This window comes from Streptomyces sp. AgN23, from assembly GCF_001598115.1.
GTDB lineage: Bacteria > Actinomycetota > Actinomycetes > Streptomycetales > Streptomycetaceae > Streptomyces > Streptomyces antimycoticus.
Map to the genome: position 1 here is coordinate 6,187,317 of NZ_CP007153.1, position 227,045 is coordinate 6,414,361.

At 71.4% G+C, this 227,045-nt stretch carries 198 protein-coding genes, 2 tRNA genes and 8 pseudogenes (1 of these 208 only partly in view); 104 read left to right on the forward strand and 104 right to left on the reverse strand.

What is annotated here, in order from left to right:
• Positions 1–194, forward strand: the 3' end of a protein-coding gene (locus AS97_RS26925; RefSeq protein WP_059148929.1) for a hypothetical protein. It extends 517 nt beyond the left edge of the window; the window shows 194 of its 711 coding nt (coding positions 518–711); its start codon lies off the left edge, out of view; its stop codon occupies positions 192–194.
• On the opposite strand, the gene AS97_RS26930 is transcribed toward AS97_RS26925, so the two are convergent.
• From AS97_RS26930 to AS97_RS26945, 4 genes are all read right to left on the reverse strand, one after another.
• On the reverse strand, positions 152–484 hold the full coding sequence (locus tag AS97_RS26930; protein WP_059148928.1) for a hypothetical protein: 333 nt from the start codon (positions 482–484) through the stop codon (positions 152–154). The two genes, AS97_RS26925 and AS97_RS26930, sit on opposite strands and share 43 nt — an antisense overlap.
• Before the next feature lie 100 nt (positions 485–584).
• Positions 585–1,421: an arylamine N-acetyltransferase gene (locus AS97_RS26935; protein ID WP_210565797.1), complete on the reverse strand. Its 837-nt coding sequence runs from the start codon at positions 1,419–1,421 to the stop codon at positions 585–587.
• A gap of 82 nt (positions 1,422–1,503) precedes the next feature.
• On the reverse strand, positions 1,504–1,716 hold the full coding sequence (locus AS97_RS26940; protein WP_125761931.1) for a DUF397 domain-containing protein: 213 nt from the start codon (positions 1,714–1,716) through the stop codon (positions 1,504–1,506).
• A gap of 10 nt (positions 1,717–1,726) precedes the next feature.
• On the reverse strand, positions 1,727–2,578 hold the full coding sequence (locus AS97_RS26945; protein WP_059148925.1) for a helix-turn-helix transcriptional regulator: 852 nt from the start codon (positions 2,576–2,578) through the stop codon (positions 1,727–1,729).
• 158 nt (positions 2,579–2,736) lie between these two features.
• Between AS97_RS26945 and AS97_RS26950 the strand changes: the two genes are divergently transcribed.
• A complete protein-coding gene (locus tag AS97_RS26950) occupies positions 2,737–3,228 on the forward strand; it encodes an ATP-binding protein (protein ID WP_086710253.1) in 492 nt (163 codons plus the stop codon).
• Positions 3,229–3,237: 9 nt separating this feature from the next.
• Here AS97_RS26950 and AS97_RS26955 read toward each other — a convergent pair whose 3' ends face one another.
• A complete protein-coding gene (locus AS97_RS26955) occupies positions 3,238–4,647 on the reverse strand; it encodes an acyltransferase (RefSeq protein ID WP_059148923.1) in 1,410 nt (469 codons plus the stop codon).
• A gap of 156 nt (positions 4,648–4,803) precedes the next feature.
• Positions 4,804–5,985 carry a class I SAM-dependent methyltransferase gene (locus tag AS97_RS26960; RefSeq protein ID WP_086710254.1) on the reverse strand — a complete coding sequence of 394 codons (1,182 nt, stop codon included), beginning with the start codon at positions 5,983–5,985 and terminating at the stop codon, positions 4,804–4,806.
• On the opposite strand from AS97_RS26960, the gene AS97_RS26965 reads away from it, so the two are divergent.
• From AS97_RS26965 to groL, 3 genes are all read left to right on the forward strand, one after another.
• Positions 5,977–6,984, forward strand: coding sequence for a polysaccharide deacetylase family protein (locus AS97_RS26965; protein ID WP_247204497.1), 1,008 nt, complete (start codon positions 5,977–5,979; stop codon positions 6,982–6,984). The genes AS97_RS26960 and AS97_RS26965 overlap by 9 nt on opposite strands.
• A gap of 321 nt (positions 6,985–7,305) precedes the next feature.
• On the forward strand, positions 7,306–7,614 hold the full coding sequence (groES, locus tag AS97_RS26970) for a co-chaperone GroES (RefSeq protein WP_014054228.1): 309 nt from the start codon (positions 7,306–7,308) through the stop codon (positions 7,612–7,614).
• A gap of 91 nt (positions 7,615–7,705) precedes the next feature.
• A complete protein-coding gene (gene groL, locus AS97_RS26975; protein ID WP_059148920.1) occupies positions 7,706–9,331 on the forward strand; it encodes a chaperonin GroEL in 1,626 nt (541 codons plus the stop codon).
• A 258-nt stretch (positions 9,332–9,589) separates the two neighbouring features.
• Here the strand turns inward: groL and AS97_RS26980 are convergent, their stop codons facing one another.
• Both AS97_RS26980 and AS97_RS26985 read right to left on the reverse strand, forming a co-directional pair.
• Entirely contained in the window at positions 9,590–10,363 is a 774-nt protein-coding gene (locus AS97_RS26980) for an SDR family oxidoreductase (protein ID WP_059148919.1), read from the reverse strand.
• An 83-nt stretch (positions 10,364–10,446) separates the two neighbouring features.
• Positions 10,447–11,124 (reverse strand): MOSC domain-containing protein, encoded by a 678-nt coding sequence (locus AS97_RS26985; protein WP_210565798.1) that lies wholly within the window; start codon positions 11,122–11,124, stop codon positions 10,447–10,449.
• Between the two features lie 80 nt (positions 11,125–11,204).
• Here AS97_RS26985 and AS97_RS26990 point away from each other — a divergent pair, with 80 nt between their 5' ends.
• On the forward strand, positions 11,205–12,107 hold the full coding sequence (locus AS97_RS26990) for a LysR family transcriptional regulator (protein ID WP_086706651.1): 903 nt from the start codon (positions 11,205–11,207) through the stop codon (positions 12,105–12,107).
• Between the two features lie 70 nt (positions 12,108–12,177).
• On the opposite strand, the gene AS97_RS26995 is transcribed toward AS97_RS26990, so the two are convergent.
• On the reverse strand, positions 12,178–12,492 hold the full coding sequence (locus AS97_RS26995; RefSeq protein ID WP_210565799.1) for a WhiB family transcriptional regulator: 315 nt from the start codon (positions 12,490–12,492) through the stop codon (positions 12,178–12,180).
• Between the two features lie 408 nt (positions 12,493–12,900).
• On the opposite strand from AS97_RS26995, the gene AS97_RS27000 reads away from it, so the two are divergent.
• The 4 genes from AS97_RS27000 (at position 12,901) to AS97_RS27015 (ending at position 17,279) form a co-directional block, all read left to right on the forward strand.
• Positions 12,901–13,512 (forward strand): response regulator transcription factor, encoded by a 612-nt coding sequence (locus tag AS97_RS27000; RefSeq protein WP_003948568.1) that lies wholly within the window; start codon positions 12,901–12,903, stop codon positions 13,510–13,512.
• 290 nt (positions 13,513–13,802) lie between these two features.
• Positions 13,803–14,414 carry a sigma-70 family RNA polymerase sigma factor gene (locus tag AS97_RS27005; protein ID WP_059148917.1) on the forward strand — a complete coding sequence of 204 codons (612 nt, stop codon included), beginning with the start codon at positions 13,803–13,805 and terminating at the stop codon, positions 14,412–14,414.
• Between the two features lie 150 nt (positions 14,415–14,564).
• Positions 14,565–16,067, forward strand: coding sequence for an IMP dehydrogenase (gene guaB, locus AS97_RS27010; protein ID WP_014054235.1), 1,503 nt, complete (start codon positions 14,565–14,567; stop codon positions 16,065–16,067).
• Between the two features lie 84 nt (positions 16,068–16,151).
• Positions 16,152–17,279 (forward strand): GuaB3 family IMP dehydrogenase-related protein, encoded by a 1,128-nt coding sequence (locus AS97_RS27015; RefSeq protein ID WP_059148916.1) that lies wholly within the window; start codon positions 16,152–16,154, stop codon positions 17,277–17,279.
• A 100-nt stretch (positions 17,280–17,379) separates the two neighbouring features.
• Here AS97_RS27015 and AS97_RS27020 read toward each other — a convergent pair whose 3' ends face one another.
• Both AS97_RS27020 and AS97_RS27025 read right to left on the reverse strand, forming a co-directional pair.
• Positions 17,380–18,054 carry a hypothetical protein gene (locus tag AS97_RS27020; protein WP_059148915.1) on the reverse strand — a complete coding sequence of 225 codons (675 nt, stop codon included), beginning with the start codon at positions 18,052–18,054 and terminating at the stop codon, positions 17,380–17,382.
• A gap of 210 nt (positions 18,055–18,264) precedes the next feature.
• Complete coding sequence (locus AS97_RS27025; RefSeq protein WP_059148914.1) at positions 18,265–18,708, reverse strand: hypothetical protein; 444 nt, start codon at positions 18,706–18,708, stop codon at positions 18,265–18,267.
• An 89-nt stretch (positions 18,709–18,797) separates the two neighbouring features.
• On the opposite strand from AS97_RS27025, the gene AS97_RS27030 reads away from it, so the two are divergent.
• Positions 18,798–19,955 carry a rod shape-determining protein gene (locus AS97_RS27030; protein ID WP_059148913.1) on the forward strand — a complete coding sequence of 386 codons (1,158 nt, stop codon included), beginning with the start codon at positions 18,798–18,800 and terminating at the stop codon, positions 19,953–19,955.
• Between the two features lie 228 nt (positions 19,956–20,183).
• Positions 20,184–22,526, forward strand: a complete 2,343-nt coding sequence (locus AS97_RS27035; RefSeq protein ID WP_210565800.1) for a DUF6049 family protein — start codon at positions 20,184–20,186, stop codon at positions 22,524–22,526.
• 21 nt (positions 22,527–22,547) lie between these two features.
• Here AS97_RS27035 and AS97_RS27040 read toward each other — a convergent pair whose 3' ends face one another.
• Entirely contained in the window at positions 22,548–23,822 is a 1,275-nt protein-coding gene (locus AS97_RS27040; RefSeq protein ID WP_059148911.1) for a nucleotide sugar dehydrogenase, read from the reverse strand.
• 206 nt (positions 23,823–24,028) lie between these two features.
• Between AS97_RS27040 and AS97_RS27045 the strand changes: the two genes are divergently transcribed.
• On the forward strand, positions 24,029–25,735 hold the full coding sequence (locus AS97_RS27045) for a glycerol-3-phosphate dehydrogenase/oxidase (protein ID WP_059148910.1): 1,707 nt from the start codon (positions 24,029–24,031) through the stop codon (positions 25,733–25,735).
• Between the two features lie 142 nt (positions 25,736–25,877).
• Here AS97_RS27045 and AS97_RS27050 read toward each other — a convergent pair whose 3' ends face one another.
• Entirely contained in the window at positions 25,878–27,044 is a 1,167-nt protein-coding gene (locus AS97_RS27050) for a serine hydrolase domain-containing protein (protein ID WP_247204498.1), read from the reverse strand.
• A 200-nt stretch (positions 27,045–27,244) separates the two neighbouring features.
• Between AS97_RS27050 and AS97_RS27055 the strand changes: the two genes are divergently transcribed.
• Positions 27,245–29,248: a serine/threonine-protein kinase gene (locus tag AS97_RS27055; RefSeq protein WP_210565802.1), complete on the forward strand. Its 2,004-nt coding sequence runs from the start codon at positions 27,245–27,247 to the stop codon at positions 29,246–29,248.
• A 157-nt stretch (positions 29,249–29,405) separates the two neighbouring features.
• Positions 29,406–32,348, forward strand: a complete 2,943-nt coding sequence (locus AS97_RS27060) for a protein kinase (protein ID WP_210565803.1) — start codon at positions 29,406–29,408, stop codon at positions 32,346–32,348.
• A 66-nt stretch (positions 32,349–32,414) separates the two neighbouring features.
• Here AS97_RS27060 and AS97_RS27065 read toward each other — a convergent pair whose 3' ends face one another.
• Complete coding sequence (locus tag AS97_RS27065; RefSeq protein ID WP_059148906.1) at positions 32,415–34,010, reverse strand: AMP-binding protein; 1,596 nt, start codon at positions 34,008–34,010, stop codon at positions 32,415–32,417.
• A gap of 260 nt (positions 34,011–34,270) precedes the next feature.
• Between AS97_RS27065 and AS97_RS27070 the strand changes: the two genes are divergently transcribed.
• From AS97_RS27070 to AS97_RS27080, 3 genes are all read left to right on the forward strand, one after another.
• Positions 34,271–35,434: an acyl-CoA dehydrogenase family protein gene (locus AS97_RS27070; RefSeq protein ID WP_059148905.1), complete on the forward strand. Its 1,164-nt coding sequence runs from the start codon at positions 34,271–34,273 to the stop codon at positions 35,432–35,434.
• A gap of 8 nt (positions 35,435–35,442) precedes the next feature.
• Positions 35,443–36,498 carry an acyl-CoA dehydrogenase family protein gene (locus AS97_RS27075; RefSeq protein ID WP_125760862.1) on the forward strand — a complete coding sequence of 352 codons (1,056 nt, stop codon included), beginning with the start codon at positions 35,443–35,445 and terminating at the stop codon, positions 36,496–36,498.
• Positions 36,499–36,963: 465 nt separating this feature from the next.
• A complete protein-coding gene (locus AS97_RS27080; protein ID WP_059148903.1) occupies positions 36,964–37,539 on the forward strand; it encodes an ATP-binding protein in 576 nt (191 codons plus the stop codon).
• Positions 37,540–37,862: 323 nt separating this feature from the next.
• On the opposite strand, the gene AS97_RS27085 is transcribed toward AS97_RS27080, so the two are convergent.
• A complete protein-coding gene (locus AS97_RS27085; RefSeq protein ID WP_210565804.1) occupies positions 37,863–38,789 on the reverse strand; it encodes a cyclase family protein in 927 nt (308 codons plus the stop codon).
• Between the two features lie 110 nt (positions 38,790–38,899).
• On the opposite strand from AS97_RS27085, the gene AS97_RS27090 reads away from it, so the two are divergent.
• The 4 genes from AS97_RS27090 to AS97_RS27105 are packed head-to-tail and all read left to right on the forward strand — an operon-like array spanning position 38,900 to position 43,765.
• Complete coding sequence (locus AS97_RS27090) at positions 38,900–39,811, forward strand: SDR family oxidoreductase (protein ID WP_210565805.1); 912 nt, start codon at positions 38,900–38,902, stop codon at positions 39,809–39,811.
• Between the two features lie 55 nt (positions 39,812–39,866).
• The gene (locus AS97_RS27095) at positions 39,867–41,231 is read left to right on the forward strand and encodes an acyl-CoA dehydrogenase family protein (protein ID WP_210565806.1); all 1,365 of its coding nucleotides are present in this window, start codon (positions 39,867–39,869) and stop codon (positions 41,229–41,231) included.
• Positions 41,228–42,694, forward strand: a complete 1,467-nt coding sequence (locus AS97_RS27100) for an aldehyde dehydrogenase family protein (RefSeq protein ID WP_210565807.1) — start codon at positions 41,228–41,230, stop codon at positions 42,692–42,694. The genes AS97_RS27095 and AS97_RS27100 overlap by 4 nt, the downstream gene beginning before the upstream one ends.
• A 21-nt stretch (positions 42,695–42,715) precedes the next feature.
• Positions 42,716–43,765, forward strand: coding sequence for a Zn-dependent alcohol dehydrogenase (locus AS97_RS27105; RefSeq protein WP_059148898.1), 1,050 nt, complete (start codon positions 42,716–42,718; stop codon positions 43,763–43,765).
• 78 nt (positions 43,766–43,843) lie between these two features.
• On the opposite strand, the gene AS97_RS27110 is transcribed toward AS97_RS27105, so the two are convergent.
• Entirely contained in the window at positions 43,844–44,866 is a 1,023-nt protein-coding gene (locus AS97_RS27110) for a helix-turn-helix domain-containing protein (RefSeq protein WP_125760123.1), read from the reverse strand.
• Between the two features lie 111 nt (positions 44,867–44,977).
• Here AS97_RS27110 and AS97_RS27115 point away from each other — a divergent pair, with 111 nt between their 5' ends.
• Positions 44,978–46,312 carry an MFS transporter gene (locus AS97_RS27115; protein ID WP_059148896.1) on the forward strand — a complete coding sequence of 445 codons (1,335 nt, stop codon included), beginning with the start codon at positions 44,978–44,980 and terminating at the stop codon, positions 46,310–46,312.
• Between the two features lie 93 nt (positions 46,313–46,405).
• Here the strand turns inward: AS97_RS27115 and AS97_RS27120 are convergent, their stop codons facing one another.
• The 4 genes from AS97_RS27120 to AS97_RS27135 form a co-directional block, all read right to left on the reverse strand.
• Complete coding sequence (locus AS97_RS27120) at positions 46,406–47,041, reverse strand: flavin reductase family protein (RefSeq protein ID WP_247204500.1); 636 nt, start codon at positions 47,039–47,041, stop codon at positions 46,406–46,408.
• A 93-nt stretch (positions 47,042–47,134) separates the two neighbouring features.
• Positions 47,135–47,950 carry an enoyl-CoA hydratase-related protein gene (locus AS97_RS27125; protein WP_059148895.1) on the reverse strand — a complete coding sequence of 272 codons (816 nt, stop codon included), beginning with the start codon at positions 47,948–47,950 and terminating at the stop codon, positions 47,135–47,137.
• A 16-nt stretch (positions 47,951–47,966) separates the two neighbouring features.
• Positions 47,967–50,216, reverse strand: coding sequence for an acetate--CoA ligase family protein (locus AS97_RS27130; protein WP_210565808.1), 2,250 nt, complete (start codon positions 50,214–50,216; stop codon positions 47,967–47,969).
• 257 nt (positions 50,217–50,473) lie between these two features.
• A complete protein-coding gene (locus AS97_RS27135) occupies positions 50,474–51,628 on the reverse strand; it encodes an NAD(P)/FAD-dependent oxidoreductase (protein WP_086709125.1) in 1,155 nt (384 codons plus the stop codon).
• Positions 51,629–51,863: 235 nt separating this feature from the next.
• Between AS97_RS27135 and AS97_RS27140 the strand changes: the two genes are divergently transcribed.
• Together AS97_RS27140 and AS97_RS27145 are read left to right on the forward strand one after the other, a co-directional pair.
• The gene (locus AS97_RS27140) at positions 51,864–52,316 is read left to right on the forward strand and encodes a DoxX family protein (protein ID WP_210565809.1); all 453 of its coding nucleotides are present in this window, start codon (positions 51,864–51,866) and stop codon (positions 52,314–52,316) included.
• Entirely contained in the window at positions 52,298–52,756 is a 459-nt protein-coding gene (locus tag AS97_RS27145; RefSeq protein WP_086709123.1) for a Zn-ribbon domain-containing OB-fold protein, read from the forward strand. The genes AS97_RS27140 and AS97_RS27145 overlap by 19 nt, the downstream gene beginning before the upstream one ends.
• Before the next feature lie 163 nt (positions 52,757–52,919).
• On the opposite strand, the gene AS97_RS27150 is transcribed toward AS97_RS27145, so the two are convergent.
• The 3 genes from AS97_RS27150 to AS97_RS48660 form a co-directional block, all read right to left on the reverse strand.
• Complete coding sequence (locus AS97_RS27150) at positions 52,920–53,624, reverse strand: pyridoxal 5'-phosphate synthase (protein WP_059148890.1); 705 nt, start codon at positions 53,622–53,624, stop codon at positions 52,920–52,922.
• Between the two features lie 128 nt (positions 53,625–53,752).
• The gene (locus AS97_RS27155) at positions 53,753–54,931 is read right to left on the reverse strand and encodes an acetyl-CoA acetyltransferase (protein ID WP_059148889.1); all 1,179 of its coding nucleotides are present in this window, start codon (positions 54,929–54,931) and stop codon (positions 53,753–53,755) included.
• A gap of 172 nt (positions 54,932–55,103) precedes the next feature.
• The gene (locus AS97_RS48660) at positions 55,104–55,232 is read right to left on the reverse strand and encodes a hypothetical protein (RefSeq protein WP_014054266.1); all 129 of its coding nucleotides are present in this window, start codon (positions 55,230–55,232) and stop codon (positions 55,104–55,106) included.
• Positions 55,233–55,419: 187 nt separating this feature from the next.
• On the opposite strand from AS97_RS48660, the gene AS97_RS27160 reads away from it, so the two are divergent.
• A complete protein-coding gene (locus AS97_RS27160) occupies positions 55,420–56,784 on the forward strand; it encodes an acyl-CoA dehydrogenase family protein (RefSeq protein ID WP_210565810.1) in 1,365 nt (454 codons plus the stop codon).
• Positions 56,784–57,266 (forward strand): nitroreductase family deazaflavin-dependent oxidoreductase, encoded by a 483-nt coding sequence (locus tag AS97_RS27165; RefSeq protein WP_059148887.1) that lies wholly within the window; start codon positions 56,784–56,786, stop codon positions 57,264–57,266. The genes AS97_RS27160 and AS97_RS27165 overlap by 1 nt, the downstream gene beginning before the upstream one ends.
• Positions 57,267–57,532: 266 nt before the next feature.
• On the opposite strand, the gene AS97_RS27170 is transcribed toward AS97_RS27165, so the two are convergent.
• Entirely contained in the window at positions 57,533–58,180 is a 648-nt protein-coding gene (locus AS97_RS27170; protein ID WP_086707304.1) for a TetR family transcriptional regulator, read from the reverse strand.
• A gap of 530 nt (positions 58,181–58,710) precedes the next feature.
• Here AS97_RS27170 and AS97_RS27175 point away from each other — a divergent pair.
• The 4 genes from AS97_RS27175 (at position 58,711) to AS97_RS27190 (ending at position 63,739) form a co-directional block, all read left to right on the forward strand.
• Positions 58,711–59,541, forward strand: a complete 831-nt coding sequence (locus AS97_RS27175; protein ID WP_185930235.1) for a VOC family protein — start codon at positions 58,711–58,713, stop codon at positions 59,539–59,541.
• Positions 59,542–59,727: 186 nt separating this feature from the next.
• Positions 59,728–62,367, forward strand: coding sequence for a PQQ-binding-like beta-propeller repeat protein (locus AS97_RS27180; protein ID WP_125761043.1), 2,640 nt, complete (start codon positions 59,728–59,730; stop codon positions 62,365–62,367).
• Positions 62,368–62,524: 157 nt separating this feature from the next.
• Complete coding sequence (locus AS97_RS27185) at positions 62,525–63,067, forward strand: hypothetical protein (protein ID WP_059148885.1); 543 nt, start codon at positions 62,525–62,527, stop codon at positions 63,065–63,067.
• A gap of 120 nt (positions 63,068–63,187) precedes the next feature.
• The gene (locus tag AS97_RS27190; protein WP_059148884.1) at positions 63,188–63,739 is read left to right on the forward strand and encodes a hypothetical protein; all 552 of its coding nucleotides are present in this window, start codon (positions 63,188–63,190) and stop codon (positions 63,737–63,739) included.
• A 29-nt stretch (positions 63,740–63,768) separates the two neighbouring features.
• On the opposite strand, the gene AS97_RS27195 is transcribed toward AS97_RS27190, so the two are convergent.
• Genes AS97_RS27195 through AS97_RS27205 form a run of 3 tightly spaced genes read right to left on the reverse strand, consistent with a single transcriptional unit; the run spans position 63,769 to position 66,289 of the window.
• Positions 63,769–64,536: an enoyl-CoA hydratase/isomerase family protein gene (locus AS97_RS27195; RefSeq protein ID WP_125761041.1), complete on the reverse strand. Its 768-nt coding sequence runs from the start codon at positions 64,534–64,536 to the stop codon at positions 63,769–63,771.
• A complete protein-coding gene (locus AS97_RS27200) occupies positions 64,533–65,090 on the reverse strand; it encodes an OB-fold domain-containing protein (RefSeq protein ID WP_247204501.1) in 558 nt (185 codons plus the stop codon). The genes AS97_RS27195 and AS97_RS27200 overlap by 4 nt, the downstream gene beginning before the upstream one ends.
• 8 nt (positions 65,091–65,098) lie before the next feature.
• Positions 65,099–66,289, reverse strand: a complete 1,191-nt coding sequence (locus AS97_RS27205) for a lipid-transfer protein (RefSeq protein ID WP_210567288.1) — start codon at positions 66,287–66,289, stop codon at positions 65,099–65,101.
• Positions 66,290–66,405: 116 nt separating this feature from the next.
• On the opposite strand from AS97_RS27205, the gene AS97_RS27210 reads away from it, so the two are divergent.
• Positions 66,406–68,016 (forward strand): FadD3 family acyl-CoA ligase, encoded by a 1,611-nt coding sequence (locus tag AS97_RS27210; RefSeq protein ID WP_210565811.1) that lies wholly within the window; start codon positions 66,406–66,408, stop codon positions 68,014–68,016.
• Between the two features lie 546 nt (positions 68,017–68,562).
• Here the strand turns inward: AS97_RS27210 and AS97_RS27215 are convergent.
• From AS97_RS27215 to AS97_RS27225, 3 genes are all read right to left on the reverse strand, one after another.
• Positions 68,563–68,883 (reverse strand): hypothetical protein, encoded by a 321-nt coding sequence (locus tag AS97_RS27215; protein WP_210565812.1) that lies wholly within the window; start codon positions 68,881–68,883, stop codon positions 68,563–68,565.
• Positions 68,884–69,097: 214 nt separating this feature from the next.
• Entirely contained in the window at positions 69,098–72,022 is a 2,925-nt protein-coding gene (locus AS97_RS27220) for a BTAD domain-containing putative transcriptional regulator (RefSeq protein ID WP_086706258.1), read from the reverse strand.
• Between the two features lie 128 nt (positions 72,023–72,150).
• On the reverse strand, positions 72,151–74,613 hold the full coding sequence (locus tag AS97_RS27225) for a tetratricopeptide repeat protein (RefSeq protein ID WP_210565813.1): 2,463 nt from the start codon (positions 74,611–74,613) through the stop codon (positions 72,151–72,153).
• A 157-nt stretch (positions 74,614–74,770) separates the two neighbouring features.
• Here AS97_RS27225 and AS97_RS27230 point away from each other — a divergent pair, with 157 nt between their 5' ends.
• Positions 74,771–76,000 (forward strand): amidohydrolase family protein, encoded by a 1,230-nt coding sequence (locus tag AS97_RS27230; RefSeq protein WP_059148877.1) that lies wholly within the window; start codon positions 74,771–74,773, stop codon positions 75,998–76,000.
• A gap of 140 nt (positions 76,001–76,140) precedes the next feature.
• Here the strand turns inward: AS97_RS27230 and AS97_RS27235 are convergent, their stop codons facing one another.
• Entirely contained in the window at positions 76,141–77,187 is a 1,047-nt protein-coding gene (locus AS97_RS27235) for a helix-turn-helix domain-containing protein (protein WP_125760670.1), read from the reverse strand.
• Between the two features lie 210 nt (positions 77,188–77,397).
• Between AS97_RS27235 and AS97_RS27240 the strand changes: the two genes are divergently transcribed.
• The 5 genes from AS97_RS27240 to AS97_RS27260 all read left to right on the forward strand — a co-directional run bounded on the left by AS97_RS27240 (position 77,398) and on the right by AS97_RS27260 (position 83,013).
• Positions 77,398–78,345 (forward strand): LLM class F420-dependent oxidoreductase, encoded by a 948-nt coding sequence (locus AS97_RS27240; protein ID WP_125760672.1) that lies wholly within the window; start codon positions 77,398–77,400, stop codon positions 78,343–78,345.
• A 10-nt stretch (positions 78,346–78,355) separates the two neighbouring features.
• On the forward strand, positions 78,356–79,138 hold the full coding sequence (locus AS97_RS27245) for an SDR family NAD(P)-dependent oxidoreductase (protein ID WP_210565814.1): 783 nt from the start codon (positions 78,356–78,358) through the stop codon (positions 79,136–79,138).
• A 113-nt stretch (positions 79,139–79,251) separates the two neighbouring features.
• Positions 79,252–80,379 (forward strand): LLM class flavin-dependent oxidoreductase, encoded by a 1,128-nt coding sequence (locus tag AS97_RS27250; RefSeq protein WP_086709808.1) that lies wholly within the window; start codon positions 79,252–79,254, stop codon positions 80,377–80,379.
• 98 nt (positions 80,380–80,477) lie between these two features.
• Entirely contained in the window at positions 80,478–82,265 is a 1,788-nt protein-coding gene (locus AS97_RS27255; RefSeq protein WP_210565815.1) for a D-aminoacylase, read from the forward strand.
• A gap of 4 nt (positions 82,266–82,269) precedes the next feature.
• The gene (locus tag AS97_RS27260) at positions 82,270–83,013 is read left to right on the forward strand and encodes an SDR family oxidoreductase (protein WP_086709806.1); all 744 of its coding nucleotides are present in this window, start codon (positions 82,270–82,272) and stop codon (positions 83,011–83,013) included.
• 63 nt (positions 83,014–83,076) lie between these two features.
• Here the strand turns inward: AS97_RS27260 and AS97_RS47660 are convergent.
• From AS97_RS47660 to AS97_RS27280, 4 genes and pseudogenes are all read right to left on the reverse strand, one after another.
• A pseudogene (locus AS97_RS47660) lies at positions 83,077–83,292 on the reverse strand (helix-turn-helix domain-containing protein); the annotation flags it as partial.
• Between the two features lie 180 nt (positions 83,293–83,472).
• Positions 83,473–84,288 carry a phosphatase PAP2 family protein gene (locus AS97_RS27270; protein WP_247204504.1) on the reverse strand — a complete coding sequence of 272 codons (816 nt, stop codon included), beginning with the start codon at positions 84,286–84,288 and terminating at the stop codon, positions 83,473–83,475.
• Positions 84,289–84,491: 203 nt separating this feature from the next.
• Positions 84,492–85,448: a hypothetical protein gene (locus tag AS97_RS27275; protein ID WP_059148869.1), complete on the reverse strand. Its 957-nt coding sequence runs from the start codon at positions 85,446–85,448 to the stop codon at positions 84,492–84,494.
• Positions 85,445–85,786 carry a helix-turn-helix transcriptional regulator gene (locus AS97_RS27280; protein WP_059148868.1) on the reverse strand — a complete coding sequence of 114 codons (342 nt, stop codon included), beginning with the start codon at positions 85,784–85,786 and terminating at the stop codon, positions 85,445–85,447. The genes AS97_RS27275 and AS97_RS27280 overlap by 4 nt, the downstream gene beginning before the upstream one ends.
• Positions 85,787–86,063: 277 nt before the next feature.
• On the opposite strand from AS97_RS27280, the gene AS97_RS27285 reads away from it, so the two are divergent.
• A complete protein-coding gene (locus tag AS97_RS27285; RefSeq protein WP_236670047.1) occupies positions 86,064–86,864 on the forward strand; it encodes an APH(3'') family aminoglycoside O-phosphotransferase in 801 nt (266 codons plus the stop codon).
• Between the two features lie 16 nt (positions 86,865–86,880).
• Here AS97_RS27285 and AS97_RS47665 read toward each other — a convergent pair whose 3' ends face one another.
• Both AS97_RS47665 and AS97_RS47670 read right to left on the reverse strand, forming a co-directional pair.
• Positions 86,881–87,081, reverse strand: a complete 201-nt coding sequence (locus tag AS97_RS47665) for a DUF397 domain-containing protein (protein WP_201724646.1) — start codon at positions 87,079–87,081, stop codon at positions 86,881–86,883.
• Positions 87,082–87,126: 45 nt separating this feature from the next.
• Positions 87,127–87,222, reverse strand: a pseudogene (locus AS97_RS47670) (transcriptional regulator); the annotation flags it as partial.
• A 247-nt stretch (positions 87,223–87,469) separates the two neighbouring features.
• Between AS97_RS47670 and AS97_RS27295 the strand changes: the two are divergent.
• Positions 87,470–88,369, forward strand: coding sequence for an endonuclease/exonuclease/phosphatase family protein (locus AS97_RS27295; RefSeq protein ID WP_210567289.1), 900 nt, complete (start codon positions 87,470–87,472; stop codon positions 88,367–88,369).
• A gap of 12 nt (positions 88,370–88,381) precedes the next feature.
• On the opposite strand, the gene AS97_RS27300 is transcribed toward AS97_RS27295, so the two are convergent.
• Positions 88,382–89,908, reverse strand: a complete 1,527-nt coding sequence (locus AS97_RS27300) for a CehA/McbA family metallohydrolase (RefSeq protein ID WP_107119384.1) — start codon at positions 89,906–89,908, stop codon at positions 88,382–88,384.
• Positions 89,909–90,230: 322 nt separating this feature from the next.
• Here AS97_RS27300 and AS97_RS27305 point away from each other — a divergent pair, with 322 nt between their 5' ends.
• The 3 genes from AS97_RS27305 (at position 90,231) to AS97_RS27315 (ending at position 97,255) form a co-directional block, all read left to right on the forward strand.
• Entirely contained in the window at positions 90,231–92,843 is a 2,613-nt protein-coding gene (locus AS97_RS27305; protein ID WP_086710646.1) for a bifunctional FO biosynthesis protein CofGH, read from the forward strand.
• 90 nt (positions 92,844–92,933) lie between these two features.
• Positions 92,934–95,948, forward strand: a complete 3,015-nt coding sequence (locus AS97_RS27310) for a tetratricopeptide repeat protein (protein ID WP_125757046.1) — start codon at positions 92,934–92,936, stop codon at positions 95,946–95,948.
• Positions 95,949–96,130: 182 nt separating this feature from the next.
• Entirely contained in the window at positions 96,131–97,255 is a 1,125-nt protein-coding gene (locus tag AS97_RS27315) for an ADP-ribosylglycohydrolase family protein (protein WP_059148862.1), read from the forward strand.
• On the opposite strand, the gene AS97_RS27320 is transcribed toward AS97_RS27315, so the two are convergent.
• Positions 97,240–98,664 carry a glycosyltransferase 87 family protein gene (locus AS97_RS27320; protein WP_210565817.1) on the reverse strand — a complete coding sequence of 475 codons (1,425 nt, stop codon included), beginning with the start codon at positions 98,662–98,664 and terminating at the stop codon, positions 97,240–97,242. The two genes, AS97_RS27315 and AS97_RS27320, sit on opposite strands and share 16 nt — an antisense overlap.
• A 294-nt stretch (positions 98,665–98,958) precedes the next feature.
• Between AS97_RS27320 and AS97_RS27325 the strand changes: the two genes are divergently transcribed.
• Positions 98,959–99,576 (forward strand): GNAT family N-acetyltransferase, encoded by a 618-nt coding sequence (locus AS97_RS27325; RefSeq protein ID WP_107119383.1) that lies wholly within the window; start codon positions 98,959–98,961, stop codon positions 99,574–99,576.
• A 36-nt stretch (positions 99,577–99,612) separates the two neighbouring features.
• Here the strand turns inward: AS97_RS27325 and AS97_RS27330 are convergent, their stop codons facing one another.
• Both AS97_RS27330 and AS97_RS27335 read right to left on the reverse strand, forming a co-directional pair.
• Positions 99,613–101,184 (reverse strand): sodium:solute symporter family protein, encoded by a 1,572-nt coding sequence (locus tag AS97_RS27330; protein ID WP_059148860.1) that lies wholly within the window; start codon positions 101,182–101,184, stop codon positions 99,613–99,615.
• Between the two features lie 312 nt (positions 101,185–101,496).
• Positions 101,497–102,279, reverse strand: a complete 783-nt coding sequence (locus AS97_RS27335) for an SDR family oxidoreductase (RefSeq protein WP_086710962.1) — start codon at positions 102,277–102,279, stop codon at positions 101,497–101,499.
• Positions 102,280–102,464: 185 nt separating this feature from the next.
• Between AS97_RS27335 and AS97_RS27340 the strand changes: the two genes are divergently transcribed.
• From AS97_RS27340 to AS97_RS27350, 3 genes are all read left to right on the forward strand, one after another.
• A complete protein-coding gene (locus AS97_RS27340; protein WP_059148858.1) occupies positions 102,465–103,292 on the forward strand; it encodes a hypothetical protein in 828 nt (275 codons plus the stop codon).
• A 196-nt stretch (positions 103,293–103,488) separates the two neighbouring features.
• Complete coding sequence (locus tag AS97_RS27345) at positions 103,489–104,403, forward strand: phytanoyl-CoA dioxygenase family protein (protein ID WP_210565548.1); 915 nt, start codon at positions 103,489–103,491, stop codon at positions 104,401–104,403.
• Positions 104,404–104,556: 153 nt separating this feature from the next.
• The gene (locus AS97_RS27350; protein WP_210567262.1) at positions 104,557–105,786 is read left to right on the forward strand and encodes an IS701 family transposase; all 1,230 of its coding nucleotides are present in this window, start codon (positions 104,557–104,559) and stop codon (positions 105,784–105,786) included.
• Positions 105,787–105,913: 127 nt separating this feature from the next.
• Here AS97_RS27350 and AS97_RS27355 read toward each other — a convergent pair whose 3' ends face one another.
• From AS97_RS27355 to AS97_RS27365, 3 genes are all read right to left on the reverse strand, one after another.
• Complete coding sequence (locus AS97_RS27355) at positions 105,914–106,123, reverse strand: DUF397 domain-containing protein (RefSeq protein ID WP_059148857.1); 210 nt, start codon at positions 106,121–106,123, stop codon at positions 105,914–105,916.
• A gap of 193 nt (positions 106,124–106,316) precedes the next feature.
• Positions 106,317–107,210 carry a helix-turn-helix transcriptional regulator gene (locus AS97_RS27360; RefSeq protein ID WP_014054303.1) on the reverse strand — a complete coding sequence of 298 codons (894 nt, stop codon included), beginning with the start codon at positions 107,208–107,210 and terminating at the stop codon, positions 106,317–106,319.
• 380 nt (positions 107,211–107,590) lie between these two features.
• On the reverse strand, positions 107,591–108,340 hold the full coding sequence (locus AS97_RS27365; protein ID WP_059148856.1) for a GPP34 family phosphoprotein: 750 nt from the start codon (positions 108,338–108,340) through the stop codon (positions 107,591–107,593).
• Between the two features lie 660 nt (positions 108,341–109,000).
• Here AS97_RS27365 and AS97_RS27370 point away from each other — a divergent pair.
• Together AS97_RS27370 and AS97_RS27375 are read left to right on the forward strand one after the other, a co-directional pair.
• Complete coding sequence (locus AS97_RS27370; RefSeq protein ID WP_349017602.1) at positions 109,001–111,151, forward strand: D-alanyl-D-alanine carboxypeptidase; 2,151 nt, start codon at positions 109,001–109,003, stop codon at positions 111,149–111,151.
• Positions 111,152–111,353: 202 nt separating this feature from the next.
• On the forward strand, positions 111,354–113,252 hold the full coding sequence (locus AS97_RS27375) for an MFS transporter (protein WP_059148854.1): 1,899 nt from the start codon (positions 111,354–111,356) through the stop codon (positions 113,250–113,252).
• A 6-nt stretch (positions 113,253–113,258) separates the two neighbouring features.
• On the opposite strand, the gene AS97_RS27380 is transcribed toward AS97_RS27375, so the two are convergent.
• From AS97_RS27380 to AS97_RS27390, 3 genes are read right to left on the reverse strand one after another with little or no spacing between them, the layout of a single operon-like run.
• On the reverse strand, positions 113,259–114,545 hold the full coding sequence (locus AS97_RS27380) for an ABC transporter substrate-binding protein (protein WP_210565819.1): 1,287 nt from the start codon (positions 114,543–114,545) through the stop codon (positions 113,259–113,261).
• Positions 114,542–115,474, reverse strand: coding sequence for a hypothetical protein (locus AS97_RS27385; protein WP_059148852.1), 933 nt, complete (start codon positions 115,472–115,474; stop codon positions 114,542–114,544). The genes AS97_RS27380 and AS97_RS27385 overlap by 4 nt, the downstream gene beginning before the upstream one ends.
• Complete coding sequence (locus AS97_RS27390) at positions 115,471–116,973, reverse strand: VWA domain-containing protein (RefSeq protein WP_210565820.1); 1,503 nt, start codon at positions 116,971–116,973, stop codon at positions 115,471–115,473. Before AS97_RS27390 ends, AS97_RS27385 begins: the two co-directional genes overlap by 4 nt.
• 155 nt (positions 116,974–117,128) lie before the next feature.
• Between AS97_RS27390 and AS97_RS27395 the strand changes: the two genes are divergently transcribed.
• Positions 117,129–118,337 carry an RNA-guided endonuclease TnpB family protein gene (locus AS97_RS27395; protein WP_210565821.1) on the forward strand — a complete coding sequence of 403 codons (1,209 nt, stop codon included), beginning with the start codon at positions 117,129–117,131 and terminating at the stop codon, positions 118,335–118,337.
• 29 nt (positions 118,338–118,366) lie between these two features.
• Here the strand turns inward: AS97_RS27395 and AS97_RS27400 are convergent, their stop codons facing one another.
• The gene (locus tag AS97_RS27400) at positions 118,367–120,895 is read right to left on the reverse strand and encodes a serine/threonine-protein kinase (protein WP_247204505.1); all 2,529 of its coding nucleotides are present in this window, start codon (positions 120,893–120,895) and stop codon (positions 118,367–118,369) included.
• The gene (locus AS97_RS27405; RefSeq protein WP_247204506.1) at positions 120,892–122,607 is read right to left on the reverse strand and encodes a serine protease; all 1,716 of its coding nucleotides are present in this window, start codon (positions 122,605–122,607) and stop codon (positions 120,892–120,894) included. Before AS97_RS27405 ends, AS97_RS27400 begins: the two co-directional genes overlap by 4 nt.
• A gap of 450 nt (positions 122,608–123,057) precedes the next feature.
• Between AS97_RS27405 and AS97_RS49050 the strand changes: the two genes are divergently transcribed.
• The gene (locus AS97_RS49050; protein ID WP_349017603.1) at positions 123,058–123,270 is read left to right on the forward strand and encodes an IPT/TIG domain-containing protein; all 213 of its coding nucleotides are present in this window, start codon (positions 123,058–123,060) and stop codon (positions 123,268–123,270) included.
• A 35-nt stretch (positions 123,271–123,305) separates the two neighbouring features.
• Entirely contained in the window at positions 123,306–123,677 is a 372-nt protein-coding gene (locus AS97_RS49055; protein WP_330790761.1) for an IPT/TIG domain-containing protein, read from the forward strand.
• 79 nt (positions 123,678–123,756) lie between these two features.
• On the opposite strand, the gene AS97_RS27415 is transcribed toward AS97_RS49055, so the two are convergent.
• On the reverse strand, positions 123,757–125,775 hold the full coding sequence (locus AS97_RS27415) for a GTP-binding protein (protein WP_210565822.1): 2,019 nt from the start codon (positions 125,773–125,775) through the stop codon (positions 123,757–123,759).
• Between the two features lie 226 nt (positions 125,776–126,001).
• On the opposite strand from AS97_RS27415, the pseudogene AS97_RS27420 reads away from it, so the two are divergent.
• A pseudogene (locus AS97_RS27420) lies at positions 126,002–126,412 on the forward strand (beta-1,6-galactanase); the annotation flags it as partial.
• A gap of 8 nt (positions 126,413–126,420) precedes the next feature.
• Here AS97_RS27420 and AS97_RS27425 read toward each other — a convergent pair.
• Complete coding sequence (locus AS97_RS27425; RefSeq protein ID WP_063805028.1) at positions 126,421–127,032, reverse strand: TetR family transcriptional regulator; 612 nt, start codon at positions 127,030–127,032, stop codon at positions 126,421–126,423.
• A gap of 135 nt (positions 127,033–127,167) precedes the next feature.
• Between AS97_RS27425 and AS97_RS27430 the strand changes: the two genes are divergently transcribed.
• A complete protein-coding gene (locus AS97_RS27430; RefSeq protein ID WP_210565824.1) occupies positions 127,168–127,995 on the forward strand; it encodes an NAD(P)H-binding protein in 828 nt (275 codons plus the stop codon).
• 369 nt (positions 127,996–128,364) lie between these two features.
• Positions 128,365–129,408 (forward strand): Ku protein, encoded by a 1,044-nt coding sequence (locus AS97_RS27435; RefSeq protein ID WP_210565825.1) that lies wholly within the window; start codon positions 128,365–128,367, stop codon positions 129,406–129,408.
• A 73-nt stretch (positions 129,409–129,481) separates the two neighbouring features.
• On the opposite strand, the pseudogene AS97_RS47675 reads toward AS97_RS27435, so the two are convergent.
• Positions 129,482–129,704 (reverse strand): annotated as a pseudogene (locus AS97_RS47675) (DUF302 domain-containing protein); the annotation flags it as partial.
• Between the two features lie 174 nt (positions 129,705–129,878).
• On the opposite strand from AS97_RS47675, the gene AS97_RS27445 reads away from it, so the two are divergent.
• From AS97_RS27445 to AS97_RS27455, 3 genes are all read left to right on the forward strand, one after another.
• Positions 129,879–131,261 (forward strand): MBL fold metallo-hydrolase, encoded by a 1,383-nt coding sequence (locus tag AS97_RS27445; RefSeq protein WP_210567292.1) that lies wholly within the window; start codon positions 129,879–129,881, stop codon positions 131,259–131,261.
• A gap of 171 nt (positions 131,262–131,432) precedes the next feature.
• Complete coding sequence (locus AS97_RS27450; RefSeq protein WP_210565826.1) at positions 131,433–131,795, forward strand: rhodanese-like domain-containing protein; 363 nt, start codon at positions 131,433–131,435, stop codon at positions 131,793–131,795.
• Complete coding sequence (locus AS97_RS27455; RefSeq protein WP_210565827.1) at positions 131,792–132,541, forward strand: sulfite exporter TauE/SafE family protein; 750 nt, start codon at positions 131,792–131,794, stop codon at positions 132,539–132,541. Before AS97_RS27450 ends, AS97_RS27455 begins: the two co-directional genes overlap by 4 nt.
• Positions 132,542–132,578: 37 nt before the next feature.
• Here AS97_RS27455 and AS97_RS27460 read toward each other — a convergent pair whose 3' ends face one another.
• Entirely contained in the window at positions 132,579–132,860 is a 282-nt protein-coding gene (locus AS97_RS27460; RefSeq protein WP_059148844.1) for a metal-sensitive transcriptional regulator, read from the reverse strand.
• A 79-nt stretch (positions 132,861–132,939) separates the two neighbouring features.
• Between AS97_RS27460 and AS97_RS27465 the strand changes: the two genes are divergently transcribed.
• The 3 genes from AS97_RS27465 (at position 132,940) to AS97_RS27475 (ending at position 135,664) form a co-directional block, all read left to right on the forward strand.
• Positions 132,940–133,506, forward strand: a complete 567-nt coding sequence (locus AS97_RS27465; protein ID WP_059148843.1) for a rhodanese-like domain-containing protein — start codon at positions 132,940–132,942, stop codon at positions 133,504–133,506.
• 245 nt (positions 133,507–133,751) lie between these two features.
• Complete coding sequence (gene ligD, locus AS97_RS27470) at positions 133,752–134,708, forward strand: non-homologous end-joining DNA ligase (protein ID WP_210565828.1); 957 nt, start codon at positions 133,752–133,754, stop codon at positions 134,706–134,708.
• On the forward strand, positions 134,705–135,664 hold the full coding sequence (locus AS97_RS27475; protein WP_210565829.1) for an ATP-dependent DNA ligase: 960 nt from the start codon (positions 134,705–134,707) through the stop codon (positions 135,662–135,664). The genes ligD and AS97_RS27475 overlap by 4 nt, the downstream gene beginning before the upstream one ends.
• Positions 135,665–135,858: 194 nt before the next feature.
• Here the strand turns inward: AS97_RS27475 and AS97_RS27480 are convergent, their stop codons facing one another.
• A complete protein-coding gene (locus AS97_RS27480) occupies positions 135,859–136,848 on the reverse strand; it encodes a pyridoxal-phosphate dependent enzyme (RefSeq protein ID WP_063805027.1) in 990 nt (329 codons plus the stop codon).
• A 132-nt stretch (positions 136,849–136,980) separates the two neighbouring features.
• Between AS97_RS27480 and AS97_RS27485 the strand changes: the two are divergent.
• A pseudogene (locus AS97_RS27485) lies at positions 136,981–137,148 on the forward strand (XRE family transcriptional regulator); the annotation flags it as partial.
• Between the two features lie 235 nt (positions 137,149–137,383).
• On the opposite strand, the gene AS97_RS27490 reads toward AS97_RS27485, so the two are convergent.
• The 6 genes from AS97_RS27490 to AS97_RS27515 all read right to left on the reverse strand — a co-directional run bounded on the left by AS97_RS27490 (position 137,384) and on the right by AS97_RS27515 (position 142,922).
• On the reverse strand, positions 137,384–138,394 hold the full coding sequence (locus tag AS97_RS27490) for an NADP-dependent oxidoreductase (RefSeq protein ID WP_086709355.1): 1,011 nt from the start codon (positions 138,392–138,394) through the stop codon (positions 137,384–137,386).
• 38 nt (positions 138,395–138,432) lie between these two features.
• Complete coding sequence (locus AS97_RS27495) at positions 138,433–139,356, reverse strand: class I SAM-dependent methyltransferase (RefSeq protein WP_210565830.1); 924 nt, start codon at positions 139,354–139,356, stop codon at positions 138,433–138,435.
• Positions 139,357–139,506: 150 nt separating this feature from the next.
• Positions 139,507–139,980 (reverse strand): thioesterase family protein, encoded by a 474-nt coding sequence (locus AS97_RS27500; RefSeq protein ID WP_059148838.1) that lies wholly within the window; start codon positions 139,978–139,980, stop codon positions 139,507–139,509.
• On the reverse strand, positions 139,977–140,990 hold the full coding sequence (locus AS97_RS27505) for a 3-hydroxyacyl-CoA dehydrogenase NAD-binding domain-containing protein (RefSeq protein ID WP_210565831.1): 1,014 nt from the start codon (positions 140,988–140,990) through the stop codon (positions 139,977–139,979). Before AS97_RS27505 ends, AS97_RS27500 begins: the two co-directional genes overlap by 4 nt.
• 55 nt (positions 140,991–141,045) lie before the next feature.
• Positions 141,046–141,939, reverse strand: a complete 894-nt coding sequence (locus AS97_RS27510) for a 3-keto-5-aminohexanoate cleavage protein (RefSeq protein WP_210565832.1) — start codon at positions 141,937–141,939, stop codon at positions 141,046–141,048.
• Between the two features lie 65 nt (positions 141,940–142,004).
• On the reverse strand, positions 142,005–142,922 hold the full coding sequence (locus AS97_RS27515) for a TetR/AcrR family transcriptional regulator (protein WP_125760605.1): 918 nt from the start codon (positions 142,920–142,922) through the stop codon (positions 142,005–142,007).
• A 188-nt stretch (positions 142,923–143,110) separates the two neighbouring features.
• On the opposite strand from AS97_RS27515, the gene AS97_RS27520 reads away from it, so the two are divergent.
• Together AS97_RS27520 and AS97_RS27525 are read left to right on the forward strand one after the other, a co-directional pair.
• On the forward strand, positions 143,111–144,760 hold the full coding sequence (locus AS97_RS27520) for a serine/threonine-protein kinase (RefSeq protein ID WP_210565833.1): 1,650 nt from the start codon (positions 143,111–143,113) through the stop codon (positions 144,758–144,760).
• A gap of 142 nt (positions 144,761–144,902) precedes the next feature.
• Positions 144,903–146,177 carry a hypothetical protein gene (locus tag AS97_RS27525; RefSeq protein ID WP_247204507.1) on the forward strand — a complete coding sequence of 425 codons (1,275 nt, stop codon included), beginning with the start codon at positions 144,903–144,905 and terminating at the stop codon, positions 146,175–146,177.
• 476 nt (positions 146,178–146,653) lie between these two features.
• On the opposite strand, the gene AS97_RS27530 is transcribed toward AS97_RS27525, so the two are convergent.
• A complete protein-coding gene (locus AS97_RS27530; protein ID WP_125761168.1) occupies positions 146,654–147,637 on the reverse strand; it encodes an alpha/beta hydrolase in 984 nt (327 codons plus the stop codon).
• Positions 147,638–147,847: 210 nt separating this feature from the next.
• On the opposite strand from AS97_RS27530, the gene AS97_RS27535 reads away from it, so the two are divergent.
• A complete protein-coding gene (locus tag AS97_RS27535; RefSeq protein WP_059148832.1) occupies positions 147,848–148,144 on the forward strand; it encodes a GYD domain-containing protein in 297 nt (98 codons plus the stop codon).
• A 315-nt stretch (positions 148,145–148,459) separates the two neighbouring features.
• On the opposite strand, the gene AS97_RS27540 is transcribed toward AS97_RS27535, so the two are convergent.
• Positions 148,460–149,923, reverse strand: a complete 1,464-nt coding sequence (locus AS97_RS27540; protein ID WP_086707220.1) for an FG-GAP and VCBS repeat-containing protein — start codon at positions 149,921–149,923, stop codon at positions 148,460–148,462.
• 321 nt (positions 149,924–150,244) lie between these two features.
• Positions 150,245–150,721 (reverse strand): hypothetical protein, encoded by a 477-nt coding sequence (locus AS97_RS27545; RefSeq protein WP_086707211.1) that lies wholly within the window; start codon positions 150,719–150,721, stop codon positions 150,245–150,247.
• Between the two features lie 65 nt (positions 150,722–150,786).
• Here AS97_RS27545 and AS97_RS27550 point away from each other — a divergent pair, with 65 nt between their 5' ends.
• Positions 150,787–151,758, forward strand: coding sequence for a YafY family protein (locus AS97_RS27550; protein WP_059148829.1), 972 nt, complete (start codon positions 150,787–150,789; stop codon positions 151,756–151,758).
• Positions 151,759–151,909: 151 nt separating this feature from the next.
• Here AS97_RS27550 and AS97_RS27555 read toward each other — a convergent pair whose 3' ends face one another.
• Positions 151,910–152,503: a TetR/AcrR family transcriptional regulator gene (locus tag AS97_RS27555; RefSeq protein ID WP_059148828.1), complete on the reverse strand. Its 594-nt coding sequence runs from the start codon at positions 152,501–152,503 to the stop codon at positions 151,910–151,912.
• A 292-nt stretch (positions 152,504–152,795) separates the two neighbouring features.
• On the opposite strand from AS97_RS27555, the gene AS97_RS27560 reads away from it, so the two are divergent.
• Together AS97_RS27560 and AS97_RS27565 are read left to right on the forward strand one after the other, a co-directional pair.
• A complete protein-coding gene (locus AS97_RS27560) occupies positions 152,796–153,755 on the forward strand; it encodes an alpha/beta fold hydrolase (RefSeq protein WP_247204508.1) in 960 nt (319 codons plus the stop codon).
• Between the two features lie 112 nt (positions 153,756–153,867).
• Positions 153,868–154,812 carry an NAD(P)-dependent oxidoreductase gene (locus tag AS97_RS27565; protein WP_059148826.1) on the forward strand — a complete coding sequence of 315 codons (945 nt, stop codon included), beginning with the start codon at positions 153,868–153,870 and terminating at the stop codon, positions 154,810–154,812.
• Between the two features lie 267 nt (positions 154,813–155,079).
• Here the strand turns inward: AS97_RS27565 and AS97_RS27570 are convergent, their stop codons facing one another.
• The 7 genes from AS97_RS27570 to AS97_RS27600 all read right to left on the reverse strand — a co-directional run bounded on the left by AS97_RS27570 (position 155,080) and on the right by AS97_RS27600 (position 161,260).
• Complete coding sequence (locus tag AS97_RS27570; RefSeq protein WP_059148825.1) at positions 155,080–155,301, reverse strand: hypothetical protein; 222 nt, start codon at positions 155,299–155,301, stop codon at positions 155,080–155,082.
• 686 nt (positions 155,302–155,987) lie between these two features.
• Positions 155,988–157,031 (reverse strand): acyl-CoA desaturase, encoded by a 1,044-nt coding sequence (locus tag AS97_RS27575; RefSeq protein ID WP_059148824.1) that lies wholly within the window; start codon positions 157,029–157,031, stop codon positions 155,988–155,990.
• A gap of 885 nt (positions 157,032–157,916) precedes the next feature.
• Positions 157,917–158,273 (reverse strand): STAS domain-containing protein, encoded by a 357-nt coding sequence (locus AS97_RS27580; RefSeq protein ID WP_059148823.1) that lies wholly within the window; start codon positions 158,271–158,273, stop codon positions 157,917–157,919.
• A gap of 36 nt (positions 158,274–158,309) precedes the next feature.
• A complete protein-coding gene (locus AS97_RS27585; RefSeq protein ID WP_185929999.1) occupies positions 158,310–158,618 on the reverse strand; it encodes a hypothetical protein in 309 nt (102 codons plus the stop codon).
• A 10-nt stretch (positions 158,619–158,628) separates the two neighbouring features.
• Positions 158,629–159,333, reverse strand: a complete 705-nt coding sequence (locus tag AS97_RS27590; protein WP_210565834.1) for a DUF5994 family protein — start codon at positions 159,331–159,333, stop codon at positions 158,629–158,631.
• Between the two features lie 80 nt (positions 159,334–159,413).
• A complete protein-coding gene (locus AS97_RS27595) occupies positions 159,414–160,607 on the reverse strand; it encodes a GAF domain-containing SpoIIE family protein phosphatase (RefSeq protein ID WP_125759595.1) in 1,194 nt (397 codons plus the stop codon).
• A gap of 143 nt (positions 160,608–160,750) precedes the next feature.
• Complete coding sequence (locus AS97_RS27600) at positions 160,751–161,260, reverse strand: DUF5994 family protein (RefSeq protein WP_210565835.1); 510 nt, start codon at positions 161,258–161,260, stop codon at positions 160,751–160,753.
• A gap of 417 nt (positions 161,261–161,677) precedes the next feature.
• Here AS97_RS27600 and AS97_RS47680 point away from each other — a divergent pair.
• The 6 genes and pseudogenes from AS97_RS47680 to AS97_RS47700 all read left to right on the forward strand — a co-directional run.
• Positions 161,678–162,406 (forward strand): annotated as a pseudogene (locus tag AS97_RS47680) (GAF domain-containing protein); the annotation flags it as partial.
• Between the two features lie 158 nt (positions 162,407–162,564).
• Positions 162,565–162,636: pseudogene (locus AS97_RS47685) on the forward strand (hypothetical protein); the annotation flags it as partial.
• A gap of 165 nt (positions 162,637–162,801) precedes the next feature.
• Positions 162,802–162,945 carry a hypothetical protein gene (locus AS97_RS47690; RefSeq protein ID WP_247204509.1) on the forward strand — a complete coding sequence of 48 codons (144 nt, stop codon included), beginning with the start codon at positions 162,802–162,804 and terminating at the stop codon, positions 162,943–162,945.
• Positions 162,945–163,121, forward strand: coding sequence for a hypothetical protein (locus AS97_RS47695; RefSeq protein ID WP_247204510.1), 177 nt, complete (start codon positions 162,945–162,947; stop codon positions 163,119–163,121). The genes AS97_RS47690 and AS97_RS47695 overlap by 1 nt, the downstream gene beginning before the upstream one ends.
• 254 nt (positions 163,122–163,375) lie before the next feature.
• Positions 163,376–164,248, forward strand: a complete 873-nt coding sequence (locus tag AS97_RS27610; RefSeq protein WP_210565836.1) for a slipin family protein — start codon at positions 163,376–163,378, stop codon at positions 164,246–164,248.
• Between the two features lie 346 nt (positions 164,249–164,594).
• A pseudogene (locus tag AS97_RS47700) lies at positions 164,595–164,828 on the forward strand (transcriptional regulator); the annotation flags it as partial.
• Positions 164,829–164,887: 59 nt separating this feature from the next.
• Here AS97_RS47700 and AS97_RS27615 read toward each other — a convergent pair.
• The 11 genes from AS97_RS27615 to AS97_RS27665 all read right to left on the reverse strand — a co-directional run bounded on the left by AS97_RS27615 (position 164,888) and on the right by AS97_RS27665 (position 175,612).
• A complete protein-coding gene (locus AS97_RS27615; protein WP_210565837.1) occupies positions 164,888–165,229 on the reverse strand; it encodes a hypothetical protein in 342 nt (113 codons plus the stop codon).
• Between the two features lie 112 nt (positions 165,230–165,341).
• Positions 165,342–165,414, reverse strand: a tRNA-Arg gene (locus AS97_RS27620).
• Between the two features lie 190 nt (positions 165,415–165,604).
• Complete coding sequence (locus tag AS97_RS27625) at positions 165,605–167,395, reverse strand: IucA/IucC family siderophore biosynthesis protein (RefSeq protein WP_210565838.1); 1,791 nt, start codon at positions 167,393–167,395, stop codon at positions 165,605–165,607.
• Positions 167,392–168,009 carry a GNAT family N-acetyltransferase gene (locus tag AS97_RS27630; RefSeq protein WP_059148815.1) on the reverse strand — a complete coding sequence of 206 codons (618 nt, stop codon included), beginning with the start codon at positions 168,007–168,009 and terminating at the stop codon, positions 167,392–167,394. The genes AS97_RS27625 and AS97_RS27630 overlap by 4 nt, the downstream gene beginning before the upstream one ends.
• A complete protein-coding gene (locus AS97_RS27635) occupies positions 168,006–169,313 on the reverse strand; it encodes a lysine N(6)-hydroxylase/L-ornithine N(5)-oxygenase family protein (protein WP_210565839.1) in 1,308 nt (435 codons plus the stop codon). Before AS97_RS27635 ends, AS97_RS27630 begins: the two co-directional genes overlap by 4 nt.
• A 26-nt stretch (positions 169,314–169,339) precedes the next feature.
• Positions 169,340–170,926, reverse strand: a complete 1,587-nt coding sequence (locus tag AS97_RS27640; protein WP_282615691.1) for an aspartate aminotransferase family protein — start codon at positions 170,924–170,926, stop codon at positions 169,340–169,342.
• A gap of 324 nt (positions 170,927–171,250) precedes the next feature.
• Entirely contained in the window at positions 171,251–172,141 is an 891-nt protein-coding gene (locus tag AS97_RS27645; protein WP_059148813.1) for a siderophore-interacting protein, read from the reverse strand.
• A 62-nt stretch (positions 172,142–172,203) separates the two neighbouring features.
• Entirely contained in the window at positions 172,204–173,226 is a 1,023-nt protein-coding gene (locus AS97_RS27650) for an ABC transporter substrate-binding protein (protein WP_059148812.1), read from the reverse strand.
• Positions 173,227–173,379: 153 nt separating this feature from the next.
• Positions 173,380–174,351, reverse strand: coding sequence for a PDR/VanB family oxidoreductase (locus tag AS97_RS27655; RefSeq protein WP_059148811.1), 972 nt, complete (start codon positions 174,349–174,351; stop codon positions 173,380–173,382).
• Positions 174,348–174,545 (reverse strand): hypothetical protein, encoded by a 198-nt coding sequence (locus AS97_RS27660; RefSeq protein WP_059148810.1) that lies wholly within the window; start codon positions 174,543–174,545, stop codon positions 174,348–174,350. Before AS97_RS27660 ends, AS97_RS27655 begins: the two co-directional genes overlap by 4 nt.
• Entirely contained in the window at positions 174,542–175,612 is a 1,071-nt protein-coding gene (locus AS97_RS27665; protein ID WP_125761315.1) for an aromatic ring-hydroxylating dioxygenase subunit alpha, read from the reverse strand. The genes AS97_RS27660 and AS97_RS27665 overlap by 4 nt, the downstream gene beginning before the upstream one ends.
• A gap of 169 nt (positions 175,613–175,781) precedes the next feature.
• Between AS97_RS27665 and AS97_RS27670 the strand changes: the two genes are divergently transcribed.
• Positions 175,782–176,060 carry a hypothetical protein gene (locus tag AS97_RS27670; RefSeq protein WP_349017604.1) on the forward strand — a complete coding sequence of 93 codons (279 nt, stop codon included), beginning with the start codon at positions 175,782–175,784 and terminating at the stop codon, positions 176,058–176,060.
• Positions 176,061–176,160: 100 nt separating this feature from the next.
• On the opposite strand, the gene AS97_RS27675 is transcribed toward AS97_RS27670, so the two are convergent.
• Together AS97_RS27675 and AS97_RS27680 are read right to left on the reverse strand one after the other, a co-directional pair.
• Positions 176,161–176,439 carry a DUF4190 domain-containing protein gene (locus AS97_RS27675; RefSeq protein WP_059148808.1) on the reverse strand — a complete coding sequence of 93 codons (279 nt, stop codon included), beginning with the start codon at positions 176,437–176,439 and terminating at the stop codon, positions 176,161–176,163.
• A 5-nt stretch (positions 176,440–176,444) separates the two neighbouring features.
• A complete protein-coding gene (locus tag AS97_RS27680) occupies positions 176,445–176,600 on the reverse strand; it encodes a hypothetical protein (RefSeq protein WP_086709795.1) in 156 nt (51 codons plus the stop codon).
• 150 nt (positions 176,601–176,750) lie between these two features.
• Here AS97_RS27680 and AS97_RS27685 point away from each other — a divergent pair, with 150 nt between their 5' ends.
• Positions 176,751–177,380 carry a TetR family transcriptional regulator gene (locus AS97_RS27685; RefSeq protein WP_059148807.1) on the forward strand — a complete coding sequence of 210 codons (630 nt, stop codon included), beginning with the start codon at positions 176,751–176,753 and terminating at the stop codon, positions 177,378–177,380.
• On the opposite strand, the gene AS97_RS27690 is transcribed toward AS97_RS27685, so the two are convergent.
• The gene (locus tag AS97_RS27690) at positions 177,346–178,677 is read right to left on the reverse strand and encodes a M6 family metalloprotease domain-containing protein (RefSeq protein WP_210565840.1); all 1,332 of its coding nucleotides are present in this window, start codon (positions 178,675–178,677) and stop codon (positions 177,346–177,348) included. The genes AS97_RS27685 and AS97_RS27690 overlap by 35 nt on opposite strands.
• A gap of 289 nt (positions 178,678–178,966) precedes the next feature.
• Here AS97_RS27690 and AS97_RS27695 point away from each other — a divergent pair, with 289 nt between their 5' ends.
• Both AS97_RS27695 and AS97_RS27700 read left to right on the forward strand, forming a co-directional pair.
• Positions 178,967–179,617 carry a TetR/AcrR family transcriptional regulator gene (locus AS97_RS27695; RefSeq protein ID WP_059148805.1) on the forward strand — a complete coding sequence of 217 codons (651 nt, stop codon included), beginning with the start codon at positions 178,967–178,969 and terminating at the stop codon, positions 179,615–179,617.
• Positions 179,618–179,792: 175 nt separating this feature from the next.
• A complete protein-coding gene (locus tag AS97_RS27700) occupies positions 179,793–181,301 on the forward strand; it encodes an MFS transporter (RefSeq protein WP_059148804.1) in 1,509 nt (502 codons plus the stop codon).
• A gap of 168 nt (positions 181,302–181,469) precedes the next feature.
• Here AS97_RS27700 and AS97_RS27705 read toward each other — a convergent pair whose 3' ends face one another.
• Positions 181,470–181,970 carry a MarR family transcriptional regulator gene (locus tag AS97_RS27705; protein WP_059149013.1) on the reverse strand — a complete coding sequence of 167 codons (501 nt, stop codon included), beginning with the start codon at positions 181,968–181,970 and terminating at the stop codon, positions 181,470–181,472.
• A gap of 120 nt (positions 181,971–182,090) precedes the next feature.
• Here AS97_RS27705 and AS97_RS27710 point away from each other — a divergent pair, with 120 nt between their 5' ends.
• Positions 182,091–182,873: a class III extradiol ring-cleavage dioxygenase gene (locus AS97_RS27710; protein ID WP_210565841.1), complete on the forward strand. Its 783-nt coding sequence runs from the start codon at positions 182,091–182,093 to the stop codon at positions 182,871–182,873.
• Between the two features lie 72 nt (positions 182,874–182,945).
• Here the strand turns inward: AS97_RS27710 and AS97_RS27715 are convergent, their stop codons facing one another.
• Both AS97_RS27715 and AS97_RS27720 read right to left on the reverse strand, forming a co-directional pair.
• Positions 182,946–184,052, reverse strand: a complete 1,107-nt coding sequence (locus AS97_RS27715; RefSeq protein ID WP_210565842.1) for a questin oxidase family protein — start codon at positions 184,050–184,052, stop codon at positions 182,946–182,948.
• Between the two features lie 153 nt (positions 184,053–184,205).
• Positions 184,206–184,622, reverse strand: coding sequence for a hypothetical protein (locus AS97_RS27720; RefSeq protein ID WP_059148801.1), 417 nt, complete (start codon positions 184,620–184,622; stop codon positions 184,206–184,208).
• A gap of 373 nt (positions 184,623–184,995) precedes the next feature.
• Here AS97_RS27720 and AS97_RS27725 point away from each other — a divergent pair, with 373 nt between their 5' ends.
• Positions 184,996–186,000, forward strand: a complete 1,005-nt coding sequence (locus AS97_RS27725; protein WP_059148800.1) for a sigma-70 family RNA polymerase sigma factor — start codon at positions 184,996–184,998, stop codon at positions 185,998–186,000.
• A 154-nt stretch (positions 186,001–186,154) separates the two neighbouring features.
• Here AS97_RS27725 and AS97_RS27730 read toward each other — a convergent pair whose 3' ends face one another.
• Positions 186,155–186,892 (reverse strand): 3-oxoacyl-ACP reductase family protein, encoded by a 738-nt coding sequence (locus AS97_RS27730; protein ID WP_210565843.1) that lies wholly within the window; start codon positions 186,890–186,892, stop codon positions 186,155–186,157.
• 383 nt (positions 186,893–187,275) lie between these two features.
• Between AS97_RS27730 and AS97_RS27735 the strand changes: the two genes are divergently transcribed.
• The 3 genes from AS97_RS27735 to AS97_RS27745 all read left to right on the forward strand — a co-directional run bounded on the left by AS97_RS27735 (position 187,276) and on the right by AS97_RS27745 (position 191,184).
• Positions 187,276–188,037 (forward strand): DeoR/GlpR family DNA-binding transcription regulator, encoded by a 762-nt coding sequence (locus tag AS97_RS27735; RefSeq protein WP_059148798.1) that lies wholly within the window; start codon positions 187,276–187,278, stop codon positions 188,035–188,037.
• The gene (gene pfkB / locus AS97_RS27740; protein ID WP_210565844.1) at positions 188,034–188,978 is read left to right on the forward strand and encodes a 1-phosphofructokinase; all 945 of its coding nucleotides are present in this window, start codon (positions 188,034–188,036) and stop codon (positions 188,976–188,978) included. Before AS97_RS27735 ends, pfkB begins: the two co-directional genes overlap by 4 nt.
• Positions 188,979–189,063: 85 nt before the next feature.
• Entirely contained in the window at positions 189,064–191,184 is a 2,121-nt protein-coding gene (locus AS97_RS27745) for a fructose-specific PTS transporter subunit EIIC (RefSeq protein WP_210565845.1), read from the forward strand.
• A gap of 7 nt (positions 191,185–191,191) precedes the next feature.
• On the opposite strand, the gene AS97_RS27750 is transcribed toward AS97_RS27745, so the two are convergent.
• Positions 191,192–192,190, reverse strand: a complete 999-nt coding sequence (locus AS97_RS27750; RefSeq protein WP_210565846.1) for an FAD-dependent oxidoreductase — start codon at positions 192,188–192,190, stop codon at positions 191,192–191,194.
• Between the two features lie 90 nt (positions 192,191–192,280).
• A complete protein-coding gene (locus AS97_RS27755) occupies positions 192,281–193,423 on the reverse strand; it encodes a P1 family peptidase (protein WP_210565847.1) in 1,143 nt (380 codons plus the stop codon).
• Between the two features lie 202 nt (positions 193,424–193,625).
• Between AS97_RS27755 and AS97_RS27760 the strand changes: the two genes are divergently transcribed.
• Complete coding sequence (locus AS97_RS27760) at positions 193,626–194,168, forward strand: AMP-binding protein (RefSeq protein ID WP_228053239.1); 543 nt, start codon at positions 193,626–193,628, stop codon at positions 194,166–194,168.
• A gap of 3 nt (positions 194,169–194,171) precedes the next feature.
• Positions 194,172–194,360, forward strand: coding sequence for a hypothetical protein (locus tag AS97_RS27765; RefSeq protein ID WP_014054365.1), 189 nt, complete (start codon positions 194,172–194,174; stop codon positions 194,358–194,360).
• A 7-nt stretch (positions 194,361–194,367) separates the two neighbouring features.
• Here the strand turns inward: AS97_RS27765 and mscL are convergent, their stop codons facing one another.
• The 5 genes from mscL to AS97_RS27790 all read right to left on the reverse strand — a co-directional run bounded on the left by mscL (position 194,368) and on the right by AS97_RS27790 (position 198,864).
• A complete protein-coding gene (gene mscL / locus AS97_RS27770; RefSeq protein WP_059148793.1) occupies positions 194,368–194,835 on the reverse strand; it encodes a large conductance mechanosensitive channel protein MscL in 468 nt (155 codons plus the stop codon).
• 132 nt (positions 194,836–194,967) lie between these two features.
• On the reverse strand, positions 194,968–195,381 hold the full coding sequence (locus AS97_RS49060; protein ID WP_349017605.1) for a hypothetical protein: 414 nt from the start codon (positions 195,379–195,381) through the stop codon (positions 194,968–194,970).
• Between the two features lie 483 nt (positions 195,382–195,864).
• On the reverse strand, positions 195,865–196,710 hold the full coding sequence (locus AS97_RS27780; protein WP_125760469.1) for an S-methyl-5'-thioadenosine phosphorylase: 846 nt from the start codon (positions 196,708–196,710) through the stop codon (positions 195,865–195,867).
• A 97-nt stretch (positions 196,711–196,807) separates the two neighbouring features.
• Positions 196,808–197,182 carry an FmdB family zinc ribbon protein gene (locus AS97_RS27785; RefSeq protein WP_079059888.1) on the reverse strand — a complete coding sequence of 125 codons (375 nt, stop codon included), beginning with the start codon at positions 197,180–197,182 and terminating at the stop codon, positions 196,808–196,810.
• Positions 197,183–197,358: 176 nt separating this feature from the next.
• Positions 197,359–198,864, reverse strand: a complete 1,506-nt coding sequence (locus AS97_RS27790; RefSeq protein ID WP_059148789.1) for a potassium/proton antiporter — start codon at positions 198,862–198,864, stop codon at positions 197,359–197,361.
• 234 nt (positions 198,865–199,098) lie between these two features.
• Here AS97_RS27790 and AS97_RS27795 point away from each other — a divergent pair, with 234 nt between their 5' ends.
• Positions 199,099–201,861, forward strand: coding sequence for a penicillin acylase family protein (locus AS97_RS27795; protein ID WP_059148788.1), 2,763 nt, complete (start codon positions 199,099–199,101; stop codon positions 201,859–201,861).
• A 125-nt stretch (positions 201,862–201,986) separates the two neighbouring features.
• On the opposite strand, the gene AS97_RS27800 is transcribed toward AS97_RS27795, so the two are convergent.
• Positions 201,987–202,586 carry a 5-formyltetrahydrofolate cyclo-ligase gene (locus tag AS97_RS27800; protein ID WP_282615728.1) on the reverse strand — a complete coding sequence of 200 codons (600 nt, stop codon included), beginning with the start codon at positions 202,584–202,586 and terminating at the stop codon, positions 201,987–201,989.
• Positions 202,587–202,671: 85 nt separating this feature from the next.
• Between AS97_RS27800 and galU the strand changes: the two genes are divergently transcribed.
• The 7 genes from galU (at position 202,672) to AS97_RS27835 (ending at position 208,096) form a co-directional block, all read left to right on the forward strand.
• On the forward strand, positions 202,672–203,574 hold the full coding sequence (galU, locus tag AS97_RS27805) for a UTP--glucose-1-phosphate uridylyltransferase GalU (RefSeq protein WP_059148787.1): 903 nt from the start codon (positions 202,672–202,674) through the stop codon (positions 203,572–203,574).
• A 4-nt stretch (positions 203,575–203,578) separates the two neighbouring features.
• The gene (gene glp, locus AS97_RS27810; RefSeq protein WP_210565849.1) at positions 203,579–204,898 is read left to right on the forward strand and encodes a gephyrin-like molybdotransferase Glp; all 1,320 of its coding nucleotides are present in this window, start codon (positions 203,579–203,581) and stop codon (positions 204,896–204,898) included.
• Positions 204,899–204,963: 65 nt separating this feature from the next.
• Positions 204,964–205,446 (forward strand): cyclic pyranopterin monophosphate synthase MoaC, encoded by a 483-nt coding sequence (moaC, locus tag AS97_RS27815; protein WP_059148785.1) that lies wholly within the window; start codon positions 204,964–204,966, stop codon positions 205,444–205,446.
• The gene (locus tag AS97_RS27820; protein WP_086710794.1) at positions 205,443–205,985 is read left to right on the forward strand and encodes a MogA/MoaB family molybdenum cofactor biosynthesis protein; all 543 of its coding nucleotides are present in this window, start codon (positions 205,443–205,445) and stop codon (positions 205,983–205,985) included. The genes moaC and AS97_RS27820 overlap by 4 nt, the downstream gene beginning before the upstream one ends.
• Complete coding sequence (locus AS97_RS27825) at positions 205,982–206,605, forward strand: GNAT family protein (RefSeq protein WP_059148783.1); 624 nt, start codon at positions 205,982–205,984, stop codon at positions 206,603–206,605. The genes AS97_RS27820 and AS97_RS27825 overlap by 4 nt, the downstream gene beginning before the upstream one ends.
• A gap of 142 nt (positions 206,606–206,747) precedes the next feature.
• Positions 206,748–207,947, forward strand: a complete 1,200-nt coding sequence (glpR, locus tag AS97_RS27830; protein WP_247204513.1) for a gephyrin-like molybdotransferase receptor GlpR — start codon at positions 206,748–206,750, stop codon at positions 207,945–207,947.
• A gap of 75 nt (positions 207,948–208,022) precedes the next feature.
• Positions 208,023–208,096: transfer RNA gene (locus tag AS97_RS27835), tRNA-Ala, on the forward strand.
• Between the two features lie 279 nt (positions 208,097–208,375).
• On the opposite strand, the gene AS97_RS27840 is transcribed toward AS97_RS27835, so the two are convergent.
• Positions 208,376–208,876 carry a DNA starvation/stationary phase protection protein gene (locus AS97_RS27840; RefSeq protein ID WP_059148782.1) on the reverse strand — a complete coding sequence of 167 codons (501 nt, stop codon included), beginning with the start codon at positions 208,874–208,876 and terminating at the stop codon, positions 208,376–208,378.
• Between the two features lie 323 nt (positions 208,877–209,199).
• Here AS97_RS27840 and AS97_RS27845 point away from each other — a divergent pair, with 323 nt between their 5' ends.
• Positions 209,200–210,366 carry a hypothetical protein gene (locus AS97_RS27845; protein ID WP_086710556.1) on the forward strand — a complete coding sequence of 389 codons (1,167 nt, stop codon included), beginning with the start codon at positions 209,200–209,202 and terminating at the stop codon, positions 210,364–210,366.
• A 61-nt stretch (positions 210,367–210,427) separates the two neighbouring features.
• Here AS97_RS27845 and AS97_RS27850 read toward each other — a convergent pair whose 3' ends face one another.
• A complete protein-coding gene (locus AS97_RS27850) occupies positions 210,428–210,970 on the reverse strand; it encodes a GNAT family N-acetyltransferase (RefSeq protein ID WP_059144766.1) in 543 nt (180 codons plus the stop codon).
• 63 nt (positions 210,971–211,033) lie between these two features.
• Between AS97_RS27850 and AS97_RS27855 the strand changes: the two genes are divergently transcribed.
• Entirely contained in the window at positions 211,034–211,837 is an 804-nt protein-coding gene (locus AS97_RS27855; RefSeq protein ID WP_059144778.1) for an exodeoxyribonuclease III, read from the forward strand.
• Positions 211,838–211,883: 46 nt separating this feature from the next.
• Here the strand turns inward: AS97_RS27855 and AS97_RS27860 are convergent, their stop codons facing one another.
• Positions 211,884–212,585 carry a MerR family transcriptional regulator gene (locus AS97_RS27860; protein WP_236670285.1) on the reverse strand — a complete coding sequence of 234 codons (702 nt, stop codon included), beginning with the start codon at positions 212,583–212,585 and terminating at the stop codon, positions 211,884–211,886.
• 188 nt (positions 212,586–212,773) lie between these two features.
• Between AS97_RS27860 and AS97_RS27865 the strand changes: the two genes are divergently transcribed.
• The 4 genes from AS97_RS27865 to AS97_RS27880 all read left to right on the forward strand — a co-directional run bounded on the left by AS97_RS27865 (position 212,774) and on the right by AS97_RS27880 (position 216,592).
• Positions 212,774–214,303, forward strand: coding sequence for an NAD(P)/FAD-dependent oxidoreductase (locus AS97_RS27865; RefSeq protein ID WP_059144764.1), 1,530 nt, complete (start codon positions 212,774–212,776; stop codon positions 214,301–214,303).
• Positions 214,300–215,250: an alpha/beta fold hydrolase gene (locus AS97_RS27870; RefSeq protein ID WP_059144763.1), complete on the forward strand. Its 951-nt coding sequence runs from the start codon at positions 214,300–214,302 to the stop codon at positions 215,248–215,250. The genes AS97_RS27865 and AS97_RS27870 overlap by 4 nt, the downstream gene beginning before the upstream one ends.
• Positions 215,247–216,155: an SDR family oxidoreductase gene (locus AS97_RS27875; protein WP_086710997.1), complete on the forward strand. Its 909-nt coding sequence runs from the start codon at positions 215,247–215,249 to the stop codon at positions 216,153–216,155. The genes AS97_RS27870 and AS97_RS27875 overlap by 4 nt, the downstream gene beginning before the upstream one ends.
• Before the next feature lie 119 nt (positions 216,156–216,274).
• Positions 216,275–216,592: a hypothetical protein gene (locus AS97_RS27880; protein ID WP_059144761.1), complete on the forward strand. Its 318-nt coding sequence runs from the start codon at positions 216,275–216,277 to the stop codon at positions 216,590–216,592.
• Positions 216,593–216,731: 139 nt separating this feature from the next.
• On the opposite strand, the gene AS97_RS27885 is transcribed toward AS97_RS27880, so the two are convergent.
• Positions 216,732–220,097 (reverse strand): S41 family peptidase, encoded by a 3,366-nt coding sequence (locus AS97_RS27885; protein WP_210565851.1) that lies wholly within the window; start codon positions 220,095–220,097, stop codon positions 216,732–216,734.
• A 131-nt stretch (positions 220,098–220,228) separates the two neighbouring features.
• On the opposite strand from AS97_RS27885, the gene AS97_RS27890 reads away from it, so the two are divergent.
• From AS97_RS27890 to AS97_RS27910, 5 genes are all read left to right on the forward strand, one after another.
• On the forward strand, positions 220,229–220,846 hold the full coding sequence (locus AS97_RS27890) for a TetR/AcrR family transcriptional regulator (protein WP_236670283.1): 618 nt from the start codon (positions 220,229–220,231) through the stop codon (positions 220,844–220,846).
• Positions 220,847–220,982: 136 nt separating this feature from the next.
• On the forward strand, positions 220,983–223,226 hold the full coding sequence (locus tag AS97_RS27895) for an MMPL family transporter (RefSeq protein WP_210565852.1): 2,244 nt from the start codon (positions 220,983–220,985) through the stop codon (positions 223,224–223,226).
• Positions 223,227–223,420: 194 nt separating this feature from the next.
• Positions 223,421–224,593 (forward strand): energy-coupling factor ABC transporter permease, encoded by a 1,173-nt coding sequence (locus tag AS97_RS27900; protein ID WP_210565853.1) that lies wholly within the window; start codon positions 223,421–223,423, stop codon positions 224,591–224,593.
• Positions 224,594–224,595: 2 nt separating this feature from the next.
• Positions 224,596–225,360 carry a cobalt ECF transporter T component CbiQ gene (cbiQ, locus tag AS97_RS27905; protein WP_059144757.1) on the forward strand — a complete coding sequence of 255 codons (765 nt, stop codon included), beginning with the start codon at positions 224,596–224,598 and terminating at the stop codon, positions 225,358–225,360.
• Entirely contained in the window at positions 225,357–226,148 is a 792-nt protein-coding gene (locus tag AS97_RS27910) for an ABC transporter ATP-binding protein (protein WP_210565854.1), read from the forward strand. The genes cbiQ and AS97_RS27910 overlap by 4 nt, the downstream gene beginning before the upstream one ends.
• A gap of 112 nt (positions 226,149–226,260) precedes the next feature.
• Here AS97_RS27910 and AS97_RS27915 read toward each other — a convergent pair whose 3' ends face one another.
• Genes AS97_RS27915 through AS97_RS27925 form a run of 3 tightly spaced genes read right to left on the reverse strand, consistent with a single transcriptional unit; the run spans position 226,261 to position 226,975 of the window.
• Positions 226,261–226,437, reverse strand: a complete 177-nt coding sequence (locus tag AS97_RS27915; RefSeq protein WP_210565855.1) for a hypothetical protein — start codon at positions 226,435–226,437, stop codon at positions 226,261–226,263.
• A 29-nt stretch (positions 226,438–226,466) separates the two neighbouring features.
• A complete protein-coding gene (locus AS97_RS27920) occupies positions 226,467–226,784 on the reverse strand; it encodes a hypothetical protein (RefSeq protein WP_210567468.1) in 318 nt (105 codons plus the stop codon).
• Complete coding sequence (locus AS97_RS27925; protein WP_210565856.1) at positions 226,781–226,975, reverse strand: hypothetical protein; 195 nt, start codon at positions 226,973–226,975, stop codon at positions 226,781–226,783. Before AS97_RS27925 ends, AS97_RS27920 begins: the two co-directional genes overlap by 4 nt.
• Between the last annotated feature and the right edge of the window lie 70 nt (positions 226,976–227,045).

Below are 227,045 nucleotides of genomic sequence, written 5' to 3' on the forward strand. Positions count from 1 at the left end.
GCATCGTCTTCGCGGTCGCCGGGGCGCTCGGCATGGCCAAGGCGATCGACTACTACCGCCTGGTCAGCCGCGAACTCCGCCCCGACACCGGCGTTCCGGATGGCTTTGGCCGGGATGCCTGCGCTCCGGACGCGCCCGGTCCCGGCTCCCCCTACGACGACGGCTTCTGTGACGAGGGCTTCTGCAGTGACTGAAAGCGGTGCCGCAGCTCCTCGTACCGCTCGTTCGGGCTCTCCCCGCGCTGCTTGGCCGCCTCCTCGATGCGGGTCAGCAGCTGCCTGATCCGCACGGCGTCCATATAGGCGTCGCGCTCCAGCTTCTTGTACGCGGCGGCGGCGGGCCCCTTGTGGTCGTCCGGGTCGACCGACTGCTTCAGGTGGCCGAGACGCTCGATCTGTTCCTCAAGGTAACTGAGCATTCCCTCAAGGTCTTTGATGAGATCCGACAGATCCTGGTCCGATACGGACAGTTTGTCATTACTCATGTTCCACCGTCTCTGCCATCCTCCCATCGGCCCAGTCGCGGGATGATCGTGCCATGACCGGGGCCGGAGTGGAGAGTCACCCGGAGTTTCTTACCGGAGGTCAGTCCGGCAGGACCGTGTCCGGGGGCAATTCGATGCAAAAGTCGGTGGCGAGAACGGCCAGCACCTCCTCGTTGTCGGCGAGTTGGCGCTCCTTACGGGTGCCGTCGGAGCCGGTCTCGACGAGGGTCCGCCCGGACAGGGAGAGATGGCGGGCCAGGGTGGCGCGCTGGACGTAGAGGCTGTGCTGGAAGGGCGAGCGCGGGCTGGTGGCGACGTACCAGTTGATCACCACGTAGTCGGACGGATGGCAGGGCTCCCGGGTGAAGGCGTACTGGTCCTGCCAGGAGCCGTCGAGGAACGCCTGGAACACCCACAGGTCCTCCAGCCCGCCGGGGTGCGGCTCGCGGATGTAGCGATGGCGCCGGGTGCCGTCGTCGAACTCGGTGCCGGCCACGAGCGGCACGGCCTCCAGGAGGCTGCCGATGCTGCCGAAGCCCACATCGGCCACGTAACGCCGCTCCTCGCCCGGAATCTCGACCAGCAGCAGCATGTGGGTGCGCGGACGCACCGCCCCGGGGGCCGCGCCGACCCGGACGCGGCCGGAGAGGCCGGTGACGCCGAAGCCGAGGGCGGTGAGGGCGGCGGTCAGCAGCGTGTTGTGCTCGTAGCAGTAACCGCCGCGCCGACTGCGGACCAGCTTGGCCTCGAGGTCGGGGAGGGCGAGGGAGGGGGCCGAGCCGAGGAGGGGTTCGAGGTTCTCGAACGGGATGGACATCAGGTGCGCCTGGTGCACCGCCCGCAGCGTCTCCACGGTGGGCGCGGGGCGCCGGTCGCCCGTCCAGTCGATACGGGCCAGATAGGCGTCAAGATCGAGGTTGGTGCGGGCCGGTTCCATGCTGCCGACCGTAGCGCCGCAGCCCCGGCACCGGCCTCCGCTCATGGTGGGGGCCGCATCTGGTCCCCTGGACGTAGGTCCTTTACGCCTCCGGCGCCGCCGCGAGGTGATCGAGTTCGCCCGCCTTGATGGACCGGAGCAGGGCTCCCAGCTTCACGGGGGTCGTGGCGAGGACGGTGCGGGGGTCGTCGCTCTCGCGGAGGGCGACGGTGGTGCCTATGAGGGCGAGTTCTATGCAGGAGTTTCCGTCCCCCGCGCTGGAATAGGAGGATTTCTGCCAGTTGACCTCGGTCATCTCCACGCCTTCATGTCTGTTGAGCGATGTCACGAATGAAATCACGTGACTCCTCCACGGAGAGGGCCGCCTCGGTGGTGCGGTCCAGGACTCCACGATGGTTGACGAGCTGGGACTGCGCGTCCAGGAAGACCGGGCCGTGGGCGGCGTCGAGTTGCGCGGTGTCCAGCTGGGGCACCGCCCCCAGGGCGTAGGTGACCGAGAGCCCGGGCACATGGAACCCTCCGGCCTCGAAGGTCAGCACGCGCACGGTGACGTTCTTCCGCTCGGAGGACTCCAGCAGGCTGTCCAGTTGCGCGCGCAGGACGAGGTCCGTTCCGAACCGCATGCGCAGCGCCGCCTCGTGGATGATGAAGGTGCACGACGGCGGGTCGTCCCGGTCCAGGATGTCGCGGCGCTTCATGCGGTGGGAGAGCCTGCGCCTCAGGTCCGTGGCGGACCACTGCGGGACGGTGGAGCCGAGCACCGCCCGCGCGTACTCCTCCGTCTGCAACAGGCCGGGCATATGCATGATTTCGAGCACGCGCAGGCTCGTGGCGTAGTACTCCAACTCGGCCAGATCGAGCCCGCCGGTGGCGATATGGCCCCGGTACTCCTCCCACCAGCCGCCCTTGCGCTCCCGGGTCATGGCGACGAGCGCCTCGACGTACGCGCTGTCCGGGCAGGCGTAGATGGCGGCGAGGGCCCGGACCCGCTCCTCGCTCACGCCGAAGCGCGCGAGCTCCAGGTTGGTGATGTGGGTGCGATTGATGCCCAGTCGGTCGGCGGCCTCCTGAATGCTGAGACCCGCGCCTTCGCGCATCCTCCTGAGTTCTGTACCGAGCCGGACTTGGCGCGCGGTCGGGACGCTTCTGGGTGGCATGGTCCTCCATAACCCTCAAGGAGTAATTGTCGGGGAAATTCAACGGGGCCGTAGCAGTTGTTTGCGCCGCTGCCCTACCGTAGGTGGCGTTGCCGCTACTGCGCGTTGATCGCCGTAACGGTACGCGCGCTGTCGGCCCCCTCACAGGGAGTTGCCCCATGGATTCCGATCACGAGTCCGACGACCGTCCCCCACGCCGCCCGCCCGTTCCCTCCAGGGACCCGTACGTCTACACCCTTCAGAGCAGCCGCCACGCGACGTCCCCCAAGGTCTGCCGGGATTTCGTGGCCTGCGTCCTGCACTCCGTGGGGCAGGAGGAACTGGTCGACACGGCGTCGCTGTGCACCTCGGAGCTGGCCACCAACGCGTTTCTGCACGCCGAGGGCGACCCCCTGATGCTGCGCGTGGTGATCGAGCCGCCCCGCTTCCGCGTCCTGGTCTACGACGCCTCCGCCGAACTCCCCACCGCCGCACGGCTCCCCGAGGGCGATCGTCTCCGCGGCCGCGGCCTCGGACTGGTGGCCGCCCTGGCCGACGCGTGGGGGACGGCGGAGGGGGACGCGGTCGGCACGTATGCGAAGGGGGTCTGGTTCGAGCTCGCGGGCAAGGAGGAGAAGGCCGAGGATCAGCCTCGGCCTTTCACGGGGTGACGGCTTGCCTCACCGCTTCGCCTTGGCGTCCATGAAAGTCAGCGGAAATGTCTCGCCGGACTCCGCGTAACGGTGGAACCGGCTCGCCCAGGATGGCTCCTGAAGGGCCCGGGCCTGGGCGCGTGGCAGGGCCATGTGCACATCGCGGGCGCCGTTCTGATCGGCCGGGGTCGGCGCTATGTGCACGGTCCAGGGAATGGGGATCGACGTGAAGTCGTACCAGAACGGGGTGCCCTGCCCGAAGTCGATGCGGTAGAAGGGGAGCTTCGACCAGTTGTTGATCGCGATGGTGCTGTCGAACGCGTCCAGACCCATGGTGTTCATGACGCGCTTGAAGCGTCCCGCATCGCGTTCGGCACAGAGAAACGCCGTTTCCTCGCGGATTCGCTCCTCCGTGTTCTCGGCATGGCCCGCGCGGACCGCCGCGGCGACCTCGCCGAGAGGGCGGGCGCGCAGTTCGGCCGCGGGCATTCCGGGCCGGGTGTTGGTGACGGCGTTGCCCCAGTAGTCATCCGGTATGGCGTCGCCGGCGAAGGAACGGAAGTCGGCGATGAGGCCGAGCCTTTCCTCGCTCGCGTCGGGCCGGTCACGCAATTCGCCGAGCACTTTCCACAGATGGGCGGTCAGCGCGTCATTGGTCGACACCCACCGCTCCGTGCCCGCGAGATCGGCCATCGCGGTGTCCTTCATGGTGGCGAGTTCGGCGGCCGTGAAACGGGTGGTCACCGTCGTCACATTGCCGAGGCTGCCCATCAGGGCGCGGCCGATGAAGGCGGACTTCTGGCCCCGCCCGATGATCGTGAGATGGGCACCGCCCATACGGGTGTCACCCGTGGCCGAGGCGCCGAGCGCGTCGATGACGCCGCGGTCGTGGCTGAGCTTGGGGTATCCGAGGCCCCGGTGCTCGCGCACCCAGCTCTCCAGGAAGCTCATATAGCTGGACCCGTCGGCCACGGCGTGATTCATCGTGAGGCCCAGGATGGAGCCCCCGCCCTTCATATGGGTGAGCTTCACCGTGAAAAGCGGCGTATCGCGGTCAACCACCCAGAAGGGCATGGCGTGGCTGAGATGGCGCTCCAGTCCCTTTTTCGCCGTATGGCGAGGCCCGTAGTCCGGCATGGGCTCGGATGCGTGTGCCTCGACGAAGCGCACACCGCCATCGTCGCAGAGCACACTGAGGCCGCCGTCGGGATCCCTCTTCATGCGGCCGGAAAGGATCGGGAAGGTGCGCAATGTCCGGCCGAGGGAGGCGCGGAGCGCCTCGCCATCGAGCGTCTCCCGGTAGAAAAAGGCACGCGGGGTATAGACCGGGCCGATGAGCATGTCGTAGACGCTGAGCCGTATGCGGTCACCGCTCGCCTCCCCGGCACGCACGGTGAACGTTCGCTTGGCGCCGCTCTCGGTGGCGGATGCCGTCATACTCACACGCTCTTTCGTCGGGACCGAACACGCTGTCGCGTCGACGCGTTGACCCTAACTCCCCGGTCCCGAACGGCCTCATGAAGTGGAACCGGGTTTAGGGAAATTCCGCACCTTCCGTTCGGCCTCGATCTATCTCGGCGGGCCGTGGCCGTGTTAGGCCGGGTGCCCCAGAAGCATCGTGGGGGAGCCCTTCGAGCGCGTCAGCACGATGGTGCAGGCGTTCCGGCCCTCGAGCCGGAGCTTCTTGCGGAGCTGCTCCGGCTCGACCGCCGAACCGCGCTTCTTGATGGTCGCGATGCCGACCTCCCGCTCCCGCAGCAGCGCCTTGAGCCGCTTCAGGTTGAACGGCAGCACATCCGTGATCTCGTACGCGGTGGCGAACGGCGTCGGGCGCAGCTCGTCCGTCGTGATGTAGGCGATCGTCGGGTCGATCAGCCTGCCGCCGACGCGGGCCGCGACATCGGCGACGAGATGGGCGCGGATGACGGCCCCGTCCGGCTCGTAGAGCCAGCGGCCGACCGGGCCGGGCTCGGGGGCGGGGAGGTGCGGGGTGCCGACGAGGGAGTGGGCGCTCGGCAGAAGGGTGGCGCGGCGCAGCCCGGGGCGGGCGGTGCCGAACCACAGGACGGCCTCCTTCACCTGGCCGTGGTCCGAGATCCACTCGGCCTCCGCGTCCTCGGGGACCGCCTCGTGCGGCACGCCGGGGGCGATCTTGAGGGCGGCGCGCGGGGTGGTGCGGGCGGCCTCGATGGCCCAGGAGAGGGGCGGGGAGTACGCCTCGGGGTCGAAGACGCGGCCCCGGCCGCCGCGCCGGGCCGGGTCGACGAAGACCGCGTCGAAGGACCGGGTGTCGATGTCGGTGACATCGGCGCAGCGGATCTCGATGAGCTCGGCCAGGCCGAGCGCCTGGGCGTTGGCGCGGGCGACGGCGCAGGTCAGCGGGTCGCGATCGACGGCGAGGACGGAGATCCCGGTGCGGGCGAGCGCGATCGCGTCGCCGCCGATGCCGCAGCACAGATCGGCCGTGCGGCGGACGCCGAACTCCGCGAGGCGGGCGGCGCGGTACGCGGCGACGGAGGTGCGGGTGGACTGCTCCACGCCGTTCGGCGTGAAGTACATGCGGTGCGCGTCCTCGGAGCCGAATTTGGCCACCGCGCGCTGCCGCAGCGTGGCCTGGGTCAGGGCCGCCGAGACCAGCGCCGGGGGATGGTCCCGGCGCAGCCGCGTCGCGGTGGCGAGCTCCTTCGCCGGGTCGTAGTCGCGGAGTCCGGAGAGCAGCGCCTGCCCCTCGTCGCCGAGCAGTGAGTCGAAGGCGTCAACGTCCACATGGCCCATTCTCCCCGCTCCCAGGGGGGCATTCGCACCCCGCTCGGCGCGCGGGTCCGCGCCGCGGAGCTGAAGATCACTTCTGTGATGATGATCAAAGCTGGTCTTTCGAGGTTTCTGGTCCTCACCGCGGCGGTCGCGCTCACCGGCTGTGGGGCGCTCGGTTCGCCGAGGCCGCACAGCGGGGCGGGGAAGGCGGCCGATCCGCCGTCGTCGGCCTCCGCCGCCCCGCACGCCCCGTCCGGGACATCCGGCGCGCCGACGTCCGGGAGCGGGCACGAGGACGGCTCGCCGCCCTCGGCCCCGGCGGCGTTCCCCGGTGCGTACCGCCGCTGGGGGCTCGACCGGCCGCTGGCCCCGCCGCCGCGCCCGCCCGCCGTCAAGCCGCCGCCCGCGGCGATCTGGCCGCCGACACCCGGGCTGCCGACGGTCATCCGCCGGGTGGCCACCACCGATCGGGTGGTTTTCCTCACGCTCGACGACGGGATCGAGAAGGACCCGGCCTTCGTCGACCAGGCGCGGGACCTCGGCCTGCCGTTCACGCAGTTCCTGGAGGACGAGGTGATCGGCGACCACTACGACTACTTCGGCCGACTGCGTGAACTCGGCAACCGGATCGGCAACCACACCCTCACCCACCCCAAGCTCGCGGGCCAGGACTATGACACCCAGCTCCACGAGATCTGCGGCCAGCAGGACGTCCTCCACCGCAGCCTCGGCCTCGAACCCCGCCTCTTCCGCCCGCCCTACGGGGAGTACGACAGGACCACGCTGCGGGCGGCGGCGGAGTGCGGACTGCGGAAGGTGGTGCTGTGGCGCGCCGAGATGGAGCCCGATGGGCTGGCGTACCGCTCGGGCGACGGGCTCCGGCCCGGGGACATCATCCTCGCCCACTTCCGCGGCCCGGACCTGTCGAAGGGCGCGACGATGACCGACATGATCACTTCTCTGCTGCGGGAGATCCAGGCGCAGGGGTTCACGGTGGCCCGGTTGGAGGACTACATCTGACGGCGCCGCGCTCCGGTCCCGGAGGCGTCGGGGACCCGGCCGGGCCGGGAGGCGCCGCGGGCCGGAGCGCGACGTTCTCGTGGCGGACACAGGGCCGGGAGGGGGCGCCGACGAGGTGCCGCACAGCGGTCCGCCACCACGTCGCTTGGCACTCTAGTTGACTGAGTGCTAACCGCGTCATAATGTCGAGGCTGGCACTCGGGACCGATGAGTGCCAAGGGATACAGCGACGGGCAGGTCCGGCACCCGCGACGACGGATCCACCTGGTCGCCACCTCAGACAGTTGACCCCGTGAGATCTCCGAAGGGGGAGGTCGGATCGTGACGACCACCAGCTCCAAGGTTGCCATCAAGCCGCTCGAGGACCGCATTGTGGTCCAGCCGCTCGACGCCGAGCAGACCACGGCCTCAGGCCTGGTCATTCCGGACACCGCCAAGGAAAAGCCCCAGGAGGGCGTCGTCCTGGCCGTGGGCCCGGGCCGCTTCGAGGACGGCAAGCGCCTTCCGCTCGACGTCTCCGTCGGTGACGTCGTGCTCTACAGCAAGTACGGCGGTACCGAGGTGAAGTACAGCGGCGAGGAGTACCTCGTCCTCTCGGCTCGCGACGTCCTCGCGATCGTCGAGAAGTAATCACCGAAGTTTTGCCTATGAGCCGTGCCCCGGTGCCCGCGTCTGAAACCGGGGTCGGGGCGCGGTTCGTTTGAGAGGACATACGCAACTCATGGCGAAGATCCTGAAGTTCGACGAGGACGCCCGTCGCGCCCTCGAACGCGGCGTCAACAAGCTTGCGGACACCGTCAAGGTGACGATCGGCCCCCGTGGTCGCAACGTCGTCATCGACAAGAAGTTCGGTGCTCCGACCATCACCAACGACGGTGTCACGATCGCCCGCGAGGTCGAAATCGAGGACCCGTACGAGAACCTGGGCGCCCAGCTCGTCAAGGAGGTGGCGACCAAGACCAACGACATCGCGGGTGACGGCACCACCACCGCGACCGTGCTGGCCCAGGCCCTGGTCCGCGAGGGCCTGAAGAACGTGGCCGCGGGCGCCTCCCCGGCCGCCCTCAAGAAGGGCATCGACGCGGCGGTCAAGGCCGTCTCGGACGACCTGCTGGCCACCGCCCGCCCGATCGACGAGAAGTCCGACATCGCCGCCGTGGCCGCGCTGTCCGCGCAGGACAAGCAGGTCGGCGAGCTGATCGCCGAGGCGATGGACAAGGTCGGCAAGGACGGTGTCATCACCGTCGAGGAGTCCAACACCTTCGGTCTGGAGCTCGACTTCACCGAGGGCATGGCCTTCGACAAGGGCTACCTCTCGCCGTACATGGTCACCGACCAGGAGCGGATGGAGGCCGTCCTCGAGGACCCGTACATCCTGATCCACCAGGGCAAGATCGCCTCGATCCAGGACCTGCTGCCGCTCCTGGAGAAGATCATCCAGGCCAACGCCAGCAAGCCGCTGCTGATCATCGCCGAGGACGTGGAGGGCGAGGCCCTCTCGACCCTCGTCGTCAACAAGATCCGCGGCACCTTCAACGCCGTCGCGGTGAAGGCCCCGGGCTTCGGTGACCGCCGTAAGGCCATGCTCGGCGACATCGCCACCCTTACGGGCGGCACCGTCATCGCCGAAGAGGTCGGCCTCAAGCTGGACCAGGTCGGTCTGGACGTGCTGGGCACCGCCCGCCGCGTGACCGTCACCAAGGACGACACCACGATCGTCGACGGTGGCGGCAAGAGCGACGAGGTCACCGGCCGCGTCAACCAGATCAAGGCCGAGATCGAGGCCACGGACTCCGACTGGGACCGCGAGAAGCTGCAGGAGCGGCTCGCGAAGCTGGCCGGCGGCGTGTGCGTGATCCGCGTGGGCGCGGCCACCGAGGTCGAGCTCAAGGAGAAGAAGCACCGTCTGGAGGACGCCATCTCCGCGACCCGCGCCGCGGTCGAGGAGGGCATCGTCTCCGGTGGTGGCTCCGCGCTGGTCCACGCCGCGAAGGTGCTGGAGAACAGCCTGGGCCTGGAGGGCGACGAGGCCACCGGTGTCGCGGTGGTCCGCCGTGCCGCGGTCGAGCCGCTGCGCTGGATCGCCGAGAACGCCGGTCTCGAGGGCTACGTCATCACCTCGAAGGTCGCCGAGCTCGAGAAGGGCCACGGCTACAACGCGGCCACCGAGGAGTACGGCGACCTGGTGAAGGCCGGCGTCATCGACCCGGTCAAGGTCACCCGCTCCGCGCTGGAGAACGCGGCGTCGATCGCCTCGCTGCTGCTCACCACCGAGACGCTGGTGGTCGAGAAGCCGGCCGAGGAAGAGGCTGAGGCCGGGGGCCACGGCCACGGTCACGCGCACTGACGCCCCGGCGTTTTGCACGCAGCTGCTTGCTGTGCGAAGGCGCGGCCGCCCTGGGGGCGGCCGCGCCTTCGTTGTGCGAATTCAGCCCCTCCGGCGTTTGAGGAGCGGGGTCCGGGGCGGACCCCCGGCGGGGGCGAGGGGGCGGAGCCTCCCCACGCGGCGGAGCCGCATATTGATGCTGCGGGAAGGGGCGGGGTGGGGGCTGTCCGCCGGAGGCGCCCACGGCCCGCACTCGGTATTGGCCCCCGGGGGCCCGGGCTACGCCTTCGCCGGCGGGCGCCCGACCTTGGAGGAGAGGGTGGAGAGGGCCGAGCGTGGGGCCAGCTTGGCCAGGCTTGACATCGCCTTGTAGCGCGGGTCCGGGATGGACAGGGACTTGCCCCGGGCGAAATCCTTCAGGGCCGCCGTGACCAGCCGGTCCGCGTCCAGCCACATCCAGCTCGGGACGCTGTCCTGCTTGATTCCCGCTCGCGCGTGGAACTCCGTACGGACGAACCCCGGGCACAGCGCCATCAGCCGTACGCCCGCGCCCGCCAGGTCCTTGGCCGCGCCCTGGGTGAACTGCACGACCCACGCCTTGCTCGCCCCGTACGTTCCGCGCGGGAAGAAGGCCGCGACCGACGCCACGTTGATCACCCCGCCGCGGCCGCGGCCGCGCATGGTTTCGGCGCCCGCGCTGGTCAGCCGTAGCACCGCCTCGCAGTGCAGCTTCAGCATCCGCAGCTCATCGGTGATCGGCACCTCCAGATAGCGGTCGCGGTTGCCGAAACCGGCGTTGTTGACGAGCAGATCGACCGGGTGGGTGCGGTCCCTGAGCCGCGTTTCGACCGCGGCGATTCCGTCATCCTCGGACAGGTCCGCCACCAGCACGTCGGCCTCCACGCCGTGCCGGTCGTGCAGATCCGCCGCCTGCTCCCGCAGCCGCTTCTCGTCGCGTGCGACGAGCACCAGATTGTGCCCGTCGGCGGCGAGCCGGCCCGCGAAGGCGGCCCCGATGCCCGCGGTGGTTCCGGTAATCAATGCAGTCGTCATACGCGCACGTTATCGGCCACGGCAGGCCCCGGTGGACCGCCGAGCGGGACCGCGAGCGATCTGGGTCGGAATGAGCACTTCCGTCAGCTGGACCGGTACTTGAGGGCGGCCTCCCGCGCCTCCGGATGCAGTGCGTCGCCCGCCGCCAGCACCCTCGGCAGCAGTTCCCGCTCCGTGGTCTCGGCGCGGAAGAGGAAGGCGACCGTCACCTCGTGGTCGGGCCGGTGCACGATCTCGACGGGGTCGCCCGAGCGGATCTCGCCGGGTTCGAGCACCCGCAGATACGCCCCCGGGACGGCGGCCTGGGTGAACCGCTTGACCCATCCCCGCTCGCCCAGCCACCCCGCGAACGTGCGGCACGGGATGCGCGGCGAGGTCACCTCCAGCAGCAGCTCGTTCCCCACCCGCCAGCGCTCGCCGATGAGGGCGCCGCTGACGTCGATGCCGCTGGTGGTGAGGTTCTCGCCGAAGACGCCGTTGGCCAGCTCGCGGCCCAGCTCCTGTTCCCAGACGTCGAGGTCCTCCCGGGCGTAGGCGTAGACGGCCTGGTCGTCGCCGCCGTGGTGGCGGGTGTCGCAGACCGTGTCACCGGACAGACCGCTGGTGCCCTGGCCCTTCGGCCCCGGGGCCGAGACCCGCACCGGGCGCTCGACGGGACGCTTGTCGATACCGGTGCCGCCGGGACAGTCGGTGTAGTCGGCAGGCGTCGCGCGGCCCAGGTTCACGGTGAGTATCGCGGGGGGACGTGGCGTATGCAGCATGACCGCACCGTAAGGCAGTGCGGTCAAAGCGTCGACGTAGTATCCCGGCCCATCCCCAAGGGTCGCTTATGCTCGGAGGCATGATCGAGGCTCGCCATCTCAGGGTGCTGCGCGCGGTGGCCGCCACCGGCTCCTTCTCCGCCGCCGCCCGTGAGCTGGGCTGCACCCAGCCCGCCGTCAGCCAGCAGATGAAGGCCCTGGAGGGCGCCGCGGGCACCCCGTTGCTGATCCGCAGCGGGCGGGAGATGCGGCTGACCGAGGCGGGCCGGGCGCTGGTGCGGCATGCCACCGGGATCCTGGCCGGGCTGACCGCCGCCGAGGAGGAGGTCGCGGCGATCGCCGGGCTGCGGGCGGGCCGGGTGCGGCTGGTGTCCTTCCCCAGCGGCAGTTCGACCCTGGTGCCCATGGCGCTCGCCGAGCTGCGTGCGGCGCATCCGGGGACGCGGGTCTCGCTCGTGGAGGCCGAGCCGCCGGGCTCGGTGGAGATGCTGCGTTCGGGCGACTGCGAGATCGCGCTGGCCTTCCGCTATCCGCAGATGAGCGAGGAGGCTTCAGGCGAGTGGGACGACCTGGTCCTGCGGCCGCTGCTGAACGACCGGCTGGTGGGCGTGGTGCCGGAGGGGCACAAGCTCGCGGGCGCCGGGGCGGTGGGGATCGCCGAGCTGGCCGGGGAGCCGTGGATCGCGGGCTGCCCGCGCTGCCGGGGGCATCTGGTGGAGGTGTGCGAGTCCGAGGGGTTCACGCCGCGGATCGACTTCGCCACGGACGACTATCCGACGGTCATCGGCCTGGTCGGGGCCGGGCTGGGGGTCGCGGTCCTGCCCGAGCTGGCGCTGGAGTCCGTACGGACCAAGGGCGCCACGACGCTGGACGTGGAACCGGCGGTGCGCCGGGAAGTGGTGGCGCTGACGCTGCCCGATCTCGCCCGCGTCCCGGCGGTGGCGGCGACGCTGGACCGGCTGGAGCAGGCGGCCCGCAGGTGAGTGTTGCGCCCCATCGCAGATGGTGGGGATAGAAGGAACGTTTCTTCGATTGGCTGCGACCGGGCTCCGATCAGGATTGGGGGGCCCCGGTGCCGGCGACCGCGCGGTGGCGTGCCCGCCCCATGAGCTCCTCGCGCTCGTCCTCGGTCAGCCCGCCCCACACGCCGTAAGGCTCGCGTACGGCGAGGGCGTGCGCGGCGCACTGTGCTCGTACCGGGCAGCGCATGCACACCTCTTTCGCCGACATTTCGCGTGCGCTGCGGGCAGCGCCGCGCTCCCCCTCCGGGTGGAAGAAGAGCGAGCTGTCGACCCCGCGACACGCGGCCAGGAGCTGCCAGTCCCACAGGTCGGCATTCGGGCCGGGAAGACGGGAGAAATCTGCCATTGCCTTATCTCCTCGATGCGATCGGCTGCGGACGCTGCGTCCTGGGTCGTACACCTACGGTGTAAGTAGATGTAAATATGACTCATTGCGAATCTAGCCACATAGACCGGCAAATTGGAAGCAAGGTCGCCAAATGCCACCGAAGGGACTGCCTCGGGGGCTGCCCTATGGGGGAGACGCGAAGGGCGCGACCTGTGCGACGAAGCTGCTCCGTGTCCAAGCCCTCACGTAGAGTGTCGAAGGTGGCCGCCGAACCCCGTAACTCTTTCGGGTGACCGTCGTTGAGAGTGCGGAGGCGGTTGATGGGTAAAGCTCTCGGACAGGTATCCGGGGCTGTCAATCGCTCAGGTGACGATATGTACCAGCCTGGAGGCTCAAGGTGACGCGCATCAGCTGCGGAGGACGGCCATGACATCCGTCCTCGTCTGCGACGACTCCCCGCTTGCCCGAGAGGCGCTGCGCCGTGCGGTGGCGACCGTGCCCGGCGTCGAGCGTGTGACGACGGCGGCCAACGGCGAGGAAGTCCTCCGCCGCTGGGGCGCCGACCGCTCGGATCTGATTCTGATGGACGTACGGATGCCCGGTCTCGGCGGTGTCGAGACCGTGCGGCGGCTGCTCTCCGCCGACCCGGGCGCCCGGATCATCATGCTCACGGTCGCCGAGGACCTCGACGGCGTCGCGCTGGCCGTGGCCGCCGGCGCCCGTGGCTATCTGCACAAGGACGCCTCGCGCGCCGAGCTGCGCGCCACCGTGACACAGGCGCTCGCCGACCCCACCTGGCGGCTGGCCCCGCGTCGGCTGCGCTCGGCCGAGATGGGCGCCGCGCCCACCCTCACCGCGCGCGAGATCCAGGTGCTCGAGGGCATGAGCCACGGCCGCTCCAATGCGGAGATCGGCCGTGAGCTGTTCCTGTCCGAGGACACGGTCAAGACGCACGCACGCCGGCTGTTCAAGAAGCTCGGCGCGTCCGACCGGGCCCATGCGGTGGCCCTAGGGTTCCGCTGGGGTCTGGTCCGCTGACTCGGCCACGACCGTTCTGACGTGCTGCGCAGCGGGGGCGCTACGGTCCCCGCCCGCCGGGTGGCGGGCGGGGCGAGAGCGTGCGCGGCGGGCCCTGTCGCGGTGGCCTGTGTCAGTTCCCCGCGCTATGCCGCATCCTTGAAGGTGTGGAGTTCCTCGGGGACGAGTCGGTCGGGCGTGAGGGGAGAGCGCAGGACGTGACGACAGCCGGCGCACCTGCTCATAACGCTTCAGCGCACAACTACGGACGCGGTGCCACGGAGCCACCGGGCCCGAGGCACCATGGATGGATGCCGCGCGACGACGAGAACCCAGGAGCCGCCAAGGGCGCTCCCGGGGGCACGGGGCCGATCGGCTCCCTCGTCGGGCGCGCCGCCGAAGGGGACGAGCAGGCCACGCATGACCTGCTGGCCCTGGTCCACCCGCTGGCCCTGCGGTACTGCCGCACGAGGCTGTCCCGACTTCCGGGTGATGCCCGCCACTTCGTGGACGACCTGGCGCAGGAGGTGTGTCTCGCGGTGCTGTGCGCGCTGCCGCGCTACCGCGACACCGGAAAGCCCTTCGAGGCGTTCGTCGTGGCCATCGCCTCCCACAAGGTCGCCGATCTGCAGCGGGCTGCCATGCGCCACCCGGGCTCCACGGCCTTCCCCTCGGACGAGATGCCGGAGCAGCCGGACGATTCGCTGGGGCCCGAGGAGCGGGCGCTGCTCAGCAGCGACGCGGAATGGGCCAAGAAGCTCCTGGCCAACCTTCCGGAGAACCAGCGCGAGCTGGTCCTGCTGAGGGTCGCGGTCGGGCTGACGGCGGAGGAGACCGGGCAGATGCTCGGCATGTCCCCCGGAGCGGTGCGGGTCGCCCAGCACCGGGCCCTGAGCAGACTGCGGGCGCTCGCCGAGCAGTGAGCCGAGGGCCTGCCGGTCCCGCTCGTTACCTCGTTGTGCCTTCCGTATTCAGCAGCTCACTGAGAAGTTATCCACAGGGCGGAATGAGGCACTCGGGGAGCCCGTTAGCATGGGAGTCCGCGCTGGGGCAAGACCATTTGGAAGGGTGTCATGACTGACAACGTCGACGGAGTGCCTGAGAAGTTCGCCATGCTCGGGCTGACGTACGACGACGTGCTGCTGCTGCCGGGCGCCTCCGAGGTGCTGCCGAACGCGGTCGACACCTCGTCCAGGGTCTCTCGGAATGTCCGGGTGAATGTGCCCCTGCTGTCCGCCGCCATGGACAAGGTCACCGAGTCCCGGATGGCCATCGCCATGGCCCGGCAGGGCGGGGTGGGCGTGCTCCACCGCAATCTGTCCATCGAGGACCAGGCCAACCAGGTCGACCTCGTCAAGCGCTCAGAGTCCGGCATGGTCACCGACCCGATCACGGTCCGGCCGGACGCCACGCTGCACGAGGCGGACGCGCTGTGCGCGAAGTTCCGCATCAGCGGTGTGCCGGTCACGGACGCGGTGGGCAAGCTGCTCGGCATCGTCACCAACCGTGACATGGCCTTCGAGGTCGACCGGGGCCGCCAGGTCCGCGAGGTCATGACCCCGATGCCGCTGGTCACCGGCAAGGTGGGGATCTCCGGCGAGGACGCGATGCAGCTGCTGCGCCGCCACAAGATCGAGAAGCTGCCGCTGGTCGATGACGCGGGTGTGCTCAAGGGCCTGATCACGGTCAAGGACTTCGTGAAGGCCGAGAAGTATCCCCACGCGGCGAAGGACGCGGGCGGCCGGCTGGTCGTGGGTGCCGCCGTCGGCGTCGGCGACGAGGCGTACGAGCGGGCGCAGGCGCTGGTCGAGGCCGGCGCCGACTTCCTGGTCGTGGATAGCGCGCACGGCCACAGCCGGGGCATCCTCGACATGATCGCCAAGGTCAAGTCCAATATCTCGGTCGATGTGGTGGGCGGCAATGTCGCCACCCGGGACGGCGCCCAGGCGCTGATCGATGCGGGGGTGGACGGGGTGAAGGTCGGCGTCGGCCCGGGCTCCATCTGCACCACGCGCGTGGTCGCGGGCATCGGTGTGCCGCAGGTGACGGCGATCTACGAGGCGGCGCGGGCCTGCCACGCGGCCGGGGTGCCGCTGATCGGCGACGGCGGTCTGCAGTACTCGGGCGATATCGCCAAGGCAATCGCCGCCGGTGCGGACACGGTGATGCTGGGCAGCCTGCTGGCCGGCTGCGAGGAGTCGCCGGGCGAGATGGTCTTCATCAGCGGCAAGCAGTTCAAGTCCTACCGGGGCATGGGTTCGCTGGGCGCGATGCAGACGCGCGGCCAGGCCCGCTCGTTCTCCAAGGACCGCTACTTCCAGGACAATGTGCTCTCCGAGGACAAGCTGGTCCCCGAGGGCATCGAGGGCCAGGTGCCCTACCGTGGTCCGCTGGCCTCGGTCGCGCACCAGCTGGTGGGCGGTCTGCGGGCGTCGATGGGCTATGTCGGCTCGGCCAATGTGGCGGAGCTGAAGGAGAAGGGCCGCTTCGTGCGGATCACCTCGGCGGGTCTCAAGGAGAGCCACCCGCACGACATCCAGATGACCACCGAGGCGCCGAACTACTCCGGCCGTTGACCCGCGCCGTTCACCCGGGCGGCCCTGCGCAGGTCCGGGCAGGGATACTGGGACGGCTGTTCGTGAACAGGGAAAGGCACCCACGTGACTGAGATCGAGATCGGGCGCGGCAAGCGCGGCCGCAGGGCGTACGCGTTCGACGACATCGCCGTAGTGCCGAGTCGTCGCACCCGGGACCCCAAGGAGGTCTCGATCGCCTGGCAGATCGATGCCTACCGCTTCGAGCTGCCGTTCCTGGCCGCGCCGATGGACTCGGTGGTCTCGCCCCGCACCGCGATCCGCATCGGTGAGCTCGGCGGCCTCGGGGTGCTGAACCTGGAAGGGCTCTGGACCCGTTACGAGGACCCGGAGCCGCTGCTGGCGGAGATCGCCGAGCTGGACGAGGGCACCGCGACCACCCGGATGCAGGAGATCTACGCCGAGCCGATCAAGGAGGAGCTGATCGGCCAGCGCCTGAAGGAGGTGCGGGACGCGGGCGTGGTCACCGCCGCCGCCCTGTCCCCGCAGCGCACGGCGCAGTTCTCCAAGGCCGTGGTGGACGCGGGCGTCGACATCTTCGTGATCCGTGGGACCACGGTCTCCGCCGAGCATGTCTCCGGCGCCGCCGAGCCGCTCAACCTCAAGCAGTTCATCTATGAGCTGGACGTCCCGGTGATCGTGGGCGGCTGCGCCACCTACACGGCCGCGCTGCATCTGATGCGCACCGGCGCCGCCGGTGTGCTGGTGGGCTTCGGCGGCGGTGCCGCGCACACCACCCGCAATGTGCTGGGCATCCAGGTGCCGATGGCGACGGCGGTCGCCGATGTCGCCGCCGCCCGCCGGGACTACATGGACGAGTCCGGTGGCCGCTATGTGCATGTGATCGCCGATGGCGGCGTCGGCTGGAGCGGGGACCTGCCCAAGGCTGTCGCCTGCGGCGCGGACGCGGTGATGATGGGCTCCCCGCTGGCGCGGGCCACGGACGCACCGGGCCGCGGCCACCACTGGGGCATGGAGGCCGTGCACGACGAGGTGCCGCGCGGCAAGCGGATGAACCTGGGCACGGTGGGCTCCACCGAGGAGATCCTCCTCGGCCCCTCCTCCATCCCCGACGGCTCGATGAACTTCTTCGGTGCGCTGCGCCGGGCCATGGCCACGACCGGCTACTCGGAGCTCAAGGAGTTCCAGCGGGTCGAGGTCACGGTCGCCCCGTCGGCCCGCGACAAGAGCTGAGTCTGCTGCTGAGCGTTCCGCGAGCGAAGGCCCCGACCGCAGCGCGGTCGGGGCCTTCCCTCGTCTTGCCTGTGTCGCTGTGTGCGCGTCGCGCGTGGGGTCAGCGGTTGCTGATCCGGTACGCGGTGCTGACCGCGGCGACCGGCGCGAGCGCCATGAAGATGTAGGTCAGCGCGTCCGAGTCTTCCTTCCACGACTTCCACAGGTCGCTGAAGTGGTCGAAGAAGATCTCGTTCGAGGAGAGCACCTGGCTGCTGGCGCCGCCACCGATCTTGTCGGCGTAGTTGCTCATCACATCGTGCAGGATCATCGCGTAGCCGTAGAGCTCACCGAGGAACACCGCGGCCAGGGCCAGCACCGCGCCGACCACCCACAACCCCGTGTTGCGGCCGCCCAGCTTGGCGACCGCCAGACCGATGAGCGCACCGACGACCACACCGGCGTAGGCGAACTGGGTGACCTCCGGCGGGGTCTTGTCCGTGTCCGCCATCGCGCTCAGCAGGAACGCGTAGAGGAACGCGCCGACGAGAGTGGCCACGATGGCGGCACCCACCGCCAGCATCGGGTTGCCCGGGCGGCCGACCGGCGGCGCGGGCGGCGGGAAACCGCCGCCGTACTGCGGCTGGGGCTGCTGGGGCGCCTGCGGGTAGCCGTAGCCCGGCTGCGGGGTGCCGTAGCCACCGGCCTGCTGGGGCGGGGCGGGCTGCTGCGGGTAACCGCCGGGCTGCTGTGGGTAGCCACCCGGCTGCTGTGGCTGCTGCCAGTTCTCGCTCATGGAATTCCCCCGGGGATGAAGGTGTTGAGACCGCGTTCCGTGGACAGCTGAGTTGATGAGCGGCTGTGGGCCGGGAACGCGGATGGAAACTATCGAGCCATAAAAGTAACAGGCAGGCATGACAATCAGACAAGTTGTGTCTGGTGTCCGTGACATGGCTGGGACCGGACGGAGACACACTGGCCCGGCATATGCGGATTTCGTCGGCCGCTACTCGGTGATCCGCTTCGCGACGAGGTAACTCTCGGCGCCGGCCACGGCGTAGAAGGTGATGTCGTTGCGTCCCAGGATGTCATCGCGCCAGTGGTCCATGACCAGGCCGAAGTGCCCGATCAGGGCGTCCGCGGTGGGCCAGGAGCTCTCGTCCCCCATCAGCACCGCGACGCCGAGCAGTTGCGCCAGCGAGACGCCGACCACCGCGAGCGGTATGCCGATGAGCGCCAGCAGCGGTGCGCGGCCGCCCAGCTTGCCCAGCGCGGCGCCGGTCAACAGCCCGATGCCCAGCGCCCAGTAGCCGACCTCCTGGCCGCGGTGGCCGATTTTCCCCTGGATGAAGCCGAAGACCAGCGCCCCGAGCAGCGCCGCCGCGATGCCCGCCGCGAGGCCACGGGCCGGCCGTGGGGCCTGAGCCGCGGAGGGTCCGGACGCGATCATGACCGCAAGGTAGCAGTGGCATGGCCGTACGGTGGTGCGAATGACATCAGTGCCGGGACAGAATCCGGCATAAGCAATAATGTCAACTTATGGCGCAGAACAAGTCGTTCAATGGGCGTGACATGGGTATCGACCTCGGCACCGCCAACACACTGGTGTACGTACGGGGCAGGGGCATCGTGCTCAATGAGCCGTCGGTTGTGGCAGTGAACACAGCCGACGGCAGTGTGCTGTCGGTGGGTTCGGCGGCCAAGGAGACCATGGGGCGGACGCCGACGAACATCGTCGCCGTGCGACCGCTGCGCGATGGCGTGATCGCCGATTTCGAGATCGCCGAGCGCATGCTGCGGTACTTCATCAAGAAGGTGATGGGCAGCCGCCGGCTCGCCCGTCCCCGTGTCGTCGTCTGCGTGCCCTCCGGGATCACGGGTGTTGAGCGCCGCGCGGTGATGGAGGCCGCCACCCGGGCCGGGGCGCGTCAGGTGCATCTGGTCGAGGAGCCCATCGCGGCGGCGATCGGGGCGGGGCTGCCGGTGAGCGAGCCGACCGGCTGCATGGTCGTCGACATCGGCGGCGGTACGACGGAGGTCGCCGTGGTCTCGCTGGGCGGCATCGTCACCGCGCGGTCGGTGCGTACCGCGGGCGACTCCATGGACGTGGCGATCACCTCCTATGTGAAGAAGCAGTACGCGCTGGCGATCGGTGAGCGGACCGCCGAGGAGATCAAGGTCTCCATCGGGTCCGCCTCGCCCGCCGGGTCGCTGTCCGTGCCCCGGGTGTCGGAGGCCGTCCGGCGGCCCGAGCGGAATGTCGAGGTCTTCATCCCGGGCCAGAGCGAGGACCCCGAGGACACCCAGGCGCTGCTGCCGCCGGACCGCTGCACCATCCGCGGCCGCGACCAGGCGACCGGGCTGCCCAAGGTGCTCGAACTGACCGCGGACGAGGTGCGGCACGCCCTCTCCGAGCCGGTGGACAGCATCGTCGCGGCGGTGCGCTCCACGCTCGACGAGACCCCGCCCGAGCTGGCGGGCGACATCATGGACCGCGGCATCGTGCTGACCGGCGGCGGTGCCCTGCTGCGCGGTCTGGACGTACGGCTGGGGCGCGAGCTGAACATCCCGGTGCTGGTGGCCGACGACCCGCTGGACTGTGTCGCCATCGGCACGGGCCGCTGTGTGGAGGACTTCGCCTCACTGCGCACCGCGATGGACGCACGCCCTCGCCGGCCGGACACGGTGCGGGTGTGACGCTTCGGGGCCGCGGCGTGTGGGGGTGATGCCTCCGGGCCACCGCGTACCGATGTGACGCCTCGGGGCGGACCCCGCAGGGGTCCTCAGAGCTGAGGTCTCCCATGGACCCTCCCCGGGCGGGGGTCTTGCGGGTGCGGCATCGTCCCCGGCGTGGTGGGCTGGTGACACCGCGTCGGTCCCGTGCGGCGCGGGCGGACGGCAGACGCGGGCGTCGAGGTGGTGGTCGTGGGGAGCGGCAGGACGTACGGGTGGGCGGTCGTCGCGACCGTCACCACGATCCTGGCCGCGATCACTTCCGTACCGGCGACGCCCACCGGGCCCGCCGAGGCCGTGGGCCCGGCGCCCGGCCGCGGGACGTACGGCGCCAGCGCGGCTCAGGGCTCGTCGCGGGCGTACGGCGTCACCGCGGCTCAGGGCTCGTCGCGGGCGTACGGCGTCACCGCGGCTCAGGGCTCGTCGCGGACGCACGGCGCCAGCACAGCTCAGAGCCCGTCGCGGGCGTACGGCGCCAGCACGCCACACAGTCCGTCGCGTTCGTACCCCGTGTCCGTCGAACTGGCCTCCCTGACCCCCGCGGTGATCCGCCAGGGCGGTGAGCTGAGGATCAGCGGGCGGGTCACCAATACCTCCGGGCGGCGTCTCGGTCCCGCGCATATCGGGGTGCGGATCGGTGCGGCCGGCGCGATCGACACCCGCGGCGGGCTCTCCACCGTGGCCCGCCGCACGCCCCTGACCCGGGCCGACGGCCCCGAGGTGGCCGGCCGCGCGGCCCGCCTCGCCGCGCTGCCGACCGGCGCCGAGCGCGGCTTCCGGCTGACTGTGCCCGTCCCCGATCTGGAGCTGGACGACGCCGGGGCGTACGCGCTCACCGTGAACGTCGTCCGCGAGGGCGGCGCCGGTGCCGGGACCGTGCTCGGGCTGACCCGCACCCATCTGTCCGCGTACCCCGACGCCACGCGGCTGGAGCCGCTGCGCACCACCGTGCTGTGGCCGGTCCTGGACGCCCCGCGCATGGAGGCGCTGACCCTGCGCACCCAGGACAGCGTGCTGCCGGTCTTCCGCGACGACGAGCTGACCGCCGCCTTCGGGCCGGGCGGCCGGTTGCGGCGGCTGGTCGAGATGGGCAAGGGGAAGCCGGTCACCTGGGTCCTCGATCCGGATCTGATCGTCCAGGCGCGGGCCATGGCCGCCGGCTACCGGGTGGCCCGTACGCCCGGCGACAGCGATCCGCAGGAGGCCACCGAGGGGGAGGGCGGCGAGACGGCGGCGGACTGGCTGGCCGCGCTCCGTGCGGCGGTCCGGGGCCGGGAGGTGATCGCGCTGCCGTTCGCGGACCCGGATCTGGCCTCGCTCGCCCGCGGCGGCGGCGCCCCGCTCACCGGGCTGCTGCGCGGGGCCTCCCGCACCGGCCGGAGCGTGGTGGACCGGGCGCTGGGCGTCCACGCGCGCACCGGGGTGGGCTGGCCCGCGGGCGGTGAGCTGGACGACGGGATCGCCCGGTACGCCAAGGAGCTCGGCCTGGACACGGTGCTCGCCTCCGGCGCCGGGGTGGCCTCCGAGGGCGAGCTGGTCTCCGAAGGGGCCACCGACGACGGCGCCGTCTCGCTCGAGGGCGGGACGACCGCGCTGCGCTACGACGCGGCGATCGCCGCCCAGCTCTTCGCGAGCCACCCGGCCGCGGGTGCCGCCGGTGAGCCCGCCCGGCTGCTGCTGCGGCAGCGGCTGCTGGCCGAGACGCTGACGGCCGCACGGGAGCTGCCGTACGCCCGGCGCGAGCTGGTGATGGTGCCCCCGCGCCGGATGTCGCTCGCGGTCGCCCGGGTGCTGCTCACGGTGGTGGCCGAGGGCCGGAAGGCGGGGTGGCTGGAGCCGGCCGGGTTCGCGGCCGCGCTGCGCAAGCCCACGGCGGGGCGGCTGCGGGGCTTCGACGGCTATCCGCTGGCCCGGCACGCCTCCGAGCTGCCGCCCGCCCGGCTCGCGGCGGTGGTCCGGGACCGGCGGCGGATGCGCGCCCTGGCCAAGGTCCTGTCGGACGCGCGGGCCACCGCCGCGTCCGTCCGGGCCGCGCTGGCCCGCTCCGTCGCGACCGCCTGGCGCGCCGACCAGTCGGGCGCCGCCTCGTACCAGCAAGGGGTGTCCCGCTATCTGACCGCCTCGATCGCGTCGGTGCGGCTGGTGCCGAAGTCCATGGTGGTGGTGGCGGGGGGCTCGGCGACCATTCCGGTCACCGTCGACAACGGGCTGCAGCAGGACCTCACCGGGGTGGAGCTGCGGGTTCTCTCCAGCCGCCCCGAGCGGCTGAACGCCCGGGACCGCGCGATGCCGGTCCGGGCGTCACGGGCGGTGAGCCGGACGGTACGGATCCGGGTGAAGGCGTACGCGAACGGCCCGGTGCGGCTGACCGCCCAGCTCTACACCACCGCCGACGGACTGCCCTGGGGTGCCCCGATGACGTTCACGGCGGATGTGCGGTCGGCGCCGTCGGGCGCGGTGATCTTCGTGCTGGGCGGCACGGCGCTGATCGTGCTGGCGGCCGCGTTCCGGCCGCGGCGTGCGCGGCGGCGTTGACGAAGCGAGGGTCGGGGCTGGTCAGAGCCGGTGCGCCGTCCCCGCAGGACCCGCGCCCCGGGTGTCCAGCAGCAGCTGGGCCTTCACCGCGAGTCCCTGCAGGTCGTAGGTGCGGTGGGGCTGCAGCAGGACGGTCAGGTCGGCGTCGGCCGCCGCCTCGTACACCGAGTCGGCGCGCTCCACCTGGCGCCCCAGCACCCGCCACCGCGCCACGTACGGGTCGTGGTAGCTGAGCCGCGCGCCCAGCTCGATCAGCCGGGAGGCGATCTCCCGGGCGGGCGAGCCCTCCGCGTCGGCTACGTCGGCCTTGTAGCCGACGCCCAGCAGCAGGACGTGCGCGCCGCGCGCCGACTTCCCGTACTCGTTGAGCAGGGCCGTGCAGCGGCGGGTGACATAGCCCGGCATCCGCCCGTTGACCTGCTGCGCCAGCTCCACCATGCGCAGCGGGAGGCCGAGGCCGCGCTGCTGGTCGGCCATATGGCCGTGGTCGACCGGCACGCCATGGCCGCCGACGCCGGGGCCCGGGCGGAAGGACTGGAAGCCGAACGGCTTGGTCTCGGCGCAGCGGACCACGTCCCATACATCGACGCCGAGGTCATGGCAGTACACCGCCATCTCGTTGACCAGGGCGATGTTGACGTGCCGGTAATTGGTCTCCAGGACCTTGACGGTCTCGGCCTCGCGGGTGCCGCGGGCCCGGACGACCTTCTCGGTGAAGCGGCCGTAGAAGGCGGCTGCCGCCTCGGTGCAGGCGGGGGTGAGGCCGCCGATGACCTTGGGGGTGTTGGCGGGGCCGTGGGCGCGGTTGCCCGGGTCGTGGCGGCAGGGGGAGTAGGCGAGGTGGAAATCGCGCCCGGCCCGCAGCCCGGATCCCTCCTCGAGAAGCGGACGGAGGAATTCCTCGGTGGTGCCGGGGTACACGGTCGATTCCAACAGAACGGTGGTGTGCGGACGCAGCCGTGCCGCGAGCGTACGGGCCGCCTCGCCGACCGCCGACAGATCCAGTCTGCGGTCGTCCCCGAGCGGGGTCGGGGCGCAGATCACGGCGGTGCGGACGCGGCCGAGCTCGGCGGGGTCGGCGGTGATCCGGAAGCCCTGGGAGGCCATCCGGCGCAGCTCGGCGGCGGACAGCCGGCCCTCGCCGCCCGAGCCGGAGGGCAGCCGTCCGGACCGGAGGTCGGCGGCGGCGCGCGGATCGGGGTCGTAGCCGACGGTACGGACGCCGGCGGCGGTGGCGGCCTGGGCGAGAGGAATACCGAGATGACCGAGTCCGATGACGGCGAGATCTGCGGGCATGACGTCGTGTCGTCCTTCCCGGGACGATGTCGGATGGCGCAAACCCCCCACAGGCAGACTAAGCGGAAATATGACTCGTATTCAGTATTGATGGGAGGTGTTGGCGCGGTGTCGTGGCGGTGGGCGCGGCAGCGGCATGGCACGGAGGAGCGAAAGCCAGGAAAATCGGCAGGGCGGCGTGACGTCGATCGCAACGGGAGGCAGCGGTGAAGACACCGGCACTGGGACCGGCCGAGCGCGGCGAGGCGCTGGCCCGGATGGCGGACCGTGAGCTCGATGTGCTGGTCGTGGGCGGCGGAGTGGTCGGCGCGGGCACCGCGCTGGACGCCGCCACGCGCGGCCTGGAGACCGCTCTGGTCGAGTCACGGGACTGGGCCTGCGGGACCTCCAGCCGGTCCAGCAAGCTGGTCCACGGCGGACTGCGCTATCTGGAGATGCTCGACTTCGCACTGGTGCGCGAGGCGCTGAAGGAGCGCGGACTACTGCTGGAGCGGATCGCACCGCACCTGGTCAAACCGGTGCCGTTCCTGTATCCGCTGCAGCACCGGGCCTGGGAGCGGCTCTACGCGGGATCGGGTGTCGCGCTCTACGACGCCATGTCGATCTCCTCCGGGCACGGCCGCGGACTGCCCGCCCACCGCCATCTGTCCCGTCGGCGGGCGCTGCAGGTCGCCCCCTGCCTCAAGAAGGACGCGCTGGTCGGGGCGCTGCAGTACTACGACGCCCAGATGGACGACGCGCGCTATGTGGCCACGCTCGTGCGCACGGCGGCGAAATACGGCGCGCAGGTGGCCAACCGCGCGCGGGTGGTCGGCTTCCTGCGGGAGGGCGAGCGCGTGGTCGGCGCCCGGGTGCACGATCTGGAGCAGGGCGGTGAGTTCGAGGTCCGCGCCCGGCAGGTGGTCAACGCCACCGGGGTGTGGACGGATGAGACGCAGGCGCTGATCGGGGAGCGCGGGCAGTTCCATGTCCGGGCCTCCAAGGGCATCCACCTGGTCGTTCCCAAGGACCGCATCCACTCCACGACCGGGTTGATCCTGCGCACCGAGAAGAGCGTGCTGTTCGTGATCCCCTGGGGCAGGCACTGGATCGTCGGCACCACGGACACCGACTGGGACCTGGACAAGGCCCATCCGGCCGCCTCCAGCGCCGATATCGACTATCTGCTGGAGCATGTCAACGAGGTCCTCGCGGTGCCGCTGACCCGCGACGACGTGGAGGGCGTCTACGCCGGGCTGCGCCCGCTGCTGGCCGGGGAGTCGGACGCCACCAGCAAGCTCTCGCGCGAGCACACGGTGGCCCATCCGGTGCCGGGCCTGGTGGTGGTGGCGGGCGGCAAATACACCACGTACCGGGTGATGGCCAAGGACGCCGTGGACGAGGCGGTGCACGGCCTCGACCGCCGGGTCGGACCCTGTGTCACCGAGGAGATCCCGCTGGTCGGCGCCGTCGGCTACAAGGCGCTGTGGAACGCCCGGGAGCGGATCGGCCGGCAGGCCGGGCTGCATGCGGCGCGGATCGAGCATCTGCTCAACCGCTACGGCTCGGCGACGCAGGAGGTGCTGGACCTGATCGCGGCCGACCCGTCGCTGGGGAAGCCGCTCGCCGGGGCCGAGGACTATCTGCGCGCCGAGATCGTCTACGGCGTCTCGCACGAGGGGGCCCGCCATCTGGACGACGTCCTCACCCGCCGCACCCGCATCTCGATCGAGACCTTCGACCGCGGTACGCGCTGCGCCCGCGAGGCGGCCGAGCTGATGGCGCCCGTGCTGGGCTGGGGCCAGGACCAGACCGACCGGGAGGTCGAGCACTACGAGAAGCGGGTGGAGGCCGAGCGCGAGTCCCAGCGTCAGCCGGACGATCTGACGGCGGACGCGGCGAGGCTGGGCGCGCCGGACATCATCCCGCTGTAGGAGGTGCGTGATCCCGCCGTGGGAGATCGGCGTCTTACCGGCGATGGGTGGCTTACCGGCGATGGGTGGCATACCGGGGATCGGCGTCTTACCGGGGATCGGTGGCTTACCGGGGATCGGTGGCTTACCGGGGATCGGTGGCTTACCGGGGAGGGCAGAACTCGGCCTCGAGCAGAGACGTTTCGGCGGCCAGCCCGGACGCGGCCGTGCTGTTGAGCCGGTAGGCGAGGGTGTGGCGGCCGTCGGGAGTGGCCACGGCCAGTGCGTAGGAGCCGTTGATCTCGCCGTTGTGGCCCCACAGCGTCACCCCGCACGACAGCCGCACCGGGAAAAGACCCATGCCGTACTGGCCGTCGGAGGCGGAGGTGTTCCGCATCTGCCGCAGCTCGGCCCGGGGCACGACCGTGCCGCGCAGCAGTCCGGAGAGGAGATGGCTCAGATCGTCGAGCGTGGAGACCAGCTCGCCCGCGGCCCCCGCGTAGGAGGGGTTGAGGTCGGTGACATCACGTCGGGCGCCGTCGCCCCGGGCCCCGCTGTCCCGGGTCCCGCTCTCGCGCGTGTACGCGCGGCCGTGCGGGGCCGGGAGGGTGGTGCGGGTGCCGGGGAAGGAGGTGCCGTGCAGGCGCAGGGGGCCGAGCACCTCGCGCCGGGCCTGGTCCGCGTAGGAGCGGCCGGTGATCTGCTGTACGACCATGCCCAGCAGGACGTAGTTGGTGTTGGAATAGCGCCATTTCGTGCCGGGCGCGAAGTACGGGCGGTGGGTGAGGGCGGTCCGCACCAGGGACGTGGGGGTGCGGGTGCCGTCGGCCGCGGCGGAGAGCTGACGCGCCAATGCCGGGTCCTCGGTGTAGTCGAACAGCCCGCTGGTGTGGTTCAGAAGCTGACGCATCGTGATGTTCCGGCCGTCGTTGCCGTGGCCGCGCACCAGTCCCGGAAGGTGCTCCTCCAGCGTGTCGTCCAGGCCGAGCCGCCCCTGCGCGGCCAGCCGCAGGGTCACCGCCGCGATGACGGTCTTGGTGAGGCTGCCCGCTCGGAAGTGGTCACTCCGGTGGATCCGGCGCCCGGTGCGGACGTCCGCGACCCCCGACGCGACGAACCGTGTGCCCCCGCCCGCCCGGCGGATGAGCACCGCCGCCCCCGGCGCGTCGCCCTGCGCCGCCAGCCGGCGTACGGCGCCGCGCACGGCGCCGCCCTGACCACCGCCCCCACTCGCCCGCGAGTCCGCGTCCCGGCCCGCTTGAGTGGCCGCCGTTCCGCAGCCGGACAGGGCGAGTCCGAGGGCGGCCGTGAGTGCCACGGCGGTCGGCATACGGCTCCGCCTGTGCCATCGTATGGCGGAGATGGGCATGACACGGACCTCCGTTTCCTGCGTACCTCCAGATGGTCGCAGGTACCGCGGCGGCCGCCACGCCGCGCCCCGGACCCCCGGCGGTTCCGGGTCCGCGGATGAGAGACAATGGACGCTCTCCCAGGGTGGGTTCAGGGTGGGTAGATTCGCAGAGGGGTCGCATGTCGGAGGCTGAGAAGACGCAGGGTTCGACTGGGCGCCTCCTCGCCGGGCGGTACCGGCTCGGGGAGATCCTCGGTCAGGGCGGCATGGGCACGGTCTGGCGTGCGAGTGACCAGACCCTCGGCCGTACGGTCGCGGTCAAGGAGCTGCGCTTCCCGTCCAGCGTGGAGGAGGACGAGAAGAGACGGCTCATCACCCGCACGCTGCGCGAGGCGAAGGCTATCGCCCGGATCCGCAGCAACGGTGCCGTCACCGTCTATGACGTGGTCGACGAGGACGACCGCCCGTGGATCGTCATGGAGCTCATCGAGGGGCGTTCGCTCGCCGATGTCGTCCGCGACGACGGCCCGCTGACCCCGCGGCGCGCCGCCGAGGTCGGGCTCGCCGTCCTCGATGTGCTGCGCGCCGCCCACCAGGCGGGCATCCTGCACCGCGATGTGAAGCCCTCCAACGTGCTGATCTCCGACGACGGCCGGGTCGTTCTCACCGACTTCGGCATCGCCCAGGTCGAGGGCGACCCGTCGGTGACCTCGACCGGCATGCTCGTCGGCGCGCCCTCCTACATCTCCCCGGAGCGGGCCCGCGGCCAGAAGCCGGGCCCGCCGGCCGACCTGTGGTCGCTGGGCGGGCTGCTGTACGCGGCGGTGGAGGGTGTGCCGCCGTACGACAAGAGCACGGCCATAGCGACATTGACCGCCGTGATGACCGAGCCGGTGGAGCCGCCGAAGAACGCGGGCCCGCTGGAGGAGGTCATCTACGGTCTGCTCACCAAGGACCCGGCCCAGCGGCTCGACGACGCCGGGGCGCGGGCGCTGCTGGAACACGCGGTGAGCGCCCCCGAGGAGACCAAGGTCCCCGCCGACGCGACCCGCACGATGAGCCTGCCGCCCGCCCCGACGGAGCACGAGGCCGCCGCCGAGGCCAAGGAGTCGGCCGTCTCGGAGCGCAGGCGCGGTGCGCTGAAGTCCGTGCGCAACGCGGCGGCCGCGGCGGCCACGAAGAAGGCGGACAGCGGGAGCGCGGCGAAGCCGGCGGAGAAGTCCGGCGCTTCCGGGGCCGCGAAGGCCGGAGCGGCGAAGTCCGGCGCGGCGAAGTCCGGCGCGGCGGCGAAGGCCGAGTCGGCCGCCGCGACCCCCGAGGGCGTGCCCGCCCCGCGGCCCGCCGCACCGCCGCGCGCCTCGATCACCGATGTGGTCCCCAGGCGCACGCTGATCATCATCGCGGTGGTCGTGGTGCTCGCCATCGTGGGCACCGTGCTCGCCGTGGTCCTGAGCGACGGCGGGGACGGTGGCGACAAGGCCAAGGGCGCCTCGGGCGGTGACAAGTCCACCTCTGCGGGGGCCTCGGGCGGCGCCAAGGACGGCCAGGGCGCCGACAAGGCCGGCCAGTCGGAGGGCGAGTCGCCGAAGGCGGGGGACTCCGGCGGAAAGTCGGGGTCGCGGCCCGGCACGGACGCCTCCGAGGGCTCGGACGACAACTCGGGCAAGGGCGGCGGCGGAAGCGGCGACGACAGCGGTAAGGGCAAGGGCAGCGGCGGTAAGGGCGGTCTGCCCGACGGCTACCAGACCGTGAAGTCCTCCGACTTCCCGTTCAGCATGGCCATGCCGGAGGGCTGGTCGGTCCACTCCGGGAGCTATGCCGGAAGCCGTAAGTACTACGGCGGGTCGCGCATTCCGCGTATTCAGATCGACTTCACCGACGCGCCGAGGTCGGACGCGGAGGCGGACTGGCGCAAGGGCGAGGACAACGCCCGGCGCACCATGGCCGGCTACAAGGGCCTCGGCATCAAGTCGATCGACTGGCGCGGCTATCCGACCGTCGCGGACTGGCAGTTCGAGCGCGATCAGGACGGCAAGCGGGTCCGGGTGCTCAACCGCGGCTTCAAGGCGGACGGCAGCCATGGCTTCGCCATACTGATCACCTGCGAGGCGAGCAAGTGGAACGACAAGGAGTGCGCCACCCTCCGGCAGACCGCCTTCGACACCTTCAAGATTACGGACTGAACACTCCTGTCGGCGAAGCGTCGTTCGGGCACGTATCGTGAGAGGCCCTAGACTGTGCGCAGCCGCTGGAACCCGCCAAAAACGACCACATTTGACGGTTTCACGCTGCGCTGATCGCTGATGAGGGCGGCGTTGATCGCGCGCTTGGGGAGGCGTCGTGGAGGAGTACGCGGGCCGGGTGCTGGCCGACCGCTATCGCCTGCCCCTTCCACCCGCCGATGAGTACGAACTCATCGAGACCCGCGCCTTCGACACCTACAGCGGCCAGGAAGTCCATCTGCGGCAGATACCGCTGCCGGAGGTCGTCGACGCCGAAGTCGTCGACGAGGACGCGCGGTGGGGCGGCGGCGGGCCCTCGGGGCGGACCGGCACGTTCGCCGGTGCCGGGCGTACGGCCCGGGGCGGCGGTGATCCGGCCGTCCGGCGCGCCATCGCGGCGGCGACGTCCGCCGCGCAGATCCCCGACCATCCTCGACTCGGCCAGGTCTTCCATGTCTTCGCGGAGGCCGGAAGCCTGTGGATCGTCAGCGAACTGGTCTCCGGCCGTCCGCTGGCCGCGCTGCTGGCGGAGGGCACGCTGTCCCCGCACCGCGCCGCCGAGGTCGCCAACGACATCCTTACGGCGCTGGGCGCCCTGCACGCCCATGGCTGGGTCCACCGCAACATCACCGCCCGAACGGTGCTGTTGTGCGACGACGGCCGCGCGATGCTCATGGGGCTGGCGGCGGGCGCGGCGGAAGAGGCGCTGTGCGGCTACGACCCCGTTCCGGCGCCCGCGTCCTCGCCGTCGACCGAGGCCCCCGCCGCCGAGGAGCCGCGGCCGGATGAGGCCCCGGCCGCCGTGCCGCAGGGCCCGGCGAGCTCCGGCGATCAGCCGGACCGTCCCCAGGGCCAGGGCGGGCGAGGAGACGAAGGGCGCGCCGCCATCCCCGGGGCCCGTACGGGAGAGGACGGCGCGGCGCGGCCGCAGGGCGGCCCGCGCTACCGCGACCAGGGTGCCGCCGGGGGTTTCCTGCCCCCGGGCGGCCCTTACGGTGGCCATGAACCGGCGGGGACGGGTTCCCGGGCCGACGCCGAGGGCCGGGAGCACGGCGGCCATGGCACGGAGACCGGCCTGCCCGAGCCACGGACGCCTTACGGCGGCCACGGGGCGGAGACCGGCCTGCCCGAGCCACGGACGCCTTACGGCGACCACGGCACGGAGACGGGCCTGCCCGAGCCGCGGACGCCTTACGGCGACCACGGGGCGGCGGAGCCGAGTTCGAGGCCCGGCCCCAGCGGTCCGGTGTACCGGGATCAGGTGACGTTCGGTCCGGGAACCGGCGGCCCCATGGCTCCCTACCGGGACCAAGGGGCCGCCGGCGGGCTGCCCGGACCGCGCCGGGCGGGGCAGCCGGGAAGCAGGGAGGGCGAACCGGGCGGCGCCGGTGCCGACGCGCCGAGCGCGGCCGCCCGGGCCGCGCGGGCCAGCGCCATCGCCGCCTACGCGGCGGGCGCGCGAGCCGCCGCGCGGGCCAACGTCGAGGCGGCCACCCGCTCCCCGCACACCCCCGAGCCCGCCTCCGCGGCCGCGCCCGAGCCGGAGCCGGAGCCCGGCGGCGCCCGATGGCCCGGCCAGCCGGACCGTGAGGAGAGCGCCCAGCCGGCCGCCTCCGAAGGCGGCGGTTCCTGGGACACCGGCGGAGCCGCCGTCGGCGGCCCCGCCACCGCGCTCGCCGCCGAACGGGCCCGCCAGGCCCGCATCGTCGTGGTCGGCGCCGTCACCGAGCGGTGGGCACCCGAGCAGGCCGGACCCGTCCATGAGAACTGGCGGCTGGCACCCCCGGTCGGCCCCGCCGCCGATCTGTGGGCGCTCGGCGTGCTGCTGTTCCGCGCGGTGCAGGGCCATGCCCCGTACCCGGAGGAGAGCGCCGCCGAGCTGGTGCAGATGGTCTGCGGCGAGGCGCCCGCGTACGCGGAGGAATGCGGTCCGCTGCGCCCCGTCGTCGAGTCGCTGATGCGCCAGGATCCCACCGAGCGTCCGGAGTTCGAGGAGCTGCGCGGCTGGCTGCGGTCGCTGATCCGGTCGGCGCCCGAGCCGGACGTCGGCAGCAGCACGGTCACGGTGCCGTCGCTCGGCGCGGGCGGGGTGTCCGATCCCCGGCGGCTGCCGATAGTCCGCCGGCGGGGCTGGCTGGTGCGCAGGGGCCGGGGCCGCCGCCCGGCCGCTGCGGCCGACGCGGCGGCCGGGCACGCCCGGCATCGGCGCGACAAGCGGGAGAAGAGGGAGGCCCGGGAGGCCCGGGCGTCCCGGGAGACTCGGGCACCCCGGGAGACCCGGGCGCCCCGGCCGCCCCGACCTCCCCGGGAGAACACGGAGACCCGGGAGACCCGGCAGGCCCCGGCGCCCGCCCAGCGCAAGCCGCGCAGGCTGGGACGGATGCTGTTGCTGCTGATCTTCCTGGCGCTGGCGGCGGCGGTGCTCTACGCGATGATGTTCATGCCGCGCGCCAAGGACGACGACGGCCAGCGGCGTACGGGTTCGTCCGGTACGCCGAGCGCGGCGCCGCACGACCCCGCGGACGGGGACGGCGACGGGGGCGAGGCCGGAAAGCCGGCCGACCCCGGCGACCAGGAGCCGCAGTCCACCGACCCGGCCGGACTGGCCAAGGGCTTCGCGGTGCGCAAGGACCCCAAGGGTTTCAAGGTCGCCGTCCACGAGGACTGGACCCGCCGGGGCGAGAACGGCCGGGGCCAGATCCGCTACATCGGCGGCGACTTCGAGCTGGTGGTCGTGGCCGGACGGGACAAGATGTCCGAGTTCGGCGGCGACCCGATGGCGTACCAGCAGGACCGCGAGGCCGAACTGGCCGCCTTCCGCGGCTCCTCCTGGGCCTCGTCCTCGGGGCTGCGGCGGATTGACGTCGGCCGGACGGCGATGGCGGAGGGCTCGTTCAGCTGGCGCGACAGCAGCGGGCGGAACGTGTACGCGCGCAACCTCGCGATGCTGATCGACGGCCGTTACCACGTGGTCCTGGTCATCGGCCCGTCCGACGAGCGCAGCGCGGTCAACCGCTACTTCGAGCAGGCGACGGCCACGTACAGCACGACCAACGGCTAGGGCGGCGCGGCCAGCGGCTGGGGCGGCGCGGCCAGCGGCTGGGGCGGCGCGGCCAGCGGCCAGGGCTCAGGCGCCGTCCCGGTCCTGGGCTTCTTCGCGTGCCGCCTGGGCGCCGTGCTCCGCGAACCGCTCCCGCAGCCGGTACTTGAGCACCTTACGGAGCGTCTCATTGCGCGGCAGGGCGTCCACCACTTCGAGCCGCTCCGGCAGCTTGTGCACCGACAGCCCCGCCGCGCGCAGATAGGACACCGCCCGGCCGAGCGTCAGCGCCTCCGCCCCCGCCGGCTGCTCCACCACCGCGCAGACCAGCTCGCCCCGGGCCGGGTCGGGCAGGCCGATCACCGCCACATCACCCACGTCCGGGTGCTGGTACAGCAACTGCTCGATCTCCTTGGCCGAGATGTTCTCGCCCTTGCGGATGATGATGTCCTTGGCGCGGCCGGTCAGCACCAGGTGGCCGCTGTCGGTGAGGTGGCCGAGGTCGCCGGTAAGGAAGAAGCCGTCCGCGTCGAACGCCTTACGGGTCTCGGCGTCGTCCAGATATCCGGCGCAGACCGCCTCGCCGCGCAGCCCCACCTGGCCGTCCACCACCCGGATCTCCATCTCCCGGGGCGGCCGGCCCTCGGTGGTGGCGAGGTTCTCGTCCGTATCGTCCGGCGCCCCCATGGTGATCATGGGGACTTCGGTCATTCCGTAGCCGTGGGTGAGCGTGCAGCCCAGCTCCCGTACGACCTCGTAGTAGAGCTCGGGCGGTTTGGGCGCGCCGCCGCCCGCGAGGAGCCGCAGGGTGGGGATGAGCTTGCGCGAGGGGTCCTTGCGCTGTTCGGCCAGGAACATCGAGTAGAAGGCGGTGCTGCCGCCCGCGACCGTCACCCCGTGCCGCCGGTAGGCGGGCAGCGACTCCGGCAGGGAGAAGTGCTCCAGCAGCACGGCCGGGAAGCCGTACAGCAGCAGCATCACGGTGTAGTCCGGCCCGGCGACATGGGCGTACGGGAAGGCCATGGACCCCACGTCGTCCGGGCCGAGGCGCAGCGCGTGGGCGAGGCAGGCACCTGCGGCGATGAGGCTGCGGTCGGTGTGCAGTACGCCCTTGGGGTCGGAGGTGGTGCCCGAGGTCCAGTAGATCCAGCGGACGGCCCGCCCGTCGGTGGGCGGCGGCGGCAGCCGCAGGGCCTGGGGGTCGGCCACCGGCAGGGTGTCGTACGCCTCGAAGACCAGCGGTGGTTCGGGCAGTTCGGCGGCCAGGCGCCGGGCCATCGCGGTGTGGTCGAAGCCGCGCCAGCGGCCGGGCACGGCGAAGAACCGCGCCCCGGACTCGCGGAGCGCGAACCGCACCTCGCGGTCGCGGTAGTAGGGGATCAGCGGGGTCTGCACGGCGCCGAGGCGGGCGAGCGCCATGGTCAGCACGACCGTCTCGATCCGGGTGGGCAGCTGCCAGGCGACCCGGCTGCCGGGGCGTATCCCCATCCGGTACAGCCCGGCGGCGGTCCGCTCGGCGCGGGTGCGCAGGGCGCCGAAGGTCAGCCGCCGGTCATGGCGGGCGGCGGCGCCGGCCTGCAGCAGGGCGGGGGCGTCGGGGGTGAGCACGGCGCGCCGTTCGAGCAGTTCCCACAGCGTCGCCGAGCTGCCGAGCTCATGCGCGTCGTGCGCGACGTCGGTCATCCCGGCCTCCCGTGGAACTCTTCCGGAACCGTTCGAGGCGATCGCGTGATCGTGGCCCGGGAGCCCGGGAGCCCGGGAGCCCGGGAGCCCGGGAGCCCGGGAGCTGAACCGCGCGCCGACCCGGCTCGGACCACAACTGACGACCCATCAGATAGTAGTGGAAGCGTAAGGGCGCGCGCCTTGTCGGTCCAGGGGGTGCGGACTAGCCTGCGGATGCCCGCCTTGTCTGACGGCCCATCAGAAAGGGAGGTCGGCTGCCGATGGATCTCGCCTTCACGGACGATGAGGAGGACTTCCGGCACCGGCTGCGCGCCTGGCTCGCCGACGCCCTGCCCACGCTGCCGGACCGCCCGCATCCGGCCGACTGGCCCGGTCGCCGCGCCTATGACTGCGGCTGGCAGCGCATGCTCCACGACGCGGGCTATGCCGGGCTGCACTGGCCCAAGGACGCGGGTGGCCAGGGCGCGACGCCCACCCAGCATCTGATCTTCCTGGAGGAGACCGAGCGGGCCGGCGCGCCCTATGTGGGCGCGGGCTTCGTCGGACTGCTGCACGCGGGCCCCACCATCGCCGCCGAGGGCACCCCCGAGCAGCGGGCCCGCTGGTTGCCGCCGATCCTGCGCGGGGACGAGGTCTGGTGCCAGGGGTTCTCCGAACCGGACGCCGGCTCCGACCTGGCGTCGCTGCGCACCCGGGCGGTACGGGACGGCGATACGTATGTCGTCAGCGGAAGCAAGATCTGGACCTCGCACGCCGAGATCGCCGACTGGTGCGAACTATTGGTGCGCACCGCGCCGGTAAACGCCGACACGCCCAAGCACCGGGGCATCACCTGGCTCGCGATGCCGATGGACGCGCCCGGGGTGACGGTGCGGCCGCTGCGGACCCTCGCCGGTACGGCGGAGTTCGCCGAGGTGTTCCTGGACGAGGTGCGGGTGCCGGTCACCCATCGGGTCGGGGAGGAGAACGACGGCTGGCGGGTGACCATGGTGACCCTCTCCTTCGAGCGCGGTACGGCCTTCGTGGGCGAAGTGGTCGCCTGCAGGCGGGTGCTGGAGGCGCTGGCCCGCACGGCGAAGGCCAACGGGCGCTGGGACGACGCGGTGCTGCGGCGCCGGTTGGGGCGGCTCGCCGCGGAGTGCGCGGCGCTGTGGCGGCTCACCCAGTGGAATGTGAGCGAGGCGCAGCGCACCGGCGGGGTGCCGGGCGTCGGCGGCTCGGTCTTCAAACTGCGCTTCTCGCAGGTGCGGCAGGAGCTGTACGAGGCGGCCGCCGAGGTGCTGGGGCCGGACGCGCTGGACGCCGGTCAGGAGTGGGTCGCGGACCGGCTCTCGTCGCTCTCGTACACGATCGCGGCGGGGACCTCGCAGATTCAGCGGAACATCGTGGCCGAGCGGATCCTCGGCCTGCCGAAGGGACGGTGAGCGGGGCCGTGGACTTCCAGCTCACGGACGACCAGCGGGCGCTGCGGGCGGGGATGCGCGAGCTGCTGGAGCGGCGCTTTCCGCGGACCCGGCTGCGGGCGGTGGTGGACGGGGACGCGGAGCGGGGTGCGGAGTTGGACCGGGCGCTGTGGCGGGAGCTGGGCGCGGCGGGTCTCTTCGCGCTGCGGGTACCGGAGTCGGCCGGCGGGGTGGGGCTGGGGCTGCCGGAGGCGGTGCTGGCCTTCGAGGAGGCGGGCCGGGCACTGCTGCCGGGGCCGCTGGTCGCGACGGAACTGGCGGCCGGGCTCTCGGGGCTTTGGGCGGCGGGGGGTGCGGTGCCGGGGTCGTTGGAGGCGAGGCTTTCGGGGTTGGCGGCGGGGGCTGTTCAGGGTGAGACGGTGGTGACGGCGCTGGACGAGGAGGGGTCGCGTACGCCGGTGGAGCATCTGGCCTCCGCCGACGCGGTACTGGCGCTGGGGCCGTCGGTGGTCGAGCTGATCTTGGCGGCGGAGGTGGCGCGTGCGGCGGAGCCGATACGGTCCGTTGACCCGGCCACCCCGCTGCACCGGACGGAGCCGAACCGAACCCGGCAGGATCAGGCGGGGCCGGGCCGTTCGGGGATCGCCGCCCGACTGCGCCGCGAGGCGGCGCTGCTGACCGCGGCACAACAGCTCGGCAGTGCCTCCCGAACGGTCGAGCTCGCGGTGGACCACGCCAAGCGGCGCACCCAGTTCGGCCGGCCGATCGGCGCCTTCCAGGCCGTCCAGCATCTGTGCGCCCAGATGCTGGTACGCGCGGAATCATCCAGAAGTGTGGTGTATGCGGCGGCGGTCACAGAAGACCCGGGTGACATCGCGGCCGCCAAGCTCCTCGCCGATGAGGCCGCTGTCCACAATGCCCGCGATTGTCTGCAAGTCCATGGTGGGATGGGCTTCACCTGGGAGGCGGATGTCCATCTGCATCTCAAGCGGGCCTGGGTGCGGGCAGGTCAGTGGCAGTGCGCGGCGGCGGCGGAGGAGGAACTTGCCGCCGGGCTCGTGTCGACCGTTGAAAGATGTTTGTAGCCGGGCTCGATGGATACGCCTGAATTGTTGGGATGTCGCATTCTCTGGGGAGATCCCCAGAGCGTCTGAGGTGACCGAGCGTTGATACCAGGTTGTTTCCTAGGCGTGACTCGTCACAGGGGGGAGTCGGGCCCGGGCTCGGGTACTCTCCGTGGGGTGCGAGCGCTTATGGGGTGCAAGAAGCCCGGCGTTGCCCATGGGGCGATTCCGGGCACGCCGACGCGCCCCGCTCGCACGGGGTACGCGACGCCCGAGCTTCGGTGTTCGAGTCCTCAGGACGTGTGTCGCACAGTATGCCCCACGCATACTCCTTGGCGCTGGAATATGACCGAAGCGCTTGTTGGGGTGACTGTACGTCAACCATGCTGTCGCGCAAGTCTCCCAGCGGTAGCTGGGGGAGTGTCACGGTCCGTGACCTCTTGGAGGTACAAGGCGATGTGTGTGCCGGTTCGGATGGTGTGAGCAGTGCAGGTGCTTCAGGCGCAGATGGAGGTCCGCCCCGATCCGGCGGAGGTGAGCCGTGCCCGTAGGTGGGCCCGTTCGCGGCTCGTCGGATCAGGGATCGGAGCCGACGAGCCGCTCGCTGAGACGTTGATTCTGCTCATTTCCGAACTTGTCACCAACGCCGTGGTACACACCGGCTGTCCGGCCGTGCTGCGGATGCTCTTCCCCGCCCAGTCGATGGGCGGCGGGGGCGGCGCGAACGGGAACGGTGGCGGTGTCGGCGGGGGCGGGGCCCCAGGGCCGTTCGTGAGCCGGGGTCCGGGTCTGGGAACGGTCCGGGTCGAGGTCGCCGACGTCAGTGACCGCGCGCCGCGCCAGCGCTGCGCCGATGAGGGGGACACTCATGGGCGCGGTCTGGAGCTGGTCGACGGTCTCGCCGACCGGTGGGGCTGGCAGCCGGAGGGCTCCGGCAAGCGGATCTGGTGTGAAATCGACCGCGCGAAGGGCGAGGAGCCGCTTTCCAAGAGGCGGGCGGCCTCTCATGCGCCGTCACACATGGGACGAACCAGGCAAAGTCCAGACCAGGTGTTGACGTGACGTGTTCGGTTGATCACGCTAGGGTCAGCGATTCGTCGCGAGGGGACGCCGAGGGCTGTGGTGTCTCTGTGAGCCCTGTGTTCACGGTGACGTTCCTTGGCGAGTGCGGGTCGCGCCCCCGCTGCTGAACCAGGGCTCAGCGTCGGGAGTCGGGTGGCGGTGCGCGGTGCCGTGCTCGGGGCGCGCATGAGCGCACCGCCGCCCGAGAAGATCGACCCGCCCTCCCCTTCTGGGCCCGACGCGCGCCGCCCGGTGCGCACGTTGGGGACGCCGAGGCGGCGGCGGGGCCGGGCGCCAGGGGATGGGTGTCAGGGGGATGGGCGTCAGAGGATCGCGATGGGGGCGACGGGCGCGCCCGTGCCGCCGACGAACGGCTCGGGCGGGGCCGACAGCAGAAAGACGTAGCGCCCCTCCTCGGCGCAGGCGTCGGAGAGTTCCTCCAGATTCCAGTTCTGGCCCTGGAGCATGCCCATCTCGACCAGATCGAGGGCGTGGACCGGCATCCAGAGGTCCTCGATCTCCGGTGGGAAGACCTCGAAGGTCAAGGTGTCGTTGGCGACCGCCGCCACATCGCGGGCGTGGAACCACTCCGGGGTGCGCAGGGAGAGGCCCGGTGAGGGGTAGGCGTATGCCTCCTTCTCGCCCGCCAGGTACCGCTGGATCTGCCCGGTGCGGACGAGGACGACATCGCCGGGGCGCACGGTCGTCCCGGCCAGTTCCTCGGCGGCGTCGAGGTCTTCGGGGGTGACCGTATGTCCCTCGGGCAGCCGCTCGGCGCCCCGGGCGCGCGCCACATCGAGGAGCACCCCGCGCGAGACGAGGGGTCCCACCTTCTCGATACCGCTGAAGGCGGCGCGGTCATGGGTGGTGATGGAGTCGGCGGGGCGGCCGTTGTAGATCCTGCCGGAGTGCGAGACATGGGTGAGCCCGTCCCAGTGGGTACCGGCCTGGAGCCCCATCGTCACGGCGTCGTCGCTGGTCGCCACGGTGCCGGGGTCGAACATCTCGAAGTTGACGGCGATCATCGTATGCAGCGGGTTGATCCGCCCGGGGATCATTCCGGTCTGGATGCCGTCCTGTCGTAGCGGCACCGCGAGGGGAATGCGACGACCGGTCCGTATCGTCGCGGCGGCCTCCCGGACCACGGCATCGGTGATCAGGTTGAGCGTGCCGATCTCGTCCGCCGTCCCCCAGCGGCCCCAATTGTTGACGCGCTTGGCGATCTCGTGGAACTCGGCTGGCAGCGGCATGGCATCTCCTTCGTCGTTCCCGGTCGACGTTTGTGCGCGAGGGCTTGTACTCGGGCCGCGTCTGCTCAAAAATCTAACGGACCGTCAGAAACTCCGGGAGGGGATGCGACGTGGGCAACTTCTTGGACGGCAAGGTGGTCGCCGTCACCGGGGCCGGACGCGGTATCGGACGAGCGGCGGCCATCGCCTGCGCGGCCGAAGGCGCACAGGTGGTCGTCAACGACTACGGGGTCTCGATCGAGGGCGGCGAACCGAGCAGCGAGATCGCCGAGGCCGTGGTCAAGGAGATCGTGGCGTCGGGCGGTGAGGCGGTCGCGGTCGCCGACGACGTCTCGACCATGGCCGGTGGCCAGCGGATCGTGGACACCGCGCTCGACCAGTACGGACGGCTGGACGGGGTCGTCTGCGTCGCCGGGATCCTGCGCGAGCGGATGCTCTTCAACATGTCCGAGGAGGAGTGGGACCCGGTGGTCGCCACCCATCTCAAGGGCACCTTCACGGTCTTCCGGGCGGCGTCGGCGGTGATGCGCCGCCAGCGCTCCGGCACCCTGATCGGCTTCACCAGCGGCAACCACCAGGGCAGCGTCGCCCAGGCCAACTACGCCTCCGCCAAGGGCGGGATCATCTCCCTGGTGCGCAGCGCCGCGCTGGGGCTGCACAAGTACGGCGTCACGGCGAACTGCGTCGCACCGGTCGCCCGCACCCGGATGTCCGCCAACGTGCCGATGGAGCTCAAGGAGATCGGCGAGCCGGAGGACGTGGCGGCCCTGGTCGTCTATCTGCTGAGCGAACGCGCCCGCGCGGAGCGGATCACCGGCCAGGTCTATACGATCGCGGGCCCCAAGATCGCGGTTTGGGCCCAGCCCCGTGAGCTGCGTGCCGGATACACCGAGGGCGCCTGGACCCCGGAGAAGATCGCCGACTTCCTCCCGGGCACGGTCGGCACCGATCCCATGCCGATGCTGGCTCAGCTGGAGGCCATGGCCAAGGCGGCTGCCACCGACCAACGCCCCAACGCCTGACCGCGACAACGGCAGGGGTGCCGGGAACACCGCAGCGCCGACGAGGGGAGAGGCTGTGGACTTCGCTTTCGGACCGGAGGACGAGCGGTTCCGCACCGAAGCGCGCGACTGGCTCGCCGAGCACTTCGCCGGACCGTTCGCCGCCCTCAAGCAGGAGCCGGGCGGCCACCCCGGCGAGGCGCGCGGCGATATGACCGCCCGCCGCGCCTGGGAGCGCGAGCTCGGCACGGGCGGCTGGATCGGCCTGGGCTGGGACCGTACGGACGGGGCGTACGGCAACCGCGCGGCGACGCTGACCCAACAGGTCGTCTGGGCCGAGGAGTACGCCCGCGCCGGGGCTCCCGGCCGACTGGGCCATATCGGCGAGAACCTCCTCGCGCCCACCCTGCTCGTCCACGGCGACTCCGCACAGCGCGCCCGCTTTCTGCCGCCCATCGCCCGTGGCGAGGAGCTGTGGTGCCAGGGCTACAGCGAACCCGACGCGGGCTCGGACCTCGCCGGGCTGCGGACCCGCGCCGTCCGCGACCCGGGAGAGGGCACCTATCGCATCACCGGGCAGAAGATCTGGACCTCCCTCGCCCATGAAGCCGACTGGTGCTTTGTGCTGGCGCGCGCCGAGGAAGGCTCACAGCGCCATCATGGACTCTCCTTTCTGCTGGTGCCGATGGACCAGCCGGGACGGATCGAGGTGCGGCCGATCCGGCAGCTGACCGGGACCGCGGAGTTCAACGAGGTGTTCTTCGACGGGGCCGTGGCCCGCGCCGAACACCTCGTCGGCGGCGCGGGCCACGGCTGGCGCGTGGCCATGAGCCTGCTCGCGGTGGAGCGCGGGGTCTCCACCCTGGTCCAGCAGATCGGCTTCGCCCAGGAGCTGAGCCGGGTGGTGCGGCTGGCGCTGGAGACCGGCGCCGCAGAGGAGCCCGTCCTGCGTGACCGGCTCATACGGCAGTGGGCCGAGCTCAAGGCCATGCGCTGGAACGCCCTGCGCACCCTGGGCGCCGCACAGAACCCCACCGCGAACCCCGCCCGGGACTCAGCCGTCCGGGACCCCGCCCCGAACGACGCACGGGACCCCGCCCCGCGGAAGGGCGCCGCCCATGACCTCCCCCCGGGGAGTGCGGACCGCCAGGCCCCCGGCCCAGGCGATCCCGGCCCGCAGGACCCCGGCGCGCCCAGCGTCGCCAAGCTGCTGTGGGGCGGCTGGCATCAGCGGCTCGGCGAGCTGGCCGTGCAGGTGAGAGGCGCCGCGGCCGCACTCGGCCCGGCACGCTGGACCGCCGGCCGGCCGTACGAACTCGACGCCTTCCAGCGTCTCTTCCTCTTCTCCCGCGCCGACACCATCTACGGCGGCTCGGACGAGATCCAGCGCACCATCATCGCCGAGCGCGTACTTCACCTCCCCAAGGAATCACGCCGATGACGAAGACCTATGCGCACTGGATCGCCGGCTCGTGGCGGGATCCCGGGAACGGGCACTACCCCGTCATCAACCCCGCCACCGAGGAGACCGTCGGCCATGCCCCCGAGGCCGACCCGGCCGATGTGGACGCCGCCGTCCGGGCCGCCCGCGGCGCGTACGACGACTGGTCGCGCACCGCCCCCCGGGAGCGCGCCGCCGTACTCGACAGGGTCGCCGATCTGCTCGCCGAGCACACCCCGGACCTGGTGCCCCTCGTCCAGGCGGAGACCGGGGCGACGCTGCGCGTCACCTCCTCCCTCCAGGTGCCCCCGGCGATCGACCGCTTCCGCCGCTATGCGCGCGGCGCCCTCGAACCGGACACCGTGCCGCTCGCCCCGCTGCCCATGGCCGCCACCCCGCTGGCGCCCGGCGGGCTGATCGGAGCGGCAGCGGTCCGCCGTCCTCTCGGTGTCGTCGCCTGCATCACCTCCTACAACTTTCCTCTCACGAATCTCGCGGGCAAGGTCGCCCCGGCCCTGGCCATGGGCAATACGGTCGTGGCCAAACCCGCACCGCAGGACCCGCTGTGCTGTCTGGAACTCGGCCCCCTGCTCAAGGAGGCCGGGCTCCCGGACGGTGCCTTCAATGTCGTCACCGGCTCGCGCGCGGCCGCCGGCGAGGCGCTGGTCGCGCACCCCGGTGTCGACATGGTCAGCTTCACCGGATCCACCGCCGTGGGTAAGAAGATCGCCGAATCCGCGGGGAGGTCGATGAAGCGCACCCTGATGGAACTGGGGGGCAAGGGCGCGGCCATCGTCCTGGGGGACGCCGACGAGCGAGCGATCGCGTCGGCGGTCGGGGCGGTCGGTTCGACCTTCTCCTTTCACAGCGGACAGATCTGCACGGCGCCGACCCGTGTGCTCGTCCATCGATCGCTGTACGAGAAGGTCATCGCCGCACTCACACACTACGCAGAGTCACTGAAGATCGGGGACCCTGTGGATAACTCCACGATCGTCGGTCCGTTGATCTCCGCCGCGCAGCGTGATCGCGTCGAGGCGTATCTCTCCGGAGCCCGCGCGCAGGGCGCCCGGATCGTCGTGGGCGGCGAGCGCCCCGCCCACAAGCCCGGCTTCTACGTCGCCCCCACCCTCATCGCCGACGCCGACCCCGCGATGACCGTCGCGCGGGAGGAGCTGTTCGGACCGGTCGTCGTAGCCCTGCCCTTCGACGACGAGGACGAGGCGGTGCGGATCGCCGACGCCACCCCCTACGGCCTCTACGACTATGTCTTCAGCGCCGACGCGGGCCGCGCCTGGACCCTCGCGGCCCGTCTGCGCAGCGGAAACGTCGGCATCAACACCGCCCAGCGCCATCCCGAGACGCCGTTCGGCGGGTTCAAGGAAAGTGGAGTCGGCCGCGACGGCGGCTCGTTCGGCCTGCACGCGTACAGCGAACTCCAGTCGCTGGTCTGGGTCTCCTGAGGCACCGGAAGGGTGATGAGGATGAGAGGCGTCATCTTCGACGGCACGGCGCCGCGCGTGGTCGAGGACCTGGAGGTGCGCGACCCCGGCCCCGGCGAGGTGCTGGTGCGCATCGCCGCCGCGGGGCTCTGCCACAGCGATCTGTCGGTCATCGACGGCACCATCCCCTTCCCCCTCCCCGTCGTCCTCGGCCACGAGGGCGCGGGCGTGGTCGAGGAGATCGGGCCGGGCGTCACCCATGTCGCTCCCGGCGATCATGTGGCGCTGTCCACCCTCGCCAACTGCGGGACCTGCGCCGACTGTGCCCGGGGCCGCCCCACCATGTGCCGCGCGGCGATCGGCCGGCCGACCCGGCCCTTCCGCCGCGGCGACGAGCGGCTGTACAACTTCGCCTCGAACTCCGCCTTCGCCGAGCGCGCCCTCGTCACCGCCGTCCAGGTGGTGCGGATCCCCGAGGAGATCCCGCTCGTCTCCGCCGCCCTCATCGGCTGTGCCGTCCTGACCGGCGTCGGCGCCGTGCTCAATCGCGCCAAGGTGGACCGCGGTGAGTCGGTCGTCGTCATCGGCAGCGGCGGCATCGGGCTCAATGTGCTGCAAGGGGCCCGGATCGCCGGGGCGTTCCCCATCGTCGCCGTCGACTCCAACCCCGCCAAGGAGCCGCTGGCCCGGCGCTTCGGCGCGACCCACTTCGTGCGCGCCGCCGACGCCGTACGGGAGATCCTGCCGACCGGCGCGGACCACGCCTTCGAATGCGTCGGCTCGACCGGGCTCATCCGTCAGGCCGTCGATCTGCTCGACCGGCACGGCCAGGCGGTGCTGCTCGGCGTGCCGCCCGCCGACGCCGAGGCGGCCTTCCGCGTCTCCTCCATGTATCTGGACAAGTCCATCCTGGGCTGCCGCTACGGCTCCTCACGGCCGCAAGCCGATATCGCCCTGTACGCCGGTCTCTACCGGCAGGGGTTGCTGCTGCTGGACGAACTGGTCAGCAGGACCTACCCGTTGGAGGACTTCGCCAAGGCCGCCGACGACGCCCACCACGGCCGGGTGGCGCGCGCCGTGCTCACCTTCTGACAGGCTCCGACCTGCCTACGGTCTGCCTTACGGTCCGCATCCGGCCCGGGTCCGGCCCGCCTCCAGTACCCCTGACCGTCACCGCACGGCTTCGCGGTCGTCGGCCTCGGCGCCCGCGCGGAAGGTGCGGCGGTAGGCGGTCGGGCTGACGCCCACGGCCGCCTGGAAGTGCTGGCGCAGGGACGCGGGGGAGCCGAAACCCGCCTCGCGCGCCACCTGGTCCACCGACAGGCCGGTGTCCTCCAGGAGACGACGGGACCGCTCCACCCGCTGCCGGGTCAGCCACTGGCCCGGGCTGACGCCGACCTCCTCGCGGAAGCGGCGGGTGAACGTCCGCACGCTCATCGACTCCTGGGCGGCCAGCTCCCTCAGCGAGATGGGCCGGTCCAGCCGGCCGAGCGCCCAGGCGCGCGCCGTCGTCGTGGTGGCCTGCTGGGGCTCGGGCAGCGGGCGCGGGATGTACTGGGCCTGGCCGCCGTCGCGATGGGGCGGCACCAGGCTGTGCCGGGCGACGTCGTTGGCGACGGCCGAGCCGTGGTCGCGCCGCACCAGATGCAGACACAGGTCGATCCCCGAGGCGACACCGGCCGAGGTGAGCACATCGCCGTCGTCCACGAACAGCACATTCGGATCGACTTTGATCGTCGGGAAGAGCCGCTGGAATTGGCCGACGCTGGCCCAATGGGTGGTGGCCGGTCGGCCGTCGAGAAGACCGGCGGCGGCGAGTACGAACGAACCGGTGCAGATGGACACCCAGCGTGCGTCCGGCCGGGCATGGGCGAGCGCGGAGGCGAGCGGCTCGGTCATCCGGCCCTCCTCGCGGACCGGGCCGAGTGCGTACGAGGCGGGCACCAGGATGGTGTCGGCCTCGGCGAGGGCCTCCGGGCCGAGTTCCACGGCGATCGGGAAGTCGGCGTCCGTGGGCACCAGGCCGGGCTCGACGGTGCAGGTGACCACCTCGTACAGCCGCCGGCCGTCGGCGGAGCGGGCCTTGCCGAAGATCCGGTACGGAATGCCCAGCTCGAAGGGGATCACACCGGGGAGAGCGAGGACGACGACGCGATGGCGCCCGTTGGCGTTACCGGGTGGGGATTGGGGCACTTCCAGCCTCCCGTCGCTCGGACATGGCCCCACAGGGGCGTGGCCCGATCCTAGCGAAGGCTGTCCCATGGGCCACTCGTCCTTGAGGAACCGCTGCTCAATGCTGGTCCGGTGACGCAGACAACCGAACTTTCCGGAACTCCCGAACAGGACAAGCAGCCCGACCGGCCTCCGCGACGGGCCCTCCCGCGCCTTCCGCACCGCGCCTGGTCGGTCGCCGCCATCGCCTTCGTGACGATCATCGGCGCCGCCGGATTCGCCTCCCTGCCCGGTCTGCTCATCGATCCGCTCCACGACGAGTTCGGCTGGTCGCGCGGCACGATCGGGTTCGCGGTCTCCGTCAACCTCGCCCTCTACGGGCTCACCGCCCCCTTCGCCGCCGCTCTGATGGATCGCTTCGGCATCCGTAAGGTCATCGCGGCCGCGCTCGCCGTCATCGCGACCGGTGGCGGCCTTACGGTCTTCATGACCGAGCCCTGGCAGCTCATTCTCTGCTGGGGCGTGCTGGTCGGCCTCGGCAGCGGCTCCATGGCGCTGGCCTTCGCCGCGACCGTGACCAACCGGTGGTTCGTCGCCCAGCGCGGTCTGGTCACCGGCATCCTCACGGCGGGCGGGGCCTCCGGACAGCTGATCTTTCTGCCGCTGCTCTCCTGGATCGTCGAACGGCACGACTGGCGGCCCGCCGCGATGACGGTCGCGCTCGCCGCGCTGGCGATCGTCCCCCTCGTCTGGCTGCTGCTGCGCGACTACCCCTCGGATGTGGGCCTCGCCCCGTACGGCGCCGACGGGCCGCCCACCCCGCGGCCCGCAGCCCGGCGCGGCGCCGCCCGGCGGGCCGTCAAGGCCCTCACCTCGGCCTCGCGTACCGGCACCTTCTGGCTGCTCGCGGGCACCTTCGCGATCTGCGGCGCCTCGACGAACGGCCTCGTCAAGACCCACTTCGTGCCCGCCGCGCACGACCACGGCATGCCGGTGACGGCTGCCGCGAGCCTGCTCGCCGTCATCGGCGTCTTCGACATCATCGGGACGGTGGCCTCCGGCTGGTTCACCGACCGCTTCGACGCGCGACGGCTGCTGGCCATGTACTACGCGCTGCGGGGGCTCTCCCTGATGTTCCTGCCGATCTTGCTGGACGACGCGGTGCATCCGCCGATGATCTTCTTCATCGTCTTCTACGGTCTCGACTGGGTCGCCACCGTGCCGCCGACAATGGCGCTGTGCCGGGAGCAGTACGGGGAGGACAGCGCGATCGTCTTCGGCTGGGTGCTCGCCTCCCACCAGGTGGGAGCCGGGGTCGTCGCTTTCGTGGGCGGTATGGCGCGGGACGCCTTCGGCTCGTACAACCTGGTCTGGTACGGCGCGGGGGCGCTGTGCGCGATCGCCGCGCTGATGTCCCTGGTGATCCAGCGCGGCCCGAATGCGCAGGCCGCGGCGGCGGCGGTCTAGGGCCGCGCGGTCTTACGGGAGGACGCGCGGCTTTACGGGGGGCCGTGCGGTCTTACGGGAGGCCGCACGGCGCTTACGGAAGGCCGCTCGGGCTCACGGAAGCGCCGTGAACTCCCCGAAGGAGCCGCGGTGGAAGAGCAGCGGCCCCGATCGCGCCGCGGACTCGTCCGTTCCCAGGGCCCGGACGCGGCCCACCACGACCAGATGGTCGCCGCCCGTGTGCACGGCGTGGACCGCGCAGTCGATCCACGCCGGGACGTCCGCGAGACGCGGTGAGCCGGTGACGGGGGACGGTTCGTAGCGGACACCCGCGAATTTATCGGGGCGCCGGGAGCCGCTGACCGCGAAGGCGCGGCACAGCTCGCCCTGGTGGGCGCCCAGGACATTGACGCAGAAGACGCCCGCGCGGGCGATGCGCGGCCAGGTCGTGGAGGTGCGGGCGACCATGAAGGCGACCAGCGGCGGGTCCAGGGACAGCGAGGCGAAGGACTGACAGGCGAAGCCGGTCGGGCCGGTCCTGTCGACGGTGGCGATCACGGTGACCCCGCTCGCGAAATGGCCCAGTACGCTGCGGAATTGGGCGGGGTCGACCGGGGGCCGCTCATCGTCGCGCACACAGCGCAGCTCCGGCGGGGGCAGCGGTTCGACCGGTCGTACGGCGGCGGTCGGCGAGCCGACGGCCCGGAGGTAGCGGACGGCGGTGGCGGCCATACCGGCGTGTCCCATCATGGCCCGTCCCTCTTTCTTGGCTTGCCCGATGACTTTCCTGACTTTCCTGGCTTTTATCCGGTTTGTCTTGGCTTGTGTGACGGCGTGGGTCTCTCAGCGGCCTCGGTACACGGGGGGCCGGCGCTCGATGAACGCGCTCAGGCCCTCCTGAGCGTCGGCCGTGGTCATGTTGGTCTCCTGCGCCGCCGCCTCGGCGGCGAACGCGGCCGGGCGCCCCGTCTCCAGGGAGGCGTTCACCAGCGCCTTGGTGAGAGCGAGGGCGCGGGTCGGGCCGGCCGCGAGGCGCTCGGCCCAGGCGCGTGCGGTCTTGGCCAGGTCGTCGTCCGGGACGACCCGGTTGACCAGGCCCAGCCGCTCGGCCTCGGCGGCGGGCAGCGCGTCGCCGAAGAACATCAGCTCCTTCGCGCGCTGCGGGCCGGTCAGCCGGGGCAGGAGGTACGCACCGCCCCCGTCGGGGACCAGACCGCGGCGGATGAACACCTCGATGAAGACGGCCGATTCGGCGGCCAGCACCAGATCGCAGGCGAGGGCGAGATGGGCGCCGAGCCCGGCCGCGGTGCCGTTGACGGCGGCGATCACCGGCTTCTCGCAGTCGAGGACGGCGGCGATGAGCCGTTGCGCTCCGCCGCGGATCAGCCGGGCGACATCGCCCGCGACACGTTCCGCCGCGGCCGGTGTGCCGCGCAGATCCGCCCCCGCGCAGAAGCCCTTGCCGGTAGCGGTCAGCACGACGGCCCGCACTGCCGGGTCGGCGGAGGCGTGGTCCAGCAGCGAAATCAGGTGTTCTCGCTGGTCGGGGGTGATGGCGTTCATCGCGGCGGGGCGGTTGAGCGTGATCCACGAAACGCCGTTGTCAGTGGTGTGCCGTAGAACGGAGTCAAGCGCTTCTTCGGGGGAGGGAGAGGTCATGGGAACGCTCCATCGGTCAGCGGCAGATCGCCAGCGCGTCCAGTGCCACGGCGCCTTGGCCGCGTTCCAGCACCATCAGCGGATTGACGTCGAGTTCGGCGAGGTGGTCCCCGAGTTCCAGGGCCATGCGCTGGACCCGCAGCACGACCTCCACGAGCGCGTCCACATCGGCCGGGGGAGCGCCGCGCACACCGTCGAGGAGGGCGCGACCGCGCAGTTCGGCGAGCATCGCGCTCGCCTGGTCCTCGCCGAACGGGGGGACGCGCACGGCGGCGTCACGGAACACCTCGACGAGCACGCCCCCGATACCCACAGTCACCGTCGGGCCGAAGAGGGAGTCGTGGCTCATGCCGACGACCATCTCCACCCCGCGCTGGACCATCTGGCAGACCAGCACCCCGTCCAGCTCGACGCCTTCGCAGCGGGCGATGTCGGTGAGCTCCCGATAGGTGTCGCGGACCTGGCTGGCCGAGGTCAGCCCCAGCCGGACCAGTCCCAGCTCGGTCTTGTGGGCGAGCTGCGGCGCGGATGCCTTCATGACGACGGGGTAGCCGACGAGCCCGGCGGCGCGGACGGCCGCGGCGGCGCTGGTCACCAGCTGCTCGCGCGGCACCCGGATGCCGTACGCCCGCAGCAGCTGTTTCGCCGCGTGCTCGCTCAGGCGGCCTCCTGGGCGCAGCAGATCGCGCACCTTGCGCAGAGATGGGGACGGGGTGCGCGGGGCGTCGTCGAAGGGGGAGCGGTAGGAAGCGGTGAAGCGGTGGTGCCCCAGATAGGCGCGCACGGCGGTGATGCAGTTGGCGAACGTACGGAAGGTGGCCACGCGCGAGGAGCCCAGCAGGGTGGTGCGGTAGGCGTCCTCGGTGCCGACCGGCGAGCCCCACACCACGCACACCAGCTTGTCCGTCTGCTCCGCCGCCTCCACCAGATCCTGCGCCAGCTTGTCGCTCATGGGCGGAAAGGGGCCGGTGATCGGGCAGATCAGCACGCCCACGGCGGGATCGGCCAGGATCGCGTCGATGATCTTGCGGCCGCGCCAGTCGCCGACCGGGTGGCCGCCGTTGTCGACCGGGTTGGCGACGCTGAGATCGCCGGGTATCCACTGGTGGAGCTCGGTCTGCTTCTCGGTGGAGAGGGTGGGCAGGGTGAGGCCCGCCGCGGTGGCGAGGTCGGAGAAGTGGGCCCCGGTGCCCCCGGAGATCGAATACACCACGACGCCCTCGGCGAGCGGCGGGCGGGCGCGGGCGAGCAGCGCCGCCGTGTCCTGCAGCTCGTCCAGGCCGTCCACGCGGATCACGCCGAACTGCCGCATGGCCGCGTCCACCACCGCGTCCGAGCCGGTCAGCTTGCCGGTGTGGGAGGCGGCCGTGCAGGCGCCGGTCTCGGTGCGGCCGACCTTCACGGCGACGACGGGCACCTTGGCGCGGGCGGCCCGGTCGGCGGCGAGGAGGAAGCTGCGGCCGTCCTTCAGCCCCTCCGCGTACAGGGCGATGGCGCCGACCTCGGGCCGGGTGGCGAAGTAGGAGATGAAGTCGGCGGTCTCCAGATCGGCCTCATTGCCGGTCGGGGCCCAGTGGCTGAGCCGGATGCCGAGTTCCTGGAGGGTGAAGACCGGGCGGCCCTGGTGGCCTGACTGGGTGATGAGGGCGATGGCGGGCCCGTCGAGGTCGTCGCGGAACTTCTCGAAGGCGTTGAGATTGGTGTTGGGGCCGAGCAGCCGCAGCCCGGCGCCGCGGGCCGCGGCGGCCAGCCGGACCTGCGCGGCGGCGCCCTCGGGGCCGGTCTCGGCGAAGCCGGAGGCGAAGGCGACGGCGAACTTCACCTTGCTCCCGTCGAGTTGCTCGATGACGGGGAGCGGGTCACGGACGAGGAGGACGGCGAGATCGACGGATTCGGGCAGCGCGGCCACGGACGGTACGCACGGAATGCCGAAGACGGCGGGACGGGAGGGATGCACGGGGTGCAGCCGGGCGCCGACACGTTCGGCCCAGGCCAGGAGCTGGCGGGTGATACCGGTGTTGGGGCGGCCGTCCGCGTCGGAGGCGCCGATGAGGGCCACTGACTCGGGATGGAAGAAGCGGTCCAGATCGGGGACGGCGGAGTGCAGCGGGCGCCCGCTGACGTCTACGTCCCCCGCGCCTTCGGCGGTGCCGTCCGCCGTCTCCCTGCTGGAGACGTGCACGGCGGGGCCGGGGGCCCGCCCGCAGGCGACGGCGCGGGCATGACGGGAGTTGGTGGTCAGGGTGCCGTAGGTCGATCCAAGCATCGGTATCCGCCACTCCTGCTCGTTGGCCAATAACCGGGCAGGTGACCGGGTGGTTCGGCGGCAAAACTGACGCCAAGTCACATTACCCAGTAGTCAGGTTACTGAACTGACGGCCTGTCAGGAATGCTCGGGGCGCGGGGAACACGCAGGGTGACGGGCGGGGCGGCGGAAATCCCTGCTGGCCGCGCACCCCCGGTGCGGTGCATGGTGCCGCGTTCGTGCCGCTGTCTGCGTTGGTGGTCTCGCCCGCTCCGCGGTCATGCCGTCGTGCGGGCCACCGTCTTGGCGATCTTCCGGGCGTCGATGGCCAGCTCGCGCAGCATCCCGCTGATCGGGTTCGTATAGCCCGTGAAGTGCAGTCCCGGGGCGGACTTCAGGGTCCGCCGACCGTGGGGGAGGGGGCGGCCACGGTCGTCGAGCACGCCCAGATGGCCGACCAGTTCCTCGAGGCCGCGCCGGTAGCCGGTCGCGGCGATCACCACCTCGGGGCTGATCCGCGAGCCGTCGGCGAGGACCACCTTGTCCAGGTCGAAGGAGTCGACCGCCGAGACCACCTCCACCCGCCCCGCCCGTACCGCGTCGACCAGCCCCACGTCCTGGACCGGGATCGCACCCTCGCGTACGCGGGTGTAGAGCCCGGTGTCGGGCCAGGGCAGACCGTGCTCGGTCAGGTCCGGCATGCTCAGCCGGCACATCGCCCGCGCCGCCCGGTCCACCGCGCGCCGTGGCAGCCTGCGCACCAGGATGCCGGTCGCCTGTGCGGGCCAGCCGGCCGTCGAGCGGCGCAGGATGTGCGGCACGGTGCGGACCGCCAGCCGCACCCGGGCCGCGCCGCCCTCGATCAGGTCGACCGCGATCTCCGCGCCCGTGTTGCCGACGCCGACCACGAGCACGTCGCGGCCCTCGAAGGGGCGGGCGTTGCGGTAGTGGGCGGCGTGCAGCAGCTCACCGGTGTAGGCGGCGCGGCCCGGCCAGTCCGGCACCCGCGGGGTGTGGTTGAAGCCCGTCGCGACGACGGCCACGGGCGAGGACAGCGCACGGCCGCCCGTGGCGCGGAGCACCCACTCCGTGTTGTCGGGCGACCGGTCGATGCGGGAGACCTCGACCCCCGTGACGATCTCCAGCCGGTGGTGCTCGGTGTAGCGCTCCAGATAGCGCACCACGTCGTCGCGCCCGACCCAGCGCCCGTAGGACCGGGGGATCGGCAGGCCGGGGAGCGCGGACAGCCGGCGCGTGGTGTGCAGATGCAGCCGGTCGTAGTGGTTGCGCCAGGACGCGGCGACCGCCTCGGACTTCTCCAGGACGACGGCGCGGATCCCACGGTGGCTGAGCGCGGCAGCGGCGGCGAGTCCGCCCGGTCCACCGCCGATCACATAAACGGGTGAGGACTTCTCGGGGGAGCTGTCAGCCATGCGGGTGAGCGTAGCCGGGTATTTGACGGGTTTCGGTCAAAGCGATCCGGTCAAAGTGATTCCGAATGGGTTGCGGACAGGTCACGGCCGGTATCTGTCGGTCTGCCGTTCCGCCGATCGCCGCTTCGGCGTCCCGCCGGCTTCCGCTCCGCTGGTGCGACCCCTTGCGCGTGCCGCACCCGACCGTGAAACTGACGTACCGTCAGATTTGCTGGAGTGGGAGAGGTGGGGGACGATGCGGACGATCGGGCTCAGCGGGGCCGAATGGCTCGCCGTACTGCGCATCGGACTCGGCCTGTGGTGGCTCGAGAGCTGGCGGCACAAGAACAAGAAGGACTGGTTCGAGCGCGGCACCGGTATCGGCTGGGCGGTGGGCGTGGCCGACAAGCACCGCTGGGCGTTCGTCCGCAGCGGCTTCGGCGCGGTGGTCACACCCCGTCCCAAGGTCATGGCGTACGTGGTCGTCTACGCCGAACTCGCCCTCGGCCTCGGTCTGACGCTCGGTTTTCTGACCCCCATCGCCCTGGTCGGCTCGATCGTGCTCAATCTGCTCTATTTCCTGCTCATGATCCACGACTGGGCGGAGCAGGGGCAGAACTCGATGATGGTGCTGATCTCCATGGTCGGGCTCTTCGGCATGAGCTGGCAGACCTGGTCGCTCGACGAGTCATGGGGACTGTTCCTGTGAGCCCGGCGCCGCCCGCGGACGCCCCGCGCTTCGACCTGCCCGAGATCGACGCCTTCACGCGCCCTTACTGGGACGCCGCGGCCGAGGGCCGGTTGCTGATCCGGCGGTGCGCCGACTGCGGCCGGGCCCATCACTACCCGCGCGAATTCTGCCCGTACTGCTGGAGCGAGGACGTCAGCTGGGAGGAGGCGAGCGGCGCCGCGACGCTCTACACCTGGTCCGTGGTGCACCGCAATGACCTGCCGCCATTCGGCGCCCGCGTTCCGTACACCGCCGCCGTCGTCGACCTCGACGAGGGGCCGCGGATGATGACCGAGCTGATCGAGGCCCCGGAGAGCGGCCCGCGCGTCGGGATGCGGCTCCGGGTGGCGTTCCGGGCGGCCGACGCCGTCGAGGGGGCCGCCCCGGCCGTTCCGGTCTTTCGGCCGCTGCTCGCCTAGCCCGCCGCTGCGCGCATGGCGTTACGGCGTCGGCGCCTTACGGTCGCATTGTTCAGCGGTGCACGCCTTACGGTCGCGTTCGCCTTCTCGTCGGACCCTTACGGTCTCCGCCATACGGCCGCACCGCTCCTACGGCCGCACCGCTCCTACGGCCGCATCGCTCCTACGGCCACAGCAGCTCTCGCCGCCAGCCGCCGCGCTCGTCGGGGTCGCGGCGGTAGCGGAGCCTTACGTGCCGCCGACGCGCCTCCTCCTGGTAGAACTCGACCTCGTCCGCCTCCAGGACGTACAGGGTCCAGGTGGGGGCGGTCGCGTCCGGTTCGCGTTCGGCCCGCTCGTATGCCGCCTCGAAGGCCCCTAGCAGCTCCTCGTACGAGCCGAGCACCTCGCTCTGCCGGCCGCTCCCGGCCAGTGCCGCCGCGAGCGCCGCGGGGGACCGGCCGCGCAGATCGGCCGCGCTCTCCTCCGGCCCGGCCTCGCCGACCCGCCCGCTGACGCGCACCTGACGGCCCGCGCGCATCCAGTGGAACGCGAGCGAGGCGTACGGGTTCTGGGCCAGCTCCCGGCCCTTACGGCTGGTGCGATGGGTGCCGAAGTGCCAGCCGTGCTCATCGGCATCGTGCAGGATCACGGTGCGCTGGGACGGGCGGCGGTCGGCGTCCGCGGTGGCCAAGGTCATGGTGTGCGGGCCGGGTTCCCCCGCCTCGGCGGCCTCCCGCAGCCACCGCCGGAAAAGCGGAAGCGGCGTGTCCGGGGCCGTGTCCGGGTCGAAGACCGGCAGATCGCCCGCATGGGGTACGGGCAGGCCGCGCAGCACTGCGCGGAATGCCGCGGCCTCGTTCTGGTCGTCACCCTGGTCATCGCTCATCGGCTCCCCATCCGATCACCCGCGACCGGCCGGGGCAAGCGGGGGCGTACGTACGGCCGGGGCGGGCCGAACCGGGACCGGCGCGAGCCCGTCCGTCGGGCGGGTCCCGCGCTCCCGCGTGGGCCCGGTCAGCCGCGGCCCAGGACGACCGTGCCCGCTGAGCAGAACCAGCCCCCCGTCCCCGACGCCACGGCCAGCTCCGGCAGCCGTCCGCCCGCCTTGTGGACCTGTCGCTCCCCGGCCTCGCCGCGCAGCTGCCGTACCGCCTCGACCAGCAGGAACAGCCCGCGCATCCCCGGGTGGCAGGCGGAGAGGCCGCCGCCGTCGGTGTTCGTCGGCAGCTCGCCGTCCCGCGTCAGCCGCCCCTTCGCCGCGAACGCCCCGCCCTCGCCCTTGGCGCAGAAACCCAGGTCCTCGAGGGTCACCAGGGTCATATAGGTGAAGGCGTCATAGAGCTCGGCCACATCGATATCCGACGGCCGGACGCCCGCCCGGGCGAAGGCCGCCCGCCCCGAGGCGGCGGCCGGGGAGACCGTGAAGTCCTCCCATTCGGACATGGTGGTGTGCGAGACGGCCGTGCCCGAACCCAGCACCCACACCGGCGGTTTCGCGGTGTCCGGTACGTACTCCTCGGCCGCGAGCAGCACCGCGCAGCCGCCGTCCGAGCGGATGCAGCAGTGCAGTTTGGTGAAGGGGTCGGCGATCATCGGGCCGCTCAAGACGTCATCGACCGTGATGGGTTCGCGAAACATCGCGTCCGGATTGTGCCCGGCATTGATACGCGCCTGAACGGCGATGTCCGCCAGCTGCTCAAGGGTGGTGCCGTACTCATGCATATGGCGGCGCGCGGCCATCGCGTACTTGGCGACCAACGTGTGCCCGTACGGAACCTCGAACTGCAGTGGTCCGCGCGCCCCGAAAGAGAGGTTCGCGGTGCGGCGGCCCGCGCGGATGTCGGCGCGGGCGGTGGAGCCGTAGACGAGCAGGACGGCGCGGGCGTGCCCGGCGGCGATCGCGTCCGCCGCGTGCGCCGCCATGACCTCCCAGGTGGAGCCGCCGACGGCCGTCGAGTCGGTCCAGGTCGGCCGCAGCCCCAGATACTCGGCCACCTCGACCGGCGCGAGGGTGCCGAGCCCCGCCGAGGCGAAGCCGTCGACGACCGACCGGTCCAGACCGGAGTCGGCGAGGGCCCGGCGGGCGGCCTGGGCGTGGAGGGCGTAGGGGGTGGCCGTATCGACGCGGCCGCAGTCGGAGAGGGAGACGCCGACGACGGCGACCTTACGGGCGCGCTGCGCTGCGGGCGACATAAATCTGACGGTACATCAGATTTCTGGGGACGGAAGAGAGTGTGGAAGGAGATGGATGGGGGCGCTGCGCGCGAGTATGTCCGGGGGAAGGGGGTGGTCCGGACGCTCTCCCGTTTGGCCGTGCTCGCGCCTCGAACACAAGCCCCGTCCGGACCACGCGTGAGGCGCCCGGCTACTGCAGGAACTGCCCCACACAAGCGGCGATCGCCACCAGAAGGCTCAGCACTCCAATGATGACCTGCCACTTGTCAGGGCCGGTCCATCGGTCGTCGCTCGTCTCCTGCGTGCTCCGATCGTCCATCACCCCTCCTCGCTCCTCCGATAGGCCCCGGAGGACAGGGCCACCGCCGGTCTGCGCTCCGGCGGAGCCAGTGGGGAGGAACGTGGTGAGGTGTCGGCAGTTTAGCCGTGGAGCGCCGCGGAGGGGTGGGAAAGTTCTGAGTCCGTCCCTAGTATGACGGCCCGTCAGAAAGCGGAGGTGCTCGCCGATGGACGCCGCGTTCACCGAGGAACAGGATGAGATCCGCCGTACGCTGCGCACACTCCTGCGGGAGCGGTGCGGGCCGGACGAGGTCAAGGCGGCGGTCCAGACCGCGCCCGGCTGGGACGAGGCCCTGTGGCGGCAGCTCGCCCGGACGCTCGGACTGCCGGGCCTGGCCCTTCCGTCGGCCTACGGGGGCGTCGGCTGCGAAGTCACCGAGCTGGCGCTGGCCTGTGAGGAGACGGGGCGCGTGCTGCTGCCCTCGCCGCTCCTGGCCACCGCCGTGTTCGCCGCGCCCCTGGTCGCCGCGGTGGGAACGGAGGCGCAGCGCGCCGAGCTGCTGCCGCGTATCGCGGAGGGCGCCCTTACGGCGGCGCTCGCGGTGCCGGGAAGCGCGCTGCCGGAAGCGCTCGGGCTCGTAGGAGCGCGGGACGGCGCGTGGGCTGGTGGGGGGCGCGCGGGGGGTGTCCAGGCGCGCCCGGACAGCGGCGGCGGTGCGCGGTGGCGGCTGTACGGGCAGGTGGAGCAGGTGCTGGGCGGGCACAGTGCCGAACTGCTGCTCGTCGCCGCCCGCGCCGGGGGCTATACGCGCGGGCGGACACTGCTGTTCCTCGTTCCGACGGGGGCGGACGGGCTGGTCCGCACCCGGCTCACCGCACTCGACGCGACGCGCCCGCAGACCCGCATCGAGCTGCGGAACGTACCCGCCGAACTGCTGGGGGCGGATGACGGCGGGAGCGGGAGCGGGGACGGGGTGGCGGAGGCGCTGGCGGCGGTGGGTACGGCGGCCGCGGCCGTGCTCGCGGCCGAGGCCGTGGGGGCGGCGGACGCGGCCCTCGCGCGGACGGTCGATTATGTACGGGCGCGTGAGCAGTTCGGCCGCCCGATCGGCTCGTTCCAGGCGGTCAAGCACCGGCTGGCGGATGTGTACGTCGCGGTCCAGGCGGCCCGTTCGGCGGCCTACTACGCGGCTTGGGCCGCGTCCCAGGGCGGCGCGGAAGGCATGGACGCGGCCCCGGGCGGTGCGCAAGGCACGGACGCCGCGGTGGCGGGCGGGCTCGCGCTCGCGCAGGCGCTGGAGGCACAGCGCATGGCCGCGGCCGAGGCGGTGCAGCTACATGGTGGCATCGGCTTCACCTGGGAGCATGAGGCGCATCTCTACTTCAAGCGGGCCGCCTCTGACGAGCTGCTCTTCGGCCCCGTCCACCGGCTGCGGGCCCGGGCCGCGGAACGGGAGGGACTCTTCGGCGCGACCGACCGCCCTCCTTACGGCGACCATCGCGGGCGCCGGGGGAACGATGGGCCTGACAAGCGCGCTAGGCCCGACGGGCGTGACGGGCGTGACGGGCCGCGGAAGGCGGTGACGGTCTGATGGCCGGTTACGGCGTGAAACTGGTCCGAAAGGTGTCCTCGACCCGCGCCTTCGCCAAGGTCGCGCCCCATGTCATCCCCGCCTTCGACCGCACCGTCCACCGGCTGACCCGCGGCAGGGTGCTGCCGAGCGCGCGGATGCTGCCCGGCGTGATCCTTACCGCGCGTGGCGCGAGGTCGGGGCTTCCCCGCCGTACGCCGCTGGCCTGTATGCCGGAGGACGGCGGCACCTGGCTCCTGATCGGCAGCAACTTCGGCCGCCCGGGCCACCCGGCCTGGACCGGGAACCTCCTGAAGCACCCGGAAGCGGAGATCAACTGGCGGGGCCGGGACATCGCCGTCCGGGCCCGGCTGCTGGAGGGCGCCGAGCGCGAGGCGGCCTGGGCGGCGGCCCTCGCCTTCTGGCCGCCCTACGCGAGCTATCAGTCGCGGGTGGAACGCGAGATCCGCCTCTTCCGCCTCCACCGCGCCGAGGAGCGCTGAGCGGTCTGCGGGCCCTGTGGGGAGCGCTGAGCCGGTCCGCGGGGCCCGGGCGGGAGCGCTGAGCCGGTCCGTCGACCGTCAGCCGGGCCCCGGCCTCCATGGCCCTCCCACGGCCGCTAGCGCCCGGTGGGCGCAAAAAGGCCGCGGCGGATCACTCGGGAGTGATCCGCCGCGGCGTGACAGGACGTGCGGGCTCGGTCGGGCGACCGGCATCGAGAGGCCGGCAAGGAGGCCGAGGAAAGGGGCGGGAGAAGGGTGCGGATTCGTTACTTCGGCGGTTTGCGCCCGGTGATGCCGAGGTGGACGAGCCAGGTCAGGCTCGGCCTGAGGTCGGCCTGCTTGACGCCCCAGCTCTGGAAGCCCTTCTGGTGCGCCGCGACCGCGGCCAGCATCGCGACCAGCGAGCCCGCGATGGCCCCGGGGTTGAGGTCCTCGTCGATCCGGCCCTTGGCCTGCTGCTCCTTGACGGCGTCCGTAAGGGAGTTGGTGACGGAATTGAGGATCTTCATGCGGATCTTGTAGAACCGCTTGTCGCCCTCGGCGGCGCCCAGGTCGACCACCCTCAGGATGGCGTCGTGTTTGCGCCAGAAGGAGAGGAACCCCTCGACCAGGTCCTCCGACGCCGCCGCGCCGGACTTGCCCGCCCATGAGCGGTCGGCGACCAGATCGGTCAGGTTCGCACCCTCCTTCGCCATCTCCTCGGCGAGCTCGAGGACGGCGCCCTCCACATCTGGGAAGTACTGGTAGAACGTCGCAGGCGAGGTCCCTGCCTTACGTGCGACATCGATGACCTTGACGTCTCGATACGGGGATGTGCTGAGCATCTCGCCGAGGCAGTCGAGCAGCTTCTGCCGCGTCGCCTGCCCGCGACGACCGGCCACCCGCCCGTCGACTGTGCGTACTTGTCCTGTCATGCCGTCAGCTTACCGAGGGGTGATCGGAGCGCGATTCGGCTGCGTGCAAATGGGGTTAGGGCGAGATGAGATGGTTTGCGAGCCTCGCTGGGCAGGCTGGAATGGCTGATTCCGACCCCTGCACGCCGTCGTCAAGCCCTCAACCACCGCTCACCCACACGTGTGAATTGTGTTATCAACAGGCTGTGGATAACAACGGTGGATGACGCGGTCGGATCCGTCTTGGTGCGAAAAGGATTGGCCAAATATTTCGAGTTCCGGGGCGAGCAGACCGGGCGATCCCCCGTTAGCGTGGCAAGTGAGGTAAACGAGCCAAGCGGCTCCAAACCCGCACCAAGCATCTCCAAACGGGCTGTGAGCAAGCTCCGAGGGCCGAGTCCCAAGGTCGAGTCCCAGGGCCGAGTCCCAGGGCCGAGTCCCAGGACCAAGCCCCCAGGGCCGAGTCCCAGGGCCAAGCTCCGAGACCGGCTCCGATGACCGACTCCGAGGACCGAGGACCGAGGACCGAGGGACGCGAGAGGATCCGGGCGATGGCGGCATTCGCGGAAGGCGTGCCCTGCTGGGCGGATGTGCTGCTGTCCGACCTCGCGGCGGGCCGGCGCTTCTACGGTGAGCTGTTCGGCTGGGCCTTTGAGGAGATCGCCACGGACTACGGCTCGTACACCCGTGCCCTCCTCGGCGGTAAGGAGGTCGCGGGGCTGGTCCCCAAGCCGGACGGCCGGATGCCCACCGTCTGGAACATCTACTTCGCCGCCCGGGACGCCGCCGCGACCGCCGCCCGGATTCGCGAGGCCGGTGGCCGGGTGATCACCCCGCCGGTGTGGATCGACCGGTTCTGCGTCATGGCGACGGCCGCCGACCCGGGTGGCGCCGTCTTCGGGATCTGGCAGGCGGGCAGCCACACCGGCTTCGGGCGGCGCGGCGGGCCCGGTTCGTACGGCTGGACCGAGGTCCACACCCGTCAGCCGCGCGCCGTGGACGCCTTCTACCGGGCGGTCTTCGGATACGGGATGGAGCCCTCCGCCGAGGGCGCGTCGGCCGACCTGGTCCTGTGGACGCCGCGCGGGGAGCCCACGGACCCCCGTCACGCGATCGGCGGACGCGTCGTGATCGGCGAGGAGTACCCAGCCGTTCTGCCCGCCCACTTCCTGACGTACTTTGTGGTGGCGGATTGCGATCGGACGCTGCGCACGGCCCACAGGCTGGGCGGGCGGGTTCGCAAGACCGCCGAAGATACGCCGTACGGGCGTTTCGCGGTTCTTGCGGACAATCAGGGCGCGGCATTCGCCGTCATCGAACACCTCGACGGCAGGCTGAACCCCGGCCGGAGAACTGGGCGATACAGGCCCGAGGGCACTTAGATGATCCTCGGTCGAACCGGACGGTCCCCGGCTCCGTATCGCCCGATGACACGACGATTCGCCCCCGGGTTCGCAACCGCCGCCTTCGCCAGAGAGAATGCAGGATGCGTGCCGCCGGTTGGTTTGTCGGTGAGACGCTGCACGGGGCTGTACTTTTTCAAGCCCCCACGGGGAGGTGGCAGGCAAGTGGTGGAGCAGCTGACGCAGCACGATCCGAGGCGGATCGGCCCTTTCGAGGTGCTCGGCCGTCTCGGCGCGGGCGGCATGGGGCTGGTCTATCTGGCCCGCTCGGCATCGGGCCGACGGGTCGCGATCAAGACGGTCCGTACCGAGCTCGCTGAGGACCAGCTGTTCCGTGTCCGGTTCACCCGTGAGGTGGAGGCGGCCCGTGCGGTCAGCGGCTTCTATACGGCCGCCGTCGTGGACGCCGATCCGCGCGCCGCGGTGCCATGGCTGGCCACGGCCTATGTGCCGGCGCCTTCCCTCGAGGAAATCGTCAACGAGTGCGGACCGATGCCGGCCCAGGCGGTGCGGTGGCTGGCGGCCGGGGTGGCCGAGGCGCTGCAGTCCATCCATGGCGCGGGCCTGGTCCACCGGGATCTGAAGCCGTCCAATGTGCTGGTCGTCGAGGATGGCCCGCGGGTGATCGACTTCGGTATCGCCTCCGGTGTTTCGAACACCCGGCTGACGATGACCAACGTCGCGGTCGGCACCCCCGCCTATATGTCGCCCGAGCAGGCGCGCGACTCACGCAGTGTGACGGGCGCGAGCGACATCTTCTCGCTCGGCTCGACCCTGACCTTCGCGGCCACCGGGCATGCGCCCTTCCACGGCGCCAACCCGGTGGAGACCGTGTTCATGCTGCTGCGCGAGGGCCCCGACCTGACCGGGCTGCCCGACGAGCTGCGGCCGCTCATCGAGTCGTGCATGCAGATGGAGCCCGAGCGGCGGCCGTCCCCGGCCGATCTGCAGTCCCAGCTGGCCCCGCATCTGTTCGCGTCCAACGCCGACGACAGCGGTACGGCGTCGGCCTGGCTGCCGCCCGGCGCCGTCGCGCTCATCGAGCGCAAGCGCAGCGGCCGCAACCAGGTGCGCGGCTCCACCCGGCCCGCGTCCGGAGGCGGCCGTCCCGGAGGCGCCGGGCACGCCGCGAACGACGGCAGCCGGCCGTCCGCGCCGCTTCCGCCGGAGCGTCCGCCCACGCCGCCGCCCTCGTACGCCCCCGCCGCGGGAGGCCCCGCGGACGGCCATGGCGGCCGGCACGGAGCGGCCGCGGGCGGGCCCGCCGGTGCGGGCGGCTGGGAGCCCGTGGGCGTGGGCGATCCGCGCGGGGGCCTGCGCGCGCCGGAGGCCGCGAGCCCGCCGAGCGCGCTGGGCTCCATCGGGCCCGGGCGGCACGCCGCCCCGTCCGCCGCCGCCGCGCCCGCTCCGGCGCCCGCCGGGGCCGACGGATCGGTGCGGCTGCCCGGTTCGCAGGTGCCGATCGGCCCGGGGCTCCGGGCCGACCAGGCGCGGGATCCGCAGCCGCAGCACGGCACCGGGCCCGCGACCGGCTGGGTGCGCCCGCCGGCCGGGGTGACCACCGGAGGGCTGAACGGAGGCGACGGCACGGCCGCCGTCCCGCCGCCGACCCACTCCCCTTCGGCCGAGCCGCCCGAGCCGCATGCCGGAGGAGCCGGGCACGGCCGCTGGCGCCCGTGGCGGTTCCGGATGTCCAACGACGTCTGGGGCACCCCGGCGGTGGCCGACGATCTGCTGTATGTGACCTCGTTCGAGGTGCACGCGCTGGATGTGGCCACCGGCCGGCGCCAGTTCAAGACCCGCGACGTGGCGTGGGCCATGGCCGTGGAGAACGGCCGGATCCACGCCTCCGACGGCCCCACGCTGTACGCGCTGGACGCGGAGGACGGCGCCGAGCGCTGGCGGCTGTCGACCGACGGCTGGGTCTACTCCCTCAAGGTCGACCGCGGCACGGTCGTCACCGGGACGCGCGGCGGTGGCGTCCAGGCGTGGGAGGCGGCCAACGGCGAGCTGCTGTGGGAGATGCAGGGCCTCCAGACCGACTTCGAGACGCCCGAGTCCGGCCCGGCCGTCCACGACGGCACGGTGTATGTGTGGGCGGACGCGCGGCTGCGCGCACTGGAGGCGCGCACCGGCGCGGAGCGCTGGTCGTATCCGGTGGGCGACGCGGCGTCCTGCGGCGGTGTGCCGCTGCGTCTGCTGGCGGCCCCCGACGGGGTGGTCTACGTCTCGGCGGGGACGCGGGTGCTCGCGCTCGACGCCGCCCGCGGGGATGTGCGGTGGCGTTTCGAGGCGCCCGCCGTCTTCCTGTGCGCCCCCGCGTACGCGCCGGGGCCCGCGGTGACCGGCGGCGGCATCTACATCGCCGACTATCTGGGCACGGTGTACGCGCTGGACGCGGCGAACGGCCGCGACCGCTGGCGTATCGCCACCGAGGCCCGGCAGTCGATCGAGCCGGTGCTGGTGGCCGACGGCTCGGTCCATCTGGGCAGCGGCAGCGCGCTCTACACGCTCGACGCGGTCACCGGCACGCCCAAGTGGCGGTTCGCGGCGGGCGGCGAGGTCATCGGCTCGCCGGTGGTCGCCGACGGCCGGGTCCACTTCGGCTCGGCCGACCACTGCCTCTACACGGTGGACGCGGCGGGCGGACAGCTGCGCTGGAAGCTGGCGACCGGCGGCGAGATCACCGGGTCCCCGGTGGCCGCCGGGGGCGTGGTGTACGCCTGCAGCAAGGACCGCTGCGTCTACGCGCTGGACGCGGTCAAGGGCACGGGCCAGTCCCGGCCGTCGGGCGGCCGGGCCTGACCGACCCCCAGCGCAGGCGCGGTGACGTGCCGGGGCGGCTGGTCGCGGGCTGTGTCCCTGACAATTCCTGCTACGGTTGCGGGCGTTCATCGACCTCCTGGGAGCCGGGAGGTCGATGGGTAACTCTCTGCGCGGTCTTCGGGGGACGGGGTCTGTGATGCGGCGTGGTCTACGGCTGGCGGCCGTGCTCACCGTGGTGCTGGTGGCGCTGACCGGGTTCAAGGGGCGTGGCCATGGCCACGGGGGTGGCGGAGGCGGCTGTTCCAGCTCCTCCTCGCACCACTCGGGGTCGGGCTCGGGTTCCAGTTCCGGCTCCGGTGGTTACTCGGACTCCGACGACGAGAGCTCCACCACCGGTGCGGGCTCCGGCGGTTCCCGCTACCGCGACTACGACGACGACGGCGACAGCGCGTCCAGCGGCACAACGTCGCCCAACGCGCCCCAGGCGACCGTCGTCAGCTGCGCGGGCAAGGACAAGAGCGGCCATTCCGCGGCGACCGTGAAGGTGCGCAACCGCTCAGGTGCGGCCGACACCTACCTCGTCGACATGAGCTTCCAGGACCGGGACGGCTCGACCCTGACCACCGGGCGCGCCGATGTGCGGGTCCCCGCGGGGAAGTCGAGGACCGTACGGGTGCCGCTCGATGATCCCTCGGTATCGGGAACCGTCGTGCGGTGCGAGGTCGTCTCCGTCCTCTGAGAGCCGGGCCAGACGCACTCGTAGGTGACTTTGGGGTAGCAAATCCCGTTGCTAGGGTGGCGCGCACCTGTCAACCAGTCCTGGCTGGCTTGAATGTGTCTTTTCAACGGGGGTAATGCCATGCAACGCCGCTCCATGCGGATATTCGCCGTCACCCTGGTCGGGCTCATCGCGCTGACCGGGTGCGGAAAGAAGGGCCGAAGCCACGACAGCGGCCTCGGCGGGTTCGTCTCGGGCGGGAGCGGCGGCGACAACCCGGCGTCCGGTCCCACCGGTCTGCCCACGGATCTGCCCAGCGGAGTCCCCTCCGACCTCGACGTGCCGTCGTACGGGGCCCCCTCGCCCTCCTACACCTACTCCGCGCCGCCCACCTACAACTCGGACGGCACGAACGACATCACCGCCACCGGCTGCGACTACGACGAGTCGACCCACTCGTTCCAGTACACCCTCAACCTCAGGAACCCCGAGACGCAGTCCATGCACTACTCGATCACCATCGAGTGGGAGAACCAGAGCGGCGGCAGCCTGCTGGGCTCCGACTACAAGTCCGTCACCGTGGCGTCCGGCAGCAGCCAGACCCTCAGCGCCACCTCCTACCGCTACCTCACCGAGCAGACCTCCTTCACCTGCAAGGTCACCTCGGCGCTCAAGTACCCGAGCTCCACCTGAGGCCCCGAGCCGACCCGTGGCCGGTGGGCTCACCGCGTACGGAAGCCGGTCGTACGGGCCGCGAAGAGCGCGGCCTGGCGCCCCGGCGGCTGATTGCCCAGCGCGATCAACTGCGGGGCCTGTGCGAGCGCCTGGGCCAGCGCCGCCTCCTTCGCCGCCCATAGCGCCCTTACGGTCCCCTGCACCGCCTCCGTCGGGTACGACGCGATGACCGACGCGGCGCGCATGGCCGCCGTAAGGGCCTCACCGGCCGGGACCACCTCGCTGACCAGGCCCGTCTCATACGCCCGTCGGGCCGAGAGCCGCTCTGCGGTCCCCATCAGCGCCATCCGCGCGACCTCGCCCATCGGCATCCGCTGTGCCATATAGACGGCCTCGTAGGCGCTGACCATCCCATAGCTGGTGTGCGGATCGAAGAAGGCCGCCGTCTCGTCGGCGACGATGAACTCGGCCTCGCCCAGCAGATAGAACGCCCCGCCGCACGCCATCCCGGCCACCGCCGCGATCACCGGCTTCCACAGGTCATTCGCCTTGGGCCCGACGGTGCGCAGCGGATCGTCCATCGCGTAGGGCGACGGCGGCTGCGCGACCTCCACCGAGCGGTCGATGCCGGTGCTGAAGGCCCGGCCGCCCGCGCCGGTGAGGACGACGGCCCGGACCGCGTCATCGTGCCGGAAACGCCGCCATATGGCCGTCAGTTCGCCGACCGTCTCCAGGTCGATGGCGTTGTGCCGCTCGGGCCGGTCGAGGGTGACGACCGCGACCCCGCTCTCCGCCACCCGGGTGCGGACCGTCATGGCCGCTCCAGCAGCCAGCGCACCACCGTGAGCCCGCCGTCCGTGGCGTGGAAGGCGGCCTTCACGGGCGCGCCGATACGGATCCGCTCCGGCGGGACCGAGTTCAGCGCGGCGTCCGCGGTGGCGACCAGATTGCCCACCAGCCGGATGCGCGGGGCGTCCGCGAGCTCCACGAGGACGACGTTGTACGGCGCCTGCTCCGCGTAGGCGGGCAACAGCGGGGGATGGGGCAGCACGTACGACCAGATCCGGCCACGGCCGCTCATCTTTTTCCACAGGCAGTCGAAGGACTGGCAGTGGGGGCAGCAGGGCCGCGGAGGGAAGCGCGGTTCGCCGCAGTCGGCGCAGCACTGGACGCGCAGTTCGCCGCGCGCCGCGTAGGCGAAAAAGGGTGCCCCGTCCTCGTCGGGTACGGGCGCCAGCAGCCCGTCGGACGCCTCGCCTCCGCCGCTCGCGGCCGTCGTCGGGTCAGCCGTCGGGTCAGCCGTCGTGCCCGTTGTCGTGTCGGTCGTCGCTTGCGTTGTCGCGTCAGCCGTCGTGTCCATCTGCGTCATGGCGTCGGTCAACTCCTCAGCAGCAGGGCGGATGTGGGAACCCCTTCACCCGCCGTGACCAGGCAGGTCGTGGCGCCGGGGACCTGGGCGGTGCCGGTGCCGCGCAGCTGTCTGACCCCCTCGGTGATGAGGTTGAAGCCATGGACGTACGCCTCGCTGAGGCCGCCCCCACCGGTGTTGAGCGGCAGCCGTCCGCCGATCTCCAGCGCGCCCCCCTCGGTGAAGGCGGCGCCCTCGCCGCGGGCGCAGAAGCCGTAGCCCTCCAGGGAGAGCGGGATCAGCGGGGTGAACGCGTCGTAGATCTGCGCGACATCCACATCCTGCGGCCCGAAGTCGGCGGTTTTCCACAGCCGGCGGGCGGCGGTCCAGGAGGGGCCGGTGAGCGGGTCGTCGTTCCAGTAGTTGACCATCCCGTGGTGCTGGGCGGGCAGCCCCTGGGCGGAGGAGTGGACGTACACCGGCCGTTGCCGGCAGTCGCGCGCCCGCTCGGCCGACACCACCACACAGGCCAGCGCGCCATCGGTCTCCAGGCAGTTGTCGAAGAGGCAGAGGGGCTCGCTGATCCAGCGCGCGGTCATATACATCTCGCGGGTCAGCGGGCGGTCGTACATGATCGCGGCGGGGTTCTGATTGGCCCGGTTGCGGCAGGCCAGCGCCACATTGAAGAAGTGATCGCGGGTCGCGCCGTAGTCATGCATATAGCGCCGGGCCAGCAGCCCGATCTCATCGGCCGGGCGCAGCAGTCCGTACGGCCGGGTCCACTGGGCCGGGGTGGGCAGCTGCGCCCGGGTGTTGGTCCAGGGGCGCGGCCCGCTGCCGCGTTTGCGCGACCGCCAGGCCACCCCGACACTCGCCTGTCCGGTGGCGACCGCGGCGGCCAGATGCGCGACGGTCGCACAGGAACCGCCGCCCCCGTAGCCGACCTTGCTGAAGAAGGTCACCTCCCCGGCGCCGATGGCCTTGGCGACCTCGACCTCGTCGGTCTCCTCCATGGTGTACGAGGCGAAGGCGTCCACCTCGGACGGGGCGATACCGGCGTCGTCGAGCGCGGCCAGGATCGCCCGGCAGGCCAGGGTCTTCTCGGATTCGGGGAGGCGTTTGGCGAAGGCGGTCTGCCCGATGCCCGCTATCGCCGTCGCGTCCTTCAAGGCCGCCCCCGCCCCCGCTATCGCCCCCGCCGTCGTCCCCGTCGCCCCCATGGCCGCCTCCGTGGTCGCGTTCACCGGTGCTGACAGCGGGGAAGGCTACCGCTAATCTGACGGGTAGTCAGCTAGTGGGGTCGTCCGTCCCGGGTTCCGGGGAGGGGAGCGGTCCGATGCAACGGATGGCACAGGGGAACACCGTCCCGGCACTGATCCGGGCGGCGGTCGAGCGGTACGGCCCGGCCGAGGCCGTGGTCGAGGGCCGCGCCCGGATCTCGTACACCGAGCTCGGCGCCCGGATCGAACGGGCCGCGGCCGCGTGCGTCGCCTCGGGCCTCGAACCGGGCGACCGCGCCGCGATCTGGGCGCCCAACACCACCGACTGGATCGTGGCGGCGCTCGGCGCGGTCACCGCGGGCGGCGTGCTGGTCCCGGTCAACACCCGCTTCAAGGGCGCCGAGGCGGCGTATGTGCTGCGCCGCACCCGGGCCTCGCACCTGTTCATCACCGGCACCTTCCTGGGCACCTCGTATGTGGCGTCGCTGCGCCGGGCGGCGGGGGAGGGGGCGGGCCACGGCCCCCTGCCGCGCCTGCCCTACCTGCGGGAGGTGGTCGTCCTCGCCGACAACGGCCCGGAGGACTTCCGCACCTGGAAGGAGTTCCTGGCGCTGGGCGACGCCGTATCGCCGGCGGAGGTCCGGTCCCGGGCGGAGGCGGTGCGTCCCACGGACCCCTCCGACATCACCTTCACCTCCGGCACCACCGGCCGGCCCAAGGGCGTGGTGACCACGCACTTTCAGACCGTGCGCGTCTTCGACACCTGGAGCGAGATCACGGGGCTGGCGGCGGACGATCGCTATCTGATCGTGAACCCGTTCTTCCACACCTTCGGCTACAAGGCGGGCATCATCGCCTGTCTGAGCCGCGGCGCCACGATGGTGCCGCAGCCGGTCTTCAGTGTGGAGACCGCCCTGGCCAACATCGCCGCCGAGCGCATCACCGTCCTCCCCGGCCCGCCCACCCTCCACCAGTCGCTCCTCGACCACCCGTCCCGCGCCGGCCATGACCTGTCCACGCTGCGCCTGGTCGTCACCGGCGCCGCCGTGGTCCCGCTGGAGCTGGTGGAACGGCTGCGCTCGGAGCTCGGGGTCGCCACCGTCCTGACGGCGTACGGCCTGACGGAGGCGTCGGGCACCGTCACGATGTGCCGCCGTGGCGATCCGCCCGAGGTCATCGCGGGTACGGCGGGCCGCGCGATTCCGGACACCGAGGTCAAGATCGCCCATCCCACCGGGCGCGAACTCCCGCCGGGGCGGCCGGGCGAGGTCTGGGTCCGCGGCTACCACATCACCCCCGGCTACTTCGAGGATCCGATCGCCACGTCCCGCACCATCACCCCCGACGGCTGGCTGCGGACCGGCGATGTCGGGGTGCTGGACGAGCAGGGCAATCTGCGCATCACCGACCGCATCAAGGACATGTTCATCGTCGGCGGCTTCAACGCCTATCCCGCCGAGATCGAGCAACTCATCGCCCGCCACCCCGATGTGGCCGACGTCGCCGTCGTCGGCATCCCGGACCCGCGCCTGGGCGAGGTGGCCAAGGCGTACGCGGTCCGCCGCCCGGACTCGACGCTGACGGCGGACGATCTGATCGCCTGGTCGCGCCGGGAGATGGCCAACTACAAGGTGCCGCGGCAGGTGGTGTTCCTGGCCGAGCTGCCGCGCAACGCCAGCGGCAAGGTCCTCAAGGCCGAGCTGCGGGCGGGCCGGTCAGTCTCGTAAGACCCCGGTCGCCGTCCAAGGCGTGCGCGGGCGGGGCATCACCAAGGGGCCGGGCATGTTCGCCCGGCCCCTTCGGCCTGCGTAAGTCGTCTCGCCGCGCCTACTGCGGGCTGGTGGGAGCATGGCCCTCGCCCTGCGGGGCCGGGGCGGCGGCAGTGGCGTATTCGCTACTGTCCACGCCGACGATGGGGGTGTGACTATCGCTTGCAGCTGCGAATGCGGCTGTCTGGCTTGTGGCTCCGACCGCGGCACCTATAGCGATAATCAAGGTCGCAATGCCCTTTGTGGCACGAGTCATTCCGGTTCCTCCGATACGGGGGGTGATTATCTATTTTGTACTGCAAATTAACAAAGAGGGGTACGCGTGTTCGGCCATCTGGCCGGAACTGGTCGAAGCTTGGCGGAAAGGGGGCCCGCCCGGTGGTGCGCGGAGCCGATCGTCCGGAGGCGCCCGCACAGAGGGGCCGACGCCGATGACGTCCCCTCCGCGTCATCGACATCGGCCCCGCGGTTACCTGGTGGATACGAGCGACCTTCCGTGGTGGCCTACTGGGGTGCCGAGGGAGTGTGGCCCTCGCCCTCGGCGCTCAGCTGCGGCGGCGCCGGGGTGTGACCCTCGTCCATGGTGCTGAGCTGCGGAGGCGCGGGCGTGTGGCCCTCCCCCTGCGTGCTCAGCTGCGGCGGCGCGGGCGTGTGGCCCTCTCCCCGCGTGCTCAGCTGCGGCGGGGCGGGCGTGTGGCCTTCGCCCTGGGTGACCGCCTGCGGCGGCGCCGACGTGTGGCCCTCGTCCTGAGGAGTGAGGGTCGCCGGGTCGGCCTCCAGTGGCCGGTAGGTGTCGGACTGGGGCTTCTTGTCCGTGCTTGTCACGATCAACTCCATCGGATGCTCTGGTCGGTAGAGGCCCGTTGACACCCGCCCGGCGACTCCCCCGTGGGTCGCCGGACAGGTGTCTCAAAAGGGCCGCCCACCTTACGGTGTGACCTCGCAACCGACCCGTCTGCCCCCCGCGGGGACGGGTCGACCGGTACTAAGACTCCCGGACGGCGATAAACGATTGATGAACGGTCGGCGGGACGCGCGGTTATGCCGCGGTCGCGGGGGCCAGAAGCCCCCGGACGTCCTCTGCCTCCGGTGCTCCCAGCCGCTCGTGAATCGACAGCGCCTCACGCCAGCAGGCATCCGCGCGCTCGTTCTGGCCGAGTTCCAGCAGCGCCTTGCCGAGCAGCGTCAGCACGATGGCCCGGCGCCACTCGCCCCCGATGCCCCGCAGGGCGAGGGCCTGTTCGGCGTGGGTGGCGGCCTCCGCCGGGCGCCCGATGGACAGATGCGCCTCGGCCATCCGCTGGTGGGTCATGCCCTCCCAGAGCGGCTGGCGGTGCTCACGGAAGAGGCCGAGGGCCTCGGTGAGCTGCTCCAGCGCGTGGGTCAGGCTTCCGGACCCGGTCAGGGCGATACCCAGCGCGTACTTGCCGTTGGCCAGGCGCAGGGTGCGCCCCAGGCTTCCGTAGATCCGCACGCCCTGCCGGGCCAGGTCCACGGCGCTGTCGATCCGGCCCATCTCCACATACGCGCGGGACAGGTTGCACAGCGCGCTGGCCTCGCCGGGCTGGTCGTCCACGGCCCGGTAGGCGTCGATGGCACGGAGGAAGTGCCGCTCCGCGTCGTCCCAGCGGGTGCGGCTGAGGTGCGCGATGATGCCGCGCTCGGTGAGGGCGCGCCCCATGGTCACGTGGTCCTCGACCGTGGAGCCCAGGGCCAGGGCGCGCTCCGCCTCCGCGTCGGCCTCCTCCAGCCGGCCGGTGAGGTTGTGCACCTTGGCCAGGCAGGTGCGGGCCCGGCCCTCGGCCCGGGTGTCGCCGACCGTGTGTGCCGTCTCGCTGACGACGCGGGCGACGGCCTCGTAGCGCGGGGCGTTGGCACCGGATTCGGCCAGGTCCATGGCGGCGAGCAGCAGATCCGCCGCCCGGCCCAGGGTGGTGCCCGAGGCGGCCTGCTGGGCGCAGGCCAGCAGGCAGTCCGCCTCGGTGAACAGCCAGTCCAAGGCGGCGTCCTGATGCGGGAAGACCAGGCCGGGGTGGTCGGCGGGGGCCAGGTGGTCGCCCAGCCGGTCGCCCGGCCGCTCCATGGCGTACACCCGCGCCGCCGTGGCGAGGTAGAAGCTCAGCAGCCGGGAGAGCGCCGCCTCGCGTTCCGTGGCCGACTGGTGCCGCTCCGCGCGGTCACGCGCGTAGAGCCGTACGAGGTCGTGGAAGCGGTAGCGGCCGGGCGCCGCGGACTCCAGCAGGGAGGCGTCGACCAGGGACTCCAGGAGCTCCTCGGCGTCGAAGGTGTCCAGCTGCAGGACGACGGCCGCCGCGGCGAGCGAGATGTCGGGGCCGTCCGCGAGCCCCAGCAACCGGAACGCCCGGGCCTGCGGCGGCTCCAGCTGGCCGTAGCCCAGCTCGAAAGTGGCCCGTACGGCCAGGTCGCCGGCCCGCAGCTCGTCCAGCCGCCGGCGCTGGTTGGCGAGCTTGCGCGCCAGCGTGGAGACGGTCCAGGTGCGGCGCGAGGCCAGCCGGGAGGCGGCGATCCGGATGGCCAGCGGCAGGAAGCCGCAGGCCGCCACCACGTCCATGGCCGCGTCGCGCTCGGAGCTGACCCGCTCCGCGCCCACGATGCGGGTGAAGAGGACCAGCGCCTCCTCGGGGCTCATCACATCCAGGTCGACCAGGTGGGCGCCCTCCAGGTCGACCATCCGGGTCCGGCTGGTGATCAGCGCGGCGCAGCCCGGCGTACCGGGCAGCAGCGGCCTGACCTGTGCGGCGTCGCGTGCGTTGTCGAGCAGCGTGAGCACCCGGCGGCCGTCCAGCCTCGAGCGGTAGAGCGCGGCCCGCTCGTGGACGCCCTCGGGGATCGCGCTGTCCGGGGTGCCGAGGGCGCGCAGGAAGGCGCCCAGGATCGCGTTGGGCTCCGCGGGCACCGGGCCGGCGCCCTGGAGGTCGACGTAGAGCTGGCCGTCGGGGAAGTGGGCGCGGGCCGCGTGGGCGACGTGCACGGCGAGCGTCGTCTTGCCGACTCCACCGATTCCGGCCACGGCTGACACGGCCATGACACGCCCCTCGGCGGTGGCGAGCTCATCGCTCAGCTCCTCGACGAAGGCGACCCGGCCGGTGAAGTCCGCGACCGTCGCGGGCAGCTGGGCCGGCCTCACGAAGCTGGGCCCGGCGTGCGTGCGGTCGTCCACCGGGCTCGCCAGCTCGGCATCCGCCTGCAGAATGCGCTGATGCAGCTCGGACAGCTCCGGGCAGGGGTCCACGCCGAGGTCCTCGGCGAGCAGCCGCCGGGTGTCGTTGTACACCGCCAGGGCCTCGGCCTGCCGGCCGCTGCGGTAGAGCGCCAGCATCAGCAGCTCGCGCAGCCGCTCCCGGAGCGGATGGGCGGCGGTCAGCGCGGTGAGCTCGGAGACCACCTCGGTGTGGTGACCCAGCTCCAGGTCGAGATCGAGTCTGGTCTCGGTGAGCACGAGCTGCCATTCCGACAGCCGGGCGCGCTGCGTCGTGGCGTAGGGCCCCGACAGCCCGGCCAGGGCCTCACCGTTCCAGAGGTCCAGCGCCCGGCCGATGAGCTCATGGGCGCGCAGCCGGTCGCCCGAGTGCCGGGCCTTCTCCGCCTCCGTCGCCAGGCTCTCGGCCACATCGATGTCCAGGGCCCCGAGGCCCACTTGGAGCGCATAGCCGCCCGATTCGCTGACCAGGATGTCCGAATGCGGGGCGAACACCTTGCGCAGCCGGGAGGCGTAGGTGCGCAGCGCCGCGATGGCGGCGTCCGGCGGATCGTCGCCCCACAGGGCGTCGACGAGTTCGGGGGCGGTGGCGGTGCGCCCGCCGCGCAGCAACAGAGCGGCGAGCAGGGCTCTTTGCTGCGGTGATCCGGTGCTCAGCTGTTCCTCGCCCCGAAAGGCCCGTACCGGTCCGAGCACGGTGAAGCGCAAGGACTGCTCCTGCGCCCGCTCCTTCTCGCCGGCCATGGTCTCCCCCTGCCTCCGCTCCCAGTTGCACGGGCCAGTTTGCCTTGCCAATACCCCTTACGTCAGTAGGGGCCGGACCTCTCCACAAGGCCCGCCCGACTTCGAGACCTCCGTTTGCCGACGGATCGTCAGTTCCAGGGCCCGTTTTCGGACACCGGGGGGCCGACTCCGAAGGCGCCCCGATGGCCGGGATTCGGGTCTGCGGCCGCCGGGAGGTCCGGTGCCGAGGTCGCCAGCAGTTGGCGCACCTCCTCGGGCTCGGGCGAGCCCAGCCGTTCGCGAAGGGTCTGTGCCTGGCTCCAGTACTCCTGGGCCCGGCTTCGCTGTCCGGCCGCCATCAGGGCCTTCGACAGAACGGTGAGAAAGGAGAAACGTCGCCACTCGCCGCCGAGTCCGCCCAGGGCGAGGGACTGTTCGGCGTGCGTCACCGCCTTGGTGGGGCGATGTGCTGCCAGATGCATTTCGGCCAGCCGGAAATGTGCCATGCCCTCCCACAGCGGCTGACGGGCTTCGCGGAACAGGTCGAGCGCCTCGGTGAGGTGAACGGCCGCCTCTTCCAGTCGGTGGGCACGCGTCAGCGCGATGCCGAGGGTGTACATCCCGTTGGCGAGCCGTAAGGGGGCGCCGAGCCTGCGGTAGATGGCGAGCCCCTGCTCGGCCAGTTCCACCCCGCTCCGGGTGCGGCCCCGGCTCACATGGAGCCGGGAGAGGTTGGCCAGGGCGCTCGCCTCACCGGCCTCGTTGGCATCGGCGCGGAACGCCTCGAGGGCCTGTCCGAGGAACCGCTCCGCGTCGTCGTACCGCCCCAGGCCGTTGGTGACGATGCCGAGCTGATTGGAGGCGCGGCTGGCGATCACCGGATCCTCGCCGTCCAGCTCCAGGGCGAGGCGAAGCTCGCGCTCGGCCTGGGCGTACCGGCCCGTGAAGCTGTACAGATGCCCCAGCGCCGAGCGGGCGCGGGCCTCGGTACGGGAGTCCGCGGCCGCGTGGGCCGCGTCGCCGGCCGCCCGCGCCACCGTTTCGTACTGCCGCGGCCGGGCCCCGGACTCGGCGAGGTCCAGCGCGCCCAGCAGCAGATCCCCGGCGCGGCGGCGAGTGGTCTCCCCGGTGCACCTGGGCACGCACTCGAGCAGGCAGTCGCCCTCCGCGAAGAGCCAGTCCAGGGCGGCCTTCGAGGTCTCGAAGCGCAGTCCGGGATGGCCGGTGGGCTCCAGGTGCTCGACCATGCGATCACCAGGCCGCTCCATGGCGTACACCCGCGCCGCCGTGGCGAGGTAGAAGTCCAGCAGCCGCGACAGCGCCTCCTCGCGCTCCGCCGCCGCCTGCGACTCCCGCTCGGCGCAGGACCGCGCGTAGAGCCGTACGAGGTCGTGGAAGCGGTAGCGCCCCGGTACGGCGGACTCCAGCAGCGAGATGTCCACGAGGGAGGTGAGGAGCCGGGCGGTCTCCTCGACGTCGAGGCCGAGCACCGCGCCGGCGGCCGGCAGGGAGATGTCCGGGCCGCCGACGAGGCCGAGCAGCCGGAAGGCGCGGGCCTGGGCCGGGTCGAGCTGTCCGTAGCCGAGCCCGAAGGTCGCCTTGACCGCCAGATCCCCGGCCCGCAGCTCGTCCAGCCGCCGGCGCTCGTCGGCGAGTTTGCGGGCGAGAACGGAGACGGTCCAGGTGCGGCGGGAGGCGAGCCGGCAGGCCGCGATGCGGATGGCGAGCGGGAGGTAGGAGCAGGACGCCACCACCTCCATGACCGCCGCGCGCTCGACCATCGCCCGCTCCTCGCCCACGATCAGCGCGAAGAGGGCGAACGCCTCGGTCGGGCTCATCGCGTCCAGGTCGACCAGGTGGGCGCGGTCCAGGCCGGCCATATGGGCGCGGCTGGTGATCAGCGCCACGCACTCCGGTGCGCCGTCGCCCGGGAGCAGCGGCCGGATCTGGGCGGCGTCGCGGGCGTTGTCCAGCAGGACGAGGACCCGGCGGCCTTCGAGAGTGGCGCGGTAGAGCGCGGCACGCTCCTCGGTGCCGTCCGGGATGGCGGCGTCGGGGGTGCCGAGCGAGCGCAGGAAGGCGCCGAGCACGGTTTCGGGGTCGGCGGGGGAGGAGCCCGCACCGCCGAGGTCGATGTAGAGCTGGCCGTCGGGGAAGTGGTGGCGGGCGGTGTGGGCGAGATGGACGGCCAGGGCGGTCTTGCCGATGCCTCCGATACCGGCGATGGCGATGGCGGCCGGCCGGTCGGAGGGGGGCGCCAGCCGGTCGTTCAGCTCCCGTACGAGGTCCTCGCGGCCGGTGAAGTCGGACACCGCGGCCGGCAGTTGCGCGGGGCGGACGGTGGTGGTGTCGGCGGCCAGGGGGCGTTCCGGGCGGCCCACGGCGGTGGGCCGGGAGAACGCGGCGGCGGGCTGTGGGGCGGCGTGCGGACGGAGCCCGGGGACGACATCGGCGCGGTAGCCGCTCTCCCACTCCAGCTCGATCCGCGTCCGGTCGAGGGCGGGGTCGGGGTCCTCGCCGAGGGCGAGGTTCGCCTCGTCACCGCGGCACGACCCGTCCGGTACGGATCCGGTGGAACCTGTCCGCCGCCCCAGGCGCTCGTCGCCGACCATGGTGCCCCCCGCACACGCTTCCTCGCTGTATGGCCAGTCTGCCGTGCCCGTGGGTCGTACGTCAGTAAAGAGTGCGACGTGTCCGTGGCATCGCCCGAACCTCGTGGGAGGCGTCCAGTGAGCTGACGATCCGTCAGATCGGCGCTACCGTGCAGTCATGGAGAGCTTCCCGAAGATAATCTCGGTGGACGACCACACGGTTGAGCCCCCTCACGTCTGGCGGGACCGCCTCCCGTCGAAGTACCGCGACACCGGGCCGCGCATCGTCCGGGCGCCGCTGAAGGAGATGACCTTCATCGGCGGCCGGTTCGCCCCGAAGATGGGCGCGCCCGGGGACGACGGGCCGCTCGCGGACTGGTGGGTGTACGAGGAGCTGCACCGGCCGCTGACCCGGCTGGACACCGCCGTCGGATACGACCGGGACGAGGTCAGGCTCGAGGCCATCACCTATGAGCAGATGCGGCCCGGCTCCTTCTCGGTGCCGGACCGGCTGGCGGACATGGACGTCAACCACGTCCAGTCGGCGCTCTGCTTCCCGACCTTCCCCCGCTTCTGCGGGCAGACCTTCACCGAGGCCGCCGACCGCGAGCTGGGGCTGCTCGGGGTCCGGGCGTACAACGACTGGATGGTGGAGGAGTGGTGCGGCCCCGAGGCCCGGGGCCGGCTGATCCCGCTGATCATCGTCCCGCTGTGGGACGCCGAGCTGGCCGCCGCCGAGGTGCGGCGGAACGCGGCGCGCGGGGTGCGGGCCGTCTGCTTCTCGGAGATCCCGCCGAACCTCGGGCTGCCGTCGATCCACACCGACGACTGGGACCCCTTCCTCGCCGCATGCGACGAGACCGGCACGGTCATCGCGATGCACATCGGCTCCTCCTCGCGGATGCCCTCGACCTCCGCGGACGCGCCCCCCGCGGTCGGCTCCACCATCACCTTCGCCAACTGCTGCTTCTCGATGGTCGACTGGCTGATGAGCGGCAAGTTCGAGCGCTTCCCGAACCTCAAGGTGATGTACGCGGAGGGCCAGATCGGCTGGATCCCCTACATCCTCGAACGCGCCGACGTGGTCTGGGAGGAGAACCGGGGCTGGGGCGGAGTGGCCGACAAGGTGCTGCGCCCGCCGTCCGAGCTGTTCGCGGAGCATGTGTACGGATGCTTCTTCGACGACGCCTTCGGGCTGCGCAACCTCGACGCGATCGGGGTCGGCAACGTCCTGTACGAGACGGACTATCCGCACTCCGACTCCACCTGGCCCACGTCGCGCGAGGTCGGCGAGGCGCAGATGGGGCATCTGGCGCCGGACGTCGTGGAGCGGATCGTGCGCGGCAACGCGATCGAGCTGCTGGGGCTCACGGCGGACGGGCTCTGGGAGGGCGCGCCGGGGGTGTAGCCCCGGGCCGCCAGGCTTCCGTGGCGCCTTGGTCACGGAGGAGCAAGAAAGCGGTCACTGCCGGTCAATGACATCCTCCGGGCGCTCCGGCAGGCTGTGGCCCACACCGGCCCTCCCCCTCCCAGCGCCGTCACCCACCCCTACGAAGTGGCAGGGGCCGTGAGTGGTGCGGAGGGCCGGGAGTCCGTGCGCACCGGGCGCCGCGGGGTTGCGCCCGGCGCGCTGGACGCCAGTGCCAGGCGGCGGTAGTCGCTGGGCGGCATGCCGTACGCGGCGCGGAAGGCGCGGCTGAAGACGGCGGGGTGGGCGAAGCCCCAGCGGGCGGCGAGTTCGTGGAGGGGGACGGTGTGCAGGCCCGGGTCGGTGAGGTCGCGCCGGACGCGGTCCAGCCGCTGCTGCCGGATCCATGCGGAGACCGTGGTGTCGCGGGCGCGGAAGAGGCGGTGCAGATAGCCGACGGAAATGTGGTGCGCGGCGGCGATGGTGGCCGGTGACAGCCGCGGGTCGGACAGGTTCCGCTGGATGAAGCTCTGCACCCGTAAGGCCAGGGTGTGCCGGTGGGTCTCGGGCGGCAGGGTGTCGTCGGCCTCGACGGCCTGGGCGAGCAGCGCCGCCGCCAGGTCGATCAGTACGGTCCCCAGCCGCGGCCCGTCGGAGGGACCGTAGGAGCCGCGGTCCGCGGCCAGCCGGGCGAGGAACCCGGTCAGCAGGGCGCCGACGCCGTCGCGCGCCGGGATGGGCCGGGCGAGCAGCCGGTCGATCCGGTCGTGCGGGACCGGGATCAGGGCCTTGGGGATCTCCAGACCCACGCCTCCGGGAGGGCCGCCGAAGGCCAGGCAGTCGAAGGGGCGCGAGGTGTCGACGACATAGAGCCCCTGCGCGCTGTGCGCGGCCTCCTGGCGGGACTGGGAGACCTGGAGGTTTCCCTCCAGGATGAACGAGAAGTGGTACAGCTCGGGGTCGGACTGCCGGATGAGCTTGGGGGTACGCCGGAAGTTCATCTCACGGAATGTGGTGGGCCATACGGAGGCGGCGCCGAAGTCGAGGATGCGCACCTCTCCCCAGAAGTCACGGGTGTGGTCGCTGCTCATCTCCATCGGCGCCATGAGTTGTGCCATCTGCTCACGCCAGAAGTCGAACCGCTCCGCTCTGGGCAGATCTTCGCAGCGGAAGACCGTCTCGATCATCACGTGCCCCTCTGTGTGCCCCTTGCTGTGCCCCCGTGGTGGCCCCTGAGCGGGGCGGCGGGCGATGGGCCCGAGGTCGAACGTCCGTACGCTAGCAGGGCCTCGCAATGCGGGACGAGACCGCCATACCCCTTGTCTGATGGACCGTCAGATATCACTATGGCCGACGTCCGATACGACGATGGCGGTCCACCGACGAGGAGGCCCGGCATGCGCGTCCTGCCCCGGGGCCGGTTGAGCTACGGCATGCAGCTGCCCGTCCAGTCGCAGTCCACCCTTTACGCCGAGCCGTGGGAGGCGGCGGCCGGCCCGGCCGAGCTGCTCGCGGTCGCTCGCGCCGCCGACCGGCTCGGCTTCGCCTACCTCGCGGTCTGCGACCATGTCGCGATCCCGCGGCGGCTGGCCGCCGCGATGGGCACCGTCTGGTACGACCCGGTGGCCACCCTCGGCTGGCTCGCCGCGGCCACCGAGCGGGTGCGGCTGCTCAGCCATGTGGCGGTCGCCGCGCTGCGGCATCCGCTGCTGACCGCCAAGCAGTACGCGACGCTCGACCAGCTCTCCGGCGGCCGGCTGATCCTCGGGGTCGGGGCCGGGCATGTGCGGGAGGAGTTCGACGCGCTCGGGGTGGACTTCGCCCGGCGCGGGGCGCTGCTGGACGAGACGGTCGACGCGCTGAAGGCGGCGCTGGGGCCGGAGGAGTTCCCCGACTTCCGCGGGGAGCGGTTCGCCTTCAGCGGTCTGGGGCAGGCCCCGCGCCCCCTCCAGACGCCACGGCCCCCGCTGTGGATCGGCGGCTCCTCGCCCGCGGCGGTGCGCCGCGCGGCGCACCGGGGCGACGGCTGGCTGCCCCAGGGCGATCCACGGGACCGGCTGCCCGGCCAGATCGCCCGGCTGCGCGCGCTGCGGGACGAGGCGGGGATCGACGAGCCCGCCGAGATCGGCGCGATCACCGAGCCGCTCTACGTGGGCGAGCCCGGCTGGGGCGTGGGGCGCCGGACCCTGGCCGGCGCGCCGGAGCGGCTGGCCGAGAGCCTGCGCGCCTACGCCGCGATGGGGGTGGACCAGATCCAGGTGCGGTTCCGCTGCCGGGACCACACCGAACTGACCGACCAGATGGCGGCCTTCGCTGCCGATGTCGCTCCGCACCTCGATGACTAGGGAGAACGGAATGGGCAAGCTGGACGGGCGGGTCGTCGTCATCACCGGGGCGGCGCGCGGACAAGGTGAGCACGAGGCGCGGCTGTTCGTGGCGGAGGGTGCGCGGGTGGTCCTCTGTGACGTGCTGGACGAGCCGGGCGAGGCGCTGGCCAAGGAGCTGGGCGAGAGCGCCCGCTTCGTCCATCTGGACGTGGGCCGGGAGGACGACTGGAACGCCGCCGCCGAAGCCGCCAAGGACGCCTTCGGCGCGGTGGACGGCCTGGTCAACAACGCCGGGATCCTCCGCTTCAACGAGCTGGTCAGCACCCCGCTCACCGAGTACCTGGAGGTGGTCCAGGTCAATCAGGTCGGGGCGTTCCTGGGGATGCGGACCCTCGCGCCGGAGCTGGCGGCGGCGGGCGGCGGGACGATCGTGAACACCGCCTCGTACGTCGCCCTGTCCGGTATGGCCTTCCTCACCTCGTACGCCGCGACGAAGGCGGCGGTGGTGGGGATGACCCGGGTGGCCGCGATGGAGCTCGCGGCCAAGGGCATCCGGGTCAACGCGATCTGTCCGGGCGCGATCGACACCCCCATGACCAACCCGGCCCGGCTCGACCCGGCCGCCGACGCCGCGGAGGCATCCGCGGCGGTCGACGAGCTGTACCGCAAGCTGGTGCCGCTGGGCCGGATCGGCCGCCCGGAGGAGGTGGCGCGGCTCGCGCTCTTCCTGTCGTCCGAGGACTCGTCGTATGTGACGGGCCAGCCGTTCGTCGTCGACGGCGGCTGGCTGAGCGGCGTCTCGGTCTTCTAGGACCCCTCCGGGTCCGGCGCGGCTTCGGCCCTTGACGGTCCCTGTCCGCGGTGCCAGAGTCAATCAAAATCTGACGATGCGTCAGATCGAGTCGTCTGAGGCGGTGAACCTCCATGGAATTCGGACTCTTTGTGCAGGGATACGTCCCCGAAAGCCGACGCCGAACCGACCCCGAGGCCGAGCACCACGCGCTCGTCGAGGAGACCGAGTACGTCATCCAGGCCGACCGGTCCGGCTTCAAGTACGCATGGGCCTCCGAGCACCACTTCCTGGAGGAGTACTCCCACCTCTCCGCGAACGACGTCTACCTCGGCTATCTCGCCCACGCCACCGAGCGCATCCACCTGGGGTCCGGCATCTTCAACCCGCTGCCGCAGGTCAACCACCCGGTCAAGGTGGCCGAGAAGGTCGCGATGCTCGACCACCTCTCCGGCGGCCGGTTCGAGTTCGGCTCGGGCCGGGGCGCGGGCAGCCACGAGATCCTCGGCTTCCTCCCGGGGATCACCGACATGAACGCCACCAAGGAGATCTGGGAAGAGACGATCGCCGAGTTCCCCAAGATGTGGCTGCAGGACGAGTACCAGGGCTTCGCGGGCAAGCACTGGTCGCTGCCGCCGCGCAAGGTGCTGCCCAAGCCGTACGGGGGCTCCCACCCGGCGATGTGGTACGCGGCCGGATCGCCGCCGTCGTACGCGATGGCCGGCAAGAAGGGCCTCGGCGTGCTCGGCTTCTCCATCCAGAAGGTATCCGACATGGAGTGGGTCCTCGACTCCTACAAGAACGCGATCAAGGAGGCCGACCCGGTCGGCGGCTTCGTCAACGACAACGTGATGGTCACCTCCACCGCGATCTGCGCGGAGACCCATGCCAAGGCCGTGGAGATCGCGGTGGGCGGCGGGCTCAACTATCTGCAGTCGCTGCTCTTCCGCTACCACGACACCTTCCCCCGCCCCGACGGCATCCCGGAGTGGCCCGAGCTGCTGCCGGAGTACACCGAGGAGATCATCGAACTCCTCATCGCCGAGGAGCTGATGATCTGCGGCGACCCGGACGAGGTCTTCCGCCAGTGCAAGCGGTGGGAGCAGGCCGGGGCCGACCAGCTGTCGTTCGGGCTGCCGATCGGGATCGGCTACGAGGACACGATGAACACGGTCAAGCTCATCGGCGAGCACGTCATCCCGAAGATCGACACCGATCCGGTGCACCGCACGACCCGCTTCCGCCATGCCGAGACCCGGTAGCCGCGGACGCGCGAGCCGAGGCCGCGTGGCCGCGGACGCGAGAGCGGAGCCCCCGGGAGCCGCGGACGCGAGAGCGGAGCCCCAGCAGCCGCGGTCGCGTGAGCCGAGACCCAGCAGCCGCAGACGCGAGAAGGGATCCACCCGTGCTCGACCACCTGATCAAGGGCGCCACCGTGGCGGACGGCACCGGCGCGCCCTCCTACGTCGCCGACGTCGGCATCCGGGACGGCCGGATCGTGGCCATCGGCGAGCCCGGTACCGTCACCGAACCGGCGCGGTCCGCCGAGGACGCCACCGGGCTCGTCCTCGCGCCCGGGTTCGTCGACCCGCACACCCATTACGACGCCCAGCTGTTCTGGGATCCGTACGCCACCCCCTCCATGAACCACGGAGTGACCACGGTCGCGGGCGGCAACTGCGGTTTCACCCTCGCCCCGCTCAACCCCGACCGGCCCGGCGACGCCGACTACACCCGGCGGATGATGAGCCGGGTCGAGGGCATGTCGCTGGTGGCGCTGGAGCAGGGCGCGCCCTGGAACTGGTACGGCTTCGGCGAGTACCTGGACGCGCTGGAGGGCCGGATCGCCGTCAACGCGGGCTTCATGGTGGGGCACTGCGCGCTGCGCCGCCATGTGATGGGCGAGGACGCGATCGGCGGACAGCCCACGCCCGCGCAGCTGGAGGAGATGCTGCGGCTCTTCCACGAGGCGATGGACGCGGGGGCGTGGGGGCTGTCCACCACCCAGTCCTCGACCCACTCGGACGGGGACGGACAGCCGGTCGCCTCCCGTCACGCCGAACCCGAGGAGCTCCTGGCGCTCTCCCGGGCCGTCGGCGAACACGAGGGCACGCAGATCGAGGCGATCGTGGCGGGCTGTCTCGACCAGTTCGCCGACGAGGAGATCGATCTGCTCGTGGAGATGAGCGCGGCCGCCGGCCGCCCGCTCAACTGGAACGTGCTGACCATCGACGCGGCCGTCCCCGAGCGGGTGCCGCGCCAGCTCCAGGCCGGCGAACGGGCCCGTAAGGCGGGCGGCAGGATCGTCGCGCTCACCATGCCGATCCTCACCCCCATGAACATGTCGCTCGGCACCTTCTGCGCGCTGAACCTCATCCCGGGCTGGGGCGACATCCTGGGGCTGCCGATCCCGGAGCGGATCGCGAAGCTCCGCGACCCGGACGTCCGGGCGCAGATGCTGCGTCGCGCGAGCAGCCCCGAGGCCGGGGTCTTCCGCCGGCTCACCCACTTCGGTCGGTACGTCATCGGCGACACCTACAGCGCGGCCAACGCCGGGCTGACCGGCCGCGTCGTCCGCGACATCGCCGCCGAGCGCGGCCAGGAGGACTTCGCCGCACTGGTGGAGATCTGCGCCGCCGACCAGATGCGCACGGTGCTGTGGCCCATGCCGACCGACAACGACCCGGCGAGCTGGGAGCTGCGCCGGCGGACCTGGGAGCACGAGGACGTCATGCTGGGCGGCTCGGACGCGGGGGCCCATCTGGACCGGATGTGCGGCGCCCCGTACACCACCCGGTTCATCGGGGACTGTCTGCGCGGCCGGAAGCTGGTCGGCCTGGAGCGGGCGGTGCGGATGCTGACGGACGATCCGGCGCGGCTGCTCGGGCTGCGCGAACGCGGCCGGATCGCCGAGGGCTACCACGCCGACCTGGTCCTCTTCGACCCCGAGCGGATCGACGCGGGCCAGGCCCGGCTGGTGCACGACCTGCCGGGCGACAGCCCCCGGCTGGACTCGCGGGCGATGGGGATCGTGAGCGTCCGGGTCGGCGGGGTCGAGACCATCCGGGACGACGAGATCACCGGCGCGGTGCCGGGAAGGGTGCTGCGGTCGGGCCGGGACACGGAGACGGTGAGCACGAGGGGCTGAGCCGGTGGCACGCGCGGCCCTGATCACGGGCGCCTCACGCGGTATCGGCCTGGCGGTGGCGAAGGCGCTGATGGCGGACGGTGCGGCGGTGTGCCTCACGGCGCGGGACCCTGAGGAACTGGCCGAGGCCGTACGCCACCTCGGCCCGCGCGCCGTCGCCTGCTCCGGGGACGTGGCGGACCCGGCGCACCCGGAGGCGGCGGTGGCCCGCACCCTCGAGGAGTTCGGCCGCCTCGACATCCTGGTCAACAACGCCGCCACCAACGCCCCGCTCGGCCCGCTGATGACGGTGGACCCGCTCGCCTGGCGCAGGGCCTTCACGGTCAATGTGGAGGCCCCGCTGCGGCTGACCCAGGCGGCCTGGCGGGCCTGGATGGGCGACCACGGCGGCGCGGTCGTCAACATCTGCACCGAGGGCACCCACGGCGTCGGCCCGGGTGTCGGCGCCTACGGCACCGCCAAGACCGCCCTCCTCCGCCTCACCCGCCAGCTCGCCGCCGAACTGGCGCCGTCGGTCCGCGTCAACGCCGTCTCCCCGGGCCTGGTCCGCACCGAGATGGCTCGCTTCGTCTGGGACCGCGACGAACCCGCCATCGCCGCCACCCTCCCCCTGGCCCGCATCGGCGAACCGGAGGACGTGGCGAGCGCCGTCCGCTGGCTGGTCTCCGACGAGGCGTCCTGGATCACCGGCACCGACCTGGTGGTTGACGGCGGCCGCCGCGTCCGCGCGGCCTACCGTCCCGCGTAACCGAACGGGCCGCTACCGATGTGTCACCTCAAGCGAAATTCGAGTGACAGAGCATCAATAGGAGCCGTCCGCGTTGAAGTTGTGGAGCACGTCGCGGATCCGGTCGTCGCTGGTGAACGTCACCTCGGCGATCTTCGCAACCAGCATGCCCTGCGCGGATAACAGCACCATCTGAGCCCGCCGCCAGGTCACCACCGAACCAGTGCCGCTACGGATGATCCGCAGCAGGCGCCTGCCCTCGTCGTCATCAATGTCCCGGACCCGCACGCGTTCAGCCACGTGATCATCGTGGTCGGTTGCCGCGCCGGGTGGCACCGGCTTGTTGACCGGACTACGGGAGGACATGCCGGGCGGGAGGGCGTCCCCGCTCGGGCGTCGACGGCTTCCACGACTGGACGGTGGCGTCGGACCGCCGCTTTGCCCGGATGCGCCGGTTCCCGCCCGGAGCCTGCCGGGTGGTCAGCCCAGTGCGGGGCGTGTGCGGCGTGCGGTGAGTGCGGGCCGCCCGACCGCGGCGTACCAGACCAGGGCCGCACATATGAAGCCCGTCGCCCCGGAGACCAGTGACCTTGTGAGGGTGTCGTTCCGTGCGCCGGAAACGAGGGCGATGGCCAGTGCCAGCGTCAGGGTGATGACGGGCAGCGCACGGGGGCTCCGCGTGGCGCCTGGCACGGCGGCCGACGGCAGCAGCCAGGTTGCGAGGCCGTAACAGGCACAGGCCAACAGTGTGGCTCCCAGCACTTCGCTGGGCCGGTGGCCGCCGTTGGTCGCGCTGTAGGCGGCGATGCAGGCGAGCCACAGCACACCGGCCGTGGCGACGTAGGGGCGGATGCGGGGGGAAACCACGAGGACGGCGGCGAGGGTCAGCGCGGCGGGGATGGCCGAGTGCCCGCTGGGGAAACCCTGATCAAGGAGATTCTCGGGCGCGCCCACCAGATCGGGGCGGGGCAGGATGGTCGATTTGAGCACATCGTTGCCTCCGGCCGTGAGAATGACGACCCCGAGTGCCGCGCCCCCCTGCCACCAGCACCGCCGCACCAGGGTGAGGACCACGATGACGGCCAGGCCCACCATCAGGGTGGGCTTGGCGCTCAGTTCCAGCGGCGGCAGGGGCGTCGAGCCGTATTCCGCTCCTGACAGGGGGTAGATCCATGCCGCTTCGCCGCCCTGTTCACCGAGATAAAACCAGGGGTTCTCAGCTCGTTGCCCCCACGGGGTGCAGATGGCGAGCAGGTAGACCGTCAGGAACCCCAGGGTGTACAGCAGAGCCGGCATCCACGGCCGTGTCGTACGCGACGGGCTGGGGTCGTCGGGGGCCTCGGGGGCCTGCCTTGAGGCCCCCGGACCGTGCGCGGGCAGGGATGGTGAATCGTGCTGTGTCATCGCTCTGTTTCTTCCGTTGGGGGGGAGTTCGGTCACGCACGTCTTGCGGTACGACGTGGGCCGCCGGGCTCGGTCGGCCCACCGGGGGTCCGCTCCTATTGGGCGAGTGCCTGCCCCTGCCGGCGCTGGGCGGTGATCGCCAGGACCGGGAGGGGGGCGATCAGGAGGACGAGGACGACCAGGTCCGGCAGGGACTGCATGAACCCCTGCGGCTGGATCACGATCGCCTGCGTGCGGATAAACGCGACCGCCGCGACGGGGATCAGCCACCGGTAATCCCCGGTGGAGGCCGTCGCCGCCCACGCGGCGATCAGCGCGGCGACTTCGAGGGCGAACAGGCCGCGTTGGAAGGTTGGACTGACGGAGATGATGTGCAGGCCCCCGGCCACGTACATGGCGAGCACGACGGGCACCAGCCAGCGGTACGAGCGGCGCCGCAGACGGCTGGGACGGCAGGCCGTCAGCACGGCGCACGCGGCGCACAGTGTCCCCGACAGGACCAGGTCATGGACGGTTATCGGGGTGCCAAGACCGTAGTAGCCCAGGCCCGCCTTGCCCTCGTCGCCGAAGAGGGTGCGGCCGTGGGACGTGGCGCCGGCCCAGATCATGGCTGCCGCGGCCGGCAGCGCGATCCACGGTCTGCCACGCAGCAGAGCGATCAGGCAGACCAGCGGGAGCAGCCCGTAGGGCAGCAGCCGTATCCGCGTGGGACCTTCGGCCCACGGGTACCAGCCGGAGAAGTGGAAGGCCATGGCGTGCTGTCCGGGGTCGATGCGCAGTGCCCAGTGCCACACATCCTGCAAGTACGGAACCAGCGCCAGCGCGGCGAGGGCCAGGGCGGCCAAGTGGATGCCGTCCAGCCACCACGGCCGAGCGGTGTCGTGGGCGGTGGCACGGGCGCGGGCCTGCACCCCGGCGCGCACCAAGGCGGCGACTTCCCGCGGCGGGGGCCAGGAGCGGCCGGGGTACGCCTCGGCGAGGCAGGTCAGCAACTCCTCTCCATGCCGGGAACGGTAGGGCTCGGGATAGGCCGCAAGCAGCAGACGGTTCATGCCGGGGCCGCTCCGGCATTCCGCGAGCGGCCGATGACGACGGCCGCCGCCTGCTGCATCCGCAATGCCTCCCGGCTGAGCATCGCGGTGCCGTCCTCGGTGAGCTTGTAGTAGCGCCGCGCCCGCCCGTCCACGATCTCCTCATGGTCGGCGGCCACCAGTCCGGCCCGCTCCATCCGGTCCAGCGCGCCGTAGAGGGTGCCGACAGCGATCCGGAGCCGCCCGTCGGTGGCCTGCTCGGCCGCCTTGATGATGCCGTAACCGTGCAACGGCCCGTCCATGAGCGCGGCAAGGATGAAGTACTGCGGTTCCGTCAAGGACGGGTTCTGTCTTGTCACGCGTCGACTATATATCGAGCCACGAAATATATCTGTCAACTCTGGACGATCACCGGCGGCGGCTCAACCTCCAGCCCCACCCCCGGCCGGCAATGGACTGAACGCGGCGGCAGCGATAAGGACCCCGCCCGGGAACCGAGGCCCCGCGGGCGACCTGCACCCGCCCGCACGGGGTCCGGCATCCGCACGCCGCCGACGAACGCCTCACCTGCCGGTCGCGGCCCGCGTCACCTTGGGCGTGGCGCCCTCGTAGCCTGGGGTTGTGATCGATTCGAGCGTGCTGCGAACGCTGCTGCCCCTGGGCCGTGACGGCGACGGATGGGAGCCTGTCACCGCGGGGGAGTCCGGGGCCGCCGTCTTCCGTTCCGATGACGGTTCCCGGTACGCGAAGTGCGTGCCCGCGCGGCAGGTGGCCTCGCTGGAGGCGGAGCGGGACCGGGTCGCGTGGCTTCACGCGCAGGGTGCGCCGGGCGCCCAAGTCCTCGACTGGCGCATCACCGATGCCGGCGCCTGCCTGGTGACCAGCACCGTGGAAGGCGTCCCCGCGGACCGGGTCCCGGCCGCCACGCTCCACGCGGCATGGGAGACGATCGCCGACGCCGTGCGGCGACTGCACGACCTGCCGCTCCAGTCGTGCCCCTTCAGCCGCGACCTCCGTCAGACGTTCGCCACCGCACGCGAGGTCGTGGCGCGGGGCGCGGTCAACCCGGAGTTCCTGCCCGTCGAGCAGCAGGACACCCCGCCCGAGGAACTGCTCGCGCGTCTTGCCCCGCAGGTCGAGGGCCGTCTCGCCCAGGAAGCCGCCCAGGCGGTCGTCTGCCACGGGGATTTGTGCCTGCCCAATATCGTCCTCGACCCGACGACTTGGACGGTGGCGGGCTTCATCGACCTCGGCCGCCTCGGCCGCGCCGACCCCTACGCCGACCTCGCCCTCCTGCTCGCCACCGCCCGGGAGACATGGGCCGACGACCGGCAGGCCGACGACGCGGAGGAGATGTTCGCCCGGCGCTATGGCACCGCCCTCGACCGTGACCGGGAGCGGTTCTACCTCCACCTCGACCCGCTCACCTGGGGATAGCGGCAGGGGCGCCGTCCTAGGCGTCGAACGTGCCGTGCTTGATGCCCAGGAGGAATCCCTGCCACCCCGCGCCGGCGAAGTGCAGGGGCGGTCGGCTGAGGTCCTTGCTGTCCCGTACGGCCCGGCCCCCGTCGGCCGTGAGCGCGATCTCTACGCAGTCGCCCTCTTGGAGGGAGTATGGCGACTTTTGGTAAGGGCCTATGACCTCAGAGGTCACCTTGTTCTTCCTCGCTGCTTCGCAGGACGCGCCGGATGAGGCGTGCGCCTGTGGCTGGTCGAACTTGGCGGCTTGCCGGTGCCTCCTGAGTGCCGCTCCGAGCCGCCTGCTGCGCACGGTCGGCCGTCCCCCTGCGGGCATTGGCTCCCCCTCCTTGGCTACTCAGCGTGATGTGTGGACCACTACCGGGGATGCGGAAAGTGCGTATGGGCGCGGTTCGCTGCCGTGGAAGAGCCGAAGGTGGACGGGGGCTGCCGGAAACCGATTCGCTCGGGTGATCGTCTCCGAGGGCGGGGCCCGAACGGATGGGAAGCGGTGGACGGTGAAGGCAGAGGTGTTGCGGCGCTGGGGGTCGGGCGAGGGGCGGTCGGCCTGGACGCGGGGGCGGGTGCTCGCCGGGGTGGCGGTGCTGACGGCCGTGCTGCTGGCGTTCCACCGGGCGGTGCCCAACTCCGTGGGGCGGCTGGGCAGTCTGCTGGAGGCGTTCCTGCCGTGGCTCGGGCTGGTGGCCGTCGTGCTGCTGGGCCTGGCGCTGCTGCGGCGTTCGGCTACCGCGCTGGTGGCGCTGCTGCTGCCGGTGGCGGCGTGGACGTACCTCTTCGGCGGGCTGCTCCTACCCGGGGAGACGGAGAGCGACCTGCTCGTGGCGCAGCACAACGTCAGCGACGAGAACACCGACCCGGCGGGCGCCGCCCGCGTCTTGGCCGACGCCGGGCCGGATCTCATCGCGCTGGAGGAACTGGTGCCCACGGCGCTGCCGGTCTACGAGAAGACCCTGGCCCCGGAGTACCCGTACCACGCGGTCCGGGGCACCGTAGGACTCTGGTCGAAGCATCCGCTCAGCGGTGTCCGGCTGGTGGACATCAAGCCCCCGGGGATCACGGACGACTGGAGGCGCGGGCTGCGGGCCGTGGCGCGTACGCCGCGCGGTGAGGTCGCCGCGTATGTCGTGCACCTGCCCTCGGTACGTGTCGGGGCGAGCGGTCTCGCATCGTCGTGGCGCGACGAGAGCGCCGGTCGGCTGGGCGAGGCCATCGCCGCCGAGCAGCGGAAGCGGGTCATCCTGATGGGCGACCTCAACGGCACGGTCGAGGACCGTGGGCTGGCCCCGCTGACCTCCCGGATGAACGTGGCCGAGCGGGGCTTCGCCTTCAGCTTCCCGGCCGGTTTCCCGGTGGCCCGGATCGACCAGGTCATGGCCCGCTCGGCCACCGTCGCCCACATCCGCACCCTGCCCGCCACCGGCAGCGACCATCTTCCGGTCGCCGCCCGGATCACCTTGGGCTGACGGCTGCCGTCGTCAGTGGCCGCGCCGGCCCAGCCAGATCGGGTTGGTCAGGGCGACCATCGGGCCCGGTATGCCCGACGCGCCGCCGTCCGCCCCCGGACGGCGGATCTCGGCGCGGACGTAGGCCGCGTAGGAGGGCGTGGTCCTCCACTCCACCGTGCCGGAGCCGGAGTCGGGCAGCGTGGTGGTGTACAGCGGGCCCTGGTCGGTGATGAAGCGGACCTGGGGACTTGCGCCCGCGCCCGTGACCTTCAGGCGGACCGTCACCTTCGCGTCGGCGGCGACCGCCAGCCTGTCGGCGATGCCGGCGTGGTGGCCGCGGCCGTCCACCGCCTCGAAGGTGAGGTCGACCTCGGAGGACTCGGCGATCCAGCAGCGGCCGGAGCGGATGCCGTCCTGGAGGGCGGTGCGCGACAGATCGTCGGCGAGGACGACCGTCTGGGGGAGGCCGACGGGCGCGGGCTCGCGGTGGGAGTCGCTGTGGCCGACGGCGGGGAGCCAGCGGCCGTCCCCGCGGGCGGCGGCGACCAGGGTGTTGTCCCATTCCAGGACCGTCGCCTCGTCGTCCGGGCCGAAGTCCGCGTTCCACACCTCGACCGCGTCGGCCTCGTTGAAGCCGAACTTCCAGTTGCAGCCGACGCAGGTGCCGTGCGGGTGGGCCGGGATCACCAGGCCGCCGGCCTGGCGGATCTTGCGGGCGAACTGGCCGAAGCGGTTGTCCCGGGCGCGGTAGCGCCAGTCGATGAAGGTGCCCGGGGCGATGCCGAGGGCGACCACATGGCCGTTCCGGGTGGTGATCTCCTCGCCCGTGATGATCAGAAGGTCGTCGCCCCACAGGCCCTCGAACGCGCCGTGGGAGGAGGTGGTGTTGTGCTCGGTGGTGGTGATGAAGTCGAGCCCGGCGGCGCGGGCGGCGGCGACCAGCTCGGCCGGGGTGCGCTTGCCGTCGGAGTGCACGGTGTGCAGATGCGAGTCGCCCCGGTACCAGGCGCGGCCCCGGCCCTTCGCCCGCTGCGGCGGATAAACCGGCGTGCGGGGGGTGCCGGGCGCGCCGTACCGCAGCGTGACGGTGACCGTGTAGTCCAGGCCCTGGGGGGCGACCGTGTACGGCCCCAGCACGACATGCCAGGTGCCCGCCTTCACCGGCCCCGCCAGATAGCCGGGCGTCGCCTGCTCGGCGCTGATGGCGAACTCCGTACGGGCCCCGCCGGACCAGCCGCGGAAGCCGCGCCCGCCCAGCTCCGTGCCGCGCTCGTCGAAGATGCCGATGTCGCAGGCGTTCCCCTGCGTGCCGGCCGGGACGGTCGGCTTGTCGTAGGTGTACGACACGGCGATCTCGCGCACCCCGCGCGGCACCTCGACGGGCACATAGACGAAGTCCGGCGCGCCGGTGGGCAGATGGCCGCTGAGGGTCTTCGTCCGCTCATGGTCGTCGGCCGGGCCCGCCGCGTCGGCCTGGGTGAAGGTCATGGGATCGAGTGTCAGCACACCCGCCGCGCCCGCAAGCGCGGAGAGCCTGAGTACATCGCGTCGCTGCATAAGAGACCCCCAGAGTCGAGAGTGCCGTCCGACACCCGCGTGACACCGTTGTACGCGGGGGTGACACGCGCGGAAAGCCCTGTGGATAACTCCGTGGCGACGAGGGAACGTACGTCCCTCGCGCCCATCCCGTCCCTCGCGCCCCACGGCCCCGCCGCGCCAAGTCCCGTCCGGGCAGCGGACGTCGGCACCCGCCGCGTGTAGCCCGCACGTTTTACGGTGTCCTATTCCCGCCCACGGCCCGCGGCAGCCGTGATCAGACCCACAAAACCGCAGGCCCGGCCCGTCTGGCGGTGTCACACACCGCTCGTATGCTCGGAGGATGACCACGAGCGTGCAGGGAAACGAACCGGCTGCCCCGACTGGCTCCGCCGCCCCCACAGCCAACGCGATGCGCCGTGCGCTCAAGCGCGCCCGCGACGGCGTGGCGCTGGACACCGCCGAGGCGGCGGTGCTGCTCCAGGCGCGCGGCGACGACCTGAAGGATCTGATGGCCTCCGCCGCCAAGGTCCGCGACGCGGGCCTGGAGGCGGCCGGCCGCCCCGGGGTCATCACCTACTCGCGCAGCGTGTTCATCCCGCTCACCCGGCTGTGCCGGGACAAGTGTCACTACTGCACCTTCGCGACCGTGCCCGGCAAGCTGCGCCGCGCGGGCCACGGGATGTTCATGTCGCCCGACGAGGTGCTCGCCATCGCCCGCCGGGGCGCCGAAATGGGCTGCAAGGAAGCGCTGATCACCCTCGGCGACCGCCCCGAGGACCGCTGGCCCGAGGCGCGTGCATGGCTCGAGGCCGAGGGGTACGACGACACCATCGCGTACGTACGCGCCATGGCGATCCGCATCCTGGAGGAGACCGGCCTCCTGCCCCACCTCAACCCCGGCGCGATGACCTGGACCGACTTCCAGCGGCTCAAGCCGGTCGCCCCCTCCATGGGCATGATGCTGGAGACCACTGCCGAGCGGCTGTGGAGCGAGCCCGGCGGCCCCCACTACGGCTCGCCCGACAAGGAACCGGCGGTGCGGCTGCGCGTTCTGGAGGACGCCGGGCGCAGCTCCGTCCCGTTCACCAGCGGACTGCTGATCGGGATCGGCGAGACACCGGAGGAGCGGGCGGAGTCGCTGTTCGCGCTGCGCCGCGTCTCCCGCTCGTACCACGGCATCCAGGAAGTCATCATCCAGAACTTCCGTGCCAAACCGGACACCGCGATGCGGGGGATGCCGGACGCGGAGCTGGACGACCTGGTGGCGACCGTCGCCGTCGCGCGACACATCCTGGGCCCGTCCGCCTGCATCCAGGCCCCGCCCAACCTGGTCGACGCGGAGTACGAGCAGCTCATCGGCGCCGGTATCGACGACTGGGGTGGCGTCTCCCCGCTCACCCCGGACCACGTCAACCCCGAGCGCCCCTGGCCCCAGGTGGACGAGCTGACCGAGCGCTCCGCCGCCGCCGGCTTCAGCCTGCGCGAACGGCTCGCGGTCTACCCCGAGTACATCCAGCGCGGCGAGCCCTGGCTGGACCCCCGGCTGCTGCCGCACGTGACCGCCCTCGCCGACCCCGCGACCGGCCTGGCCCGCGAGGACGCGACCCCCACCGGACTGCCCTGGCAGGAGCCGGACGAGGCGTTCAGCGCCTCCGGCCGCACCGATCTGCACCACACCATCGACACCGAGGGCCGCACCGGTGACCGCCGTAAGGACTTCGACGAGGTCTATGGCGACTGGGAGGCGCTGCGCGAGGCCGCGGCCCCCGGGATGGTCCCCTCCCGCATCGACGGCGACCTCAAGGCCGCGCTCGCCCAGGCCGCCGACGATCCGACCAAGCTGACCGACCCCGAGGCGCTGGCCCTCTTCCACGCCGACGGCCCGGCGCTGGACGCGCTGTGCCGCATCGCCGACGATCTGCGCCGGGCGGCGGTCGGTGACGACGTCACCTACATCGTCACCCGGAACATCAACTTCACCAATGTCTGCTACACCGGCTGCCGCTTCTGTGCCTTCGCCCAGCGCCGTACGGACGCCGACGCCTACACCCTCTCCCTGGACCAGGTCGCCGACCGCGCCCAGCAGGCGTGGGACGTGGGCGCGGTGGAGGTCTGCATGCAGGGCGGCATCCACCCCGATCTGCCCGGCACCGCGTACTTCGACATCGCCCGCGCCGTCAAGGAGCGCGTGCCCGGGATGCATGTCCACGCCTTCTCCCCGATGGAGGTCGTCAACGGGGCGACCCGCACCGGGATGTCCATCCGCGAATGGCTGACGGCGGCGCGCGAGGCGGGCCTGGACACCATCCCCGGCACGGCGGCCGAGATCCTGGACGACGAGGTGCGCTGGGTCCTCACCAAGGGCAAGCTGCCGACGGCCACCTGGGTCGAGGTCGTCAAGACGGCGCATGAGCTGGGTGTCCGGTCCTCGTCCACGATGATGTACGGCCATGTGGACCAGCCCCGGCACTGGCTGGCCCATCTGCGGCTGCTCGCCGAGATCCAGCAGGAGACGGGCGGCTTCACCGAATTCGTCACCCTCCCCTTCATCCACACCAACGCCCCCGTCTACCTCGCCGGTATCGCCCGCCCCGGCCCCACCAGCCGCGACAACCGCGCCGTCACGGCCATGGCGCGGATCCTGCTCCACCCCCATATCCCCAACATCCAGACGAGCTGGGTGAAGCTGGGCGCGGAGGGCGCCGCCGAGATGCTCCGCTCCGGCGCCAACGACCTGGGCGGCACCCTTATGGAGGAGACCATCTCCCGTATGGCGGGCTCCTCCTACGGCTCCTACCGCTCCGTCCAGGACCTGGTGGCCATCGCCGAGCTGACCGGACGCCCCGCCCGGCCCCGCACCACCACCTACGGTCCCGTCCCCGAGGAGCGCCAGGCCGCGGCCCTCGCCTCGGACGGCCATCTGCCGGAGCTGCTCCCGGTGCTGGGGGACTGAGCCCGGCTCACGGCCGGACTGAGCCAGGCTCAGGGTTCGCGGGCGCGCCGCGCGGATACGCTGCCATGGGAAGCGGGGGAAGGGGCACCCATGGCAGAGCGGCGTCCGACGATTCGGGAGCTGATCCGGCAGCGGCGCCGCTTCGTGGGGCGGCGGCAGGAGCTGGCCGCGTTCCGGGAGAACTTCGCGGTGCCGCCCGAGGACGCCGCCCACCACTTCCTGTTCCATGTGCGCGGCGACGCCGGGGTGGGCAAGACGACGCTGCTGCGGCAGCTGGAGAACACCGCGCGGGAACACCGGGCGCTCACCGCCTCCGTGGACGAGTCGGTGAACAGCGTCCCCGAGGTGATGGCGGCCATCAGCGCCCAGTTCGCCCACCAGGGCCACCCGCTGAAGTCCTTCGACAAGCTGCTGGCGACCTACCGGCAGCGGCGCCACGAGGCCGATTCGGCGGCGCAGCAGCCCGCGCCGCAGCCTTCGGAGGAGGCGGCGGGCGAGCCCCGGCCGTCGGCGTCCAGCGCGTTCGTCGCCCGGGCGGGGCTGATCGGGCTCGGCATGGTGCCGGGCGTCGGGGCGTTGGCCGGGGCGGCGGAACCGGACCGGGTCGCCCAGGCCGCCGACCGCGCGCGGGCCAAGCTCAGCGCCCGCCTCCGCAGCCATGACGACGTGGATCTGGTGATGTCGCCGCTGGACGCCCTCACCCCCGCGTTCCTGAAGGACGTGGGCGAGGTGGCCGCGTCGGTGCCCTGGATGGCGTGGTTCTTCGACACCTATGAGCGCACCGGTCCGCTGCTCGACCTGTGGCTGCGCGATGTGATGTTCGAGGGCCGCTACGGCTCGCTCCCGGCCAACGCGGTGGTGACGCTGGCCGGACAGGGCACGCTCGCCCCGCGCTGCTGGGCCGACTACGCCGACCTCGTCGCCGACCTCCCCCTCGTCCCCTTCACCGAGACGGAGGCCCGGCAGCTCCTGACCGCCAAGGGCGTGGTCGACGAGCAGGTGGTCGAGGTCGTCCTGAGGCTCACCGGAGGGCTGCCCGTGCTGGTGTCCATGCTGGCCGAGGCCCGGCCCACCACCCCCGAGGCCGTGGGCGATCCCTCCGGCACCGCCGTCGAGCGCTTCCTGAAGTGGGTGAGCGACGAGACCCACCGCTCGGCCGCCCTGGCCGCGGCCCTGCCCCGGAGCCTGGACGAGGACGTCTTCGCGGCAGCGGTGGAGGACGAGGCGGCCGACCTCTACGGCTGGCTGCGCTCGCTCCCGTTCGTGGCCGACGGCTCCGGCCGCTGCGGCTACCACCAGGTCGTCCGTACGGCCATGTTGCGGCTCCAGCGCAACCAGTCCCCGCAGGCGTGGCGCGCCCGTCACCTCCGGCTGGCCGAGGCGTTCGCGCGCTGGCAGCGGCAGATCGAGGAGACGCTGGAGGGCGACGAGAAGTGGGAGCACGAGCGATGGCTGGACTATCGGCTCGAGGAGGCTTACCACCGGCTGTGCGCGACTCCGGAGGAAGCCCTGCGCGAGGAGCTGCGCGCGTATGTGTGCGCGTATATCGACTACACGTCGCCGTCGTGGGACCACCGCTGGAGACAGATGCTCGTGGAGGCGGGCCGGGATTCCGGCAGCGGGTCGGTGGCGGCCTGGGGTGACCGGCTCCTCGCGGAGTCCACCAGGAGCGACCTGGCCGGCAATGTGACGCGGCTGCTGGATGAGGTCGGGTCGGACGAGCGGGCCGTGTCCATGGCGCTCGGGCTCCGCGGCATGGTCCGCGCGGACATGAACGAGCTGGAAGGGGCTCTGGCGGACGCGGAGCGAGCGCTGGAGCTGGACGCCGACTGCGTGCGTGCTCTTGCCGCCCGGGGGAGTGTGTACCTCGACAGGGACCTTTACGAGCAGGCGCTGGAGAGCTTCGACCGCGCCGTGACACTGGATCCCGACTTTCCCTGGCCGCTCGCCCGGCGCGGCGAGACGTATCGCCTTCTCAGACGGTACGAGGAAAGCCTGGCGGACCTCGATCGCTCCTTCGACCTGCACGAGAGCGCATGGACCGTGGGGACCCGCGCTCAGGTCCACCACGCCATGGAGGACTACGAGAAAGCGCTGGCGGATTTCGGGCGGGCGGTGGAGATCACTCCCGAATGGTCCTGGATCTACGCGGAGCGGGCCAGGACCTACCGCTTTCTGGGGCGGCACGAGGAGGCGCTCGCGGACTGTGACCGGGCCCTCGAACTCGGTGCCGACTATGCCGTGTTCGGGCGCGTCCACGCCCTTCGCAATCTGGACCGTTATGAGGAGGCGATCGAGGCGGCCGACTGGTGCCTGGCGTCCCACCCCGAGGACCAGGCCGTGCTCGCCGAGCGTGGCGAGGCATACCGGATGATGGACCGCTTCCAGGAGGCGCTGGCGGACTTCGGCCGGGCCATCGAGATCGAGCCGTCGTATGTGTTCGCGCTGGTCTGCCGAGGGCAGACGCATGAGCACATCGGTCTGCTCGGCGAAGCCCTGGCGGATTTCGACGCCGCCGCCTCCGCCTCTCCCGACAACGCGTGGGCACTGGCGAACCGGGGTGCCCTGCGGCTGCGCCTGGGCGACGGCGAGGCCGCCCTCGCCGATCTGGACCGCGCGCTCGGGCTCCGCCCCGACAGCCTGCTCGCGCTGGAGTGCAGGGCGAGGTGCCACCGCCAGGCGGGCCGGTACGCCGAGGCCGCCACGGACATCGAACGGGCGACGGCGCTGGACGGCCAGGACCTCGACATCGCCTTCGAACACGCGATGCTGGTGAGCCGCACGGCCGGTCTCCTCGAGGCGCGCGGGTTGTGGACCGCCTTCGAAGCGCTCCTGGAGGAGCACGACAGCCAATGGGACGCACAGGCCCGGGCCGCCGCCCCGATCGTCAGCAGGGCCGCCCTCGGGGACGGGGCCGGGGCGGCGCGTCTCGTGGCGGAGCTGCCCGCCACCCGGCCGTACTGGCAGATCGTCGACATCGCCATCCGCTCCCTGGACGAGCTCGCCCGGATACCCGGGGCGGATGCCGCCCTGCTCGCCACCCTCCGCGCCCCGCTCGCCGAGCTTCGCGCGGCCTTGGAGCCCGGCCCGGCGGCACTCGGATAAGGGCCCGGAACGCATACGACATTCGGTGAGGGAATTCGCATTTTCGGAATGCGTCCATCCGTTGTCTTCTCGGTGATGACGCCTTCACAATCCTCGGCGGCCAAGAGGCGATCATTCGGTGTCCATTACAGTTCAAAGACAGTTGAGGGCCATTCACGCAGCGAAGAAAAGAGGCATAGGTCGTGACCGCAACCGCCAGCGCAGCGACCGGCGTATGGGGCCGCGCCGAACAGCAGGACTTCCGCAGCCGGGTGCGCGGCTGTCTGCTCGGCGGGGCCATCGGGGACGCGCTGGGGGCGGCCGTCGAGTTCGCCTCGCTGGACGAGATCAGGGCGGCGCACGGAGCCGAGGGCGTGACGGACTTCCTGCCCGCCTATGGCGGTCGCGGACGGGTCACCGACGACACCCAGATGACCCTGTTCACGGTGGACGGGCTGATACGGGCGCAGGTGCGCCGCGACACGGGCGCCTGGCATCCGCCCACCGACATCCACTCCGCACACCGCCGCTGGTACTCCACCCAGCGCGACTGGGGCCCCGATGAGCGCCGTAAGGACGCCGGCTGGCTGGCCCGCGAGGAGTGGCTCTACGCCCAGCGCTCCCCGGGCCGGGCCTGTATCACCGCGCTCGCCGACGAGACCATGGGCACCCTGGAGGCGCCCAAGAACCCCGACTCCAAGGGATGCGGCGCCGTGATGCGCTCCGCCCCCTTCGGACTGTTGGTGGGCTGGGAGCCGCAGCTGGTCTTCCAGTTGGCCATCGAGTGCGCGGCCCAGACCCACGGCCACCCCACCGGCTATCTCGCGGCCGGTGCCTTCGCCCTCATCGTGCATGGCCTCGCGCGCGGCGAGGCGCTGGACGGAGCCGTCCAGCGCGCCCTCGCCCATCTGGCCACCCGCCCCGGCCACGAGGAGACCACCGACGCGCTGCGGTACGCGCTCGGCGCCGTACGGCAGGGCCTGCCGACCCCCGAGCGCGTCGCGTCCCTGGGCCAGGGCTGGACCGGTGAGGAGGCCCTGGCGATGGGCCTGTACTGCGCGCTGGTCGCCGAGGACGTCCGCCATGGGCTGCTGCTCGCGGTCAACCACGGCGGGGGCAGCGACTCCACGGCGGCCATTTGCGGCAATCTGCTGGGCGCGCTGCACGGCGAGACGGCGCTGCCGCCCGCCTGGCTGGCGGAGGTCGAGGGGCGTGGCACGATCCTGGAGCTGGCCGACGACTTCGCCATGGAGATGACCCAGGGTCCCGCGCTCCACGGCCCGGGCAGCTCCTCCCCGGCCTGGCTCACCCGCTACCCGCGCGCGTAGACCCGCTCCGGCCGCCGCCGCGCCGCATCGGGACCGGTGGCGGCCAACTGACGCCCTACGGTCCCGCTCCCCTCCCATGGACGCCTTACGGCGGGCAGGGTCAGATACGCGGCCACCCCCAGGAAGGCGATGCCGATCAGCGGATAGACGGCGGTGAGGAGCATCTGGGCGGGGTTCTGGTGGAGTTCCACCCGGGTCGGCCTGCTGTGGGGCGCGTACCAGACCATGAAGGAGCAGAACAGCAGCCCGGTCATCACCGTCCAGGCCGTCCAGCCCGCCGTGCGCCGCCGCACCGCCTCCACCGCGAGCAGCAGGACCATCGGGACGGCCCACACCCAGTGGTGCGACCAGGAGACCGGGCTGACCATGAGGGCGGTCACCGCACAGGTCAGGGCGGCCCAGGCGCGGGCGTTCGGCAGCCGGCCGTCGTCGGTGAGCTGGGCCGCGACCGCTGTGGCCAGGCCCGCACAGCCCACCAGCGCGGCCGCCATGAGCCACCACATGCCGGGGTCGGGGGTGTGCAGGATACGGGCGAGCGCGCCCTTGAGGTTCTGGTTGCCCGCGCCCTCCACATCGCCGGGGCGGTCGGTCGCGAAGAGGACCTCGGTCCAGAAGCGCCGGGAGTCATGCGGCAGCGCCAGGGCCGAGAACGCGACCGTAAGGGCGAAGGCGGCGGTCGCGACGCCCGCGCGCCGCAGATGGTCATTCCAGAAGCGCCGCCGTGGCAGTCGGCTGCCGGGCTCGCCTCGCCCCCGGGCCGCCCCGGCCGCCCACAGCCGACGGAGGCCGAGGAACAGCCCGGCGAGCCCCAGGAAGACCACGAAGAGCCCCGGGGTCAGCTTGATCCCGGTGGCGATGCCCGTCCCGACCCCGGCCCAGCGGTGGCCCGCCCGGCGGGTCAGATCCCCCAGCACCAACGCCGTGACCAGCAGATTGATCTGCCCGTAGCGCAGGGTCGTCCAGACCGGCTCACACCACACCGCGACAGCGGCCAGGGCCAGGGCGGCGGCCGGTCGCGGCACCCGGGCGGGCAGATCGATCAGCCGCAGCGACAGATGGGCCACGGCGACCATCAGGCCGAGGTTGACGGCCGTCCCGAAGGTCCGCAGGAGGCCCGTGCCCATCATGGTCAGCGGGGTGAAGACCAGCGCCGCGAACGGCGGATAGGTATTGGGGAGATTGTGCTGAGTCGCCCGCATGCCATACAGATCCTGCGCATTGCGTACGGTCCATCCCTCGGCGCGATAGACCAGCAGATCGACCATCGACACCTGGGCGGCCCGCTGCGCGATCCAGAACCCGGTGAAGGAGAGCAGGCAGAAGACCGCCGCGCACAGCACCGGCCGGCGCAGTACGAAGGCGCGGGCCCGGTGGATCCGGGAGTCGGTGATCGTCTGTGTGGCGGTCACGGGGGCTCCAGAGGTCCCTGGGACCGCGACTCGGCCGGGGCGGGCCGACGAGTCGGGTCCGGGGTGGTGCGGTCGGGGGCGGTCGGCTCGGACGGCCGCCCATCGTACGTTCCGGATGTGGACGGCAGGTGGAGGAGAGATTGCCTGGACAGCGTGGATCTCCCGATCGTCGCCCCTGCATCACGTTCCGCTTCCGCCTCGCCGCCGGGGACGGGCCGACCGTAAGGCGGCCGTCCCCCGGGGCCGTCGGCCGTAAGGCGGCCGCCCCGGGACCGACCGCCGTAAGGTGGGCCGGTGCCTGCCACGACCGCCGTCATACGTGATGCGACCCACACCGACCTGGGCGCCATCGCCGCCATCTTCAGCCATTACGTCACCGAGACCGTCGTCACCTTCGAGGAGGTCCCGCCCACCGTCGACGACTGGGCGCGGCGGCTGGCGGACCTGACGGAACGGGGGCTGCCGTTCCTGGTTGCCGAGGTCGCCGAGGTCGCCGAGATCCCCGGTGACACCGACCGTACGGTCCCCGGTGACACCCGCCGTACGGTCGCCGGATACGCCTACGCCGGGCCCTGGCGCCCCAAGCCCGCGTACCGCCACACCGCCGAGGACGCCATCTACCTCGCCCCCGGCCGGACCGGCGCGGGGCTCGGTGCCGCGCTGCTCGGCGCCCTGCTCACCCGCTGCGCCGAGGCGGGCGTACGGCAGGTCGTCGCGGTCATCGCCGACTCCGGCAGCGACGCCTCGGCCGCCCTCCACCGGCGCTTCGGCTTCACCCCGGCGGGCACGCTGGCCGGTGTCGGCCGTAAGCACGGACGCTGGATCGACACCCACCTCATGCAGTGCGATCTGACGACCGGCACGGACCCGCAGACGGAACCGGGCCGCCGGTCACCCCACGTTGGGAGGTGACCGGCGGCCCGGATCGTGGCCGCCGCGCGGAGGGCGTCAGTCCGTGGCGCCCGCGACCGACTTCTGGCCGGCCGTGCCCTGCTCGGGCTCCGACAGTGCGGCACCCGCTGAACCCGGCCCGTCGTCATCCGAGTTGAGCGAGGCGAGGATGGCATCGCGCTCCGGAGTGTCCTCCGGCTTGATGTAGCCGACGACGATGAAGAGCACGAGCGAGACCGCGAGCGGGACGGAGATCTGGTACTCCAGGTTCACGCCTCCGTCGATCGCGTCGTTGATCGGGTAGTTGACCAGGTAGAAGGCGACCAGCCCGAGCGCCCAGCTGACCAGCGCCGCCGTCGGCCCCGACTTGCGGAAGGCGCGCAGCATGCCCAGCATCAGCGGAATCGCGATCGGCCCCATCAACCCGGCGACCCACTTGATCACCACAGTGATGATGTCGCCGAAGAAGTCCGAGTTGACCTGGGTGGCGATGGCCATGGACAGGGCGAGGAAGAGCAGCGTGGTGTACCGGGCGGCGAGCAGCCCGGTGCGGGAGGACCATTCCCGGACGGACGTGAAGATCGCGGGCATGATGTCCCGCGTCACCACCGCCGCGATCGCGTTGGCGTCCGAGGAGCACATCGCCATGGTGTGCGAGAAGAAGCCGACGATCACCAGCCCCAGCAGACCGTGCGGCAGCAGATGCTCGGCCATCTGCGCGTAGGAGTCGGCGGGCTTGTCCGTCTTGATGATCAGCGGCGCGACCCACATGGGGAAGAACAGGACCAGCGGCCACACGAACCACAGAACGGCAGACAGGCGGGCCGAACGCTTGGCGGAGTGGGCGCTGTCGGTCGCCATGTAGCGCTGCGCCTGGTTCCACATACCGCCGTTGTACTCGAAGGTCTTGATGAAGAGGTAGGCCAGCAGGAAGATCAAGGTGTACGGGCCGACGGTCGGCTCGTGGTGGCTGTCGGGGAGGTCGTCCCAGACGGTCCAGAAGGTGGAGAAGCCGTCCAGCTCATTGAGCACCGCGATCAGCATCGCGATGCCCGCGATGAACTGGATGATGAACTGGCCGAGTTCGGTGAGCGCGTCGGCCCACAGTCCGCCCACCGTGCAGTAGATGGCGGTCACCACGCCCGTGATCAGGATGCCCTGGTTGAGCGAGACGCCGGTGAAGATGGACAACAGGGTGGCGATGGCCGCCCACTTGGCACCCACGTCGACGATCTTCAACAGCACCCCGGACCAGGCCAGCGCCTGCTGGGTGGGGAGGTTGTAGCGGTTCTTCAGGTATTCGAGCGGTGAGGCCACCTTCAGCTTGCTGCGCACCCGGTTGAGGCGCGGCGCGAAGAGGTTGGCGCCGATCGCGATGCCGATGGCGATCGGGAAGGACCAGGTGACATAGGAAGTGATGCCGTATTGGTAGGCGATGGCCGCGTATCCCGTGAACATCACCGCGCTGTAGCCGGACATGTGGTGCGAGATGCCGGACAGCCACCAGGGCATCTTGCCGCCGGCCGTGAAGAAGTCGCTGACGTTGTCCACACGCTTGTGCGACCAGAGACCGATGCCGACCATGACACCGAAGTAGCCGATCAGTACAACCCAGTCGAGACTGTTCATGTCCCCTCCAGGGGTCCGCCATATGAACGGGAGCGCACTTCGCCGCGACTTCGTCATGGGCGGTTCCCCCGAGCGGGAGCGGGGTACTTCCGGGATTGAACCGCTCGTTCGGGTGACCGGTCAAGGGTCCTAAGAGTCACGAGTGTGAACACAGATCAGAAAGAAGAACCAATTTACTCTTTCTTGACCTGACGGGGCGTTGTCGTTCGCATGCTCGTGAACCCACGATGAGCGGGCACTTCGTCAGACGCACGCCCACCGATCGATGGGTCGTACGGGAGCGGGATCCCGAAAGGCCGGACAGGAGTCGCGCTAACGCATCAGCTCACCGGCGTTCACCAGCAGCGACTGTCCGGTGATCGCCCGGGCCCGGTCGGAGGCCAGGAACGCCGCGGCCTCCGCCACATCCCCGTCCGTCGCCAGTTCGGGCAGGGCCATCGCGTCCGTGAGCCGGGCCAGCACCTCGGCCTCGCTCACTCCTTCGGTCTGTGCCGTGAAGGCCACGTACGCGCGCACCGGCGGCCCCCACATCCAGCCGGGCTGCACGGTGTTGACCCGTATCCGGTGCGGACCCAGCTCGCGCGCGAGCGCGTACATGGCGGAGGTCAGCGCGCCCTTGGAGGCGGCGTACGCGGTCTGGCGCACCTTGGTGGGGGCGGCGGAGGACGACTGGGTGCCGATCAGTACGACCGAGCCGCCGTTCCGTTTGAGCGCGGGCAGGCAGGCGCGGGTCATCCGCAGCGTCCCGAAGAGATTGATGTCCACCACCCGGGCCCAGGACGTGAAGTCGGCGTCCTCCAGCCCGCCGAAGTGGCTGTCCAGCGCGGCCACATGGACGACGGCGTCGATCCGGCCGAAGCGGTCCAGGGCGAGCGCGGCGAGGGCCTCGCACTGCTCCTCGTCCGCGATATCGGTCGGTCGCCAGGCGGTGCGCTCACCGCCCGGATCGACCTCCTCCGCCACCTTCGGCAGCCGCTCCTCGGTCCGCGCCCCCATCACCACCCGCGCCCCGTCCCGGACGCACGCGGCCACCACCCGGGCCCCCAGCCCGGGTCCGACCCCGGAGACGACGACGGTCTTGCCCTGCAGCGGCATGGCGGCACCTCCCGTGTCTGGCGTCGCGTCAGGTTAGGGGTGCGGCCCTCAGATGGCCAGAGTGCGGCAGCGGTCCGGTTCCGGCGGAAGGCCACTCCCGGCCGTGCGGCCGCCGTCCGATTCCGCGCACTTGATACCGGCAGCCCCCTCCCCAACTGACGTCGCGTCAGCTAAACCTGGGGGGCATGACAAGCGACGCGTACGCGGAACTGGCCTCCGTCGGCCCGTACGGAGTGCGCCCGGGGCATGCCCTGATCACGATGGTCGAGCCGCATCCGGGCCATGAGTACGCCTACAACCGCTGGTACGAGGACGACCACTTCATCGCGGGCGCGATGGCCATGCCGTGGATCTACGCGGGCCGCCGCTGGGTCGCCACCCGTGAACTGCAACTGCTGCGCTATCCGGAGAAGTCGGCGATCGCCCAGCCGGTGACCGCCGGCTGCTACCTCTCGGTCTACTGGCTCACCGAGGGGCGCTACGCGGACCATATGAGGTGGACGGTCGGGATCAACAAGCGGCTGCTCCGGGACGGGCGGGTCTACCAGGACCGTACGCATGTCTTCACGGCCTTCCAGGACCACGAGGCCACCGTCTACCGGGACGGAGCCGCCGGTCCGCGCGACCACCACGCGCTGGACCACCCCTATGCCGGGCTGGCGCTGGAGGTGATCGAGACCGAGGGCCCGGAGCAGCGGGAGGAACTGCTCGCGTGGCTCCGATCCAGACATCTGCCGCGCCGGCTCGCGGGCTCGCCCGCCGCGATGGTCACGGTCTTCCGGCCGACCCCGCTGCCCTCGGACCGGATGGCGTATGTGAAGCAGGTCGAAGGGGTCGACACCCGGCTGACCCTGCTCTGGTTCCTGCAGTCCGATCCGCGGGAATGCTGGGAGCGCTGTTTCACCGGTCTCGACGGCGAGGTGGCCGATGCCGGTCTCGGCCGGGTGGAATTCATGGCGCCGTTCATTCCGACGATTCCCGGTACAGACCAATACGTGGCAGAACTCCGCTGAAGCGGCGACACCGGAATGCGCCGGAAACGCCTAGTACTCCAGCTGTAGATGGTGATCTTGCTGCCTGTTGGCCCGTCGGACTTGCTGCCACGGTGGCGCCAGCTCGGGGCCGAGCTGGCCAACTGCTCGCCCCACAGTCGTACTTCGTGCCGGAAAACCGGTTGCTTGCGGCGCTCACCGTGATCACCCTGGCCCGATGGACCTCAAAGAAGCGGCACATGCATGGCGTGAAGACGGCTTCGTCATCCTCCCCGGTTTCATCTCACCCGATGAGCTGAAGCCCGCAACGGGCGAACTGGATCTACTCTTCCCGTCCGCCGAGGGGTTCCACGACGCAACCGACCCGCGACGCGAGCGCTTCATCGGCGACCAGTTCGCCGGAATCGACTACTTCCCGTTCACCAGCACGGAGATCAGCCTGTTGGCTGTGAACCACCGGATTCTGGCGCTGGCCAAGACGCTGCTGGAAGACGACGATGTCCAGATCTCCGGCGCGGAGGCCTGGGCGAAGTACGCCGGTGCCAGCGACTACGAGCAGGACCTGCACCGCGACCACCCGGGCCATACCCTTCTGGTGCCCAGCACCGCCCCCGGCTTCCGCCAGCTGGAGATGTTCGTGTACTTGGCGGACGTGCCGGAGGAGTTCGGCCCGGCTCACCTTGTCTCGCGAAGGCACACGGCCGACCTCCCCGCCGTACCCGATCGGTATCTGCGGCCCGGCCACGAAAGCAAGAACCGCTTCCACGACGTCAGCGGCAGCCCGCACCTGTACGGAGCAGAGGTGTCCGCAGCCGGTCCCGCCGGGACAGTCGTCGCCTTCGAGATCGGCACCGTCCACCGCGGAACGGCCATGACCGCGCCGCACGGTGCCCGGTTCACCATGCACTTGAACTTCCGTCCCTCCCAAGTCCAGTGGGGTCAGCGCCGGGGCTGGGCCTACTCCGCTGTCCAGGAGGACTGGGTCAAGTTCGTCGAGCGGGCCACCCCCCGCCAACTCCAGGCATTCGGGTTCCCACCGCCTGGACATCCGTACTGGTCCCCGGAGACATTGTCCGGGGTGGCGCTGCGGTATCCGGGGCTCGACCTCACGCCTTGGCGCCAGCCTGGCTGACGCACTGTCGCATCGCGTGGGCTTGACGATGGGGGCAGTGCGGACACGATTGCGGACACCGCTGATCATCGGTGTGTGAAGACTGAAGATCATGCGGTGGCCGTAGGTCACAGCCTAGACCCCACCCGTTGGCAGCAGTCCTTCGAGGTCTTGATGGGTCGGATCGCAGGCCAATTCGCGCGGGTAGAACCACGACGTCGGGTACGTCGGTTGGTGCTCGGACTTCTGTCGGACTTGCCGCGCAAGAACTGCTGGACGATCGCCGAGTGGGCCGGGGAGTCCACTCCGGACGCCATGCAGCACCTGCTCAGCCGGGCCAAGTGGGATGCCGACGCCGTCCGCGACGACCTTCGGGGCTACGTGGTGGAGCACCTGCACGACGAGCGGGCGGTGCTGGTCGTCGATGAGACCGGCGATGTGAAGAAGGGCTCCGGCACGGTGGGCGTTCAGCGCCAATACACCGGTACCGCGGGCAGAATCGAGAATGCCCAGGTCGCCGTCTACCTGGTCTACGCGGGACGGCGTGGGCACGCCGCGGTGGACCGGGAACTGTACGTTCCGCGTTCCTGGACTGCCGACCCTGACCGCTGCCGCGCCGCCGGACTCGATAAGGAGGCCGCCTTCGCAACCAAGCCGGAGTTGGCCGCACGCATGGTCGCCCGGTTCCTGGATGCTGGCCATCGAGCCGCCTGGGTGGTCGGCGACGAGGTCTACGGCGGTAACCCGAAACTGCGGACCATGCTGGAGCAACGCGGCACCGGCTACGTCCTCACCGTGGCCTGCTCGCACGAAGTCACCACCGGCGCCGGGAGGTTTCGCTCGGATGCCCTGGCCAGGAAGGTACCCGAGCGGGCCTGGCAGAAGTTGTCGGCAGGGACCGGGGCCAAGGGCCACCGTTTCTACGACTGGGCCGTTATCGACCTCGTCGACCCCGGCAGCCGTCAGTTGTTGATCCGCCGCAATCGCGGCACGGGCGAACTCGCCTACTACCGCTGTTACTCGCCCACCCCGGTGCCGCTGACCGAACTGGTGCGGGTCGCTGGATCAAGGTGGCGAGTGGAGGAGTTCTTTCAGGCCGGAAAGGGTCTGGCTGCCCTGGATGAGCACCAGGTACGCCGCTACGTGTCCTGGTCGCGCTGGGTCACCCTGGCCATGCTTGCGCATGCTTTCCTAGCCGTCGTCCGCGCCGACGAGCACTCCTACCATCCCGCACCGGACGGCCTCATACGGCTGACCTGCAACGAGATCCAACGCTTGTTCATCACCCTCGTGATCCGCACCGTCCACGACACCGCCCATTTGCTCGCCTGGTCCGACTGGCGACGCCGCCACCAGGCCCGATCTCAGGCCAGCCACTACCGGCGGCAAGCCGTTCAAGCGTGAAGATCACCATCTACAGCTGGAGTACTAGAGCCCTCTCGGCAGGGACGGCGACCGGTCGAGAGGGCTCGGGTGCAGGCTTGCGGCCCTGCGCCGCCGACCGTGCTACCACGGCCGGGTGTCAGGTAAATCAGCCGAGGTCGAAGGCGCCACGGCTGACGTCGGACACAAAGGCCGACCACGATGCGGGGGCGAAGCTGAGCGTCGGTCCCTGGGGATCCTTGGAATCGCGCACGGCGATCTCGCTGGTGACCGGGGAGGAGATTTCCACGCAAGCGCCGTTTCCGGCCGAGTACGAGGATTTCACCCACATGCTCGTCTTTCCCTGCTGAATGGACACGATTGCTCCGATGCTTTTTGTCGATGAGACCCACCCCCGTTTGGAGGCGTCACCGACGTTACTCGGCAACATCGTCTGGAAAGCGGGCCATTCACTCGACCGGATGGCATATTCCCGTGGCCCCTTCCGCAGCACGGTGCGGAGGTGTATCTTCCGCCCCTCATCTCTCGCACCGGAGCGTTCCGGTCCCCCGTCAGTCCGCCGGGGCGGCCTCGCCCTCCTCCTGGTGCCGGCGGGCGTGTTCCTGGGCCATCTCGGTGATGAACTGGCGGCTCTGATCCGCGTTCAGCGCCTGGGCCCGCAGGTGCTCGTACATCATGCTGTAGCTCTGCACATCGCTGAGCTTCTCCAGATACAGGTCGCTGGTCACGCCCTCGAGATAGACGACGCTGGTGTCCGACTCGTCAGAGAACTCCAGGATGGTGAACTGCCCGCTCATCCCCGGATGCGACCCCATGTCGAACGGAAGCGCCTGGACCGTCACATGGGGCTCGTGGCTCATCCGGACCAGATAGTCGAGCTGATCGCTCATGATCTTCGAGTTGCCGACCACCCGGCGCATCGCCGCCTCGTCCACGACCGCCCAAAGTCGCAGCGGGGCCAGCGGATCGGTGATCCGCTCCTGGCGCCTGAGCCGGACCTGGACCCGCTGGGCGATCTGGTCCTGCGGGGCCTCCGGGAGGGCGCCGCTGATCACCGCCTCCGCGTAGTCCGGTGTCTGCAAGAGGCCGGGGAGCACCTGGGGTTCATAGACCCGCAGGGACGCCGCGTCTGTCTCGAAACCGATGTAGACGCTGTACGGCACATCGCCGAAGGCGTTCCACCAGCCCTGCTGGCGCGACTCCTTCGCCATTTGCATCAGGGAATCGACCAGCGCCTTGTCCTCCACCTTGTAGGTGCGGCACAGGTCGCGCACATCGCGCTGGCTGATGCTGCGGCGCCCGTTCTCCAGTCGGCTGATCTTCGACTGGGAGACCATCAGCTCCTCTGCCACCTCCTCCGCCGTCATGCCCTTCTCCTGGCGGAGTCTGCGCAGCTCCTGGCCCAACCGGCGTCGCCGGACAGTGGGGCCGACGTTCGATGTCACAGGACGTGCACCTCCGGCTTCGTGCTGCTGATTTCTGCTGTTCAGCAGCCTGCCACTACCGGACGGGGGCGCGCTGGGAAATGGCCGCACAAAGGCGGCCGCACCACGGTGGACGAACGCGCGCGCGGGGCGGTGGGACGGCCGGTCGTCCAAAACGGCCGTCCCACCACCCCGCGCGCTTCAGCGGCTCCCGAACCGGATCAGTGGGGACTGCGGTGCGGTCGGTGGAGCGTGAGTGGTGCTCGGTGCCGCCCGGAGCCGGACAGTGGCGCTCCGCCCCGGACGGTGCCGGGAACGGTCTCCGCCGCCCCGCTGACGGGCTGCTGGTGCGTTCGACGGGCTGGTTGTACGTGGTGGTGCGGTAGGGCCCCGAAGGGGCCTCAGCGCGCTCCGACGCGGGCCATGCTCCCGCGGCGGGACGGCTGGGCCGGAACGCCGGCCGCGGGCTCCGCCGCGGCGCCTGTTCCCGCCTGCCGGCCCGGGGCCGGTGCGCGCCGTGGCTGCGCGGCGACACCGTTCTGCACGTCCATCACGGCGTGCGCCACGAGACCGCCCATCGGGTCGTGCCGGATCAGATCCCGGAGCCTGGAGCGCGAGGAGCGCCCCTCGTTCCCGGGATACAGATGCTTGCCGAGCCCGACCGCGTGGGCCAGGGCGGCGAGCGCGGCGGTCCGCGGGTCCGGCGGTACGCCGGTGCGGATCGCGCTGTCCAGCCGGGTCCTGATCTCCCGGCTGATCGCCGTGTCCGTCGCCTGGTAGCGCGTCGTCGGCAGTACGCCACACATCTGGCCCGCCACGGCATGCACCATGCCGCAACGCTCCAGGTGCGTGAGGTACGTCTGGCGCAGCCCCAGCCGGGGCCCGCCGATCCAGTGGACCGCGCGCACCGGGCTGCCGCGTCGGCGCAGCAACTCCAATGCGGAGTCCAGAGTCGGATCTCCGGTCGGCCGTGGCAGCACCACGGCGATACGATCCCCGTCAGGGGCTATCCGTCCGGCCAGGGCCAGCTCCACTAGCTGTGCCCCGGCAAGACCCAGGTCGAGCGACTGCGGCTGCGCCGTGGTACCCGTGGTCGGGTCCAAAGCGAGCAGCAGAAGCTCCTCCGGAATTGTTCTGCGGCTCCTGCCCATCCATGCCTCCCCGCGTGGATGAATGACAGGGTGACCCCTCTCACATTGGTCTGTCGAGAGTGCCTGGGGGGTTTGGGTGGGAACCAGTGCGTATGTCTTTCTCGTCTAGCGGGTGGGCGGGCACCTGAGGACGCTCTCCGGCTGTGGCGTTGCGCTATCGCATGCCGGACACACAGGACACTGGTAGAGCTTGGGCTGCGGGACGTGACGCCACGGGGCGTAGGGCGTCCCGCGACACATATCGAGGAGGCATCGGTGGCGGGCGAGTCCCCCGGCAGGTCGGATCAGCAGAAGTCGTCGGGGGAGACGGCTAGGGGAGAAAGCGATCCGCGGCTCGCGATCTCGCGCGAAGCGGAGGAGGCCCAGGGCTCGACGGCGGTCGCCGTCGTGTCCGACGACCTCCGGTCGGGTTCCGGTGAGCCGCGGTCGGCTTCCGGCGATCCCGATGTGACCTCCGAGGCGGCCCCCGGGGCGAGGGCCGAAGCGGAGGCTGAAGCGGAACCGAAGGCGCCGGCTGCCGACGGGGGCGACGCAGAGGTTTCTGGTGTTCGCGATGGTGAACGGAGTGAAGGTTCCGGGACGTCGGAGGCGAAGGACGAGCCGGAGGCGGATTCCGGTGCGCCGGAAGCATCGCCCAAGGGGGATGCGCCCGAGGCGGACGTGGAGCCGGAAGCGGACCATGACACGGAGGGTGCCGGTGGCACCGACGCCGACGTAGAGGCTGACGGTGCCTCCGAGGCCGATACCGAGGCCGATACCGAAGCCGAAGCCGGGACCGAGGCGGATGAGGACGGCGGCGAGTCGTCGGAGTCGTCGGTGGATCAGCGCACGGCCGTCTTCCGTACGGTCAAGCCCAAGGCGGACGCCGACGCGATGGCTGAAGATGTGTCCGAGGGTGGCGAGGACGGCGACGAGCTGTCGGAGTCGTCGGTGGATCAGCGCACGGCCGTCTTCCGTACGGTCAAGCCCAAGGCGGACGGCGACGCCAAGGCTGAGGGCAAGGACAAGGACAAGGACAAGAAGGAGACGGTCAAGGAGGAGGAGGCCGAGAAGGACGAGCCCAAGGGCGCGTCCGAGAAGGCCGCCGCGTCCGATGCGGACGGCGACGCCTCCGGCAAGCCGGTCGACCGCCCGACGGCCGCCTTCGGCCTGCTCCCGGAGAAGTCCGGAAAGGACGGCAAGAAGGGCGTCGACCAGCCGACCACCGCCTTCAAGGCGGTCAGCCCCCCGGCTGACAAGAAGACGTCCGAGAAGGCGTCCGAGGCCAAGTCGCCGGAGGCCAAGCCGTCCGACGCCAAGACCTCAGAGAAGGCGCAAGGCAAGAAGCCCGCCGCCGAGTCGGACAACGAGCGGACCAGCAAGTTCGTACCGCTGCGGTCCCCCGACGACCCGGCCCCGTCGAAGCCCTCCACCGCGCCCGCCGCGTCCGCCGCGCCGTCGGCCCCCGCCGCCCCGCCGACCGGCGTGCCCGAGGCCGAGCGGACCAAGCAGCAGCCGCTGCCGCCGATCACCTCGGACGGCAAGCAGCCCGCGCCGCTCGACCTGCTGGCGCAGCTGACCAATACGCCGCCCAAGCCCGAGACGCCGATGCGGACGGCGGTCCGCCGGGTCAAGATCTGGACGCCGCTGGCCGCGCTGCTCGTGATCATCCTGGGTGTCGTCCAGGCGCTGCGGCCGCTGCCGGAGCCGTCGCTGAAGCTCACCGCCGACTCCTCCTACCGCTTCGGCGGCGGCGAGCTGTCCCTGCCGTGGCCCGACCAGGGGCAGTCGGCCGCGGAGGTCGAGGGCGTGGCCAGCCTGGGTACCTCCGGAGATCAGAAGCCCGTGCCGATCGCCAGCGTCACCAAGGTCATGACGGCCTATGTGGTGCTCAGGGACCATCCGCTGAAGGGCGACGCGCAGGGTCCGAAGATCACGATCGACGCGCAGGCGGCCGAGGAGGCCAAGTCCGCCGACGAGTCGCGGGCGGAGGTCAAGGAGGGGCAGACCTTCACCCAGCATCAGCTGCTCCAGCTGCTGCTGATCAATTCCAGCAACAACATCGCCCGGCTGCTCGCCCGCTGGGACGCCGGGTCGCTCGACGCGTTCGTGAAGAAGATGAACGACGCGGCCGAGGGGTTGGGGATGAAGCAGACGACCTACACCGACCCCAGCGGCCTCAAGGAGTCCACCAAGTCCACCGCGGCCGACCAGCTCAAGCTGGCGAAGGCGGCGATGCAGTCCGAGGCGTTCCGGGGGGTCGTGGCGACGCCCAACACCGAGATCCCGGGGCTCGACGACCGGATCTACAACAACAACAATCTGCTGGTGAAGCCGGGCGTGATCGGTATCAAGACCGGTTCGTCCACCCCGGCCGGCGGTGCGCTGATGTGGGGCGCCGTGCGGACGATCGACGGCAAGAAGCAGCGGATCCTCGGTGTCGTCCTCGAACAGCGCGCGACCACCACGCTGGACGCCAGCCTCCAGCTCGCCCAGACCAACAGCTACAAGCTGATCAGCACCCTGCAGGACGCCCTCACCTCGGCCACCGTCATCAAGAAGGGCGATGTGGTCGGTCAGATCGACGACGGGCTCGGCGGCACCACGCCGGTCGTCGCCACCAAGGATCTGAAGGCGGTCGGCTGGTCCGGTCTGGGGGTCGACATCAAGATCGGCGACGGCGGTAAGAAGGTGCCGCACTCCGCCAAGGCGGGCACGGTCGTCGGCGAGGTGACCGTGGGCACGGGCCCCGGACAGCTCACGGCGCCCGTGGCCCTGCAGGATGACTTGTCCGAGCCGTCGTTCGGCTCGAAACTGACCCGTATTGGCTGACCCAGCGGGGAAGTGGACTCAAGGGGACAAGCGGAGCGGCCCCGGCGCGAAACGCCGCCGGGGCCTGACGCGGTCCGGGGCCGCCGGCGCGTGCTAGCGTCGGTGGGTCCCCGGCCTGGACCCGCCGCATGCGAACCGGAGCGATCCGGTGCGGGGTTGAGGACGATGGGGCAGACCTCGGGGGAAGACGGGGAGAGCCGCAGTGACCACCGTGGATCCGACACGGGCCGATGAAGGCGGGGGCTCGGAGGAGAGCACCGCCGCACGAATACGCGTACCCACGCAGCGCTGGCCGGACGAGCCGACGGGCCCGGCCGAGGCGGAGCGTGAGAGCGGCCGGGCCGCTTCCGGCGGGCTGCTCCAGCGCGCCCGGACGGCCCTGCGCCATCCTGTGTGCGCCTCGCTGGCCGCCGCCGCGCTGCTGCATCTGCTGTGGGTGGCGCTGCTGGCGAACAGCGGCGGTGACCTCGCCGCGCAGGACGCCTGGGCGGAGTTCGCCCTCCAGCATCCGGACTCGGCGTACAACCTGGCCTGGTACGGCGGGATGCACCCGGTCTCGTACAGCGTCATCTCGCCCTATCTGATGGCGGTCCTCGGCGTCCGCTCGACGATGGTGATCGCGGGGACGCTGTCCGCCGGGCTGCTCGCGCTGCTGCTGGTGCGCAGCCGTGCCGTACGGCGGCCGTTGTGGCCCGCCCTCTACGGCACGTTCGCGCTGACCTGCAACGCCATCTCGGGCCGGGTGACCTTCGGGCTCGGCGCGATGTTCGGGCTCGCGGCGGTGGCCGTGATCTTCGCCTGGCCGCGCAGGTGGCGGTCCCGGCGCTGGCACCACAAAACCGGACGATTCATACTGGCCGCCCTGCTGGCCGCGCTGTCGACCATGTCCAGCCCGGTGGCCGGCCTGTTCGTGGGCGTCGTGGCCGCCGGTCTGTGGCTGACCAAGCGGCGGCCCGCCGCGTACGCGCTGGGGATCACGCCCGCGCTGGTGGTCGGCCTGTCGGCGTGGCTGTTCCCGTTCTCCGGTGAGCAGCCGATGGGCATCGGGTCGGTGATCCTGCCGTTCATCACCGGCGCCGCCGTGCTGATGTGCGTGCCGCGCACCTGGTCGACGGTGCGGGTCGGGGCCGGGCTCTACTGCTTCGGGGTGGTGCTCACCTGGGTGATTCCCTCCCAGATCGGCACCAATATCTCCCGCCTCGGCATGATCTTCGGCGGGGTGGTGCTGATCGCCGTGCTGCCCGCCCTGCGCAAGCCGCCGCGCGCCGAGCTGCGCTCCACGCCCGCGGGCCGCCGCTGGACCGTCCTGGTGCTGGCGCTCGCGACCGTCACGGTCTGGCAGGGAGTCAAGACCGCCGACGACGTCATCCACACGACCCCCTCGGCGTCCTGGGCCCGTGAGCTGGCGCCGCTGGTCGACCGGCTCAAGCGGGAGAAGGCCGACCGCGGCCGGGTCGAGGTGGTTCCGGTGCGCAGCCACCGCGAGTCCTCCGCGCTCGCCCCGTACGTCAATCTGGCGCGCGGCTGGAACCGCCAGCGCGACCTCGACCGGAACCCGATCTTCTACGGCGAGGACACCCTGACCCCGGCCAGCTACCACGAATGGCTCAAGCGCTGGGCGGTGCACTATGTGGTGCTGCCCGCGGACGACCCGGACACCGCGGCGGAGCAGGAGGCCAAGCTGCTCGGCACCGAGCTGCCGTATCTGCGCCAGGTCTGGTCGGACGCCAACTGGAAGCTGTACGAGGTCAAGGACCCGACGCAGATCGCCGACCCGCCCGCCACCGTGCAGCGCGCGGGAGCCGACCAGCTGGTGCTGTCGGTCCGCTCCAAGGGCCCGGTGCTCATCCGCATCCCGTACTCGCCGTGGCTGGGTCTGGTGGACAACGACGGGCACAGCGTCCGGGCCCCGAAGGGGGAGGACGACCAGCTGCCGGTCAACCGCGAGGGCTGCCTCACCAAGCAGACCGAGGGCGGTGAGGAGGGCCAGCCGGAGGACGAGTGGACGGTGCTGCACGCCCCCCGGGCCGGTGTCTACCGGATAACGGGCAAGTACCAGCTGCCGCGGGGCACGCCCTGCCCGGACGAGATGGTGCCGTGAGCCCGCTCAGCCGCAGACCGTCGACAGCCAGGGCTGGTCGGGGGCGCGGCGCAGGCTCTGGCGCACCTTCTCCAGGCTGCGCAGCAGCCCGTCCGGTGGCCTGGTGGTGTCGCTGAGGTAGGTCAGTACGGCGCGCTGGAAGGCGAGCCGCATCCGGGTGGGCATGGCGTCGGAGGCGTCCAGGCACAGTGAGGCCGAGTCCCGGAGGGTCTCCGCGATCTTCCGGTCCACCTTGTCGTCGCCCTGGGCGTCGAGCGGGACGCCAGGGTTGGCGAAGAACGGGTGGGTGCTCTTGGTGGCGGTCTGCCGGCCCCAGGTCCGCTGGGCGTCGGCCGACACCAGATAGCGCATCAGCTTCTGTGCCTGCGGGGTGTCACGGAACATCGCGGCGAAGTCCCCCGACACCTCCCGGGCGGTGGAGCCGCGGTCGGCATCGGGGAGCAGGCTGCGGGAGAAGGTGAAGTCCGCCTTGTCCGGTCGGGGGTAGCCGCTGCGGATGAACGACCCCTGGTGCTCCAGTGCACACGGCGGGTCCGCGTGGAACAGCTTGCTCCCGGCCTCGCGGAAGTCGGTGGTCAGCGCGGTGCGCGCGGTGTCCCTGCCGAAGAGCGACCCCCAGCTCTCCCAGGCCCGCTTCACCCGCGGGTCCGTCCACGGCAGCCCGCCGGTGGCCCAGTCCTGGTAGACGGATCTGCCCTGTTGCTGGAGCAGCAGATCCTCGATCCAGTCGGTGCCGGGCCAGCCGGAGGTGGCGTCGTCGCCCATGCCGACGCACCACTGGCGGCCGTCGGCGGCGAGGCCGGGCAGCGTGTCCCGGCGGCGGTCGTGGTCGTACCACACGATGCTCTTCAGATCGGCCTTGACCGCGATGCCGTAGACCGGACCGTCGGCGCTCAGCCGGGGCGTCCACAGCCGCCCGTACGCCTTGCGCTCCTGGCTCGGGAGCACTCCGTCCAGCGGGGTCAGCTGGCGCTGGCGGGCGTAGGCGGCCAGCTCGCCCGAGCTGGGCAGCACGGCGATATCGGGTGGCGTTCCCGAGCCGACCTCCGAGGACAGCACCTCGCGCAGCGCGGTGGTGCCCTGGTAGTCGACATGGATGCCGGTGCGCCGGGTGAACGTGTCCAGCAGGTGCCGGAACGCCTCGCCCTCGGCGCCGGTCCAGGACGCGAGCACGCTGACGCTGCCGCGCGACTGCCAGCCGCTCGTATCGCTGGCGCCCACGACACACAGCAGCACCATCCACAGCCCGAGGACCGTGGCCGTGGCCTGACCGGACCGCTTCGCCGCGCTCATCGGGACTGGAACCGGTACTCGTCGATACGCGGCTGCAGACCGACCAGGATCAGCGCGGCCAGCACGGCGCCGCCCACGGGTATCCAGCCGACCGCACCGGCCTGCCAGTGCGCGTTCCGCATCGTCCTCGCCACCTTTCTGGCGGTGGGGCCGCCGGTGTGGCCGATGCCCGGTTGGGTCAGGCTGGCCCCGGCCGACTCCAGCCGGTCCTGGGTCTGATACGTGAAGGCGGCCAGCGGCAGCAGCGCGATGAGCAGCGCGGTCGCCGCCGCCAGCCAGGGATTGACCAGCCGGCGGAAGCGGTGCCGCAGGAAGCGCTGGGTGTGCACCAGCAGCGCCGCCAGCGTGAGGAACAGCCCGGGCACCAGCAGCCACCAGGCGAACGTCAGCAGCCAGCCGAAGGAGGTCTGGTCGTCCAACACGTCGAACTGCCGCTTCTGCACCGCCTTCAGGCGGTCGAGGATGCCGCTGTGGCCATGCCGCAGTATCGAGTCGGCGTACCCCAGATAGGCATCCCGGAGCGTCGGGTTGTCGCGGTTCGCATACGCCTGCTCGACGGTGTCGCCGTAGGACGTCACCAGCGCCGCGGTGGTGCGCAGTGAGCCGCGCGCCGACTCGCCCCCGATGGTGCTCTTGGACACCTGGGCCAGGCTCTGCTTGGCCGTCGAGAGCTGGTCGCGGTACTCCTCGCTGAGCCCCTCGAACTCCGCGGTGGGGCTCGAGATGCTGCGCTTCGCGTCGTCATAGGAGGCGTTCAGCGCGTCGATGGAGGCGGCGACCTGCAGGATCGCCGGGGTGGACCGGTCGGTCACCGCCGCGGAGTTGCGGCTGACGCCGTAGTACGCGGCCAGCAGCGTGGTCACGGCGACCGCCGTGACCACGAGCAGGGCGATCAGCCGGCGGACCAGGAAGGCGCGGGTGCCGCTCATGTCGCGCCGCCGGGTTCGGTGCCCAGCGGAGCGCCGCCCGGTTCGGCGCCCAGCGGAGTGTCGCACTGCTGGCAGAACTCGGCGGTGGCGGGCGACCGGCGCCCACAGGCCGGGCAGATGACATCCGCGGCGGGCGGCGCGGCGGCCCTCGGGCGCTCCACCCCCACCAAGTGGACGCTCTCCTCCGACACGATGATCGCCGAGTTGAGGTCCAGCGGCCGGATGGGCTCGCGGATCCGCACCTCGCCGGTGGCGGCGTCGACGATGTGGACCAGCCCGCTCAGCCGGGTCAGCATCTTCTCGCTGCCGAGCTGATGGGCGAGCTGGACGGCGCGCCCCCACTGGCCGCGGGCCCGCTCCCGGTCACCCGCCTCGTAGGCGTCGCAGCCTGCGGTGATGGCGTGGCCCAGCTCGGAGTCGGCATCGTAGTGGGCCAGCCGGGGGTCGATCCGGGACGACAGCAGCACATCGTCCGTCCACTGGACCAGCAGGGACTCCGGCTCGGGCGGCGGCAGCGCGGTATCGCCCTCCACCGCCAGCTCCACGGTGGCCAGCTCGACGTCCTCGCCCGTCGGATCGCCCCGCGGATCGGCGAGCACGGACACCTGGTACTCGCGGGTCTCGTCGCCCCACGCCTTGGTGGTCCACTCCCAGGTGCGCTCATCGGGGCGGACGCCCTCGTCGGTCACGTCCACCCGGGTGGGGTGCACCTGCTTGACGAAGCCGACCCGGCCGCCCGCCCGGGTGCGGATCCGGATCCGCACTCCGGCCAGCGCCTTGGCCATCGAGGCGGAGACCATCTCCTCGAACTCGGCGGCCAGCGCGGCGTCCTCCAGGACCGCATCGGCCCTGCCGTGCAGCCGGCGCGCGATCCGCTTCAGCTCGGCGGCGTCCCAACCGTCGCCGATCCCGCGCGCGTCACAGGTGAAATGCGGGGCACAGGCGTCCAGCACCTTGTCCAGATAGCCGGGCGGGTCGTGTTCATTACGGCCGTCGGTGAGCAGCAGGGTGTGCTGGATCGCGGCGGGCTGCCGCAGATGGAGCCGGCGGGCGAGATCCAGCCAGGAGCCGATCGCGGTGCCGCCGACCGCGGGCAGCCGGGCCGCGACCCGGGCGGCGGCGGCCTTGGTGTCGGGCCCGGCGACCGCCATGCCGCCGGTGAACGGATAGACGACCTGGGCCTGTTCGGTGCCCTCGACGATCGCGAAGCGGGTGCCGTCGCGGAGTATGCCGACCGCGGTGGCGGTGGCCCGCCGAGCCGCCGCGATCTTCGTCGGCGGCCAGCTCATCGACATCGAGCAGTCGATGACGATGACCTCCGAAGCGGCGGTACGGGCCGCCGCCGGGCCCAGGCCGCGGGCCCGCACGCTGACGATGGCATGCATCTCCGTGCGGCCCGCGGAGGCGGGGAGGTACTTGTTCTGATGCACCCGCAGGGTGAGGGCCGGGCCCCCGTCCGTGCCCTCCGGGCCGTACTGCCTTCTGCGCTCCTCGCTCATCAGGATTTCCCCGTGGGTACCCCGGCCTTCAGGCCGGGGAGGAAGCGGACTCCTGTGGAGCTGGGCAAGGAAAGCGGAATCGTCGTCAGGGCGATTCGGCGCCCACCGACCACCGGCCGACGCCCACTCACAAGGGAACTGATAGAATGTGAGGCGTGACGCAGCAGGTCAAGCGGGCGTTCAAGTACCGCTTTTACCCCACGGACGAGCAGGCAGCCGAGCTGTCCCGCACGTTCGGCTGTGTCCGCCTCGTGTACAACAAGGCGTTGGAGGAGCGCACGCGGGCCTGGTACGGCGAGCAGCGCCGCATCTCCTACTTGCAGTCGTCCGCCGCCCTGACGGAGTGGAAGAAGACCGCGGAACTCGCCTTCCTGAGTGACGTGTCCTCCGTCCCGCTCCAGCAGGCGCTGCGTCATCTTCAGACGGGGTTCGGGAACTTCTTCGCCAAGCGGGCCAAGTACCCCCGGTACAAGAGCCGGAAGAAGTCCCGCGCGTCGGCCGAGTACACCCGCAGCGCCTTCACGTGGCGCGACGGGCGCCTGACGCTGGCGAAGATGACCGAGTCGCTGGACATCCGCTGGTCCCGTCCCCTCCCGGAGGGTGCGGAGCCGACGACGGTGACTGTGTCCCGCGACAGCGCGGGCCGCTGGTTCGTCTCGATGCTCGTCGAGGACACCATCGCCCCTGCCCCCGCCACGAACGCGGCGGTCGGCCTGGACGCCGGGATCACCTCCCTGGTGACCCTGTCCACCGGGGAGAAGATCGCCAACCCCCGGCACGAACGCCGCGACCGAGCCCGCCTGGCCAAGGCCCAGCGGGAGCTGTCGCGGAAGGCGAAAGGCTCCAGCAACCGGACCAAGGCCCGGGTGAAGGCGGCCCGAGTCCACGCCCGCATCGCCGACCGGCGCCGGGACTTCCTGCACAAGCTGTCGACTCGTCTCGTCCGTGAGAACCAAACGGTCGTGATCGAGGACCTGGCCGTCCGTAACCTGCTGAAGAACGGCCGCCTCGCGCGCGCCATCTCGGACGCGGCATGGATGGACCTGCGCATGATGCTGGAGTACAAGTGCGCCTGGTACGGGCGCGAGCTCGTCGTGATCGATCGCTGGTTCCCGTCCAGCAAGTTGTGCGGGAGCTGCGGCACGGTCCGCGAGAAGCTGCCCCTGAACGTCCGCGAGTGGACGTGTGAGTGCGGCACTGTGCATGACCGCGATGTGAACGCGGCACGCAACATCCTGGCCGCCGGGCTGGCGGCGTCTGCCTGTGGAGACGGTGTAAGACCTCAACGGGAGTCCTCCCGGACGGGGCAGTCGTCGATGAAGCAGGAAACCCAGCGGGCGACCGCTGGAATCCCCCACCTTTAGGCGGGGAAGGAAGTCAACTGATCCCCCTGTCAGACGCGGGTCACGGGCCTGATGGCGTTCGCGTGGTCGATCAGCGCACCGAGCGCCTCGGGGCTGTCCGCCTGCCGGGCCAGCCGGCGCAGGGTCAGCTCCAATTCGGCGCGCAGCGCGCTTTCGTCCTCCCACTCTCCATACACCAGCGACGGGGGTTCGGTTCCCCTCCGGGGCGCTTCAGCCGCCGCGGCGGCACGCCCCCTCCGCACCCAGCGCCGGGAACGGGCGTGCCCAGCGGGCTCACCCATCCGCTCCCCGGCACCGGACTGCCGCTCCGCCCAGTCCAGCGTCACCTCCAGCGACTCCGCGGTCAGCCGGTCGCGGGCCGGGCCGGACTCCCGTCCCTCGTCCAGATACAGCCGCGGCAGCCGGGTGCGCACCTCCGCCAGATCCTCGGCCGTCGGCAGGGCGTCGGGGTGCCCCAGTCGCCCCGACAACACCCGCACGATGGCGATCCGTGCGGCGTCGTAGTGGCGGGAGACCTTCGGCACCCCGCCGAGGATGTCCACCGCGCCGCCCCGGTCTCCCGCCGCGAGCCGGAGCCGGGCCAGCCCGAACGCGGCGCTGCCCTGCGAGCGGTTGCGCTGCCACACCGCCTCGTAGAACCGCTTGGCGGCCTCGTGGTCGCCCAGGTGCTCGGCGCAGTAGCCCAGCGCCAGCTTGGGGGCGTACTCCCCGGGCAGAGCGCTGTAGACCTCGTCGAACTCCCGCTGGGCGTCGGCCACCGCGCCGTCCGCCAGCCGCAGCAGGGCGCGGTGCCAGGACAGCCGCCAGTCGTACGGGCCGGCCGAGCCGATCAGCTCCACGGCAATCGCCAACTCCCGTGCCGCCGCCTCCCGTTCGCCCAGCTCCAGATAGGCGCGGCAGGTGCGCAGCCGGATCTCGGCGGAGGGGCGGGGGAAGGCGTGCAACTGCTCGATCAGCCGCCGGGGCCCGCTGTCGGTCGGCACGCCCAGCAGCGCCGCGCCGGGATCCGCCGCGTCCGGGAACGGCACCGGCAGCCCGGACGGCACCTGCTCGGGGCGGGGCAAGCCGGACGCCAGCAGCGGGCGCGGCTCCCCGTCCAGCCAGCGCTCCAGGTCCGGGATCCGGCCCAGCGAGGAGTCCAGCAGCGCCGAGGTCGGCGCGAAGAGCGTGGACGGCTGGGGCTGCTCCCGGCTCAGCCGCAGCGAGTGGATCTCCCGCAGCACGCCCCACAGTTGCTCGGACATCTCCGCGGCCGATCCAAAACGCCGCTCCGGGTCGGGCGCGGTGGCGCGGGCCAGCACCCGGCGGTAGGACTCGGCGCCCAGGCCCGGCGGCCGCTGGGCCTGCCGGGTGGCCTTGTCGGAAAGCTCTTCGAGCGTTCGGCCGACTCCGAAGAGGTCATGGCGCTCGGTGAGGGCCGAGGCGCCCCGGGCCAGCACCTCGGGGGCGGCGAACGCCTCGGTGATCACGGGCGGCCCGCCGTCCCGCTGGCCCACCCGCCGCACCGCGCCGAGGTCGATCACCTTGACCCGGTCCTCGTAGTGCATCACGTTGCTCGGCTTGAGATCGCAGTACAGCAGCTTCTCGCCGTGCAGATAGCCGACCGCCCGCAGCACCAGACAGCCGTAGGCCAGGATGTGCTCGTACAGCCGCGGCCCGTCGTACGGCCTCACCGCGTCCGCGATGTGGTCCTTGATCTGGGCGAAAGTCATCCCGCCGACGAACTCCATCACGATGTAGCCCGCCAGCGCGCCGTCCCGGGGGTCGGGCTGGGTGACGTAGTTGATGATCCGGACGATGCCGGGATGGTCGAGCATGGTCAGATAGCGGCGCTCCTCGACCGCCGTCCGCAGGGCCGCCTCGTCCTCGTTGTTGATCAGGCCCTTGATGGCCACGGGCTGGTCGTCCAGCTGGGTGTCCTCGGCGAGATAGACCCAGCCGAGCCCGCCGTACCCCACGCAGCCGATCACCCGGTACTGATCGCCCAGCAGATCCCCGGGGCTCAGCCGCGGGGCGAAGTCGAACGGATGGCGGCAGCGCGGGCAGTAGCCCCTGGAGAGCGCGGGCTGCCCGCCGTAGGGCGCGCCCACGATCTCCTCGCACCCCTCCCAGCCGCAGGTCTGGCCGCGTGAGGGGGGATGCGGATCGTCCATCACCAGATCGCGCAGCGAGGGCAGTTCGACCCGGGGCAGGGCCAGCGGATCCTCGCCCGCCGGCCTTACGGTGAACTTCCGCGCCACATCGCGGCGGCGGGCGCGGGCCGTGGTCGCGGTGGACTCGGACGTCAGGGCTTCGCCGGGCCGGGTGGGCGGGGGAGTCCGCGCCTGGGTGGGTGGGGGAATGGGCTCGGGGGCGGTGGGCAGGGCCCTGCGGCCGCACTCCGTACAGAACCCCCGGGCGTTGATCCGCCCCAGGCCCTCGCCGCGGCAGTCCGGGCGATCGCAGTGCGGACGGTCGCTGTCCGGGCCATCGCCGTCCGGACGATTGCCGCCCGTACGACTGCGGTCCGGACGGCCGCCGCCCGGACGACCGCCGTTCGGACGACTGCCGTCCGTCATGGCGCCTCCCCCTCCGGCGGTGTGTGCACGGCGGCCACGAACCGGTCGACGGCGCGGCGGGCTTCCGGTAGATCACAGGGCACCGTGGCCAGCAGCCGCACCGCGGCGCGGTGCAGCGGAATCAGCTCCGCCCGCTCGGATTCGGCCTTGCTCCCGAGCATCGCCGTGTACGACACCAACTGCCACTTCAGCTCCTGGACCGCGGGCTGCTGGGCCTCGATCACCCGCAGTGTCCCCTCGGCCCGCTCGGCGACCGTGCGGACCGTGTGCTCGAACGCGGCCAGCTTGGCCACGATGCGATGGGAGCGCAGCTCGGGGTCGGAGCGCAGCCGGGTCAAATTGATCCGTAAGGCCGTCGCGTCCTCGGCGTCCGACAGGGACGAGCGGCGCGCCCCGCGCTCGGCCGCCTCGTGCTCGCGGTCGGCGGCGAGGGCCACCCGCCCGGCGAGCTCGTCCAGCCAGCCGTCGATCCGCGCCGCCTCGGGTCGGAACAGCCGCTCGGCCAGGCGCAGTCCGCGGGAGTGGGGATCGCGGAAGACCAGCATCAGCCGGCCGCCCCGGTCGGCGAGCAGCTTCATGAAGCCGACCAGCGCCTCCGGATCGCGGGCGCGGTCCACGCCGACGGCCACTATGGTGAGCGGCACCGCGTTGGCCCGGACCCGGCTGAGCGGGGAGGTGTCGCCGGGCGCGCGCAGATCCATCCGGTCCGCGACCCGCAGCGCGACCTCGGTGTCGGTGCGCCCGGTGACGTCGATGGCCAGGTCCACACTGCCCAGCGGCGGTACGGTGCCGTGCGGCGCGGCGGAGACCGCCCCGTCCGGGCCGCCGCCCGACAACTCGCGGTCGGCGAGCGTGATGGCGCGGCTGAGCGCCTCGTACCGCGCGTGGTCGTCGTCCTCGATGACCACGGTCTCCACGTCCGCGATGTCCGGGCGCCCGGTGAGGGGCTCCCGGCGCAGCCATACGGCGAGCCGCTGGGCGAAGCCGATGTCCTGGACGCCGGTGGTCAACTGGGAGACCAGCGGCCGGTCCACCCCGGGGTCGCCCCGTAACCAGCGGTGGACCACCGGCAGATGGCGCACGATCGTCTCCACCGGGATCATGTAGGAGACGCTGAGGCGCTTGGCGGAGGGGACGCCGACGGGGTCGTCGTACCGGCTGACGACCATGCCGATCACATGCCGGGTCGCCTCGTCCTCCACCCCGGCGCCGCTGAAGCCCTTACGGACCACATCCCGCGGCGACTTGGGGTCGAGCCCCACCCACTCCGCCCGGGGGCCGACCCGCCCGGCGGTCTTCGCGCGCAGATAGTGGCCGTTGTCGAGGCCCTTGGGGAAGCCGCCCATCCACACCGGGCGGCCGAGCACCGGCGGCAGCCGGTAGAGCGGCGCGGCGTGCTCGGCGGGCTGCGGCCGGCTCAGCCGCAGCAGCGCCACATCGCCGCATCCGTCGGAGCGCTGGGGCACCCAGCAGCCGTCGGCGACGCGCGCGGGGACCGGTGCGGCGTCGGGCACCTCGACCAGGTCGACCAGCACCTCGGTGGCGGGCACCGGGAGCCCGTCGTCGGGGATCACATGGGCGCAGGTCAGCACCGTCTCGCTGCCCAGAAGGATTCCGGCGCCCAGGACGCCACCGGCCGAACTCCGGATTCTTACCCGCCAAGTGCCCCCGCTGGAGGTCTCATCGGCGGTAATGCCCATTTCCGCCCCCATGTGGCAAGAGCATACGCCCGGGAGGTACGGAAGTGACCCGTCCGTCCGATGGGTCACGGGAACGGGTGAGGGGTGGGACCGGGCCCGGAAAGGGCGTGCTGGGACGGCGCGGAGCGGGATGGCAGGCCGGGCGCGTGCGGCGCCCGGCGCGGCCCATCCCGCACGCCCGGCCATTCGGGTGACGTGGCGTCACCCTTCTTGTGGCGGGCTACGCCGGATGGATTACTGAAAGTGTGCGGTGGAACCCCCGCCGTTGTCTTTCGGCGCTGGGGGCGCCGCGTCCTCGCCGGAGCCGGGCGCCAGGCGTACCGCGAGGAGGACCGGGCGGGTGCCCCAACGCCCGCGGTCGCGCACCGGATTTCCGTGAGCGCGAGCGGGTGTAGCCCGCCCGGTCCCGTCTACCCGAACGCCCCGCACTTCAGCTCACCTCACCTCAGGAGGGGCTGCGCCATGCCCATCTCACCCGGTCAGGGATCGTCCGCCGGCGGACAGGCCGCCGTCATCACCGGCACCAACCTCACCGGAGCCACGGCCGTGCGCTTCGGCGGCAAACTGGCCACCATCACGGCCAACGACGCCACCAGCGTGACGGTCACCACGCCCTCCGGCAACGGGGTCGTGCCGGTGACCGCGACCACGCCGGGCGGCACAGCAATCCGCTGAACTTCTACTCCATCGGCGCACCCTTCAAGCCCGCGTTGAGCACCAGCGCCCGGCCGCTCGCCGGCGGCAACACCGTCACCATCAACGGCACCGGACTGTCCACCGCCACCGCCGTGAATTTCGGCGGCACCGCGGTGGCGCCGCCGGGCAGCGGCACCGTGCAGATCACGGCGGTGACGCCGGGCGGCACCAGCAACGGCGTCCCGTACACCTATGTCGCCGTTCCCGTCCTCACCAGCCTGTCGCCGACCGAGGGGCCGCTCAACACCGGGACCACCGTCACGCTCTTCATCAGGGGCCTCACCACGACCAGCACGGTGCTGTTCGACACCACCCACCTCCTTCACCGTCGTCTCGGACACCTGGGTGACCGCCATCGCCCCCGTGCGGGGCCGCCGGTCCGGTGAATGTGCGGCTCACCACGCCCGGCGGCACCAGCAACAGCCTCGTCTACGCCCGCTGGGGGCGTCCGGAATCCAGCCGCGCCTAGGCGTGCGGTTCGCGCGCCGCCCCGGCGCGCAGCGGCCGGTCGGCGCAGGGCCGGGACCACCACACCCCCTCGCCGTGCGTCAGCCGGGGCAGGACATGCTCGAAACCGTGTACTCGGCGGACCGGGATCTCGCCCCGGAGCAGCCATGCCGTGGCACCGTCAACGCTCTCGCCGATGTCCGCCTCGGCGGCGGCGAGTTGGGCGGTGACCGCGGCGAGCGTCTCGGGCGGGAGTTCCAGCTCGAAGGCGTGGTACGGCTCGTACACCCGCCACCCCGCCCGCTCCAGCGCCTCCTCGAGCACCACCGGGGTGACGTCGCGGAAGTCCGCCGCGGTGCTCACCGGGCCGATGAACCCGGATCGGACGAGGACGACCCGGCAGTCCGTCACCGAGCGCCCCCGGGGGCCGTGGAACAGCGTGTCGTACACGGTCTCCTCGATCGCGTGGTGGAACGCGCGGGGCAGCGCGCCCAGTTCGGTCTCGTAGCCGAAGACCACCCCGGCGCCGCGCGCGGTGGGCTCGACGCGCAGCCCGACGGTGGCCCACGGCCCGGTGTGGCCGGAACGGGCGATCTCACGACCGGCCTCGCCGACCCCCGAGGGGCGTTCGACGAGCACGGGACGGCTCGGTTCGAACTCCGCCTTGACGCCGTAGTCCTGGACCAGCGTGGCCGCGATGATCTCCTTCTGCACCTCGCCGTACAGCAGCACCGAGGTGGCCCCGCCCGGCATCGCCCGCGCGTGGATCAGCGGATCCTGGTCGGCCAGCTCGAGCAGCGCGGTGTGCAGCCGGGATGCGGCCGCGGCGCCGGGCTCGCGGGCGTGGACGAGGGTCTGGAGGGTGGGTGCGGCGAAGTGCGGCCGGTCCGACGGGACGTCGCGGACGGGTCCGAGCCGGTCGCCGACCCGGACCCCGGGCAGCCCCTTGATCCGCGCGATGTTCCCGGCGGTCAGCGGCCCCCGCGCGGCCCCCGCCGCGCCGACGATCTCCAGCGCGGTGATCTGCCCGGTGTGCTCGGTCAGGGCGCCGCCGGGCTCGCGGCGGTGCAGCGTCACCCGCTGCCGCAACGCCACCTCACCGGAGAACAGCCGCAGATACGCCGTACGGCCGCCGCGGGCGCCGCTTCCGCCGGTCCGGCCGCTTCCGCCGGTCCGGCCGCTTCCGCCGGTCCGGCCGTCGCCACCCCGGGCGCCGCCACCGCCGCGCTCCACGGCGAAGATCGTGCCCCGCGGCTCCGCCCCGCCCGGCGCGGGCGGCACCAGCCGCGTGACCCCCTCGACCAGCGCCCCGACGCCCTGACCGCTGAGCGCCGAGCCGAAGAAGACCGGATGCACCAGCCCCTCCGCCGTACGGGCCGCCAGCGCCGCCCACACCTCCTCGGCCGAGGGGAGCGGACCGTCCACGACCCGCGCGAGCATCGCGTCATCGAGCTCGGCCAGCACCTCGGCCCCCTCGGTGCGCATCCCCGGATCGTCGAGGGAGCGCGAGCGGACGTACGCGTTCCGCGTGCCCAGCTCCCGTACCGCCGTCAGGGGGAGGAGATGCGGCGCCAGGGTGCGCCGGATGTCGGCGAGCAACCCCGCGTCGCGGGCGCCCGCACGGTCGATCTTGTTGATGAAGAGCAGCACCGGAAGCTGCAGCCGCCGCAGCGTCTTCATCAGCACCCGGGTCTGCGCCTGGACGCCTTCGACGGCGGACAGCACGAGCACCGCGCCGTCGAGCACCCCGAGGGCGCGTTCGACCTCGGCGATGAAGTCGGAGTGGCCGGGGGTGTCGATCAGGTTGAGCTGGGTGTCCCCGGCGGTGAGGGACGCGACCGCGGTCCGTACGGTGATACCGCGCTGCCGCTCGATCTCGCCGGTATCGGTCTGGGTGTCCCCGGCGTCGACGCTGCCGAGCCGGTCGATCACCCCGGCGTCGTAGAGCAGCCGCTCGGTGAGGCTGGTCTTACCGGCGTCGACATGGGCGAGCACGCCGATGTTGAGGGTCCGAGAGACCCGTGGAGAGTTGGGCATGGATGCTGAAGTCCTCGAAGACGGTCGTCCGGTAGGGGCGCTGAGTCGTTCCGAGGAATCGGCGCATCTGTTGCTCCTGTGCTCCTGCTCGTAGCGGTGAGGTCCCGGACATCGTGGACACGAGGGCGGACGGAGGCAACCGAATTACCGACGGCCGTCACCGCGCCGGGCCGTCATCCGCTCGCCCGTCCGTTCGTGGAAAGCGCTGTCACGCCTCTCGACAACGCCCAGCGCCGGCTGGGCGCTGATCCACTACGCCCCGGACTCCGCCCAGCCCGGCGCCGTGCAGACCAAGTACTACGTGCTCGCCCAGTTCACCCGGCATATCCGCCCCGGGATGCGGATCCTGGACACCGGCTCGGACCACGCCATCGCCGCGTACGACCCGGCCGCGCGGCGGCTCGTGCTCGTCGCCGTCGACCCCGGCGCCGCGCAGACGGCGACCTTCGACCTGTCCCGCTTCGGCCAGGTCACCGGGGACGCCGGCGGGCTGGCGCCGCGCTGGTCCACCCACACCTCGGGCACCGGCGATCTGTACACCGCACGCCGGGACACGGCGCTGGACGGCAAGCGGCTGAGCGTTCCGTTCGCCGAGAAGTCGGTGCAGACGTTCCAGATCGACGGGGTGGTGGAGTAGGGCGGGTCTCACGCCGCCAAGTGGCGGACGATGCGGCGCAGCTGCTCCTCCCACCGCTCCTGGAATTCCTGCGAGCCCGGATCGATGCCGAAGATCTGGCGGACGGCGTGCGGCATCGTGGCGGGCGCGGAGACCACGGCGTAGCACATCAGCAGCACGGCGGCCGGGTCGAGGTCGTCCGCCAGCTCGCCCGCCGCCTGCCGGCGCCGTATGTCGGACAGGTCCTCGGGACGCTCGTCCGCCGCCTCCTCGCCGGTCAGCCCGCGCCAGACGGCCAGCCGGATGGCGCGGGGGTCGTCGAACGCCTCCCGGAGGTAGCGGACGATCAGCTCCTCGAAGGGGACCGCGGGGTCGTTGAAGGTCGCCTCGCGTGCCAGCCACTCGCGGGTGAGCTCCTGGTAGAGGCCCTCCTTGCCGCCGAAGTAGTAGGCGATCAGCTGCTTGTTGAGGCCCGCCCGGTCCGCGATGTCCTGGACGCGGGCGCCCGCGAACCCCTTCTCGGAGAACACGTCCCTGGCCGCCTCCATCAGCAGCCGCCGGGAGCGCTCCGGGCACTGCTTGCGCTCCTCGGGGGTGGGGGCGCGACGGGGCCTCTTGGGCGTCCCCTGCATGGTCGTCATCTCCTCTTCCTCGGCCCGGACAGGCTAGCCGGGGGTCCCCGACAGGTTCTCATCCAATCGTTTGACATTGTCATCTGTTTGGATGAACCTGACTGCGGTTATGTACCCATCGCAGGACAGGCGAGGAGATTCATCATGTTCGTGGTGACCGGAGCCACCGGAAACGTCGGCGGTTATGTGGTGAAGGAGCTGGCCGACGCGGGCGCCGAGGTGCTCGCGCTCACCCGCGACCCCGAGGCGGCCCGGCTGCCGCGGGGCGTGCGGGCGGCCCGCACCGAGGAGATGCCCCTGGACGGCGCCACGGCGCTGTTCCTCAACCCCGCGGTGGTCTGGCAGTTCGGGTCCGGGAAGATCCTCGAGCGGGCCAAGGAGAGCGGCGTACGGCGGATCGTGATGCTCTCCTCGTCCTCCGTCCTGCAGGACCTCGATCCGCACACCAACCCGATCGGCGTCCGCCACCGTGCGCTGGAGGACGAGGTCGAGGCCACGGGGCTGGAGTGGACGTTCGTCCGCCCGGGCAGCTTCGCCGCGAACTCCCTGCAGTGGGTGGACCAGATCAAGGCCGGGGACGTGGTGTACGGGCCGTACGCCGAGGCGCAGGTGGCGGCCATCCACGAGGCCGACATGGGCGCGGTCGCCGCCCGCGCGCTGCTCGCCGACGACCTGGTCGGCCAGACGCCCGAGCTGACCGGACCCGAGTCGCTGAGCTTCGCCGATCAGGTGCGCATCATCGGTGAGGTCGTCGGGCGGCCGCTGCGGTACGAGGAGATCCCGCCCGAGGCGGCGCGGGAGCGGATGGTCGGCGACTTCCTCACGCCGGAGATGGCGGACTCGCTGCTGCGTGTGTTCGCGGAGTTGGTGGACCGGCCGCAGGCGGTCTCGCCCGAGGTCGAGCGCATCACGGGGCGCCCCGGGCTGACGTTCGCCCAGTGGGTGGAGGACCACGTGGCCGACTTCCGCTGAGGCGCCGTCCGTAACCGTGGCCCGGGTGCGCGCCGGGCGGACCCGGGACCGGATGGTCGACTGACCGCGGTCGCGCCTGCGGCGGGCTGTCCCCTGCCGCCCCTTCTCACAGCCGGGGCTCCGCCCCCGGACCCCGCTCCTCGAACTCCCTCGGCTACCGCTGGGAGGTGCCCCCTGGGCGGGCGGGTTTCGGCCCGTCCGGCGTTTGAGGACGCGTACGAAGGGCGTCCGGGGTCCAAGGGGGCGGAGCCCCATGGTCCCGCCGCTGACGTCACCCGCTCTACCTCGTTGCCGCCGGCCGGGGGATCCCGGGATGCGATCACTGGCCGGTGGGGGTGCGATAGGGGTGAACAGGGAGGTGAAGGGGCCATGGCGAGGGCGATCTGGAGCGGTGCTCTGTCATTCGGCCTGGTCGCCATGCCGGTGCAGCTGTTCACCGCCACGGAGAGCCACACCATCCGCTTCAACCAGATTCAGCGCGGAACATCCGACCGGGTGCGCAACAAGCGGGTGAACGAACGCACCGGTGAAGAAGTCCCTGTGGATGAGATCGTCAAGGGCTTCGACATGGGGGACGAGTACGTGGTGGTCGAGCCCGGTGAGCTGGATGAGATCGCCCCTGGCCGGTCCAAGGGGCTGGAAATCACGGGGTTCGTCGACGCGGAAAAGGTAAAGCCGATCTTCTTCGACAAGGCCTACTACGTGGCGCCGAAGGGCAAGGAGTACGCGAAGGTCTATTCCCTGCTGCGCGAGGCCCTGGCCCGGTCCAACAAGGCGGGGATCGCCACCGTTGTCATGCGTAACCGCGAGTATCTGGTTGCTGTGAAACCAGAAGGCGACGTCCTGGCGCTTCACACGCTGCACTGGGCTGATGAGGTCCGCGATCCCCGCCGTGAAATCGGGAACCTCCCGGAAGGTACCCAGGTCGCTGACAAGGAGTTGCAGACCGCGGTCCAGCTGGTTGAGGCCCTGAGCACGGAATGGGACCCCGAGGAGTATCACGACATCTACCAGGAGCGCGTGATGCGACTCGTTGAGGCCAAACGCGCTGGTGAGACGATCGAGAAGAGCGAGCCGCCGCCACGCTCCACCAACGTCATCGACCTCATGGACGTCCTGCAAGCCAGCGTCGACAAAGCCAAGGGCAAGAGAGAGGCCGGCGCCGAAGAGGCCCAGGCCGCTCGGAAGCCGACGCAGCTGGAAGAAGCGGCTGAAAAGAGTCGGGCCGGCCGCGCGGCGAAGAAGGCCGCGAAGAAGCCTTCGAAGGCATCCGACCTCGAGGGACTGAGCAAGACGGAGCTCTACCACCGGGCATCGGAGGCCGGCATCCCCGGCCGCTCCTCGATGAGTCGCGAAGACTTGATCAAGGCCCTCACCGGTAAGGCTGGTCGCCGCAGAGCAACGGCATCCTGATGCCCCGCCCCCCTGGGGCCGGTGCGAGGCGGACCGTGAGCGAGCGCGGACCTGGCCCCGGGGCCGGGCCTGGGAGTCGGGCCAGGGCGGCGTCCAGACGAGCCGGGGCGTCCTCCGCGACGGACTCCAGGGCGGGGGCCGGTCAGGGTGACCATGGCGCCCGGGTCGAGGACCTGCACGAGGGTGGTGTCCCTGTCGCGACGCACGACGACGTCGCGGGGCAGGAGCAGGCCGATGCCGCGGTCGGCCTGAGGCGCCTGATGGCCGAGGGGCGGGGCACTGGCGCCCACGAATACTCCTGAAGGGCGGCGCGGGGAGCCGATTCCGCTATACCCCGCCGAGTACCCGCTCGTCGGCGGCCGGGCGGCCACCGGGGCGATCCATGTGCCAGGAATACCCCCCGGGGTACTCCTGTTAGGGTGAGTGTCCAATACCCCCCGGGGTACACCGTCCAAGAGGGAGTCATGGTCGTGTTCTTCGTCGACACCCTGGAATTCGAGGGCCTGGGCAACCGCAGCTACCTGGCCGGCGGGCCCAGTGCCGCGGTGGTCATCGACCCGCCGCGCGATATTGCCCAGGTCATTGCCGCAGCGGCCCGGCGCGGGGTGCGCATCGCTTTCGTCGCCGAGACTCATGTGCACAACGACTACGTCACGGGCGGCTTGGAGCTGGCTCGCGTGACCGGCGCCGACTACCTGGTGCCGGCCGGGGCGTCGGTCGCCTTCGCTCGCACCCCCGTCGCCGACGGCGACACCGTGACGGTGGACGAGGGCTTGGTACTGCGGGCGATCGCCACCCCCGGGCACACTCCGCACCACACCTCCTACGCCCTTACCGAGGACGGGCGCGGTGTGGTGGCGTTCACCGGCGGGTCGCTGCTGATCGGCACCGTGGGCCGTCCGGACCTGGTCGAACCACGGCTGACCGAGCAACTGGCCCGCGCCCAGCACGCTTCCGCCCACCGCCTGGCCGACGAGCTGGACGACGAGGTCGCGGTGCTGCCCACCCACGGATTCGGCAGCTTCTGCTCCTCCGCGCAGGCCGAGGGGGACGCGACCACGATCGGCCAGGAACGGAGGACCAACGACGCGCTGACCGAGGACGTGGACACCTTCGTCGCCGAGATGCTCGCCGGACTGGACGACGTGCCCGCGTACTACGCGCACATGGGCCCGACCAACGCCGCCGGTCCCGCGCCGGTCGACCTCACTCCGCCGGGGCGTGCGGACGGCGAGGAGATCGCCTCCCGGCTGGCCTCGGGTGAGTGGGTGGTGGACCTGCGCAGCCGCGTGGCCTTCGCCGAGGGGCACGTGGCCGGCTCGTTCAACTTCGAGGGCCAGGGCAAGCTCGCCACCTACCTGGCCTGGTTGATCCCGTGGGGCAAGCCCGTCACCCTGCTGGCCGAGACGCCCGAACAGGTCACCGACGCGCAGCGTGAGCTGGCCCGGGTCGGCATCGACCGCCCGGCCGCCGCCGCCACCGGCGACCCGGCCGACTGGGTCCGCGTCGGCGAGCAGCTCGCCTCCTTCCCGCGCGCCCGCTTCGCCGACCTCGCCCAGGTGCGCGGGCGCGGGGAGCAGGTGGTGGTGCTGGACGTGCGGCGGGATTCCGAGCGGGCGGGCGGCTACATCGACGGCTCGGTCCACATTCCCATCCACGAGCTGCGCGGCCGCATCGGCGAGGTGCCGGACGGGTCGGTGTGGGTGCACTGCGCCGGCGGGATGCGCGCGGCGATCGCCGCGTCCCTCCTGGACGCCGCAGGCCGAGACGTGGTCGCCGTCGATGACGGCTTCGAGGCCGCTACCGAGGCGGGGCTGTCCCTCACTCGCCCCGACCCCGATGGCGCCGGCTGACACGCCCCACCCGCACATCCCCGCACGGAGTGGGCCGCAGGCCGAGACGTGGTCGCCGTCGATGACGGCTTCGAGGCCGCTACCGAGGCGGGGCTGTCCCTCACTCGCCCCGACCCCGATGGCGTCGGCTGACACGCCCCACCCGCACATCCCCGCACGGAGTGATCCACGATGTTCCCGTTCCTTCGGCGCGGCCCCGGCCGCCTCACCCCCCAGCAGGCCCGGCAGCAGACCCGCGACGGCAAGGTCGTACCGCTGGACGTCCGCGAAACACCGGAGTGGCGAGCCGGGCACGCGTCTGACGCGCTGCACCTGCCGCTTTCCCGCCTCATGGCCGGGGCATCGCTCCCCGCAGCCGTGCGGGACAAGCCGGTGGTCACGATCTGCCGCTCCGGGCGCCGCTCCCAGCAGGCCGTCAAGGTGCCGGCCGGACGTGGCGTCGAGGCCACCGACGTCGCCGGCGGCATGACCGCCTGGACCCGTGCGGGTCTGCCGGTCACCAGCGAGGGTGGCAGCGGCGGTGGCATAGCGTGAGCGCAGCGATCCTGGCCCTGATCGCGGGGGCGGTGGTCGGGCTCGCGCTCGGCGCGCTCGGTGGGGGCGGCAGCGTCCTGGCGGTGCCCGCGCTGATCTATCTGCTCGGCTTCACTCCGGCCGCCGCCACCACCGCCAGCCTGATCATTGTCACGGCCACCTCGCTCACCGTCCTGTGCGCCCACGCTCGCACCGGCGACGTTCGCTGGAAAGCCGGAGCCCTGTTCACCGCGGCCGGGCTCCTTCCCGCCGCCGTGGCCGGTGCCGCCGCCGCCCGCTTGCCGCAATCACTGCTGACCGCCGCGTTCGCCGCCGTCGCGGCCCTCGCCGCGCTGAAAATGCTGCGGCCCGGCCGGACCGACGGCGATCACACCACGACGGTGCGGCCGGCGAAGGCCGCTGGGACCGGAGCCGGCCTGGGGACGCTGACGGGACTGCTCGGCGTCGGCGGAGGCTTCCTCGCCGTCCCCGCCCTGGTCACCGTGCTGGCGTTCGACATGCAGGCCGCCGTCGGCACCAGTCTGCTGGTCATCTCCGCGAACTCGCTGGCCTCCCTGGCCGCCCGGGGTGCCGGCGCCGCCGGCATCGACTGGGCGGTCATCGGCCCCTTCACCGGGACCGCGATCCTCGGCGCCTGGGACGGCAAACGCCTGGCCGCCAAGGTCGCCGGCACCCTGCTGCAACGCACCTTCGCCATCGTGCTGCTGGCCGTGGCCGCCTTCATGCTCACCGACGCGCTCACCTGACAAACCAGTCGGGCGATCAGGTGTCGCGGCACCACGGTCAGGCCAGAGAAAGGAACAGCTTCTCCAGGCGGGCACGCATCTGCTCCCGGTCACCGGAAGCGGCCATGTCCGCATCGGCCACACAATGCTGCAGACCGGTCGCGATGATCGCGAAACCCGCCTTGTCCAGAGCCCGGGAGGCCGCCGCGAGTTGCGTGACCACGTCCTCGCAGTCCCGCCCCTCCTCGATCATCTTGATCACACCGGCGATCTGGCCCTGCGCCCGGCGCAGGCGGTTGACCACCGTCTTCAGTTCCTCAGCCGCCATCGCCAGTTCCACAACCCACACTCCCTCGTCCAGATACCCCCTCGGGTACCTTACCCAAGGGGTAACACCGACCGAGCAAAGGAAAATCCCCGTGGCATCCACCCTCACTCTCACCGCGGACCAGGCCAGCGCCCGCCTCCACGAGCTGACCGTTATCGACGTCCGCACCCCCGGCGAATACGCCTCCGGTCACCTGCCCGGTGCCCACAACATCCCCCTCGACCACCTGGACACCGCCCTGCACGCCCTGAGGGCCGCCGCCGACCGCGGCGACCTCCTCGTCGTGTGCGCTTCCGGCGCCCGTTCCGCGACCGCCTGCGAGCGCCTGGCCGATCAGGGGATCAACGCTGTCAGTCTCACCGGCGGTACCACTGCCTGGACCCAGCTCGGCCATGACACCCATCGCCCCGCCGGCGCCCGGACCCCCTGGGCCATGGACCGCCAGGTGCGCCTCGCCGCCGGAAGCCTCGTCCTGACCGGACTGCTCGCCGCCCGACGCTGGCCCAAGGCCCGCCTGCTGTCCGCGGGCGTCGCCGGCGGCCTGGTCTTCTCCGCCCTCACCAACACCTGCGGCATGGCCAAGATCCTCGCCAAGCTGCCCCACAACCAGCCCAAGGCCACCGACCTCGACGCCACCCTCGCGGCCCTGACCAGCTGACTTCGCCAGCACGCCAGTGGGCCTGCCGCGCACAGCCGGCTACGGTTCGCCACCGGCACGCGCCATCGCCCACGCTTGGGCGGCCTGGGTCGGACCAGGTCGCCCTCGGGTGTGGATCTGCCGGAACGAGTCGAGTGGTCCCCGGTGGCCGGACAGATCGTGATGGGAATGCTCACCAGACCGAAGGAAACCTTCCCATTTCAGATAGATCGCATGCTTGATCCCTTTCATGAGATTCTTACCGTATGTCCCCGATCGCGGAGGTGGAGGGGCGGCGGATCACGCTCAGGAACCTCGACAAGGTCATCCATCCGGCCACCGGCACCACCAAGGGCGAGCTGCTGCACTACCTGGCGTCGGCCGCGGACCCGCTCCTCGGCCATCTGCACGGGCGGCCGCTGGCGTTCCTCCGTTACCCGGACGGGCCCGACGGCCAGAAGTTCTTCACCAAGAACCCGCCTCCGGGCACGCCTTCCTGGGTGAGGACGGCCGAGATCACCCGCCATAAGGGGGAGACCGCGGAGCAGGTGCTGATCCAGGACCTGCCCTCGCTGATGTGGGCGGCCAACCTCGTGGTGGAGCTCCACGCCCCGATGTGGCGGATCGACCAGGGCGTGGGCATCGCCGACCGGCTCGTCTTCGACCTCGACCCCGGGCCGCCCGCCACGATCGTGGACTGCCGCGTCGTCGCCGTATGGCTGCGCGAGCGGCTGGCCGATGACGGCCTTACGGCTTACGCGAAGACCAGTGGCTCCAAGGGGCTGCATCTGCTGGTGCCGGTGGAGCCCACCCCCTCCCGGCAGACCACCGCCTACGCCAGACGGCTGGCCCTGGAGGCGGCGAACGCCATGCCGGATCTCGTCATCCGCAAGATGACCCGCTCGCTGCGGCCCGGGAAGGTGTACGTGGACTTCAGCCAGAACGCCGCCGCGAAGACCACCGCCGCCCCGTACACCCCCCGCGCCGTCCCCGAACCGGCCGTCTCCACGCCCGTCACCTGGGAGGAGGTCGAGGAGTGCCAGGCCCCGGCGGCGCTGTCCTTCCTGATCGACGACATCCCCGCGCGGCTCGACCGCCACGGGGATCTGCTGGCCCCGCTGCTGGAGCCCGGGCAGGCGCGCCCGCTGCCGACGGGCGAGGGCGGTGCCCGTGAAAGCGACGGAGAAGAGGGCGCCGACGACGAAGGCGCGGTCGACCGATGACGCCGCCCTCCCGTGAGCCGCCGTCCTCCCACGAGCCGCCCGTTCAGCCGCCCGTGGACGTGGCGCTGGCCCGCGTCGTCCCCACCCTGCCGACCGCCCCGCCCGGACGGCGGCTGGCCTACGAGCCCAAGTTCGACGGCCATCGGCTGCTGATCTTCCGGCTGGCGGACACCGTAAGGATGCAGGCCCGCTCCGGCCGCATCATCACCCCCGCCTTCCCCGACCTGGAGGCCGCCGCGCGGCCGCTGCCGCCCGGCACGGTCCTCGACGGCGAGGTGGTGGTGTGGTCGGGCAACCGTACGGACTTCGCCGCCGTCCAGAAGCGCGCCTTCGCCGCGTCCGAGTCCCGGGCGGGGAGGCTCGCCCGGGAACTGCCCGCCTCCTACGCCGCCTTCGACCTGCTCGCGATCGGCGAGGAGGATCTGCGGCCGCTTCCGTACGAACAGCGCCGGGCCAGGCTGATGGCGCTCCTCGAACCGCTCGGCCCACCGCTCCAGGCCGTGCCGATGACGACCGATCCGCAGCTCGCCGCCACCTGGTACGAGTCGCTTCTGGAGATCGGTGTCGAGGGTCTGGTCGTCAAGGAGCTGGACCAGCCCTACCGGCCGGGCCGCCACTGGCGGAAGGTGCGCCACTCGGAGACGCGTGACGCCGTCGTCGTGGGCGTCGTCGGCCCCCGGTTCCGCCCGCGCGCCCTGGCGCTGGTGCTCCCCGGCGACGACGCGCCCGTGATCTCCGCCCCGCTCGCCACGGCCGTCCGCGCCCAGCTCGGCACGGCCCTGCGCGAGCTGCCCGACTCCCAGCCCCCGCCCGCCGAACTCCCCACCGCCCTGGACCGGGTCGGCGCCGAGATCGCCTACCGCCCGGTCACCCCGGACCTGACGGTCGAGGTCCGCCAGGAGGGCACGGTCCGTCACGCGGCGACGAGAGTGATGCGCCTGCGCATCCCGGACTGAGACCCGTGCGTCGTGACCCCGGCGCCGCGCCCATGATCCGTGATCCGACCGGGGTCGCCCCGCCTGGCACCGGCGATCGGCCGACGCGGTCCGCGCGCCCGGCGACCGGCCGCGACAGCCTACGCGCCGAGCCGTGACCCAGGCCGCGTCGAGCCGTGACCCAGGCCGCGTCGAGCCGTGACCCGCGCGGCGGGTCACGCCCCGGGCCGGGCACCACCCGCCGAGCCCGTCGAACCTGCCGCATCCTCTGGATCCGGAGGCCCCGTCACCACCGCCGTCACCCGGCTGCCCGGGGTCAGTTCCCCCCGCTCCACCAGCCCGTACACGCCCCACAGCAGCTTCGCCACGTACCGCCGCTCCAGCCGGACCCCGTGCCGCTGCTCGAACTCCGCCGCGAACGCCTCCAACTCCGCCGGCACCCGCCCGTAGCCACCACCGTGGTAGCCGTGCTCGATCCGCCAATTGCCGAAGGCCCGCCCCCACCCCCGCTCGTGCAGCGCGGCCACCTCGCCGTCCAGGTAGCCCTCCGCCCCCTTCAGGACGGCGAACCCCACCGCCCGCGCGCCAGCCGGGAGCCCGGCCGCGATCCCGGCCAGCGTGCCGCCCGTGCCCACCGCGCAGCACGCCACATCGCCGGGCCCCAGGCCGGGCAGCTCGGCGACGAGTTCGGCCGCCCCGCGCGCCGCCAGCACGTTCGTACCGCCCTCGGGGAGGACGTAAGCGCGCCCCCACCGCTCCTCCAGCCCCCGCAGGGTGCCGGGGTCGTCCTCGCTCAGCCCGCGCAGCGTCTCGCGGTAGGCGGAGCGGGTGACGAAGGCCAGCTCCATGCCGTGTGCCTCGGCCCGCGCCAGCGACCAGTTGCGCGGCGCGTCGGCCAGCTCGTCGCCCCGGATGACCCCGACCGTCGACAGCCCGTACGCGGCCCCCGCCGCCGCCACCGCCCGGATGTGGTTGGAGTACGCCCCGCCGAAGGTGAGCAGCCGGGTGTGCCCCCGCTCGACGGCCGCGCGCAAATTCGGGGTGAGCTTGCGCCACTTGTTGCCCGGCACCAGCGGGTGGATGAGATCGTCCCGCTTCAGCCGCAGCGCCACGCCCCGATCGGCGAGCCACGGATCGACCACGTCCCACACGGGGGACGGCAGCCGGGGCCGTATCGGGCTGGTGATGTCTGGCGAGCGTCTCACCTGTCCATTCTCACCGCCGGCCCCGCGGCCGCGGGGCCCGAGCCGGTCACACAGCGTAAGCACGGGCAGAGCGGCCATACCGAGGTGCACGCACCGAATGACGCGCTGCGGGCCGTGCGGATCGGCCTGCGGATGAGCCAGGACGACTTGGCGAAGGCGCTCCGCCGGGCAGGTGCCGAATTAGGCGAGCCGAACGAGGCCAGCAAGCGGCTGGTCCAACGCTGGGAGTCCGGTATCAGCCGATCGCCGAGGCCGGTCTATATCCGCGCGCTGGAGAGGGTCACAGGGGTGCCGATCGAGTAGCTGCGCCTCATGGACACCTCGGTGTCCAAGGCGACCCTGGAGCGGTACAGCGTCCCGCCGGAGTGACCGGCGCCCGCTCGGAGGGGCGTGAGGCGGCCGTCGGCGGTGGGGCGTGAGGGCGGCCGTCGGCGGTGGGGCGGGTCCCGGGGCGAGGCGCGTCCCGAGGCCGCGCCCGCCGGCCGCCGACGGCCGGCCGGGGGACCGGCCGCCTGTGCGGGTCCGTTTGGTGGTGTCACAGTTCCACGACGACGGCGCCCAGATGGCGTCCCTCGGTCAGTTCGCGGAGCGCCCGGGGTGCCTGTTCGATACCGCGCAGCCGGGCGTGCGGGAAGGAGAGGGCGCCCGAGCGAAGGCCCGCGGCGAAGCGGCGGTTCCACTGGGGGATCAGGTCCAGGTGGTCGTAGAGGGCGACGCCCCGCAGGGTGATGCCGCGGGAGAGCAGCGAGATCGTGTCGATCTCGGTTTTGGCGGCGCTCGTGCCGTCCGCGGCGAGCTGACTGGCCAGCGCGCCCACGAGGGCGATCCGGGCGCCCTTGTTGGCGACGGCGAGGGCCGCCGTCAGCTGTTCGCCGCCCACGTTGTCGAAGACCGCGTCGACGCCGTCCGGGGCGGCCTCGCGCAGCTGGTCCTCGACGGGGCCCGCGCCGCGGATGACCACCGCGTCATAGCCGAGTTCGCCGATCAGCCGGTCGGCCTTCGCCCGCGAGCCGGTGCTCCCGATGACCCGGGCCGCGCCGAACTGCCGGGCGATCTGGCCCGCCAGGGAGCCCACGCCACCGGCCGCCCCGGTGACGAACACCGTGTCGCCGGGCCGCACTTCCGCGCCGCGCTCGACGCCCATCAAAGCGGTGGGGCCCTGGGAGAGATAGGCGGCCGGGTCGGGCATCAGGCCCGGTTCGAGGCGGTGCGCCTCATCCGCGTCGAGCAGCGCGTACTCGCGCCAGCCGAGTCGGTGTTCCACCAGGTCGCCGGGGGCGAGGTCGGTGCCGGGGGCGGCCACGACCTCGCCGACCGCCGGCCCGTTCAGCGGTGCCCCGATCTCGAAGGAGGCCAGCGGGATGCCGGTGTCCTCGTCCATCAGAGTGCGCGTCACGGCGGCGACGCCCATATGGGTGTTCCGTACGAGGACCTGGCCCGGTCCGGGCTCGGGGACCGGCACCTCCGCGATCTCGAAGAGGTCATCCGTGACCGGCCCCTCGGGGCGGGCCGCCAGCCGGATTTCGCGGTGCGTGTGGTTGGTCATGGACCAAGCCAAACGTGAGCCTCCGGCGTGGTCAACCGTTACGAGAAGCGCGCTATCGCCGTCATCGTCGGCCGCAGGTTCCGCACCGCGGGCAGCCATCGCATCAGCGGCGCCAGCGCCCCGTAGTAGAACCCCCGGCCGCGCGGCGGCGGCACCTCGCGCACGTCCGTGATCGCCGGATGGGCCGTCCGCACCTTCGGCAGCTCACCCGCGTCCATGCCCCACGGCATGGGCGGCGCCTGATAGCCCCGCGCGGTGCGCATCTCGCCGCGCAGCGTCCGGGCGCTGAACCAGCGCGGTACGGCGTCGAAGACCAGCGCCCCGCCCCGGAACCGCTCGGCGCACCCCGCGATCAGGTCCTTCACCTCGGTCGGCCGCAGATACATCAGCAGCCCCTGCGCGGTGATCAGCACCCCGCGCGCCGGATCGACCTCGTCCCGCCAGGACAGGTCGAGCGCCGAGCGGGCGAGGGTGCGCCGGCGTTCCTCGTCCGGCAGCAGCGCCCGCCGCACCTCCGCGGTCTCCGGCAGCTCCACGCACAGCCAGCGCGCCCGCCCGTTGTCCACCCGCCAGTACTGCGTCTCGAGGCCCTCGGCGAGCGTGACGACCGTGCCGTCCGGATGCTCGTCCAGGAAGGCCCGTACGGCGGCGTCGAAGGTGCGGACCCGCAGCGCGTGGCCCTGCGCCAGCAGTGGGCTGGGCGCGCCGAAGGTCTCCTCGAAGGGGTAGTCGATGCGGTCGACCAGCTCCACGGCCTTGGGGTCGGCCAGCACGGTCCGCGCCCGGCGGGCCTCGGCGGCCCGCATATAGAGGTTCCACAGCAAGGTCTCGGGCACCTCGCTCAGCTCGACGCGCCGACTGCCCTTGCCGTTCCCGTTCCCGTTCCCGTTCCCGTTGCCGTTCCCGTTCCCGTTGCCGTCGGGCCAGGCTTCCGGGCCGGTGCCCGCTCCGGCGTCCGCCATGGCGTCGTCACTCCTCGCACACGCGTCCCGCGGTGTTTCCGCCACTGCCTCCACCGCCATTCAACCTCACCCGATCCTCATCCGGAACGGCGAACGCCCCGGCCCCCCGACGATGCCGGGGCCGGGGCGTTCAGGAGGGACGGCGGTCGTTCAACCCGCCTCGGCCGGAACCGGGCCGATCGCCCGGCCCGCCCACTCGGGGGCGTTCTCCAGCAGGTCCGTCAGCCGCTCCCGTATCTCATCGGGGAAGGGGGCCGAGTGGCTCTCGTGCTGGTCGATGTGGAGCGCGAGCAGCTCGGTGGTGGCCACGGGGGCGCCGACCGGTTCGCCCACATGCATCTCGTGGGTGAACCGCACCTTCTTCTCGTCCACGCCGATGACGCGCGTACGGATGGTGAGTTCGGCGCCCTCCTCGACCTCGTTCAGATACCGGATGTGCGACTCCACGGTGTAGAGGGAGCAGCCGGTCTTGGCGCGGTAGGCGGAGTCCAGGCCGGTCTCCACCATCATCTCGTCGGTGCTGTGGCCGAAGACGAGGACGTAGAACGCCTCGCTCATATGGCCGTTGTAGTCGATCCACTCGGGACGTACGGTCTGCCGGTAGTCGGGGAGCGTGGTGCTCACTTCTCGTCTCCCATGGTGCTGGGGGTATGTGTGATGGCATCCGTCCCCTCGGCGCGCTGCCGCGGCAGTCGGCCAGTCGCCCGCAGGACGTCGATGACGCCCTGGTCCCGCTCCGCGACGAGCTGCGCGATGGTACGGCCGCCCGCCGCCTCGTCACAGCCGTCGACCATGGCCGCACGCAGCGTGTCGTCCAGCTCAGGCGCCTCGAGACGGGTCCACGGAGACTTCAACGAGGGTCCGAAGTGGTCGAGCATATGTCCCATGCCTCCTTCGCCGCCCGCTAGGGCGAACGTGAGGCAGGGACCCATGAAGGCCCACCGCAGTCCGGGCCCCTCGGTGATCGAGTCGTCGATCTCCTTCACCGTGGCCTCACCGCCTGCGACCATGTGCAGCGCCTCCCGCCACAGCGCCTCCTGGAGCCGGTTGGCGATGAAGCCGGGCAGCTCGCGTTCCATGGTGATGACCGACTTGCCGGCCACCTTGTAGAAGCGTGAGGCCCACTCGACCGTCGTGGCGTCGGTCTGCTTCCCGCCGACGACCTCCACCAGCGGAATGAGATAGGGCGGGTTGAAGGGGTGGCCGACGACGAGGCGGCCGGGGTCGGCGGCCTCGGTCTGCATATCGGTCATCGGATAGCCGGAGGTGGAGGAGGCGATGACGACCCCGGGCGGGGCCGCCGCGTCCAGCTGGGCCAGCAGCGACCGCTTGAGCTCCAGCTTCTCGGGGGCGCTCTCCTGGACGAACTGCGCGTCGGCCACGGCCTCCTCGACGGACGCGGCGACGGTCAACCGGTCGGGGGAGGCGCCGTCGGCGAGGCCGATCTGGGTCAGGGCGGGCCAGGCGGCGTCCACGAGACGGCGCAGCTTCTCCTCGGCGTCGGGGGCCGGGTCCCAGGCGGTGACGTCGTAGCCGCGCGCCAGGAAGTGGGCGACCCAGCCGCCGCCGATGACTCCGGCGCCGACGCAGGCGACGCGGCGTACCTCTTCGGGGGCGCAGGGGGATGAGGGCATGGCGGTCCTAAGGGTGTGAGGGGAGGGAGGAGAGAGATGAGGAGCTGGTGGGGGATTACGCGCGGGGCTTGAGGCCGAGCCGCTGCCGGGCCTCGTCCGGTGTGGCGACGTTCGCGCCCAGCAGCTCGGTGATCTGGACCGCGCGCTCGACGAGCTGGCCGTTGGTGGCCTTGACGCCCCGGCTGAGGTAGAGGTTGTCCTCCAGCCCGACCCGTACGTTGCCGCCGAGCAGAATGGACTGCGCCACCCACGGCATCTGCATGCGGCCCAGCGCGAAGCTGGCCCACTGGGCGCCCTCGGGCAGCATGTTGACCATGGCCTGGAGCACGCCCGGCTCGGCCGGGGCGCCCCACGGGATGCCCATGCAGAGCTGGAAGACGGTCGGGTCGTCCAGCAGCCCCTCGGCCAGGAGCTGCTTGGCGAACCACAGCTGCCCGGTGTCGAAGATCTCCAGCTCGGGGCGGACGCCCAGCTCCTGGATGCGCTTGGCGCCGGTGCGCAGCATGTCGGGGGTGGAGACGTAGAGGTTGCTGCCGTCGCCGAAGTTGAGCGAGCCGCAGTCCAGGGTGCAGATGTCGGGGAGCAGATCCTCGACGTGCGGGAGCCGGTCCAGGCCGCTGACCAGGTCGGTGCCGGGGAGGTGGGCGAGCGGGTTCTCCGGGTCGATGACCAGGTCGCCGCCCATGCCCGCGGTGAGGTTGATGACGACGTCGGTGCCGGTCTCCTTGACCCGCTCCACGACCTCGCGATAGAGCCGCGGATCGCGGGCGGGGGCGCCGGTCTCGGGGTCACGTACGTGGATATGGACCACGGCCGCCCCGGCCTCCGCGGCCTCGACGGCGGAGCGGGCTATCTGCTCGGGGGTGACGGGGACATGGGGGCTGCGGCCCACAGTGTCCCCGGCGCCGGTCAGGGCACAGGTGATGATGACGCTGTCGTTCATGGGCATGGGCTTCTCTCCCTCTCTTACGGTGCGAAGCAGCGCGGAGCTACGGTCCGCGCCGGTCGGCCGTCCTACGGTCCGGGCTGGTCGGGCGGCCCGGCCTCATCGGCGCCGGAGCGCCGTGCGACCGGTCGTGCGGTCGTGCGTACGGTCAATTCGGAGTCCACGTACGCGTTGCAGGCGAGGTCCATGGCCTCGGCGGTCGTGCCGCCCTCTCCGGGCGCGGTGGCCAGCACCTGAATGGCGAGTCCGTCGATCAGCGCGGTCAGGCGCAGCGCGCTGAACTCCGGGTCCACGGCGCGGAAGACCCCCTGCTCGATCCCGCGCCGGATCACCTCGGCGACGGTCTGCCGCCACTGCTGGTAGAAGTCGGCGTGCAGCCGCCCGATGGCCGTGGACCGCGCGGCCTCGGCCCACAGGTCCATCCACACCAGCCACTGCTGCCGCTGCCGCTCGGTGTGCGGCGCCTGCAGTGCGATCAGCTGCCGCAGCTCCTCGCGCGCGTCGTCGGCCGTGGCGGTCCGGGCGGCGCGGCGCGCGGTGTCCTCGTCCATGCACCAGCGCACGGCGGCTTCGAGCAGCTCGGCGCGGCCCGGGAAGTGGTAGTGGATGGTGGCGGTGCTGGTGTCGCAGGCGGCGGCGATGTCGGCGACGCGTACGGCGTGGAAGCCGCGCTCGGCGATGAGCCGCACCGTCTCCCGCACGATCTGCAGCGGCCGCCCGCTGTCGGGGAGCGCGGCCGGGGCGGGCGGCCGCGGCGCGTCGGCGGCGCCGCCGGTCGCCGTGGTGCCGAGCAGCCATCCGGCGTCCACGTTCCCGGCGTCGGCGATCCGCGCCAGCTCGCCCACGGTGAAGCGCCGGCTCCCGCTGAGCGAACGCGAGAGCTTGGACGGGTCCATCACGACCCGCCGCGCGAATTCGCGCTGGGTACAACCGGCTTTGCCGATCACCTCGCGCACGCGTTCCGCCACCTCGACCTGTTGCCGCATGGCCGACACCGTACGGACGCGTTGAGATAAGCGCAATGAATGTGGATGCTTAATGCCTGTTTCCTCCTTGAATCAGGGGGAATTTCACCCGGGCGTTGCGATGCAGGCTGACTGTTGAATCAGTTGAGATCAATTGTGTTCGAACACTTCCGACTATGCTCACCGGGCGTGAGAGCAGGAGAGATCGGGTGACATCGGGCGGGGACGACATGCGGCTGATCGCCGGCCGCTACCAGCTGGGCGACCGGCTCGGACGCGGCGGCATGGGCACGGTCTGGCGCGCGTACGACCAGATGCTGGCGCGCGAGGTCGCCGCCAAGGAGCTGCACGTCGCGAGCGACCACCACGAGCACCACCGACGGCTGCGCCGGGCCCAGCGGGAGGCGCGGACCGTCGCCCGGCTGCGCCACCCCCACGTCGTGGGCGTCCATGACCTGGTCGAACACGACGACCGGCTCTGGATCGTGATGGAGCTGATCGACGGCCCCTCCCTGGCCCGCCGGATCGCCGACACCGGCCCCCTCGCGCCCCGCCACACCGCCGCCCTGGGGCTGCAACTGCTCGGCGCGCTGGAGGCCGTGCACGCCGCCGGGGCGCTGCACCGCGACATCAAGCCCGCCAACATCCTGCTGCGCGGGGACGGCAGCGCCGTCCTCACCGACTTCGGCATCGCCGCCCTGGAGGACGACGAGTCGCTCACCACGACCGGCGAACTCCTCGGCTCCATCGGCTACATGGCGCCCGAGCGGCTGACCGCGGAGGAGGTCGGCCCGCCGTCCGACCTGTGGTCGCTGGGCGCGACGCTATCGGCGGTGGCCTCCGGCGTGCCGCCCTTCCAGCGCCCCACCGGGGCCGCCGCGCTGCACGCCGTCACCTTCGCGGATCCCGTCATCCCGGAACGGGTCGGCCCTCTGCGGCCCATCATCCAGGCCCTGCTGAACAAGTCCCCGGCCCAGCGCCCCTCCGCCGCCACGCTCCGGGCCGCCCTGCGACGCGTCGCGGACGGTGCGGACGACCCGGGCCCGCTGCCCCCGGCCGCGCCCGCGGGGCCCGTACAGGCTCCGGGGCCCGCGCCAACGCCGGGCGGCGACGCGGACACCTCCGCGTACCTGGCGGACACCCCCACGATGACCGCGCCCCCGACGGTGAGCGCGACCTCCACCGCGGGCGCGCCCCACACCGTGACCGGTACCCCCACCCTCGACCCGGACCCCACGCTGATCTCGTCCCCGGCCCGGACCCCGGACCTGGACCGGGAACCGACGCTCGTCGCCCCGGCCGGGCCGCCACCCCCTCGTCCCCGTGGCCGGGCCCGGGCATGGTGGTGGACGGCGGGCGCCGCGCTCGCGGTGGCGGGCCTCGCCACCGCGCTCTTCTTCACCTTCGGCCCCCCGTCCGACAGCGACGGCGACGACGACGCATCGCCTCAGCCCGCCACCAGCACGACGAAGGTGACCGTGGAGGCGGCACGCGGCTGGCAGCCGGCGACGACCACCCCGGTCCGCAAGGGCGACAGGGTGAGCGTCCGCTACACCACCGGCACCTGGACGGTGGACGCCGCCAACCTGCCCTTGACCGGCCCGGTGGGCCACACCCGCGCCGACGACGAAGCCCTCCGCTTCGCCTGGACGGACTGCAAGGTGAATTCCGACGCCCCCTTCGGTGCCCTCCTGGGCCGCTACCCGGGGAACCCCCGAAACCCCCACGCCGTGGGCCGCGCCTGGCACTTCCAGGCCACCCGCCCGGGCGTCCTCCAACTCCGCATCAACGACCGTGACGGGAGCTGCCTCGACGACAACAGAGGAGCCATCACCGTCACCGTCCAGATCACCCACTGACCGGGCAACGGCACCCCCCCCCGGGAAACCGATTCCGCGAAAAATGTGGGTGCCCTGGGCAACTGGCAGCCCTCGCCGACGCATCCTCCCGGGCAGTCCGGCCGGTACGGGCCGGAAAATCAGCACGGACAGGGAACGTCACTTGAATACGGATACGGATACCGAGACGGAGACGGAGACGAGGAAGAACCCGCTGGCACGGCGGCGTGTGCTGGCCCTGATGGGTGGGACAGCTTTCATCGCCACGGGATGCACACAGGGCGAACAGCGCCCCGACGACAAGTCCGGCCACGCCTCCGGGGAAAGAGCGCCCGCCGACGGCCCGGCCGAGGGTCCGGACGGCGCGCTGGGAGCGAATTTCAACGAGGACCCCGACAGCGTGACCTTCGCCGAATTGCGGGACCTCTCCGCGAGCTGGCTCCGGGGCTTCGTCCCCATGCCCGAGGTCACGGCCGACGCCTCCCAGCAGCGCGCCATCGAGGCGCTCCTGGACGCCCACCACCAGGGCTACGGCACGGTCCTGTCGCTGAAGTTCCCGTACAACCACCGGGCGATCCCCCGACCGGGCAGTTCGGCCATGACCGCGGAACTCGCCCGGGTCGACCAGGTCCTGCACACCGTCCTCGACACCGTCGACGTCCTGGCCATCGGCAACGAGCCGTTCATCGAGAGCCTCCCGCAGGACCGCAGCTCGGGCGCGATGAACACGTTCTACGAGACGGTCGCGGAGCACATCATCGCGTACCGGAAGAAGCACTTTCCCTCGCGCTGCCGGACCCACCTCTACATGGGCGCGCTCAACCACCTCGACAAACCGGACGAGCAGACGGCGGCCACCGACCGCTGGCTGTCCTTCGCGCGCCGCACCCCGGAGATCGAGGGCGTCGACATCCACCCCCACGTCGCCGCACCGGAGCGGGTACAGCCCTATCTCGACTACATCCTTCCCCGCCTCCGCGACGACCAGAAATTCCTCGTCACCGAGTTCTCCCTGGTACAGCTCTGGAAGCAGCACCTGAGCGACACGATCCCCACCCGTTTCGCCCGCCGCTACCACCTTCCGCCGGACACTCCGGTGTGGAAACTGATCAGGGACGCCATCGAGCACCCCGTCCCGGAGCAGAAGTGGCACGACTTCCTCGCCATGAGCCCCTGGTTCGAGCGCAACAAGCACTTCCTGCGGGACCAGGTGGGCCACTTCCGTGACACGGGGCGCCTCGCCGTGGCGACGTACGGAGTCACCCAAGGCGCCGCCATGACAGAGAACTTCGGCCCGGACAAACAGCCCTGGCTCCTGAACAGCCTCTACGCCAACCGCACCGTCGAGCACCCCGCCGACGGCCCACCGGCCCACACCTACGGTTTCTTCGACGACTTCCGAGCCCTCCAACGGCAGCAGGACCGCCGCGGGTCCTAGCCGCCCTCGCGCCCACCGATGGGATGCGCCCCCCGAGGCGAGCCCCCAGTCCGCGTTGCTGACCATCCCACCGGGCATCCCGGGACCGCCAGGGCCTCCGGGGCCGCTCCCGCTCGTCACCGACGACGGCAGACAGCCGCCTATCCGGTTGGCGAGGAAGATCGGGGCGCCGGTGGCATCGACGGCCTTGCCGTCGATCTCGACGCGCCCGTCGCACCCGCCGCCGGCGCAACGAATAATCCTCCGTCGGCCGCCGCCGGTACGGCGGCGGCCGCGGCAAGCCCCCTGATCATGGTTCCGCGCTTCACGGACCTCTCCTCACATGGCGCGCTCTGCTGCCTGCCGGATGGTGGCGCATGCGAGAACGTGAGGCGCTGGCCGCGAAATCGTCAACAATCATGTTGATTTCATCGTGAATGCCTAAGTCATTCACCGCGAGCGCACAGGCTGTTACCGAGCCGTGAGAGCCGTACGCCTTACGCGGGGAGGGAATTCAGCCAGTCCACCAGCAGCCGATTGATCTCCTCGGGGCGCTCCTGCTGGATCCAGTGGCCGCAGTCCTCGAGGATGTGCGAGCCGATGAGCCCGGGCAGCGTGGTCGGGTATGCCTTGATCGCGTCGCCCATCCAGGTGGTGGAGGCGTCCAGGGCACCGCCGATGAAGAGAGACGGCTGGGTGATGGGCGCACCGTCGAACTCGGCCAGGTCCTCCCAGTCCCGGTCCATGTTGCGGTAGCGGTTCAGCGCCCCGCTCATTCCGGTGCGCTCGAACTCGCCGGCGTAGACATCGAGGTCCCGCTCGCTCAGCCAGGCGGGCAGCCGCCCGGCGGGGAAGCGCTCGCGCAGCGTCGCGCCGCGCGTGAGGAAGTGCGGGTCGGGCAGGTCGGGGCCGGGCATGGTGTCGCCGGACAGCGCGGCGTAGATTCCCCCGAGCCAGCCGCGTACATCCGGTTCGATCTCCGTCTCGGCCCGGCCCGGCTCCTGGAAGTAGGAGACGTAGAACTCCTCCTCGCCGCCCATCCCGGCGAAGACCTCACTGGGCCTGGGGCCGCCGCGCGGGGCGTACGGCACGCTCAGCAGCCCGACCGCGCGGAACACATCCGGCCGCAGCAGGGCGGAGTTGGCGGCGGTGGGCGAGCCCCAGTCGTGGCCGATCACCACGGCGGACTCCTCGCCGAGCGCCTCCACCACGGCGACGTTGTCCGCCACCAGCTCCCGCATCCGGTACGCGTCCACCGCCCCGGGCCTGGACGAGCGCCCGTATCCGCGCACATCGATGGCGGCCACCCGGTACCCGGCCGCGGCGAGCGCGGGCAGCTGGTGGCGCCATGAGTACCAGGACTCCGGGAAGCCGTGGACGAGCAGCACCAGGGGGCCGGTGCCCTGCTCCACGAGGTGGATCCGCCCGGCGGGGGAGGACACCAGGCGGTGGGTGAGGTCGGTTGTGGGTGGCTGCGGCATGGTTCTCTCCCGGGGGCGCTCGGGCACGCACTCTGCGTGGCGGCCGACGGTCCGATCCTGCCGTGACCTGGGTGGCGCGGGCCATGCCTGTTGCCGGTTCGGCAAACCTGACCGTGGCCGTCGACCACGTCCCGTGGGTCAGGGGTGCGGAGTCAGGGCGTCGCTCCCAGAATCGATCTCAGGGGGTTCTTCTCCTGGGAGGTGAGGGGCGTGGCGACCTACATCACGCTGCTGAACTGGACCGAGCGGGGAGTCAGCGCCTACAAGGACACGGCGAGGCGCGCCGAGGACTTCTCCGCGGCACTGAACAAGCTCGGGGCGAGGCTCGTGGACATCTACTGGACGGACGGGCCGTACGACCTTGTGTGCATCATCGAGGCCCCCGACGACGAGACCGCCACCGCGGCGTCCTTGCGGCTCGGCGCGCTGGGCAATGTGCGCACCACGACACTGCGGGCCTTCGGCCGCGAGGAGATGCGGGGCATCATCGCCAAGGCCGCGGGCTGAGGGGCAGTACGCGGGGGAGGGCCGACCCGCGGAGGGTCGGGCCTGTGGCTCACGTGAAGCGTCAGTCCTGGTGGACGACGTTTGTGCCCGGGCCACCGGAGAGGCTGTCCGCGCCGGGGCCGCCGTACGGCTTCGGCGGTGATACGACGATGTCTCGTCGGCAGCGCTTCACCATGAATTCATGGTCGCGTTCGGCTGGTCGCGTTCGGCTGGTCGCGTTCGGCCGATGGCCTGACCCGGCTCGGAAGAGTCGGGCCAGGCCATCGAACCAACAACGGGGTGGTGCTACCTGCGGTGGTGCTGCGTGAGGCGGTGCTACTTCGTGGCGCGCCCGGACAGCTCCGTGCCGAAGGCGGCATCGGCTGCCGGTGAGCCGAGGTCGCCCGGCCCGATGAGGGCGGAGCCTTCGGCGGTGATCCCGTCGGCACCCGCGTACAGGAGCGCCACCGCGCCCGCGCCCTCGGTCCGGTTCGGGACCCCGATGGCCAGGTCGGGCTTGCCGTCGCCGTTGTAGTCGGCCGCCGAGACGGCGTCACCGAACTTGTCGTTGCCCGTCATCTCGCCGGGAACGCCCTCGGTGTCGAGGGAGAACGTCTGCGCCCCCGTGTCGGTCAGCCAGTTCTTGGTGCCCTTGAGCACGGTGATGGCGCCGGCGTCGTTGTAGCCGCCGGGGGCCTCGGCGGCGGTGTCGCTGACGACGAGGTCGTCATTGCCGTCCCCGTTGATGTCGGTGAGCTGGGAGGCGGTGCCGCTCTGCGCCGCGCCCTTCCAGTCCACCGGGTTCGCGGTGTCGAGGCCCTGGGCGGTGCCCGGGTACGTCCGCAGGCGCTGGTCGTCCGGACCGTCCTCGAAGCCGGTGTCGGTGACGACGTCGTCCTTGCCGTCGCCGTTGATGTCACCCACCACGGCCTGGTACGAGGCGAACGGCAGCGCGACGTCCTCGCCCAGCGACTCGCTCTTCAGCCCCCCGGACGAACCGGGCAGCACGCCGAGCGTGCCCTCGTCGGCGGGGTCGTCCTGGTAGGCGACGGTGACCAGGTCGGCGAAGCCGTCCCCGTTGATGTCGCCCGAGGACAGATGCTCGATGCCCGCCCCGCCGCCGGGCGGGGTGACGCTGGACATCTTCGGGGTGGCCGTCTCGCGCAGGTTCGCCGCGCCGCTGACGATCTGGACCTTGGTGCCGTCGGAGATGGCGATGTCGTCGCGGCCGTCGTGGTTGTAGTCGCCCACGGCCATGGTGTCGCCGAACATCGCGTAGGCGGTGGCCTTCGGCGCGTGGAAGGCGATGGCGTCGCTGGACAGGCCGTCCTTCGAGCCGAAGACGACCGTCACGGAGCCGGCCCGCTTGACGTCGCCGATGGCCTCGTAGTTCGCGGCGACGATCAGATCGGTGTACCCGTCCCCGTCCACGTCACCGCGCACCACGGCCGAGCCGAAGTGATCCCCGGCCTCCGGGGTGCCGGGCACCCCCGCGCTGGCCTGCGACAACGTAGCGTGCCGACGGGTGTCCACGCCGCTCTGGGCCCCGTACGTCACGCCCACGTAGCCCGCCTTGGACTTCCCGGAAACGGTGCCGTCGGGCGCGCCCACTCCGAGGTCGGCATAGCCGTCGCCGTCGAAGTCGCCCGTGGTCTTTCCTGCCGCGGCAGCCCTGGGGGAGGGCTGGTTCTGGTCGGTCCCGTCGCCGTTTGTCACGACAGCGCCGGCCCCGGCGGCCACAGCGGCGGTGACGACGGCGCCGACCGCCGCACCCACCACACCTCGGGTTCTATTGCGCACAAATCCTCCATCAGTAACGCATTGGTCGCCCTGGAGTCCCGACTGCCATCTGTCTCCCCCGGCGGCCGGAACGGAAGGGTCACCAAAGTAGAGTTGTCCGGAAGCTGAACGGTTGCCCAACCAAAGAGGACCGAGACCGGGCCGTGATCTCCGGCGCCCAGCTCAACGCCTTTGTGACGTAAGGCACTTGCCGCCCCGCCGAGGTGAGGGCGTCCCTCCCTGTGGGGATCTGGGGGGACCTTCCGCCCCGTAACTCCGCCAGCTCCTTCTGGAGATCCCCCTTTTCGGCGTGGCCGGCAGCCCGGAGACAGGAGACCCCTGTCAGGTTGCCCGACGGGTCATGTGCATGTGCCAGTTGGTGATCCAGGTGCGCCCCTCGTCGACGGAGAACGCCTGCTCCCAGTGCGCGGTGGTCTCGGTGACCTCCGACCAGACGAAGCGGACCTTCACTCCGCGTCCGAGGTGTTCGTCGTCACCGTGGAAGACGCCAGTGCCGTCCGGCTCGAAACGGCCGGTCACAGGCGGGAAGAGCGTGCCGGTGCGCTTGCTCGCCCAGTACAGGGACCATGCGTCGGCGGCGGGGTCGTACAGCCGCAGGGTCAGTCCGGCGAAGCCCTTCGTCGGGAACTCGATCTCATCGAAGTTGGCCCGCCCGTCGAAGTGCGCGGAGGCGCGGGTGAGACCCGGGAACTCCTCCCAGCGGTCTTCGCCCTCGGTGGGGTCGAGGAAGTCCTTGCGCCGACGGTTGACGACGTCGTACGTGCCGGTGAAGAAGCCGAAGCCAGTGCTGTTGTCCATGTGCCGGAGGCTAGGCCCACTCCACTGACAACACGTGTCAGTGGACCTGGGTAGATTTCCCCGACATGCGCGCCGGCAGACTCCTCTCCCTCCTTCTCCTGCTGCAGAACCGCGGCCGGATGACCGCCGCCGAACTCGCGGCGGAGCTCGAGGTGTCCGTCCGTACGGTCTACCGGGACGTGGAATCGCTGACCGCGGCCGGCGTCCCGATCTACGGAGAGCCGGGCCACGACGGCGGTTACGCGCTGGTCGACGGCTACCGCACCCGCTTGACCGGGCTCACCGCCGATGAGGCCGAGGCATTGTTCCTGGCCGGGTTGCCGGGGCCCGCGGCCGATCTGGGGCTCGGCTCGGTGCTGACCGCGGCCGAACTCAAACTGGAGGCCGCACTGCCGACCGAGCTGCGGCGCCAGGCGCGACGCATCCGCGAGCGGTTTCACCTCGACGCGCCCGGGTGGTACCGAGAGGCGGACGATGCCCCGCATCTGCCCGCGGTCGCGGCGGCGGTATGGCAGCGGCGGGCGGTCCACGTGCGCTACCGGCGCTGGTACGCCCCGGAGATCGTGGAGCGGCGGCTCGAACCGTACGGGATCGTGCTCAAGGCGGGCCGCTGGTACGTGGTGGCGCACGCCGGCGCCGACACCCCCCGCACCTACCGGATCAGCCAGATCCTGGACCTCCGGACACTCGACGAGGAGTTTGTGCCACTCGCGGACTTCGACCTGGCATCGTACTGGCGGGCGCACACGGCGCAGCTGCAGGAATCGCTCTGGCAGGGGCGGGCGGAGATCCGGATCTCCCCGGCCGGGGCCGAGCGGCTGCGGGAAATCGGGGTGCCGGCGGTGATCGATGCCGTCGAGGCGGGGGAGGAAGAGCATCCCGGCGGCTGGCGCCGCGCGCTCATCCCGATCGAGAGTCTGACGCATGCGGAGGGCGAGTTGCTCAGGCTGGGCGCGCATGTGGAGGTGGTGAGCCCGCCTGAGCTGCGGGAACGGATCGCGGCAACGGCATTGGCGCTGGCGGCGCGCTACGGCTGAAGGCGATGACGGACGCCGGGGCAGCCCATCCCCTGAAAGCGGTGGCCGACGCCGGGGCACCCATCCCCGGCGCGGGCGGCCCGGCCCAGCCCTGCCCTCTGACCGAGCCGTCCAGGATCGGCGAGTGGATCGAATGGACCCGGGGGCACGGTCAGCGTGGTTGGCGTAGTCCCGCGACGAGGAGCTTGACCAGCCGGCGGGCGTCGTAATGGGGATCGCTTTCGGCGCCGATGCAGAGGTTTCCGATGCCGCGCATGAGGTGAATGGCGTTGAGGCCGGAGCGGATCTCACCGGAGGCGACGGCAGCGTCGAGGAGCTGGGTGCACACCGGGAGGAGGCGGTCGACGAAGTAGGCGTGCAGCGTTTCGAAGCCGGCGTTGTCGGCCTGTATCGCGGCGGCCAGGCCGTGCTTGGTGACCAGGAAGTCGACGAACAGCTCGACCCACGCTTCGAGGGCGGCGTGCGGTGTGGGGCTGGTCGCCAGCAGGGCCGGGCCCGCCTCGGCGCAGGCTTCGACCTGGTGGCGGTAGACGGCGATGATGAGGTCTGCCCGGGTGGGGAAGTGGCGGTAGATCGTGCCCATCCCGACACCGGCCTTGGCCGCGATGTCGCGCACCGGTGCTTCCACGCCCGAGGCGACGAAGACCGCGGCGGCCGCGTCCAGCAGGGTCTGCTGGTTGCGTCGGGCGTCCTTGCGCCTGGAGCCGGCTGAGCTTCCCGCGCTCCGGCCGCTGTCGTTCTCCACGGCACTCGCACTCCTTCCATGACCGGCCTTGCAAAGCGGAACGTCGCTCCGTATTGTTAGCGGAGCAATGTTCCGGTTCGGCCATGATGGCAGACCGGGGGACGGGCGACCAGGCCGTCCCCCGCCCTCGCACGCTCCACCGGGCCGAACGGCACACGCGGTCGTCGATACCCGGCGTCGGGCCGGGTGTGACCAACCCTCCTCGCTCCCTCCCCGGTCCGCCCCGCGGCGCCCCGGACCACCCCGGGCCCCCGAACCACCAGCGCGAAGAATCCGAACGGAAGGCACTCCCATGCCCATCCCCACGTCCACGCCCGACGCGAACGCCACGAACGCGCGGCAGATCGAGGGTGCGCCCACCACGGTGGTATCCGCGAAGCCGGTCGTCCTGCCCGCCCCGGGCCGCGGGGAGGATCTCCAGGTCCGCGTGTCCGCCCCCGCGACCGGCGGCGATCTGCCCGTCATCGTCTTCTCGCACGGCTTCGGCTGGTCGATGAACGGCTACGCCCCGCTGGCGGACTACTGGGCCGCTCACGGCTTCGTGGTCATCCAGCCCACCCACCTCGACTCCCGGACGCTCGGCATCCCCGCCGAAGACCCCCGTACGCCGCGGATGTGGCGCTTCCGTATCGAGGACCTCACGCGCGTCCTGGACGGACTCGACGTGCTGGAAGCCTCCGTCCCGGGCCTCGGCGGGCGTCTCGACCGCGAACGCATCGCCGTGGCAGGCCACTCCTGGGGAGCCCAGAGCGCGAGCGCGCTGCTGGGCGCGCGCGTCCTCGGTGCCGACGGCGTTCCCGGCGAGGACATGTCCGACCCCCGCGTCAAGGCGGGCGTGCTGCTCGCCCTGACCGGCCTGGGCGACGACCTGACCCCGTTCGCCGTCGAACACCTCCCCTTCATGCGGCCGTCCTTCGACACCATGACCACGCCGGCCCTCATCGTCGCCGGGGACAACGACCAGTCCCAGCTGTCCACCCGCGGACCCGACTGGTTCACCGACCCGTACACCTACAGCCCGGGAAACAAGGCCCTGCTCACCCTCTTCGGAGCGGAGCACTCGCTCGGCGGCATCCCCGGGTACGAGGTCGCCGAGACGACGGACGAGAGCCCCGCGCGCGTCGCTCTGATCCAGCACCTCAGCACGGCCTTCCTCCGCAGCGCCCTCCACCCCGGGGACACCGGCTGGAAGACGGCGGTCAGCGCGCTGGAAGACGACCCCAGCGCGCTGGGGGCGCTGCAGAGCAAGTAGGAGAGCCCTCCGACGATCAAGACCGCTACAGAACAGCACCGCTACAGAACAGCACCGCTACAGAACAGCACCGCTACAGAACAGCACCGCTACAGAACAGAAGGGACAAGCGATGATCCTCGTCACCGGAGGTCTCGGCTTCATCGGCTCCCACACCGTGCGGGCCCTGCTCGACCTGGGTGAAGACTGCGTCGTGGCCCAGCGCCGTACCCGTGAACTCCCGGCCCTACTCGCCGGAGAGCGGGTGGCGGTGGAACAGGCGGACATCACCGACCGCGACGCCCTGCTCGCGATCGGCCGCCGCCACGACATCACCGGCATCGTGCACCTGGCGGCGTCCTATCCCTGGTCCCCGACCCCCGACACGGCGGTCGAGGCGACGCGACATTCGCTCGACGGACTGTTGAACATCGCGCAGGCGGCGCAGGAGTGGGGCGTGCGACGGCTGGGCGTCGCCAGCACGATCGGCGTCTACTTCGGGGTCCAGAACGACGGGCCGCTACGCGAGGACGCGCCGCTGCCGTTGAACGCACCCGTCTCGATCCCCACCTTCAAGAAGGTCGGTGAACTGCTCAACGGCTTCCTCGCCGACGCCACGGACATCGACATCGTCAACTACCGCATCTCGGGCACCTGGGGCCCGCTCGGCCACGCCGACCCGTTCTTCGCTGCCCCCGCCCTCATCCACGCCGCCGCCCGCGGCACCGCCCCGGACCTCTCCCACCTCGTGCGCCCGGCCTTCGCCGAGGACGGGATCGACCTCAACTACGTGCGGGACACCGGGCGCGCCCTCGCCCTCCTCCAGCTCGCGGACAAGCTGAACCACCGTACGTACAACGTCGGCTCCGGCCGTGCCACGACCAACGCCCAGCTCGCCGAAGCGATCAAAAAGGCGGCCCCCGACGCCCAGGTCGGCCTCCCCACCGGAGGCGACACACCGCCCATGGTCCTGGACATCAGCCGGCTCCAGGAAGACACCGGCTACCAGGCCGAATACGACACCGAACGAGCCGCCGGCGACTACATCGCCTGGCTGCGCGCAGGCAACAAGATCTGACCAAGACTCAGCGCTAAGCCGCCTTGGGGCGCGCTGCACACATGCCCGAAACGGGTCCCGGTGCACCCTCGAGCGGGAAGATCCCGTCTTCCCCGAAGTCCGGGGCCTGGAACGGGTTTGTCGTCGGAAGCGGCAATGCCGCTGCGGTGGAACGGCGGGGTTGCCCTTCCGGAGCGGAGAACAGCGACGTGAGATCGATGAGAGGGTCTCTCTTTCGTTGCAGGTTTCTGAAGGGGCCTGGCGTGCCGTGACCGGGCACGGCGGACCCTACAGCTTGGTCATCTTGGCGTACGGGCTCAAGATCCGCATTTGCGCCGAGCCGAAATCCACGAGTGCCGCGATTCCCTCCTCGATGCCGATCACCCGGCCGAGGCCGTAGATGTCGTGGGTGACCTGGTCACCCACGGCGAAGTGCTTGGGAGCTGGTGTGGCCGGCGCCTTGAAGGGGCTGGTGGGCAGATGACGCTTCGATGCAGCAGGTTTTGTCATTGGCCCCCCAGTATGCGCCTACGTCTATCCCGTTTGCTGCGGCTGTTCACGTTCCTCTGCGCAGCATAGACCCGGACGGCACCAACCGTTTTGGGGCGAGGTTGGGCGATCAAGGGTCTGACCTGCGGACTCTCCAGCGGATTCAGACGCCCCGGGCCATGATCGGCTCGGGGCGTTCTGGCTGGTGCCCCCGGCGGGATTCGAACCTGCGACACCCGCTTCAGGAGTGGGATCGAATCTCTGACGGGTGGTGCCTGGCTGTACCGCGTGGCGCTGTTCTGCCTGATCAGCGCCGTGCGACATGACCGGCCAGCTGGCTCAGGACGGTCCCTGCTGCACCGTCCGCTCACGCCTTCGGTGGCCGCGGGGTGTCCAGTGGCGGACCATGCTCTGGCGCCGACGGCCGATTTTCGCCTGTCTGTCTGCCAGACCTGTCGATGATGGAGGCGCCATGCCCTCGAAGGCGCCCTCCCCATCCATCAAATGCGGACAACGTCAGCCAGGCGGAACAGATCCTCATCGACACCGGGAGCGGGCGCGGAACGTCGGGCTGACGGGGCGGCGCGGGGCGCGACCGGCGCACCGGCTCGAGGGTCTCGGACGGCGGGGGCAAGGGCGGCCCGCCACTCGGGGGCGTGCCGATGGTGACCGCAGCATGGTCTCCGACGGTGGCTCCGGCAGGTGTCTCAGGTGGGAACGCGGGCCTGCCGCAGTGGTGCTCCGGCCCGGTGGAGACTGGCGAGGGCCAGCCGGTAGGAGGCGATCAACCCGGTCTCCACGTAGTCCAGACCCAGTTCCTGGCAGTGGCGCAGCACGATGGTCCGGGCCCTGCGCAGGTTGGGGCTGGGCATGCTGGGGAACAGGTGGTGCTCAATCTGGTGGTTCAGTCCGCCCAGTGCGATGTCGGTGAACCAGCCGCCGCGCACGTTGCGTGAGGTGAGCACCTGGCGACGGAGGAAGTCCGGGCGGTCCGTGTTCTTCAGGATGGGCATGCCCTTGTGGTTGGGCGCGAAGACGGAACCGAGGTAGACGCCGAACAGGCACTGGTGGACGGCGAGGAAGGCGATAGCCATGCCGGGCGGCAGCAGCCAGAGCAGTACGGTCAGGTAGAGCACGAAGTGCGCGAAGAGCAGGACGCCGTCCAGCGCGCGGTGCTTGAGCGAGCGGTTGGCCAGTGCCTTCACGCTCGACACATGCAGGTTGAAGCCTTCCAGGGTGAGGAGCGGGAAGAACAGGAACGCCTGCCGGCGGCCGATCAGCCGGGGGAGCCCCTTGGCGGCCCGCGCCTGGTCCTGGGACCAGACCAGCAGGTCGGGGTCGAGGTCGGGATCGAGTTCCTCGTGGTTGGGGTTGGCGTGGTGGCGGGTGTGCTTGTCCTGCCACCAGCCGTATCCCATCCCGATACCGGCACCGGCGATTCGTCCGGACACCTCGCTGGCCCGGCGTCGGCGGAACACCTGGCGGTGCGCTGCGTCATGGGCGAGCAGGGCGACCTGGCCGAAGACGACAGCGAGGAAGGCGGCGACCGCCAGAGTCCACCAGCTGTCGCCCAGGACCGCGACGGCTGCCCACCCACCGACGTAGAGCCCGGCCACCACGGTGGTCCGCAGCGCGTAGTAGCCGGGACGGCGCCCCATCAGCCCGGCAGCGGCGATCTTTCTCGACAGACGGGCGAAGTCACTTCCGGACGCCTCCGGGGGCGGTGGGCGGACCGCGGTGTTACTGCTCATGACGGTGGACCTCTCTCCGGACAAGGCCGATCGGCTCGGTGTCCCCCGGGAGCCGCTGGGACCGAGCCGCTGGAAGGGCCTTACGACGTCCCTGGTGCGGACGCATCACGCGACCCTGGAATCGGGGAGTCGATGGTGTCGGGAGGCCGTCTGCTTCGTCGGTCAGCGGCTGCGCAGGCCCTCTGTCTCCGTGCGGGTACCCCGCCGGGGGTGCCTCACACCGTGAGGGACGGGGCCTTGGGAGCGGTCCGGCTGAACGCTGACGAGTGCTCGACTCCAGGCCGGTCAAGCCGCGTTCTCGTTGACGAGGACGGCAACGGTGACCGGACCCGGGGCGTCCGTGGCCGCCGCGGCGGCCCGGAGCATCTCCGGGAAAGGAACAGTCCGTGCCGGGCTCGACCGCCGCGCGGGCGCTCTGGTGCTGCGCTACGGGGCCGTGCGGCTACCCGGTGTCCAGTCGGCACAGGCTCCTCGCCCAGCGCAGACGCCGCCTGGGCGGCGTCCTCGTCGACGGCGGTAACGGCACGGCGGCCCGGCTCGACGGACGTGATCGAGAAGGAGGTGCAGGCCCTGGACGGGATCGCGCGGGCCCATGCAACGGCTGACCGGCCGAAGTACCGCTCCGGCGGCGCGCGTACGGCTGCTGCTGAAGCCTTACGCCGATCCGGCGCGGACCCTGGAGCGACTGAGCCGGGAGACGCTCGCGCACGCACGCGACTCGGCCGGTCTGCACAGCCTCCCCGCGAGTCAAGCTCAACGGAGTCCGCCACACCGGGCACGACGCGCCGACTGAGACCCACGGGGCCGGGCTCCCGGACTCCCTCAGCGGCCAGGGTGACCGGTGCCCGCCTGTGCTGCCCGGCGACCAGCTGGCTGGGGAAGCTCCTATGGGCGCCACGCCCGCTGACGCCGGGCCCCTCCCGGCCTCAGCGCATAGAGCAGACGATCGTAGCCCGTGTCCGTGAGCAGTCGTTCGGTCTGCGGGGAGGGGTGGTGCAGCAGCAGGAACGCGTGATTCTCGGCGGCGTGCCGTGACACGTCGAGGAAAACGCTCAGGCCGCTGTCGTCACAGCGGTCGACGGTGGTCAGATCGACGTCGATGAGGGTGATGCCGTCCCGCAGGCACCGCTCCAGGGCGGCGCGCACATGGGGCGCGGTGGCGGAGTCGATGACACCGGCCAGGGTGACCAGGGCCCGCGTGCCCCGGTCGTGCCGGTAGAGGTTCAGCCGCGGAAGAGTCATGACGCCTCGGTTCAGGTGCTCAGGTGCTCAAGGTCCTCAGATGCCTCGGTCCACGGGCCCCGGCCGCTCCTCGCGCGGTCCGGGGCCCGCGTGCACGCCCCGGGCACGCGTCGCCGCGGACCGAGCCGACGGTGGGGGCGTGGCCGGGCGGGCCGGTCCGGCCGGGATGCGCACCCGTGGTGCGGCGTACGGCTGTGGCGCGCAGCGGCCGCGGCGGCCGGGCCGGGGGGTGCTGTACCGGTACGCGGCGATCCTGTCGGCGTGCTGGAGCCCGAGCCGGTGGATCACGTACGCCGCCACTGCGACGAGGACCAGGAAGGCGGTGGCCGTCAGGAAGGCGCTCATGGCGGCCACCTCACATACCGATGATCAGCCGGCTGGCCGGCCTCGGCGTACCGGTCTGTCCGGGAACGGCCGCGGACTCCGCCGAGGCGCCGCCCTCGTACTCCCACGCCTCCTCCGGTCCCGGTGGCCGGTCGGTGGCGGAGACACCGTGACGGGCCTCCTCCGCGGCGATCAGCGCGCTCGCGGTCAATGGCGGGCCGTCGTGGTCGGACGCGGCAGCCATCAGCCGTGCCGCCGACTCCGCCCCGGTCCTGGGCGGGATGACCAGCAGATCCCAGCGGCCGGTGCCGTAGGAGAGCAGCAGCAGCTTGTGCGGATCGATCTCCGGAGTGAACCAGCCGACCTTGACGATGTGCCCGCTCACGGGAACCTTGCGGGGGATGACCGGCCAGTGCTCCGGGTTGACGGCGATACGGGTGATGCGGCCCCACAGGGGGTCCAACACGTCCGTGAGCGCCGGCAGTTCGCTCAGCAGGTCCCGGGAGCGGGGCCACCAGGCTCCGTCCAGGAGTCCGCGGGAAGTGCCGTCGGTTTTCAACGCGAGACGTGCGGCCGGGGCTGCGACGGGCTCGGGGTGCGGCAGCGTGGGGTACAAGGTCGCCGACATGATGCGGACCCGTCTCCGGGCCACCTCCGCGGCGGCCCGGGTTTCATGTTTCGCCGGGGACGACCCGGCGTGGAAGCCGGTGTGCGAGATGCCCTCGGTACTGTTCACACTACTCCGCGTTTCCCGGCGGCGGGTTTTCCCGGCGGCGAGGAGCAGTGACCGCACTGTCGGACGGCGGGGGCGAGAGGTCACCCGCGCCACTCCACCATGAGCAGGGTCGCGTCATCGCTGGTCCGCCCGCCCCGCGCCTGCTTGAGCGTGTGGGACAGGGACCGCGTCACCGCCCGGATGCCGCGGCCGGTCCGCTCCAGCTGGTTCACGCAGTCGATCAGGTGGTCCTCCCCGAACTCCTCCCCACCGCTCTTGTGCTCCTCGACCACTCCGTCGGTGAAGCAGAGGACTCGGTCCCCGGGCACCAGCCCCAGTTCGCTGATCCGGGGCACCGAACCACCCAGGCCGACGGGAAGCGTGGTCGGGCTGGCCAGACGCTGTGCGACGCGGTGGTCGCGGACGAGGACCGGCGGCGGGTGCCCGGCGTTGACCCACTGCACCCGTCCCGTCGTCGTGTCCAGCTGCATCATCTGCGCGGTGACGAAGTGCTCGGGACCGAACTGCTCGGCCACGGCGCGGTCCATGAACTCGTAGATCTCCGACAGTCCGATGCCGGCGCGGCGGGCGTGGCGGTAGGCGCCGATGGCCACGGTGGCCATCGTGGCCGCGTCCAGTCCGTGCCCCATCGCGTCGATCACCGCCACGTGGAGGACGTCGCCGTTCAGCGCGTAGTCGAAGCTGTCGCCGGCCACGTCGTAGGCGGGTTCCAGGATCCCGGCCACGGCGACCCGGGGCATGATCATGGCCAGCGGTGGCAGCAGGGACCACTGGACCTCCGCGGCGACGCTCATCGCCTCACCCCGTCGGACACCGAAGAACAGGTCGGAGTAGCCGTGCTTGGTCACCAGAAGGTCGGCCACCAGGCCGGAAATCCTGTGCAGCAGGCGGCGGTCGTGGTCGTCGACTCTGTCCAGCGTCACCGCCATGACCCCCACCTGGTCTCCCCCGTCCAGCAGCGGCAGATGGAGCCGTACGCCGTCGGCCTCGGCCAGTTCGACGGGCTGGGCGTCGAGAAAGCAGCGGCCCGCCTCGGAGTCGTCGATCACGTGCGGTTCCCCGCCCGTGAGGCCCTCACCGGGCAGCGGTACGAGCAGCAGCTGGCCGTAGTCCTGCAACAGCACCTGCGGTCGGCGGCCACCGAGCCGCTCCACCACGTCGGCGACCAGGGGCCCGATGAGATGGGGCGGGAGTTCGTGCGCGCTGTCGAGGATCTTTCCGAGGAGAGCTTCCCCGAAGCTCTCGGAGCGGTCCGCGCGCCGTCCTGCCGTCATCCCCTCACCCGCCGTGGTCCGCTTGCCACGGGGGGCGGGCCGGGATGGCAAAGGATCTGTCGGTGCCATGGCTCCATCACGGGGTCGTGGACGCCCGATCCGCCGGTCAGTCGGAGCCGGCCGGGCCGGGCTGCTTACCTAGGTCAGGCTCCGGCTCCTCCTTCTGACTCCCATGTGTCCTGCCCGTCGAGGCCGTCCTCGGCGAGTGCCAGCAGGCGCGGAGCCGACAGTGGGTTCGCGGGGTCGGAGGCGGTGGTCAGCAGCCGGGCCGCCGTGTCGGCCGGTTCGCCCGGTGGGACCACCAGGAGCTCCCAGCGCCCCACGGTGCCGCAGTCCACGGTGATGGCGTGCGTCTCGGCGTCGTCGTCGCTCAGGGCCACCTCGATCACATGGCCGGGCGCCATCACCTCCTGCGGGGCATCGGGCCAGGCGGCGGTCCCCACGGTCACGCGGGTGACGGTGCCGATGCTCGGATCCAAGGAGCCGACCAGCGCGGGCAGCTCCAGTTCCAGGGCGTCGCAGCGCGGCCACCATGCGCCGTCCAGCGGGCCATGGCTGACGTCCGGCGTGAGGCGCAGCCGGGGCAAGGGCGTCCGGTAGGAGTGTCCGTCACCTGGCGCCGCACTTTCTGCGGGCTGTGTGATGGCGTTCATCGTGCGATCCGTTCCGGGCGGTTTCCGGCTGCCCGTGTCTGTCACTCGCCGGGAACGGCGCTGCCATGGTCGTGCGCCCGAAAGTTCTCGGTAGCTGTCAGGCTACTCCCGGCCGTGGCGGGCGGCGCATCTGCTGCTTTCCATAGAGAGGAACGGGCGATTACCCAGGCCGTAGCCCGGTTCGTGCAGCAAGCATGCGTCACCTCCGCGAGCGCCACTCCCTGCCGGAGCCGGAGCCGGAGAGCGCCCTGATGACCTGCCCTCCGCGCATCTCCTGTCCCCGCCGCAGAAGGCGCACACGTTCGGTCACAGGAAGGCCCGCGGCTCGCTGTCGCGGCCGGCCGTGGGGCGTCGGCCGAGTCGGCGCTGGGCGTACTGGGCGAGGAAGGCGGTCTCGAAGAGTTCATCACGTACGGGATGGACGAGGAGACCCTCGCCGCGATCGGGCACCGTCCGGAGGGCCGCGGAATCCTCGGGCTGTTGATCCGCGAGCCGCACTCGCTGCGGTTGGCCGATCTCAACGAGCACCCGGACGCCGCTGGTTTCCCGGCCGAGCATCCGCCGATGCGAACCTTCCTCGGCGTTCCCGTCCGGGTGCGTGAGGCGGTGTTCGGCAATCTGTACCTGACCGACAAACGCGGTGGTGCCGAGTTCGACACCGATGACGAGGCGGTGCTGGCGACGCTGGCCGCGGCGGCCGGGGTGGCGGTCGACAACGCCCGGCTGTACGAGGCGGTACAGCGCCGCGAACGCTGGCTGACGGCCAGCAGCGAACTGACCCGCAGCCTGCTGTCCGGCACCGCCCCGGCCGAGGTCCTGGACACGTTCACCGCCACCATCCGCGAGATGGCCGACGCCCATCTGGTCGCCCTCGCCGTGCCCATCCCCGGCACCGGCGACCTGGTCGTCGAAGCCACCTCCGGCCAGAACGCCGACCGCGTACGCGGGCTGGTTCTGCCGGCCACCACGCTGGCCGCGAAGGTCTATACCTCCGGCGAGACGATCACGACCGACGACTGGAACTCCGACCTTCGAACCGAACACGACACCGCCCCCATGCCCCTGGGACCGGTCTTCCTGGTCCCGCTCGGTACCCCCGAGCACGTGCGGGGCGTCCTGCAGGTCGCCGGTCTCCCCGGCCGTCCCGCCTTCACCGCCGCGACCGTCGCCATGATCGCCGGATTCGCCAACCACGCCGCACTCGCCCGGAGATCGCCGAGCACCGCCGCGCCGCCGAACAGCTCCTGCTCCTCGGCGACCGTGACCGCATCGCCCGCGACCTGCACGACCTGGCCATCCAGCGCCTGTTCGCCGGAGGAACGACCCTGCAATCGGTCCTCGCGCAGATCTCCAACCACCCGCAGGCCGCGGAGCGAATCCAACAGGTCGTGGACAACCTCGACGACACCATCAAGATCATCCGGTCGACGATCTACGCTCGAGGACAGCCCGACAGCACCGGGCACACGCGCCTGAGGTCGCGCCTGGTCGCCGAGACGGGCGAGGCCGCCGCGACCCTGGGTTTCACTCCCGCCCTGCGCATGACCGGCCTGCTGGACACCCGTGTAGCCGACGACATCGCCGACCAGTTGCTCGCCGTGCTCCGCGAAGCCCTCGCCAACGCCGCCCGGCACGCCCACGCCACCGCCGTGGAGTCACGGTCGAGGCCACCGCCACGCATCTGATGCTGCGGGTCTCAGACAACGGCCGCGGCATCGACCCGGCTCGCACGCGTCGCAGCGGACTGGCCAACCTCCGCACCCGTGCCACGGAACTCGGCGGAACCCTCACCATCGCCCCGCACCGGCCCACCGGCACCACCCTTGACTGGGCCGCCCCCCTCCCCACGGACCAGGGCTGACCCCTGCGCCCGTACGGGGGCCGGCACGGTGGGGGACCGTTCGGCCCATGCGGCGTGGTCCCCGACGAGCGATGCTGGACATACGGCCGGTCCTGATCAGGTTCTCACGGCCTCAGGTGCCGGTCCGGGTGAATTGCGCCCCTCGAGACGGGCCACGAGCACATGACGGTGTGCTCGCCCCCCTTGACGTGCTCCGCCGACCCATTCCCAGGACCTCGCGCGAACGCCCTGGTCCTCGTCCCGAGGAGCCCAGCATGCAACTCCTGATCGTTCTCATCGTCGTGGTCGGCCTCGTGGCCCTCATGGTGCTCGCCATGGCCGTGAAGGTCGTCAAGCAGTACGAGAACGGAGTGCTGTTCCGCTTCGGTCGACTCGTCGGAACACGCTCCCCCGGGCTGCGGTTCATCATCCCGTTCGTCGACGCCCTGCACCGGGTGTCGCTGCGGGTCATCACCATGCCGATCCAGTCCCAGGGCATCATCACCAAGGACAACGTCAGCGTCGACGTCTCCGCCGTGGCCTACTTCCGCGTGGTCGACGCGGTCAAGTCTGTCATCGCGATCGAGAACGTGAACTCCGCGATCGACCAGATCGCCCAGACCACCCTGCGCAAGGTCGTCGGTCAGCACACCCTGGACGAGACCCTGTCCGAGACCGACCGCATCAACCTGGACATCCGTCAGATCCTCGACATCACCACCGCCGAATGGGGCGTGGAGGTCACCCTGGTCGAGCTCAAGGACATCCAGCTGCCCGAATCCATGAAGCGCGCGATGGCCAGGCAGGCCGAGGCCGAGCGGGAGAAGCGATCCAAGATCATCAACGCCGAGGGTGAGTCCCTGGCCGCTGCCGCCCTGGGGGACGCCTCCGACACGATGATGGCCCATCCGCTCGCCCTGCAACTGCGCAACCTGCAGAGTCTGGTCGAGATCGGTGTGGACAAGAACACCACCGTCGTCTTCCCGGCACCGCTGATGAGCACCATCGGCGAACTCGGCTCCTTCCTCGCCCGCGAAGCGAACGCGGCCGGCGCAACGCCGCCGCCGTCCCCCACGCCCGCACCGCCCCTCGACCTGACCAGTTCTGCTCGCGTGCCGGCACCGAACGGGGGGACTGAAACCACGTGAGCGCTCCTGTAGGTGGCCACCCGCAGCAGCCCGGCAGGCGGACGTGCGCCTGCCGGGCTGCTGCGAGGTGATCCGGTGTCCCTCTGCGCCGCTCGCCGCACGGCTGACGGTCCGTATCACGGCGGGCCGTCGACCGGCGTGGGGTGGGGCGCGGCAGTGCTGAAGCGGGCGGCACGGCGCCGCAGGTGGCGATGGCGCGCGTAGTGCCTGGGAACCGGAGGTGGCGCGACTGCAGCCCCGTAGAAGAGTCGTTTGCCGATTTCGATGAGGGCCAGGCAGGCGAGGATCATGCCGACCAGCGTGGCGAAGAACCCTCCCGGAAGCGGTTGGAAGCCCAGGATGTGGGAGGCTTTTCCACACCTGCCAGTACACAGAGCTGGAGCGCACCCTCCCGAGCCTGGTCGCCGACCTGCGACTGGCGGCCGGCGATGCGACGGACAGGGACACGGTGTCCCGGCTCCTGGCCACGGCGTACCAGACGACGACGGGCCTGCTGCTCAAGCAGCACGACCAGGGCGACGCATGGCTCGCCGTTGGTCGGGCGATGGCCGAGGCCGAACGCTCGGGGGATCCGGTGGTTCCGGGGAGCCGTAGTCGAAGGGGGCCGGGCCATCGTCATTGCACGATGGCCCGGCCCCTTCAGTCTCCCTGGTGGGCTGCTCGCCGGGCCCGGTCCATGGCCTCGGCGGCAACATCGGCGGCCAGCCGCCTGATCTCCTGCGGAGGCTCCCGATCGTCACGGACGAACAGCCGGCCACTGGTCAGGTGCGTGGTCGTCTTCCATCCGAGGCGCCGACCTGCCTCCCGAGCGGCCTGCCGGACGTCCTTGAGCTCGCCCATCTCCGCGAGATCGTTGCCGCTCAGGATCAGCTGCCCGTAGTAGCCCTCGTACTGCGGCTTCAAGGCGGCCCGCATCAACGACTCACGTTGGTCGACCACCTTCTCGTACCGGCGCCGGGCCAGCTCGTCCTTCGCGGGCATCTCGCACAGCTCCCCACCTCTGCCCGCAGCCCGTGTGTGCCATATGTGTGCTGCGAGTGCGAAGGCCCTCCCGTCCGTCGGACGGAAGGGCCTCTGACCAGGTGTTTCTCTGTGCCCCCGGCAGGATTCGAACCTGCGACACCCGCTTTAGGAGAGCGGTGCTCTATCCCCTGAGCTACGGAGGCCCGGCGTCAGGGCGGCATGGTGGTGCCGCCGCGTCGCACCGCCACAGTGTAGCGGGTCGTGCACTTGGATCGTTTCGGGTGCTCCGCGCCGCCGAAGGCTCGGGGCCCGGGGTGCCCCAGGCCCCGAGCCCCGGCCACCAGCCCTGGCCCTGACCCCCGGCCCGAAGCCCCCGAAGGGCCACCGGCCGTCTCAGTCGCCCGCTCGCCCCGACCCCGCGATCGGGTTCCTCAGCGTGCCGATCAGCTGGAGTGCCCCGGCCGGGTCCTGGAGGTCGACCATCTCCCGGTTGTTGCGGAGCTGGAGGCGGTTGAGGCAGGAGAGGGCGAAGTCCTCGGTGAACATGTCGTACTGGGCGAATTTGTCCGCGAGGTGGGGGGCGGATCGTTGGTAGGACAGGACGGAGTCGGCGACGGTCTGCCAGAAGGTGTCCTCCTCCAGGAGGCCCTCGGTGACGAGGATGCCGTTGAGGAAGCGGAGGAAGCAGTCGAAGACGTCGGTGAAGATCGAGAGGAGTTTCTTGTCTTCGGGGACGTCCACGCGGATGCGTTCGACGGCCGGGGGGAGGACCGCGGTGGGGTCCATGACGGCGATTTCCTCGGCGATGTCCTTGAAGATCACGCGCTGGACGACGCCGTCCTCGATCACCAGGATGACGTTCTCGCCGTGCGGCATGAAGACCAGGTCGTAGGCGTAGAAGCTGTGCAGCACCGGGGTGAGGTAGGCGTCCAGGTAGCGGCGCAGCCAGGTGGCGGGGGTGAGGCCGGATTCCTCGATGAGGGCGCTGACGAAGGAGGCGCCGGCGGGGTCGGTGTGGAGGAGGGACGCCATGGTGGCCAGGCGCTGGCCGGGTTCCAGGGTCGGGACGGGGCTCTCGCGCCACAGGGCGGCGAGCATCTTGCGGTACGGGGAGCCCTTCGCGGTGGCGGCCTCGTACTGGCGGTGGTGGTAGCCGATGGCGGCTCGTTCCCGGATGATCGAGAAGCCGCAGGACCGGAAGGTGTCGTCGGCGGAGACCAGACCGGCCAGCCAGTCGTTGATGGCCGGGGTCGCCTCCATGTAGGCGGCCGAGAGGCCCCGCATGAAGCCCATGTTGAGGACCGACAGCGCGGTTTTCACATAGTGCTTGGACGGGTCGCTGGTGTTGAAGAAGGTGCGGATCGACTGCTGGGCGAGGTACTCGTCGTCGCTGGGGCCCAGGCACACCAGATGCTGCCGGGCGACCTCGGCGGCGAAGCTGACCGACAGCTTGTTCCACCACTGCCAGGGGTGCACCGGCAGCAGGTGGTAGTCGGCCGGGTCCAGGCCGAGGTCGGTGAGGGTCTGTGCGAAGCGGGCCCGGGTCCGCTCGCTCAGTTCGGAGTGGATCAGGGCGTCGTAGTCCAGGTCCGCGGCGGCGGTGAAGGTGGAGCGGTCGCGGCGGGCGGCGAGCCAGATCAGGTGGACGGGGCTCGCGGTCTCGGGGGCGTACGAGAGGTATTCGTGGATGCCGAAGCCGAGGCGGCCGTTGTTGGCGACGAAGCAGGGATGGCCCTCGGTCATCCCCGTCTCTATCTCCTGGAAGCCGGATGTGGCCAGCTGGGCGGCGCCCACCGGCTCGCCGGCCAGTTTGAAGGCCGTACCGGAGAGGGTGGAGCTGATCTCCTCGAGGTAGACGGGGAGGACGTCATCGCTCAGGCCCAGCCGCTCGCTCAGCTCGATGAAGAAGTCCAGGGCGTCCAGCGGGAGTTCGGTGCCGGCCCGGTCGTGGCGGGTGATGCTGTCCGCCTCGACCAGCCAGTGGTCCAGGGAGAGCACCCGGGCGGCGAAGCGGTAGGTCACCGCCCCGTCGTCGCTGATCACCGCGTAGCGGCCGTCGGGGCCGAGCTCGGGGGCGAGCAGGCGCTCGTGGGTGAACTCGGCGAGGGCCTTGCGGATGAGGAGGCGGCCCGCCCGGTCCCACAGATCGGGGGTGAGGTGGGCGACGGCGTCGCGGGGGCTCATCGGGTCACTCCTTCGACGGCGCGGGCGGCGCGGGCAGCGCGGGCGGCGCGGGCGGTGCGGGTGGCCTCGAACCGATCGCGGGTGCAGACGCCGAGGTAGGCGTCCTTCTCGGGTGTGGCGATCTGCTCGACGATCTCGAAGCCGACGGCCGCGTTGAGCGCGTGCACCGCCGCGTTGCGCACATCGGGCTCGACGACGACGCGCCGGACGTGCGGGTCGGCGAAGCAGAACTCCATGACGACGGTGATCACGGCCAGGGTGAAGCCGTGCACCGGGGTGTCGGTCGGTGCGCAGAGGAAGTGCATGCCGACGTCGCCGGGCCGGGCGGGGTAGAGCCCCTCGAGTTCCACCCGCGACGGGTCGTAGCGCTCGGCCAGGAACGCCGGGCGTCCCTCGTGCAGGCCGATGAACGCGTCATGGTGCGGATGCTCGTGGATCCGGCGGTACTCGGCGGCGACCTCCGCCTCGTCCGCGCCCTGCATCATCCAGTAGGACGCCTTGGGGTGGGTCACCCAGCCGTGCAGCAGCCCGGCGTCGGCCGCCGGGTCCAGGGTGCGCAGGGTGAAGGTGCCCAGGCGGGCGTCCGTGTGCTCGAAAACCGGCGACGGTGTCATGCGAGGGCTCCTTCCGGTGCGCCGAACTCCTGGAAGGCGATGGACTTCTCCACCGGGTAGTGCTCCCGCCCCAGCAGCTCACGGATGATCCATGAGTTGCGGTACGGGCCCATGCCCAGGTCCGGGGAGGTCAGGCTGTGGGCGTGGGTGGCGCCGTTCTGGAGGAAGATGCCACGCCCGGTGGTGTCGATGCTGTAGTTGCGGGCGACGTCGAAGCGGCCGTGGCCGTCCCAGCGGATGCGGTCGCGTACCGGGTCCAGGAAGGCGGGTACCTGGTAGCGGTAGCCGGTGGCCAGGACGAGCCCGTGGGTGGTGAGCGAGAAGTCCCGCTCCTGCTCCGCATGGCGCAGCCCCAGGGTGTACGTGCCGGACAGTTCGTCGTACTCCGCGTCGGTGAGCGCGGTGTTGGTCAGCAGCCGCGTGGGCACCGGGCCGCTCACGCTCTTCTGGTACAGGAGGTCGTAGATGCCGTTGATGAGGTCGGCGTCGATCCCCTTGAACAGGCCCTTCTGGTCACCCTCCAGCCGGTAGCGGGTGTCCTCGGGGAGCGCGTGGAAGTAGTCCACGTACTCGGGCGAGGTCATCTCCAGGGTGAGTTTGGTGTACTCCAGCGGGTAGAAGCGCGGGGAGCGGGTCACCCAGTTCAGCCGGTAGCCGTGGGTGTCGATGCCGGCGAGCAGATCCTGGTAGATCTCGGCCGCGCTCTGGCCGCTGCCGACGATGGTGATGGACTCCTTGGACTGCAGCGCCTCCTTGTTCCCCAGGTAGTCCGTGTTGTGCACCAGATCGCCGTCCAGGCCGCGGCACACCTCGGGGAGGAACGGCGGGGTGCCGGTGCCCAGCACCAGATGGCGGGCCCGGTGGGTGGTGGTCTCGCCGGTGGCGGGACGCAGGGCGCGCACCGTGTAGAGGCCGTCGGCCTCGTCGTACTCGACGCTCGTCACCTCGTGGCCGAAGCGGACGGACGAGAGCTTCGCGGCGGCCCAGCGGCAGTAGTCGTTGTACTCGGCGCGCAGCGGATAGAAGATCTCGCGGATGTAGAAGGAGTACAGCCGCCCGGATTCCTTGAGGTAGTTGAGGAAGGAGTACGGGGAGGTGGGGTCGGCCAGCGTCACCAGGTCGGCCATGAACGGGGTCTGCAGGGTGACGCCGTCCAGCAGCATGCCCGGATGCCAGTCGAACTCGGGCTTGCTCTCCAGGAACAGCCCGTCGAGTGCCTCGATCGGCTCGGTCAGGCAGGCAAGGCCCAGGTTGTAGGGGCCGAGCCCGACCGCGATGACGTCATGGGTGTGCGGGGTGGGCACGAGGGTCTCCGACGGGGTGAAGGGGCTCAACTGGCGCGCGAGTGGCGGTGGCCGCTGAGTTCGGGCTCGATGCGCAGGGCCAGATACTGACCGGCGTGCTCGGCGAGGAGGTCGAGCACAAACGCGATGTCGCTCAGCGAGGTCTCCGGGTTGAGCAGGGTGAACTTGAGGTAGTGACGGCCGTCGACGACGGTTCCGGCGACGACCGCCGCACCGGAGGCGGCCAGCGCCTCGCGGGCATGCAGATTGGCCCGGTCGACGAGGTCCGGGTCGCCCGGCCCGTCGGTCGGCGGTACGTAGCGGAAGACGAGCGTGGACAGCTGGGGCTGGGTGACGACCTCGTAGCGCGGATCGGAGTCCAGCAGGGCCCATGCCTCGGCGGCCCGGTCCACCACCTCGTCGAAGAGGGCACCCACGGCGTCCGCGCCCATGATCCGCAGCGTCAGCCACAGCTTGAGCGCGTCGAAGCGGCGGGTGGTCTGGATGGACTTGTCCACCTGGTTGGGGATGAGGTTCCGGGCGCTGCGCTCGGGGTTGAGATAGTCGGCGTGGTACGTGGCGTGGCCGAGCGTGGCGCGGTCGCGGACCAGGACGGCGCTGGAGCTGACCGGCTGGAAGAAGGACTTGTGGTAGTCCACCGTCACCGAGTCGGCGCGCTCGATGCCGTCGAGCAGCCCGCGGCGGGTGGGGGAGGCCAGCAGTCCGCAGCCGTACGCGGCGTCCACATGCATCCAGGTGCCGTGCCGGTCGCACAGCTCGGCGATCTCGAGCAGCGGGTCGATGGAGCCGAAGTCGGTGGTGCCCGCGGTGGCCACGACGGCCATGACGATCAGCCCCTCGCGGCGGCAGCGGTTCAGCTCATGGGCGAGGGCGACGGTCCGCATCCGGCGGTCCTGGTCGCAGGGGACCGGGACGACGGCCTCGTAGCCGAGCCCCAGGATGGCGGCGGCCTTCTGGATGGAGAAGTGGCCGGCCTGGGAGGTGAGGATGCGCAGCCGCGGCAGGATGGCGGATTTGGCGATCGTCTCGCCGGACGCGGCGGCCTCCTTCTCCACCAGCGTGCACGCCTCTTCGCGGGCGAGCAGCATCGCCTGCAGATTGGACTGGGTGCCGCCGCTGGTGAAGAGGCCGTCCGCGGCCTCGCCGAGGCCGATGCGCTCGGTGGTCCAGTCGATCAGCCGGCGCTCGATGAGGGTGCCGCCCGCGCTCTGGTCCCAGGTGTCGAGGGAGGAGTTGATGGCGGAGAGGACGGCCTCGCCCAGCAGTGCGGGGATCACCACGGGGCAGTTGAGGTGGGCGAGATAGCGCGGGTGGTGGAAGTAGACGGCGTCCTTGAGGTAGACGCTCTCCAGCTCCTCGAGCGCGGCGTCCGGATCGCCGAGCGGCCGCTCCAGGTCGATTCCGGAGATCTCGGGGGCGAGTTCGGCGGGGGTGACGCCGGTGAAGGGGCGCTCGGTGCGGGCGACGGTGGAGGCCACCAGGCCGACGGCGTCGGTCACGGACCGCCGATAGCGTTCCGCCGTACGGCCGTTGAACAGGTGGGCCCTGCCATCCGCCGCCCCGGGTATCGGCTCCGGCGACGGGTCCTCAGCGGTCTGCGCGAGGGAACTCACGGTCTGTCCCTTCTGGAAATGAGCATGGGGGCGTGCGGAGGGTGCGGGCATGCGGCTGGTGGTGGGGGGAGGGGAGCGGTGGCCCACGGCCTGACGGCCTGATGGGCGTGCGGGGGCGCTGGACGCGGCGAAGGGCGCGGCGAAGGGCGCGTGGGGGCGCGCCGAGCGGTTGGCCGCCCGTCGTCCAGGTGTCGGTCTCGCGGTCCCGTAGCGGGATTCGGTTATGGGGACTCGGTTATGAGGATTCAGCTGTGGGGATCGCGGATTCGAGGTTCCAGATTCCGGATTCGGTGGTGCGGAGCCGGCCCGGTACGCAGATGGGGATCAGTCGTCGGCCGCGGGGCCGGTGCCTGACACGGCTTCCTCGACGAGCTGTTCCTCACAGGTGCCCAGGCGCCAGTAGCCGGTGAAGGTCACGGCCTTGCGGTCGAAGCCGCGTTCGCGCACCAGATGGCGGCGCAGCTCCTTGACGGTCCCGGCCTCGCCCGCGATCCAGGCGTACGGCGTGCCGGAGGGCAGTCCGGTGGTCCCCACGGCGTTCAGCAGCGGCGCGGAGCGCGGGGTGCCGGGGGCCACGGCATCCCGGACCAGCCAGGTGATCTCGGCTTTCGCCGCGGTGCGCAGCTCCTGCGTGTCCTCGGCGTGCTGGACCTCGAGCCACACCTTGGCGGGCAGGCCGGCGGGCAGCCATTCGAGGATGCCCGCGATGGCGGGCAGCGCGGTCTCGTCGCCGGTGATCAGCACCCAGTCGGTGCCGGACGGCGGCCGGAAGTCGACACCGCCGTTGTCCGCCACGACCGGGCCCAGCAGGGTCACGCGGTCGCCGGCCTCGGCGCGTGCGGCCCAGCGGGCGGCCGGGCCGCTGTCGTCGTGCAGCGCGAAGTCCACGTCGATCTCGTCCGGGTCGTGGCGCTGACGGCGCACCGTGTACGAGCGCATGATGCCGCGTTCGGCCGGGTCCATCGCCCGCCAGGTGGCGAACCAGCCTTCCCCCGCCTCTACCGGGACCACCGGGGCACTCTGGCCGGGGTGCGGCAGGAACAGTTTGAAGCGCTGGTCGCGGCCTCCGCTGGTGAAGTCCTTCAGACAGGCGCCGCCGAAGGTGATCCGTGCCATGGACGGTCCGAGCGGGCGGGTCCGTACGACCCGCGCGTCGAAGAAGCGGAACGGAACGGCGGCGGGGGCGGGGGCGGTCGTGGTGGCTGCGGTGGTCATGGCAGGGGGTCTTCCCTTCGCTTGCCGTGGGGAGGGCCGGGCCGGCCGGTCACGCTGACCGTTCAGCTGAGCTTCTTCGCGTCCTGGATGGCCTTGGTGAGGGATTCGACGAGCGGGGCGGCGCCGGCGTAGGAGAAGCGCGGCTCGCTGCTCCAGGGGGTGATCTGACCGGCCTTGACCGCGGCGAGCTTGGACCAGGTCGGCTTGGAGGTCAGGGCCCCGGGCTGGAGGGTCGCGGTGCGGTTGTCGAGGAAGAGCACATCGGCGTCGTACTTGTCGGCGTTCTCCCAGCTGAGGCTCTCGAAGTAGCCGCCCTTGTCGGGCTTTTCGGGGACGACGAAGTCGACGCCGAGCTCGCTGAAGTAGATCAGGTCGGCGCTGACCTTCGGGTTGGAGACGTAGAAGAGATCGGCGCTGGCGGAGCAGGCCATGACCTTGAGCTTGTGCGATTTGATGGTTTTGCGCAGGGTCTCGGTGGCCTTCTCGAACCGCGCCTTGGCGTCGGTGACCTTCTTGGCCTTCGGGTCGGCGCCGAGCGCCTCGGCCAGTGCGGCATAGCGCTTGATGGGCTCGAGCATGGAGACCCGGCCGGTGTTGATGGCGGCGCTGGGGGCCAGCTGGAGGATCTTCTTCTTGCTGTCGTCCGGGATGTAGAAGAGCGCGCCCGGGTTGTACATGTTGGTGATCAGCAGATCGGGGCTGAGCGAGGCGTACTTCTCGACGTTGAACTGGCCCCAGGTGTTGCCCAGGGACGTGGCCCGGTCGACGGGGAAGTCGCCCGCCTGGACGTCCGGCTTGCCGTTCTTCAGCGTGGTCGGGCCGAAGACGCCGGTGATCTGCTTCTCGATGCCGAAGTCGTAGAGCGCGGCCGCCGCGGCGATGTAGGCGACGATGTGCTGGGGTCGGCCGTCGAGGCTGATCTTCTTCTTGCGGTCATCGGTGAACGACCAGGAGCCGCCGCCATCGCCGCCGGAGCCCGAACCGCCGTTGTCGCCGCAGGCGGTGACCAGGGCTCCGAGTCCGAGGGCGCCGCCCGCGGTGAGCAGACCGCGGCGGGAGAGGGGGAGTGCTCTGGCCTGGCGCATGAAGGTGTGCTCTCTCTCGATGCGTACGGGGGCGTGGTCACGGGACGGCGACCCGAGGACGTAGTTAGGTTAGCCTAACCAACCTGTTTGTCCAGTGGGCGGGGTCGTTCCGAACCTCACATCGAGGGGCTCACACGGCGATTCAGGGCGGATTCACAGGTCCAGCACCAAGCGGGGGCCACGGCAGCGTGAGACACAGATCATCATGGTCTCGCCCGAGGCTCGCTCCTCGTCGGTGAGTACAGAGTCGTGGTGGTCCACCTCTCCTTCGACGACATCCGTCTCGCACGTCCCACACGTGCCCTCCTCGCAGGAGTACAAAACCGGTACCCCCGCCTCCTCGACCGTGCGCAGCACGCTGCGCTCCGGCTCCACGGTGAGGGTCAGCCCGGAGCGGGTGAGCACCAACTCGAAGGCCCGGCCGCCCGATCCGGCGCCCGCGTCGTCCGCACGGGGCTGGAAGCGCTCGGTGTGCAGGGACCCCTCCGGCCAGTCGCGGCACGCCTCCTCGGCGGCCTGGAGCAGCGGTTCGGGACCGCAGCAGTAGACGAGGGTGCCGGGGTCGGCCGGGGTGCCGAGATACGGCGCGAGGTCGAGCAGCCCCTCCTCGTCCTGCGGCACCAGGCGCACCTTGTCGCCGTAACGGGCGGCGAGTTGGTCCGCGAACGCCATCGAGGCACGGGTGCGCCCGCCGTACAGCAGCCGCCAGTCGGCGCCCGCGGCCTCGGCGGCGGCCGTCATGGGGAGGAGCGGCGTGATGCCGATGCCGCCCGCGATGAACAGATAGCGGTCCGCCGGGCGCAGCGCGAAGTGGTTGCGCGGCCCGCGCACCCGCACCGCGCTCCCCTCGGTGAGGGTGTCGTGCACGCGGGCGGAGCCGCCGCGCCCGGCGGGCGCGCGGAGCACCGCGATCCGCCAGGAGGCGCGGTCGGCGGGGTCGCCGCACAGCGAGTACTGCCGGGTCGGGCCCGGGTCGAGGACGAGATCGAGATGGGCGCCGGGCTCCCAGGCGGGGAGTTCACGGCCCGCCGGATGGCGCAGGGTGAGCGCCACCACGTCCGAGGCCGCCTCCTCCCGGCGGGCCACCAGCAGGGTGTCCTCGTACTCGCCGCCGGGGTTCGTCACGTCATCTCCTTACGGTGGTCGGCGGGATGGTGCCCGGTGGGGTGGTGCCCGGTGGGGTGGGCGAGCATCCACTGCCACAGCTCGACCGGGTCCTCGGCGGCGTGTTCGGCCCCGCAGTGGCAGACCCCGTGCAGCACATCGGTGCCGGGCAGCCAGTCGATCCGGTACACCTCGGCCGTGGGCGCGCCGCTCACGGGGTCGCCGCCATGGCCGAGGTCCGCTCTCCTTCGGCGGCGAGGCGGGCGAGGATGCGGCGCGCGGCCAGACCCCCGGTGTCGATGTTGATGCTGAGCTCCTGATAGCCCTCGCGCTCGGTGTCCAGGGCCTTCTGGAGCAGGTTCAGCGCGGCCACGTCCTGCAGCACCACGGTCCGGTTGAGGTCGTGGAGGAAGGCGGTCACCTCCTCGTCGTCCTGCGCGAAGTCCCGTGAGACGGCCCAGAAGTCGTACACATGGTGGTCGGTGGACGGGGTGATGGCGTAGGTGATCTCCACATGGAAGGCGTCCGGATCGGAGCCGTCCGGCCCCGGCAGCACCCCGACCGGGGCGATCCGGCTGTGCAGGAGATAGAGACAGGGCGCGTGGTATTCGATGTCCTGCCAGCGGGTGATGCGGCCGTCGATCCCGGTGGAACGGGCGTAGAACGGCGGGCACTCGGCGTCGTCCATATGCCGGCTGACCCGTACGACGCCCGCGCCCTCGTCGACCTCCGTGGTGATCGGGGTCTCGGCGACCTCCGGGGTGCCGATATAGCCGCTGTGCAGATACGTCTCGTGGGACAGGTCCAGCAGATTGTCCACCAGCAGGCCGTAGCCGGCGTCGATCGGCTCCATGCCGCCCACGGTCGTCCAGCGCGGATCGGCCAGCCAGGGCGCACGCGGCACCGAGCGGGGATCGGCGAGCGCCGGGTCCCCGATCCACACCCACACCAGCGAGTCCTGCTCGACGACGGGATAGGAGCGGACCCGGGCGGTGCGCGGGACGCGCTTCTGGCCCGGTACGAACACACAGGCGCCGCCGGTGTCGTAGGTGAAGCCGTGGTAGCCGCAGACGACCGTGTCGCCGTCGAGACGGCCGGCGGTGAGCGGATAGCGGCGGTGGACGCAGCGGTCGGCGAGCGCGATGACCGTGTCGTCGGACTCGGTGCGGTAGAAGGCGATGGGCTCGTTCAGGATGGTGCGCCCCAGCAGCTCACGGCCGATCTCGCGGCCGTAGGCGGCGACGTACCACTGGTTCCTGGCGAATGCGGTGATGTGCGGCATGGCAGTTCCCGTCCCTGTCGGCGGGGCTCCGTCGCCCCGCGTGCCCTGGTTGGAATCAGGGTCGTGAGGCTTGCATCGGCTCGGCAAGAGGGCTTCTGCCAGGCGGAAGGACTTCTGTAAAGAGCCTGGTCAGAGCCTTGTTCTGGCAACCCCTAGTCGCCAGAGTGGAGTGCCGCGTGGTGCGGCCGTCCGGTTCGCGCTCGGGGGAGCCGGAGGCGGCGACGGCGAGTGCGACTACTCACACGGCTGGGACTGGCTGGCGCGACTGGCCGCCCAGGACCTGCCGTTCGCCCGCGGCAGCTACACCCCCAGGGATGCCGTCACCAGTGGACAGAAGGCGATCGGTGTCGGCGGCTCCGGCGCGCCCCTGGCCTCAGGGCCCGTCAAGTGGGTGCCCCCTGACGGGGCAACGCCGTTCATGTCCTGGGGCAGCGGGCCGCGATCCTGAAGCATGCGTGCCGGCGTGGTGACGCCCGTCATGTACGGGCAACGGCCCTCCACTGAGTGGAAGGGCCGCGCGAGATGCTACCGGTGAACTGCGGGGCGGATCAGCTCCCGAACTGCCAGAAGACGGACTGGTTCAGCGTCAGCAGGACGATGAGCACGACCACATCGGCGATGCCGAGTGCGAGTCCGAGCAGCGCCCGGCCCCTGCGGCGGGTCTCCCGGGCGAGGGCGAGCGTCCCCAGGACGATCGCGCAGGGCCCGAAGACCGCGTTGAAGAGCAGCAGGCCGATCAGGCCGAGCACGAAGGAGGCGACGGCCATGCCGTCGGCGTCCCTGCGCGCCCGGACCGGTGAGGTGCGGGACGGTGCGGTGAGTGCCATGGGTCTCAGCTCCCCTTGTGGCCGGTGCGTTCGCGGATGAAGAAGATCAGCAGCCAGGCGCTGATGGCGCCCGCGGCGGCGAGGAACAGGGGGAGCGGAGTGTGCGCCGCCGCCCCCAGAAGAACTCCCATCAGGGCGAGTGCCGCGACGATGAAGAGCATGTGAGCCTCTCTCGAAGTGACGATCCGGATGCGGTTGGCGTGCGGATGGTAATTGTTCGGTGAACAGTTGGAATCACGACTGTTCACTGAGTTCTAGAGTACCCCTCCCGCCCCTGGAAAAATTCAGCGAACAGCTGTTTACTGAATGATATGAGTCACACGTCCGGGGTCCGGCAGGCCCAGAAGGAGAAGACCCGGCGCGCCCTGATGGACGCGGCGTTGGGGTTGCTGGAGGACCAGAGCCTGAGCAGTCTGGGGCTGCGCGAGGTCACGCGGGCGGTGGGGGTGGCGCCGGCCGCCTTCTACCGGCACTTCCGGGATCTGAGCGATCTCGGGGTCGCGCTGGTCGAGGAGTCCCTGGGCAGTCTGCACCATATGATCGGCGCGATACTCGCAGGTCAGGACGGTGATGAGGAGCGGATCGACGCCACTGTCGAGGCGGTTGCCGAGCATGTCCGCCGCTATCCCGCGCATATCCGCTTCATCGCACGTGAGCGGCATGGCGGGGTACGTGCGGTGCGCGAGGCCATCGCCGCCGAGCTGGACCGATTCGCCGATGAGGTGGCCGCCGACTTCTCCCCGCGGCTGACGCCGGACGGCTGGCCGCCGGAAGATGTCCGGATGCTTGCGGAGCTGTATGTGGACCACATGGTGATGACGGCGACGGCGTTCCTGGAGGCGCAGCCGGATCAGCCGCGGCTGGAGCGGCGGGTCGCCGACACCGCGCGCAAGCAGCTGATGCTGATCAGCCTCGGGCGCCGCCACTGGCGCGACGGGTGATCTCCACGCCGAAGTCGCCGGCCGCGTCCCGGCCGGTGACGCGGACGCGTATCCGCAGGCCGTTGGTCTCCGTGCGGAAGGTCTCGCCGGGCGCGTAGGCCGCGTCGCTGAGCCCGGGGTGGACATTGCGCTCCCGGGTGCAGCCGCGGCCGTGGGGGGTGGAGTCCATGATGGTGACGGGGCCGCCGCCGGAGTCGACACCGGTGTCCACCCGGGAGATCAGCACACCGGGCTTGCATATGGCCTCGTCGTTGCCGCCGCTCGCGCGGGCCTCGATCGCATAGCCGGTGGACGGCGAAACGGGGACGAAGACCAGCTTGGTGCCCTCCGGCCGGTTCAGCGGGGACAGGGTGTGCGCGAAGACCCCGGAGCGGGCGGCGCAGGCGATCTGCCGCGGGCCGAGCCAGCCCAGCTTCCACTTGTGCCAGGCCAGCAGGTCGTTGCCGGCGCCCCAGTCCTCGGACATCACATCCCAGTGGCCGGCCTTGTCGCCGCCGCCCCGGGTGTAGAGGTCGGGCAGCCCGAAGACATGGCCGTTCTCATGGGGCAGGACGCGGAAGCCGGTGCGGCGCAGCGAGCCGGAGCCGTCGTCCTGGCGGCTGTAGACGAAGGAGACATTGGCCAGCGGCACGCCGTCGGCGGTCGGGGCCTGCTGGTTGTCGGCGTAGGTGACGGACAGCACGGCATGCGCGGCAGGCGGCCCGGCGTTCGGCGTGACCAGGACGTTCACCAGGTCGTAGCGGCGGAAGTCGACCTTGGGGTCGGCGGCCTCGGCGATGTCGGCCACCAGTCTGCGATAGCCCGGGTCGAAGGGGCTGCCGCGCTTGATGCCGTAGGCGCGGAACGAGCGCGGCATCCGCAGCCAGTGGGTGATCGGCATCTCGGGGCGGTAGTCCAGCCGTCCGTACGAGCTCTGCGCGAACCACCGGGTGGTCTGGGGGAAGAACTCCTCGAAACGCTGGCGGGCGGTGCCCTGGCCGCGCACATCCGGGAAGTCGATCATGAGGTTGAGGGCGTGGACCGTGCCGGTGCTGCGGCTGTAGCCGCGGCCGGTGGGTATGCCCTCGGACATCTGCAGCCCCGGTCCTGAGGCGAGGGCGCAGGGCGCGAGCGAGCCGAAGGCCGGTCGCCCGGAGGGTGCCGGGGCCAGCTCGGGGGGTGCGGGGGACGCGGGGCGCGGAGTCGCCGCCGGGGCGACCACTGCCACCGTGAGCACGGCGGCAGTGGCGAATGCGCTGCCTCTGCGGGGCCGGCGTATTCGTATGCGGTGGCGGGTGGTCCCATGCGCCTGTCTCATTGCCGACCACGGTGGGACGGCTCGGGACGGGGCGCCCGTGGGGTGCCGCCGAACGAGGGAATGACCTGCTCCGTTTGGGTGGCGAGGGGTGCCGAGCAGGTGTGAGGCAGGTCACCTGCGGACGCGGAAATTCCGGGGAGTGATTCCCCGTTTAACCGGGTGACCGCATAAACGGGGACTGACTCCCCGGAAATGTTGAAGCTCAAACGTCTGGGCCGGGGCCTGGTGTCGCCACCAAGCCGCCGGAGAACCGTACGCAGGGATGCCGTACGCAGAAGGGAGTGCTGTCATGGCCGCCGACACGATGACCGCGAAGTCCGCGCAGCCCCGGCTGCGCGCGGACGCCTTGCGCAATCGGGAGCGTATTGTCGTGGCCGCCCGTGAGGTGATCGTCGAATCCGGGGCGCAAACCCCCCTCGATGAAATCGCTCGACGGGCAGGGGTCGGGAATGCCACGATCTATCGGCACTTCACGGACCGCCGTGAGCTCATCCACCATGTGGCGCTTTCGGTGATGTCCGGCGTCGCCGACCAGGCCGAAGCCGCCATGGCCGAGGAGGCGGACTCCTTCTCGGCGCTGCGGCGCTTCGTCCATGCCGCGGCGGATGAGCGCATCGGCGCGCTGTGCCTTCTGCTCTCCGACGGCCTCGACAAGGAGCACCCTGACCTCATTGCCGTCCGCGACCGTCTGTCCGCCGGAGTCGAGGCCCTGATGGGGGCCGCGAAAGCCGACGGCCGACTGCGCACCGACATCGGTGTCGGTGACCTGATGGTCGCGCTCAACCAGCTCACCCGGCCGCTGCCCGGCAGCTTCTGTATGGACTTCGACGCCTTTGTGCACCGGCATCTGCAGCTGTTCCTGGACGGATTGCAGGCCCCGGCGCGCTCCGAACTACCCGGCAAGTCCGTGACCTTGGAGGATCTGCAGCACCGGCCGTGACATAGATCGCACCCGGCCGATCCCGGGCACCGCTTATTTCGCGCGCGTTCACAAGTCTTCAGTACGTGCGTCGACGCCTCTCGCTACCTGTTACCCATTGCCCTGCGCCGGCCTGACTTCGGTCGGCCCCACTCGTCTCATCTGTCACTCTCCGCACCGCTAGGTAGGCTCACCCATGCCTGAAACGGCACAATTCGTGGATCCCCGGCGCTGGAAAGCGCTGATATTCATCGCCCTCGCCCAGCTGATGGTCGTGCTCGACGCGACCATCGTGAACATCGCGCTGCCCAGCGCCCAGGCCGACCTCGGCATCTCCGACGGCAACCGGCAGTGGGTCATCACGGCCTACGCCCTCGCCTTCGGCGGACTGCTGCTCTTCGGCGGCCGGATCGCCGACCTGTGGGGACGTAAGCGGACCTTCATCGTCGGCCTGGCCGGCTTCGCGGCCGCCTCCGCCATCGGCGGTGCGGCGCTGAACACCAGTGTGCTGCTCGGTGCGCGTGCGCTTCAGGGTGTGTTCGGCGCGCTGCTCGCCCCCTCCGCGCTCTCGCTGCTCGCGGTGATGTTCACCGACCCCAAGGAGCGTGCCAAGGCGTTCGGTGTCTTCGGTGCCATCGCAGGTGGTGGCGGTGCCGTCGGTCTGATCCTCGGCGGTGTGCTCACCGAGTACATGGACTGGCGCTGGACCTTCTTCGTGAACATCCCGTTCGCCATCGTCGCCGCGATCGGCGCGGTCGCCGTGATCCGCGACCCGGTGGAGAGCCGCAACACCTCCCGGCTGGACGTCCCCGGTGTGCTCCTGGCCACCACGGGTCTGGTCTCGCTGGTCTACGGCTTCACCCGCGCCGAGTCCGACGGCTGGTCCGCGGGCCTGACCATCGGTCTGTTCGTCGCCGCGGCCGTGCTGCTGATCGCCTTCGTGGCCGTCGAGTCGCGGGTGAAGGCGCCGCTGCTGCCGCTGCGCGTGATCACCGACCGGAACCGGGGCGGTGTCTACGCCTCGCTGGGCCTCGCCATCATCGGCATGTTCGGCCTGTTCCTCTTCCTCACCTACTACATGCAGGTCGTCAAGGGGTACAGCCCGGTCAGGACCGGCTTCGCCTTCCTGCCGATGGTCGCGGGCATGATCACCGGCTCGACGCAGATCGGCGCCCGGCTGATGACCCGGGTCCCGGCGCGGCTGCTGATGGGGCCGGGCTTCCTGGCCGCCTCGGTGGGCATGCTGCTGCTGACCCAGATCGACCTGGACACCTCGTACCCCGCGCTGATCCTGCCCGGGTTCCTGCTCCTCGGCCTCGGCATGGGTACCGCCTTCATGCCGGCGATGAGCCTGGCCACGCATGGCGTCGAGCCGCGTGACGCGGGTGTCGCCTCGGCGATGGTCAACACCTCGCAGCAGGTGGGCGGCGCCATCGGCACCGCGCTCCTGAACACCATCGCCGCGAGCGCCACCACCGCGTACGCCAAGTCGCATGCGGCGGGCGCCCCTTCCCGCACGGCGCTGGAGCTGCAGTCGATGGTGCACGGCTACACCGCCGCCATCTGGTGGGCGGTCGGCATCCTGGTGCTGGCCGGGGTGATCGCCATCACGATGGTCAACGCCGGACATCAGGGAGGCGGCGGCGCGGTCGCCGGCTCCGATGAGGGAGCGGCGGAGGAAGCCATTCCGGTCATGGCGCACTGACGCGCGGAGGTCGTTCGTACAGCGGAGATCATCCGTACAGAGGCGAAGGCCCCGTTCCCCTGGGGAGAATCCCGGGGGAGCGGGGCCTTCGTCCGTCCGTCGGTCGTCCTTCGTCCGTCCTTCGTCCGTCCTTTGTTCGTCGGTCCTCGGCGTGCTGGTGCGGTGGCGTCAGCGCAGCCAGGGGAGGTCGGCGCCCTCCGGCTGCAGACTGTCCGCGATGATCTGGCAGATGGTGCCGAACTGCTCGACCTGCTCGGGGGTGAGCCGGTCGAAGACGGCCATCCGCACGGCGGACACGTGGCCCGGGGCGGTCTCCTCCAGCACCTTGAGTCCCTTGTCGGTGAGGACCGCGTTCTGCCCGCGCTTGTCGTCGGGGCAGTCCTCGCGTCGCACCCAGCCGTCCTTCTCCATGCGCGCGACGGCATGGGACAGCCGGGATCGGGTGATCTTGGCGGCCTCGGCCAGTTCGGTCATCCGCATCCGGTGGCGTGGCGCCCAGGAGAGCTTCACCAGCAAGCCGTAGTAGACGTGGGGCATGCCGGCGTCCCGCTGCAGCTGGCGGTCGAGGTGATCTTCCAGAAGCATGTGTGCGTGGCGGTACGCCAGCCAGCTGCGCTGCTCGTCATCGGTCAGCCAACGCGGCCCGTCGGCGTCTGAGGGGGTCTTCATGGCGTTGTCCACGCGTCCATTCTAGAGAACACTTTTTGAACTTTAAACAAGTGTGCGTTACAGTGATGAGTGCTTGCTTGAGACTTCAAGTACCTTGTCGGGCTCTGCCGAGGAGACTTCATGTCCGCGCTCGACGGGCGTATGCCCGCCCTCTACCTCAGCCATGGTGCTCCGCCACTCGCCGACGATCCGATCTGGCCCGGGCAGCTCGCCGCCTGGGCCGCGGGCCTGCCCCGGCCCCAGGCCATTCTCATGATCTCCGCCCACTGGGAGGAGGCGCCCCTGGCGATCGGGGCCACCCAACAGGTCCCGCTGGTTTATGACTTCTGGGGATTCCCCCAGCACTACTACCAGGTGCGGTACGCCGCGCCGGGCGCCCCCGAACTCGCCGAGCGGATCCGTAAGACGCTGCGCACGGCGGGTACACCGGTCCAGGACATCCCCGAGCGAGGGCTGGACCACGGGGCGTATGTGCCCCTGGTCGAGATGTATCCGGAGGCCGACATCCCGGTCCTGCAGGTCTCGATGCCGACCCTCGACCCGCGGAAGCTGATGGAGATCGGGCGGAAGCTGGCGCCGCTGCGGGACGAGGGCGTCCTGATCGTCGGCAGCGGCTTCTTCACCCACAACCTGGCCGCGATGCGGCAGACGGCCCCGACGCCGCCCAGTTGGTCGACCGAGTTCGACGACTGGGGGCAACGGGCCCTGGACGCACAGGACATCGACGCGCTGCTGGACTTCGAGCACACGGCCCCGGCGGGACGGCTCGCCCACCCGCGCACCGAACACTTCGCGCCGTTGTTCGTCACGCTGGGCGCGGCGGAGGCGGAGTTGCGCAGCCAGCGGAGCGTGATCGACGGCTTCTGGATGGGGTTGGCGAAGCGGTCGCTGCAGTTCGGGTGAGTGGGGCGCTCGGTGAGGGGGATGGGTCCGGGGGGATCGGCTCGTCGGGTACGGACCGGCTCGTGCCCGCCCTCAGAGCGCCGTGTCGATCATCGCGCAGGCGTGGAGTGCCGCGGCCAGGGCCAGGGGGTCCGGGCCCTGGGCGACGTCGAGGGCGGTGTCGGTGAGCTTGATGGCGTGCTCATCGCCGTGCGCGGCGGCGCGGGCGAAGACCTCTTCGGGGGTGACGCCCGCCGCGGACGGCAGTCGGTCGGCCGGGAACGGCTCCCGCGGTGCGTACACCGCCGTGACCGCGGCGCTCGCCGCCCATGCCGCGTCCAGACTCGGCGCCCACAACTCCCGCGGCAGCGCGGGCAGCACGCGCAGCACGGCGTTGGGCGCGGTCGCGGCGTGGACCAGCATCACCGGTGAGCCGTGGCCGTGGGTGGCGTAGCGATGGGTCGTGGCCCGTACGAGCTCGGTCAGCCGCCGGCGCGCCTCCTCCGCCGGGTCGGCGGCGTCGGGGGCGGTCGTCCGGCTGGTGGGCTGCTGGGCGGCCGTCCGGCCGGGCCGCGGGGTGGGCGGCCAGGTGGGGAAGGCGGTGAGCCGGGCCAGCCGCGCCCGTATGCCACCGCTCTGGTCCGCGACCGGCTCCACGGCGGCCAGTGCGTCGGCCGCCGACCCCGAGGTGGGGCCCGGCTGCTGCCGGAGCGGCGGCAGCGGAGCGTGGCGGGCGGCCCAGTAGCCGAGGGCGTGGGCCAGTTCGGCGGTGCGGGGAGCGGTCGTCGTGCCCGGGTCGTCCAGGAGGGTCCGTACGGCGTGGCCGACCCGGATCACCGGATGTGTCGCGCCCCCGGCGATGCCCGGCAGCAGCCGTGGCCACCACACGGCGAGCACGTCCCGCCAGGGGCGGTCGGCGAGCGCGCGGTCGAAGTAGGCGGGCCAGTCGGCGAGACGGCGTGGGTCGCCGAGCGCCTCGCGCCAGTTCTCCTCGGTGATCCGGGCATACGAGTCCGGCATCTCCTGCAGCTTGTCGCGATAGCGGTCCAGCCACCGGTGCACGGTGCGCCCCTGGCCGTGACGCACCAGCGCCTCGACGGCCATCGGCGCGTGATTGCTCAGCCATCCGTCATGCTCGGGGCCGGAGGCGTGCAGTCGCTCGAGGGCTTCGTCGAGGGTTCCACTCGTGTCGTCTGTCATGGCCTCACGCTAGGGAGGGAGGGGCGGCCCCGAATCGGGCCGGGGACGGAAGCGTGCGGGGACCAACGACCTAAGCCGGGCCGGGGCGGGGCCCCGGGGACCTCAGCCGGAGGTCCGGGGCGAGGCTACGGAGGGCTGGGGCGGGCCAACGGGCTACTGCCGGGGGCGCTCCTCGCGTATGTGGAAGACGTAGAACGCTATGCCGATCATCGCGAGCCCCGCCCCGAGCCCGATCCCCGCGGACCGGTACACCGAGCCTCCGCTCACGGCGTGCAGAAAGCCGAGCGCACAGCCGAGGAGCGCCCCGTAGAGCACGGCCCGGATCTCCGGCATCAGGCCCGGCGTCATCCGGCCGAGGGCGTAGCAGAGCGCCCCGACCACCACCGCCGACACCACGCCGAGGATGGCGGACGCGGGGATGGTGGAGCCTTGATTGTGGTCCACGAACATCACCCAGCCGCCGAAGAGCACCGCCAGAACGACGGGGACGCCCCAGGAGGCGGAGGGGTGCAGTGGGAGGTGGAGCCGCGGATGGTGGCGGTGGCTCACCGGGGCTGTGGGGGCATTCATGACCGAACCTCCTCGTCGCCGCGTCCCCGCCCTGACCTGTCACTTTCCAGCGCACACCCATGCGGAGGGCAGGGCAACCCGGCGCGATGGACCATCCGGGCAACCGGGAGCCCGCGAGATTCGTCTTGACAGATGAGAGACGGGCGGGAGAGCCGTAGGAGACGGCGGCACAGGGGGTCTGACCTGCGCTTCCCGCCGCTTCGGCAGTTCGCTGGGCCCCGTGTGGGTGGACAGGATACTGCATGATCGTAAAAAGGTGGGGGCCTGATGGGAATTCTGTCCTGATTCCAGTCGTTGTTTCCTTCGGACGGGGCACCCGACACCGGAGAGTCCGTCCATAGTCCGCGCCCGATCCATCTGTAAGGGAGCACGCATGGCAACCCGTGCCGTCGCCCGTAATCAGTCCGCCGCCGCTGGTGGTGCTGATGGGGCCAACAGCGTTCGCGCCTCAGGCGGGGAGATCGCCGATCGCGACCTGGTCGGCATGTATCTCGACGAGATCGCTCGTACCCCGCTGCTGGACGCGGCGAAGGAGGTCGAGCTGTCCCAGTCCATCGAAGCGGGGGTGTATGCCCAGCAGATCCTGGACGGCGAGGTTGAGGAGGCCCCTGCCGCAGGTGCGAGCCGCGAGGAGCTGGAGGCGATAGCCACCGAAGGTGCCCGCGCCAAGGACATCTTCATCCGCTCCAACCTGCGCCTCGTCGTGGCTGTGGCGCGCCGCTATCCGCGCAGTGGGCTGCCCCTGCTCGACCTGATCCAGGAGGGCAACGCGGGCCTGGTGCGCGCGGTGGAGAAGTTCGACTACACCAAGGGATTCAAGTTCTCGACCTATGCCACGTGGTGGATCCGTCAGGCCATCACGCGCTCGATCGCGGACCAGTCCCGTACGATCCGGCTGCCCGTCCACCTGGTCGAGGAGCTCGGCCGGATCCGCCGGGTGCAGCGGGAGTTCAACCGTGAGCACGGCCGTGAGCCGGAGCACGCCGAGATCGCCGAGGAGCTCGGCTCCACGATGGAGCGGGTCTCGGATGTGCTCGACTGGGCCCGCGACCCGGTCAGTCTGAACATGTCGGTCGACGACGAAGGAGAGACCCAGTTCGGCGATCTGCTGGAGGACACTTCGGCCGTTTCGCCCGAGCAGTCGGTGATGACGCTGCTGCGCAGCGAGGAGCTGGAGGACCTGATCGGCCGCCTCGACGACCGCACCGCCTCCATCATCAAGGCGCGGTACGGCATCGACGACGGCCGGGAGCGCACCCTGACCGAGGTCGGCAAGCAGCATGGCCTCACGCGTGAGCGCATCCGCCAGATCGAGAAGCATGCCTTGCTTGAGCTGAAGAAGATGGCCCGCCAGACCGGTTTCGACGCAGCGGCTTGAGTTCTCGGGACAGCAGGCTCCAGCCGCCACCAGACCCTCTCCAACCCATGGACCGAGCCCCGGCGCCTCCCCCCTGGCGCCGGGGCTCGCTTGTGTCCGGGTGCGGTCCGGGTGGGGTCCGGGTGCGGGTCTGGGTGCGGTCCGGGTGGGGCGCTCAGACGGCGAAGCCGCCGTCCACGGCGATCGACGCCCCGGTGATGTAGCGGCCGCTGTCGCTCGCGATATGGGCCACGGTCGCCGCGATCTCCGTGGGACGGCCGTAGCGGCCGAGTGCGGTGAAGCCGCTCTGGAGTGCGGCGTTTTCGCCGTCCGCCGGGTTCATATCGGTGTCCACCGGGCCGGGGTGGATCAGGTTGGCCGTGATCCCGCGCGGGCCGAGTTCACGGGCCAGGGCCTTGGTGAGGCCGGCGAGCGCGGTCTTGCTGGTCGCGTAGAGGCTGCCGCCGGGGAAGGCGACGCGCTCGGCCATGCAGCTGCCGATGTTGATGATCCGCCCGCCGTCGGTCATCAGCGCGGCGGCCGCCTGCGCCATGAGGAACGGCGCCCGGACGTTCACGGCGAGGATCTGGTCCACATCGTCCAGCGACAGCTCGGCGAGGGGGCCGAGGACGCCGACGCCCGCGTTGTTGACCAGGATGTCCAGTCGGCCGAACTCGGCGGCGGCCCCGTCCACGGCGGCGCGCACCTCCTGCGCGTCGGCGCCGTCGACCCGCACCGCCCAGGCGCGACGGCCGAGCGCCTTGATCCGGTCGACGACGTCCGCCGCGCGGTCGGCCTGGCTGTGGTAGGTCAGGGCGACATCGGCGCCGTCCTCGGCGAGCCGGATCGCCACGGCCTCGCCGATGCCCCGGCTGCCGCCGGTGACCAGGGCCGCCTTGCCGTCGAGTGTCATGTCTTCTCCTTGTATGCGAATGGTGCGAGGAAAATTCCGCTGTGCGGTGGTCCCTCCTGGTGAGGGGGACATGACTCGATCCTGGTCGGGCGGGTGGTGGAAGTCCGGCGGGAATCGGACGGTGCGCTGCGGCGATGCGCTGAGGCGATGCGTGGGGCGATGCGTGGGGCGGGCGATCGGAGGCGGCGGTCCGGAGCGGGCAGCCGAAAGAGGTCGCTGAGCGGGGTCGCTGAGGGGGCCGCTGAGAGGGGTAGCTGAGCGGTCGCGGCCCGCCCATGCCCGGTCGAGTTCGTTTCGTGCCCGAGTCTGTTTACTTTCCGGCATTTCCCACGTAATCTGGCCGCGAAATCACAGGTTCGGGCATGGAAGGGACGTAAACCCACATGTACGCTCCGGAGCGGCAGCAGGAGATTCTCCGGCTCGCCCGTGAAAGCGGGCGGGTGGATGTCCTGTCCCTCGCCGAGGAGTTCCAGGTCACCGCCGAGACCGTGCGGCGTGATCTGCGCACCCTCGACCGGGCGGGGCTCGTCCGCCGTGTGCACGGGGGCGCCATCCCGGCCGGACGTCTGGACTTCGAGCCCGATCTCGCCGAGCGCGAGTCCACCGCCGCCGATGAGAAGGACCGCATCGCGCGGGCCGCCATCGCCGAGCTGCCGTCCGACGGCAGCGTGATCATCGACGCGGGCTCGACGGCGGCCCGGTTCGCCGCCGCCCTCCCGCTGGAGGCCAAGCTCACCGTCGTCACCCACGCCCTGCCGGTCGCCGCCCGCCTCGCCGACCACCCCGGTATCGCGCTGCACCTCGTCGGTGGACGGGTCCGCCACCGCACCCGGGCCGCCGTGGACGCATGGGCGCTGCGCGGCTACGGCGAGATCAAGGCCGATGTGGTCTTCCTCGCCACCAACGGCTTCTCGCTGGACGGCGGGCTCACCACACCCGATCTCGCGGAGGGCGCCGTCAAGGGCGCCATGATCGCGGCGGCGCGGCGGGTGGTGCTGCTCGCGGACTCCGCCAAGTTCGGCCGGGAGCACTTCGCCCGGTTCGGCGGCCTGGACGATGTCGATCTGCTCATCACGGACACCGGGCTCAGCCCGCAGGACGCCCTGGCCATCGAGCGGCGGGGCACGGAAGTGGCACGCGCATGATTCTCACCGTCACCCCCAACCCCAGCCTGGACCGTACGTACGAGATCCCCGCGCTGGAGCGCGGCGCCGTGCTGCGGGCCACGGCCGACCGGGTCGACCCCGGCGGCAAGGGCGTCAATGTCTCGCGTGCCGTGGCCGCCGCGGGGCATCGCACGGTGGCCGTGCTGCCGCTCGGCGGACCGGAGGGCGCGCTGCTCGCACGGCTGTTGGGGGAGCTGGGCATCGAGGCGGCGGGCGTGCCCGTGGCGGGCTCGACCCGGGTCAACATCTCCGTGGCCGAACCGGACGGCACCCTCACCAAGCTCAACGCGGGCGGGCCCGAGCTGAGCGACGCCGAGGCCGAGGCGGTGCTGGAGGCCGTCCGGACGAGCGCCGAGAGCGCCGACTGGATCGCCTGCTGCGGCAGCCTGCCCCGCGGGCTCGCGCCCGAGTGGTACGCCGAACTGGTGGCGCGGGCCCACCGGGCGGGCGCCCGGATCGCGCTGGACACCTCCGGCCCCTCGCTGACCGCCGCCCTGCGCGAGCGTCCCGATGTGGTGAAGCCCAACGCCGAGGAGCTGGCCCAGGCCGTGGGCCGTCCGCTGGCCACGGTGGGCGAGGCGGTCAAGGCGGCCGAGGAACTGCGGGGGCTCGGTGCCCGCGCCGTGCTGGCCAGCCTGGGCGCCGACGGTCAGCTGCTGGTCGACGAGACGGGCACCTACTTCGGCACCGCGCGGGTGGCCGCCGTGCGCAGCAACGTCGGCGCGGGCGACGCCTCGCTCGCCGGATTCCTGGCGGCTGGCGGCGCCGGGCCCGCCGCACTCGCCTCGGCCGTGGCCCACGGGGCGGCCGCGGTGCAGCTGCCGGGCAGCGCCATGCCGACCCCGGCAGACCTCGATCCGTCCGCCGTCATCACGACGGCGGATATCCCGCTGGACCGTGTGCTCAAGGAGCCCGCGTGACCGGCCGACCCCACTCCCACCCCCCAATCCCCACTCCGTCCGCCCGCCTCCCCCAAGGCGGCACCGCACACAAGGGAGCCGCGAGATGAGTGAGCTGATCACCGCGGATCTGGTCGACCTTGACCTGTCCGCCGACACCAAGGAAGCCGCCGCCCGGTCGCTCGCCGAACGTATGGTCGCGGCCGGCCGCGTCACCGACCTCGACGGCTTTCTCGCCGATGTGGCGGCGCGCGAGAAGCAGATGCCGACCGGCCTGGACGGCGGCATCGGCATACCCCACTGCCGCAGCGCGCATGTCACCGAGCCGACCCTGGCCTTCGGGCGCAGCGCTGCCCGGATCGACTTCGGCGCGGCGGACGGTCCGGCCGATCTGATCTTCTTGATAGCCGCTCCGGCGGGCGCGGACAGCGACCATCTGACGATTCTGTCGAGCCTGGCACGGCAGCTGATGAACGCCGACTTCACCGATGCGCTGCGCTCGGCCGACCGGCCCGAACAGGCGGCCGCCCTGATTCGCGGCGAGGAGCGGAGCGCACCCGCCGCCGAGGGGACGGGAACTGAGCGATCGGAGGGTGAGGAGCCCGCCGCGGCAGGTGAGTCTGCCGCGGCAGGTGAGCCCGCCGCCGCTGAGCCTGGGGCTGCTGAGCCCGCCGCCGCTGAGGCCACCGACTCGGAGCCGGTGGCCCCCTTCCGGATCGTGGCCGTCACGTCCTGCCCCACCGGTATCGCACATACCTATATGGCCGCCGAGTCGCTGGAGAACGCCGGTCGCGAGGCCGGGGTCGAGCTGGTGGTCGAGACCCAGGGCTCGGCCGGGTTCGACAAGCTCCCCGCGGCCACCATCGCCGCCGCCGACGCGGTGATCTTCGCGCACGATGTGGAGGTCCGGGACAAGGCCCGCTTCGCGGGCAAGCCGACAGTGGACGTCGGAGTGAAGGCGGGCATCAACCGCCCCGCCGAACTCATCGCCGAGGCGCGTGGGAAGGCCGCACGTGGCGAGGTCGGCGCACCGGCCGACGGCACGGCGGGGGGCTCGGCGCCGATGGACGAGGACGGTCCCGCCGGTGACGGCTTCGGCACCCGGCTGCGCAAGTGGCTGATGACGGGCGTCAGTTACATGGTTCCGTTCGTCGCCGCGGGTGGTCTGCTGATCGCGCTCGCCTTCGCGATCGGCGGTTACGAGATCGCGAGTGCCAAGTCGGTGGCGGACCACTTCGTCTGGGCCGAGAGCAGCAGCTGGGCTGCGCTGCTCTTCCAGATCGGCAGTGCGGCGTTCACCTTCCTGGTGCCGGTCCTGGCGGGCTATATCGCCTACGGCATGGCCGACCGGCCCGGCCTGGTCCCCGGTTTCGTGGGCGGCTACATCGCGACGACCATCAAGGCCGGATTCCTCGGCGGTCTGGTCGCGGGGCTGATCGCGGGCGCGGTCGTCATGGGTATCCAGCGGTTCAAGGTTCCGGCGGCGCTGCGCGGCATCATGCCGGTGGTGGTGATCCCGCTGATCTCCTCGGCGATCGTCGGGGTCCTGATGTTCGTGGTGATCGGCAAGCCCATCGCCTCCGCGCAGGAGGCGATGACCGACTGGCTCAACGGCCTCTCCGGCGCCAACGCCATCGGTCTCGGTGTCCTCCTCGGCCTGATGATGTGCTTCGACCTCGGCGGCCCGGTCAACAAGGTGGCCTACGCCTTCGCCACCGGCGGTATCGCGGTGTCGGACCCCTCCACCGGAAGCCTCAAGATCATGGCCGCGGTGATGGCCGCCGGTATGGTCCCGCCGCTGGCGCTGGCCCTCGCCACCACCGTGCGCGGACGGCTGTTCACCAAGACCGAGCGGGACAACGGCAAGGCCGCCTGGGTGCTGGGTGCCTCCTTCATCACTGAGGGCGCCATTCCGTTCGCCGCGGCGGATCCGCTGCGGGTGATCCCCTCGTCGATGGTGGGCGGTGCCGTGACCGGTGCGCTGTCGATGGCGTTCGACTGCACGCTGCGCGCCCCGCACGGCGGCATCTTCGTGGTCCCGCTGATCGGCCAGCCGTTCCTCTACCTGCTGGCCATCGTGGCGGGCACGGTGGTCTCGGCCGGTCTGGTGGTCTTCCTCAAGGGGCTGCGGAAGACGGCGGAGGCAGAAGGCACCGGCCAGACGGGCGGCAAGGCCGCCCCGGGCGGTACCACCGAGGACGAGTCGAAGGTGGCGGTCGCGGCCTGACCGCATCTCAGCCACCCCCTGCCGGGTCCGGCGGCCCGCCCACGTCCGTGGGCGGGCCGCCGGTCTCTGTGGGCAGCCCGCCTGACTCCGTGGGCAGACCGCGCGAGGCGTAGTAGGCACCGAGCGCGGCCTCGCCACCCGACCCCATGGCGGTCGCGATCCGCTGGAAGCGAACCGACCGCAGATCACCGGCGGTGAAGACCCTGGGATGCTGGCTCCAGGGAGGGCAGTACCCGGACCGGTCGGCGGCCACGGCCCCGGCGGGGGGCGCCGGGGCGCTGCCCAGGTTGAGGAAGGCGAGATCGGCCGTGAGGACCCGCCGCTCGCCCTCCACCGTCCGGACCTCGACGGTGACCGGTGCCGAGGAGGACCCGAACTCCAGCCGCCGCATGGCCACCAGCTCCACCCGCGAGTCCCGCCGGATCTCCTCGGTCTTGTACGCGTCCTCGGGCGGATACGCCACCACAAAGCGGGTCCTCAGCTCCGGATGGGCCCGCGCCACGGTGCCCAGGGGCCGGTCCGCCCCCAGGACCAGCACCGTCCGGCCGTCGACCGCCGCCGGATCCGCCTCCCACAGCGGCGGCAGCGCCAAGCCCGCCACGCCCCCGAGCCATCCCGCGCGCTCAGGACCCAGCGGCCCGACCCCCGTGGCGACGACCACATACGGAGCGGTCAGCCGCGCTCCACGCCCCCGCGCGGACCCCACCGGCGTCACGGGCTCGGCCGCCACCTCGACGCGGTCGTCGAAGGCGTCGATCCTTGTGGCGCGGCTGCCCAGCTCCACCCGGCACAGGTCACATCGCGCCAGATCGGCCTCGATCGCCGTCGCCAGATCCGGGCCGTTGGTGACTCCGAGGACATTGCTCACCACCGGGATGCGCCGCAACGCCCCGCATACCGTGTCGCCCGACTCGATCAGCACCGAGCGCATCCCCACGCTCGCCGCCATCACGGCTGCGGCGCAGCCCGCCGGGCCGCCCCCGACGATCAGCAGATCGGTGTCCATGTGAAGCCCCCCTTCTCTCCGTCTCCGCGGCCCGTTTCTCTCCCGGCCGGACGCTTCCTTCCCTCCCGTCGGGAGAGCAATTGGGCCGGATCAGCGGCTGTAAAGATCCCGGTACGCGGGGAAGACACCGCCCGGGCCGTCCACGCTCTCCGCGGCGAGCACCGCCTTGACCAGCGCCCGGGTCAGCACATCCGCCCCGGCCGCCAGCACCTCGTTCAGCGCACCGCTCTCCCGGTGCACCCCGAACGCCGGATCGTCGGCGCCCTCGGGACCGCCCTCCGGTATCAGCGGCCGCCCGCAGGTGGCCAGGGCGAAGACCGTGTCGCCGTCGGACAGCAGATGCACCGGCCGGATGGCCCGCGCCAGACCGTCATGCGCGGTACCCGCGAGCTTGTGCGCCTGGGCCCGGGTGAGCACGGCATCCGTGGCGACGACGGCCAGCGTGGTGTTCAGCGGAGGCCGCACCGACGCGGCTCGCCGCCGCTCCGACTCCGCCCGCGCGGCGGTCAGCCGGCGCATTGCCTCCGCGTGCTCGGCCGCACCCGGCCTGTGGGGCCCGCCCTCGTCCGACGGCCCGTAGTGCTCCCCGTACAGCACACCTGTACCCGGATCCACGACCGATCCCACGGCGTTGACCACTGCCAACGCGGCCACCATGACACCGGACGGCAGCACCGTGGAGGCCGAACCGGTGCCGCCCTTGAGCCCACCGGCCACCGCGCCGGTGCCCGCTCCCACATTGCCCTGCGCGACCGGCGCCCCCGTCTCCGAACCGGCCGCCGCCTCGATCGCCTCGCGCCCCAGCGCGGCGTCCGGGCGGGCCCGCCAGTCGCCGCCCCGGCCCAGGTCGAAGAGGGCGGCGGCCGGGACCACCGGAACGACCTGCGTCGGATCGGGACCGACCCGGAAGCCCCGGCCGTGCTCCTCCAACCAGGAGGCCACCCCCGAGGCGCTGTCGAGCCCGAACGCGCTGCCGCCGGTCAGCACGATGGCATCGACGCGCTGGACCAGATTGCGCGAATCGAGGGCATCGGTCTCCCGGGTGCCGGGACCACCGCCGCGCACATCGACCGCGGCGACCGCACCACCCTCGGGGGCCAGCACCACGGTCGTCCCGGTCAGCCGGCCGCCGGTGGACCGCTGGGCATGGCCCACCCGCAGTCCACGGACATCCGTGAGGCCGTCGGCCGGACCGGTGGGGGCTGATTCGGAGTTTGTCTGCTCGGCATCCATGGAAGCTATGCGTAGCACGGGAAGCCATGGCATGGTCGGGTGCCGAGGCGCGAACCACTCCCTTGTCCGCCCGCCCGCCATCGCCGGCGAAGGCCACAGGACGGGGTGAGGAGCCCTCATATAGAGGGCGTTCATCAGACGTTGATGGCGTGACAGCAGTCTGGGCTGTATGCCGTTCGCCCCCGTCCGAAAGAAGACCGCCGTGCCCCGTAGCTCTCGGACGGAGGAGCTCCCGACACTGGCCGCCGACACCCGGCGGGCCGCCCGGGTCGCCCTCCGCTGGATCAGCGAGCCGGACTGCACCGAGGAGCTCACCCATGCCGAGCTGCTCGACCAGGCGGCCCGGGCCGCCGCCGCACTCACCCGGCTCGGCGTCCGCGCCGGGGACCGGGTGGCGGTCCATCTGCCGCTGGTGCCCGAGTCCGTGATCGCCACGCTCGCCTGCGGTCGGCTCGACGTCGTCCGCGCCAGCCTCCCCGTGGGGCTGCGCCCCCATGAGCTGCGCGAGCGGATCAGGGAGGTCGACGCGAAGGTCGTCATCACCGCGGACGCCGGGCAGCACCGCGGGGAGCTGCAGCCGCTCAAGCGGCAGGTCGACCGGGCGCTGGCCGGCTGCCCCGGGGTGCGATCCGTGCTGGTCGTCCACCGGCTCGCCTGCCCGGTGTCCTGGACGCCCGGGCGTGACCTGTGGTGGCACGACGAGCTCGGCCGATACACCGAGCCGCTGCCCGGGCCGTACTCTTGAGGCATGAACACCGCCCCTGCCCCTGGACCGCGCGATCCGGCCGCCGCGCTGATCTTCGACGATCCACTGGCGCAGCGGTCATCGGACGATACGGACCACGGGTGGGGTGAGCGGGTTCCCGGCGGCGACAGCGCCGACGATGCCGCTGGTCTGGCCCGGTTCCTCGACGAGAAGCCGCCCCACCACCTCTGACGGGTCCCTAGGCGCTGGAGCCGCTGCCGCCACCGTCGACGGCGGAGGCGCGCTGCGCCACCAGCTCGTCGCGGATCTGGCGCAGCAGAAGGATCTCCTCGGCCTCCGCGACGGCCTGCTCCTCCTCCGCCTGCTTCTCCTTCGCGGCCTTGCGCGCCAGATAGCGCGACATCGGCAGCACCATCAGGAAGTACACCACCGCCGCGGTGATCAGGAAGGTCAGCACGGCCGAGAGCACGCTTCCCCAGAGGATCGGAATGCCGTGGATGACATCGCCCGCGGCGTTGGTCTCGCAGGGTGCCTTGAGGCAGGAGCGGTACTTCTCGAGATCCTTCGTGCCGAAGGCTCCGACTATGGGGTTGATGAGGCCCTTCACTATCGAGTTCACGACGGCGGTGAAGGCGGCTCCGATGACGACCGCGACGGCCAGATCGATCACATTGCCGCGCATCAGGAAGGCTTTGAACCCTTCCATGACGCTCTTCTTCTCCTCGGTTACCTTCTCCTGGCTCAACCCACTGCCTCTCTCTTGCCGCGTCGGTGCTGGAGCGGACGGTTCCGCAACCTACACCCGCAGGTGAGAGGGGCATCAGGGGAGTCGGGGGAGTCAGCAGTGGCATAGCGTCACCGCCAGTCGGGAGCCGGCCGCGGCCCCGGCCAGCGCGGTGGTGTCCGCGCGCGGCACCGTGAGCACCACCAGCGCCCCGCCGCCGTCCAGCACACCGTCACCGTTCACCGCGCCGCCGTCCAGAGCGCTGTCACCGTTCCCCGTGCCGTCGCCGCTCGCCTCCGCCCCGGCCTCCGGCGCGCCGCCGTCGGCTCCACCGTCCGCCGAGCGGCCGCTCCGGGAGCCCGGCACATCGGCCACCCGGACCCCACGTGCGACTACCCGTGCCGTGGTGCCGGACGAACCGGTCCGTGTGGCGTCCGGGAGCGGGGTGGCCAGCACATCCACCCGGTCACCGGGGTGCAGCAGCCGCACCGTCGCCGCGTCGGCGATCCGGACTGGCGCCGACACCATCGCAGGGCGTGGGCCGTCTCGCCGCTCCTCGCCCGCCGGAGCGGGCGCCCGCGAGGACTCGGTGTCCGTGTGGCCCCGGCCGGGGGTGCCGCGGCCGCGAGTGCCGCGGCCGTCAGCGCCAGCCCGGCCGCCATCGCACGGCGCCGCCGCCGCACGGCCCGCCGCAGCCGGAATCCGCCGGTGCGCTCGGTGCGCACCGGATCGAAGCGTGGCACCGCGCGGGCCGGGGGAGCGGAGCGGGGTAACGCGAGGGTGGGGGTGGGGGACGGATGGGACATGGCACGTCACCGCCTGCCGTGAGGGACCGGGTGCTTCTGGCCCCCTCACCATGCCCGCCCCCACCCGATCCCGCTCGGGCCTGTGGACGGTCACCGGGCTGTGGACAACTCGGTCACCCGGGCCAGCGATATCCGCCCCGGCGTGCCCTCCCCGTGGCCTCCCCGCGCCTTCCCGGTGGCCTCCCCGCGCCCTGCCGCACCGTCCCTACGGAAGCTCGATCCCCAGGTCCCAGCCGTCGTGGGCGTGGGTGCACAGGCAGTCCCGTGCGGAGCTTTCCGGCAGCTTGCCCACCGCGTCGAAGAGCACCTCACGCAGTCGGCCCACGTTCTCCCCGAAGACCTTCAGCACCTCGGTGTGGGTGACGCCCTCACCCGTCTCCACCCCCGCGTCCAGGTCGGTGACCAGAGTCAACGACGTGTAGCAGAGCCCCAGTTCACGGGCGAGCACCGCCTCCGGGTGGCCCGTCATGCCGACAACGGACCAGCCCTGCGCCGCATGCCAGCGCGATTCGGCCCGGGTGGAGAAGCGCGGCCCCTCGATCACGCACATCGTCCCGCCGTCCACCGGCTCCCAGCCGCGTCCGCGCGCCGCGGCCACGGCCGCGTTCCGCCCCACCGGGCAGTACGGGTCGGCGAAGGTGGTGTGCACGACGTTCGGAATCCGGCCGTCCGGCAGCGGCTCGCCGTCGAAGTAGGTCTGCGTACGCGCCTTCGTGCGGTCCACCAGCTGGTCGGGGACGAGCAGCGTGCCGGGTCCGTACTCCGGCTGCAGCCCGCCCACCGCGCACGGGCCGAAGACCTGCCGCACCCCGAGCGAGCGCAGGGCCCAGAGGTTGGCGCGGTAGTTGATGCGGTGCGGCGGCAGGTGGTGCTCGCGGCCGTGCCGCGGGAGGAAGGCGACCCGTCGCCCCTCGATGTCGCCGAGAACGAGCGAGTCGCTCGGCGCCCCATAGGGAGTCTCCACAGTGATCTCGGTCACGTCGTCGAGGAACGTGTAGAACCCCGATCCCCCGATGACCCCTATGTCTGCTTGCCTGCTGGTCTCGACCATGCGATCACCCTAGCCACCCGCGTCCGCGCGAACGGCACCCCGCCTCCTCCCGGTGGAGGCGGCGGGGTGCCGATGAAGCCGAAGACGGGTGGCCGGGTCAGGCGGCCGAACTCGACGACGAGGACGACGAAGACGAGGAGGACGCCGAGGACGGCGACGAAGACGCCGACGACGAAGACGTCGAGGAGGAGGATGAGGAAGAAGAGTCCGAGGACGAAGACGAGGAAGACGACGAGTCGGAGCTCTCGCTCTTCGCCGCCGGCTTGCTGGAACCGCCGCTCGTGCTGCTGGACGAGGAGCGGCTGTCGTTCCGGTAGAACCCGGAGCCCTTGAACACGATGCCGACGGCGGAGAACACCTTCTTCAGGCGTCCCTTGCAGTTGGGGCACTCGGTGAGCGCGTCGTCGGTGAACTTCTGCACCGCCTCGAGGCCCTCGCCACACTCGGTGCACTGGTACTGGTAGGTCGGCACGTTCTTCCTCCTGGCACTCTCACTCAATGAGTGCTAACGACGCTCCATAGTGCAGTATTCCTGCGCGTCAGTCCACTGGGACGGGATAGACGGTGATCGAAGCCACCGTCAGAGGCCCCTCCCGGCTCTTGGCCCGAAGCCTTCGCGGGCTTTCGCGGGCCCCCGCTCCCGCCCCCTCAGCCCGCTCCCGTGCCCAGCCAGCCCGCCAGCTTGCCGCCTTGGCCCACTGCCCGCAGCCGCCGCTCCGCCGCGTCGCGCACCGGGTCCGTGGCCACCACCAGCAGCTCGTCGCCGCGGCGCAGCATCGTCGAGGGCAGTGGTACGAAGCTGGTCCCGCCCCGGACCACCAGGGTGACCGCGGCCCCTGTGGGCAGCCGCAGCTCGCCTACCTCGACGCCGTGCATCTTGGACGACTGGGGGATCGACACCGACAGCAGATGGCCGCGCAGCCGCTCCAGGGGCGCCGATTCGATGCCCAGGTCGGCCGGCTCGGGTTCCTCGAGCCGCAGCCGGGTGGCGAGCCAGGGCAGCGTCGGCCCCTGGATCAGGGTGTAGACGATCACCAGCACGAAGACGATGTTGAAGATCCGGCTGCTGCCGGGCACATCGCTGACCACCGGGATGGTTGCCAGGACGATCGGCACCGCCCCGCGCAGCCCGGCCCAGGACAGCAGTGCCTTCTCCCGCCAGGGCAGCGGGAACGGCGCCGTGCTGACCAGGACCGACACCGGCCGGGCCACCACGGTCAGCACCAGCCCGACCGCGAGGGCGGGCAGGACGTCATCGCCCAGCTCATGCGGGGTGACCAGCAGTCCCAGCAGGACGAACATCCCGATCTGGGCGAGCCAGCCCAGCCCCTCGGCGAAGCCGCGCGTCGCCGGCCAGTGCGGCAGCCGTGCGTTGCCCAGGAGGAGGGCGGCGAGGTAGACGGCGAGGAAGCCGGACCCGTGCGCCAGCGCACCGCCCGCGTAGGCGGTCACCGCGATGGCGATCACCGCGATCGGGTACAGACCCGAGGCGGGCAGCGCCACATGCCGCAGGCCGTACGCGCCCAGCCAGCCGATCGCGAGGCCGATCACCGCGCCGATCGCCAGCTCCAGGGCGATCGTGCCGATCAGGGCGTACCAGGACTCCATGGGGCCCTGGCTGGAGACGGCGACCACCAGGATCACCACGGGGGCGTCGTTGAAGCCCGACTCGGCCTCCAGGACGCCCGTGAGCCGCTTGGGCAGTGGCACCGTGCGCAGTACCGAGAAGACCGCCGCCGCGTCCGTGGACGACACCACCGCGCCGATGATCAGCGCCTGCCGCCAGTCCAGTCCCACCACATAGTGCCCTGCGGTCGCGGTGAGCCCCACGCTCACCGCGACACCCAGGGTGGACAGGACGGCGGCCGCCGGCAGGGCGGGTTTGATCTCGCTCCACTTCGTGCCCAGACCGCCTTCGGCCAGGATGACGACCAGCGCGGCGTAGCCGAGGACCTGCGTCAGCTCGACGTCGTTGAAGGTGACGCCGATCCCGTCCGTGCCGATGGCGACGCCGATCCCGAGATAGATCAGCAGCGTGGGCAGCCCGCTGCGCGAGGAGATCCTTACGGCCACCACCGCGAAAAGCAGGACGAGCGAGCAGATCAACAGCAGTTCATTGAGGTGGTGAACAGTCAGGGGCCGACCCTTTCTCACGGGAGCGGAGGGGACGCTGCGAACAGGTCCCCTCCGACCGGAACTTCATTGCCTTACCTAACATTTTACGGGATCTTGACGCGAGCCTCCCACGAGGAGCCTTCGCCGAGGTGTACGAGCCCGCCCGGTGGCCGGTGCAATGCGTCAGTCATGACTCCGCGTAGGGGCGGCGACAGCGCTGCGCCTATGGTTGCTCCAGCACTCCAGGTTCACCCTGCCCCTCGAAGGACAGCGATGCCCGCCAACACAACCGGCTCTTCTCCCAAAAAGAAGAAGAGCCGACGTCTCCGCCTGATCGTGATCGCAGTCGTGCTGCTGCTCGTCGGGGGCGTCGGCTACGGCGCGTACTGGAGCATCAGTACAGTTCGTGCCTCATTCCCGGAGACCACGGGATCGCTGCAGCTGAAGGGGTTGTCCGGCCCCGTTCAGGTCAAACGTGACGGCTATGGGATACCTCAGATCTACGCCGGTACCTCCGAGGACCTCTTCCGGGCCCAGGGGTTCGTCCAGGCCCAGGACCGCTTCTGGGAGATGGATGTCCGCCGCCATATGACGGCCGGGCGGCTGTCGGAGATGTTCGGTTCCGGCCAGGTGGAGACCGACGCGTTCCTGCGCACCATGGGCTGGCACCGGGTGGCCAAGCAGGAGTACGACACCAAGGTGTCGCCCGCCACCAAGAAGTATCTGCGGGCCTACTCCGACGGCGTCAACGCCTATCTCAAGGACCACCAGGGCGATGCGCTGTCCGTCGAGTACGCGGCCCTGGACTTCAAGAACGACGGCTACAAGCCCGAGAAGTGGACCCCGGTCGACTCGCTGGCCTGGCTCAAGGCGATGGCCTGGGACCTGCGCGGCAATATGCAGGACGAGGTGGACCGCGCCCTGGCCTCCAGCAGGCTCAGCGCCAAGCAGATAGATGAGCTCTATCCGTCCTACCCGTACAGCCGGAACAAGCCGATCGTCCAGGGCGGCGGCGTCAGCGAGCTGACGGACGAGTTCGACCCCAAGGCCACCCCGGCGGGCTCCACGAGCGGTACGGGCGGCACGGCGGACGGAGGGGCCACCGGAGCCGGCCAGGGGCTGCAGAGCCAGCTCTCCTCGCTCTCCAGGACCCTGGACGACGTCCCGGCGCTGCTCGGCCCGAACGGGACCGGTATCGGCTCCAACTCGTGGGTCGTCTCCGGCAAGTACACGACCACCGGCAAGCCGCTGCTCGCCAACGACCCGCACCTGGCGCCCCAGCTGCCGTCCGTCTGGTACCAGATGGGGCTGCACTGCAAGCAGGTCACCAGCGCCTGTCCGTACGACGCGGCGGGCTTCACCTTCGCCGGTCTGCCCGGCGTGGTCATAGGTCACAACCAGGACATCAGCTGGGGCATGACCAACCTGGGCGCCGACGTCAGCGACCTGTACCTGGAGAAGGTCACCGACAACGGCTATCTCTACGACGGCAAGCAGCTCCCGTTCACCACCCGCGAGGAGACCATCAAGGTCGCGGGCGGCAAGAGCCGGACGATCACCGTCCGCACCACCAACAACGGCCCGATCGTCTCCGACCGCGATGACGAGCTCACCTCCGTCGGCAAGGACGCCCCGGTGGGCAGCGGCGCCGATGATGTGGCCCCCGACCGCGGCGACGGCTACGCGGTGGCGCTGAAGTGGACCGCGCTCACCCCGTCCAACACCATGGACGCGGTCTTCAAGCTGAACACCGCGAAGAACTTCAGCGACTTCCGTAAGGCGGCCCGCGACTTCGCGGTCCCCTCCCAGAACCTCATCTACGCCGACACCAAGGGCAACATCGGCTATCAGGCGCCCGGCCAGATCCCGGTGCGCTCCAAGGGTGACGGCCGCTATCCGGCGCCCGGCTGGGACTCGCGCTACAAGTGGAGCAAGTACATTCCGCAGTCGGCGCTGCCCTGGGAGCTCAACCCCGATCGCGGCTATATCGTCACCGCCAACCAGGCCGTCGTGGACAAGAAGGACTACCCGTACCTGCTGACCGACGACTGGGGGTACGGCGCGCGAAGCCAGCGCATCACCGACCTCATCGAGTCGAAGACCAAGGACGGCGGGAAGATCTCCACGGACGACATGCAGTCCCTGCAGATGGACAACAGCAGCGAGATCGCCAAGGTGCTGACGCCCTATCTGCTGAAGGTCGACGTCAAGGACGACTACGTACGGCAGGCGCAGAAGCTGCTGGAGAGCTGGGACTACACCCAGGACTCCGACTCGGCGGCCGCCGCGTACTTCAACGCCGTCTGGCGCAACACCCTCAAGCTGGCCTTCGGCGACAAGCTCCCCAAGGAGCTGCGGGTCAAGGGGGAGTGCCTGAAGGTGCGCCCGGCCGACGACTCGGGCCCGCTGGAGGACCTGAACGGCAACGCCCGGCTGGTGCGCGAATGCGGTAAGCGTGACGCCGACATGGCCCAGCCGGACGGCGGCGACCGCTGGTACGAGGTCGTGCGCGACATCATCAAGGATCCGAAGAACAGCTGGTGGAAGACGGCGGGCACCCGCAACAAGCCCGGCGCCACCAACCGTGACGAGCTGCTCGGGCAGGCCATGCGGGCCGCGCGCTCCGAGCTCACCGCCAAGCTGGGCAAGGACATCAACAGCTGGAGCTGGGGCCGGCTGCACCGGCTGACGCTGGAGAACCAGACCCTGGGCACCGATGGCCCCGGCGTGGTGCAGTGGCTCCTCAACCGCGGCCCCTGGAACCTTTCCGGCGGCGAGGCGGCGGTCAACGCCACCGGCTGGAACGCGGCGGGCGGCTACGACGTCACCTGGGTCCCGTCGATGCGGATGGTCGTCAACCTCGACAACCTCGACAAGTCGCGCTGGATCAACCTCACTGGTGCCTCAGGCCACGCCTACAACGCGCACTACACGGACCAGACCGAGAAGTGGGCGAAGGGCGAGCTGCTGCCCTGGGCGTTCAACAAGAGTGCCGTGGACAAGTCGACGGAGGACGAGCTGGCGCTCACCCCGTAGTGACGTCGGGGCCCCGCACGGGACTCCGAAGGGCCCGGCGGCCGTCTGAGGGGCGTTTCCGCTCCCGGTCGGTCCCCGGGCCAGCCGACCCTCGCGGCCCCGCCGGGAGACGCCTCCGGGCGCCTTCAGCGGGGCCGCGGCGTGAAGCGGTGGAGGCCCGACGGGGTCACCGCCGCGTGCACCGGGCGGTCGTGGCCCTCCTCGGGCACCTCCTCCAGCAGTTCACCGTCGTACAGCAGCACCACCAGCGCCGGATCAGCCCCCGCGGCCGCCAGCCGGGCCAGCACCCGGTCGTACGAGCCGCCGCCGCGGCCCAGCCGCATCCCGCGCCGGTCCACCGCGAGCCCGGGCAGCAGCACCACGTCCGCCCGGATCACCGCCTCGGGGCCGAGCCGCGGCCCCTCGGGCTCCAGCAGGCCGCGCCGGGCGGGCGCCAGCCGCTCCCGCCCCTCGTCCTCGCCCCAGTCGAGATCGTCGTCCTCGAGCAGCACCGGGAGCAGCACCCGCACTCCGCGGGCGCGCAGGGCCTCCCTGAGGGCGTGCGTGCCGGGCTCGCTCCCCACGGACACATAGGCCGCCACCGTGGCCGCCCCGGCGATCTCGGGAAGCTCCAGGGCACGACACGCCAGAGCGGCGCCGGCCTTCTCGATGTCATCCGCCGTCAACCTGGACCTCATCGTCAGGTGACGTCTCCGCAATGCGCGCTTACTACCGTCAAAGTTGATCACTGGGTGTGCAAACTCCCTGTCTCATGCCATATTCACCGAATACTCATCATTTGTCCCAAAGGGACCGGATAGGGTTCGGAACATGACTCAATCGCGTACTCGGATCAGCAAGGCTGTCATCCCTGCCGCGGGGCTCGGAACCCGCTTTCTTCCGGCCACCAAGGCCACCCCCAAGGAGATGCTGCCGGTCGTCGACAAGCCGGCGATCCAGTACGTCGTCGAGGAAGCCGTCACCGCCGGACTGTCCGACGTCCTCATGGTCACCGGTCGCAACAAGCGACCCCTGGAAGACCACTTCGACCGCAACTACGAGCTCGAAGAGGCACTGACCCGCAAGGGCGACGAGACCCGACTCGCCCGCGTCCAGGAGTCCAGCGACCTTGCGACCATGCACTACGTCCGCCAGGGAGACCCCAGGGGTCTCGGCCACGCCGTGCTCTGTGCCGCCCCGCACGTAGGTGACCAGCCTTTTGCCGTCCTCCTCGGCGACGACCTCATCGATGCCCGCGACCCGCTTCTGGCCCGCATGGTCGACGTCCAGGAGCGGCACGGGGGCAGCGTCATCGCCCTGATGGAGGTGGACCCGGCACAGATCCACCTCTACGGCTGCGCGGCGGTCAAGCCGACCGTGGACGACGACGTCGTGCAGGTCACCGGCCTGGTCGAGAAGCCCGACCCCGCGGACGCGCCCAGCAACTTCGCCGTCATCGGCCGCTATGTGCTCGACCCGGCCGTCTTCGGGGTGCTGCGCAGGACCGAGCCGGGCCGAGGTGGCGAGATCCAGCTCACCGACGCCCTGCAGGCGCTAGCCTCCAGTCCGGACCTCGGCGGCCCGGTGCATGGCGTCGTCTTCAAGGGACGCCGCTACGACACAGGCGACCGTGGCGACTATCTGCGTGCCATTGTCAGACTCGCGTGCGAACGTGAGGACCTGGGCCCGGAGTTCCGGGAATGGCTTCGCAGTTACGTCACCGAGGAGATGTAGCACCTTGAGCAGCACCGCAGAGCGGGCCGCCGATCACGGCCCGGACCAGGGCCGGGTCTGGACGGTGGCCGAGCACCTCGACGACATCCTCGGGCATGTCCACCCGTTGGAGCCCATCGAGCTGCAGTTGCTCGAAGCCCAGGGCTGCGTCCTGGTGGAGGACGTCACCGTCCCCGGCGCGCTTCCGCCGTTCGACAACAGCTCCATGGACGGTTATGCCGTCCGTACGGCTGACGTCGCGGCCGCGACCGAGGACCATCCCGCGGTGCTGACCGTCGTCGGCGACATCGCGGCGGGCAGCAGTGACCTGCCCGCCGTGGGCCCGGGCGAGGCGGCCCGGATCATGACCGGCGCCCCGACGCCGCCCGGCGGCCAGGCCGTCGTCCCCGTCGAGTGGACCGACGGCGGCCTCGACAGCGGGCCGGTCACCCATATGCCCGCGCGCGGCTCGGACCCCCACGGCGGAAGCGGCAGGGTGCGCGTCTTCCGCTCGGTGAAGGAGGGCCAGCACGTGCGCCTCCGGGGCAGCGACGCGGACGCGGGCGAGCTCGCGCTGCGCGCCGGCACGGTCCTGGGCGCCCCGCAGATCGGGCTGCTGGCCGCGCTCGGCCGCGCCACCGTGAAGGTGCGGCCCCGGCCGCGGGTGGTCGTGCTCTCCACCGGCAGCGAGCTGGTCCAGCCCGGCGAGGAAGTGGGCCCCGGCCGGATCCACGACTCCAACAGCTTCCAGCTCACCGCCGCCGCCCGGGAGGCCGGCGCGATCGCCTACCGGGTGGGCGCGGTGGCCGACGACGCGGCGACACTGCGCGCCGCCGTCGAGGACCAGCTGGTCCGCGCCGATGTCGTCGTCACCAGCGGCGGGGTCAGCGTCGGCGCGTACGACGTGGTCAAGGAGGCGATGCACGAGGTCCACTTCCGCAAGCTGGCCATGCAGCCCGGCAAGCCCCAGGGCTTCGGCCGCGTCGGCCCGGAGGACACCCCGCTGATCGCCCTGCCCGGCAACCCGGTGAGTTCGTACGTCTCCTTCGAACTCTTCGTGCGCCCCGTCATCCGCACCATGCTGGGCGGCACCGACATCCACCGCACCACTGTGCAGGCGGTCTGCCCCGAGGGCGTCACCTCCTCGCCCAAGGACAGACGCCAGTTCCTGCGCGGCTGGTACGAGCCGGCCACGATCGACGGCCCGGCCACCGTCAGCCCGGTGGGCGGCGCGGGATCGCACCTGATCAAGGCCATGGCACACGCCAACGCGCTGATCGTCGTCCCCGAGGACGCCACCGAGGTCGCCCCCGGCGCCGAGGTGGACGTCGTCCTGCTGGCCTAGCCGCCACCAGCGGCGGGTACGGTGTCGTCCCACACAGGAGCCACCTGGCCCGGACCGGGAGAACGATGAGCAGCGCCCAGGACCATCTCACCCACCTCGACTCGTCGGGCGCGGCCCGTATGGTCGACGTCTCGGCCAAGGACGTCACCGCGCGCACCGCCCGGGCGAGCGGCCGCGTACGCGTCGCGCCGCGCGTCGTGGAACTGCTGCGCGGCGAGGGCCTTCCCAAGGGCGACGCCCTCGCCACCGCCCGGATCGCGGGCATCATGGGCGCCAAGCGGACCCCGGACCTGATCCCGCTGTGCCATCCGCTCGCGGTGTCGGGCGTCACGGTGGACCTCGCGGTCGCCGACGACGCCGTCGAGATCACCGCCACTGTGAAGACCACGGACCGCACGGGCGTGGAGATGGAGGCCCTGACGGCGGTCTCGGTCGCCGCCCTGACGGTGATCGACATGGTCAAGGCCGTCGACAAGGGCGCCGTCATCACCGACGTCCGGGTGGAGGAGAAGACGGGCGGCAAGTCCGGTGACTGGAGCCGGACATGAGTGGCTCAGCGGCGCCACACCGCCGCGCGCTGGTCGTCACCGCCTCCAACCGCGCCGCCGCCGGGGTCTACGCCGACACCGGGGGCCCGCTGATCGCCGAGGGGCTGGCCGCCCTCGGCTTCGCCGTGGACGGCCCGCGCGTGGTGCCCGACGGCGATCCGGTGGAGGCTGCCCTGCGGGACGCCGTGGCCGCCTCGTACGACGTCGTGGTGACCACCGGCGGCACCGGTCTCACCCCCACCGACCGCACCCCCGAGGCCACCCGCGCCGTCCTGGACTACGAGATCCCCGGCATCGCGGAGGCCATCCGCGCCGAGGGGCTCGCCAAGGTGCCCACCGCCGCGCTCTCCCGGGGGCTCGCCGGGGTCGCCGGCACCACCCTGGTCGTCAATCTGCCCGGCTCCACCGGAGGGGTACGTGACGGCCTTAAGGTGCTCGGCCGCCTCCTGGCCCACGCGGTCGACCAGATCCACGGCGGGGACCACCGCAGACCCGCCGACCCCGCCGATTCCGCGGGGCCGGACGGGAGCGCGCGCTGAACGCCCCCTGGCCGGTCGCACTGGCGGACGGCGACACCGTCCTCCGCCCCATAAAGCTGCGCGACCAGCGCGCCTGGCGCGAGGTCAACCAGCGCAACCGGGAGTGGCTGCGGCGCTGGGAGGCGACCATCCCGCCGCCCCCGCCGGGCGGCCCCGTCACCCACCGGCCCACCTACCGGCAGATGGTCCGCCATCTGCGGGCGGAGGCGCACGCCGGGCGGATGCTGCCGTTCATCATCGAGTACCAGGGGCGGCTGGCCGGGCAGTTGACGGTCGCCGGGATCACCTGGGGGTCGATGTGCTCGGGCCATGTCGGCTATTGGATCGACCAGGCGGTGGCCGGGCGCGGAGTGATGCCGACCGCGGTCGCGCTCGCCGTCGACCATTGCTTCCGCGTCGTCGGACTGCACCGCGTCGAGGTCTGCATCCGGCCCGAGAACCTGCCCAGCCGCCGGGTGGTGGAGAAACTCGGATTCCGCCAGGAGGGACTGCGGCCGCGCTATCTCCACATCGACGGTGCATGGCGGGATCATCTGGTCTACGCCCTCACGGTGGAGGAACTGTCCGAGGGACTGCTGAGCCGGTGGCACCGGACCCGGCCAGGCGCGTCGCAGAAATAAAATACCTGTTCGAATAACGGGAGAACATTTCCAGCCTGGTCATCTCATCAATCACAAAAAACTTTCGAGATATCAGCCAGATCGTGCGACACACCGCGCCAATTGGCAGATGGCCTCATGCGGACCCCTCTACCGTGTGAGCGTGAGCAGCAGTGGCCTCATCTACGCAGTCATCGTCGGGGCCTGGGCCGCCTATTTGGTGCCGATGTGGCTTCGTAGGCAGGACGAGCTCAATGAGGCCCGTCCGACGGAACGCTTCAGCACCGCCATCCGGCTGCTGTCCGGACGGGCGGGCATGGAGCGCCGTTACGCCAAGAGCCGCGCGGACCTCGAGCGCCCCGGGGACCAGGCGGACGACCCCGCGGAGCGCACCGCCGAGGACGCGGACGCCCCCGCCGCAGGCGGCGCCCCCGCGGCCGGGCAGGGGCGCTACGTGACCGACCCGGACGCGGTGACCGACGCGGTCGACGTCCGGGCCTTCGCCGACCCCGTAACCCTGCGCGCCCCCGCTCCCGCGGCCGCCGAAGCCCCCACCGAGGCCGCGTCGGCACCGGCGGCCGGGGCAGCGGGCGGTGCGCGCGGCGCGGGCGGCACGGGAGGCGCGGGCGGCAGCGGAGGCTGGAGCGCGCTGGACCGTGGACGGCGCGCGCGAGTGCTCGCGCGCCGCCGCCGCACCACCGTGATGCTCTTCCTCGCCTTCACCCTCGGCGCGATCGTCGCCGCCGTCGGTGGCCTGGCCTTCCTGTGGGCCCCAGGCATCCCGGCCATACTGCTGAGCGCCTATATCGCCTACCTCCGTGCCCAGGAGCGCCGCCGCTTCGCGTTCACCATGGACCAGCGCCACGCCGAGCAGGCCGCCCAGCGGCTGCGGGAGCGCCGCCCCCGGGCCCATCCGCCCGCCGAGAGCCGGACCGCCGGCGACGACCCCGCGGGCCCTCCCGCGCCGCCCGAGGGGGAGCCCGCCCCCGCACCGGTGCCCTCGCGGCACGCGGCCGGGCGCCGCGCGCTGGTCGAGCAGACCGATCACGCCGAGTGGGTGGACCAGGAGCGCGAGCGCGAGCGAGGCCCGGCCGCCGGGGCGGGCTGGGAGCCGGTGCCCGTCCCGCTGCCCACCTACGTCACCGCCCCTGTCGCCCCGCGCGCCACCGGCAGCGTCGACCTGGCCGCCCCCGATGCCTGGAGCTCCGCCCGCTCCAGCACCGTCGACCCCACCGCCGCCCAGAGCCCCGCCCCGGCCCCGGACCCGGCCGCCACCCCGCCCCGCGGCGCCCGCGACCGCGGCCGCACTCCCCTCTTCGACCAGTACGCCGACGAGGACCGGCCGCGTGCTGCCAACGAGTGACGGGCCCTTCACTGACCAGCGAGGAACGGATTACCAAGCACCCCGGAGGGGATGCTAGAGTTTCACTCGTTGCAAGGGCCTGTGGCGCAGACTGGTAGCGCACCTCGTTCGCATCGAGGGGGTCAGGGGTTCAAATCCCCTCAGGTCCACAGCAGCTCAAAGCCCCCGCCGGGGAAATTCGGCGGGGGCTTTTTCGTGCCGTACAGCAGCGAAGCACAGCAGCGAAGTACAGCGAATACTTCCGACTACGCGCGGGACTCTCCCTCGCGGTCCTGCCGACCGGGTCGGCCAGTGCCGCCGAAGACCTTCAGGTGCGGTGCAACAACGCAGGAACTCCTGCCCGGCGACGACATCAAAGACCCCGAGTGAGCTGAGCCTCAAAGAAGCCCCCGCCGGGGAGATCCGGCGGGAGCTTGCGGGGAGTGGGATCAGGCGGATCGGTTTTCCGCGCTGACCATCCAGGCGTGCTTCTCCAGGGAATCGATGATCGCGTGCAACAGGTCGGCCGTGGCGGGGTCCTCGTTGTCGATCTGGTCGTGGTGGGTGCGCAGGGTGTCGACGGTGGTGCGCAGGCGCGTGGTGACGAGGTCGACCACGGTGCTCACGTTCACCTCTCCCGCCGGGAACGCGGGGAGCGTGGTGGTCGCCGCGACGGTGTCGGAGCGGCCGTCCGGCACGGTGGCGAGAGCGCGCATGCGCTCGGCGATGGTGTCGGCCGACTCCCGGGCGTCGTCCACGATCTGATCCAGTTGCAGATGCAGGTCCCGGAAGTTGTGGCCGACCAGGTTCCAGTGGGCCTGCTTTCCCTGGAGGTGCAGTTCGACGAGGTCCACCACGATCTGCTGCAGCGCCTGGGCGAACTGCGGCGAGGCCGTGAACCCGGCGGCGTCGGTCTCCGAGCGTCGGGAACCCTGAGGAGAAGCGGGCATGGCGTGTCTCCTTCGAAAGCGTCGCGGCGCAGCAGACCCCTGGGACAGAAGGCCCGACGTCCTATGCGATCAAGCCTATGGAGGTCTCTCTCCGCCGCCACCGCACCTGATCCAGTCGGGTGGGCACCGGGGGTCGGCGATGTCATGGAATCGTGCTGACCGCGTTCGTGTTTGGTGCGGGCCGGGGGACAGGTGATGGCGCTGGCCAGGGGCGCGGGCATAGTAGATGCCCTGTCCAGTGGCTTCGTGGCGTGAAAACGCCGTAAGGCAGACGCGACACAGCACAGCACGACAACTGCACCACAACAGGGGGATAAGGCTCCATGCCACTCATACGCCGTTCCACCGTGGCGGCCGCGGCCATGACCGCGCTGCTGGTGGTCTCCGCTTCCGCCTGCGGGCCCGGTGACGACGAGGCGGCTTCCACATCGGACTCCTCGGCCGCGTCCGCCGGGCAGCAGGCCAAGGACGGGATCAAGCTGCCGGAAGGCGTCCCGACGAGTCTGGACGACCTGAAGAAGTGGAAGGAGGGCGGCTGGAAGGACTGGGACAAGTGGGCCCGCAAGGCGTCGGAATTCGCCAATCCGATGATCAAGGACTTCTGGCAGCCGTCCCGGATGGCCAAGGCGAAGGACTCGTCGACCACCGTTTCCACGCAGAGCGCCGGCCAGGACCAGGCGGCCACCGACCCCGAGCCGCCCGCCGTGCCGGCCAAGCAGGTCTCGCGGCCGTACCACCAGAACATGGCGCCGGTCGGGAAGGTGTTCTTCGACAGCCCCGAGGGGCCGATGGTGTGCTCCGGCACGGTCGTCGACGACCCGGCGCATCCGGGGAAGTCCAACCTGGTGTGGACCGCGGGCCACTGTGTGCACTCCGGTAAGCAGGGCGGCTGGATGCGCAACATCGTCTTCGTGCCCTCGTACAACGACAACGGACTGGGGGCCGAGCAGACCCAGACGGCGGCCCAGAACGAGGTCAGCCCCTACGGCGTGTGGTGGGCGGACTGGTCGCAGACCTCGTCCGAGTGGATCGCGAACGGCGGTAAGACGGGCGGGGTGGGGTCGGCGTACGACTTCGCGGTGCTGCATGTGAAGCCCGAGGGCGGCGGTGGCAAGTCGCTGCAGGAGACGGTCGGGGCCTCGGTGCCGGTGTGGTTCGGGGCGCCGTCGGCGGACCGGGTGAGCTCGATCGGCGCGTACGGCTATCCGCAGGCCCCGCCCTACGACGGGGCGAAGATGTTCAACTGCACCAGCAGGCCGGGCCGACTGTCGTTCTCGCCGACCTCGCCGACGATGTACCGGATCGGCTGCTCGATGACCGGCGGCACCTCGGGCGGCGGCTGGTTCGTCAACAACGACGGCAAGACGGTGCTGGTGTCCAACAGTTCGATCGGCTCTTACGGACACACCTGGCTCGCCGGTCCGCATCTGGGGTCCGAGGCGAAGGGCGTGTTCGAGGCCATCAGCAAGAAGTACGCCGGTCAGGGCTGATCGGCCCGCAGACGCACGGCAGACGTAAGGGGCCCGCTCCGGATCCGGAGCGGGCCCCTCGTCATGGCCTTACGGATGGCTTCGCGGATGGCTCTGCAGATGGGCTCACGGAGGGCTCCACGGGCGCGGCCGTAAGGAGCTTGGCGTAGCAGCGGCTCATCTCCTCGAAGCGGTAGAGCCCGAACTTCGGCACCGGTGTGTAGCCGGACGAGGTGTACAGCTCTATGGCCTCGGGCTGCTCGGTTCCGGTCTCCAGGACCATCCGCACCCGCCCCGCCTCCCGCGCGCTGTCCTCCAGCGCCGCGAGGATCCGCCGGGCCAGCCCCCGGCCGCGCGCCGCGCGGACCACGAACATCCGCTTGATCTCGGCGTCCCCGTCCTCGTAGCCCTCGTCGCTCCGCTCCTGGCTGCGCCAGCCGCCGGTGGCGACCGGGGTGCCGTCGGGGTCGTAGGCCATGAGGTAGAGGCCGTGCGGCGGGTCGAAATGGGCCGCGTCCATGGGCGTGAGATCGCCCTCGCCGTAGCGCACGGCGTACTCCGCCTGCACTTCCTCGTCGAGTTTGAGGGCGTCGGGGTGATCGTAGCGGATCGTTTGAATATTCATGCGTTAAATCGTACTTCTATGCAGTGAATGGGCGCGTGGTTTTTGTCGCGTATCGTGCCGGAGGTGCTCACCGTGACGACCGTGAATGTAAACGGGCTGCGCGCCGCCGCCAAGAAGGGCTTCGGCCCTTGGCTGGACGCTACCGCGGCCGATGTGGTGTGCCTCCAGGAGGTACGCGCCGAACCCAAGGAGCTGCCGGAGGCGGTCCGCGAACCCGACGGCTGGCATGTGGTGCACGCCCCCGCGGCGGCCAAGGGCCGGGCCGGGGTGTCGGTGTACGCCCGGCGCGAGCTGGAGGGAGTCCGGGTCGGCTTCGGGTCGTCCGAATTCGACGGCAGCGGCCGCTATGTGGAGGTCGATCTGCCCGGCGTGACCGTCGGCAGTCTGTATCTCCCCTCGGGCGAGGTCGGCACGGACCGCCAGGACGAGAAGGAGCGCTTCATGGCGGAGTTCCTTCCGTATCTGAAGGAGCTGCGCGAACGGGCGGCGGCCGGCGGGCGCGAGGCGCTGGTGGCCGGCGACTGGAACATCGCCCACCAGGAGGCCGACCTCAAGAACTGGAAGGCCAACCAGAAGAAGTCCGGGTTCCTGCCGGAGGAGCGCGCCTGGCTGACCAGCGTCTTCGAGGAGGCGGGGTACGTGGACGTGGTGCGCGCCCTGCATCCGGACGTCGCCGGTCCGTACTCATGGTGGTCCTACCGCGGCCGGGCCTTCGACAACGACGCGGGCTGGCGCATCGACTACCAGATCGCGACACCAGGGCTCGCCGGGCGCGCGGTCAAGGCGGCCGTGGAGCGGGCGGCCGCCTACGACCAGCGGTGGAGCGACCACGCCCCGGTGACGGTGGCCTACGGCTCGGCGCACTGACCTTCGCGGGGGTGCTGGTCCCGTCGGCTCGCCGACCTTCGTGGGCTCACTGATTCCCGGGGTGGCCGCCGGGGGGCGTCTGGTCCGTCTCCGCCCGCATGCGGCGGTTCATGGCCATCGTCAGCTCGGCGTCCACCACGCTCGTGGCCAGTGGCCGCAGCCGCTCCACGGTCTCGCCGACGTCCTCGCCGCGTTCCAGGGCGTCCGCCGCCACATGGGTGCGCAGCAGCGTGACGAAGGTCTCGGCGATCGCGTCCACATGCTCACGGACCTCGCGCGCCGCGGCGAGCACCGCGGCCAGCGGGACGCCCTGTTCGACCAGGGTGTGCGAGACGTCCAGCAGGCGGCGGCTGAGGTGGACGATCTCGTCGCCGTCGACGGCCAGATAGCCGAGGTCGAGCGAGGTGGTGAGGTTCTCCGCGGTGGCCTCGCCATGGAAGTAGTCCGCGAGCGCCTCGGGGGTGAGCCGGACCGGGGTCTCCGAGGGCCAGGAGGCGACCGCGCCGGGCAGCCCGAGCAGCTCGCCGACGTCCCGGCGGCCGCTTTCGAAGGCGGTGATCAACTCGGCGATCCCGCCGAGGGTGTGGCCGCGCTCCAGTAGCCCCGCGATCGTCCGCAGCCGGGCCAGATGGTGGTCGTTGTACCAGGCGATCCGGCCGTCGCGGCGCGGTGGCGGGATCAGCTTGCGCTCCCGGTAGAAGCGCAGGGTGCGCACGGTGATCCCGGCCTTCTCGGCCAGTTCCGGCATGCGGTACTCGCGTACCTCGTCCGCTTCGCTCGTCGCCACAACGGAAGCCTATGTCGCGTCCGGTCGGGTGCGACCGCCGGTAACTTCGTTGTCCACAGCCCCTACCGCTCGGTAGATCTCTGTCCTACGCTCCCATCGTGCCAGTGATTGCTGGCACGGTCGTATTCGCGTTCGTGGGAGGCGGCGGCATGGCTGGGCTGACGCATGAGCATGTGCGGGTGGCGGTGATCGGAGCCGGATTCGGCGGTCTGGGTGCGGCGGTGCGGCTGCGCCGCTCGGGCATCACGGACTTCGTGGTCCTGGAGCGGGCGGAGGCGGTCGGCGGGGCCTGGCGGGACAACACCTATCCGGGGTGTGCCTGCGATGTCCCGTCGCATCTGTATTCGTTCTCCTTCGCGCCCAACCCCGACTGGCCCCGGAACTTCTCCGGCCAGCCGCATATCCGCGCGTATCTGGAGCGGGTCGCCGACACCTTCGGGCTGCGGCCGCACCTGCGCTTCGGTGCCGAAGTGCGCTCCCTGCGCTGGGACTCCGCGGCGGTGCACTGGGAGGTGGAGACGGCGCGGGGCTCGCTGACCGCCGATGTCGTGGTCAGCGCCACCGGTCCGCTCGCCGACCCCCGGATCCCGGACATTCCCGGGCTCGACGGCTTCCCCGGCGCCGTCTTCCACTCCGCCCGCTGGGACCACACCGCCGATCTGCGCGGCAAGCGCGTGGCGATGATCGGCACCGGCGCCTCGGCCATACAGATCGTCCCCGCCATCCAGCGCGAGGTCGGCCGGCTCACCCTCTTCCAGCGCACCCCGCCCTGGGTGCTGCCGCGGATGGACCGCCGGATCAGCGGCCTGGAGCGATGGCTGCACACGAGGATCCCGGCCACCCGGGCGCTGCGCCGCGGGGTGCTGTGGGGCATCCGGGAGCTGCAGGTGGGTGCCTTCACCAAGCGGCCGGGCGAGATGCGGTTCGTCGAGCGGCTGGCCGGTGCCCATATGCGACGGGCCATCAAGGACCCGGCGCGGCGGGCGGCGCTGACCCCGGACTACCGCATCGGCTGCAAGCGCATCCTGCTCTCCAACGACTACTATCCGGCGCTCGCCCAGCCGCATGTGGACGTGGTTCCGGCCGGGCTGAAGGAGGTGCGCGGCACCACTCTCGTCGGGGCCGACGGCACCGAGACCGAGGCCGACGCGATCATCTTCGGCACCGGCTTCCATGTGACCGACGTCCCGATAGCCCATCGGGTGACCGGGGCGCGCGGGACGACGCTCGCGGAGGAGTGGAAGGGCGGGATGGAGGCGCTGCGCGGCACCAGCCCGGCGGGCTTCCCCAACTTCCTGACCATCATCGGGCCCAACACCGGCCTCGGGAACAGCTCGATGATCCTGGTCATAGAGGCGCAGCTCGCCTATATGGCCGACTATCTGCGCCAGTTGGACACCCTGGGCGGCAAGGTCGCGCTGGACGCCCGGCCGTCCGCGGTGCGCGCCTACACGGACATGATCCAGGAACGGATACGGCGCACGGTGTGGAACACCGGCGGTTGCGACAGCTGGTACCTGGACAACGGCCGCAACACCACCCTGTGGCCCGGGACCACCAGCGAGCTGCGGAAGGTCACCCGCCGGGTGGACCTCAACGAGTACACGGTGCTGCGGCCGCACACCGGGCCCGCCAAGGCCACGGTGTCCACGGCCGGTGCGGGAAGGGGATCGCGGTGAGGCGGCTTCCTTCCCCACCCGTCGGGCCGTACGCCCCGCCCGCCCCGGAGCGCGAGCTGACGGTCGTCTCGGCCGACGGGAGCCGGCTCCACGCGGAGCTGCACGGCCCCGAGGACGCTCCGGCGGTGCTGCTCGCGCACGGCTGGGTCTGCTCCACGGCCTTCTGGGCGCCGGTGGTGCGCGCCCTCGCGGCCGACCACCGGGTGATCGTCTACGACCAGCGCGGCCATGGCCGCAGCCCGGCCCCGGGGCCCGGCGGCTACAGCACCCACGCCTTGGCCGACGACCTGGTGGCGGTGCTGGAAGCGGCCCTTCCGTCCGGTCGACGGGCCGTGCTGGCGGGCCACTCCATGGGCGGGATGACGTTGATGGCCGCGGCCGACCGTCCCGCGCTGCGCGAGCGCGCGGCCGCCGTGGTGCTGTGCAGCACGGGCGCCTCACGGCTGGTGGACCGGTCGCTGGTGGTGCCGCTGCGCTCCCCGCGGGCACGGGCGCGGGTGCACCGCGTGCTCCTGGGCTCACGCGCCCCGCTGGGCCCGGTCACCCCGCTCGCCAGGCGGCTGGTGCGCTACGCCACGATGGGCCCCGGCGCCGACCCGGCCGCGGTGGACATGTGCGCGCGGATCCTGCACGCCTGCCCCCGCGCCGTACGCGGCGGATGGGGCCGGGTCCTGCTCGACCTCGAACTGGAGGCGCGCATCGGCGAACTGACCATGCCCACGGCTGTCATCGTCGGCACTGCCGACCGGCTCACCCCGCCCGAGCACGCCGACGCCCTGGCCGCCGCGCTGCCGCACTGCACCGGTCTCATCGAGCTCCCGGGGCTCGGCCATATGACCCCGGTGGAGGACCCCGAGGCGGTCACCGGCGTGATCCGCGGCCTGGTCGAGGAGTTCGGGACGTCCCACCCCACAACGGCAGTTGAAGTGAAGGAGCAGACGACATGAGTGCGCGCAGGAGCCTTGAGGGCCAGGTGGCGGTGGTGACGGGCGCGGCGCGGGGCGTCGGCGAGCTGCTCGCGCGCAAGCTCTCCGCCCGCGGTGCGAAGGTCGCGCTGGTGGGCCTGGAGCCCGAGGAGCTGAAGCGGGTCTCGAAGCGGCTGTCGACCGACTCCGCCCACTGGCACGCCGATGTCACCGACGCCGAGGCGATGGCGCGGGTGGCGGGGGAGGTCGTGGAGCGGTTCGGCGCGGTGGACATCGTCTGTGCCAATGCGGGTGTGGCCCAGGCCGGTCCGTTCCTCGACTCCGACGAGACGGCCTGGCGGCGGGTGATCGAGGTCAATCTGCTGGGCAGCGTCACCACGGCCCGCGCCTTTCTGCCCGCGCTGATCGCGAGCCGCGGCTATCTGCTGCAGATCGCCTCGCTCGCCGCGCTCGCGCCCGCGCCGATGATGACGGCGTATTGCACCTCCAAGTCGGGGGTCGAGGCGTTCGCCCACAGTCTGCGGGCCGAGGTGGGCCACCGTGGGGTGCGGGTCGGCGTGGGCTATCTGAGCTGGACGGACACCGATATGGTGCGCGGCGCCGACCAGGACGAGGTGATGCGCGAGCTGCGGCAGCGGCTGCCCTGGCCCGCGGGCCGCACCTATCCGCTGGGCCCGGCGGTGGACCGGCTGGTGGCAGGTATCGAGCGCCGGTCGGCGCATGTGTACGCGCAGTGGTGGCTGCGCGGTATGCAGTCGGTGCGCGGCTATCTGCCCGCGTTCATCCACGCCGTGGGGCGGCGCGAGATGCGGCGCGCCGAACCACGGCTGGCGGCGACCCGGGAGGGGCGGGGTGGTCGTCTGCTGGGCGAGGGCGGCGCGGCGGACGAGAAGGCGCGCACGGCGGGCACGGAGCGTCACCAGTAACGCTCCGTCAATCGCGCTGACCTGCGCTTTCTTCGACTCCTCCGATCCGGAATGCGGAGAAAGTCGGCACATGTAACTCTTGTCGGGCCCGACGCCATTCACCCGATGAGGAGTGACACATGGGCCCCAAGGACCAGCCGAACGACAAGGGTCAGCAGGCCAAGCGGAAGCCGCAGGGCGGGCGGAGCCAGGAGCCGCGGCGCGGCCAGCAGCCTGGCGAGCGCATGCAGTCCGGCGAGCGCATGCAGTCCGGCGAGCGGATGCAGTCCGGTGAGCGTATGGAGGAGCGCTCCCGCCGGGAGCCGGGGCAGGAGCAGCGCCGTGGCAAGCAGGACCGGCCGGAGGCCCGCGGGCAGTCCCAGCGGATGAGCCGTGAGCGCCGCCAGCCGGGCATGGGCGACGAGACGATGGACCAGGAGCCCTTCGAAGAGATGTGACGCGCCAGGGCGGGCGGGGGCGCATCCCCATGGGCGACCATGGGAATGCGCCCCCGCGCCTGCCGGGGCCCGGCGCCGCTCCTGCCCTGGCCCTGCCCTGGCCTCCCGGCGGAAGCGCTCACTTCCCCTTACGCGGGGCTCACTTCCCCTTACGCGGCGGCTTACTTCCCTTGCGGGTCGGCTTCTTTTTCCCCTTGCGCGACGGCTTGCTCCCCTTGCGCGGCGGCAGTTGGGGACGCCGCAGATCGGGCACGTCCGAGTAGTCCGGCGGGGTCGCGGCCGGATGCCGCTCCAGCAGATCGAGCGCCGTACGGACGGCGACCCCCAGCTGCGGAGCGCGGCCCTCCGCCCAGTCCACGGGGGAGCGCGGCGCCTCGATGTCCGGCTCCACCCCGTGGTTCTCCACGCCCCAGCCGTAGGCGTCGAACCACGCGGCGTTCATCGGCACCGTGATCGAGGTGCCATCGCCCAGGCGGTGACGGCCGGTCATCCCGACCACCCCGCCCCAGGTGCGCAGCCCCACCACCGGCCCGATGCCCTGGATCCTGAAGGCCGCGGTGATCATGTCGCCGTCGGAGGAGGTCGCCTCGTCGGCGACCGCGACGATCGGCCCGCGCGGCGCGTTGCTGGAGTACGAGACGGGCTCGGCGTTGCGGGTGAGGTCCCAGCCCATGACCTTGCGGGTGAGCTTCTCCACCACCAGCTCGCTGATATTGCCGCCCGCGTTGCCCCGGACGTCCACGATCAGCGCGGGCAGCGACATCTCGCGGCGCAGATCGCGGTTGAACTGCGCCCACCCGGAGCCGCCCATATCGGGGATGTGCAGATAGCCGCACCGCCCGCCGCTCAACTCCCGCACCACGGACCGGCGCTGGGCGACCCAGTCCTGGTAGCGCAGCGGCCGGTCGTCGATCAGCGGGGAGACCGCGACCCGGCGCGCCGGCCCCTCGCCGTCCGGCGGCTCGAAGGTCAGCTCCACCGTCGTGCCGCCCGCCGCCGTCAGCAGCGGGTACGGACCGGCCACCGGGTCCACCGGGCGCCCGTCGACATGGGTGAGGACGGCGCCGTTCCGGATACCCAGACCGGCCAGCGGCGAGCGGGCCCGGGAGTCGGAGGACTCACCGGGCAGGATGCGGGCCACCGCCCACCGGCCGTCCTTGGTGCGGGTGAGGTTGGCGCCGAGCAGTCCGATGGGGCGCTGGTAGTGGCGCGGGCCCTCGTTGCGGCGCGCGGCGGCGACGTAGGCGTGCGAGGTGCCCAGCTCGCCGAGGGTCTCGCGGAGCAGATCGGCGAACTCGTCGGGCGAGGCGACCCGTTCGACCAGCGGACGGTACTGCTCGAGCACCCCGTCCCAGTCGACACCGCACATCCCTGGGTCCCAGAAGTAGTGCCGGGTGATGCGCCCGGCCTCGTCGTACGCCTGCCGCCACTCGGCCGCCGGATCGGCGGTGTGCTGGATCCGCCGCATGTCGAGGTGGACCGTGGAGTCGCTGTCGCCGGTCTCGGTGGCGGGCATCGCGCGCAGATCGCCGTCGTCGTAGGCCACCAGCCGGGTGCCGTCGCCGCTGACCGCGAACCAGTCCAGCTCACTGGTGAGTTCGGTCCGCTTGGCCTTCGCCAGGTCGAAGTGTTCCAGGGTGGGGCGGCTCGAGGTCTCGGCCGGGTTGGCGAACGTCTCGCCGAGCGCACCCGAGATCGGCCAGCGCAGCCACACCAGTCCGCCGCCGCTGACCGGCTGCAGCGAGGAGTACTTGGACGCGGACACCGGGAAGACCGTGACCCGGCTGGCCAGCCCCTCCACCTCGACCGTCACCGTGCCGTCGCCGTCGTCCCCGCTGTCGTCCGGGTCCAGCCCGCCCGCCGCCGGGCGTCCCTCGGGGGAGAGCGCGAAGGGCGAGGGGGTGGCGGAGGACAGCGGTACGAGATAGGGGCGGCAGCCCAGCGGGAAGGAGAGGTCGCCGGTGTGCACGTCGTAGACCGGGTCGAAGCCGCGCCAGGAGAGGAAGGCGAGATAGCGGCCGTCGCTGGTGAAGACCGGCTCCTCGTCCTCGAACCGCCCGTTGGTCACGTCCACTATGGTCCGGTCGGCCAGCCGCGCGATCTTGATCGAGCGCAGGGTGCGGCCTATCCCGGGATGGGACCAGGCGAGCCATGCCGAGTCGGGGGAGAAGGCCAGGTCGCCCACCGGGCCGTTGTCCGACCGGATCAGCTCGGTGACCTCGCCGTCCCCGTCGGTGGAGGTGTCCACCAGCAGCAGCCGCCCGTCGCCCGCGGCGACCGCGAGCAGGTCGCCGTCCGGCGAGGACTCCAGCTCGTGCACCCGGCCCAGCAGTCCGGCGGCCAGCCGGCGCGGCTCGCCGGGGCCGCTGGCCCGGGGGAGTTGCGCGATCTCGATGGCGTCCTCGCCCTCCGCGTCGGTGAGGTAGGCGACGCGGCCGGTCGAGCCCAGCATCACGGGCAGCCGCACCCGGACGCCCGGGGTGTCGGCGAGGGTGCGGGCGGGGCCGTCGCGGTGGGTGAGCCAGTACAGGCTGCCGCGGACGCACACCGCGCTGGCCCGGCCCGTGGTGTCCACCGACAGCGAGTCGATGTGCGAGGCGGCCGGCACCTGGTAGGGCCGCCGCCCGGTCCGCGCCCCGCCCAGCCGGATGTCCAGCTTGCGCGGCACGCCGTCCGGGCCCAGGTCGTCCACCAGCCACAGCTCGCCCGCGCACTGGTAGACCACGCGGGAGCCGTCGGTCGAGGCGTGGCGGGCGTAGAAGTCGGCGTGGTCGGTGTGGCGGCGCAGATCGGTGCCGTCGGGCAGACAGGAGTAGAGATTGCCGATGCCCTCGTGGTCGGAGAGGAAGGCGATCCGGCCGCCGACGAACATCGCCGCGTCCAGATGGCCGTTGAGCTCCTCCGCGAGCCGGGTGCCGTGCAGCCACAGCCGCCCGGTCGCACCGCCGCGGTAGCGCTTCCAGGTGGCGGGCTCATGCGGCGGCTTGCCGGTCAGCAGCAGGGTGCGGCGCTCGCCGTCGAGGTCGGCCACCGCGATATCGGCCACCGGCCCCCAGGGCAGCCGCCCACCGGGGCTGCCGTCGGTGGGCAGCGTGTAGGCCCAGGAGAAGTGGGAGAACGGCTGCTCATGGGAGGAGACCGCGAGGATCTGGGAGACGCCGTCCTGGTCCGGCGGGGTCCAGCCGCATACCTGGGCGTCCGTACTGCCCCAGTAGGTCAGCCGGCGGGCCGGGCCGCCGGCCGCGGGCACGAGATAGATCTCCGGGTCGAGGCTGCGCCAGGTGGTGAAGGCGATCTGGGAGCCGTCGGGGGAGAAGCGGGCAGGTCCGACGCGCGTACGGTCCACGGTCAGCCGCCAGGCCCGTCCGGGGGGCCCGCCAGGGGCGGTCAGCGGGGCGACCCACAGGTCGTCCTCGGCCGCGAAGCACAGCAAGTCGCCGTGCAGATGCGGAAATCGCAGATAGGCCAGGTCGTCGTCGCTTCCGTAAGGCTCCACCTCACCCATGTTTTCGAGCTACGCCATTTGGAGCAACTCGGTTGTGACCTAGACCACGAGCGAAACGGTGCTGTTTCGATAGTGGTGCGCTTATGCTGGAGGAGTACGAAACCGTTTCGTTTGGAGGGAGGCGACACGCCATGCCGGCCATGGACCAGGCAACGGAGGACCGGGACACCGCCCGGGTGCGTCGCAGCCGACTCTCCCCCGAGCGTGAGCGGGAGTTGTACGAGGCGGTGGTGGAGTTGCTCGGCGAGGTCGGGTACGACGGCCTGACGATGGACGCCGTCGCGACCCGTACGCACTCCAGCAAGGCCACGCTCTACCGCCAGTGGAAAGGCAAGCCGCAGCTGGTCGCGACCGCGCTGCGGCACAGCAAGCCCGTTCTGCTCGAGGGTGTCGACACCGGAACGCTCCGCGGAGATCTGCAGGAGATCGTGCGGTGCTCGGAGAGCGCCCGGGAGCGGGACGCCGCGCTGATGAGGGGACTCGCCCACGCAAGCCACGACAACCCGGACCTTCATGAGGCCCTGCGAGAGTTGTTGATCTATCCCGAGATCGACGCGCTCAACGCGCTGCTGAGGCGCGCCGTCGACCGCGGCGAAATCGCCCCGGACCGGCCCGCCTTGAACTTCGTCGTGCACATGGTGTGCGGCGCGTTCATCGCCCGACCGCTCGTCGACGGTCAGCAGCCGGACCAGACGTATCTCCTGGACTACGTCGACGCCGTGATCCTCCCCGCGCTCGGCGCCGCGTAGCCCTTCCCTCTCACTTCCTCCCTCCCCGTTCTCCCCGCACAACCACATAAGGCCCCGACCGGCGCGCCGCTCTCGTCGCCGGCTCGGCTACCCATCCCTGCCCAGTGCCATCCAACCGACGGGAGCACCTCTTCTCGTGGCCACCTTCCTTTATAAACTCGGCCGGTTCGCCTTCCGGCGACGCGGCTTCGTCGCCCTGATATGGGTGGCGCTGCTCGCGGTCGCGGGCGTCGGCGCCGCCACCGCCTCACAGCCCGCCAACGACAGCTTCTCCATCCCCGGCACCGAGGCCCAGAAGGCATTCGACCTGCTGGAACAGCGGTTCCCCGGAGGTAACGCGGACGGCGCCACCGCCCGTGTGGTCTTCCGCGCCCCGAGCGGCGAGAAGATGACCGACCCGGACAACAAGGCGGTGGTCACCAAGACCGTCGCCGACCTGAAGGCCAGCTCGCCGCAGGTCGCCTCGGTCGCCGACCCCTACCAGGCGCGGGCCGTCAGCAAGGACGGCTCCACGGCGTACATCCTGACCAGCTACAAGGTCAACTCCATGGAGCTGAAGGACCCCGCCAAGGACGGTCTGAAGGAGGCGGGGGAGAAGGCCGAGAAGTCGGGCCTGACGGTGCAGATCGGCGGTGACGCGCTGCAGGAGATGCCGGAGACCGGATCGACCGAGATCATCGGCATCGCGATCTCCGCGGTCGTCCTCGCCATCACCTTCGGCTCGCTGGTGGCCGCCGGACTGCCGCTGATGACCGCGCTCATCGGCGTCGGCATCGGCATCTCGTCGATCACCGCGCTCGCCACCACCCTGGGGCTGTCCACCACCACCTCGACACTGGCGATGATGATCGGCCTCGCGGTCGGTATCGACTACGCGCTGTTCATCGTCTCCCGCTACCGCGCGGAGCTGGCCGAGGGGCGGGACCGGGAGGAAGCCGCCGGACGTGCCGTGGGCACCGCGGGCTCCGCGGTCGTTTTCGCCGGCCTTACGGTGGTCATCGCGCTGGTCGGCCTCGCCGTCGTCAACATCCCGATGCTGACCAAGATGGGCTTCGCCGCGGCCGGTACGGTCGTCATCGCCGTCCTCATCGCGATCAGCCTCATCCCGGCGGTGCTGGGCTTCGCGGGCAAGCGGGTGTTCGGGCGCAAGGCGCGCCGGCGGCTGGAGGAGCGCCTTGCGGCGGGTCCGGACGCCTCCGCCGAGGAGAAGCCCAACATGGGCACCCGCTGGGCGCGTTTCGTGCTGCGCCGCCCGCTGATGGTGCTCCTGGTCGCCGTGCTCGGCCTCGGTGCGGCCGCGGTGCCCGCCGTCAGCCTGGAGCTCGGCCTGCCGGACGACGGCTCGCAGCCGGTCAGCAGCCAGAAGCGCCAGGCGTACGACGCGATCTCCGACGGCTTCGGCCCCGGCTACAACGGTCCGCTGATGGTGGTCGTCGACGCCAAGGGCAGCGATGACGCCAAGGGTGCGGCCGAGCAGGTCCGTAAGACCATCACCGGCCTGGACGGTGTGGCCGGGGTCAGTCCGGCCACGTTCAACAAGGCCGGTGACACCGCGACGCTCACCGTCATCTCCAAGTACAAGCCGAGCAGCATCGACACCGAGAACCTGGTCGGGGACATCCGGGACGAGGCGAGCGGCTTCAAGGCCGACACCGGCGCCGAGGTGCTGGTGACCGGCCAGACGGGGATGAACATCGACATCTCGCAGAAGCTGAACGACGCGCTGGTGCCCTATCTGGTGCTCGTCGTCGGACTGGCCTTCCTGCTGCTGATGGTCGTCTTCCGGTCCGTCCTGGTCCCGCTCAAGGCGGCGCTCGGCTTCCTGCTCTCCGTCGTCGCGGCGCTCGGCGCGGTGGTCGCGGTCTTCCAGTGGGGCTGGCTGGCGGATGTGTTCGGCGTCGAGGAGACCGGTCCGATCATGAGCATGATGCCGATCTTCATGATCGGTGTGGTGTTCGGTCTGGCGATGGACTACGAGGTCTTCCTGGTGACCCGGATGCGGGAGGCGTACGTCCACGGCGAGCGCCCCGGCCAGGCCGTCGTCACCGGTTTCCGGCACGGCGCCCGGGTGGTCACCGCGGCCGCGGTCATCATGATCAGCGTCTTCGCCGGGTTCATCGGCTCGTCCGAGTCGATGATCAAGATGATCGGCTTCGGCCTCGCCACCGCCGTCCTCTTCGACGCCTTCGTGGTCCGTATGGCCATCGTCCCGGCGGTCCTGGCGCTGCTCGGCAAGGCGGCCTGGTGGCTCCCGCGCTGGCTGGACCGCGCGCTGCCCAACGTGGACGTGGAGGGTGAGGGCCTGCGCAAGCAGCTCGAGGCGACCCCCGCGGCCCAACAGCGCGACTCCGACCCGGAGGCCGAGCTGACCCGCGTCTGATCCGCGTCTGAACCGCGTCCGACGCCGGCGTTACGTTCCGGCCCGACGGCGGCCTTCCGATCCCGGAAGGCCGCCGTCGGCATGTGGACCGGCGGGATCCCGCCCGATTCCGCGATGACGGCGCTCTTGCGAACGACTTGCAGGTACGGGCTACCATCGGGCCGATAGCAGGAGCTCAGGAGCGGAGTCCCGCCATGCATGTGCCCGATGGATTCATCGACGCGCCGGTGTCGGCGGTGACCGGTGTGGTCGCCGCCGGGGCCGTCGCGGTCAGTTTGCGCGGTGCCCGGCGGGAGCTCGACGAGCGGACCGCGCCGCTGGCCGGGCTGGTGGCGGCGTTCATCTTCGCCGTGCAGATGCTCAACTTCCCCGTCGCCGCCGGGACCAGCGGGCATCTGCTGGGCGGGGCGCTGGCCGCGATACTCGTGGGGCCGTATACGGGGGTGTTGTGCGTCTCCGTGGTGCTGCTGATGCAGGGCGTCCTGTTCGCCGATGGCGGCCTTACGGCGCTCGGCGTCAACATCACGGATATGGCCCTGGTCACCACGGTCGTGGCGTACGCGATCTTCCGCACGATCGTGAAGCTGGCCCCGCATCGCCGCCGTACGGTCACCGTCGCGTCCTTCGTGGCGGCGCTGGTCTCCGTACCGGCCGCGGCGGTGGCCTTCACGGCGATCTACGCGCTCGGCGGCACGGCCGATGTGGCGATCGGCAAGGTCTTCGCGGCGATGGTCGGGGTGCATGTGCTGATCGGCATCGGCGAGGCGGCGATCACCGCGCTGACCGTCGGTGCCGTCGTGGCCGTACGGCCGGATCTGGTCTATGGGGCGCGGGGCGTGACCGCGCCTCCGCTGGAGATCCGCGACAGCCCGCTGGCTCCGGCCGCGCCGGGAGCGGTGGCCCGGGCCGGGGCTCCGGCGGCCGAACCCTCGACGGCGACCTCCGAGTCGCCCGTGACCTCCGAAGCGCCCGCCTCCGAGCCTTCCGCGACCCGCGAGCCTTCCGCGACCCGCGAGCCCGCCGCGACCCGTGAGGCCGCCGCCGTGCCGCAGCGGTCGACACGGCGCGTGTGGTTCGCCGGGCTCGCGGCCGCGCTGCTGTGCGCCGGGGTCGTGAGCTTCTACGCCTCCGCCAGCCCCGACGGGCTGGAGAAGGTCGCCCATGACAAGGGGATCGACGCGAAGGAGGAGGACCACGCCGCCAAGGACTCCCCGCTCGCCGATTACGGCGTCAAGGACATCTCCGACGCCCGGCTCTCCGGCGGGCTCGCCGGGGTGATCGGGGTGGGCGCCACACTCGCCGTCGGGTCCGGGGTCTTCATCGTCGTACGGCGGCGCCGGGCGACGGCCGAGAGCGGACGGAGCTGACGATGGGCGCGGGACACGCGCACAAGCTCTACCGGGAGGGCCGGTCACCGGTCCACGCCCTCCCACCGCACTGCAAGATCGCCGCCGTCTTCTGCTTCGTCCTCGTCGTCGTCTCCACGCCCCGCGAGGCCGTCTGGGCCTTCGGGGCGTACGCGCTGCTGCTGGCCGGGGTGGCGGCGGCGGCCCGGATACCGGCCGGGTATCTGCTGCGGCGGCTGCTGATCGAGATCCCGTTCGTGGCCTTCGCCGTGCTGATGCCGTTCATCGCGGAGGGCCCGCGGGTGGCGGTGCTGGGGATGTCGCTCAGCGAGTCCGGGCTCTGGAGCGCCTGGAACATCCTCGCCAAGGGCACCCTCGGCGTCGCCGCCTCCGTCCTCCTGGCGTCCACGACCGAGCTGCGCGCCCTGCTGCTGGGGCTGCAGCGGCTGCGGATGCCCTCATTGCTGGTGCAGATCGCCTCGTTCATGATCCGCTACGGGGACGTCATCTCCGATGAGATGCGCCGGATGCGGATCGCCCGCCAGTCACGCGGGTTCGAGGCGAGCGGGGTGCGTCACTGGGGGGTGCTCGCCTCGTCGGCCGGGGCGCTGTTCATCCGCTCGTACGAACGGGGCGAACGGGTCCACCTGGCGATGGTCAGCCGGGGCTATACGGGAACCATGCCGGTGATCGACGATGTGACGGCGTCCCGTGCGCAGTGGATGCACGCCGCCGCCCTCCCGCTGACCGCGCTGGCGGTCTGCCTGACCGGATGGATGCTCCCATGACCGACCCCGCCACCACCCCGCCGTCCCTCCAGGTGGCCGGTCTGGCCTATGCGTACCCCGACGGCCATCAGGCCCTCTTCGGCGTCGATCTGACCGTGGCCCGCGGTGAGCGCGTCGCGCTGCTCGGCCCCAACGGTGCGGGCAAGACCACGCTGGTGCTGCACCTCAACGGCATCCTCACGGCGGGCGCCGGGACCGTCACGGTCGCGGGGCTGCCCGTGGCGAAGACGCATCTGGCCGAGATCCGCCGCCGGGTGGGCATCGTCTTCCAGGACCCGGACGACCAGCTCTTCATGCCGACCGTGCGCGAGGACGTGGCCTTCGGTCCGGCCGCGGCCGGACTGCGCGGCCCGGAGCTGGAGGAGCGGGTGCGCCGCGCCCTGGAGCGGGTCGGGATGGCGGAGTTCGCCGACCGGCCGCCGCACCACCTCTCCTTCGGGCAGCGCCGGCGGGTGGCCGTGGCGACCGTGCTGGCCATGGAGCCGGAGATCCTGGTCCTGGACGAGCCCTCGTCCAACCTCGACCCGGCCTCGCGCCGCGAACTCGCCGACATCCTGCGCTCCCTGGAGGTGACCGTGCTGATGGTCACCCACGATCTGCCGTACGCACTGGAGCTGTGCCCGCGCTCGGTGGTGCTCAGCGGCGGGGTCATCGCGGCGGACGGCGGGACGCAGGAGCTGCTGTGCGACGAGGAGTTGATGCGCGAGCACCGGCTGGAACTCCCCTTCGGCTTCGACCCCCGCTCGGTGACGCTGCCGGTGTTTCCGGTGGGACGAGGGCGCCGGTGAGGTAGGTGGCGCTTCGCTCACCCGCGCGGACGCGGCCACCACTGTCACGGCGGCCACGCCGAGGTGGTCGGTTCGCTCACCCGCGCGCGGACGCGGCGTGCTGACGGCCCCCTCAGGTACGCCGGAAGCGGTCGGCGGCGTTCTCCTCCCGGTGGCGGGGGCACTGGCAGGGCGGCCACGCCTGCCCCAACGCGTAGGGGTTGACGTTCTCCCCGACCAGCACGGCCACCAACGCGCGCCGCGCGGTCACCATCCCGTCGCGCGCCATCGTGTAGACGCGCATCGTCATACGGGGCCCCTCACCCCTGGTGCCGGCGATCACCGGCCACCCTCCCCGACCGGGGCCAGGAGCTGGAGCACGCTGCGCAGACCGCGCTTCACCGCGCCCAGGTGGTAGGCCAGTTCCTCCGGCGGGGCGGTGGCCAGGTCGAGGGATTCGGCCCCCGCGAGGGCCTGTCCGGCCACGATCACGACGGCCTGTTCGAGGCCGTCACGGGTGGGCTTTCCGGCCGCGATACATGCGGGGCACAGGCCCGAACGCGGTTCGGCGGGATTACGGGGCCCGAAGGCGCCGGGGGCGGCGCACAGGACGCAGCCGGGGGCCGGGGTGGGCGCGGCGTGGCCGTTGGCGGTCACCGGATCACCACCATCCCGTGCGGGGCACAGATCAACTCCACCCGGGGGACACTCTTCGACCGCTCTCGCCGCCGCCGCTCATCGGCCACCGCGTAGGGCCGCACCAGGGCGGGCAGCTCGCTGTCCAGCGGCAGGAGGGGAACGGTGTGCAGTTCCAGGGTCGGCGAGTCGGTGCAAGGGCGCGGGGGCACCGGTCCGGGCCCACCGGTCGGGCAGCCCACGGCTCCCGCCACGGGCCGGGAAGGCGTCGGATACGAAGCG

Bases quoted from the DNA above. Each gene is read 5' to 3' on its own strand.
- AS97_RS27340 (WP_059148858.1), top strand. From the start codon at position 102,465: ATGACAAGCGACGCGTACGCGGAACTGGCCTCCGTCGGCCCGTACGGA.
- AS97_RS27735 (WP_059148798.1), top strand. From the start codon at position 187,276: ATGTACGCTCCGGAGCGGCAGCAGGAGATTCTCCGGCTCGCCCGTGAA.
- AS97_RS27210 (WP_210565811.1), top strand. From the start codon at position 66,406: ATGCAACGGATGGCACAGGGGAACACCGTCCCGGCACTGATCCGGGCG.
- AS97_RS27000 (WP_003948568.1), top strand. From the start codon at position 12,901: ATGACATCCGTCCTCGTCTGCGACGACTCCCCGCTTGCCCGAGAGGCG.
- AS97_RS27680 (WP_086709795.1), bottom strand. From the start codon at position 176,600: ATGCTCTTCATCGTCGCGGCACTCGCCCTGATGGGAGTTCTTCTGGGG.
- AS97_RS27685 (WP_059148807.1), top strand. From the start codon at position 176,751: ATGAGTCACACGTCCGGGGTCCGGCAGGCCCAGAAGGAGAAGACCCGG.
- AS97_RS27205 (WP_210567288.1), bottom strand. From the start codon at position 66,289: ATGGGGGCGACGGGGACGACGGCGGGGGCGATAGCGGGGGCGGGGGCG.
- AS97_RS27120 (WP_247204500.1), bottom strand. From the start codon at position 47,041: ATGATGGGACACGCCGGTATGGCCGCCACCGCCGTCCGCTACCTCCGG.
- AS97_RS27195 (WP_125761041.1), bottom strand. From the start codon at position 64,536: ATGACGGTCCGCACCCGGGTGGCGGAGAGCGGGGTCGCGGTCGTCACC.
- AS97_RS27580 (WP_059148823.1), bottom strand. From the start codon at position 158,273: ATGACTCTTCCGCGGCTGAACCTCTACCGGCACGACCGGGGCACGCGG.
- AS97_RS47690 (WP_247204509.1), top strand. From the start codon at position 162,802: ATGACCGGCCTGCTGGACACCCGTGTAGCCGACGACATCGCCGACCAG.
- AS97_RS27405 (WP_247204506.1), bottom strand. From the start codon at position 122,607: ATGGGGGCGGAAATGGGCATTACCGCCGATGAGACCTCCAGCGGGGGC.
- AS97_RS27020 (WP_059148915.1), bottom strand. From the start codon at position 18,054: ATGAGCGAGAACTGGCAGCAGCCACAGCAGCCGGGTGGCTACCCACAG.
- AS97_RS27515 (WP_125760605.1), bottom strand. From the start codon at position 142,922: ATGCGGCAACAGGTCGAGGTGGCGGAACGCGTGCGCGAGGTGATCGGC.
- AS97_RS26965 (WP_247204497.1), top strand. From the start codon at position 5,977: ATGGCCCATTCTCCCCGCTCCCAGGGGGGCATTCGCACCCCGCTCGGC.
- AS97_RS27100 (WP_210565807.1), top strand. From the start codon at position 41,228: ATGACGAAGACCTATGCGCACTGGATCGCCGGCTCGTGGCGGGATCCC.
- AS97_RS27085 (WP_210565804.1), bottom strand. From the start codon at position 38,789: ATGCCGCTGCCAGCCGAGTTCCACGAGATCGCCAAGCGCGTCAACAAT.
- AS97_RS27665 (WP_125761315.1), bottom strand. From the start codon at position 175,612: ATGCCGCACATCACCGCATTCGCCAGGAACCAGTGGTACGTCGCCGCC.
- AS97_RS27695 (WP_059148805.1), top strand. From the start codon at position 178,967: ATGGCCGCCGACACGATGACCGCGAAGTCCGCGCAGCCCCGGCTGCGC.
- AS97_RS27380 (WP_210565819.1), bottom strand. From the start codon at position 114,545: ATGAGCGCGGCGAAGCGGTCCGGTCAGGCCACGGCCACGGTCCTCGGG.
- AS97_RS49050 (WP_349017603.1), top strand. From the start codon at position 123,058: ATGCCCATCTCACCCGGTCAGGGATCGTCCGCCGGCGGACAGGCCGCC.
- AS97_RS27885 (WP_210565851.1), bottom strand. From the start codon at position 220,097: ATGGGTGAGGTGGAGCCTTACGGAAGCGACGACGACCTGGCCTATCTG.
- AS97_RS27505 (WP_210565831.1), bottom strand. From the start codon at position 140,990: ATGCCCTCATCCCCCTGCGCCCCCGAAGAGGTACGCCGCGTCGCCTGC.
- AS97_RS27715 (WP_210565842.1), bottom strand. From the start codon at position 184,052: ATGACAGACGACACGAGTGGAACCCTCGACGAAGCCCTCGAGCGACTG.
- AS97_RS27795 (WP_059148788.1), top strand. From the start codon at position 199,099: ATGCCCGCCAACACAACCGGCTCTTCTCCCAAAAAGAAGAAGAGCCGA.
- AS97_RS27240 (WP_125760672.1), top strand. From the start codon at position 77,398: ATGCGCGTCCTGCCCCGGGGCCGGTTGAGCTACGGCATGCAGCTGCCC.
- AS97_RS27155 (WP_059148889.1), bottom strand. From the start codon at position 54,931: ATGTCGCCCGCAGCGCAGCGCGCCCGTAAGGTCGCCGTCGTCGGCGTC.
- AS97_RS27495 (WP_210565830.1), bottom strand. From the start codon at position 139,356: ATGGCGGACGCCGGAGCGGGCACCGGCCCGGAAGCCTGGCCCGACGGC.
- AS97_RS27675 (WP_059148808.1), bottom strand. From the start codon at position 176,439: ATGGCACTCACCGCACCGTCCCGCACCTCACCGGTCCGGGCGCGCAGG.
- AS97_RS27710 (WP_210565841.1), top strand. From the start codon at position 182,091: ATGTCCGCGCTCGACGGGCGTATGCCCGCCCTCTACCTCAGCCATGGT.
- AS97_RS26990 (WP_086706651.1), top strand. From the start codon at position 11,205: ATGATCGAGGCTCGCCATCTCAGGGTGCTGCGCGCGGTGGCCGCCACC.
- AS97_RS27175 (WP_185930235.1), top strand. From the start codon at position 58,711: ATGGCGGCATTCGCGGAAGGCGTGCCCTGCTGGGCGGATGTGCTGCTG.
- AS97_RS27900 (WP_210565853.1), top strand. From the start codon at position 223,421: ATGCATGTGCCCGATGGATTCATCGACGCGCCGGTGTCGGCGGTGACC.
- AS97_RS26935 (WP_210565797.1), bottom strand. From the start codon at position 1,421: ATGGAACCGGCCCGCACCAACCTCGATCTTGACGCCTATCTGGCCCGT.
- AS97_RS27330 (WP_059148860.1), bottom strand. From the start codon at position 101,184: ATGAACAGTCTCGACTGGGTTGTACTGATCGGCTACTTCGGTGTCATG.
- galU (WP_059148787.1), top strand. From the start codon at position 202,672: ATGACTCAATCGCGTACTCGGATCAGCAAGGCTGTCATCCCTGCCGCG.
- pfkB (WP_210565844.1), top strand. From the start codon at position 188,034: ATGATTCTCACCGTCACCCCCAACCCCAGCCTGGACCGTACGTACGAG.
- AS97_RS27385 (WP_059148852.1), bottom strand. From the start codon at position 115,474: ATGAGCGGCACCCGCGCCTTCCTGGTCCGCCGGCTGATCGCCCTGCTC.
- AS97_RS27300 (WP_107119384.1), bottom strand. From the start codon at position 89,908: ATGCAGCGACGCGATGTACTCAGGCTCTCCGCGCTTGCGGGCGCGGCG.
- AS97_RS27910 (WP_210565854.1), top strand. From the start codon at position 225,357: ATGACCGACCCCGCCACCACCCCGCCGTCCCTCCAGGTGGCCGGTCTG.
- AS97_RS27250 (WP_086709808.1), top strand. From the start codon at position 79,252: ATGGAATTCGGACTCTTTGTGCAGGGATACGTCCCCGAAAGCCGACGC.
- AS97_RS27430 (WP_210565824.1), top strand. From the start codon at position 127,168: ATGTTCGTGGTGACCGGAGCCACCGGAAACGTCGGCGGTTATGTGGTG.
- AS97_RS27530 (WP_125761168.1), bottom strand. From the start codon at position 147,637: ATGCCGCAGCCACCCACAACCGACCTCACCCACCGCCTGGTGTCCTCC.
- AS97_RS27305 (WP_086710646.1), top strand. From the start codon at position 90,231: ATGACCACGAGCGTGCAGGGAAACGAACCGGCTGCCCCGACTGGCTCC.
- AS97_RS27025 (WP_059148914.1), bottom strand. From the start codon at position 18,708: ATGATCGCGTCCGGACCCTCCGCGGCTCAGGCCCCACGGCCGGCCCGT.
- AS97_RS26985 (WP_210565798.1), bottom strand. From the start codon at position 11,124: ATGCTGCATACGCCACGTCCCCCCGCGATACTCACCGTGAACCTGGGC.
- AS97_RS27560 (WP_247204508.1), top strand. From the start codon at position 152,796: ATGCCCATCCCCACGTCCACGCCCGACGCGAACGCCACGAACGCGCGG.
- AS97_RS27185 (WP_059148885.1), top strand. From the start codon at position 62,525: ATGCGGCGTGGTCTACGGCTGGCGGCCGTGCTCACCGTGGTGCTGGTG.
- AS97_RS27220 (WP_086706258.1), bottom strand. From the start codon at position 72,022: ATGGCCGGCGAGAAGGAGCGGGCGCAGGAGCAGTCCTTGCGCTTCACC.
- AS97_RS27450 (WP_210565826.1), top strand. From the start codon at position 131,433: ATGTTCCCGTTCCTTCGGCGCGGCCCCGGCCGCCTCACCCCCCAGCAG.
- AS97_RS27705 (WP_059149013.1), bottom strand. From the start codon at position 181,970: ATGAAGACCCCCTCAGACGCCGACGGGCCGCGTTGGCTGACCGATGAC.
- AS97_RS47695 (WP_247204510.1), top strand. From the start codon at position 162,945: ATGCTGCGGGTCTCAGACAACGGCCGCGGCATCGACCCGGCTCGCACG.
- AS97_RS27645 (WP_059148813.1), bottom strand. From the start codon at position 172,141: ATGACCACCGCAGCCACCACGACCGCCCCCGCCCCCGCCGCCGTTCCG.
- AS97_RS27425 (WP_063805028.1), bottom strand. From the start codon at position 127,032: ATGACGACCATGCAGGGGACGCCCAAGAGGCCCCGTCGCGCCCCCACC.
- AS97_RS27690 (WP_210565840.1), bottom strand. From the start codon at position 178,677: ATGAGACAGGCGCATGGGACCACCCGCCACCGCATACGAATACGCCGG.
- AS97_RS27225 (WP_210565813.1), bottom strand. From the start codon at position 74,613: ATGGTCGGCGACGAGCGCCTGGGGCGGCGGACAGGTTCCACCGGATCC.
- AS97_RS27630 (WP_059148815.1), bottom strand. From the start codon at position 168,009: ATGACACCGTCGCCGGTTTTCGAGCACACGGACGCCCGCCTGGGCACC.
- AS97_RS27820 (WP_086710794.1), top strand. From the start codon at position 205,443: ATGAGTGGCTCAGCGGCGCCACACCGCCGCGCGCTGGTCGTCACCGCC.
- AS97_RS26955 (WP_059148923.1), bottom strand. From the start codon at position 4,647: ATGACGGCATCCGCCACCGAGAGCGGCGCCAAGCGAACGTTCACCGTG.
- AS97_RS27200 (WP_247204501.1), bottom strand. From the start codon at position 65,090: ATGACGCAGATGGACACGACGGCTGACGCGACAACGCAAGCGACGACC.
- AS97_RS27545 (WP_086707211.1), bottom strand. From the start codon at position 150,721: ATGGACAACAGCACTGGCTTCGGCTTCTTCACCGGCACGTACGACGTC.
- AS97_RS27105 (WP_059148898.1), top strand. From the start codon at position 42,716: ATGAGAGGCGTCATCTTCGACGGCACGGCGCCGCGCGTGGTCGAGGAC.
- AS97_RS27730 (WP_210565843.1), bottom strand. From the start codon at position 186,892: ATGACACTCGACGGCAAGGCGGCCCTGGTCACCGGCGGCAGCCGGGGC.
- AS97_RS27750 (WP_210565846.1), bottom strand. From the start codon at position 192,190: ATGGACACCGATCTGCTGATCGTCGGGGGCGGCCCGGCGGGCTGCGCC.
- AS97_RS27570 (WP_059148825.1), bottom strand. From the start codon at position 155,301: ATGACAAAACCTGCTGCATCGAAGCGTCATCTGCCCACCAGCCCCTTC.
- AS97_RS27780 (WP_125760469.1), bottom strand. From the start codon at position 196,710: ATGGTCGAGACCAGCAGGCAAGCAGACATAGGGGTCATCGGGGGATCG.
- AS97_RS27150 (WP_059148890.1), bottom strand. From the start codon at position 53,624: ATGAGCGATGACCAGGGTGACGACCAGAACGAGGCCGCGGCATTCCGC.
- AS97_RS27235 (WP_125760670.1), bottom strand. From the start codon at position 77,187: ATGATCGAGACGGTCTTCCGCTGCGAAGATCTGCCCAGAGCGGAGCGG.
- AS97_RS27135 (WP_086709125.1), bottom strand. From the start codon at position 51,628: ATGGCTGACAGCTCCCCCGAGAAGTCCTCACCCGTTTATGTGATCGGC.
- AS97_RS26950 (WP_086710253.1), top strand. From the start codon at position 2,737: ATGGATTCCGATCACGAGTCCGACGACCGTCCCCCACGCCGCCCGCCC.
- AS97_RS27880 (WP_059144761.1), top strand. From the start codon at position 216,275: ATGGGCCCCAAGGACCAGCCGAACGACAAGGGTCAGCAGGCCAAGCGG.
- AS97_RS27230 (WP_059148877.1), top strand. From the start codon at position 74,771: ATGGAGAGCTTCCCGAAGATAATCTCGGTGGACGACCACACGGTTGAG.
- AS97_RS27130 (WP_210565808.1), bottom strand. From the start codon at position 50,216: ATGCTTGGATCGACCTACGGCACCCTGACCACCAACTCCCGTCATGCC.
- AS97_RS27190 (WP_059148884.1), top strand. From the start codon at position 63,188: ATGCAACGCCGCTCCATGCGGATATTCGCCGTCACCCTGGTCGGGCTC.
- AS97_RS27840 (WP_059148782.1), bottom strand. From the start codon at position 208,876: ATGCCCGCTTCTCCTCAGGGTTCCCGACGCTCGGAGACCGACGCCGCC.
- AS97_RS27275 (WP_059148869.1), bottom strand. From the start codon at position 85,448: ATGAACCGTCTGCTGCTTGCGGCCTATCCCGAGCCCTACCGTTCCCGG.
- AS97_RS27435 (WP_210565825.1), top strand. From the start codon at position 128,365: ATGGCGAGGGCGATCTGGAGCGGTGCTCTGTCATTCGGCCTGGTCGCC.
- AS97_RS27070 (WP_059148905.1), top strand. From the start codon at position 34,271: ATGGATCTCGCCTTCACGGACGATGAGGAGGACTTCCGGCACCGGCTG.
- AS97_RS27270 (WP_247204504.1), bottom strand. From the start codon at position 84,288: ATGCCGGCTCTGCTGTACACCCTGGGGTTCCTGACGGTCTACCTGCTC.
- groL (WP_059148920.1), top strand. From the start codon at position 7,706: ATGGCGAAGATCCTGAAGTTCGACGAGGACGCCCGTCGCGCCCTCGAA.
- AS97_RS27145 (WP_086709123.1), top strand. From the start codon at position 52,298: ATGGGGACTGTTCCTGTGAGCCCGGCGCCGCCCGCGGACGCCCCGCGC.
- AS97_RS27055 (WP_210565802.1), top strand. From the start codon at position 27,245: ATGTCGGAGGCTGAGAAGACGCAGGGTTCGACTGGGCGCCTCCTCGCC.
- AS97_RS26930 (WP_059148928.1), bottom strand. From the start codon at position 484: ATGAGTAATGACAAACTGTCCGTATCGGACCAGGATCTGTCGGATCTC.
- AS97_RS27600 (WP_210565835.1), bottom strand. From the start codon at position 161,260: ATGAACGCCATCACACAGCCCGCAGAAAGTGCGGCGCCAGGTGACGGA.
- AS97_RS27040 (WP_059148911.1), bottom strand. From the start codon at position 23,822: ATGCCCGCAGATCTCGCCGTCATCGGACTCGGTCATCTCGGTATTCCT.
- AS97_RS26995 (WP_210565799.1), bottom strand. From the start codon at position 12,492: ATGGCAGATTTCTCCCGTCTTCCCGGCCCGAATGCCGACCTGTGGGAC.
- AS97_RS27170 (WP_086707304.1), bottom strand. From the start codon at position 58,180: ATGACAGGACAAGTACGCACAGTCGACGGGCGGGTGGCCGGTCGTCGC.
- AS97_RS27550 (WP_059148829.1), top strand. From the start codon at position 150,787: ATGCGCGCCGGCAGACTCCTCTCCCTCCTTCTCCTGCTGCAGAACCGC.
- AS97_RS27845 (WP_086710556.1), top strand. From the start codon at position 209,200: ATGCCACTCATACGCCGTTCCACCGTGGCGGCCGCGGCCATGACCGCG.
- AS97_RS27400 (WP_247204505.1), bottom strand. From the start codon at position 120,895: ATGACGGACGGCAGTCGTCCGAACGGCGGTCGTCCGGGCGGCGGCCGT.
- AS97_RS26980 (WP_059148919.1), bottom strand. From the start codon at position 10,363: ATGACGACTGCATTGATTACCGGAACCACCGCGGGCATCGGGGCCGCC.
- AS97_RS27850 (WP_059144766.1), bottom strand. From the start codon at position 210,970: ATGAATATTCAAACGATCCGCTACGATCACCCCGACGCCCTCAAACTC.
- AS97_RS48660 (WP_014054266.1), bottom strand. From the start codon at position 55,232: ATGGACGATCGGAGCACGCAGGAGACGAGCGACGACCGATGGACCGGC.
- AS97_RS27585 (WP_185929999.1), bottom strand. From the start codon at position 158,618: ATGAGCGCCTTCCTGACGGCCACCGCCTTCCTGGTCCTCGTCGCAGTG.
- AS97_RS49060 (WP_349017605.1), bottom strand. From the start codon at position 195,381: ATGGTGTCGGCGCCAGTCCGGATCGCCGACGCGGCGACGGTGCGGCTG.
- AS97_RS27125 (WP_059148895.1), bottom strand. From the start codon at position 47,950: ATGACCTCTCCCTCCCCCGAAGAAGCGCTTGACTCCGTTCTACGGCAC.
- AS97_RS27875 (WP_086710997.1), top strand. From the start codon at position 215,247: ATGAGTGCGCGCAGGAGCCTTGAGGGCCAGGTGGCGGTGGTGACGGGC.
- moaC (WP_059148785.1), top strand. From the start codon at position 204,964: ATGAGCAGCGCCCAGGACCATCTCACCCACCTCGACTCGTCGGGCGCG.
- AS97_RS27140 (WP_210565809.1), top strand. From the start codon at position 51,864: ATGCGGACGATCGGGCTCAGCGGGGCCGAATGGCTCGCCGTACTGCGC.
- AS97_RS27245 (WP_210565814.1), top strand. From the start codon at position 78,356: ATGGGCAAGCTGGACGGGCGGGTCGTCGTCATCACCGGGGCGGCGCGC.
- cbiQ (WP_059144757.1), top strand. From the start codon at position 224,596: ATGGGCGCGGGACACGCGCACAAGCTCTACCGGGAGGGCCGGTCACCG.
- AS97_RS27565 (WP_059148826.1), top strand. From the start codon at position 153,868: ATGATCCTCGTCACCGGAGGTCTCGGCTTCATCGGCTCCCACACCGTG.
- AS97_RS27650 (WP_059148812.1), bottom strand. From the start codon at position 173,226: ATGCGCCAGGCCAGAGCACTCCCCCTCTCCCGCCGCGGTCTGCTCACC.
- AS97_RS27365 (WP_059148856.1), bottom strand. From the start codon at position 108,340: ATGGGCAGGAGCCGCAGAACAATTCCGGAGGAGCTTCTGCTGCTCGCT.
- AS97_RS27725 (WP_059148800.1), top strand. From the start codon at position 184,996: ATGGCAACCCGTGCCGTCGCCCGTAATCAGTCCGCCGCCGCTGGTGGT.
- AS97_RS27050 (WP_247204498.1), bottom strand. From the start codon at position 27,044: ATGCCGACCGCCGTGGCACTCACGGCCGCCCTCGGACTCGCCCTGTCC.
- AS97_RS27030 (WP_059148913.1), top strand. From the start codon at position 18,798: ATGGCGCAGAACAAGTCGTTCAATGGGCGTGACATGGGTATCGACCTC.
- AS97_RS27390 (WP_210565820.1), bottom strand. From the start codon at position 116,973: ATGAGCGAGGAGCGCAGAAGGCAGTACGGCCCGGAGGGCACGGACGGG.
- AS97_RS27005 (WP_059148917.1), top strand. From the start codon at position 13,803: ATGCCGCGCGACGACGAGAACCCAGGAGCCGCCAAGGGCGCTCCCGGG.
- AS97_RS27490 (WP_086709355.1), bottom strand. From the start codon at position 138,394: ATGACCAACCACACGCACCGCGAAATCCGGCTGGCGGCCCGCCCCGAG.
- AS97_RS27625 (WP_210565838.1), bottom strand. From the start codon at position 167,395: ATGAGCCCCCGCGACGCCGTCGCCCACCTCACCCCCGATCTGTGGGAC.
- AS97_RS26945 (WP_059148925.1), bottom strand. From the start codon at position 2,578: ATGCCACCCAGAAGCGTCCCGACCGCGCGCCAAGTCCGGCTCGGTACA.
- AS97_RS27160 (WP_210565810.1), top strand. From the start codon at position 55,420: ATGGACGCCGCGTTCACCGAGGAACAGGATGAGATCCGCCGTACGCTG.
- AS97_RS27335 (WP_086710962.1), bottom strand. From the start codon at position 102,279: ATGCCGCTGCAGGGCAAGACCGTCGTCGTCTCCGGGGTCGGACCCGGG.
- guaB (WP_014054235.1), top strand. From the start codon at position 14,565: ATGACTGACAACGTCGACGGAGTGCCTGAGAAGTTCGCCATGCTCGGG.
- AS97_RS27165 (WP_059148887.1), top strand. From the start codon at position 56,784: ATGGCCGGTTACGGCGTGAAACTGGTCCGAAAGGTGTCCTCGACCCGC.
- AS97_RS27765 (WP_014054365.1), top strand. From the start codon at position 194,172: ATGAACACCGCCCCTGCCCCTGGACCGCGCGATCCGGCCGCCGCGCTG.
- AS97_RS27510 (WP_210565832.1), bottom strand. From the start codon at position 141,939: ATGCCCATGAACGACAGCGTCATCATCACCTGTGCCCTGACCGGCGCC.
- AS97_RS27475 (WP_210565829.1), top strand. From the start codon at position 134,705: ATGACGCCGCCCTCCCGTGAGCCGCCGTCCTCCCACGAGCCGCCCGTT.
- AS97_RS27890 (WP_236670283.1), top strand. From the start codon at position 220,229: ATGCCGGCCATGGACCAGGCAACGGAGGACCGGGACACCGCCCGGGTG.
- AS97_RS27350 (WP_210567262.1), top strand. From the start codon at position 104,557: ATGGGTCGGATCGCAGGCCAATTCGCGCGGGTAGAACCACGACGTCGG.
- AS97_RS27915 (WP_210565855.1), bottom strand. From the start codon at position 226,437: ATGACGATGCGCGTCTACACGATGGCGCGCGACGGGATGGTGACCGCG.
- AS97_RS26960 (WP_086710254.1), bottom strand. From the start codon at position 5,985: ATGGGCCATGTGGACGTTGACGCCTTCGACTCACTGCTCGGCGACGAG.
- AS97_RS27575 (WP_059148824.1), bottom strand. From the start codon at position 157,031: ATGAGCAGTAACACCGCGGTCCGCCCACCGCCCCCGGAGGCGTCCGGA.
- AS97_RS27595 (WP_125759595.1), bottom strand. From the start codon at position 160,607: ATGACGGCAGGACGGCGCGCGGACCGCTCCGAGAGCTTCGGGGAAGCT.
- AS97_RS27700 (WP_059148804.1), top strand. From the start codon at position 179,793: ATGCCTGAAACGGCACAATTCGTGGATCCCCGGCGCTGGAAAGCGCTG.
- AS97_RS27415 (WP_210565822.1), bottom strand. From the start codon at position 125,775: ATGCCCAACTCTCCACGGGTCTCTCGGACCCTCAACATCGGCGTGCTC.
- AS97_RS27865 (WP_059144764.1), top strand. From the start codon at position 212,774: ATGGCTGGGCTGACGCATGAGCATGTGCGGGTGGCGGTGATCGGAGCC.
- AS97_RS27615 (WP_210565837.1), bottom strand. From the start codon at position 165,229: ATGCCCGCGAAGGACGAGCTGGCCCGGCGCCGGTACGAGAAGGTGGTC.
- AS97_RS27345 (WP_210565548.1), top strand. From the start codon at position 103,489: ATGGACCTCAAAGAAGCGGCACATGCATGGCGTGAAGACGGCTTCGTC.
- AS97_RS27065 (WP_059148906.1), bottom strand. From the start codon at position 34,010: ATGACCGACGTCGCGCACGACGCGCATGAGCTCGGCAGCTCGGCGACG.
- AS97_RS27310 (WP_125757046.1), top strand. From the start codon at position 92,934: ATGGCAGAGCGGCGTCCGACGATTCGGGAGCTGATCCGGCAGCGGCGC.
- AS97_RS26940 (WP_125761931.1), bottom strand. From the start codon at position 1,716: ATGACCGAGGTCAACTGGCAGAAATCCTCCTATTCCAGCGCGGGGGAC.
- ligD (WP_210565828.1), top strand. From the start codon at position 133,752: ATGTCCCCGATCGCGGAGGTGGAGGGGCGGCGGATCACGCTCAGGAAC.
- AS97_RS27720 (WP_059148801.1), bottom strand. From the start codon at position 184,622: ATGAATGCCCCCACAGCCCCGGTGAGCCACCGCCACCATCCGCGGCTC.
- mscL (WP_059148793.1), bottom strand. From the start codon at position 194,835: ATGGAAGGGTTCAAAGCCTTCCTGATGCGCGGCAATGTGATCGATCTG.
- AS97_RS27745 (WP_210565845.1), top strand. From the start codon at position 189,064: ATGAGTGAGCTGATCACCGCGGATCTGGTCGACCTTGACCTGTCCGCC.
- AS97_RS27860 (WP_236670285.1), bottom strand. From the start codon at position 212,585: ATGCCGGAACTGGCCGAGAAGGCCGGGATCACCGTGCGCACCCTGCGC.
- AS97_RS27755 (WP_210565847.1), bottom strand. From the start codon at position 193,423: ATGGATGCCGAGCAGACAAACTCCGAATCAGCCCCCACCGGTCCGGCC.
- AS97_RS27610 (WP_210565836.1), top strand. From the start codon at position 163,376: ATGCAACTCCTGATCGTTCTCATCGTCGTGGTCGGCCTCGTGGCCCTC.